Consider the following 180,958-nt stretch of genomic DNA (forward strand, 5'->3'; position numbering starts at 1 on the left):
CCTCTCTCAGTGGACGATCTCTGCCGCCCCCAGTCTCCCAGGGGTCGGTCGGACACCTCGGCCTCGTCCTCCGGCTCCCCCGGACGGCCGGGCCGCCCGCGGGCGCGATCAGCCCGAGCAGCGGCCACGCGCCGGCGGCACGAGCAGCGTCTGCCGCCCCTGCGCCAGCGCGTGCCCGGCCCACCGGGCGCCCAGCTCGTCGACCCCGCGCGCGATCCCGGCCCCGCTCGTGAAGTCCCCTGTCCTCGGCTGCCGCGCCGGAGCCCAGGGGCGCCCGGCCGGCCGCGACCAGCGGGTTTCAACGCCGGCCCGGGGCGCGCTCAACGGGCGTCGTACTGCTCGCGCGTCAGCTCGTGGACGCGCACTCGACGGCCGGTGGCCGGGGTCGTCGTCTCGCGCTCCACGACCATGCCGAGCTTGTCCATCACGTGCTCCGACGCCGTGTTGCCGATCTGGGCGATGCTGACGAGACGGTCCAGCCCGCAGTCCTCGAAGCCGAAGCGGACGGCCTCCCGCGCCGCCTCGGTGGCGTAGCCCCGGCCCCAGAACGTGCGGGCCAGGCGCCAGCCGACCTCGACGGCGGGGAGCACCTCGGGCAGGAAGTGCGGTACGGCGAGGCCGGTGAAGCCGGCCAGCTCGCCGGTCTCCCGCACCTCGAGGGCGAACAGGCCGAAGCCCTGCTCGTCCCACCGCTGTTCGACCAGCGCGGTGAAACGGCGGGTGTCCGCCTCCGCCAGCGGCCGGCCGTCGGCGATCCACCGCATCACCTCGGGGTCGCCGTTGATGGCCGCCATCGGGGCCACGTCCTCCTCGCGCCAGCGGCGCAGGATCAGGCGGGGCGTCTCTATCCTCACCATGAGCTCCGTTCCTTCCGGTCCGTCCGATCCTTCCGGGTGGCCAGGATCGCCGAACTCGTGGGCGTGGTCGGCACTTCGGCGGCCGCCAGGCCGGGGTGCGTCAGGTCGGGGTGCGTCAGGTCGGGGTGCGTCAGGTCGAACAGGCGGATCCCGACGCCCGCGCCCGTCCCGCTCTCGGCGATCACCCCGCCCGGCGTGCCCGCGGCCGCGACGGCCGACAGGCGCCCCACCTCGGGTGGCCAGCTCTTCGTGAACCCGCGCGCGGCAGCCGCGCGTTCGGCCGCCACCACCCGCTCCGGCAAGCGCGGTCGATCATCCTCGCCCAACGCGAAAACCCCTCCCCCGTGATGGCCCCCGAGCCTACCCTGGATGGCATGACCACACCCGATCCCGACCGGATCACCATCGTCGCCTACGAGAACCTCCCCGGCAGCCCGCCCCCGATGGCGGCCGTCCGCGCTTGACTGCGTGAGCGCGGCATCGACTGGATGCCCTGGCCGGCCGCGGACTTCCTCGTGAACCTCATCTGCGGCCGGGACGCGGACGGCCACTGGCACGGCTGGTACGACGTCCGCCTCCCCGCCGCCGCGCTGCGCCCGCTCGGCCTCCACCCCGACCAGCCGACCGCGACCGCCGACGGGTCGTCTCCACCCGGGTGGTGGCACGCCGAGGCCGAACGCCGCGCGCGCTAACGACCGAACCGTACGTCCACGGCGCGCGAGCGCGAGACGGCGTCGAGGAGGAGTACGGACGCCGCCTCGGGGACGACCGGATCGCCGTGGTCGAGCGCCGCCGACAGCCGGGCCAGCCCGGCCCGGTGGCGGGCGAAGACCCGGGCGGAGGCGTGCCGACCCCGGGCGCGCTGGCCGTCGAGGGCCGCGGCCGCGCCGACGTCGAGCAGGACGAGGTGCAACTCCCGCCCCCGGCGGCCGGCTTCGCGCGCGAGCCACCGCCGCATCCACGCGCGGCTGCCGCAGTCGTGCACGAGCAGCGGGCCGCCCCGCCGGACGGAGGTCCGCAGGAGCAGCGCGTGGCGCAGCCGTGCCCACGGCCGGTAGACGGCGTACGGCAGCCACGCGGGCATGACGGCCTCGCACGCCTCGTGAACGGCCCTGGGGTCGACGACAGGGACGGCGCCCGCCCCCGACCAGCGCCGCAACAAGGTGCTCTTGCCCGCTCCTGGCAGCCCCGAGACGACCACGACCGCGCCCGCCGGGTACCGGACGCCGAAACCCGTCCCGTCCACCCCCCGCAGGTCGACCACCCCGCGCGGCGCCACCCGCGTCCCGTCCGTCGTGCTGCCCATCCGCCCCCCGTTCGCAGTCGACCGGAGGACCTTAGCAACCCGCGTGCCACCACCGGACCGCCGCACGACATGATGGTGCGTCAGGTCCGCCCGTGGCGGATCACGGACAACCAGGAAGGCCGAACGTGACCGCGACGTACACCGGGCTGGTGCTGGCGGGGCTGGCGCGCGATCCGGGGCGGGTGGCGATCCGCTGCGCGGACCGCGCCCTGACCGGACAGGAGTGCCTCGACGCCGTCCACCGCCTGGCGCGCGCCCTGGAGGGCGCCGGGCTGGAGCGCGGGGACGGCGTGACGGTGCTGGCCGGGAACCGGCCGGAGACGGTGCTGGTGCGGCTGGCCGCCAACGTGCTCGGCTGCCGGGTGGCGATGCTGCACCCGGACCGGCCGGTGGCCGAGCAGGTCGCGACGGCCGCCTTCGCCGGCACCGACGCGCTGGTGTTCGACCCGGCGCGCTTCGGGACGGCCGCCGCGCACATCGCCCGGACGCTCCCCGGCGCCGGCGTGTTCGCACTCGGGCCCGGGGATCTCGGGACGGACCTCCTGGAGCTCGCCGCGCCGCTGTCCCCCACCGCGCTCGCGCCCCGGGGCAGGCCGGAGGACGTCATGGCCGTGCGGTTCACCAGCGGCACGACCGGACGGCCGAAGGGCGTGGCGCGCCGGTTCGCCCGCCCGCCGAGGCCCGAGCTCCCGGCCGCGTCGGTGTTCCTGCTGTGCACGCCGCTGGGCCACGGCGGCGGGACGTCGGCGGACCTCGCGCTCGCGGCGGGCGGTTCGGTGGTGCTCCAGGACGGCTTCTCGGCGGACGCCGTCCTGGCCGCCGTCGAGGAACACGCCGTCACCCGGGTCCACCTGCCGCCGCACCTGCTGTACCGGGTCCTGGACCATCCGATGCTGCCGCGGACGGACGTCGGCAGCCTGCGCCGCGTCACGTACACCGGCGGCCCGGCCGCGCCGCGGCGGCTCGCGGAGGCGACCCGCCGCCTGGGGCGGGTGCTGCACCAGACGTACAGCCTCACGGAGTGCGGCCCGGTGGCGCGGCTGGCGCCGGACGAGCACCTGGACCCGCGACTCCTCGGCACCGCCGGCCGCCCGTACCCGGACACCGAGGTGCGCGTCCTGGACGGGGACGGCGCCCCGCTGCCGCCCGGGGAGACCGGCGAGATCCACGTCCGCACGCCGACGGCGATGGAGGGCTACTGGCGCGACCCGGAGCTCACCGCCGAGGTCCTGCGGGACGGCTGGCTGCGCACCGGGGACCTCGGCAGCCTGGACGCGGCCGGCTACCTGACGGTGGCCGGGCGGCGCGAGCCGATGGCGATCGTCGACGCCCACAACGTGTACCCGCGGGACGTCGAGGCGCCGCTGCTCACGCACCCGGACGTCCGGGAGGCGGTGATGTTCGCGACGTCCGGGCCGGACCTGCTTCAGCGCGTGCACGCGGCGGTGACGACGGCGCCGGGCGCGGGAGTGACGAAGGAGCAGTTGCACCGGTGGGTGCGGGAGCGGAGCGGTCCGCTCAGCGCGCCGACGACGATCCTGGTCCTGCCGCAGATCCCGCTGACGGAGACGGGCAAGCCGGACCTGGCGGTGCTGACGGCGCTGGTGGACGGCGCGCCGGGGTTCGCGTCCGCCACCCTGGGGGCGCGCGATGAGGTGTGACGCGCCCCCTTGACGCTTCGAGCGCCCGCGTGGGCGACCTCTCGCGCGGTGCTTGGCGGGAACAACCGCAGGTGGACACTCGTCCGTGCGGACCGATGTGCCGATATATCTCCGGCGGCGTTCCCTCGCACCGTCCCCAGGAGGCACCTCCGTGACCTGGCTCCGCGTCCTGACCGCGCTCGGCATCCTCGCCGTGGCCGCCAGCGCCCTGCTCGTCTTCGCCCTCTGCACCGCCGCCGCCAAGGGCGAGCGCGCCGAGGAGGCGCCCGATCTCCGCGAGGAGGCCGAGCGGAGCGGTCTCTTCCAGCACCTGGGCGGCGGCGAGACCTGACCCGGGAACGGAGTCAGTGCCCCGCGAGGTCGTCCGGCCGGACCTCGATGTGGTCGGCCGCCAGATCGACCGCCACCCGGTGCTCCATGCCCAGCGCCTCCAGGAACTTGACGGGCAGCTGGACCCGCCCGGTGCGGTCCAGCATCACGTACTCGCGCTCGTTGACCGACTCCTCCCCGTGCTCGTCCGTGACCGTGCGGCGCAGCACCTCGCTGCTGGTCCGGCCGTCGCGGATGGCGACGGTGCGGCGGACCTCGCCGGCCACCATCGGGTCGTGGGTGACGATCACGACGGTGGCGCCGAGTTCGCGGTTGACGGTGCGGAAGGCCTCGAAGATGACGGCGCCGGTCTCGGAGTCCAGCTCGCCGGTCGGCTCGTCGGCCAGCAGGACGGGCGGGTTGTTGGCCATGGCGACGGCGATGGCGACGCGCTGCTGCTGGCCGCCGGACAGTTCGTCGGGGCGGCGGCGGGCGAGGTCGCCGATCTCCAGCGCCTCCAGCAACTCGTCCACCCGGGCCGCCTTCTGCCGGAAGCTCCCGCCGCCGCGACGGCCGCGCAGCTGCATCGGCAGGGCGATGTTCTCGGCGGCGGTGAGGAAGGGCAGCAGGTTGCGGGCGGTCTGCTGCCAGATGAAGCCGACCACCTCGCGCCGGTAGCGCAGGCGTTCGCGCGCGGACATCTCCAGCAGGTCGCACCCGGCGACGGTGGCCGTCCCCGCGGTCGGCACGTCGAGGCCGGCCAGGATGGTGAGCAGGGTGGACTTGCCACTGCCGGAGGCGCCGACCAGGGCCACCAGGTCGCCCTGGGCGATGGTGAGTTCGAGGCCCTGGAGGGCCTGGACCTCGATTCCCTCCGCGCTGAAGATGCGGACCAGCCGGTCGCACACGATGGCCGCGCCCGCGCCGTACGCCGTGGGCGAGGCGGCGGCGAGGGCCCGCTGCCGGAGCTCCTGGAGGGTGGGGACCGCGACGGCCGTCCGCTCCTGGGGAGTGCTCTTCACCGGTGGTCTCCTGTCTTCTGCACCGTCTCGACGGTCATGTCGCTTCCATGCCCGTTCAACGCTGGTCCCCCGCCCGCAGTTCGGCGGCGAGCTGGCGCCGCCCGGAGACGAGGGTCTCGGCCACCACGCCCGCGCAGACCACGAGCGTCAGCCCGGCCGTGGGCAGCAGCACGGGCAGCAGGGCGGGCGTCAGCTTCTCCCCGACGTGCGCGCCGACCAGCGCCGACAGGTCGAACGCGGGCCCGAGCAGGCCGACGGCCGCCAGCGCGACGAGCGCGCCCCCGAGGGCCGCCGCCAGGGTCTGCGGCACGGCCTCGGCGAGGATCAACGCGAGCCCCTGGCGCGGCCGCAGGCCCAGGGTGCGCAGCCGGGCGAGCATCGCTCCGCGTTCGGGGGCGGCCCGCAGGAGGGTCAGCAGGACGGCGAGCAGCGCGAAGCCGGCGGCCGCGGCGACGGCGGCCCAGAAGAGCCGCTGCGCCGAGCGCTGGAGCGGGTCGGCGGCCAGCCGGGCGCCCACCTCGGCGCTGGTGTGCACGGTGTAGCCGCCGGGCAGGGCGTGCGGGTCGTGGCCGGCGGCCCCGGCCGCTTCCCGGATCACCTTGACGAGGCCGGTGGCGGCGGTGACCCCCTTGTCGCGGACCAGTGCGGCGAACTGCCCGTCGTCGATGTCGCCGACGCCGAACCAGGCGTTGACCCGGGCGAGTTCGGGCAGCCGGGCGGCGGCCGGGCCGACCGGTACGACGACGAAGGGCTTGAAGGAGCCGGGGATGGCGGGGGTGGCGTCGACGCCGCCCGCGTCGGTCAGGAGCAGTTCGCCGCCGCTGGGCAGGCGCAGCCGGACGGGGCCGCCGGCCACCTTCGGCCCGAGGGCGCTGCTGAACAGGGCGGGCACCGGGGTGTCCGGGCCGCCGGGCGCGCCGGCGAGGACGGCGGGGTCGAAGGTGCCGGACCGCAGGGTGCGCGCGATCTCGGCGTACGCGGTGGGCTCGGCGACCACGAGGGTGACCTGGGCGGAGCCGTCCTTGGTGCCCATGAGGAAGGTCTCGGTGTCCGTCCAGACGCCGGTGCCGGCCCGGACGCCGGGCAGGGCGGCGGCCGCCCGGGTGAAGTCCTCCGGCAGGGTGGGCCCGACCGGGAGGGTGAGGGAGGCGTCGCCGCCGACGGTGAGCCGGGCCGCGCGCAGCCGCACGCCGTCGACGTCGCCGAGGACGGTGGCGCCGAACCCGGCCGTGGTGACGGCGATCAGCAGGGCGAGCAGCGGCAGCACCGACGGGCGGCGCCGCCCGCTGGTGTCGCGGGCGGCCCGGGCGAGGCCGAGGAAGCCGACCAGGCCGCGCCCCCGCCCGGCGGCGCCGGCCAGCCAGCCGACCACGACGGGCTGGACGCGGGCGAGCAGGACGCCGCCGGAGAGCGCGAGCAGCAGCGGGGCGGCGATCAGCAGCGGGTCGACGCCGGTGCCGACGGGGGCGACGCCGCGCCGGCGGACCTCCGCCACGGCGGCTCCGGTCAGCAGCAGGACGAGGAGTTCGCCGATGACGCGGCGCCGGCCGCCCCGTGCCTTCGGCCTGGCCCACAGCAGCGCGGCCCGGGCGGGGAAGGCCAGCAGCGCGAACAGCGTGGCCGCGCCCGCGGCGAGGACGGCGGCGCCCCAGCGCGGGGTGGGCAGCAGCACCAGCGCGAGCGTCGTGGCGAGCACGGCGGCGGGCAGGACGGTCACCGCTCCCTCGCCGAGCAGGCGCAGCAGCACGCCGCCGCGGGAGCCGCCGCGGGCCTGGAGCAGGCGCAGTTCGGCGGTGCGCCGTTCGGTGACGAGGGCGGCGGCCAGGCAGAGCACCACGGTGGCGACGCCGGCCACCCCGGCCGGGCCGATCGCGGCGATGGGCGCGGCGGCCTCGTACCGGGCGGTGGCGCGGTCGAGGACGTCGGGCAGGGCGGAGTTGACGCGCAGGTCGGAGCGGGTCGCGGCGGCGAGGTCGGTGGCGCCGCGCCCGGTGATGTACCCGCTGACGGCGGTGCGCAGCTCGCCGAGCCGGTCGGCGCGCACGACGCCGGTGTCGACGGGCAGCCGCCAGAAGGCGCGGGCTTCCTTGGCGTTGCCGCCCCAGGCGAGGAGCGCGGCGAGGCTCGTGCCGTCGACGACGCCGCCGGTCGTCCAGGCACCGCCGGGCGCGCAGGCGCGGGTCGGGCAGGCGAGGTCGTCCCAGTACGGATCGTCCTCGTCGTCGGCGCGGTAGAGGCCGACGACCTTGGTCCGGACCGGGCCGGAGATCTCCTCGCCGTTGTCGAGGACGTCGCCGAGCTTGATGCCGATGGTCTCGGCGCCGGTCCTGCTGATCGCGATCGGCAGCGGCTGGCCGGGGGTGGCGGGTCCCGGCCAGGTGCCGTCGGTGAGGGTCGCGTGGGCGGCGACGTCGTGCAGGTACATCAGGTCGAGCCCGGGGTTGGCCTCCGTGAGGTGGACCAGGCCGGGGTTGCGCAGTTCCCGCCCCCGGACCGTGGCGCCGTGGACGGCCCCGGTGGACGTGAGCGGCACGTCGCGGCCGATCCGGTCGGTCAGCTGCCGCATCACGGGGTCGAGGCCGGCCGCGGTGTCGTCCCTGACCAGGACGGAGGTGGCCTGCAGCCTGGTGTTCGAGAGGCCCCGGTCGTGCAGGAACCGGCGCAGCGCGCCGTCCGCGCCGCGGTCCACGGCGCGGGGGAAGGCCGCCGCCAGCAGGACGGTGCCGAACGCGAGCGCGGCCATCAGGAGCGCGGCCAGCGGCGCCGAGCGCAGCCGGGTGCGCACCCACGGCGCGGGGCGCCGGTCGGCGCGGGGGCGGGGCACGGTGCTGGCGGCCTGGGTGGTCACATCTCCTCCACGTGGCGCAGCCGGGCGGCCACGTCTCGACGGCGGCGTCCGGTCAGGAAGGCCGACAGCAGGGGCACGAGGGCGATGGCGGCGGAGAGCAGGAGGGCCTGGCCGGCCGGCAGCTCGATCAGCGCCGCGGGCATCGGACGGCGGGCGGCGGGGGTGAGCACCACCAGCGGCACGATGAGGTGGACGAGCAGGGTGCCGAGGCCGAGTCCGACGGCGCCGCCGAGGGCGACGAGAAGGGCCTGTTCGGCGGCCGCGGCCCGCGTCACGTGCTGGCGCGGGGTGCCGAGGGCGAGCAGCAGGGCGGAGTCCCGGGAGCGTTCGCGGGCGGCGGCCGCCACGGCGGCGCCGAAGCCGATCGCGGCGAGGACGGCGGTGGCGACGGCGATGGCCGTGAGGGCGCTCTGCGGGGCGGCGCCGACCGGGTCGCCGAGCAGGGCGGCGGCGGTCTCGTCGGAGAGTCGGACGGTCTGGACGCCGGGGGCGGCGCGCAGCGCGGCGGCGGCCTCGGCGGGGGTGCGGTCGCCGGGGCCGGTGGCGGGCAGCCACCACTCGGCGCGGCCGGGCAGTTCCCGGCCCTGGGCGGCGAGGAGGCGGGAGGTGGTGGCGAGGTCGACGACGAGGGCGCTGTCGCCGAGGACCGGCAGGGCGTCGACGGCGGCGGTGACCTTGACCTTCAGGACGGTCCCGGCGGTGGAGACCCGGAGGGTGTCGCCGACGGCGGCACCGGCGGCGTTCAGGTAGCCGCGGGTGGCGACGCCGCTGAGCTCGGTGGGAGCGGTGGCCCCGGCCGGGGCGAGGACGGCGCGCAGGGTGTCGCCCCGGCCGTCGGCGAAGCGGTAGCGGACGGTGAACAGCGCCGCGGGGTCGCCGGGTCGGGCGGCGAGCTCGGCGGCGGGGCCGGGCTTCTCCGCCTCCTTGCCGACGTCGGGCGCGGTCGCACTCCAGCCGAATCCGGCCGGGACGGTGACCGGCGCGGCCGGGCCGTCGGCGGTGTCGGAGACGGCGATCCGGTGGACGGTCAGTTCGCCGTCGGCCCGGTCGCCGAAGGACACGATCGCGCCGACGAGCGTCAGCGGCGCGGCGGGCGAGCCGAGCGGGGCGTCGACGAGCGTGCTCAGGTCGGCCGTGGCGTGGACGTCACCGTTGAAGGGGAGCACGGAGAGCGCGGCCTTGTACGTGATGCCGAACCGGTCGCGCAGCAGCAGCCGGGCCTCGGGGCGCACCGGCTCGACCCGCGGCCCGTCGGCGCGGCCGGCCGTGTCCTGCTGCGTGACCGACACGTCGGCGTCGATCCGCAGCGGCTTGCCGGGCAAGGGGATCCTGGTCTGCGGCCCGGTCGGCGCGGGCTGCCCGAGCGCCCCGAACAGCTCCTGGCGCGAGTGCCCGGCGAGCAGGTCGGCGCGCACGGGGACGCGCTCGGCGAGGGCCGCGCCGTCCGTCGCCACGAACTGGCCGGTGCCCTTGGGCAGTGGCTGCTCCGAGCGGAGCACCGGGACGAGCCGGTCGCCGCCGGGCAGGGCGCCGTAGCGGCCGGCCTGGCCCATCGGGGCGTTCTGCGAGTCGGCGATGCGCAGGCCGCCGGCGGTGCCGAAGGCGGCCTGGTCGCGCTGGGAGGCGGACCAGGTGGCGTGCTGGCCGAGCGCCAGGACGCCGGTGGACACCGCCATGACGAGCAGCAGCACCGGCCCGGTGGCCCGGCCGGGCCGGCGGGCGAGCTGCCAACCGACCAGGGCTGGGCCCAGGCCCCGGCCCCGCGCGGCGATCCGGGCGCCGAGGCGCGCGACGAGCGGCAGCAGGCGCAGCACCACGAGGGTGCCGGCGCACAGCGCCAGGGTCGGGGTGGCGACGAGCAGCAGGTCGACGCCGAGGCGGCCGCTGGCGTCGGTGGACAACCCGCCGCCGTACTGCGCGAGTTGCTGGTAGGCGAGGACGGCCAGGGCGAGCACGGCGAGGTCGCCGCCGTTGCGGGCGACGCCGGCGACGAGCGCCTGGCGGCGGCCGGTGCGGGCGCGCAGGGCGGCGCCGGCGCCGCGCAGCAGGCCGGGCACGGCGGCGAGCAGGACGCAGGCGAGGGCGCAGGCGGCGGCGATCGGCCACAGCGTCCAGCTGATCCCGGTGTCCAGGTGGGAGCGGCCGAGCCCGGCGAGGGCACGGACGAGGAAGGGGGTGAGCAGCGGCGCGAGCGCGGCGGCGGGCAGGGCGAGCAGCAGCGACTCCACCGCGGTGAAGGCGCCGATCCGGCCGCCGGACGCACCGCGAGCGGCGAGCAGTTCGTTCTCGCGCTCCTGCCGGGTGGCGATCAGGTGGACGACGAGCAGCAGGGCCGCGGCGGCGAGGACGCTCAGCTGGAGGGCGCCGATCAGCAGGGTGGACCGGGCTACCAGCAGGCCGGAGGCCAAGTCGTCGATCACGTCGGGTAGTTCGGTGGCCGCCTGGAGTCCGCTGTCGTTGCGCAGGCGGTCCGCGAGGCCCTGGGCGCGGTCACCGACGGCCTTCGCGCCGGCCTCGTCGGCGCCCGCGAAGTCGGCGTCGAGCAGCCAGCCGCGGCCGTCCTGCGGGAGTCCGCCGGCGGTGAAGGCACTGCGGTCGACGATCATCGGGCCGTAGGTGGTGAAGCCCCCGGCGGCGACCTCGCGGCCGGCGAGCGGGTCGAGGCGCCAGTACGGGTCGGTCCGGTCGAGGGCGCGGTAGACGCCCGTGATGCGCACGGTCAGCGGGGTGCCCGAGGAGCGGTCGTCGAGCCTGACGTCGGCGGGCAGGGCCTCGGGGGCGAGGCCGAGGCGGGTCAGCGTGGTCTGCGGGACGGCCGCCTGCGGGGCCGTGGACCGTACCGGCCCGGTGGCGGCGGCCGGCCAGGCCCCGGCGAGGAGCCGCACCCGGGCGCGGTCGAGGTCGGCGAGGACGGTGAGATCGGCCTTGGCCGTGTCGCCGGTCCCGGGCAGGCCGTAAGAGCGGCTGCGCAGCACGCCCCGGGTCTGCACGGGCAGGGATCCGAAGAGCGCGGAGCGGTAGGCGTCGAGCGCGGGGTCGTCCTTCGCCTGCCGGTCGAGGCCGTGCTCGACGGTCACCAGGACGGTCGTCCGGCCGTGCCCGGGCCCCTGGAGTGCCTGCCGCAGTCCGGCGTCGCCGACGCTGCGGTTGAACGCGACCAGCGCGGTCAGCACGGCCGTCGTGATCAGCACGGTGAGCAGGACGGCGGCGGCCAGCGGCAGCCGTCCGCGCAACCGGCGCACGACGAAGCCGAGCATCGAGTTCCTCCCCCGGGACGTCCCCAGTCGCCGGCGGCCCCCGTCGCCCGTCTCGGGCACAGCCCATGCCCCGCATGATCACCGGATCGCGGACGATGCTGTCAGATTCAGTCCACGAACGGAAGGGACTTGCGCAAATCACGTGTGCAGTGAGCAAATTCCTTGCACCGCCGCATGATTCATCGTCAAACACCATGCACATTTCAAGGCCCGCGCGGGTCGTCGACCGAAACCGAGGGGGACTCATGACGCCACGCCCGAACGTCACCACCACCGCACCGATGGTGGCCGTGACCGACCTCCGGCGGAGCTTCGGCAGCGGCGGGCGGACGGTCCACGCGCTGCGCGGCGTCTCGTTCGAGATCCGCCGGGGCGAACTCACCGCCCTCAAGGGCCGGTCCGGCTCGGGCAAGACCACCCTGCTCAACCTCGTCGGCGGCCTGGACGCGCCGACCGGCGGCACCATCGCCCTCGACGGCACCGACCTCGGCGGCCTCGACGAGGACGGCCGGCTGGCACTGCGCCGGGAGCGGATCGGCTTCGTCTTCCAGTCCTTCGGCCTGATCCCGATGCTCACCGCGGCCGAGAACGTCGGCGTGCCGATGCGGCTGCGCAAGACGGCCCCCACCGAGCGCGAGGAGCGCGCCCGTGCCCTGCTCGCCCTCGTCGGCCTCGCCGAGCACGCCGACCAGCGGCCCGGCGAGCTCTCCGGCGGGCAGCAGCAGCGCGTCGCGATCGCCCGCGCCCTCGCCAACGAGCCGGCCCTGATCATCGCCGACGAGCCCACCGGCCAGCTCGACTCGGAGACCGGCCGCGCGATCATGCACCTGCTGCGCGCCGTCGTCCACGGCGAGGGCGTGACCGTCCTGGTGGCCACCCACGACCAGACGCTGATGGAACTCGCCGACCGGGTGATCGAGCTGAGCGACGGGAGGATCGTCGACTAACCCGCCTGGAGCGCCGCCTCGCACTCTCGGCACCGCCGGGTCCGCTGGGACGGCGGGTACCAGGGCGCGCCGGGCCCCGACGGCCGGTAGGGCTCGCGCTCCAGGCCGGCCGTGTCGAGCCCGCAGAAGGTGACCGGACCCGGATCCTCCGGCACGTCCGGGTCCGCCGCCGCCGCGTGCACGAACCGCACCCGCGCGCTCAGGTCGACCTCGCCCGCATCCAGGACCTCCGTGGACGGTTCGAGCTCCAGCATCACCACAACACCAGTCATACGTCGACCCTGCGCCAGCCCCCCGCCGCCCGCACCTCCAGCGACGCCCCCGTCCCCCCGCACGGGAAGGATTTCCGACGTGCGCCGCGGAAAGAATCCCCCACGAATCGATCGAAGCCGCCAAACGCATGCGGCGGCCGGCGGACGAAATCCGCCGACCGCCGCATTCGGCTCGTCACACCGCCGGGAACGGGTCCAGGTCCGGCTTCAGCAGCTGACCGGCCGCCGGGACCTTCTGGTCCACCAGGTACCGGGTGACCAGCTCGTTCAGGGCCTTGCTGCGGCCGACCGCGCAGTGCTCGATCGAGTCGACGCTGACCAGCACGGCGTTGCCCAGCTCCTGCTGCATCCGCTGCGCGAACGTGTACTGGGTGGCCGGGTCGTAGAGGTTCCCGATCACCATCACGGTGTTCGCGGTCTTGCGGTCCCACGGGCCGGCGAAGCGCTCGGCGTCGACCGCCGGGGCCGGCCAGCTCGCGCACGCCGGCGCGTCGAAGGCCTGGTAGCGGCCGAAGGTGGGCGACTCCTTCTCCCACCTGCGGGCCGCGTTGGCGAAGGCCCGGTCGTTCGACGGGTACGGCTTGTCCTGGCAGTTGACGGCCAGGTACGAGTCGTCACCGGTGTACTCCGAGTCCGCCGGCGCCTCGCGCAGCGCGTGCGGGACGGCCACCGCGAGCCCCTTGGCGTCGTCGTCCCCGGCGGCCTTCGGAGCCAGCAGCGTGGCGGCCGCGGGCTTCTGGACCGCCTGCTGGAGCGCCTGGAGCTGCTTGGCCAGGCCGGCCAGCCGGGACTGCGAGTACAGGGCGTTGGCGACCTGGTCGGTGAAGGTGCTCAGGGTGACCTTGCTGCCGTCGGCCAGGGTGACCGGCCCGTTGTGCAGGCGGTCGCGCAGCCCGTCGAACTTGGCCCGGGTGTCGCCCTCGCCGAAGGCGCAGCGCGGGGCGCCCGCGCTCTGGCAGCGCTTCAGGAACTCGTCGAGGGCGATCTCGAAGCCGTCGGCGCGCTGCCGGTCGTACTCCATCCCGTCGCTCAGGCGCAGGTCCGGGTCGACGTTGCCGTCGACGATGACCGCGCGGACCTTGTTCGGGTACATGGCGGCGTACGTCGAGCCGATCAGGGTGCCGTACGAGAAGCCGGCGAAGGTGAGCTGGGCGTCACCGACGGCGCGGCGCATCCGGTCGAGGTCGCGGACCACGTTGATGGTCGACATGTGCTCGATCAGCGGGCCGGCGTTCTTGCTGCAGGCGTCCGTGTAGTCCTGGTCGGCGTCCAGGGTCTGGTCGACCTCGGCCTTGGTGATCGGCACGCCGACCAGCCGGGCCTGGAGGGCGTCCGCCTCCTCCTGCGTCTTGAAGCACTTGAGCGCCTGGCTCCGGGCCACGCCACGCGGGTCGAAGCCGACCAGGTCGAAGCGCGACTGGACCTCGGCCCCGAAGCGGGTGGTGGTGGCCCACAGGTAGCCGCTGCCGCCCGGACCGCCGGGGTTCATGAACAGCGACCCGATCCGCTTGGCCGGGTCGCTCGCCCGGCGGCGCATCATCGCGATGCCGACCTTCTCGCCGTCGGGGTTGTCGTAGTCCATCGGCACCGGGTAGACGGCGCAGTCGTAGATGCCCGGGTCCGGCTTGGTCGGGTCGGGATTGCACGGCTTCCAGGCGACGGGGTCGACCTTCGCCTCTGCCGTCGGCGCCAGGTCGACCGGCGCCGCGGACGCGGCCACGGCGCTGCCGGTGACCAGGGCGAGAGCGCAGGTGACCGCTCCGGCCAGCGTGGATATGCGGGACAAGGAACCTCCTCCGGGATACAAGGGCGGCCCCAGCCTGTCAGCCCGTGATCTCCGTGTGAAGACCTTCCGGCACCGCAAATCGGCGACGAACTATTCTGTGAATGACCGCACTTGACGAACGGTTCACTCCTCGATCGGCCGCGAGAGGTCGTCCTCGGCGAGCACCTGGTAGACGGCGTTCACGGTGGGCGGCCCGACGAGGTCCCTGATCCGCTCGAAGCGGCGCTCCTCGATCGGCCCGACGCGCTCCAGCCACGCCTGGACGTCCTCGGGCCCGTGGTCGCCCTCGATCAGGGCGATGGTGACGATCTCGCGGGGGTCCTCCAGCGCCGCGGCGGTGATCACCCGGGTGCGCGGGTCGCCGGGGACGGTCTCGTCCGGGATCCAGCCCCGGCGGAACTCCCGGTAGTCCACGCCGTCGTTGAGCCGGCGCACCATCACGCTGATCAGCTGCATCAGAGCCTCCGTCAACTGTTCTTGCAGTGCAAGAAGTCCGTTGCCGCTATTGTTTTCTTACACCGCAAGAGATGTCAAGGGAGTCCTCACGATGGCACGCAGCAGACGCCCGAGAACGGGCCTCACCCGAGAGAAGGTGATCGACGCCGCCCTCGCCTTCGTGGACGAGCACGGCCTCGCCGCGCTCTCCAACCGCAAGCTGGGCGCGGCGCTGGGCGTCGAGGGCATGACGCTCTACTACTACGTGCCCAGCAAGGCGGCGCTGCTCGACGGCATGGTGGAACGCCTGCTGGAACTGTCCGCCGGCGACCTCCTGACCGCACCGGACGGCCCGTGGACCGACGTGGTGCGCGAATTCGCCACCGCACTGCGCCGGATGCTGCTCGACCACCCGGCGATGCTCCCCGTCCTGGCCACCCGCCCCGCGGCCACCCCCGCCGCGCTCACCCTCCTCGAACGCGGCATCACCGTCCTGCGCGAGGACGGCGTCCCCCTGGCCGACGCGCTCGACGTGCTCAACGCCGTGGTGTCCTTCACCCTCGGCCACACCCTCGCCGAGGTCGGCGAGACCGCCGGCCACGAGGGCACCGAACCCGACCCGGAGCAGTTCGCCGCCCTGGACGCCGAGGCCTACCCGCAGCTCTCCCGGGCCTTCGGCACCGGCGCGGGCCTGGACTCCGAGGCCCGCTTCCACCGCACACTGCGCGTGCTGCTGACCGGCTTCGCAGCCGAAATAGACTGACGGATCCTCATCGTCGAGCCGCACCACCCGAACCAAGGACGACACGTGACCCAGCACACCCGCCCCGCCGACCCACCGACCCCCGACACGTTCATCACCCCGGTCGACCACGTCTTCGTGCGCACCCACTTCGGCAAGCACCCCGAACTGGAGCCCTCCGACTGGAGCTTGACCATAGAAGGCCTGGTGGACCGCCCCATCGAACTGGACCTCCCCACCCTCCTCTCCCTCCCGCGGACCCACCTCACCGCCATCCACGAGTGCCTGGGCAACCCGCTCCACCCCGACGTGCCGACCCGCGCCGTCGCGAACCTCGAATGGACCGGAGTCCCGCTGTCCGCCGTCCTGGACCTCGCAGGCCCGCGCCCCGAAGCCCGACACGTCTGGCTGGAGGGCGCCGACACCGGCAGCTTCGCCGACGAGCACGACATCGCCTACCTCAAGGACCTCCCCCTGGAGCAGGCGCGCGCCGAGGTCCTCCTCGCGACCACGATGAACGGCGAACCGCTCCTGCCCCGACACGGCTTCCCCGTCCGTGCGGTGGCACCCCGGATGTTCACCACCAACTCGGTCAAGTGGCTGACCCGCATCGTGCTGGCCGCGGAGCGCCCGGACCACCTGTTCACGACGCGCCTCTACACCCGCGTCCACCCCGGCGAAGCCACCCCCCGGCCGGCCCGCGAGATCGACGTCAACAGCAAACTGCTCACCCCCGGCCACGTACGGGCCGGAACGACCGAGCTGGCAGGCCGGGCCTGGAGCTACACCACCGTGGCAACCGTCGAGGTATCGGTGGACGAGGGCCCATGGCAGCAAGCCGTCCTGGAACCGAGGGGCACACACCCCACCTGGCAACGCTTCGCCCTCGAGCACCACCTGACGCCCGGCACACACCGCATCCGCAGTCGGGCAACGGACAGCGAGGGCCGAGTGCAGCCGCCGTCAGGAGCCCGCAACGAGGTCCACGAACTCGAGATCACGGCGACCTGAGCGGGTTTCCCCCCGCGCCACGCAGCGCAGCGAGGACCAGCCCCCGAATCTCGTCCTCCAGAACCTCACCACTCCCCACCAGCCGGTCGAAGACCAGCCCGTCGATGCAAGCCAGGAGGGTCGTCGTGCGCTCGAGGGGCGCGACGACTCCCTGCTCGACCAGAAAGGCCCGCACACGGGCACGACCCGCGTTCTCCCGGGGCACGAGGATCTCGCGCAACTCCGGATCACGGACACTCTCCACGGCGCACGCATAACGCGCCAAGGAGCGCCGCCGCCCGTCCCCCGTGAGCCGCAGTCGAATCAACTCGCCGATCGCGGCGACCAGTTCATCCACCGACCCGATCGGCGGAGCCTGCTCCCCCAGGACCTGCAACTCCCTCTGGTCCAGTTCCACCAGGCGACGGACGAGGGCGGTGAGCAGAGCCTGCCGCGTACGCAGGTACGCCGAGGTCGTCCCCACCGGCAATCCCGCCGCCGCATCCACCGCCCGATGCGTGAGTCCGCGAACGCCGGCATCGGCCAACACCCCGATCGCCGCATCCGCAAGCACCGTACGCCGGTCGCGCGTCTCACCCTGGTTCTGCCCCATCGCTCTTTTCTACCCGGAAAGCCGCACCCACCCGCACGCACCACCCCACCCGCCCCCAAGCCCCGCGCGGCAGCCCCTCACAGACCCGCTGTAGCCTTCTTCTACAGCTGTAGAAGACTCCAGCGAAAGGACCGGCCATGAGCAACAACACCGCAGTGGTGGTCGGGGGCGGTATCGGCGGCCTGGCCGCCGCGATCGGGCTCCGGCTGGTGGGATGGGACGTGACCGTCATCGAGCGCGCAGCGACACCGGACGACGCGGGCGCCGGCATCTCCCTGCACGCCAACGGCATGCGCGCACTCGCGGCGCTGAACGTCGCCGACGCCGTCGAAGCCGCCTCCCGGCGCCAGTACACCGGAGGGACGCGAACCCCCGACGGGCGCAGTCTCGCCGCGATGGACGGCGCCGCACTGGAGCGCGAGCTGGGCACCCCGATCGTCGGCATCCCGCGGGCCGACCTGCACCGGATCCTGCGCGCCGCACTACCGCCCGAGCACCTCGTGATCGGCTCCGAAGTCAGCGGCGTCACCACCACCCCGTCGTCCCGGCCCCAGGTGACCTACGGCGGAACCACCAGGGAGGCGGACCTCGTCGTCGCCGCCGACGGCATCAACAGCACGGTGCGCCGACGCCTGTTCCCCTCCCACCCCGGCCCGGCGTACGCGGGGTCGACGGTCCTGCGGGCCATCACCCACCGCCCGGTCGAGGGCCTGGCCGACGACTTCGCGCTGACCTGGGGCCACGGCGCGGAGTTCGGCCACATCGGGTTCCCGGACGGCCGGGCCGAGTGGCACGCCACGCTCAACGCCCCGGCCGGCCTGCGCCACCGGGACCCACTCCACGAGATGCGCCGGAGGTTCGCCCGCTGGCACGACCCGATCCCTGCCCTCCTCGCGGCCACGCGCCCGCAAGACGTGCTGCACCACGACGTGTACGAGCTGGCGACACCTCTCCCGTCCTTCACGGTCGGCCGGATCGCCCTGCTGGGCGACGCAGCCCACGCGATGACACCGCACCTCGGCCAGGGCGCATGCCAGGCACTGGAGGACGCGGTGACGCTCACCGCCGCCCTCTCCCGCACAGCCACCCCCACCCCCGCCACCATCACCGCCGCACTGGCCACGTACGACGCCGCACGGCGCCCCCGCGCCCTGGCAGTGGCACGCGACGCCCGGAGGGCGGGCAGGATGGGCCAGCAGCTCACCAACCCGATCGCCGTCGGCCTCCGGAACGCGGCGATCCGCCTGACCCCGCCCGGCGCGATGGTCCGGACGGTCCTGAGGCACGCAGATTGGACCCCGCCCCGGCTTGACGGAGCGGTCGCCGAGTGCCGCCCAGGCGAGGAATTCCGGCCCCGGCTTGACCGGGCAACTGATTAGCCGCCATATTAAATCCATGACGCAGCACCCCGACGCCGGCCGAGGCGCCCCCACGCTGGACCAGGCCCGCCGCCAGATCGCCCGCTACGGCCTCACGGCCGACCCGCAGGCGGTGCTGGTGGCGGCCAGGCTGATGGCGGCGGGCGCCAGGTTGGGGCAGGCGGGCGAGGTGCACTTCGGCCGGTTCGGACTCTCCACGGGCCGGTACCGGCTGCTGGCTGACCTGGAGGACCACGGCGGCGAGAAGTCGCCTTCGCAGCTGGCGGAAAGCCTCGGCGTCTCACGCGCGACAGTGACCGGACTGGTGGATGGTCTGGAACGCGAGGGCCTGGTGGCCCGCCGCCCGTCCACCGAGGACGGACGGCGGAACGTGGTGATCCTCACCGCCAGGGGGGCGCAGCGACTGCGCGACCTGGCGCCGGAGCACTACGACCGGATGCAAGCCATGGTCAGCGGCCTGTCGATCGACGAGCGGACGACGTTCCTCGACCTCCTGGCCCGCGTGGTCGAGGGCATCGACACCCTCACCGCCGACTGACCCCCACCCGACACCACCCCCTGACCTCCCCCACACTCAAATGCTTAGCCACCTAACCAAATCGCGCCCACATAATTAGCTGCCTAATCACAATCCTCCCCACAGAACAGGGACCCAAGTGACCAAAAAGGCCCCCGGCGCACCCCCGAGGTTCGTCCTCTGGCGTGAAGTCCTGACCGCCTACGCCATGCCGGCCGCCATGGCCGGCCTCGGCGGCGTGGCGACACACCAACCGGAGCTCACGCGAGCCGCAGTCACCACGATCGCCGGCACCTCCGCAGTCGTCGCGGCCCTCGTCGGATCCCGGCTGCGCCGCCGCCCGCCCCGTTCGTGGGCAGCCCGCGCACCCCGCGCCGCGGTCGCGATCGTCCTCGCCATCGCCGCAGCCTCCGCGGCCCTGGCCATCGGCCTGGCCGGAGCCCACTGGCTGCCCCACGTTCCAGGGCTCGCCATCCGCACCTGGCCCGCCCGTCTGCCCGTCGACCTGCCCCTGTCCGCGGCGATCGCCGCGACCCTCATCACCCTGCGCTGGCGCGCCTGCACCCAGGTCCGCACCCCGCAGCACCGCAGCACCGCGCACCCCGAAAGGCAGACCTCATGATCGTCATCATGGGCGCAGCAGGCGCCACCGGCGGAGCCACCCTCCGCAGCCTCGCCGCCATGGGCGCACCGACCCGCGCCCTCACCCGCGACCCCGACCGCCTCGCCGCCACCCTGGACAGCGGCACCCGCCCCCTCGTCGACCCGACGTACGCCGACGCCGCCGACCCGCGGTCGCTGCGCGAAGCCCTGAGGGAAGCCCGCCAACTGTTCCTCACGATGGCCAACGGCCCGCACCAGGTCGAGCACGAGCTGCGCACGATCGACATCGCCGGGGAGTGCGGCGTGGAGCACGTCGTGAAGATCTCCGCCCCGGCCGCCGAGCCGCGGTCCCCCGTGGCCGTCTCGCGCGGACACCACCGAACGGAGGAGCACCTCCTCGCCTCCGGCATGGCCGCGACTGTCCTGCGGCCGTACGCGTTCATGCAGAAGCTCCTCCTGCAGGCACCCGGCATAGCCGCGGCCGGCGTGATGCACGGCGCGATGGAGCGGGCGCGCTGCAACTACGTCGACGTGCGGGACATCGGGGACATCGCCGCGGACGTGCTCACCCGGCCGGAGCTGGCGGGCGGCACCTACGAGCTGACCGGCGGGCGGGCGTACAGCCATCCGGAAGTGGCGGAACTGATCGGCGAGCTGCTGGGCCGGCCGGTCCGGTACGTCGACCTGGCCCCCGACGAACTGCGCGCCCACCTGATGACGCGGGCCGGGATGCCGGAGTGGCTGGCGACCCACGTGGTGGAGATCCAGCGGCTCGCGGTGCTCCGGAAGGAGGAGCCGGATCCGACGATCACCCGCCTGACCGGGCGCGTCCCGCGCACACTCCCGGCCTTCCTGGAGGAACACCTCCCCCTCTTCCGGTAGCCCGCCCCACCCCCACCCCCGGCGGGCCCGGACAGCGGCCGGAAAACCCCCGGATCCGGCCGAAAACACCGGGCCCGCCACTCGAACAGAGCACCGACCCGTGTGGCATGCCTCACGAAGCCGACTTCCACCTGACGGCCCGTCAAAACAGCTGATGGTCCATCACATCCGAACCACAACCCATCAGTTAGTAGCTGATGCCTCGTCAGATTCGGCCACTCATAGCCGAGTTGCCTCCGCTACCTGCCAGTAGCGCACCCGTCGCGCCCTGCGACCCCGAGCTACCATCGATCGGTTGTCTACTCCGGCCCCGGAGTGGGAGCGCCCGACCACAGCGGGCGTGCCCACCGCCCCCAAGGGCCCGGGAACGATCGGAACGGGGCGAGGACGAGGAGCGCACGGGCTGCCATGACAGCTGAACCGAGTCACCCTGAACAGATCACCGAACAGACCACCGCGGTGTTCCCCGGCCGCCCGGCGCCGGCCTCCCGCACGCTCGTGGACGTCCTCGACGCCACCGTGCGGAGCCACCCGAACGAGCCCGCCCTCGACGACGGCCGCACGGTGCTCAGCTACCGCGCCCTGGCCGCCGAGGTCGAGCGGCTGCGCCGCCGCCTGACCGCCGCCGGGATCGGCCCCGGGGACCGGGTGGGTGTGCGCGTGCCGTCCGGCACCAACGACCTGTACGTGTCGATCCTGGCCGTGCTCGCGGCCGGCGCCGCCTACGTCCCGGTGGACGCCGAGGACCCTGACGAGCGCGCGCAGCTGGTGTTCGGCGAAGCCGCCGTCGCCGGCGTCCTCGGCGCCGAGCGAGTCCTCACGACGACCACCGAGAACGCCTCCCCCGCGCCGGAACGCCACCCCACCCCCGACGACGACGCCTGGATCATCTTCACGTCGGGCTCCACCGGCCGCCCCAAGGGCGTCGCCGTCACCCACCGCAACGCCGCCGCGTTCGTCGACGCCGAGGCCGCGCTCTTCCTCCAGGAGGAGCCGATCGGCCCGGGCGACCGCGTGATGGCCGGCCTGTCCGTCGCGTTCGACGCCTCCTGCGAGGAGATGTGGCTGGCCTGGCGGCACGGCGCGTGCCTGGTGCCGGTGCCGCGCTCGCAGGTGCGCAGCGGCGCCGACCTCGGCCCGTGGCTGGCGGAGCAGGAGATCACCGTGGTCTCCACCGTGCCGACGCTGGCCGCGCTGTGGCCGGCCGAGGCGCTGAACGAGGTGCGGCTGCTGATCTTCGGCGGCGAGGCGTGCCCGCCGGAGCTGGTGCAGCGACTGGTCACCGAGGGCCGCGAGGTGTGGAACACCTACGGCCCGACCGAGGCGACCGTGGTGGCCTGCGCCGCGCTGCTGACCGGCACCGGCCCGGTGCGGATCGGCCTCCCGCTGGACGGCTGGGACCTCGCCGTGGTCGACGAGGCCGGGCAGCCGGTCGCCCCGGGCGGCACCGGTCAGCTGGTGATCGGCGGCGTCGGACTGGCCCGCTACCTGGACCCGGAGAAGGACGCCGAGAAGTACGCGCCGCTGCCGTCGATGGGCTGGGAGCGCGCCTACCGCAGCGGCGACCTCGTCCAGGCCGACCCGGACGGTCTGCTGTTCCTGGGCCGCACCGACGAGCAGATCAAGCTCGGCGGGCGCCGGATCGAGCTCGGCGAGGTCGACGCGGCGCTCCAGGCCCTGCCGGGGGTCGCGGGCGCGGCGGCCGCCGTCCGCACCGCACGCGGCGGCAACCAGCTGCTGGTCGGCTACCTGGTCCTCAACGAGGAGCAGCCCGGCAGCGAGCCCTTCGACCGCGAGAAGGCCGTGGAGCGCCTGCGCGCCGAACTGCCCGCCGCGCTCGTCCCGCTCCTCGCGCCGGTCGACTCGCTGCCCACCCGGACGTCCGGCAAGGTCGACCGCAACGCCCTGCCCTGGCCGCTGCCCGACCTGGAGACCGGCGGCCCGACCGAGCAGCTGTACGGCACCGAGGCCTGGCTGGCCGAGCAGTGGTCCGAGATCCTCGGCGTCACGGTCGGCGGCGCGCGCGACGACTTCTTCGCGATCGGCGGCAGCAGCCTGGCCGCCGCCCGGCTCACGACGCTGCTGCGCACCCGCTACCCGAACGCGGCCGTCCTCGACATCTACCAGAACCCGACGCTGCGCAAGCTGGCCCGGCACCTGGAGCGGACCGCCGCCGACGGAGGCGAGGCCCGGACGATCAGCCCGGTGCCGACGAAGGCCAAGTTGCTGCAGCTGCTCCTGATGCTGCCGCTGTTCACCGTGGTCGGCCTGCGCTGGACGGTCGCCCTGCTGGCGGCGGGCAACCTCCTGACCCACCTCGGCGACTACCCGTGGGCGCCCACCGCCTCCTGGTGGGCGGTCGGCGCGGGCGCGCTCTTGCTGTACACCCCGGCGGGCCGGCTCGCGATCGCGGCCGGCGGCGCCCGGCTGCTGCTGCGGGGCCTGCGTCCGGGCAGCTACCCGCGCGGCGGCAGCACCCACCTGCGGCTGTGGGCCGCCGAGCGGCTCGCCGAGGCGAGCGGCGCGACCGAGCTGTCCGGGGCCTGGCTGGTGCGCTACGCCCGCGCGCTGGGCGCGAAGGTCTCCCCGGAGGTGGACCTGCACTCGCAGCCGCCGGTCACCGGCATGCTCAAGCTCGGCCGGGGCTGCGCCGTCGAGGCCGAGGTGGACCTGTGCGGCTACTGGCTGGACGGGGACCGGCTGGAGGTGGGCCAGCTCAAGGTCGGGTCCGGCGCCGTGGTCGGCACCCGGTCGACGCTGCTGCCGGGCGCCAGGGTCGGCAAGCGCGCCCAGGTGGTGCCGGGTTCCAGCGTCACCGGCCAGGTCCCGACCGGCCAGCGCTGGGGCGGCGCGCCCGCCGTCAAGCTGGGCCGCGTGGAGCGGACCTGGCCCAAGGAGCGCCCGGCCCGCCGGGTCCGCTGGTCCTGGATGTACGGCGCCAGCGGCGCGGCGCTGAGCCTGCTGCCGGTGCTGCCGGCGGCCGCCGCCCTCGCGGTGCTCGCCCTGTTCGTCCACCCCGGCGACGACCTCGGCACGGCCGTGCGCGGCGCCCTGCTCGGCCTGGTGCCCGCGACCCTGGCGTACGGCGCGGTGTACGCGGCGCAGCTGGTGGCCGCCGTCCGGCTGCTGAGCGCCGGCCTCGTCCCGGGCGTGCACGCCCTGCACGGCCGGATCGGCTGGCAGGCGTGGACGGTCACCCAGCTGATGGACCGCGCTCGCGAGGTGCTGTTCCCCCTGTACGCGGGCCTGGTCACGCCGCTGTGGCTGCGGGCACTCGGCATGCGGGTCGGCCGGGGCGCGGAGGTGTCCACGGTGCTGGCGCTGCCGAGCCTGACGACGGTCGGCGACGGCGCGTTCCTGGCGGACGACACGCTGATGGCGCCGTACGAGCTCGGCGGCGGCTGGATGCGCCTGGGCGAGGCGAAGGTCGGCGAGCGCGCGTTCCTCGGCAACTCGGGGATGACGGCGCCCGGGCGGGCGGTGCCCAAGCGGGGCCTGGTCGGGGTGCTGTCGGCGACGCCGGAGAAGGCCAAGAAGGGCGGCTCCTACCTGGGCATGCCGCCGATGCGGCTGCCACGAGCGGCGGACGAGGCCGACCAGAGCCTCACGTACGAGCCGCCGGCCCGGCTGCTGTGGGCGCGCGGGCTGGTCGAGCTGGCCCGGGTGCTGCCGGTGCTGGCCTCGGGCGCGCTCGGCGTGCTCGCCGTCGCGGCGCTGTCCCGGCTGGCCGGCTCGTCGGCGCTGCTCGCCGCGGCGCTGTCGGGCGTGGTGCTGCTCGCGGCCGGCGGCGCGGCCTGCGCGGTCGCGGTGGTGGCCAAGTGGGTACTGGTCGGCCGGTTCCGGGCGGTCGAGCACCCGCTGTGGAGCGGCTTCGTGTGGCGCAACGAGCTCGCCGACACCTTCGTGGAGGTGCTGGCCGTGCCGTGGCTGATCGGCGCGGTACCGGGCACGCCGCTGCTGAACGTGTGGCTGCGCGCGCTCGGCGCGCGGGTCGGGCGCGGTGTGTGGTGCGAGAGCTACTGGCTGCCGGAGGCCGACCTCGTCACCCTCGGGGACGGGGTGAGCATCAACCGGGGCTGCGTCGTGCAGACCCACCTCTTCCACGACCGGATCATGCGGATGGATACTGTGGTCCTCCGCGAGGGCGCCACGCTGGGCCCGGGCGGGATCGTGCTGCCCGGCAGCACGGTGGGCGAGCGCAGCACGCTGGGCCCGGCCTCGCTGGTGATGCGGGCCGAGTCCGTCCCTGCCGACACGCGGTGGCTGGGCAACCCCATCGAGGCGTGGCAGACCACGTCATGACCATCCGTCCCGGCCCGCAGGAAGCGCACCACGACCCCGTGAAGCCCAAGCACGTCCCGGCGGCCGCCGGAGCACCGGACCCGTACTTCCCGAACAGCGGCGACCACCGCTACCGGGTGCACCGCTACGAGCTGGCACTGGACTACCGGCCCGGTCCGAACCGGCTCGGCGGCTCGGCCCGGCTGAGCGCGGTCGCGGACGCGGCGCTCGCCGAGTTCGCCCTGGACCTGGCCGAGTTCCGGATCGGACGGGTGCTCGTGGACGGCAGGGCCGCCCGCTACACGCACCGCGGCGGCAAGCTACGGGTCCGTCCGGCGAAGGCGCTGACGGCGGGTGCGGCGTTCACGGTCGAGGTGCACTACAGCGGCAACCCGAAGCCGGTGCGCAGCCCGTGGGGCGGCCTGGGCTGGGAGGAGCTGACGGAGGGCGCGCTGGTGGCCAGCCAGCCGATCGGCGCGCCCTCGTGGTTCCCGTGCAACGACCGGCCGGCGGACAAGGCGACCTACCAGATAGCGGTCACCACGCCGTCGCCGTTCACGGTGGTGGCGAGCGGACGGCTGCTGACCCGCACCATCCGGGCGTCCAGCACGACCTGGGTGTACGAGCAGAGCGCGCCGACCTCGTCGTACCTGGTGACGGTCTCGATCGGCCACTACCTGCCGGTGCCGCTCGCCGAGCGCCCCGCGGTGCCGCAGACCGGGTACGTGCCCGAGCGGCTGGCGGCCTCCTTCGGGCGGGACTTCGGGCGCCAGCCGCAGATGATGGCGTACTTCACCGAGGTGTTCGGCCCGTACCCGTTCGGCGAGTACGCGGTGGTCGTCGCGGACGAGGAGCTGGACGTCCCGGTGGAGGCGCAAGGCGTCGCCACGTTCGGCACCAACCACCTCGGCGGCGGCTGGGAGCGGGAGCGGCTGATCGCCCACGAGCTCGCGCACCAGTGGTTCGGCAACAGCGTCACGATCGCCGACTGGCGGCACATCTGGCTGAACGAGGGCTTCGCCAAGTACGCGGAGTGGCTCTGGTCCGAGCACACGGGCGGCCCGGCCGCCGCCGGCCACGCCGCCGCCGCGCACGCGCTGCTGTCGGGGCTCCCGCAGGACCTGAGGCTCGCCGACCCGGGCCGCAAGCTCATGTTCGACGACCGGCTCTACCAGCGCGGCGGCCTCGCCGTCCACGCACTGCGGTGCGCGCTCGGCGACGTCGCCTTCTTCGGCATGCTGAAGGACTGGGCGGGCAACCACCGGCACGGCGTCGTGGCCACCGCCGACCTGGTCGGCCACGCCTCCCGCTACTCCGAGGCACCGCTCACGGACCTCTTCGACGCGTGGCTGCACCGGCCCGAGCTCCCGCCGCTGCCCCGCGGCGCGGGCGGTGGCGGCGCGGGCGGTGGCGGCACGGGCGGTGGCGGCGCGGACGCCTCCCGTTGGAGGACGGGCCTCCAGCGCTGGTACGACCGCTTCTCTGACGACGGTTAATCGGCGGAGACCTCCGCCCGGCTGAACTACTGTCCGATCATGAGTACTCCGGAAGAGCACATGACGGACCTGCCCGAGGGGCTGTTGCCCACCACCCGCCGCGCCCTGTTCCACCGCACCGCCGCGGCCCAGGCCGAGGGCCGCACGCCCTCCCTGGTCGCCGCGGTGGTGCGCGACGGCCGCCCGGTCTGGAGCGGGGCCCGCAGCATGGTCGACGGGCACGCGCCGACCCCCGACGTCCAGTACCGGATCGGCTCGCTCACCAAGACCATGGTCGCCGTCCTGGTGCTGCGGCTGCGCAACGAGGGCCTGCTCGACCTCGCCGACCCGCTCGCCCGCCACCTGCCCGGCACCCCGGCCGACGACGCCACCGTCGCCCAGCTGCTCGCGCACTCCGCCGGGCTCGCCGCCGAGACGCCGGGCCCCTGGTGGGAGCGGACCGACGGAGCCTTGCGGCCCGCCCTGGGCGACCTGCTCGAAGCGGAGACCCCGCTCAAGCACCCGGCCGGTCGCCGCCACCACTACTCCAACCCCGGCTACGCCCTGCTCGGCGCCCTGGTGGAGGAGCTGCGCGGCGAGCCCTGGTACGACGTGCTGCGCCGCGAGGTGCTCGCCCCGCTCGGCATGGACCGCACCACGCTGCTGCCCGAGCAGCCGCACGCCGGCGGCTTCGCCGTCCACCCGTGGGCGGACGTCATGCTCCCCGAGCCCCTCACCGACACCGGGCGCATGGCCCCGGCCGGCCAGCTCTGGTCGACCGCCGCCGACTTGGCCCGCTGGGCCGCTTTCCTCGCCGACGGCGACGACAAGGTGCTCTCCGCCGGGACCATCGCCGAGATGCGCTGCCCCGCCGTCGGCCCGGACGACTCCGCCTGGACCTCCTCCTACGGCCTCGGCCTCCAACTCCTGCGCCACGAAGGCCGGGTGCTGTACGGACACACCGGCTCGGTGCCGGGCTTCACCGCCGGGCTGTGGGTCAGCGCGCAGGACGGGCTCGCCGCCCTCGCCCTCGCCAACGCCACCAGCGGCACCAACACCCCTCTGCTCGCGGCCCAGTTGATCGCCATCACCGCCGAGCACGAGCCCCGGATCCCCGCACCCTGGCGCCCGCTGCCCGAGGTGGACCAGGACCTCCTCGCGCTCACCGGCCCCTGGTACTGGGGCGCCGCCCCCCACGTCCTGCGGCTCACCGCCGACCGCTGCCTCGAACTCGGCCCGCTCGGCGGCGGCCGCCGCGACTCGCGCTTCCGCGCCGAGCCGGACGGCACCTGGACCGGGCTCGACAACTACTACGCCGGCGAGACCCTGCGCGTCGTCCGCGCCGCCGACGGCACCGTCAGCCACCTCGACCTCGGCTCCTTCGTGCTCACGCGCGACCCGTACGGCCCGGCCGGCGCCGTCCCCGGCGGCGTGGACCCGGAGGGCTGGCGGGCGTACTGACCGCGCCCGCGCACGCCTGACCGACGGCCCCGCCGGGCCTACTCGGCGGGGCTCCGTCGTGTCCACCCCCACCCGGCGAGCGGCGAACGACCCCCAGGTGCCCGGCAGATGACCACCGAGCGAGGGTGGTCCCATTCAACAGCTGCACATCTGCCCTCCGCCGAACGGCAACGTGAATTCCAGCCGACCCGGACAGACATACCGGTGACCGGTTCGCGCCCGTGCCCAGCGCGTGCGAACCGGGCCGGTGCCACGAGAACCGCGGCACCGCCGCCCGTGCTGCCCTGGAGGGTCCGCCATGACCACCGTCCCCACGTACGCTCCGACCGCAGTCGCCCCCACCCACGACGCCCCGGCGGTGCCCACCCAGCGCCAGGACCCCCAGCCCGCGCAGCGCCGGGAGCCCCGGCCCGCGCCCGCCTACACCCTCTCCCTCGCCCGCGACGAGGACGACGTCCGCGCCGCCCAGCGGCTGCGCCACCAGGTCTTCGCCGGCGAGCTCGGCGCCGTCCTGCGCAGCCCGGTCGCCGGCCTCGACGTCGACCCCTTCGACGAGTACTGCGACCACCTGCTGGTCCGCGAAGGCGAGGACGGCGCCGTCATCGGCACCTACCGGCTGCTGCGCCCCGAGGCCGCCCGCCGGGCCGGACGGCTGTACTCCGACGGCGAGTTCGACCTCTCGGCGCTCGCCCCGGTCCGCCCCGGCCTGGTCGAGGTCGGCCGCTCCTGCATCGGCGCCGAGCACCGGGGCAACGGCGCCGTCATCAACCTCATGTGGGGCGGCATCGCCCGCTACATGGCGGAGACCGGCAACACCTGGCTGGGCGGCTGCTGCTCCGTCCCGCTCGACGACCGGGGCGCCACCGCCGCGCGCGTCCGGGACGCCGTGAACGCCAAGTACCTGGCCCCCGAGGAGTACCGCGTCATCCCGCACCGCCGCTGGGACGCCACCGGCGTGCCCCGCGCCGAGCGCGGCGCCCTGCCCGCGCTGCTCCGCGGCTACCTGCGCCTCGGCGCCTGGGTCTGCGGCGAGCCCGCCCACGACCCTGACTTCGACTGCGCCGACCTCTACGTGCTGCTGTCCCTGGAGCGCACCGACCCGCGCTACCTGCGGCACTTCCTCGCCGGCGTGCCCGGCCTGCCGTCGGTCGGTGGCAAGTGAGCGAGGGAGCAGTCAAGAGGTGCGCGTTGCGCGAAGCGCCGGGCGAGCGAAGCGAGGCGGGCGCATGAGCGAGCGAAGCGAGCGAGCAGTCAAGAGGTGCGCGTTGCGCGAAGCGCCGGGCGAGCGAAGCGAGGCGGGCGCATGAGCGAGCGAAGCGAGGGAGCAGTCAAGAGGTGCGCGTTGCGCGAAGCGCCGGGCGAGCGAAGCGAGGCGGGCGCATGAGCGTGTGGCTCCCCACCGCGCCCTGCCGTCCGGAGACCTGCCTCGTCGAGGCCTCGCCGGAGGTCCCGCACCTCCGGCGGGCGCTGCGGCTCGCGGTCTGCCTGGCGGCGGTGGTCGCGGGCATCGCGCTGACCCTGCCGGTCCGCTTCCTCCCGCACGAGCCGCGGGACCGGATGATCCGGCTCTGGGCCCGCACGCTGCTGCTCTCGCTCGGGGTCACCGTCCACCTCGACAAGCCCACCGGTGCGGTCGGCGGCGGGATGCTCGTGGTCGCCAACCACGTGTCCTGGCTGGACATCCCGCTGATCGCCGCCGGGCGGCCGGGCCGCTCGCTGGCCAAGACCGAGGTCCGGCGCTGGCCGGTGCTCGGGCCGCTGGTCGCCTGGGGAGGCACGGTCTTCCTCGACCGGGACCGGCTGCGCACCCTGCCGGACACGGTCGACGCGGTCGCCCGGGAGCTGCGCGCCGGCCACCCGGTGATCGTCTTCCCGGAGGGGTCGACGTGGTGCGGGCGGGAGAGCGGGCGGTTCCGTCCTGCGCTCTTCCAGGCCGCGGTGGACACCGGCTCCTTCGTCCAGCCGGTGACGATCCGCTACCGGCTGGCGGACGGGCGGCCGACCAGCGCGCCCGCCTTCGTCGGCGAGGACGGGCTGCTCACCTCGCTCGCCCGGGTGGTCGCCGTGCGCGGGCTCGTCGCCGAGGTGACGTTCCTGCCGCCGATCCCGGCCCCCGAACCGCGGCCCACCCGCTGGGGCGCCCGGCGGGAGCTGGCCCGGGCGGCGCAGGCCGCGGTCGAGGGGATCAGGTGAGGCCCGCCCGGTGACGCCGTCATCGACCGGTGACCCCGGCGCCGTCCGCCCGGCTGTGCCCGGCACCGGCACGGGCGTCCTCCCCCAGCGGCGTCACCGGCGCGGCGGCGACCGGTCGGGCCCGGCCGAGGAGCAGCGCGACCAGGACGGCGGCGACGGCGAGCGCGCCCGCGCCGCAGCGCAGCGCGAGGTGGACGCCGTCGACGAAGGCGCCGTCCACCGCCGCCTGGACGGGCGCGGGCAGCGCGACCGCACCCATGCCGCGCCCGGCCGGGGCGTCCGCGATCGGGCCGACGGCGCCGGCGGGGACGCCGAGCCGGTGCAGGGAGGCGGTGAGGGTGTCCGTCATCCGGTTGGTCAGGACGGCGCCGAGCACCGCGATCCCGAGGACGCCGCCGAGCTCCCGGAGCGTGTTGACGGTCGCCGAGGCCATCCCGGTCTGGGCCGGGGGCACCCGCTGCAGGACGGCGATCGACACCGGGGTGAACGTCATTCCCATGCCGAGGCCCATCGTGAACAGCGTCCACAAGTACTCGACGTAGTGGGCTCGTTCGCCGTGGAAGGAGAGCCCGAAGAGGCCGACCGCGCACAGCGAGACCCCGAGCACCAGCGGCAGCCGGGGGCCGTACGCGCTGGTCAGACGGCTGGAGAGGGGCGCGGCGAACACGATCATCGCCGTCATCGGCAGCCCCGCGTAGCCCGCGTCCGAGGGGGCCCACCCGAGCACGCCCTGCATGAGGAGCGGCAGGAAGAACAGCGCGCCGAACATCCCGAAGCTGACCATGAACCCGCTGAGCAGCGCGCCGTTCAGCGCACCGTCGCGGAACAGCCGCAGCTCCAGCATCGGCTGGGCGACCCGCAGTTCGAGCACCAGGAAGGCCGCGAGCAGTACGGCCGCCGCGGCGCCGCAGGCCAGCACGCGGGTGTCGGTCCAGCCGCGGGACGGCCCCTCGATCAGCGCGTAGACGAGCGCGCCGAGGCCGGCCGCGGACAGGGCGAGGCCCCCGAGGTCGATCCGCCGGGCGCGCCCGGGGATGTCGGGGAGCACACGGGCGGCGAGCCCGAGCCCGGCCACGCCGATCGGCACGTTGATCCAGAACACGCTGGCCCAGCCGAGGTGTTCGACCATCGGACCGCCGAGCACCGGGCCGACGGACAGGCCCAGTGCCGAGACGCCGGACCAGGTGCCGATCGCCCTGGCCCGCTCCCGCTCCTCGGTGAAGACCGTCCGCAGGATCGCGAGGCTGCCCGGGGTGAGCAGCGCGGCGCCGACGCCCTGGAGCATCCGGGCGGCGACCAGCACTCCGATCGTCCCGGCGAGCGCGGCGGCGGCGGAGCCGAGCGTGAACAGCGCGAGGCCGAGGCGGAACACCCGGGTGCGGCCGTAGCGGTCGCCGAGCGCACCGCCGGTGAGGACCAGCGCGGCGTAGACGAGGCTGTAGCCCTCCGCGACCCATTGCAGGCCGCTGATGCCGGCGTCCAGGTCCTGCCCGATCCGCGGCAGGGCGTTGTTGACGATGACGTTGTCCAGCATGGACATGAACATGGTGACGCAGAGCGTCACGAGTGCGAGCCGCTTGCGGCGCGCACCCGGCCCTCCCGGGTCCTCCATCGGACTCCCCTCCGACTTCTGCACCCCTAACGGCGTTAGGGGCCTCACTGGCACGCCCAGACTGTCCCTAACGCCGTTAGATTGCAAGCGGGATATCGTGAGGCGCCGGACGGAGCGCCGCGGGCGCGCCGGAACGGCACCCGGACCAGCACCGGAAGACCCGGTCCGACCACAGGAGGCATCCACACATCCATGCCGGAGAACGAGGGCACCACACCGGCGCTGACCAGGGAAGCGCTGGCGCAGGCGGCGCTGAAGGTCCTGGAACGGGACGGCCTCGCCGGGCTGTCGATGCGCAAGGTCGCGGCGGAGGTCGGCGTGAAGGCCGCCTCCCTGTACTGGCACGTGCGCAACAAGGAGGAGCTGATCGACCTCCTCAACGACGCGATCATGGCCAAGGCCGAACCGCCCCCGCGCGAGGGCGACTGGCGCGAGCAGCTGCACGGGTACTGCCGGCGCCACCGTCAGCTCCTGCTCGGCAACCGCGACGCCGCCAAGGTCGTGGCGGGCCGGATGGGCCTCGGCCCGCACATGCTCGCGATCCTGGAGGACCAGCTCGACCGCCTCCGCGCGGCCGGCTTCTCCAACGCCGACGCCGCGATGGTCACCTACCTGCTCGGCACCTTCGTGCAGGGCTTCGTGCTCCAGGAACAGGCACCGATCTCCGCCGCCGAGGCCACCGGCAGCAGCAGCCGCCGGGACGCCGTGGACGCGGCCGCCGACCGCTTCCGCTCCCTGCCCGCCGCCGAGTTCCCCACCCTGGTCGAACTCGCCGGCGACCTCACCGAACCCGACATGGACGCCCGCTTCGAGTTCTGCGTCGCCCGCGTCCTCGACGGCCTCGCCACCCTGCTCCCCCCGGACCTGCGGTAGCACGTCCTGACGCGAGGGGCACGGCCCACCGGCCTTGGTCTGCGCACGAGTTCAGGCCGGCGCGCGAAACGCCTACGATACGGGGCATGTTCGCCTACGCTCCGGCCGTCCTGTTCTTCGCCCTGTGCGGGATCGGCGTACTGCGCGACCGGCGCCGGTTCAGCAACGCCGTGCTGCTCGGTATCGCCGTCTCCTTCCTCTCGCTCGCGCTGCTCGCCGAACTGCGGCACGCTCCCACGCTGGTGGCCGAGTTGGCGGCGGTCGCCATCGTGGCGCTGCCGGCGCTCGGTACGGTGGCCCTGGTCTGGTTCCTGCTCGCCAACGGCGTGACCATGATCCGCAAGGAGGGCGTGCGGCCCGCCAACCTGCTGTCCCTGCTGGCCGGTCTGGGCATCCTCGCCGTCCTCGGCCTGCTGGTCCTCGCGGTCGCCACCGGCTCGCACCGGCTCGGCATCCTCGCGGTCACGTCCGTCCTGGTGGTCGGCTACGTCTCCTTCCTGTTCGTGTGCTTCGTCGGCTACGCGTTCCTCTACGGTCGTCACCGACCGCGCCGGGACGTGGACTTCGTCGTGGTGCTGGGCTCCGGACTGATCGGCGGCGAGCGGGTGCCGCCCCTGCTGGCCAGCCGGCTGAACCGGGGCCGCGAGGTCTACGAGGAGCAGGCCGCACGGGGCAATCCGCCGGTGCTGATCACCTCGGGCGGCCAGGGGCCGGACGAGAAGCTCCCGGAGTCCCACGCGATGGCCGACTACCTGGTCGAGCGCGGCTTCCCCGCCGAGCACGTCGCCCGCGAGGACCGCTCGCGCACCACCGAGGAGAACCTGCTCTTCAGCAAGGCCATCATGGAGGGCGCCAATCCCGACTACCGCTGCGTCGTCGTCACCAACAACTTCCACGCCTTCCGCGCCGCCCTCACCGCACGCAGGACCGGCGTCAACGGCCAGGTCTTCGGCTCCCCCACCGCCGCCTACTACTGGCCCAGCGCGACCATCCGGGAGTTCGCGGCCGTCTTCCTCTCCCACAAGCTCGTCAACTTCGGCATCTGCGGCTTCCTCGCCGTCTGCGGGATCCTCGCCGCGCTCTGATCGCGCCCACCGATCGGGTCCCGGCCGTCACGTGACGGCCGGGACCCGACGTCCTTTCCCCGGAGGCTCCGAAGGGCTACGGCCGGCGGCTCCACACCGCGGTCGGTCGGTCCTCGCGCAGCAGGTCGTCCTGGTGGTTGCCGCCGTGGTTGATCATGATGGTCCGGTACTTGTCCTGGTGGAACACCCAGTACCAGTGCTGGCCGCCGCTCGGGTCGTCCCGGCCGGGGACGGCCAGGAACGCGTCCACCCGCGTGACGCCCGCCAGCGAGCGCCAGAGGCCGGGCTGCCGGTCGTCCCGCTGGAGCCGGTCCGGGTACGCCCGGCCGGAGCGGCCGATGGAGATCAGCCGGTAGCGCTGGCCCACGGGGGTGGTGTGGAACAGCCAGTACCAGTGCTGGCCGTCACCGGCGGGCCGCATGTCGGGCACGGGCAGGAAGGCGTCCACGTGCGTGACGGGGGTCGTGCCGCCGAACGAGCTCCACCCGCTCACCGGCCGGTCCTCCGTCACCACCTGGCTCGCGTACGGCTCGGAGTCGCCGATCGAGACGTACCGGTAGACCTGGTTGCCGCCCACCGTGTGGAAGACCCAGTAGTCGCACGTCCCGTTGACGCGCTGCTGGTCGAACACCGGCAGGATGGTGTCGATCTGCGTGACGCCCCGCAGCGCGGGCCACGAGGAGTACGGCCCGACGTCCCTGATCGCGACCCCGGTGCGGTCGTCGACCGTCCCGGTCGTGAGCCGGCCGGCCTCGGCGTCGCCGACGCCGATCAGGCGGATCGTGCCCTGCTGGAACGTCCAGTACCGGCCGGGCACGTCGGGCAGCGGCAGGACGCAGTCCACCGGCAGGTCCTGCGCCACGACCGGCCGCTTGCCGTCGTCGGCGAGCTCGCCGTTGAGGCGGCCCTGGGCGAGCCGGCGCAGCGCGGTGATGGACGGGGTGAAGCAGTAGAGCGCGCCGCGGGTCTGGACGAACGGGCGGAAGTCCAGCACGGTGGTGGCCCGTTCGCCCGCCGGGGACCTGCCCTCCCAGGTGACCCGGCCGTCGTTCACAGTGGCGAGCTGGCCGCTGACCAGCGGGTCCGGTCCGGGCTTGGCCGTGCGGCCGGGCGGGAAGTCCGGGTCGTTGATCCAGTTGGCCTGGATGAACTCGAACTGGCCCACCAGGTCGGACTGGTAGCAGACGAAGAGCAGGCCGCGCTCGGCGTCCGGACCGGACCCGGGGACGTCGCTGGTCGGGTCGAAGGGCTGCCCGTAGGGGGCGCCGCGGCGCATGATCCGGCGGGCGTCGATGAACGACTCGTCGACCGGTACGCCGTCGACGAGCCCGGCGCGGGGGTTGGTCTTGCGCAGGTGGGAGAAGAGCGGGGTGATCAGACCGTCCGGGTCCTCCGGGTCGCCCAGGTACGTGAAGTCGTTGTCCGATCCGGCGCCCGGGTCGCCGGGCTGCTGGTCGGGGTACTTGCAGACCGGCGCGCCGTTGCGCCAGCGGCCCACCAGCCGGGCGGCCAACCAGTCCCGCCGGGTGTCCTCCGGCACGGCCTTGAGGTCCTTCAGGCGCCGCAGCTGGGCGTCGACCTGCGCCCACCACCCGGCGACGTCCTGCTCCAGGCGGCGCACCACCTGGAAGGAACCGTTGTGCATCCAGGCGGGGATGGTCTTGACGGCGGCCGTCTCCGGGGCGTGGGTCGCGGCGAGCTTCTTCCCGATGACGAACTCGCCGGCCGGAACGATCCGGGTGCCGGGGTGCTTCTTCGAGTAGAAGACCCGGTCGGCGCCCTCGCCGGTGAACCGGTTGGGATCCGGCTCGTCGAAGCCCTCGACCTCCGGCTCGCTGACGCCGTCCTTGAAGCCGAAGTGCTCCTTGCCCTTCTTGTCGCCCGCGAGGTGCCTGCCCTCCTGCTCGTAGACGACGACCGCGCCGGCCTGGCCGGCGGTCTGCTTCTGCTCCTTCACGGCGCTGTCGAGGCCTGCGGGCGTGTCGGAGGCGATGGTGAGCACCGCGTGGACGACGGGCTTGGTGGCGCAGCCGAACAGCCAGCGCTTCGGGTCGTTGTCGTCGGTGTCGCCGAGCGCGATCGAGCGCGACGGGTCGGCCGGGCCCTGGATGAACGCCTCCAGCGTGTCACCGGTCCTTGCCTCCGCCTTGAGGAGGTCCGGCTGACCGGTGATGAACTGCAGGCCCTGATAGGTGAAGCTGAGGCCCAGCCAGGTGGCCTTGAGCGCCGTCGGGTCGCTGCCGCCGGAGGACTGGCGGGCTTCGCTGAAGGTCTCGTTGAACCGGGCGACCTCCTGGGTGGTGGCGATCCTGGGGGTGATCTTCTCCAGCCAGCTCCGCGCCGCCGAGGCGTCGCTGAACTGGAGGAGCAGCAGGGTCATGTGGTCTTTCTTGAAGCCGGCGAGAATGTCGCCCTGGATATCGGTGTCTTGACGCAAACTCAGGTCGGGCATGGGGGGTGGGTCCGTTCGTTGCTCCGTCGGGCTGGGGGGTCAGGGGTTCGGTGCCAGCTGAATCCACTTCGCCACGCTGGGCACCCCTGCGTCGTTGAGGAGGAAGAGCATGTACCAGCCGGGCGGGGCGTCCGCGGCCGAGGCCGGGCTCTGGAAGACGAGTTGGCCGCCCGCGCGGCTCACCAGCTTGAGCTCGAGGCGGCGCTGGCTGGTGTCCACCGAGTGGGTGGAGGTGATGGGCGCGAGCAGGACGGCGCGGGCGGCCTGGGTCGGCGAGTTGGTGTTGATCCGGAAGGTGGTGCCGTAGCCCACCGGGTCGGTCGGCGCGGTCCGGATGTCCGGCCGACCGCCGGGCTGGTGCAGGTACGGCGGCTCGTAGATCTCGATGGTGCCGTTGTTGCCGGACTTGATGTCCGGGTTGTTGGCGATCTGCTGGAGCTCGTCGCCGGTGACCATGATCCGGCCGTCCGGCAGGATCACCGCGTTGGAGTGGTACCCGCGCGGCAGCCGCTGCTTCGGGCCGAGGGTCCAGTTCCCGTCGGCGTCCCGGAGTTCGACCTGGCGGAACCGGTCGTCGGGGACGTTCGGGTTGTAGTCGCCGAGGCCGTAGTCGCGGATGCCGACGGCGCCGTTGACGGTGAACAGGTTTCCGTTGGGGAAGATGAGCGTGTCGTCCTGGGCTCGGCCGAGGTTCCTCGGCTTCTCCTTCGTCCACTGGCCGCCCGAGAACTTGAAGGTGTTCGGGTCCTTGTGGTTGCCACCGAGGACGAGCACCGAGTCCGGCCCGTTCTGACCGTTGGGCAGGGCGACGGCCGAGCCGTACAGGCGGGAGAAGTTGTCGGGACGGCTGGGCAGCGTGTCCCGGGTCTCGTTCGCCGGGTCGAAGACGAACTGCTGATCCGAGCTGCGGCCGAAGCCGTAGATCTTCCCGTCCCGGAGCGAGAACAGGTGCGGGTAGTCCATCCGGTAGGGCGCGTCGGCCTTCCACTGGTCCAGCGCGATGCCCTCGGGCACGCTCGACCTGCCGTAGGAGACGTCGATGCCCTTGGCGGGGAAGCGTTCGACGACCGGCGTCGGGGTGCCGAAGCCGAGCTCGGACTGGCCGGACATGATGGTCTGCCGCCCGTCGGCCCCCGTGACCACGGACGGGTACCAGCGGCCGACCGACATGTCCTGTTCCTGGTGCCAGGTCTCGGTCCACGGGTCGAAGACCAGGGCGAGCTTGGCGCCGGTGCCGCCGTTGCCACCGAGGTTGCCGCCGAAGACGCCGACCATGCCGTTGGGCAGGTAGGAGTGACCGGCGCAGAAGAACGGCGCGGGGCGCGGCTCGTCCAGGCCGTCCGGCATGTTGACGACCGGCGGCGGGACGGCCTGGAAGGCGCCCGGATCGGTGTCGTTCGTCGGCGGCGTCCACAGGTAGGCGCGGCCCGCGTTCTGCCGGCCGATCACGTCGGTGGGCGCGGTCTCCTTCTGCGGGTTGTCCTCGACCGACTCGAAGGAGAAGATCAACACCTTGCCGGTGGGCAGCAGGGCGATGTGGTCCCCGTACTCGGGTGAGGGGATGTACTGCTTGAACCGGCCGAACTGCGCCGGGTCGAAGGCCGCGTTGGCCTGCGCCTGGGTGGAGGTCAGCATGTTGAAGCGGTTGGTGCGGGTGGTCTGCGGATAGCCGGTCTGGACGGCCCGCAGGCCGATCCGGTCCCGCGCCATCCCCTCGGCGGCCGGGCGCCCGAACGCGGCCACCTCGTCGGCCCGGAGCTCGGCCCGCACCTGCTCGTCGCTGATGCGCGGCGCGCCGGCCCCGGCGAAGGGGTCGGTCACGGCGGCGGCCACCGGGGCGGGTGAGGTCAGGATCGTGGTGGTCGACAGGGCGACGGTGACGGCACTGGCCGCCAGCACCGCCCGGAGTCTTCTGCGCGGGGCTCTCGGTGGCGCGGCGAGCGGGATGGTGGGTGGTGTGGGGGGTGGTGTTCTGCGTGGCATGGGATTCCTCGCGACATGTCGGTCAGGGCTGCCGGGCAGCCGCACGGATGACAGCGATTCGCGGCCAGTAGAGCACGCTTGGTAGTCGTTCGTGAGCAGACACCCCAGTAATGCCATGATCGACTGCCGACACACCGTCACTGTGCGTGTTGCCTGGCGGCTCATCAGCACCGTGCTGAAATGGCCGCGGACCCCCACCCCCGGACCCCAGGAGTGCCTCGTGCCCAGGAAGACCAGGATCGCCGTGACCCTCGTGACGGGAGTCGTCGTGCTCGCCGCCACGAGCGGCAGCGCGGCGGCGACGTCGAGCATCCTCGCCCCGCAGTCGGTGACCGGCCCCACCCTCCGGGGCGGCGCCGACGGCAAGCCGCACGAGTTGCTCTGCCCGCCCGACGAGAGCGTCTACGGCGGCGGGTTCAGCGTGACCCCCGGTGAGAACCGCCGATTCGACCGCCACCCGACCGACGTCCTGGAGAACCGCCCCAACGACGACGCCACCGGCTGGATCGTCGCCGTCCGCAAGGACGACTGCCCGCCGGAGGGCCAGAAGGGCGAGCCCCTGCCCGCCGACCTCACCATCCGCATCGTGTGCACCGACGGCGAGAACAACACCAGCCTCGGCGGCTGACCCCCGTCCGGCCGGCAATCCCCACGACGCCCCCGCCGCCCACGGACCGGATCGGGCGGCCTCGACGCCCCGATCCGGTCCCGGCCCCCTCTCGGCTCTCCAGCCCCCTCCCCCTCCGCTCGTCCGTCGAGCGCGGGCCGCCCGGGATCGCGCACGTGGTGGTGACGTGCGCGTACAGCTTGCCGGTCTCGGCACCGATCACCGTCTCCTGGCAGACCGTCAGGGGCGCGGTGTGCTACCAGGTGTTCCGCGACGGCTCGCGGCCGGCACCGCCACCAGTACCTCCTTCACCGACACCGGGCTCGCCCCCGGACACCTCGTACATCTATACCGTGGCGGCGGCGGAGGCATCGGGCACCATGGAGGCCAAGTCGGCGGTGGTGACGGCGAGTACGAGCGGCAGCGCGCCGCGGTGCTTCACCGCCGACAACGACGCCCAGGTGCAGGCCGGCCGCGCCACCCCAAGCGGCGGCTTCACCTACGCGCCCGGCTCCGGGCAGAGCGCGGGGCTCTGGAACACCTTCGTCACGCACCCCCTGAGGCAGACCGCGCCGGGCTACTGCATCCCCGTGGACGGTCAGTGCTGACAGTGCCGAACGACCCATCCGCCGCCGCCTCTCACGATCGCAGTCCCTCGAACAGGTCGGTCTCGAAGTGGTCAGCCCCGGGCGGGTCCGTCTCCCGTGTGCCGGTCACGACCGGCACACGGGACTGGGCGAGGTGGTAGTCCTCCGTCGGCCAGACCTCGCGCTCGATGTCCCTGGGGTGGGCCATGAAGGCCACCCCGGGCTCGACCTGGGTGGCGTGCGCGAGCATCGCGGCGTCCCGGACCGCGAAGTGCTCGGCGCACGCTATCCGCGTGGTGGTCGCGAGGGCGGGCGGGGTGTCCGGCCAGTCGGCGAGCAACTCGCCCATGGCCGAGGGGACTCCGCGTTCCGTCATCGCGTCGTGCAAGGTCTGGAACCAGGCCCGGGAGAGCGCCAGGTGGTAGTAGAGCTTCGCCACCTGCCACGGCTCCCCCGCCTCCGGGTAGCGGCCCGGATCGGCGGCGGCCTCGAAGGCCTCGACCGCTACCCGGTGCGTCATGACGTGGTCCGGGTGCGGGTACCCGCCGGTCTCGTCGTACGTGATCACGACGTGCGGACGGAACTCCCGGATCAGGGAGACCAGCGGGGCCGCGGCCACCGCCAGCTCCTGGGCCGCGAAGCAGTCCTCGGGCAGGTCCTCGCCGGGGCCGGGCATCCCGGAGTCGGTGAAGCCGAGGAACCGCTGGCGCACGCCGAGGATCTCCCGGGCCGCGGCCATCTCCTCGCGCCGGATCCGCGGGAGATCGGCCCGCACCTCCGGCCGGTCCAGCGCCGGGTTGAGGACGGAGCCGCGCTCGCCGCCGGTGCAGGTGGCCACCAGGACGTCGACGCCCTCCGCCGCGTACCGGGCGAGCGTGGCCGCGCCCTTGCTGGACTCGTCGTCGGGGTGGGCGTGGACGGCGAGCAGGCGGAGTCCGCCGGGGTGCTTGGTGAACACGAGAGCTCCTTGGGTGTTGATCAATGAGGTGAGCGAGCAGGACTGACGGGCCGTTCCCGGAGGAGGCGGTCGACCTGGCGTGCCGTCAGGCCTGCCTTCGGGTGCCGGAGTAGAGCAGGGCGGGGGCTATCGCGAGGGCGGACAGGGCCAGCACCCACCGGAAGGTGTCGCCGAAGGCCGCCGCCGGGTGGCCCGGGTGGCCCGTCCGGGCCTGCTGGAGGACCAGCGTCAGGACCGCGGTGCCGAGGGCGCCGCCGAGCCGGTTGAGCACGTTGACCGCGCTCGCGGCGGCCGGCACCTGGGCCCTCTCCACACTGGAGTAGACCGCCGCCATCCCCGGTATGAGGATGATCCCCATGCCCACGCCCCGCAGTGCCAGGGAGCCGACCAGCAGCCAGTCCGCCGGTCCGCCGCCCGCGCCGATCCGGGTGAAGGCGAGCGTGCCGAGGAGCGAGCAGACGATGCTGAGCAGGATCAGCGGGCGCGGCGCGAACCGGTCCGCGATCCGCCCCGCCAGCAGCGAGGTGACCGCCGTGCCGAGGGCCTGCGGCGCCAGGAGCAGCCCGGCCTCCACCGCGCCGACGTGCTCCACCTGCTGGTAGTAGAGCGGCACCAGGAACATCGAGCTGTACAGCGCCGCGCCCTGGAGGAAGGAGTTCGCCGTCGCGACCGCGAAGCCGCGCCGCGCGAAGAGGCGGAGGTCGATCAGTGGCACCCAGCCCCCGCCGGCGGCCGGGCGCAGTACGTGCCACCCGTACGCGAGGAGGAGCAGGGCCCCGGCCCCGGCCGCCAACGGCCCGGCCCAGCCGCCGCCACCGATCTCCGAGAGCCCGTAGACCAGGCCCGTCAGGCCCGGAGAGAGCAGCGCCAGGCCGACGCCGTCCAGCCGCGGACGGGACTGCGCCGGAGCACCCTCCGACGCGAGCCAACGGAGCGCCAGCAGTACGGTGAGCAGCCCGACCGGGACGTTCAGCAGGAACATCCAGCGCCAGCTCAGGTGGTCCAGCAGCACCCCGCCGAGGATCGGGCCGAGGACGGGCGCGAGGCTGATCGGGAGCAGCAGCGTGCCCATCACCCGCCCGATCCTGGACGGCCCGGCCGCCTGCACCATGAGCGTCTGCCCGAGGGGCTGGATCATCCCGCCGCCGATCCCCTGGAGGATCCGGAAGGCGATCAGACTGCCCGTCGACCACGACAGCCCGCACAGGGCGGAGCCGAGGACGAACAGCACCACCGACGCGAGCCAGGCGCGCCGGGTGCCGAACCGCCCGGCGGCCCAGCCGGACAGCGGCATGACCAGGGCCATCGCCAGCAGGTACCCGGTGGACACCCACTGGACCGCCGCCAAGGGGCCGTGCAGGTTGCGGGCGACTGAGTCGATGCCGACGGTGACGATCGTGGTGTCCAGCAGCGCGAGCACCGGACCGAGCGCGAGCACGGCGCCCGTCTTCATCAGGCCGGGCGGCAGCGGCTCCCGCCCGACGGCAATCGCCCTCCCCGTCGCCGGTTCCGTCCTCACCACGGTGACCTTCGCGGTCATGGCCCCTCCCCTGAGTCCGAGTTCGCGCCCTCGGCGATACGGCCGAGGACCCCTCCGACGGCCCTTCCGACCGCCGAGACAGAACTTAGGTCGAACCCATCGATTAGGTCAAGCCTAATTTCTGTGCTCGACCCAGCGAACTGCGCTAGGCTCCCTCCATGACCGACAGCACCCCGAACCTGCGCGAGCTCAACAAGCGCCGCACCCGCGAGGCGATCTCGCACGCCGCGACCAGGCTCTTCATCGACCGGGGCTTCGAGCGCACCACCATCGCCGAGGTCGCGGCGGCCGCCGGCGTCGCCAAGATGACCGTCACCAACCACTTCCCGCGCAAGGAGGACCTCCTCCTCGACCTGCACGAGCAGATCGTCGCCAGGCACGCCCGCGCGGTCGCCGACCGCGCCCCCGGCGAGTCCGCCCTCGCCGCGCTGCGCCGCGCCTGCCTGGCCGAGATCGACCGGCACGACGCCGCGATCGGCTTCTCCGGCGAGGCGTTCGCCCGCACCATCGCCGAGAGCCCCGCGCTGACCGCCCGGCTGCGCGAGCTGCACGAGCAGAGCGAGACGGCGCTCGCCATCGCCCTGACCGAGGCCGCCCACGTGCCGCCGGGCGACTTCGAGTGCCGGGTCGCCGCCGGCCTGCTGGCGGCCGTCCCCCGGGCCGTCTCCACCGAGGTCTTCCGCCGCACCCTGGCCGGGGAGGACCACGGGGCCATCGCGGCGGCCGTCCGCCCGTCCGCCGCCCGCGCCTTCGACCGCCTGGAGGGCGCCCTCGGCGACTTCGCCATCCGAGCCGACGGGGCCGACGGGGCCGACGGGGCCGAGTCCAGCACGGCCACCGAGGAGGCCAGGGAAGTCATGGAATGACCACGAACCGGCGCGCACGCCGGCCCGTGCCGAACGCCCGCACCCCGATCGCCACTTGACGAAAGGTTGACCTGTTCACGGCAGATAGTTGACGCCCGCCGCCCCTATCGTCGGCCCATGCCCATGCCCCCACAGCCCATCAGGCCGACGGCCCTGCCGGTCCTCCCCTACCGCAAGCCCACCCGCGGCCGGGACTACTGGGTCCTGGACGACGTCCTGCCCGATCCGGACGCCGTCCGCGAGCGCGTCCTCGCCCGCGGCGACTGGACCGAGGGCTACCCGCACCGCCCGGAGACCTGGCCCGGCCTGCGCACCATGCCCGGCCTGGAGCCCGGCGAGCTGGCCCGCGTCGAGGCGCAGGTCCGCAAGGCCACCGGTGCCTCCCGACTCTGGGTCCAGAGCACCCCGGGCGGCGGCACGCTCAACCACAACTGCGTCCAGGTCGTCGGCGCCGGCGAGTCGGAGTCCCGTCCGCACACCGACTCCCGCGCGCTCTGCCGCTACGCCGCCGTGCTGTACCTGAGCCCCGGCGCCCCCAAGGACGCCGGCACCAGCTTCTACCGCCAGCAGTTCCCCGGCGGCCGGCTCGGCGGAAACCTCGTCAACGCGCCGCACAACAACCTGGTGGAAGCGCTCGGCACCCGCCACGTGCCCGCCGACCACTTCACCGAGGACGTCCGAGTCCCGAACCGCTACAACCAGCTGCTCCTCTACCACGCCAACCTCATCCACAGCGCGACCACCTATTACGGCACCGAACTGGCGGACCGCCGGATGACGGCCGTCTTCTTCTGGATGGCCTGACCAAGGCGCGACGGACGACCCGACCGAACGGCACGCACCCGCACCATGGACCACCCGCGCATCCTCCTGCTCGACGCCGCCCCCGGCCCGCTCCTCGACCTCGAGCTGGAGCGCCTGACCGGCCACCGCCTGGCCGTCACGCTCAACCTCCGACGCGTCGAGGACCGGGACGGCGCCCGGTCCGCCTGGTCGGAGCGGATCGAGTTCACCGACCTCGATCCGTTCGACGAGGCGGCCCTGATCGCCGAGTTCCGCAGCGGCCCGGGCTACGACGCGCTGAAGTCCCGAGCGGGGGTCCCCCTGCGCGCCGCCTTCCTCGCCGAGGCCACAGCCCCGACGACACCCAAGACCAAGACCACGGCCACGCCCCCCGAGTGCCCCCGCCCGCTGCGGGTGATCGGCCGCGCCGGAGCCGGCACCGACCACGTGGACCTGGCGGCCGCGGCCAGGCACGGCGTCACCGTCACCCACACCCCGGGCTCCAACGCGAACGCCGTCGCCGAGTTCGCCCTGGCCCAACTGCTCGCCCTCACCAGGGATCTGGCCGCCCACAGCGAGAGGTCCCACCGCGGCGCCTGGGGCGCACCCGCGACCCCGCCGCGCGAGCTCTCCGAGCTCACCCTCGGCATCGTGGGACCGGGCCTGATCGGCACGGCCCTCGCGACCCGGGCCTCCGCCCTCGGCATGACCGTCCAGGCGCACTCCCGCCGGCCCACCGCACCACCGCTACGGCACGTCCCGTCCCTCGACGCCCTCCTCGCCACCAGCGACGTCGTGTCCCTGCACCTCCCGCTCACCCCGCAGACCCGCGGACTGATCGGCCGGCGCGAACTCGCCGTGCTCCGACCGGGATCGATCCTCCTCAACACCGCCCGCGGCGGCATCGTCGACGAGGAGGCCCTCGCCGACGCCCTGCGCGACCCCACCCACCCCCTCGCGGCCGCCGCCGTCGACACCTTCGCCCACGAGCACACCACCTTCGCCTCACCCCTGTTCGGCCTGCCCAACGCCCTGCTCACCCCGCACATCGCCGGCATGACCCGAACGGCCATGGCCGAGGCCGCCGTTCGCTGCGCCGACCACATCGCCGCGCTGCTCTCCGGTCGCCCCGAGGGCATCCCCGTCGTCACCTCCGCCCTGGGCGCGACGCCGCCCAGGCGCTAGCACACCGCCCCCTGTCCTCCAGACGCTGGTCCACGGTGCCGGGCGGAACGAGTTCCGGTTCTCCACCTGGCTCCAGGGCGAACGGGGCGGACCGACTTCGTCGCAGCGGGCGACCGGCTCACGTACAAGGAAAGCCCACTGGTCGTCACCCGCTTCGGTCTCGGTCGACAAGGAGCGCAGCGCGGCGGTCCAGGTTCTGTCCGGCGGATCATGCTGCGTAGGCTGTCGGCCATGCACAGCACGCTGACGGAGCAGGCCCGGTGTCTTTACGGAGACGAGTACCGACCCACGCCGGAGTGCACGAAGGAGCACGCGGAGTTCTCCTTCGTCGAGCAGCTGACCTTCGCCGACGCGGATGCGATCCTGGCCATGCTGCGGGAGCTGTGCCCGCACCTGGTCGACGGTTACCTGCCGGTGTGGGTTCGGAACCTGGCGTATCGGCTCGTGCTCCTGCAGCGGCCGGATGAGCCGGCGTTGTTGCGGGAGGCGGCGCGGAGCCTGTGGTCGCACGGCCCGGACTGGGACGACATCGCGGCGGACCTGGAGAGGCGGGCCGAGTCCCTGGAATCGGCGTGACGTACGGTCTGAGCCCCAGGCGGATCGAGGCTGCGGTAACGGTGCCGGTGAAGACGTAAGCGCGCTTGTCGTAGCGTGTCGCCACAGCTCGGGAGTGCTTGAGCTGGTTGATCGTGCGCTCGACCTCGTTGCGGCGCTTGTCCCCGGGACCCCGCGCGCACAAGGAGCCGCTGGAGGCCGTGGAGTCCGGCCCCGGAGGAGAGGAGAAGGTGGTGGTGTCCCGTCATGTCGTACGTCACGCGGTCTGGTGGAGGTTCCAGCCGCTGTCCGGGCCCCACGAGGAGTCGGCGGTGCTCCACGTCGAGTCCGGCGCGTGGACACCACAGACCGAGTCCTTGCGCACACGAGCGTTCATGCTGTCCTCCCCGTTCCGTGACCAGGGGCCCGCAATAGGCGTCCTGACCAGGCCTGTCACCACGTTTGGCGTCCTGGCCGGACGGTCAGCGGCCAGCTGGTCGTCGGCCGAAGGGCGGGGCTATGTGTCGGCGGGGCCGTAGACGGTGTGCAGCACACCGGTGGTGAAGGCGGTGTTGCTCAGGAGCTTCAGGCGGATCGGGGCGGCGGTCTCGTCGAACAGGCGCAGGCCTTTGCCGATCGCGATCGGGTGGACGAACAGGTGCAGTTCGTCGATCAGTCGGGCGGCCAGCAGCGCACGCACGACCGAGATCGAGCCGGAGATGCCGATCGGGCCGCCGCCGTCCTGCTTCAGCGCGGTGACGGCCTCGACCAGGTCGCCCTTGAGCTGCTCGGAGTGGCGCCAGGTGAACTCCAGCTCCGAGTTGGAGACGACGATCTTGCGGGCGTCGCCGAGGGCCTTGGCCATCTCGGCGTCCTCTCCGCCGGCGGCCTCCCGCTCCGGCCAGGCGCCGGCGAAGGTGTCGTAGGTGACGCGGCCGAACAGCACGGTGTCGGCCGAACCGAGCTGCGCGCTCACGGCCGCGCCCATCTCGTCGTTGAAGTAGGGGAAGTGCCACTCGTGCGGGCTCTCCACGACGCCGTCGGCGGCGATGAACAATCCGGCGGTGATCTTCCTCATGAGGTACTCCCTGTGCTTGTCTCGGGTATCGGTTGCTCCCACCGGGTAAGACGGGACATCGCCCCCGGACTCATCGGTCCCCGGCGAAAAATCTTTCAAGATATTTTTCGGCGGCCATGCCCGCCGATGACTCGAGCGCCGTCGGGCAGTATCAGTAAACGCGTCCATGTCACCGCACACGGCCACCTCGCCGCACCCGGAACCACCATGCACCACGGATGCCCAGTGGGCCGCCGGCTGGCACGCAAAGGTCACCCATCGTGACCATTGCGGGGCGGGTGCACCTGCTCGACGTCGGCCGGATCCGCGCCTCCTTCCGAGCCCCGCGCCCGCGCCCGCAGCGAGGCCTCCGGCCCGCTCGACCTCCTCCCCCGCCCGGAGCTGCCCGCCGGCGCCGAGACCACGCTCGGTCCCTCGGAGAGCGCAGCCACAACGCCTGTCTGCGAGTCCTCGAAGGCCAGGCGCTCGGCCGTCCTCCCTGGATGCGCCCCGCTGCGCGAAGTGGTCGACTCGAAACGACGGGAAGTCTCGTAGTCATCACGGAGAGGAGCCACAGCGATGCCCAAGGTATCCAAACTGTCCGCGACGAAGGTCCAGGAATTCGGGCCGGTGACCGACCGCCGCGAGGAGATGGACGGGTACACCGTCGAATTCGTGTCCTTCGCAGCCGACGCCGACCTTGACGGGCCGCTGCAGGCGCTGCCCGGCGGGGCCTGCCAGTGTCCGCACTGGGGCTACGTCATCGCCGGACGTGTGCGCTTCACCTCCGGGGACCAGGACGAGGTGTACGAGGCCGGTGACGCGTTCTACCAGCCGCCGGGACACCGGCCGTACGTGGACGCCGGCACCGAGCTGCTGCAGTTCAGCCCGACCGAGGAACTCGCCAGGACCGAGCGGGCGATCGAGGAGTGGATGAGCCGTCAGCAGGGCGGTACGCCGTAGGTCCGGCCGTCCGTCGGAGGCGTGCGTCAGTGCGCCGACCCATAGAACCGTCACCCCGGCATCGGCCTGGGCTCCGGCTCGGGACGTTCACCGGCCCCGCCCTGCCCACGACGCCGGACCGACCCAAGCCGCCCGGACACGCGACCGTGCCGCGGCGAGCGACGCTCAGGTCGTGTCGCGCTTCGCGGGCGACGGCGTGGATGGTTGCTCGTCGCGGCTCTCCGGGGTGAAGGCGTCGCGGCGGGCGAGGGTCACCGACAGAGGCAGGCCCAACCGCTCGGCCGCGCGTCGCCGGACACGCACCTGCGCCCGGGTACGGGGCCGGAACGAGGGGAGCCGCGAGCAGCCGCAGCCCGGGCGGTGATCGTAGGTCAGCCCCTCCGCGAGCACGGTCGCGACGACGGCCCAGGCCTTCGTGTCGCGTCGCCGGGGCGCGGCGAAGTCGTAGCCGGCGAAGACGAGCTGCTCACGACAGCCGGGACAGATCCGCTTCCGGATCGGCCACGTACTGCCTTTGAAGGCGAGCCGGCACGCCACGCACACGTAGTGCCGGAAGGCGCCGTTGAACGCGTGGTAGCACATGTCCGACAGGGTACGCGTCGGCTGCGGACCTGCGGTGGCCCGCCCCGGTGACGGCGGCATCGGCAGCAAGCGGCCATCCCTACAAGCTCGTGTCGCCCCACCAACCAAGCGGGGCGAGCTGGCCAGTTCCATTCCAGCGGGTGAGGTGCTCCCCGAGCGCGCGGCGCAGCAGGGCGAGGGCCGCGTCGGCGTCCGGGCGGCGCAGGGCTCGTGGCTCAGCACGAGTAGATCGTCCGGATCCGGGCTGATCCCTGCCCGGAAAAGGACCTTGAACAGGAACCGCACCGGGGAGCCCGGGTGGTCACGCGTAAGTGGTCAGATGGAGGCAATCCGCGATGATCCGCCTCGTGTCGCGGAGGCACCCAGGCCTGTCTGCCTCTCCAAGCCCTGCCGGAAGTCAAGAGGCCCGAACCCGGGCACCCCCCTGCCCAGCCGGAGATCACCAAGATCGCCGACAGACTCAAGCTCAGGTCGGGCAAAAAGGCTTCGCGCTGCTGCGGAACAGGAGAAATGGGAAAGAAGGAAGTCAAAGGGAGTCACACGGTCATCAGGGGCCGCGCTCGCCGGCAGGCCGGTCGTGGGGCACAGTGCGCTAACGTAATGTAGCCGCGACGTGGCACACCGTATCCGACTTCGCCCTTTCCGAGCGTGTCAGTGGCCGGGCCGGCGGCACCACCACGCTCGGAAACACGCTTGAGGAGATCACCGTGGAACCCCTGCTTCGCCGCGGTCCGGCCGAGGTCCACATCCAGAGCCGGGAGTGCGATCGGCAGATCCTGGGGCGCTTCACCGGCGCCTCCTTCTTCCCGGAACGGCTGCTCGGCTGGGCGGTCATCAGCGCGGTGGGCCGGGGCGGCGGCGCCCTCCTGTACGTCACCGCGCCACCGGTGCTGGACCCCGACGAGCAGATCGACTACTACCTCGGGCTCCTGGGCCCCGGCCACGGCGGCGCCCGCAGCCGGGTGCGTCTGGTGGGCGTGGACGACCTCGGTCCCCGCTGGCTGAGTGAGAAGGTCCTCGATCCGGACAATCCGCAGGCCGCCGAGGTCCGCGAGGCCATCAGGGAGTTCCTGGAAGGCCACCGGCGTGGCGGCGACGACGTCCGGCTCGACTACTTCGAACCGTCCGCGCCACTGGAGCGCTTCGCCCGGGAGCTGGGCGTGCCGGGCAACCAGCCAGACTCGTCCTGCATCCCGCTGGGCACCAAGCACTCCGGCCGCCGGCTGTTCGCCGAGGCGGGCATCCCGGTTCCCGCAGGCTCGGACGAACTGTGCCGCAGCATCGCCGACATCGCGGTGGAGGTGGCACGCTTGGCGCGGTCGGGGCACCGCACAGTGATGATCAAGCTGGACGACGCCGCCAGCGGAGCCGGTCTGGGCAACGCGCTACTGGACCTCGACGACCTGGGCCTGTCGGCAGGGAAGAACGGGGCCGACGGGACGAGCGACGACGAGTCGCCGGCCGAACGCGTTCTCGCCGCCCTGCCCCGGGCCACCCTCGTGGACCCCACGACCACCTGGGACGACTACGTCCGGACGGTCGAGAAGACCGGTGCCGTGGTGGAGGAGTGGATCAGGGACGACACCCTGTGCAGCCCCAGCTTCCAGGGCAGGATCACCGATGCCGGCGCGGTGGAGGCGGTCTCCACCCACGACCAGGTGCTCGGCGGACACGGCCAGAGCTACACGGGCTGCCGGTTCCCGGCGAGCGCCGAGTACCGGCACACGCTCCTCGACTACGGGCTGCGCATCGGCCGGGCGCTGCGGGAGCAAGGGGTGGGCCAGGGCGACTACGGGGTGGACTTCCTCGCCAGGCGCACCGGCGGCAACTGGCAGCTCCTGGGCTGCGAGATCAATCTGCGGGGCACCGGCACCAGGCACGCCTTCGGCATCGCCGCCGCGGTGCTGGGTACGCGCGCCACGCCCGACGGACGGCTGCTCGTCGCCGGGCCCGGCAGCGCCGAGCGCGTCTACGAGTGCTCCGACTCCCTCATCGACCCGCGCTACGCGGGCCTGCGGCCGGCTCGCCTGATCCGCGCGGTCACCGGGTCCCCCCTCGGATACGATCCCAAGCGCGCGACGGGCGTGGTGCTGCACATGCTGAGTGCCGTCACGTACCACGGGAAGTTCGGCGCCGTGTGCATCGGCGCGGACCGGGCCGAGACCGCGGCGCTGATGCGAGGGCTGCGGGAGCTGGTGGACGATCTCGTGGATCCGGCGCACTGCGTCGCTGCCCCGGATCGCTGGGACGGGACGCCGTTGCCGGGGGAAGCGGCTCGGTCCGTCCCGGCGAAACGGACGTGACGGGCGGCTGGGGCGGTGCCGGGACGGCGGCCGGAGACGGGTGTTCCAGCACCGTCCCGGCCCGTGTCAGTCCGCGTCGGTGAAGTACAGGCGTCGGCGGGCGGCACCTGAGCGTCGTCGTGGAGGCCGCCCACGCCTTCCCCTCCGAACCGGCGGTGTGGTGAGCCTCGTCGATGACCACCAGATCCCACGCGGGCAGACCGCACAGCCGGTGGGCCTGAACGATCCGCTCCAGACTCGCGTAGGTGGGGTGGTGTCGGGGGTCATCGGGCGGGTTCGCCTCCTCCGGCATCGGCGACGAGCGGCGGGGCGACGGCGCAGCCGACGGCACGCGCAGCTGGAAGCCCCCGGGGTGGCCTGGTAGGCGTTTCAGGCCCCCGGATGCGCCGCTCGATGATCTCCGCGACCCAGTGCTGGGTCCGGCCCACGTGCTCGACCAGGTCGGTGACGGTCCACCCCGGAGCTGTCGGCACCGCGGCGTCAGGTCCGGCCAGGACGGCTGATCCCGCCAGACGTTCCGTGTGCTCGACGATCGTCCGGCGGGCGCGTTCCGCGTTCAGCTCGATCATTGTCTTCGTCCCTTCGGAAGGTGCCACTCCCGCGATCACAGGCAAGCCCGTTGTCGCCTTTCACAGGAGAAGACCACGCCCGCGCGCGAAACTCATCGCTCACCATCCGAAGACTTTTTCCGGCCATCACGGCCAGCGCCCGCCGGTGATGGCCCGGAGTGTGCGCGTCGCGGGATCCGGCGGGCGCCGATGCGCAGCGTAGCGGGCGTGGACAGGCCAACGCGGGCTCTACGGCACCGGGTGAGCCGGGTCTTCGCGGACGACGACGGCGATGCGCACGGTCGGCGGCCAGGGCGGCGCGGGGGCGTAGGCGAAGATGGCGCGTCGGGCGGCCTGGCGGTCAGCGGAGAACACGTGACCCATGCCGCAGCAACTCGGAGGACGTCTCGGTCGGGCCCAGCTTGGGAATAGCCTTGAGCCTCCAGTGACTGGAGACAGCAGAGTGGGGACATGGACGTTACGACCCTCTACTCGATCGGGGAGCTTTCCCGGCGGACCGGCTTGTCCGTGAGGACCATCCGGTTCTACTCCGATTCGGGGGTGGTAGCGCCGACCACCCGAAGTCCCGCCGGTTATCGGCTCTACGACCTCGACGCACTGCTCCGTTTGGAACTCCTCCGCACACTGCGCGAGCTGGGCGTGGACCTGGCCACGATTCAACGGGTGCTGGACCGCGAGCTCTCGGTGGCGGAAGTCGCCGCGGCGCAGGCCGACGCCCTGGACGTCCAGATCCGGATGCTGCAACTGCGCCGGAGCGTTCTGCGAGTCGTGGCCAGCCGCGGGTCCAGCCCTGAGGAGACCAAGCTCATGCACAGGCTCACGCAGTTGACTGGCGAGGAACGCCGACGTCTGATCGACGATTTCTTGGAGGGCACCTTCGGCACAGTGGATGCCGCCCCGGCCGCGGTGGCCATGGTTCGCGTTGCCGCTCCCGACCTCCCCGATGATCCGTCCAGCGCGCAGGTCGCCGCGTGGGTGGAACTCGCCGAGCTGGTCGGCGACGAGGACTTCCGGGCCCGGATGCGCCGAACAGCCATGTGCCAGGCCGCCGGGCGCACGCTCGACATCGAGAGCGAGGCCGGGGAGGAACTGATGGAGTTCACCCGTCAGAAGGTGGCCGAGGCCAGGGAGTCGGGCCTCGACCCGCTCGACGACAGGGTCGCACCCGTCATCGACGACCTCGTGCACCGCTTCGCCGAGGTGTTCGCGCGCACCCCTGACGCGGAATTCCGGGCCTGGATCGCCCAACAGTTCGAAGAGGCGCACGACCCCCGGGTGGACCGGTACTGGCGGCTCGTGTGGATCATCAACGGCTGGCAGGTCGTACCGAACCTGATCCCGGTGTACCCCTGGCTTATCCAGGCCCTGCGAAATGACCGCGACGCATAAGTTACTGCAATAGAGAGCACCCGGAGCCCTGAGTGAGTCAAGGGGGGGTGGCCTGCGGACATGGCGCGAGGGTGTCCAATATCGGTGTGTGATGACAGACTTGGACACCCTCGCTACGGCTCTGTGCGTCAGGATCGACGACGCGTTGAAAGCTTCGCCACATCCGGCTCCGTGGCGTCCGGCCGTTGGGATCGCGCCCACGCTCGGTGACGCCGACGACCGCTTCCGCGCCGACGGCCGTGCGCTGCTCGCGGAGCGGCCGGCCTGACATGCCCGCGGGCGGCGGTCAGCGCTGGTTGAGCCAGCCGCAGACGAAGTAGTTCTGGTCCGCGTCCCGCTCGACGATCCACTGGTAGTTGACGTCGCCCGCCAGGCGCCCGGTGTCCGGGTCCTGTTGGGTGACCTTCGCCTCGACGCTGAGCTGGTCCGTCCCGGCGGGTATGTCGTACGGCTGGAGCTGCCAGCGCGCGACGTAGTAGCCGTTGAGCGCGAACCCGAGCAGCGTCGAGCGCAGCCGGGGGCAGGTCCCGCTGCGCAGGGCCGTCATGTCGTGGTTGGCCAGGCCGTTCATGTACACCTGGAAGACCCGGTCGACGGCCGCACGGTCGAGCGTCGGGACGGCGGGCTTCGGCGTGTAGGTCGGCGTGCGCACCGGGGTCGGGGTCGGCGTCCGAGTCGGCGCGGGCGCGGGCGCGGTGCTGGAGCTGGTGCTGGCACTGGTGGCGGTCGTCGTGGGCGCACTGGTGGCCGCAGTGCTCCCTGCGTCGGAGGCCGCTTCCGGCCACAGCTGCCACGTCGCAACGGCGACGGCGGCCGCCAGGACAACTGCCAGGAGCGCACGGCGGGTTCGCGCGTGCCGTTCCACCGGCGGCGCCAGGCGCATGGTGCCCGGCGTCGGGTGCGAGGCGGCGGGCGGCGCCCAGTCCCGTGGGAGGCGCTTGGTGTCGGGGGCGCGTCCGGAGAGCAGCTCGTGGGCGGCCTCGGCCGTCAGGCGGTCCGCGGGCGCCTTGCGGAGCAGGCCCGTCAGGAGCGGTGCGAGCGCCCCGGCGTGGGCGGCCGGTGTCGGCTCCTCCGTGACGATGGCCAGGAACAGGGCCCCGGCGCCCGCACCGGCGAACGGCGGACGGCCCTCCAGGGCGGTGTAGAGCGTCGCGCCCAGGGCCCACAGGTCGGACTCGGCCGTCGCCGGGAGCCCACGGACCTGCTCGGGGGCCATGTAGGCCGGCGTGCCGAGGAGCGCGCCCGAGCGGGTCAGCGTCAGGTCGCCCTCGACGGCGGCGATCCCGAAGTCGGTCAGGACGACGCGCTCGCCCTCCAGCAGCACGTTGGAGGGCTTGATGTCCCGGTGGGTGATGCCCGCCGCATGGGCGGCCCGCAGTGCCTCAAGGACCTGCAGACCGATGCGCGCGACCCGCTCGGGCGGCAGCGGGCCCTCCTCCTGGAGGAGGTCGTCCAGCGAGCGCCCGCGGACCAGTTCCATGACGATCCACGGCAGCCCGTCCTCCCCCGCCACCCGGTCGTGGACGGTGATGACCCCGGGGTGCTTGAGCCTCGCGGCGGCACGGGCCTCGCGGTCCAGCCGCCCGATCCACGACTCCCGCTCGGCGGGCTCCATGCCCTCGGGCAGCCGCAGTTCCTTGACGGCCACCTCCCGGTCCAGTTGCTCGTCGTGGGCCCGCCAGACCGTCCCCATGCCGCCCCGGCCGAGCACGTCGCGCAGCCGGTACCGCCCGGCCAGCAGGCGCCCGAAGTCGTCAGTCACGACACGGAACCTAACGCATCACCGGCTGCCGTCGGACGGAAACGAACGATCAGGGGCCGGAGTCGGTCAGCAGGGGGTGAGGAGGCAGAAGTCGTGCCCCTGCGGGTCGGCGAGCACGGTCCAGGAGATCGCGGACTGGCCGACACCGGGGTCGGTGGCGCCAAGGGCGCGCAGTCGGGCCTCCTCCGCCGCCATGTCGTCACCGGGGCACGGGCGGACGTCGAGGTGGACGCGGCTCCACACGCTCTTGGTGTCCGGCGTGCGGACGAACTCCAGGTAGGGGCCGACACCTTGGGCGGCCTGGCGAACGTCCGCCAGGCCGCCAGGCCGGTCAGGAGATGACGGGGCTGCGGCGCTCTACCAACACGACGTCGCGCCAGCGGCCGTTGTGGCGGCCGAGGCGTTCGCGGGTGCCGACCACACGGAAGCCCGCCTTGGCGTGGAGGGCGAGGCTGGCGGTGTTCTCCGGGAAGATGCCGGACTGCACGGTCCAGATCCCGGCGGCGTCGGTGGAGGCCAGCAAGGCCTGGAGCAGGGCCACCCCGACGCCCCGGCCTTGGGCGTCGGGGTGGACGTAGACGGAGTGCTCGAGCACCCCGGCATACGCGCACCGGTCGGAGACCGGCACGACGGCGGCCCAACCCAGCACCCGCCCCTCCTGGTCCACCGCGACGAGCCGGTGGCCGGGGAGCCGGCCGGCATCGAACGCCTCCCAGGTCGGGGCGGTGGTCTCGAAGGTGGCGTCGCCGCCGTCGATCCCGGCCTGGTAGATGGCCAGCACCTGCTCGGCGTGCTCGGGGAGCATCCCGGTGACGGTCACCGCGGTGGTGGTCACGCGGCGGCCTCGATGCCGAGCTCGGCGAGCAGACCGCGGATGCGCTGCTCGATCTGATCGCGGATCGGGCGCACGGCCTCCACGCCCTGACCGGCCGGGTCCTCCAGCTTCCAGTCCAGGTACCGCTTGCCGGGGAAGTACGGGCAGGCGTCGCCGCAGCCCATGGTGATCACGACATCGGATGCCTGGACCGCCTCGACGGTCAGGACCTTGGGCGCCTCGGCGGAGATGTCGATGCCGACCTCGTTCAGAGCCTCGACCACAGCCGGGTTCACCGTGTCGGCCGGGGCGGAGCCGGCGGAGCGGACCTCGACCCGGTCGCCGCCCAGGCGGGTGAGGAAGGCGGCGGCCATCTGGGAGCGGCCCGCGTTGTGGACGCAGACGAACAGGACGGAGGGGACGGCGGGAGAGCTCACGGGGGTTCTTCCTTCGGGCAGGAACGGGGCGGGGTTCAGCGGCCGGAGACTGCGGTGGGGTGGTGCTCGCCGTGCGGGACCACGACGTCCTCGGCCGTGGCGGGCGCGGGGCGGCCGAACAGCACGGCGACCAGGGCGACGCCGACGACCAGGCCGACGAGCTGGGCGGCGACGAACGGCAGCACTGAGGCCGGGGCGATCCCGGCGAAGGTGTCCGTGAACGCCCGGCCGATCGTCACGGCCGGGTTGGCGAACGAGGTGCTGGAGGTGAACCAGTACGCGGCGCCGATGTAGGAGGCGACCGCGACCGGCGCGAAGTGGGCCCGGCCGGCGCGGGCCAGACCGAAGATCAGCAGGACTAGCCCGGCGGTCGCCACGACCTCGCCCAGCCACAGATGCGGAGCCCACCGCGCGTGGGTGGACCAGCGCACCAGCGGCTCGGCGAACATCGCGTCCGCCAGCACCGCCCCGCCGATCGCCCCGAGGATCTGCGCGGGCAGGTAGGCGGCGACCTCTCGCACCGTCGGGCCTTCGCCGTCGCGGTGCCCGCCCCACCACGCGGCCAGCGTGACCACGGGGTTGAAGTGCGCGCCGGAGATGGGGCCGAGCAGGACGATCAGCACGCCGAGGCCGAACACGGTGGCCAGGGAGTTGGCGAGCAGCTGCACGCCGACGTCCTGGGACAGCTTGGTGGCCTGGATGCCGGAGCCGACCACGACGGCGACCAGCGCGCCGGTCCCGACGAACTCGACCGCCGACCGGCGCCCCAGCGGTGCCGTCTCGGTCATCTCGCACCCCCCGCCGACGCGGTGGCGGTGCCGGCCGGGGCCTGGAGCAGGGAGGACAGCTTGGCCAGCGCGCCGGGCAGCACCCAGTAGTAGACCCAGGTCCCGCGCCGCTCCGAGCCGACCAGGCCGGCCTCCCGCAGCACCTTGAGATGGTGGGAGATGGTCGGCTGGGAGACGTCGAACGGGCCGGTGAGGTCGCAGACGCACGCCTCGCCGCCCTCGTGCGAGGCGATCAGCGACAGCAGCCGCAGCCGCACCGGATCCGACAGGGCCTTGAACATCTTCGCCAGGTCGGCGGCGGCCGCTTCACCCAGGGGCTCGCGGACCATCGGCGAGCAGCACGCGACCGCCGCCTCGTCCTGGCCGAGCACCGGCAATTCTAGGTTCGACATACGTCTATGTTGACAGCCATCTAATCGGAGAGGCAAGCTCGCTGTATCGACAGATATCGAAACAAGACCTCGGATCAGGGAGACCGCCATGTCCCGTGTTCAGCTCGCCCTGCGCGTCGCCGACCTCGAAGGCTCCATCGCCTTCTACGCCAAACTCTTCGGCACCGAGCCGGCCAAGCGCCGCCCCGGGTACGCGAACTTCGCCATCGCCGAGCCCCCGCTCAAGCTCGTCCTCATCGAGGGCGACGCCGACGAGGACACCCGCCTGGATCACCTCGGCGTCGAAGTCGAGTCCACCGAGCAGGTCACCGCTGCCACCACCCGGCTCAGCGAGGCCGGCCTGGCGACCTTCGAGGAGAACGACACCTCCTGCTGCTACGCGCTCCAGGACAAGGTCTGGGTCCACGGCCCCGGCAAGGAGCCCTGGGAGATCTACGTCGTGAAGGCCGACGCCGACACCCTCAGCAAGGCCGACAGCGCACCGGACGCCTGCTGCGGCACCACCGCCTGCCGCACCACCGACGAGCAGGCCCTGGACCCCGCGAGCAGTCCAGCCGAGGCCAAGGCAGCCGTCGGCTGCGCGTGCGGCAGCTGACGCCACCGGGGGCCCCAGCACCGCAACGGGCAGCCGGCCGGGAAGCAACTCCTCATGCACGAGCGCATGACCGTGCGGCTGACTACCAGGGCGTCGAAGACGGCCCGGCCGGCAGCCAGCCAGCCAGCCGCCCGACCTATCTCATGCCGAGTCCTCAAAGAGACCGGAAGTCGGTGGGTCATGCCCGGCCGGGCCGAGTGTCCCCAGCACCGGCCCAGTCCGGGACCGGACACGCTTGGGGTCAGCCGAGCGCGCAGCCTGGACCGGCCGGCCTCGGGCGGGGCAGCCTGGCAGTCGGGACGGGATCGCGCGACTCCCTCACGGGCGGCGCGGGCCATGGCGGCCCGTATCTCCAGTTCGGAGCGGTAGCCGGCGATCGCCGGGTGGGGACGATGGCGGTAGCCCTTGCGCAGGACCAGGCCGCGCTCGACAAGGAGGGTTCGGTGGCCGGGCGGGCCTGGGGGTCGGTGGCCCGGCGGGCCCGGGCGCCGACCCGCAGCCATCCGCTACGCCGCGTCCGCTCCGTCCCGCAGTAGGAGGGAGCGGACGATGCGCATCAGCCGCTCGCCCGCGTGCCCGACGCTGCCGTTTTGGGCGCTCACCTGGGCTCCTTCGAGGAGGAAGGTGAGCTCCGCGGCCGCCCCCTCCGGGTCGGGCAGTCCGGCCCGGGCGCACAGGTCGGTAAGGCGGCGCAGCTGGCGGGCCTTGTGGGCCTCGATCAGCCGGCGCGCGGGGTGGGTGCGGTCGGGCAGTTCCGCAATGGAGTTGATGAACGGACAGCCCCGGTGGGAGATCCCGGGGAGCCCGTCGGCGATGAACCGGGCCATGCCCAGGATCTGCTCCCGAGGCTCGTCGGGGTGCTGCTGCGCCAGCCGGTCGAACACGGCGGTGTAATCCGCGGCGACGATCCGCAGCCACTCCTCGACCAGCGCGTCCTTGGTCGCGAAGTGCCGGTACAGCGCCATCTTGGTGGTCTCGGCCCGGTCGGCGATCGCCTGGACGCCGACGGCCCTGATCCCCTCGCGCGAGAAGAGTTCCTCCGCCGCGTCGAGGATCCGCTCCCGGGGCGGCAGTTTGGCCACCCGGCTCTGCCTGCTGACTCTGTCCACGGTGTCCACGGGGCAATGCTACGGTACCGACCAGTCCTGTGCGATACCGATCGGTATCATGAGGTACGGATCGGTATCGCGAATCGGATGTCGAGCCCCGAGCGGAACGGAACGGACAGAGATGAAGCTCTCCGAGTACGCGACCTACGACGGCGTCGGCCTGGCCGAGCTGGTGGCCCGCGGCGATATGACCGCCGCCGAACTCGCCGCGACCGCCCAGTTGGCGTGCGAGGCGGTGAATCCGCAGCTCAATGCCGTCGTCGAGACCTGGCCCGCACAGGACGCGCCGGCGCCGGGCAGCACGCCGCTGGCAGGGGTGCCCTTCCTGATCAAGGACCTCGCCGTCGCGATGGCCGGCAAGCGGGTGGAACTGGGCAGCCGCCTCGCCGCCGGGAACGTCGCCCGGGCCGACTCCTCGCTCATGGCCCGCTTCCGCCGCGCCGGGCTGGTGACGCTCGGGCGCACGGCGACCCCGGAGTTCGCCTACAGCACCACCACGGAAGGCGTCCTGTACGGCGCCACCCGCAACCCCTGGGACCCGGAGCGCAGCCCCGGCGGCTCCAGCGGCGGCTCGGCGGCCGCCGTCGCCGCGGGCATCGTCCCCCTCGCGCACGCCACGGACGCTGCGGGCTCCATCCGCGTCCCCGCCGCCGCCAACGGCCTGTTCGGGCTGAAGCCCACCCGCGGCCGGATCTCCATGGGCCCCGACGCGGACGAGGTCTTCAACGGGCTCGCCGTCCACGGCGCCCTCAGCCGCTCGGTGCGCGACAGCGCCGTCCTGCTCGACCTCGTCCACGGCCCCGAGGCCGGCGACCCCTACAGCGCCCCGCGCCCGGAACGGCCCTACGCACAGGAGGTCACCCGCTCCCCGGGGAGCCTGCGGATCGGCCTCCTCACGCAGCCGTGGGGCGGCCGGACGGTCGACGGCGTCGTCCTCGACGCCACCCTGCGCTCCGCCCGGCTCGCCGAGTCCCTGGGACACCGCGTGACCGAGGTCAGCGTCGAACTCGGCGTCGACTGGGAGGAGTTCGTCCTGGCCAACGCCCGCCTGTGGAGCACCAACCTGGCGACCTGGATCGACGGCCTCGCCGCGGCCTCCGGCCGGCCGGTCGACCCCGCCACCGTCGAACCCGAGATGCTCGCGAGCTACGCCTACGGACGGGAGGTCAGCGGCACCGAGTTCGTCCACGCGCTCGCGATGCGCAACACCGTCGCCCGCGCGATCGGCCGCTACTTCACCGAGTACGACCTGCTGCTCACCCCGACCCTGCCCGAACTGCCGGTCCCGCTGGGCACGTACGCCGCGGGGGCCGAGGGCGCAGACGGCCTCGGCTGGATCCGGCAGGTCCTCCACCGCTCGCCGTTCACCGCCGCGTTCAACGTCGCCGGCACCCCGGCGATGTCCGTCCCGCTGGAGAGCGACCCCGCGAGCGGACTCCCCATCGGCATCCAGTTCGCCGCGGGCCACGGGCGCGAGGACCTGCTCTTCCGGCTCGCCGCGCAGTTGGAGCAGGCCGCCCCCTGGGCGCTGCGGACCCCCGCTGTCTGGGCGGGCGCGCAGCAGACCACCTGAGCTCGCCCCGCCCCTACCCCGGGCGCGTCGCCGAGCAGGCGGCGCGCCCGACGGTGGCGGACTTGCAGTCGGCCGCCGGGGAGAACCCAGTCGTTGCCGAGATGCTCACCGCCGTCCCGGCCGGGGCCGCCCGGATCTCGAAGTCCATCGCACCCCTTGAACCGGGGTGTTGCAACGACTCCTCGAGCCTGGCGGCGGCGGAGGTCCCTCCGGCGTCCGCTCCGGCGGCGCGGCCGGCTCGCGCGGTGGCGAACGACCACGTCCCGCCCTGGTCGCCGGGTTCCGCAGTGGCATGCTGCCCCGCATGATCCCGTCCGCGCGAGGCTACGAGGACGGCCGTCAATGCTGGAAGGGGCTCGGTTCCCAGGCTTTCCCGCCGGTCGGGTAGCTGTACAGCGGCCGGCCCTTGACCGCGCTGGTGCGGAACGGCGCGCCGTCGCCGAGGCCGATGGGCAGGGTGCCCGTCCGGTTGCCGCTGGACCACTCCAGTTCCAGGTACCAGCTGACGTCGTGGGAGGTGGTCTCGGCGGTGACCTCGATGACCTCCGGGTCCCGCTCGCTCACCTTGACCGGCAGGCCGGTGCTGCCCTCGGTCACGACCGGGCGGGGGCGGGCCGCGTCCAGGTCGAGGTCGTAGGAGTGGACGTCGACTCCGCCGCCGCAGCCCTCGCCCATGGAGTAGGCGTTCCAGGCCGCCGGCGCCGCGGTCCGGGCGATGCGGACGTTGAGGGCGGTCAGCACCACGGTGTCGCTGCCGATGCCCTGCACGGTGAGCTCGATCGACTGGTAGTGGCCGGGGACCGCGCCGACCTCGGAGACCCAGGCGGGCACGTCCGCCACCGCGGGCGGCCGGGGGACTTGCGACGGCGGACGGTCGACGACGTACTGGTCGCACTCGGCCTCCCGGAGGGACGGGCGGACCGTGACGGTGATCGGGGCACTCGCGCCCTGGTCCGCGGTGCCGGTCGGCCCCGGCGGGGTCGCGCCGGCGGCCGGCCCGGCGTCCGCCCCCCGGGACGGAAGCGGACGACGGGCCACCGTTCCGGTGGGCTTGAGACCGGTGGCGACGGCCCCGACCGCGGCGAGCACCACGACGGCCGTCACGGCGGCGAGTACGCTTCGGCGCGCCCGTCGCCTCGCCGACGTTGCGGGGGTGTGCGCCGGGACGGCCGTCGTGTCCTCCGCGACTCCTCCTGCGGCCGGTCGCGGTTGGGGCGTCGCTTCCACTGTCAGTGCCGGTGGCGCGGGGGCCTGCGGGGGCGCGGGGGCGGGGGCGGACGTCTGCCGGTTGCCCCGTGCCGCGTGGGCGACGACCCACAGTTGGTAGAGCTCGGTGCGCTCCTCCAAGGTCGCCCCGCACAGCCGCGCGAGACGCTCCAGGGGGGCGAACTCCACCGGCATCACCTCGCCGTTGCAGTAGCGGTGCAGGGCCGACGTGCTCACGTGCAGCCGCTTCGCCAGCGCGCCGTAGCTGAGACCCGAACGGCTCTTCAGCTCCTGGAGCAGCCGCGCCACCCCGTCCGCCTCCCCCAACTCCCCGGTCCCCTCTGGCACTGATCCTCCACCCCTTCAGCCCCCGCACGGCCTTGGCCGCGCCCTCCCAGCGCCCGTAGAGAGCGTCCCAGGAAGACTACGTCTTCCCAGCTCAAACGGAGTAGAAGCGTCCCTGCGTCCCTGATCCCCGGCCCACCGTTGCGGCTGGGACGAACCGGCGAACAAGCTGACGGCGAACACCGAGAGGGAGCAACTGTGAGCACTGTTCGGGCGGCCCGGGCCGCGATACGCACCAACGACCGTTTCCACCGCGGCGCGGTGGCACTGGCGATGGGCGGGATCCTGCTGATGTCCGCGGCCTGCGGCGACGGCCAGGGCAAGGGCGCTGACACCGCCGCCGCCGACCGCCCCGCCGGCACCCCCTCCGGCGGGGCGGCCCCCGCGGCCTCGCCGGCCGCGCCGGCCGCGCCGAGGACGTCGGCCGCCGTGCTGGACGTGGAACCGAAGGACGGGGCCCAGGCGGTCGCACCGACCGCGCTCCAGGTGACCGTCTCCCACGGCAAGCTCACCACCGTCGACGTGACCGACAAGGACGGCAAGCCCGTCCAGGGCTCGATCACCCCGGACGGCACCGGCTGGAAGCCCGCCGCCGCGCTCGCCCCCGGCACGACGTACACGGTGAACGCCCAGGCGAAGGACGCCGACGGCCTGGTCTCCGCGGCCACCAGCGCCTTCACCACCGTCTCCCCCGGCAAGCAGGTGTCCACCAACGACAACATCGCCGACGGCCAGACCTACGGCGTGGGCATGATCGTCAAGGTGGACTTCAGCAGCAGGATCGTGAACAAGGACGCCGTCGCCAAGGCCATCACCTTCGAGACCAGCGACGGCACCGAGGTGAAGGGCCACTGGTTCGGCGACGATCGGATCGACTTCCGCCCGGCGCAGTACTGGAAGCCGGACACCAGGGTCACCATCCACTACCGGCTGAAGAACGTCGAAGTCGCCCCCGGCGTCTGGGGCGACGTCGACAAGGACGAACCGTTCGTCATCGGCCGCTCCCAGATCTCCACCGCGGACGCCGCCACGCACCTGATGACGACCGTGCGGGACGGCAAGTCCACCACCGTGCCCGCCACCCTCGGCGACGACAAGCACCCCTCCTGGGGCGGAACCATGGTCATCATGTCCAAGGAGAAGGTCACCCACATGAACTCCCAGACCGTCGGCCTGGGCAGCGAGTACGACATTCCCGCCGCCCCGCACGCGATGCGGCTGACGAGGAGCGGCACCTACCTCCACGGGAACTACTGGTACAAGGGCGACCCGTTCGGCACGGCCAACACCAGCCACGGCTGCGTCTCGCTCAAGGACGTGGAGGGCGGCAGCGACACCTCCCCGGCCGGGTCGTTCTTCAACGGCTCGCTGATCGGCGACATCGTCACGATCGTGAACACCAAGGAGAAGACCGTCGCCCCCGACAACGGCCTCGGCGGCTGGAACCTCCTCTGGGTCAACTGGTAGCACCCGCACGTGCCGGGAGGCGTACCGTCCTCCGGCACGGCCGCGAGCGTGGTGGGCGCCGCGGCGCCTGCGTCCACGAGGACGACGGGGTGTGGAAACCGACCGGCGACGGCTCCTGGACGAGTATGCGAAAGGAGCACCAGCCGCAGTGGGCCCGATCCGGTGCTGACCTCGGGTCAGGCGATCTGACCTGGCCGAACGGTGGGCGGGGCCGCCGGGTCCCGGTGCATAGAATCTCGTGCACCGGCGATCCGGCGGCCCCGTCCGTCCACTTCCCCCTGGCACATCAAGGTGCCCCAGGCATATCGGAGGAACCGCGGTGCCCCGCGAAGTCACGGAGATCGTCGACGGCGAGACCCTGCTGACCGCCATGCTGGAAGCCGTCCCCGAGTGCGCGGGCCCGGTGTCGGGGCTGTCGCTGGAGTTCGACAACGACGGCCGCACCGAGCGCTTCGTCGACCCGTACGCGGTGCTGCGGGACGCCTTCGCCTTCCCGCTCTACCTGCCCGCCCTGCGCGCGGCCCAGCCGGACCCGGAACTGCTCGCCAGGTGCTTCGAGCTCATCGAGGCCGGTCTGCAGAGCCCGGTCCTGCTGGTCCACCAGGCGATGTACTTCGAGACCCTGGAGCCGCTGATGGACGGCTTCGACCTGCTGCGGGCCGCGATCCCGCGCATGGGCCCGACCGCCTATCACCAGACGGTGCGGATGCTGAAAGGCGTCAACGCGGACCTGGACCAGCTGGCCGACGTGTTGCGCCACGGCGAGGACCGCTGAGGGCGGCTCGGGGTCGCGGGGCCGAGCGCCGACCCGCAGCGGGAACTCCTTCACGGTGGCGTACGTGAACGAGATCCCGCCGCTGATCCGACGCGACGCGACGGTGGACGTGACGTTCTCCCCGGGCCGCTGGACGGGCATTTGCTCGATCCACGCGGCGAGGAACAACTCCAGCGCTTCCCGAAGGTGCGCCAGGTTGCTGCCCGGTAGACGTGGTACCAGACGTCGCCCTGGCTGGTGACGTACTGACCGGGCACCCAGCAGTCCGAGGCGGCCCACCCGCCATAGGGGGCGAAGTCGTCGGCCACCTTCGGGGTGTTGGCCGCGGCCTCCGAGTACACGCCGGGGCCGTGCGGGCTGTCCAGCCAGATGGAAGATTCCCCGACGCCGACGCGTTGCCGACGGCCCACACCCACTCCACGTGCGGCGAGTGCCGCGACAGCCGCGGCCGTCGCAAGCCTGCGCCCGATGTCGAGGACGACGTCGGTTCGGAGTCGGGGCGGCAGTCGGCCACCCGTCGGCTTGCGCCGGAACCGAGTACGTCGCACCGGCGTGCCGGGGCGGGCGGTGTTGTCGCGCGGTCCGTGGTCAAGATCGTCCGCGTCACGGGTCCGTCCCGGTGATCGGCAACGGCGTCAACGGCGCGCGGCGGCGGTGTGAACCGGCGTTTGGGCAGGTCGGCGGCAGGATGCGGCACGACACGGCGAGCGACGGCGCGGGTGGTTTCGGCCGTACATGTCACAGCACTGTCCTGGGAGCGGCCCGGACGCAACGCTTCCCCCAGGGAGGGCAGTCCTCGTTGTCGAAAACCCGCTCGCACCGAGCACCAGGCACTGCCGCCCCCATCTGGAGGAGAACACCGTGCGCGTCCGCAACCTCGCCTTCGCCGCCCTGGCCGTCACCGCCGCTCTCTCGCTCACCGCCTGCCAGAACGACGAGACGGACACCGCGCAGGGCGCCCCGACCACCGCCCCGACGGCGTCCACCGGCACCATCCCCACCGGCGGTCCGGCTTCGAAGGGACCGGCGACGAACGGACCGGCTACGAGCAAGCCGGGGAAGACCGGCACCCCGCCCACCGCCGCACCGGCCGACTCCGGCACGGCCGGAAAGACCGCCAAGTGCCGGACCGCGGACCTGACCATCACCGCCGCGGACCGCACCATCACCGGCGACCCCGACAACACCGTCGTGGTCGAGCTGAAGAACCACAGCGGCAAGGACTGCACGCTCTCCGGATACGCCGGCGTCGACCTGAAGACTCCCTCGGGTGCCCTGTCCGCGGACCGCTCCGGCCAGCCGGTCGGCACGAGCGTCCTGGCACCCGGCAAGTCGACCTACTTCGGCATCAGTTACCCGCCCAACAACACGGGCGGCTCCGGCCTCCGGATCACCGGCCTGGTGGTGACCCCGCCGGACGAGACCCAGCCGGTCACCCTGCCCTGGCCGGGCGCCGGCTCGCTGCCCGCCACGGACACCAACGGATCCCCGGTGAAGATCGGCCCGATGGGAAGCGCCGGCCAGGGCCAGTGACCACCGCCCCCACCGGGACCCGCCCACCCGCCGGCCCGCCGGCCCGCCGGCCCGCCGGAACAAGCTCAGGGAGGAGCAGAACGGGCAGCTCGAGGCCCTGGGGGTGGCCTGGCAGAGCGCCCCCGCCCGGTGCTGGTGTGGTCCCGTGCCCGGCGCAGGCTGCCAGGGCCGCATCTTCGAATTTCCCGGCCCCGCTCTCGGCTCCCCAGCTCGTCGCCGGTTGAAGCACGCGAGGAGTTCAGCGAGCGAGGGTGTGGGTACGGGGTTCGGGCCACAGCGGAGGGTGAGCGGCGTGACCTGATTGCCGGCGGCAGGGCCGGCGTGACTAGGCTGCCGGTTCCCGGAACGATCACCGTTCCCTCAGAGAAGTGGATCCCGATGCCCACCGCTGCCGACCCGGCCCCCGCCAACGAGCGTTTGGACCCGCAGGAGATGGTCGTCCTGCACCGCGTCTTCCGCCGCGAGATACCGCTGCTGGCCAACCTGATCGAGGCCGCCACCCCCGGCGACCGGCGCCGCACCGACGTGCTCGCCGACCACCTCGACCTGATCCTCGGCGCCCTGGGCGAACACCACGAGGGCGAGGATCACCTGCTGTGGCCCAAGCTGCGCGAGCGCGCCGCCCCCGGCGACAACGTCGTGGCACGCATGGCCGACCAGCACGAGGCCATCGCCGGCGCGCTCGCCACGGCTACCGAGTTGTCGCGCCGGTGGCGCACCCGGGCTGACAGCGAGACGGCTCTGCGTCTCGCCGAAGCCCTGCGTGCCCTCGACCGGCACGCCGCCGCCCACATGGACGAAGAAGAAGAACATCTCCTGCCCCTGATGGCCGACCACATCACGCCCCGCGAATGGACCGAGGTCGGCGAACGCGGACGCCGCAGCGTCCCCAAGACCAGGCTTCTGACCTTCCTGGGCGCGATCCTCGAGGACGCGACCGCACAGGAACGCGAGCTGTTCCTCGCGCAGATGCCCGCCCCCGCCCGCCTCCTGTGGCACACCCTCGGCACCCGTCTCTACAAGCGCACCACCACCCGCGTCCGCCGGAGCGACGCCGTGGTCCCGCAGGCGTAGCGCCCGATCCCACGTGTGGGAGGGCGGAATTTGGTGCGGTCGAAGGGGTGGTCGTGCGAGTACTCCGAGGACGGTGCCTTGGTCCGGGTGCCACGAGCTGCGGACATGCTGGCCCGCAGCCGGAACAGCGACGCGTTGTTAACGGGTCGGCAGCACGATCGCGAACCCGGCCCGAGGCATCAGGAGTGAGCGAACAGAGTGACTACGCTCTGCGGTGCGTCCCGGCCGAAAAAGACTTCCAGGTTCCGCGCCGAGCGGCCGGCGGCGTCGCTGCTCCGCAGGAACAGCCGCTCTTCGTAGGCGCTGAGCGCGACCTCGGTGTCGGATTGCTCAACCAGCGTGCCGGCCAGGTCCGCGCCGTCGTACAGGGCGAGGTTTGCGCCCTCGCCGGCGAAGGGCGACATCAGATGCGCGGCGTCACCGACGAGCGTCACTCCGGGCACCCTGTCCCATTCGAGCCCGACGGGAAGGCCGTAGATGGGTCGGAGCCACGGTTCCACGTCGCTCTCCGTCACGAAGGCGGTGAGCAGCGGCGACCAGCCGTCGAACTCGTCGGCAAGCCGGCGGAGGCCTGCGGACGGGTCGCCGAAGTCGATCGACCTCGTCCACTCCTCGGGCCTGTTCAGCGCCACGTATCCGCGCACGTGTCCGTCGGCGTAGCGATGGGCGAAGATGCCTTTGCCCGGCGCGATCGCCATCAGCGTGCCGCTGCCGATCGCGGCCACGCTCGCCTGACCGTCCTGGCCTCCCGAGGTGAGGGCGATCTCGATGAAGCAGGTTCCGCTGAAGAGTGGCTCGGCGGAGGTGAGCAGCGGGCGCACCTTGGACCAGGCGCCGTCCGCGCCGATGACGATGTCGGCGCGGACGGCGGAACCTCTTGCGAAGGTGAGGACGTAGCCGCCCTCCGGACGGTGCCGGACCGAGGCGACCTTGTGGCCCCACCTGATCGTCCCGGGCGCCAGCGAGTCGATGAGCAGGCGCCTGAGTTCACCGCGATCCACCTCGGGGCGGGCCGAACCGGGGTCCGCAGGCATGTCGAACAGGATCGTGCCGTGACGGTCGACCACACGCTTGGCGTCCTCGCCCGGGCGGACCAGAGCGAGGAACCCGTCGTACAGACCGGCTGCGCGAAGCGCGACCTGTCCGGTCTCTTCGTGGATGTCGAGCAGGCCGCCCTGCGCACGGGTCGTCGCCGAGGCCTCGGCCTCGTAGATCGCCGCGGCGACGCCGTGAGTCTGAAGCACCCGGGCGAGCGTCAGGCCGCCCAGTCCCGCTCCGACGATGGCGATGGTCTTCGGCATGCTGCGCTCCTCTGTAGCGCCGACACGCGTCGGCGATGGTCAGCGCCGTGAGCGGACGGGATGTCCGGTCTCGGCAGGAGACGCTCACCGATCAGAACCATCTGCATCGATGTATGCGCGATGCCCGGCGGGTGGACCCGCGAGACATCGTTTTTCGCGACCCTGCGACTATAGCCCGGCTCCACCTCGCAGCGGCCGGGGCCGCTCACACTGTGACGCACCGCGCCCGCCACGTTCGTCTCCGACAGCCGCCTCGACCGGCTCGGCGGTGTCGCTGGGCGTGGTTGTCGAGGTATCACCCCAAGTCGGGCCAGACGAGCGGCGGACAGCCCGGGGCCCTGTCTTTTTGGCGCCGGCGCCGCCGTCCACAGGCACGATCGCGCACGGTCACCATGGAGGATCGGTCGCTGAGCAGCCAAGCGGCGACCTCGGCTACAGCGGCAACGACGGATGAGAGGGGACACCCGGGGCCTTGTCCATGCACGACGCCCCGCACGTCCCACCAGCTTCCGTTCGCCGGACAGGCACAGCGACCGTCCGGCGAACACTTTCATGAACTTCGCGTTCCGGGTACCGACGGGCTGACCCGCGGCTTCCGGGTTCAGGTACTTACGGTCGCCCGCCCCGAGCGGCCTGGTTCGAGGTGGCGTGGAGGGACCCGAGCAGGCTGAGGGCGTGGGCGCTGGAGCTGAGGGGTTCCGCTTGGTAGACGATCATCTGCTGGCCGGGGGCGTCGCCCACGTCGAAGGCCTGGTAGGTGAGAGCCAGCGGGCCGACGTCAGGGTGCAGGAGGTGCTTGGGCGCCCGGGTCTTGCCGTGCACGGTGTGGGTGTTCCACAGATGCGTGAAGTCGGGGCTGTGCCGGGAGAGGGTGCCGACGAGTTCCCGCAGCCCGGAATCGTCGGGGTCGAGACCTGCGGCGCGCCTCAGGTTGCCTACGACGGCCTGGGCCGTGTGACCCCACCATTCGTAGAACTGACGGGCCGCCGGGTCGAGGAAGACCATCCGGGCGAGGTTGTCCATCGGTTCGAAGGGGGAATGCAGGGCCTGGGCCAGGGTGTTGGCCGCCAAGACGTCCAAGGACCGGTTGATGACGAACGCGGGGGCGGCCAGGAGGCCGTCCAGAAGCTGCCGCAGGGCGGGGCTGACCCGGTCCGTGGTGGGGGCGAGCCGGCTGCTCGGCACCGTCCCCGCCAACTGGTGCAGGTGCGCCCGCCCGTCCGGATCCAGCCGCAGGGCGCGGCCGAGTGCGTCGAGTACCTGGGCCGATGGGTTGCGTTCTCGCCCCTGTTCCAGCCGGGCGTAGTAGTCCGCGTTCACCCCGGCCAGGACGGCGACCTCCTCCCGGCGTAGTCCGGCGACCCGGCGCACCCCGTGGCTCGCCAGGCCGGCGTCCTGTGGCCGAAGGGCCGCCCGGCGGGCGCGCAGGAACTCTCCGAGGTGGTTGCCGCTCACGCCACCACCCTAGGTGCCGCGAGCCGTGGCTTGCCTGGGTGCGGCGCACCCAGGCAAGCCACGGCCTGGCCGGCGGTCCTCGTCCTGTCCAGACTCAGCCGGGCGGAACAGATCCGCACCCATCGACGAAGGAGTGGGCACGTGACGGGCAGCACCGGGCAGGACCAAGCCGACGTGTTCGGCATGTGGGTGACGGCGGACGGTCACATCCGTCAGGAGCTACGGGCGGACGGCCGGTACGAGGAGGCTCGCGGCCGCCGCCGCAGCGCCTATACGGGCCGCTACACCGTGACCGGCAGTCACATCGACTACCTCGACGACAGCGGGTTCACCGCCACGGGCGACATCCGCGCCGGAGTTCTCCACCACGAACACCTCGTGCTCTACCGCGAGGAGAAGCAGGCATGACACACATGGACAAGGTCGTCCTGGTCACCGGAGCCAGCAGCGGGATCGGCGAGGCCACCGCTCGCCGGCTCGCCGCCGACGGCCACCGGCTCTTCCTCGGAGCGCGGCGCGCCGACCGTCTCGAGGCGCTCACCGCAGAACTCACCGCCGCAGGCGCCATTGCGGCGTTCCGGCGCCTGGACGTCACGGACGCCGCCGACGTACAGGCCTTCGTCACTGCCGCCCGCGAGCGCTACGGCCGGGTCGACGTCGTGGTCAACAACGCCGGGGTGATGCCGCTCTCGCCGCTGGAAGCGCTGAGGACGGACGAGTGGGACCGCATGATCGACGTCAATGTGCGGGGAGTCCTGCACGGTATCGCCGCCGCCCTGCCCGTGATGCGCGCGCAGGGCGGCGGACACGTCGTGAACATCGCCTCCGTCGGCGCGTACGAGGTCTCTCCCACCGCCGCCGTCTACTGCGCCACCAAGTTCGCCGTGCGTGCGATTTCCGAGGGACTGCGTCAGGAGTCCGCGGCGGACGTCCGGGTCACCCTCGTCTCCCCGGGCGTGACCGAGTCCGAACTCGCCGACGGCATCTCCGACCCGGCCGCCCGGGAAGCCATGAGGACCTACCGTGCCGTGGCGCTGCCCGCCTCCGCCGTCGCAGCAGCCGTGGCCTACGCGATCTCGCAGCCCGCGGAGGTCGACGTCAACGAGGTCGTCGTCCGTCCCCGCGGCGGCGCCCGATGACTTCTTCCGGAGAGACCCACATGACGCACACCGCCGCCGAGTACGACGGCCTCGCCCGCAGGCTGCGGGTGCTGGAGGACAAGGAAGCGCTGCGTGCCCTGCTGGTCCGCGGGTGGCGGGCGCTGGACCACAAGGACTGGCGGACCTGGAGCGAGTGCTGGGCCGAGGACGCGGTGCTGGACTTCGGGCCGTGGGGGAGGACCCGCGGCAAGGAGGCGATCCGGGAGAAGGTGGAGGAGGCGGAATCGTCCTTTCCGGCAATGCAGCATCACCTCCTCAACACCCACTTCGACGTGGCGGGCGACCGGGCCATCGGCATCGGCTACATGTGGTTCGTCGCCGTCACCGCACCCTCGCGGGCGTCCTCCCCGTACTCCATGGGCGGCCCTTACGACTGGGAGTTCCGTCGGAGCCCGGAGGGAGGCTGGCTGCTCGTAAGCCAGCGGCTCGGGGTGTGGTGGACCGATGGAGAGGACGGTCCGGGGGCCTTCGGGTAGGTCCACCCGGTGCCGCGCGTTGCTGAGGGGGCGACCGACGGGCCCGCGGACGCGCAGCAAGGCGCAGGCGGGTGGCGAGGGTGTCGGGCCGGCCGGCCGGGAGACCACGGACCCGGGGCGGTGCCACGCCGGGGTCCCACGCCCCCACGGCAGGGGCCGTCCGGCCCACCCCGCACCCCGCCAGAACGCGTCACGGTGGTGGGAGGAGACCTGCCGGAGGCGGCCATGGACGACCGGGCCGAAACCCACCGCATCGTCGAGCGGTTCTTCGCCGAACGGGAGAGCGCGACGCGCACCAGCCACTGCGGCACACGAGACGAGCACGCCGCACGGCAACGGTTCGCGCGCACCGGCCGGCTCGACCCCGACGACGCCCTCCAACTGCGCATGTGGGCCGTCAACCGCGCCCTGGCCGCCTACCACCGCCCCCTCTCCCCCGCCCAGGCCGACCGGGCCCTGCACGACTGGCACCTCATCGCCCGCCTCACCGACCCACCACCCCCCGAAGCCGGCGCCCCCGGAGGACCCCGGCAGGCATAGGGCCTGGCCGGGGCACCACCCCGGCCATGCGCCGACCTCCCGTCGCAGCCGGCGGGCCCTCCAGCCGCCGCGAGAGCGGCGGAAGCCCGGCTGTGGCGGTGCACGCCGCACAGCGGCCGCGTACTCGTCGGGGTGGAGGAGCGATTCGCGCTCTCGTTCGGCTGCTGTTCCGGGGCGGGCGTTCTGGCGGCTGCTGGTGAGTGTGCCGTTCAGGGCGCGGCCGGTTGGAACATGTGGATGGAGTCGTGCCCATCGCGCACGAGCGCGTAGCACGACTCGGGAACAGGGTTCCAGGCCCCCGGAAGGTCGCCGAGCGGTTCCGAGACGATGATGCGGGTCTCGTCGGACACCCGGTGCAAAACGGGGTTGTCGGGGTGCAGGGCGCGCAGCGCTTGGACGCTGGTGCTGAAGAAGAGCGAGCGCGAGGCTCGGCAGGTGGAGTACCGGAACGCCCACAGTCGTTCCCCGTCGGAGACTGCGACTGTCATCTGCAGGGGGTCCGTGACGCCGTGGCCGGCGGCGACCGCCTCGACGAAGCCGGCCATGCGCTCGACGGCGCCCGGGGTGTCGTCCCGTAGTCCGAAGGTGAGCGCCAGGTAGAACATCAGCTCCGAGTCGGTCGAGCCTTCGATGTACGGGTAGAGGGAGGCGTCCACAGCGAGCGCCAGATCGCGCTTGAGGACCGGGAAGTCGCTGATCGCTCCGTTGTGTAGCCAGAGCCAGCGCCCGTACCGGAAGGGGTGGCAGTTGGTCTGCTGCACCGCCGTGCCGGTGGAGGCGCGGATGTGGGCGAGGAACAGCGGCGAGCGCACGCAGTGCGCCAGCTCGTGCAGGTTCCGGTCGCTCCAGGCGGGTCCCACGGCGCGGAAGACCGCCGGCTCGGCGGTGCCGTCCTGGTGCCCGTCGGGATACCAGCCGACGCCGAAGCCGTCACCGTTGGTGGTCTCCACGCCCAACCGGGCGTGCCGGCTCTGGTCGATCAGGGAGTGGGCGGGTTTGTAGAGCAGTTCCTCCAGCATGATCGGGGAACCGGAATAGGCCAGCCATCGGCACATGGGGCTCACCGTCCTCACGGCGCCGCCGGATGCGGCACGCCGGGATCGTCGTCCTTCCACCGTAGGCCGGGTGCACCGGCCGGGCGCACCGGGGCGCCGCGGGCGACGTCGAGTCGGTACGGCGGAGATCGCGTCCACCGGCTCGGCGGTCCGAGGGGGCTCGGGTTCCGAGATGCGCTGACCGCGACCCAGCGGTCAGCATGAAGGAACGGCCTTTCACCGAAGCAGGCCGCCGCTCCCGCGTCGCCCGCGGTACTACGCCTGCGGTACCAGCCCTCTCCAGGCAGGAGTGGTCCATGAACGACTATCCCCCGATCGCGGCGCACGGCCTGGTCGGCGACTTGCAGACCGCGGCTCTGATCGCGTCCGACGGGACGGTGGACTGGTGGTGCACGCCTCGGTTCGACTCGCCGAGCCTGTTCGCATCGCTGCTCGACAGCGACCGCGGCGGCCACTGCCGTCTCGCCGCCGACCTCGGGGAGAAGGTCACGGTGCGCCAGCTGTACCTGCCGGACACCCCGATCCTCATCACCCGGTTCCTGGCCGAGGAAGGCGTCGGAGAGGTCATCGACTTCATGGAGCCGATCGCCTCCACCGCCCCGGCCGCACGGCACCGACTGATCCGGGTCGCCCGGGTGGTCCGCGGCAGCCTGCCCTTCGAGCTGGTCTGCAGGCCCCGCTTCGACTACGGCCGCGCCCCGCACACGCTCAACCGCCTCGACGACGGCAGCATCGTCTTCCGCGGCCCTGACAGCGACCTGCATGTCCAGGCGACCGAGCAGGTCGGCCTCCACACCGACGGCCAGGACGTGTCCGCCCGGTTCACCCTGAACGCCGGCGAGAGCGCCGCAGTCGTCCTCACCAGCGAAACGGGCGAGCCCGGGGCGCGTAGCAGGCGTCCGGGCGGTCCGCCACCGATCGTCGAGGAAGTGACAGCGGCCTTCGACGCGTGCCGCGACTTCTGGCTCACCTGGCTGCGCTCCTGCCGCTACAAGGGCCGCTGGCACGACATGGTCATCCGGTCCGCGATCACCCTGAAACTGCTGACCTACGCCCCGACGGGCGCCCCGATCGCGGCGCCCACCATGGGCCTGCCCGAGCAGATCGGCGGCGAGCGGAACTGGGACTACCGCTACACGTGGGTGCGCGACGCCTCACTGTCGGTCCGCGCGCTGATCGACCTCGGGTTCACCGACGAGGCGAACGCCTTCCGGCGGTGGATGCGCGAGCGGCTGGAAGCCGGCGGCACCGCCTCCGGCGAACCGCTGCAGATCATGTACCGGGTCGACGGTGAGCCGCACCTGACCGAGGAGGTCCTCGACCACCTGGAGGGCTACCGGCGCTCCGCCCCCGTGCGGGCCGGCAACGCCGCCGCCGACCAGATCCAGCTCGACATCTACGGCGAAGCGGCGTACGCGATCGCCCAGAGCGAGGACATCGGCGGCATCCGCGGCTGGAAGGTGTTCGCCGGGCTCATCGACTGGCTGTGCGACCACTGGGACCGCCCGGACGAAGGCATCTGGGAGACCCGCGGCGGACAGAAGCACTTCACCTACAGCCGGCTGATGACCTGGGTCGCCTTCGACCGGGCGATCCGCCTGGCCACCGCCCACGCCCGCCCCGCCGACCTCACCCGCTGGCGCGAAGCCCGTGACGCCGTCTTCCGGCAGGTCACCGAACGCGGCTGGAGCGACAAACGCCACGCCTTCGTCCAGCACTACGACACCGACGTCCTGGACGCGTCCCTCCTGCTGATGCCCCGCGTCGGGTTCCTGTCCCCCGTCGACCCCGACTGGCTCAGCACCCTGGACGCCATGACCGAGGAACTGGTCAGCGACAGCCTGGTCTACCGCTACGATCCGGCGGCCTCCCCCGACGGCTTGCAGGGCTCCGAGGGAACGTTCAGCCTGTGCAGCTTCCTGTACGTGGAGGCCCTCGCCCGCTCCGGCCGCGTCCACCACGCCCGCTACGCCTTCGACAAGATGCTCACCTACGCCAACCACGTCGGCCTGTTCGCCGAGGAGATCGGCCCCTCCGGCGAGCAACTCGGCAACTTCCCGCAGGCCTTCACCCATCTCGCGCTCGTCGCGGCCGCCATCGCCCTGGACGAGGAACTCGACCGCGCCGAACAGCCGGGCCCCTGATCTGCCCGCAGTGGAAAGAGGCCGACTCCCGTGACCGAGGATCCCGCCACCGGTACGCACAGCAGCCCCGCCCGGCCGGGTGCCGGCTCCCGCCTGCTGGCACCACTCGCCCTGGCACAGTTCATCTGCAGCTTCGCCGGCTCCAACATGAACGTGATGATCAACGACATCAGCCACGACCTGGACACCACGGTCCAGGGCGTGCAGGTCGCGATCACCGTGTTCCTGCTCGTCATGGCCGCCCTCATGATCCCCGGCGGAAAGGCCACCGACCGGTTCGGCCGCAAACGCTGCTTCCTCACCGGCCTCGCCGTTTACGGCGTCGGCGCCCTCCTCAGCGCGGTTTCCCCCCGGCTGGGCGTGCTGATCCTCGGCAACTCCATCCTCGAGGGCGTCGGCACGGCCCTGCTCATCCCCCCGGTCTACATCCTCACCACCCTGCTGTACCCCGACCTGACCTCCCGCGCCCGCGCCTTCGGCGTCATCATGGCCGCCGGCGGCGTCGGCGCGGCCGCGGGCCCGCTGATCGGCGGGCTGATCACCTCCGCGATCAGCTGGCGCGCCGCGTTCGTCTTCCAGGCCCTGGTGATCGCGGTGATCATCGCGCTGAGCCGCACCATCACCGATCCGCTGCCACCCGATCCAGACCGCCACTTCGACGTCCCCGGCGCCGTCCTGTCCGCCGGCGCACTGGTCCTGATCGTCATGGGCATCCTCGCCGCCGACAACAGCCTGTGGCTCGCCCTCGGCCTGATCGCCGCCGGCGCCCTCGTCCTCGTCTGGTTCCTCCACTGGATCCGCAGCGAGGAACGCGCCGGAGTGGAACCACTGCTGTCCACCGGCCTCTTCCGCAACCGCACCTCGAACCTCGGCCTCATCACCCAGAACGCCCAGTGGATGCTCCTCATGGGCACCTCGTTCACCGTCGCCACCTATCTGCAGGTCGTCCGCGGCTACGACGCCATCCAGACCGGTGTCATCTTCACTGCCGCCACCCTTGGCGTGCTCACCTCCTCGCTCGCCGCCGAACGCCTCGCCAGGCGCCTCACCCAGCGAACCCTGATCATCGCCGGATTCACCCTCTCCGTGGCCGGCGTCGCCGTCCTGCTCGCCCTGGTCGCCGGCAACCCCAGCGCGTGGGCATTCGCCCCCGGCCTCCTCCTCATCGGCCTGGGCCTCGGCGTGATGCTCACTCCCTCCGTCAACATCGTCCAGTCCGCTTTCCCCGAAGAGCAGCAGGGCGAGATCTCCGGCCTGTCCCGGAGCGTCTCCAACCTCGGCTCCTCCTTCGGCACCGCCATCGCCGGCACCATCCTCGTCGCCGACCTCACGAAACACGCCTACGCCGCGGCCATGGCCACCCTCGCCCTCGCCGCCCTCATAGGCCTCGCAACCGCAACCCGCATTCCCCACGCCACCCCCACCGCACCCATCCCAGCCGGCGACCCGCCCCGCCCCTGACTCCGCGGCCGACCGTTGATACGACGCCTCCCGAATACGTGCCTGTCACCCGGCCCGGATCAGGTGGGCGATGTCGGCGTGACGCAACACGCGGACAGGAGCGGCGAGCGCCGGGCCGGCCGGGTGTGTGACGGGCGCAGGTCCGGCAGCGGCCTCCCGGGCGACGAACCGGTGGGCCCGGGCCGTCGAGGCCGTGCTCGTCGCCCTGACCCGCCCTCGAGGGAGCAGGTGTGTCATCGGGTTGCGTCCGGAGGAGGGTTCTCAAGCTGGTGGATCAGCGCCTTGAGGGCGGCGACCTCGTCGAGCAGGGCCTGCTTGCCCGCCTTGGTGAGGTGGATCCAGGTGCGGACGCGTCTGCCCTCGTAGCCCTTCTCGACGGTGATCAGCCCTGCCTCCTCCAGTACTGCGACGTGCTGGGAAAGATCGCCGGCGGTCAGGCCAAGCGTGGTGCGAAGGAAGGTGAACTCAACGCGCCTGGCCTCCTTGGCGATCGCGAGGATGCCCGGGCGCACCCGTTGGCGCGCGACGTCGTCAAGGTCGGTGGTGGGGCCACCCGTCCGAGACCGTCGAGTTGGCGCAGTCCGCTGGTGACGGTTGCGCCCAGGTGTCCGCCGTAACTGTTGGTCTGGTACTCGGAGGTGATGACGTAACCGGACGGGGACCGAGGAGTCGACGTACCCGGCCGGCGCTGACGGACCGTCGGTCCTAGAGTGGGCGGCATGACAAGTCCGCGCGCCACCTCGGCCTTCCACGCACCCAACGCCGACCCCGCGATCACCGACCGCCTGATCAGCGCACTCGACGTCCAGGCCGCCAATCCGGGTGTACAGCGGCTGCGGGAGTGGGCACACGCACAGCTTGCCGCGCGACCCGGCGAGCGGGCGCTGGACGTAGGGGCCGGGACCGGTTCGGAGACCCGGGTGCTCGCGGCGGCGGTCGGCCCGGAGGGTACGGCGACCGGGCTCGAACCCCATCCAGGGCTGCGGGCGGTAGCCGAGCAGCGCGCCGCCGAGACGGACAGTTCGGCGCACTTCGTGGACGGGACCGCCCTCGCCCTGCCACTGCCCGACGGCGACGTGGACGTGGTCTGGTGCGAGCGGGTGCTCCAGCACCTGGACGACCCGGCGGGCGCGGTCGCCGAGATGGCCAGGGTCCTGCGCCCGGGCGGCCGGGTGGCCCTGCTCGACACCGACTGGGCCACCTTCGTCCTTCACCCGGCCGCCCCGGAGGTGCGCCCCGCGCTGGCCTCCGTCGCCCAGGCCACCGCCGCCACCCCGGACGCCGGGCGCCGCCTGACGGGCTGGCTGGCAGAGGCGGGGCTGACCGTCGACCACGCGGGCGCCGACGTCCTGCTGCACGACACCGGCAACGTGACCTGGCCGATCGTCCGCGGTCTCGCCACGGCGGCGCTCGGCCGCGGCCTGATCACCGAGAGGCAGCGCGACGAGCTCTACGACGACCTCACGGAAGCCGCCGGACGCGGCGCCTTCCACCTCTCCGTGACCATTTTCGCCGCGGTGGCGCACCGGCCGGCCTAAGGCCGGCAGTTCAGGGCGCTGACGTCCTCTCAGACGAGCTCGACACGGCGCTCCGCTGCTTCTGCGCCAGTGCTCGTCACCGCGGACACGGCGGACGCGGCAGCCGTCACCGGTGACGCCATGACCGGCCGGTCCACGCCGTCGGACGGGGCGGTGCCGGTACCCGGGGGTCCGGCGGTGATCGTGAACGCCCGGCTGGTGGTGAGCCCCTTTCGTGAGGCTCGCGTCGGCCGGCCACCTGCGCCTCCTGGCGGGCAGTCACACCTGCGCGGGACCCGGAGGCCGCGGCCGGTGCGGGCGCCGCGTCACTTGCGGGCGCGGCGGATCCGGGCGAGGCCGGCCCCGGCCGTGGCCTCCACGTGTGGGTCTTGAAACTTTCTCTCGCCGAACCGATGAGTTCAGGCGGTGGCGGCAGTCAAACCTGGGAAAGCAACGACAGCCGACTCGGGGAGACCTGAAATGTCCACCACCGCCGCTACCGCCGTGAAGTCCAGCAAGGCCGTCGTCCGGTCGGTCCGGACGCTGCGGATCCTGCTCGCACTCTTCTTCGCCCTGGCCAGCGCGCTGCCCAAGCTGCTCGCGCTCCCCGCCGCCACCTCCGTCTTCGACGCCATCGGCTGGGGCCACTGGTTCATGTACCTGACCGGACTCGTGGAGCTCGCCGGGGCGATCGGCCTCCTGGTCAGGCGACTGGCCGGACCGGCCGCGACGGCACTCATCGTCTTCCTGGCGTTCGCGTTCCTCACCCAGCTCACCGCGATGCACGGGGAGAACGCCGGAACGCCGTTCCTCTTCATGGTGCCGCTGGCCGTCATCGCCTGGAACCACCGCGCCGACACGGCCGAGCTGCTCGGTCTCCGGCATTGACCGGATGCTCACACTCCGGTGGCCCGGCACTTCGCCACGAGCGCGAGCGGCGGCCGCCACACACGCGATACGCGGCGCGCCGCGATGCCGTCGCCGACTGCGGAACGTACGCCAACGCGGTCAGGGCCGGCAGCGAATGTCCACGGCGCGCCCACCGGCCGGCCGCCCCGATGTCGCGGCAGGCCGCGCCTACCCCGCGCAACCCGGTCACAGCGTACGAAGGCCGGGGACGGGCCGCCGCGCGCGTGTCCTTCAGATCAGCCGGGCCAGGCCGGGGCGGCCCGCCCGACGGCGCAGCTTCGGCAGTCGCTCCTCGCAGGCGTCGGCGGTGCCCCGCTGGCGTTCGTACAGCACGCCGTAGACGAATGCGTGGCCGGTGTCACCCGTGCCCTCGCCGTTGAGCGTGATCAGTTCGCGGCGCAGGATCACGGCGTCGTGGTGGGTGCCCAGGGCCTTGTGCAGTTTCTTCATGCGGGCGCTGAACGCGGCGGCGCGCTCCTCGGTGCGCCGCGGGACCGGGGCCTGGGCGGCTTCCGCGGTGTACCGGGCGCGTTTGGCGGCCTTGCGGGCACGGTGCAGCGCCTGGTCACGTGCGGGGCCCGGTGCGGTGCGCAGGGCGCGGTCGAGGCGTTTGAGGGTCCGTTGCTGCTCGCGACGGAGGACGTCGGACAGGTATTTCGGTGCCTTCCGGGCGGCCCGGCGGCGCAGGGGCGGGCTGGTGACGAAGGCGTCGAGGGCGTCGAGCAGGGCGAAGTAGCGGTTGCCGTCGAGCTCGAGGAGCACCTGTTGCCAGGCCTGGTGGTAGCGGTGCGCGTAGTGCTCGGTGAGCCGGCCCCGCAGGGCGTGCCGGCGCAGTGAGGCGGGCACGGCGTCGAGTTGGTCCACCATGTTCTCGCCGAGCACCTCCTGGTCACGGGCCCGGCCGAGCAGTCGTGCGAGCCAGCGCAGTTCAGCGGCGAGCGGCTCGGCCCGGCTGCGCGCGAAGAGCTTGCGGTGGGCTCTGAGCAGGCTCCGCAGGCGGCGCACGGTCACCCGCATCCGGTGCACCGAGTCCTCCTCTGCCCGGCGCACTGCTGCATCGAGTGTGAGGAGCGCATCGTGCTGGGTGCGCAAGTAGTCCGTGACGACGGCACCGCCCGAGCCCGGCCGGGCGGGAGACGGGCGAGACCCGGGCAGGCGGGTCGGGCCGAGGGCGCGGGCGAGTTTCGAGGGCCATGGCGAGCGGGTCAGTTCGGCGTCGGCGAACACGGCGTCGATGCGCTCCAGCAGCGCCGCCGTACCGTGGTCCAGTTCGACTTCGAACTCGGTCCACTGGCTGATCTCCGTACTGCTCCCGCCGGGCGGGCGTGCTGCGCCGTCCGGCACCGCCTGGCCGTCCGTCGCAGCCGGGTCTCGGTCCGGGGGTGCTGCGGCGAGGCGTGAGGCGTCGAGTACCTGGGCGGCGACCCGGTCCTCGGTGATCTCGGCGAGCACCTCCTCGTTCTCGTCGCGCAGCAGCACCCGGGCCCGGTGGGTGCGCAGGTGCGCCACCGGGGTGAGCACGGCACCTCGGGTGAATGCCTTGACCTGCGCACCGAGTTCGGCCGGGATGTCGTTGGGGGCGCCGGCCGCCGCCGGGAGCCGGATCTCACGGCGGCGGTCCGCGTCCAACGGCAGTTTCAGGTGCCAGCCCTCGTCGGCGGCGCCGGTGCGTCGGCGCAGGGTGATGTGGTGGCGCAGGAGACGCAGATCGGAGGTGTCGTAATAGACGGTGTCGAGGTCCTGGGGCGCAGCGCGTTCGGTGGTCGCGACTCCCCGGATCCGGTCGAGCCGCTCCGGAAGTGCGGCCCCCACGTATTTACGCTCCGTTTCCACCTGCTGTGTGGCCATGGTGTGCGTCTGCCCGCCCGGGTGGCCGTCATGCGTCCGGTCCGGCACAACGTGGTGGCGCCGGCCGCACCGGCGGCGCGCGAGCTCTTGACAGCGCCCGGGTCTCCCGGGCGGTCGACCCGGCCGGGGGGAGGAAAGTACGGTCAGCGGGTTGGCGTGGAATGCGGCGAGGGGCGCCTGGGACTGGTCCGTGCCCGTGTGGGTGCCCGGTCGCCGGAACGGAGGACGGGGCGCCGGCCGTCGGGCCGGGCCCCCGTTCGGCGGGGCGAGGTCAGCCGTCGGGGGTGATCCGCCCGCGCCTCCTCGACGTGATGGCGCACGTTCTCCACATTGTCCTGATCCGTACGCCGGTTCGCAGACATGAATCCCGCCGGTCGGGTCACCAGCATGAGCATCCTCGATGAACGACGAAGGAGATGACAGAACCATGGGTGCTCTTCTGCTCGTACTGCTGCTTGCCCTCGTGCTCTTCGGCCTCGGGTTCGCGGTGAAGGTGCTGTGGTGGGTGGCGCTGTTCGTCCTGGCGGTGTGGCTCCTCGGCTTCGTCGTCCGCACCGTCGACGGTGCCGGCGGCCGACGACGCTGGTACCGGTGGTGACGTCGACAACACCGTCGAGAACGGACTCCCGGTGGCGCAGCGACCGCCCGGACGGAAGCACGCGCTCGGCGGCAGGCCCCCGGACGCTCACCCCCCTCGCGGCGGCAGTGGCGGCAGCGGCCTGCGCGTCCTGGGCAGCCCTGGCCGGCCGGCGCCGCTGCTGAACTCCGGCCGGGGCCCGGGTGCGGCGGCACCCGGGCCCCGGCCCTCGACATGTTCCACGGGTACACGTTCCCCGTGCACCCGAACTCTGTCCGGGACGGGTGGTCCATGAACGTGGTTGACGCACTCGACGACTACCAGCGACGGCACCGCTGGGCGGGCCTGACGATCGCGGTGGTGTACAAGTTCATCGATGATCAGGGCACCTACATGGCCGCCCTTATCACCTACTACGGTTTCCTGTCCCTGTTCCCCATGCTGCTACTCCTCCTCGCCCTGCTGGGATTCGCACTGCACGGCGATGCCCAGTTGCAGCAGCAGGTGCTGCATTCCGCCTTCAGCCAGTTCCCGGTGATCGGCGACCAGATCGAGCACAACATCCGTTCGTTCCAGGGCAGCGGCTTCGCGCTGGCAGCCGGCATCACCGGCAGTCTCTACGGCGCGCTGGGGGTGGCACAGGCGCTCCAGAACGCCTTCAACACGGTGTGGGCCGTTCCTCAGCACAGCCGCCCGAACGCGCTGACCGGTCGCCTGCGCGGACTCGCCCTGCTGGGTGTCTTGGCCGCGGCGGTCGTCGCCTCCACGGGCCTGGCCGCCCTCACCGCCACCGCGCACGGCCGGCCCGCTTGGATCGACCGCGGCGTACGGATCGCCGCCGTCCCGCTGTCGGTCGCGGTCGGCACCGCCCTGCTGCTGGCCGGCTTCAAGCTCCTGACCAACAGCCGACTCCGGGTACGCCTGCTGTGGCCCGAAGCCCTGGCGGCGTCGCTGCTCTGGCAGGCGCTGCTGTTGGTCGGCACCTACTACGTGGGACACGAACTGCGCGGGGCGACAGCCACGTACGGGCTGTTCGGCATGGTGCTCGGTCTGATGGCGTGGATCTACCTCGGCGCTCTCACCCTCGTCGTGTGTGCGGAGAGCGCGGCCGTGCGCACCCACCGGTTGTGGCCCCGCGGGCTCACGGCGCCGTTCGCCGATCACGTCCCGCTGACCCGCGCGGACCGGCGGGCCTACACCTCCTACGCCACCGCCGCCGCCTACAAGCCGGACGAGGAGATCAGCGTCGACTTCCACCCACCCGGAGCGCAGCGGGGTGAGGGCGGCGCTCCACCGTCACCGGTGGACCGCTGAACCGCCCGCCTCTTCGGTGCGGGTTCGCGGCCGACGCGGCTCGCACCGGGTGTGAGCGGGAGAAGGAAGGGTTCAGGACATCCGTCGCCCGCGCCGCATACCCCGGGCGGCGCGGGTTAGCAGACCCGGGTGGAGATATCTGGTGAAGCGGTGACGGCCCGGGGCATCGGGGTGCGCGGCCCTCGGGGGCCGGTGTTCGAGAACGTCGACCTCGACGTGAGCGCGGGCGGTCTGCTGGTGGTGCACGGGCCGGGAGGATCCGGTCGCACGTCGCTCCTGTTGGCACTGGCCGGGCGCATGCGCCTGCACACCGGTGCCGTGGAAGTCGGGCGCCACCGGTGCCCCGGCCGTGGCGCCCGGCACGTCCGGCGCCTGGTGGCGCTCGCCCGCGCGGACGGGGCCGTGGACTTGGAGGGCCGGCTCCGGACGAGCGAAGTGATCGCCGAGCGCTGCTGGCTGGAGCGGGACGTCACACCCCGCCGGGTCGTCGAGGCGGCGCGGCGGGTCGGGCTGAGGCTGCGCCCGGAGTCCCTGGTCGAGGATCTGGGACCGCTCGACGCCCTGCTCCTCGCCGTCGCCCTCGCCCTGGCGGCCCGGCCCCCGGTGCTCGTGGTCGACTCACTCGACCGGGACTGCCCCGCGGAGGACCGCGAGCACGCCTGGCAGGCCCTGGAAGCCGTGCGGGCCTGCGGCTGCACCGTGCTGGCCGCCGCCACCGACCCACCCGCAGCCCCTGCCGACGGCGCGGCCCTGCTCGCCCTGCCCCGCCGCCACACCGGACGCCCGACCGCTCCGACAGCCGCGAAGGAGACGGCCGCATGACCGTCCTGCGCCTGGCCTACCTGGAACTGCGACGCTTCCGCGGGCCTCTGCGCCGCCTCGTGCCCGCTCTGCTGTGCCTGATACCCCTGCTGTACGGGGCGATGTACCTGTGGGCCAACTGGGATCCGTACGGCAAGACCGACCGCGTCCCCGTGGCGGTCGTCAATCTCGACCGCCCGGCCACGACCCCCCAGGGCGCCACCGTCGACGCCGGCACCCAGATCGTCGAGAAGCTCAAAGCCGCCGGCACCTTCGCATGGCGCTTCGTCGACGAGGACACCGCGAGCAGCGGTCTGCGCAGCGGCCGCTACGCCTTCACCATCCGGATCCCCGCCGACTTCAGCAACCGCCTGTCGAGCGCGACCGACCCACAGCCCCTGCAGGCCGGCATCCGGATGGAGCTCAACGACGCCAACAACTACATCGCGGGCGTGATGACCGAGGTCGTCCAGTCCAAGCTGGAGGCCCAGATCAACTCCGCCACCCACGAGGCCTACGCACACGCCCTCTACGGCGAACTCTCCCAGGTGCGGCGGCAACTGACCACTGCCTCGGCCGGTGCCCAACAGCTCCTCACCGCCTCGACCACGGCCCAACAGGCGAGCGCGGCCTTCGCCGCCGCGAACTCCACGGTGAGCACCGGCACCACCCAACTGGCCACGGGCGCCCGGCAGATCAGCCAGGCCATCACCGAGGTGGACACCGCCGCCGACAGGCTCGACACCACGGCCGCACGGCAGATCCCCACCGCCACGGCCGCCCTGGTCACCGCGGCCTCCCTCGCGTCCCAGGGCACGGCCACCGTGCACACCGGCACCTCACAGGTCAAACAGGGCACCGCCACCGCCGTGACCGACCTCCGGCAACTGGCGGCGGACCACCCCGACCTGGCCCAGGACCCCGCCTACCAGCGCGCGTTGCGCGACGCCGACCAGGCCGACAGCGCCGCCGGGCGGATCGACTCCGGGGCGGCCGCCGCCCACACCACCGCCGCCCAGACACTGACCGCAGCCCAGGACCTCCAGACCAAGGCCGCCTCACTCCAGCAGCAGACCACCGCCGTGACCACTCCCCTCAAACTGGTCGACACCGGCGCGCAGGGCGTCGCCACCGGCACCACCACCCTCACCGGAGCCGTCGAAGCCCTCCAGAAGGGCGCCGGCGCGGCCACCAGCGCCGCCAACCAGGCACACGACGGCGCCACCCAGCTCTCCAGCACGATCGACGACCAGCTCAGGCACATTCCGGACCTGACCGACCAGCAGGCCACCGCCGCCGCCACCACCCTCGGCACGCCCGTCCACATCGACCGCACCAACCTCCACCCCGCCGGCGTCTACGGACGCGGACTGGCACCCTTCTTCTTCGCCATCGCCCTGTGGGTCTTCGGCCTCTTCGCCTACCTCCTCCTGCGCCCGTTCAACCGACGGGCCCTCGCGAGCCGAACCCGCTCCACCAGCGTCGCGGTCGGAGGCTGGCTGCCCGCCGCCGCACTCGGCGCCCTGGCCGCCGTCATCCTCTACACCGTCGTCGACCTCGGACTCGGCCTGCACGCCGACCACCCCGCCGCCACCGTCGCACTGCTCGTCCTGGCCGCCGGATCCTTCGTCGCCGTCGACCACCTGCTGCGCACCACCCTCGGCGTGGCCGGCGACGTGCTCTCGCTCGTCCTGCTCATCCTCCAGCTCACCGCCTCGGGAGGCCTCTACCCGATGCCCACCACACCGGGCTTCTTCCAGGCGCTGCACCCCCTGCTGCCGATGACCTACCTCGTCGACGGCCTCAGGGTGACCATCTCCGGGGGCCAGACCGGCCACCTCCTTCGCGACGCCGCCGTCCTGGCCGCCTTCGCGCTCGGCTGCCTGGCACTCAGCAGTCTCGGCGTCCGGCGCCGGCGCAGCTGGACCCCGGCCAGTCTGCACCCGGACATCGAACTGTGAGGCCGGCGTCGTGCCCGGCCCCACCGCACGGGGTGCGTGCGGGTCTGCGAAGAGAACGGCTCCGCGCCAGTCGGCCGGTCCGCTGCCGGTCGCCGACCTGATCGAGCGCATCACTCCAGAGGACCGGCCCGAGTTGCCCGGCGCGCACCGGGCAACTCGATGTGCACAGCCGGCGGTCGCGGCGGTGCAGGCGGGCCGGGGCTGAGCCCGGGGCCCTCGGCCTGTTCCTCGAGCCCGCAGCCCGCAGCACGCGCCCGCACGGAGGAGACGTTCACGCTGCCGAGGCCGAACTCCTCGCCGCCGCCCAGGCGAGCCGCGCGATGAGGGCGCAGGCGTCGTCCAACTCGCCGCATCGGCTGCGTAGTTCCTTCGGCGGGACGCGACCTGCCGCAGCGCGGTTGTCGGGATGGGTGAGGCCGACGAGGACGGGCCTGTCGTCGCAATGGTCAGTCGGACGACCATGCCGCCAATCGGCATCCCGCTATTATTGATCATGTAGGACGTGGTGCGGCGAACTCGTCGACCCAGCGGAGCGGTTGACGCGGGAGCGGTGAATGGCGGCAGGAGACAGCACAGTGCGTCGGGCCCGGTTCGGCGCGGCGGCGCTGGGCTCGGGGGTGTTCCCGGCCGTGTTCGTGGAGGCGGCGCTGGTCGCGAACTGGGACGCGGACCATCCGGTGCCCGTCCCCGGCGACGACTCACCCGGCGGTGGGGACATGGGGGCCGTGGCCGCTGTGCCGCTCTTCGCCCTCCTCGCAATCGTCTGCCTGGTCTTCCCGCTGCTGTGGGGGATCACGGTGATGCGCAGGCGGAAGGGCCGGTCGGTGCAGCAGCTGGTGATGGTCTCCACCGTCCTGCAAGGGATCGCCCTGCTGGTGGCCCTGCCGGTCGCGGCGAGCCTGCCGTACGGCTGGGCCGGTGTCACGGCCCTCGCCGCCGCGGAGCTGATCGCCCTCGGCGTCGCCCTGCAATCGCTCTTGTCGCGACGCCGGGGTGCGACCATCTAGAAGCAACACCGGTGACCGCTGTCCGTCATGGCCGGTACGGGGTCAGCGGTGTGGCCGGGTCGTCCGCGTCATCGGGCAGCTCGGGTAGCGGCCAGGCCGCATCCGGTGCCCAGGTGGGCCGGCCGCCGGCGAACCAGACCAATGCGGGGCCCTGCTCCAGAGCCTCGTCGCCGCGACTACTTCATGATCGCCGTGCGAATGGCCTCGGCTCGGTCGAAGATCACTGTCACGTCGTCGGTGGCGAAAAGGAACCGGTCACCCTCCCAGCGGCCGGCGGCGATCCATACCGACTCTGGCGTGGTTCGCAGCATCGCGTCGGGGCCGAGGTCCAGACGCACCCAGCACGGTGTCGCATCTCCCGAGACCCAGTCGACCCATGCCAACTCGGTGTCGACGATTTCCCGACCCAGCAGTTGCTGCCAGTGAGGATGGCCGACAACCGGCAGGACGACTGGACCCCACGACTCGCCGATGTTGACGAGGAACTCCTCAACGGGACGATCGAAGACCTCCAAGCCGTAGCGCCCGAAGGCGCTCCCCCATGTAAAGGTGAACACGACTCCGATGTCCGTGGTCAGCTGACACCCGTGAGCCGCCTCGTGGGACGTCCCGTAATCCCAGGTCAGCGGCTCGCGCCCGCCCTCATCCCTGCCGGTCATCAGGGCGTACTCGACTCCCGTGATGCGCAGGCCCCGCAGCGAAGCCACGACGCGCTCTAGCTGCGGGTGAGTGAGCCGAGGAGGGGTCATATCCGTGATGATCTCATTGCTCAGCTAGGCATTGCCGCTGATTTCTCCGCCACCGCATCCCGGCCCACGTACGGCTTGCGCGGCTGGGTGATCCGCAGGTAGCCGGAGGTCAGTTCGACGGCCGCTTCGGCCTCGTCGAACATGGAGAAGTCCTCCACCGGCAGGTGCGGCCGGTCCAACGGGTTCTGGCTCCGCCCCTGCCCGTGGCCCTTGCCACAGCGGCGGGAATCGGCCCGCCTGCGACGGGTGGGACGAGGCGCAGCAGGCGGAGGGAGCGGCGGCCGGGAGCTGTCCCGGCCGCCGCATGTGCTCGTGACGGCCCGCGGTCAGCCGCTGGTCGCCGAGGTGGCCAGGCTGCCGGGGTCGAGCGGTCGGCGGGCGGTGCCGTTCACCGCCGGCTGCGCCGCTTCGGCGGCGGCGGCGACGGCAGGGGCGGGGGCGGGTTCCAGGAACGGTGCCCGTTCCACGGCCGTCAGCCGGGCTGCGGGGGAGGCTTGGACGGGCAGGTCGGCGGCAGGCTCGGAGAAAGGACGCCACAACGGGCGCCGCTGATCGGAAGTCATGACCGCAAGTCTGGCAGTCCGCCGGCCTGATCCGCCCCGGGGCGGGGCCGTCAGGCGTCAGGAACGCGCGCCGCGGGACTTGTCCAGCTTCTCGATCTCCTCCTTGAGGACCTGGTAGGCCTCCCGTTCGTCGCTCGTGCGGGGCCGTCCCGCCTCGAACGACTGGAGTTCCTGTTCCAGAAGCGTGTAGGAGCCGTACTGGGAGTACTCGTCGAACAGCTCCCGCCGGAACGCTTCCGCGAGCGGGGTGTCGTCCCCGACGTTCCTGGAGGCGAACCGCTCTCCCCAGGTCGCGCGTTCGTCGGCGAGGTCTTCGATGACGTCGAGATCGGTGGGGCTGTACGGCATCGGCACCTCCTCGTCGACGGTGACGGCCTCGTACACGGCCCGTACCTGCGCCTGGTGCCGGTCCTCGTGCAGGGCGAGGCCGTACACGGGTGTCTTCTTGCCGAGGTAGCGCTGCAGATAGTGCTGGGCCGAGACCAGCGACTGCGCCGACTGCGTGTAGTCGATGAGGAGGACCTTGCCCGGCAGGTCCTTCGGCAGGAACTCGGCGAAGTGAGCGTCGAGCATGGCCTGCTGCTGTTCGGACGGCGGGGCGCTCGGCCGGCTCACCGCGGACTTACGGCCGAACCAGTTCCTCTCCCGCGACTTGGTGGTGAGCACCTTCCCGAGGATCGAACCCGGGTCCTCCGGTCCGGGGCGGAAGCTCGACAACGGAATCGAGTGGGTGATGCGGGGGTTCCTGCTCTGGAGGTGCGCCATGACGGCGGCCGGGCTGCGCCCAAGGCCGACGTAGACGAACGTGCCGGGTGGGTACGTCTTCTCGATCCAGTCGCCCAACTCCACCACCGATGTGAGGAGTTCGTCCTGTTTGTCGGCGTCCTTGCCCGCACTGTAGGCGGCCAGTTCGTTCATGAACCGCGCCTGGTCGTTCGGCCCGTACTCGCGTTCCGGACCTGACTTCAGGAAGGTGTCGAGAGAGCGGTACGCGGTGCTCCTGTAGTACGCCGACCGTTTGTCGTTCTCCCCCAGGCCGGCAGCCTCAAGCCACTTCTCGGCGAGCTCCCGCCTCAGCTTCTTCGTGTCGCCCGTCGCCTCGTGCAGCGAAGCCTGGAACACGGAGTCGTCGTCCTCGACGAACTGGTACGTGCCGTCCCGCATCTCCCAGGCGCCCTGAACGGTCGTCGCGGAGGACGGCGGCGCGTCCTTTCGCACCGCACGGCCGGGCCGCGCCGTGTCCGCCGCGTCCGCCGCGTGCCGGGCACCCGTGGACATCAGGCGGGTCGCGTTCGCCTCGGCCTCCCGCTCGAAGCGGTCCGACGGATCGGAGACGCGCAGGCCGGTGCCGTTGTCTGTGCCCGCCACCGGGCCCTGTCGCTGCTGGATGACATGGGTCAGTTCGTGCGCGAGGGTGTGGTGATCGCCCCCGCCTTCGCCGATCACCACATGGCTTCCCGAGGTGTACGCGCGGGCGCCGACCTCGGCGGCGGAGTTCCTGGCGCGGTGGTCGTCGTGGATGCGGACGTCGGAGAAGTCCGCGCCGAACCGGGACTCCATGTCGTCGCGGGTCGCCGTGTCCAGCGGGCGGCCGGGAGAGCGCAGGACGTCGTGCACGGTGGAGCGCTGCACCTGCGGCTGCTCGTCCTGACGACCGTCGTCGACGAGGAGCTGAAGCCGCCTTCCCGCCGGGAGGTGCCCGGCCCGCTGGAGCATCTGCACCACCGCGGCGTTCCCGACGGTGCGTTGCAGGCGTTGCAGGGGCTGCGACGCCGGCCCGGTGCCGCGCGGCCGACTCGCTCCGCTCGCCTTGTCGTTGACAACGTCCGCCTGCTTGCCGCTCTGGAACACGCCCGCTCCCGGATTCGTCCGCAACCCGCCGATCTCCACCCACCAGAGTCCCGTCGTGCACGGTGAAGCGGCCAGAGCCGCGCATGCAGCCCTTGGGCAGAGTTCGGTGCCCTTCCGGACAGATCGGGCGCTCAGAGGCCCCCGCCCTGCACCGCCACCTCGCCCAGAACATCCCCGGCGCCCCGCTCACCGAGATCCCACCGGCCCCCTGCCCATGGTCGAGCGCCCCGAGGAGCGGCAGAAACCGACGACCGACTGGCGCGGGCGGGAGACCGGTTTTCGGCATGCGGAGGGCGAGTTGGCCGAAACGCGTGGGGTGGGAGTGACGTGGCAGCACTCGACGGGCGCTCCTCCGGCCGTCGCCGCAGGTGGCGGCAGGCGCCCAACGGCTCGCGGGGAGGCCGGGTTCGACGGGTTCCGGCCGAAGGTGCCGACGGGCAATTCGGGCGCAATCGGCCGGTGAATTACGGCGGTTAACACGCGGGACATGAATTGGCAACGGGTTGCCCGGAATTCCGGGGCGTGGATAGATGTGTGTCCCGCCGGGCCGAACGCTCGGTCGGGACGACCCGATGTCGGGAACTCGGGACGCCGGAAGTCGTGAATCCGGGGCCGGGCGCGTTCCGCGCCGCCCCGTCGAGCTCAGGAGAGGGGGAACCGCGAGGTGCGTCCATCGGACTACGAGCCGTACTGCCAGGTCGACCAGGTCTTCTACGACGACCCGGCAGTGCGCGACGACGCCGGCGAGTTGTACCCGGCGGCGGTCGGCCCGGTGCCGCCGGGCTGGCGGCGCAGCCGGGACGGCGTGTGGGTCTACCTGCACCCCGAAGGGGTCACGCTGCCCGAGCAGGGCTGGAAGGTGCACGTGTCGGGGGCGCTGGACGAGGCGCCGCAGATCATCGACACCGTGATCGGATTCTGCCGGGACGAGCGGGTCAGCGTGAAATTCCTGGCGAGCCCTGAGATCGTCCTGAAGGCCAATTCGAAATACGCGCCGCGCGGTTCCAGCGGAAAGCTGCTGACGCTCTACCCGCTGGACGAGCAGGAGCTCCGGCGCGTCCTGGAGGGCCTCGAGCCGCTGTTGAAGGGGCGGCGCGGCCCGTACATCCTGAGCGACCTGCGCTGGCGCGACAGCCTGCTGTTCGTCCGGTACGGGGCGTTCCGGCAGCTGTACTGCCTGGACGCGCAGGGCCGGACGGTCTCGGCGCTGCGCGACGCGGACGGCCGCCTGGTGCCGGACCTGCGCCGGCCGGTGTTCTCGGTGCCGCAGTGGGTGGAGGTCCCGGCGTTCCTGGCCGCCCAGATCGAGGCCAGGGCCTTGGAGCAGGGCGCACCCGAGGAGTTCCCCTACACGATCGAGCGCGCCCTGCACTTCTCCAACGGCGGTGGCGTCTACAAGGCCCGCGACCGGCGGGACGGGCGGCTGGTGGTCCTGCGCGAGGCGCGGCCGCTGGCCGGCCTGGACCAGCACGGAGCGGACGCGGTGGTGCGGCTGCACCGCGAGCGGGACATGCTGCGGCGCCTCGACGGGCTGGACTTCGTGCCCCGGTTGTACGAGCACCGGGTGGTGTGGGAGCACGAGTACCTGGTCGAGGAGTTCGTCGAGGGCGAGAAGCTGGAGCGCTTCCTGTTCACCGGGCGTCACCCGCTGCTGGACGGCGACGCGGGCCCGGAGCGGATCGCCGAGTACACGGCGCAGGCGCTGGACTTCGCGGAGCAGCTCGCGGCGATGCTGCGCACGCTGCACGAGCGCGGGGTGGCCTTCGGCGACCTGCACCCGGGCAACGTGATGGTGCGCCCGGACGGCCGCCTGGCGCTGGTGGACTTCGAGCTGGCCTTCGACCTGGCCGACGGTGTCCCGCCGGCCTTCGGCGCCCCGGGGTTCATCTCCCCCGCTGCCCGTTCGGGGACGGCCGTGGACGAGTACGCGCTGGCCTGCCTGCGGTTGTTCCTGTTCCTGCCGCTGACCTTCCTGATCGAGCTGGACTCCGCCAAGGCCGGGCACCTCGCCCGCGCCGCCGCCGAGCGCTTCGCCCTGCCCGACGGGTGGGCGCAGGAACTGGTCGCCCGGCTGGCCGCGGCCACGGGCGGCGCCCTGCCGGCCGGGCGCGTCGAGCTCGCCACGCGCGCCGACGGCGCCGGGGCCGGCGCCGGGGCCGCGGGCACCAGAGCCGTGGACACAGGAGCCACCGGCACCGGGGCCGCAGCCGTGCTGCCGGCCCTGGACGACCCGGCCGGGGTGCGGCGGGTGATGGACGACCTGGCCGAGGGGATCCTCGCCGCCGCGACCCCGCACCGCACCGACCGTCTGTACCCGGGCGACCCGGAGCAGTTCGCGCGGGCCGGGGTCGACCTCGCACACGGCGCCTCGGGCGTCCTGTACGCGCTCGCGGAGGCCGGGTACCCGGTGCCCGGGGAGCACGTGGAGTGGCTGCTACGGGCTGCCCGCGACCCGAAGGTCGTCCGCCCGGGCCTGTACGACGGGCTGCACGGCGCGGCGCTGGCGCTTGAGCGGATGGGGCGGCGGGACGACGCACTGGACGTGCTGCGGCGGGCGGGGACGCTGCGGGAGGTGCGCAGCGGACTCGGCGTGCTGGGTGCGGACCTGGCGTCGGGCCTGGCGGGCATCGGGCTGAACCTGCTGCACTTCGCGGACCGCTGCGCCGATCCGTCCCTGGCCGAGGAGGCGGTGACGGTGGCCGGGGTGCTGACCGGCCCGGAGGCTCCTGCGCTCGGGCGCGGGCGGGTCGGCCTGCTGCACGGCGGTTCGGGCGTGGCGCTGTTCCTGGTCCGGCTGTTCGAGCACACCGGTGAGGCGCGCTGGCTGCAGGCCGCGGAGGCCGCCCTCGCCCGGGACCTGGCCACGGCCCGGCTCGACGGGAAGGGCCTGCTGCTCACCGAGGACGACCGGGCCACGGCCTACCTGGGCGCGGGCTCGGCGGGCGCGGCGGTGGCGGCCAGGGCGCTGCTGCGCCACCGTGACGACCCCCGACTGGCCGAGGCCGTCGAGCAGGCGGAGCGGGCCTGTGCGGCGGAGTTCGTGCTGATGCCGGGCCTGTTCGAGGGCCGGGCCGGGCTGATCTGCGCGCTCGCCGGCTCCTCCTCGCCGCAGGTGCGGGGGCAGGCGGCGCGGCAGGTCGAACGGCTGGCCTGGCACCTCGTCCGCCACGAGGGCCGCGCGGCCGTCCCCGGCCACCAGCTGTTCCGGCTCTCCACCGACCTGGCCACCGGCTCGGCCGGCGTCCTCCTGGCGCTGCACGCGGCGTCGAACCCGAAGGGCACCGCCCTTCCCCTCCTGGACCACCGGGACGCGGCCGCGTCCCGGTAGAGCAAGAAACCGTACGGCTGGCCGTTCGTCCGACCGGTCAGTCGCCGTTCAACTCAACGAAATGAGGTGTGTCATGGCTTTCATCCTCGACCTTCAGGGCCTGCACGAGGAGTCCGAGACCTACGTCGAGTCGCTCTGGTGCAGCCACTGGTCCTCGCGCGCCTGCATGTGAGGCGCCCGGTGGCCGTGAGGGCCGCCGCGGACCCGGTGCCCGCCGCCCCTCCCCGGGGTGGCGGGCACCGCCGCGTTCAGGCCGCTGATCGACGGACTGGGACGGGGATCAGAGACGCAGGACGATGAGGGCGGTGTCGTCGGTGAGTCCGGTGGGTGGGATGAGGTCGGTCAGGAGGGCGTCGGCGAGGGTGTCGGGGTCGGCGAGGCGGTGGCGGGTGAGGGAGCGGGCGAGCCGGTCGAGACCGGTGTCGATGTCCTCGCGGCGGCGTTCGACGAGACCATCCGTGTACAGCGCGAGGACGGAGCCTTCGGCGAAGGCGGTACGGGCCTGGGGGCGGGGGACGTGCTCCGGACGGGCGCCGAGCGGGGGGTCGGTGGCCTGGTCGAGGAAGATGACGGTACCGTCGGGCCGGCACAGGGCGGGCGGCGGGTGGCCGGCACAGCTGTAGGTGAGCGTGTGGTCGGTCCAGTCCACGAAGACCGATGCGGCGGTGGTGTTCTCCGCCCCGTCCACGGAGCGGGCGTACAGGTCGAGGACTTCCAGGGCCTGGGCGGGGCCGGTGGCGACGCGGGAGGCGGCGGACAGGGCGCTGCGCAGTTGGCCCATGACGCCGGCGGCGATGAGGCCGTGGCCGACGACGTCGCCGACCGCGACCGCGACGGCGGTGTGGTCGGTACCGGTCAGGTCGGCGAGGTCGTACCAGTCGCCGCAGACGTTGAGCGCCCCGGTCGCCGGCCGGTAGCGCACGGCGGCCCGGTGGTGGCCCAGCGGCCGGGGCGCGGGGAGCATGGCCTCCTGCAGGTGGAGGGCGACCTCGCGTTCGCGGGCGTGGGCCCGGCGCAGGCGCTCGTTGACGCCCTGGAGTTCACGGGCCCGGGTGTAGAGCTCGGCTTCCAGCACCCGGGTGCGGTCGCGGCCGCGGCTACCGCGGGCCTTGATGAGCTCGGTGACCTCCTCGACACGGTGCAGCAGCAGCGCCACGCTGCCGTCCGGGGCGAGCACGGGGGTGTTGACCGGGCTCCAGTAGCGTTCCTGCCACGTGCCGGGCCGTTCGAGGTCCTCGACGTCGTAGCGTTGCAGGGCCATGGTGTCGCGCTCGCGGGTGGCGACGACGCGCCGGAGTGAGGCGTGCAGGTTGCGGACCCCGGTGGCCGCCGGGTCGTCGGGGTTGTCGGGAAAGACGTCGAACAGGTAGCGGCCGACGAGCTGCTCGCGGGTGCGTCCGGACAGCAGCAGGTACGCCCCGTTGACGTCCGCGTACACCAGGTCGGTGGTCAGCAGGGCGACGGCGCCCGGCAGGGACTGGAAGACCGACTGGTAGTCGATGACGGACCCGCCCACGATCCACCTCCCTTCCCTCGCCGCTCTCCGATCAAGGAGTCCTTCCACGATAGGCACGGACACCCGGGTCGGCCCGCTTCGCTCCTCGGGCCGCCGACGCGGCCTGGGCAGGGCGGGCCGTCGGTACGGCTGCGCAGGCCGGCCACGCCGACGAGGCCGCCGCAGGGGTCATCGTCAGGGCAGCAGGACGGCCTCGCCCCGGTCGCGGTGGGCTTCCAGGTCGGCGTGGGCCTGGGTGGCCTCGGCCAGGGGGTAGGTGCGCCAGATCGGCACGGTGAGCTTTCCGTCGGCGGGCCGGCCGCACCAGCTCGGCCAGGGACTGGCCCGCCTGCTCGGAGGTGCCAGCGCGCTGCGTGGACGGCAGGGCCACGCAGTCCACGGTGACGACGCCCGTCCCCGGCGCCACGGCCCTCCAATCGGGCGCAGTTTCGGAGCGATCGGAAGCACCCCGCGCGCCGCGCCCCAAACAGGCGGGTGCAACGTCCTGCCGGCGGCGTTCAGCGCGCAGCGCGTGCCGGAGAACGGTGTCGTGGCGAGGGTCATCGCATATATGACGATTCATCCTTGTAGGTGCAGTTTCTATACACACCATGCGTGACGCCGCCAATCCGTGCTGTCATACCCCTGTCAGATCCCCCGGCACGCATCGCACTTTGGCGGGAAGGCAGGAAGATGGGCAGATCCACGTTCACGGCCAGGACGGTGGCCGTCGCCCTGACGGCTTCGGCGTTGCTCGCCGCCTCAGGGAGCCCGGCCCACGCCGAGGCGGGGCAGGACACCATCGGCATGTACAAGCAGGAGAAGACCCAGTGGTGCTGGGTCGCCTCCGGGCTGACGATCGCCAAGTTCCACGGCTACGGCAGCACGCAGACGGACTTCTGCACCCGGGCCCAGCCTTACTACGGCTGCAACAACCAGCCCGCCACGCTCGACGACATGGCCAGGGGCTGGAGCAGCCTCGGCATGACCCACCCCGGCTCGGGCCTGAGCAGCGCGGCCACGTTCAACCAGGTCTACACCGACGTCAAGGCGGCCCGGCCGGTCGCCGCCCGCATCGGCTGGACGTCCGGCGGGGGCCACATGAACGTCGTCTACGGCTTCGACACGTCGAACAACACCATCGCCGTCGCCGACCCGTGGCCGGACACCGCCACCTACACGTGGTGGAACTACGGCGACTACGTCAGCAACAGCTCGTTCAAGTGGACCCACTCCCGGATCGGCATCTCCCGTTAAGGCAGGCGGCATGCACGAAAGAAGAACGTCCGGCAGGTGGGCGGCCCCCCGCCTCTCCCGCCTGACCACCGTCCTGGCACTGGGCGCATCCGCGCTGCTGTCCGTCGCCGGCCCCGCGCACGCGGCCGCACCCAGGGACCCCCGCCCGGCGGACATCCCGGACTACCGGGCCGCCCTCGACCTTGTGAAGTCGGCCGACGTCCACAACGCCGTCTGCCGCTTCCTCAGCGTTCCGGTGCCCCAGGGGGACGGCGTCGAGACGCCGCAGCCGATCCCCGACAAGGCCGACCCGTGCGAGGGCATGCCGGCGTTCACGGTCAAGGACCCGTTGGCGCTGAATGAGATCACCCCCGGCTTCGTCGCGGGGACGTCCCTGCCGATCGCCACCGAGGCGGTCAGGCTGAGTCATCTGGTCTCCGCGCTGAACGCCCCGGTCAACGGACGGAACGCCACCGTCATGCTCGCCCCGACCGAGGGTGGCGGATGGCACTTGGCGGCCGTGCGCGAGGGCGACAGCGACGCCACGTACGCGGGCACGGCCACGGTGGGGACCCTGGTGTTCACCGAGCCCCAGATCCGCGGCTGGTACCGACTGAAGCTCACCACGGTCGAACCGCTCAACGACCAGGCCAGGCAGGGCCTGGACGGCCGGTCGTCGGTCTCGCTGAGCGACTACCAGAAGCTGGTCAAGGCCCGTTATGCCGACAAGCTGCCCGGCTCGGCGTACGACACCACGGGCATGTCCAGCGGCTACGGCGCCACGAAGAAGACGGAAGACGCCCCCTCCTCGACACCCTTGCTCCTCGGCGGTTCGGGCGCGGCCCTGGCGCTCGCCGGCGGTGCCTTCGCCCTCCGCCGCCGGCGCCACACCACCGCCTGAACCCGGCCCCCTTCGCCCCCGGCCCGGCCCCCCGCCGTCACAGCGGCCTGCGCCGGGGGCGACCGACGACCATCGCCCTGTCGCCATCACCACGCGCGCCCGCACGGAGCAAGCGTCCATGGCGCCGTCGAGAACGGCTGGGGAGTGCATCGGTGCAGGGTCGTCGATCACGGAGGAGGCGCTCGGCGATGGCTGGGCCCGTCGGTCGGTCGGCGGGTCAGTCGATGCCCTCGATGATGCGGAAGTCGCGCTCGAAGCCGTCGGGGAGGGCCACCAGCGCCTTCTTGTATGCCTCGCTCTCGTATGCCGCGACCGCCTGTTCGAAGCTGTCGAACTCGATCAGAACGACGCGCTGCGTGATTCCGGCCTCGTGGGCGACGACTCGACCGCCACGGGTCAGGACGCGCCCGCCCGCAGCCCGGACAGCCGGACCCGCCAGCTCGTTGTAGGCAGTGAGCCTCTCAGGGTCGGAAATGGCGGGGTAGACACTGACCCAGTAACCCTTGGCCATGGAAGACCTCCTGTGTTCGGCCGGACACGTCCGACTTCGAATCGACACTCGGATCGTTCGATCCCGACGACGGCCCAAGGGGCGGGGTTCTCAAAGGTCTCCGTCGAGGTCATGCCTCGATCCTTGCCGTTCGAGCCGGCCTCGGCCATGGCGGAAAGGTCAGCCTCCGATACATTCTGGCCATGCCCGTCCACCATGCCGGCCCCGGTGCTCCCGGCGCCCGCGACCTAGCCGGTCGCACCGCCGAACAGGATCGCGCGATGCCCCCAGGACCGCGGCCTCGCGCCCACAAGGTGGTCGTCCTCGTACTCGACGGGATCTACCCCTTCGAACTCGGCATACCTCAACACGTCCTGGGCGCCGCCGGTGGCCGCTACGAGGTGGTGACCGCGGGCGTGGACGGGAAGCCCGTGCGCACCGTCACGGACCTGACCGTCACCCCCGGGCACGGCCCCGAGGTGCTGGCCGAGGCGGACACCGTGATCATCCCTGGGTACGCGATCACACGGTCCTCGGCCACCGCCACGGACTCCAAGGCCCTGGACGCGCTTTCCGGCGTCCGGCCCGGCACCCGTCTGGTGTCGATCTGCAGCGGTGCCTTCCTGCTGGCCGGCACCGGTCTCCTCGATGGGCGCCGGGCCACCACCCACTGGGCGCTCAGCGACCGCTTCCGGGAACTGTTCCCCCGGGTCGAGCTCGACACCGGCGTTCTTTTCGTCGACCACGGTGACGTGTTGACCTCGGCGGGGGCGGCCAGCGGCTTCGACGTCTGCCTGCACCTGCTGCGCCAGGACCACGGCACCGAGGTCGCCAACCAGGTCGCCCGTTTCTGCGTCATGCCGCCGTACCGGGACGGCGGGCAGGCACAGTACATCGAGCGGCCACTGCCGCCGACGGGCGCAACCGGCACCGGGCCGACCCGCGACTGGGCCTTGCAGCGGCTTGAACTGCCGCTGTCACTAGACGAGTTGGCAGCGCACGCGACGATGAGCACCCGTACCTTCGCCCGGCGCTTCAAGGAAGAGACCGGTCTGAGCCCCGGCCGCTGGCTGACCTCGCAGCGGCTGCGGCGGGCCCGGCACCTGCTGGAGTCCAGCGATCTGCCGGTGGAACGCGTCGCCCACGAGGTCGGATTCGCCACCGCCACCTCGCTGCGCCGGCACCTCGCGGCGGAGGCCGGAGTCGCCCCGTCGGCGTACCGTCGTACCTTCCGTGCCCCGGATCCGGCCACCGGCGATGCGGGCTCCGTTCCCGCCTAGCCACGACGCACCGTACGCTTCCCGGTGGTTCATCCGAACCCCTGCGCCGGGCGTCCATCGGCCGCGGCGCGCGGCGATTCGCCCGCGAGCGTCGTCGGTGTCGACAGCGGACCGAGGTCGAAGGCCGGCGCTGTGCGAGATGACGCCGACGGACATCGCGTCGACCCCGGTCTGCGCGACGGACGTGACCGTGGACAACGGGACGTTCGGCCGGGGGTGATGAGCCGCCACGGACGAGGCAGATCGTCGATCGCCCGATCGAGTGCTCCACGGGCGGACCGCTGCCCGACTACCGTTGCTCCGCATGACCCACACCCGGCTCGAAGTCACGGCGGAGTTGGTCCGCCACCTGTTGCGTGACCAGCATCCCGACCTGGCCGATCGCCCGGTGAGGCTGGGCGCGCGTGGCTGGGACAACCAGCTGTGGCGGCTCGGCGACGACCTCGCCGTCCGGTTGCCCTGGGCAACGGAGTCCGCCGACGCGCTGCTGCGCAAGGAGCACGCCTGGCTGCCCGCCCTCGCCCCGCACCTTCCCCTGCCGGTGCCCGTCCCGCAGCGCCTCGGCGAGCCCTCCGAGCGGTTCCCACGGCCCTGGATCGTCACCACCTGGGTGCCGGGCGAGCCCGCCGACCGCGCCCCCGCCACGCGCGCCGCGGAGGCGGCCGACGCCCTGGCCGCCTTCCTGACGGCCCTTCACCGACCCGCCCCCGACGGAGCGCCCACCGGCCGTGACCGCGGAGGACCGCCGGCCGACCACGCCGAAGGCTTCGCCGAACGGCTCGCCTCGGCCACCGACAAGGGGCTGATCCCCGACCCGGACGCCGTCCGCGCCGTCTGGGAAGACGCCGCCTCCGCGCCCCACTGGACAGGCCCGGCCCTGTGGCTCCACGGCGACCTGCACCCGGCCAACGTGCTCACCACCGACGGCACCATCTGCGGCGTGATCGACTTCGGCGACCTCTTCGCAGGCGACCCGGCCATCGACCTCGCGGCAGCGTGGATCCTGCTGCCGGACGGCGCCACCGACCGCTTCCACCGCGCCTACCGGCCGACCCCGGACCCCGCCACCCTGCGCCGCGCCCGCGGCTGGGCCGTGTGGCGCGCCCTCGCCGGCCTCCTCATCGCAGACGCCGGCGTCCACGGGCGCCCCGGCGGCAAGGTCACCTGGGGCCCACCCGCCCACGCCTCGCTGCGGCGACTCGTCGCAACGGTCCGCAGGCCCGGTGAGCACGGCCCGGAGCCCACGGAGCCCCTGGGGCGGATCCGGCCCCACAGCTGACCGGCCCGGTCCCGGACGGGAACCAGGGCCTACCGGACATCAGGACACGACAGCCACGACGACGTTCCGAACGGACTTCTTGACCACGACGACTCCTCCGTGCTGGTTCAGTGGTCGGCGGCGAGGCTGCCGTTCGGGCATCGACGTCCAGTCAACGGGGAGTCAACAGGATGGTCGCGTGCGGTTCCACGGCCGCAACCGGCGGCGCCGGGCGCACCACGGGACCAACAGCCCTGCGGGGACGGCGACGACGGCGCCACGGGAGCGCAGCGCAGGCGGCGGTGCGCTCGTCCATTCCCTCACGGTGACCGCGAGCGCGGCCGGCCGCACGCCGGGATGACGGATGTCAAGGGCTCGCCGGCATGCATGACACGAAGGGAGAGAAGCCCACAGGACGCTACGGCAGCGGATCGGCGTCGGCGTCGGGGGCGATGGAAAGGACGATCTTGCCGCGGGTGCGCCCCGACTCGCTGGTGGCGTGGGCTTCGGCGGCGTGCTCCAGGGGGTAGGTGCGGGCCAGGGACACTCGCAGCAGGTCCTGGTCGACGAGGGTGGCGAGAGTGGCCAGGTCCTCACCGGACGGGGTGAAGGACAGCTCGACCAGCCCGAGGCCGAGCTCGTCGGCGCGTGTGCGCAGGGCGGTGCGGACCGGGCCGGTGCCGCGCACGTCGACCAGGACACCGCCGGCCCTGAGCACCTGAAGCGACCGCAGGCCGTAGTCGCCGCTGATCGGGTCGATCACCGCGTCCACCCGGCGGCCGTCGGCGGCGAGCTCGGCGGCGAAGTCCGTCGCCGTGTAGTCGAGGACCTCGTCCGCACCCAGCCCGCGCACGAAGGAGTGGTTGGCCTCGCGAGCGGTGCCGATGACGAAGGCGCCGCGTGCCTTGGCCAGCTGGACCGCCAGGTGGCCGACGCCGCCCGCCGCCGCGTGGACCAGCACCCGGCTGCTCCCTTCCACCGTGCCGGCGCGCTCCAGCGCCTGCCACGCCGTCAGCGCCGTCACCGGCAGCGCCGCCGCCTCGCGCAGGCCCGCGCGCCGGGGCGCAGCGGCCAGCTGGGATTCGGGGACGGCCGCGTACTGGGCGTAGGAGCCGCGCGGCGGGATCGTCACCCCGTAAACGCGGTCGCCCGGCTGGAACCGGGTGGCCCCCGGGCCGGTCGTCTCGACGGTCCCGGCCATGTCGAGGCCGATCGAAAACGGCGGGGTACCGAAGCGGCGCACCTGTCCGGAGCGGATGCGCCAGTCGGCGGGGTTGACCCCGGCGTACGCGATCTTGACCAGGACCTCGCCCGGGCCCGGTTCCGGCACCGGCACACGGGCCGCCGCCAACACCTGCGGCCCGCCGTACTCGCGGACGACGACCGCGCGCATATCGCTGCCCATGGAATCCCCCTGATGATCGACGCCGACGGGGACCGGGCCGTTCCCGGTCGCCTCGCCATGGCGATCATCCTGGTCGCGATGGGTATCACTTGTGAAGTAGGTACCTGAAGGGTATTCAGGTACCTCATGGATACCGACTCGCGCCGCAGCAACGCCGACCTACTCGCGACCTACCGTCGCGACTGTCCCTCCCGCACAGTCGTCGAGGTCCTCGCCAACAAGTGGTCCCTGTACGTCCTCGCCGCCCTGCGCCGCTCCCCCGGACCCCTGCGATTCAGCCAACTGCGGCGCCTGCTCGACGGCGTGACGCAGAAGATGCTCACCCAGACCCTGCGCGCCCTCGAACGCGACGGCCTCGTCGCCCGCACCGTCTACCCCACCGTGCCCCCGCGCGTCGAGTACTCCCTCACTGATCTCGGACACGCCGCCGGCGAGCTCACCACCGCCGTCGCCGACTGGGCCGTCGACCACGCCTCCCGTATCCACGCCGCCCGCGCCGCATTCGACGCGCGCCCCGAGGAGCCCAGTGCTCTGTAGAGGACTGATGCGAAGGACTCGCCGGCGCGCATGAGATGAAGTGAGGGAGTCCAAAGACCGGTTGTGGCGCCTGATCCGGACTCCCTCGTCCTGCTTCACCGCGGAACGGATGCGGTTGGTACCGGCTCTTAGTCAGGCGCGGCGCGCGCGGATGGCGAGGAACGGGGGCAGCCCGGCCCGCTGTGGTTGCGCGGCTGCCACTCGGGCACATGGGACCGGCTCGGTAACGGCTTCCAAGACGAAACCGTGCCGGACCAGTGCGGTCAGGTACGTGGACAGCGTCCGGTGTCGGTTGCCGGCCCGGCGAGCACCGTCGGGGTTGCCGGAGCGCCAGAAGCCTTCGGTGAGGTGGTGGCCGACGACCCGGCGGACGGTCCCATCGGGCGCCTGCGTCCAGGTGGCGTACGGCGCTTCGAAGCAGGGGTGGGGGATGGTGAAGACGAGTGAGCCCTGCGCCACCAGCACTCGCCGCACGGCCGCGAGCGCCGCGTCGAGGTCGGGCACGTTGTTCAGGGACAGCCCGGCGGTCACCCGGAGGCTCCGCGGGCGGCCACCGCTCGGGCGATGATCCCCTCGCCACACCCGAGGTCGAGGGCGCGATTGCCGCCGAGCTCCTCCGGGAGGTGATGGAGCAGCACATCACGGTTGAAGTCGTGCATTGCGGAACCCGCCCGCAGCAGTTCCGCGTACCAGTCGGCGATGGTGTCCCAGGAGTCAGGCATCGAACTCGGACGCTACTCGCTCCGCGCCGGACGCCGCCACCCGTCTTCAGCTCGCCTCACCCCTTGGAAGAGATCATCCAGGTGGCATCCGGCCCGGTGGGGTCGGCCGAGCCGCGGTGCGGGTACCGGGCGGCGCCGGGCGGAGGTTGAGGCCCGGCGCCGGGCTCGTTGCCCGGGGCCTTCACGGCGGTGATCCAGGCGGGGTGGGCGAGTTGGTGGCGCAGGGTCTCGAGTCGGGCGAGGTGGGCGTCGAGCGTGGCGTTGACGTCGTTTCCGAGGCTGCGGACCCGGCTTTGGAGGTCGGCGATCCCGTTCAGGATGGGCTGCCACCGGTCCGGGCCGGTCGCGTGGGGGTCAGGCGCGTCGTTGGTGGCTGTCATCGCGGAGTCGGTCGGTCTGGCGGGTGAGGTCGTCGAGCCGGGTGGCGAGGTCGGGGTGGGCGGCGGCGAGGTGGGGGCGCATGTCGGCCAGGGGGGCTATGAGGTCGGCCGGGTCGGCGGTGCCGAGGGCGGCGGTGAGCGCGGTCAGCGCGGGCCCGGCGGCAGGGGTGTGGCCGGGCGCGGCGGTGATCCGGGCGGCCAGGACACGCAGGGCGGCGCCGTTGTCGCGGGCCCAGACGCCGACGGCGCGGTCGGCCGCACGGCGGTCGCGCACGGCCTTGACCCGCTCGGCTCCGGTCTCCCCCGGCGAAGTGGTGCCGGCGGGGCGCAGGCGCAGGTAGCGGTTCTCGGCGGCCTGGCGGCTGGCGACGCCCATGGGGCGGGCGAGGTCGGCCCAGGTCGCGCCGCCGGCGCGGGCGGCCTCGACCAGCGGGGCCTCCCAGTCCGCGAGCCGGCCGCGCAGTTCGCGCAGCAGGAGCAGGGCGGCCAGCGCGTGCTCGGCACCGCCTTCCTCGGCGTCCCGGGGTGCGGAGGCCGGCGCGTGGGCGGTGCGCACGGCGTCGTCGATGGCGGCGAGTGCCGCGGCGGCGGCGAGGAAGGAAACCGGCCCGGAGTCGCGGCCAGGGCTGGGGTCGGGCTTCGGCGGCTTTGTACTCATGACGTCATTCTAGGGATGACGAGGTGCTGTTGTCATCGAACGGATGACATGCTACAACGGTGTCCGGTGAAGCGCACTGGCACCCATCGACCTGTGGAGGTGTTTCGCGATGCTGATGCGCACTGACCCGTTCCGCGAGCTGGACCGGCTGACCCAGCAGTTCCTCAACACGACCGGCACCTGGTCGCGCCCGACGCCGATGCCGCTGGACGCCTACCGCGCCGGCGAGGAGTACGTGATCTGCTTCGACCTGCCCGGGGTGGACCCGCAGGCGATCGACATCGACGTCGAACGGAACATGCTCACGGTCAAGGCCGAGCGCCGCCCCCGCCAGGAAGGCGAGGACGTGAGGTGGGAGCTGACCGAGCGCCCCCTCGGCGTGTTCTCCCGGCAGGTCATGCTCTCCGACACCCTCGACCCCTCCGGGATCACCGCCGACTACGACTGCGGCGTGCTGACACTGAAGATCCCGGTCGCCGAGAAGGCCAAGCCCCGCAAGATCACCATCAGCCACAGCGGCAACCCCAAGCAGCTCCAGGCCTGACCCCGCCCCCGGACCGTCCCGTGCCGCCCCTGATTCCCCCCGTAGGCGCGGCACGGGACACCCCCGCCCCTTCCCTTCTCCCGCCCGCCCACTACGCGGCGAACGGGGCTGCGAGTCCTGCGATGACCACTCTGGTGAGCCCGTTCACGGTCCGGGCGCGCGGCGAGATCGACCTCGACACCGCGCCGCGCCTGCTCCGCGAACTGGAACGCGCACTCGCCGAACACCACGTGGTGGTGCTCGACCTGTCACAGGTCACCTTCATGGACTGCTCGGGCCTCGGCGCACTCGTCCAGGCCCGCAACCAGGCCGACCGCGGCGGCCGCCGCCTCGTCCTGCGCGGCGTCAGCCGCCCGGTCGCCCGGATCCTCAGGCTCACCGGCCTCACCCGCCGCCTGGCCCCCGTCCCGGACCGGACGGCGGAACGGGCCCCGTCCGCCCCCCATCCGGGAGGAAGGTGAACACGGTGAGGATCCGCTGGGAAGCGTTCCTGGACACCGTCCGCGAACGCGGGCGAGTACGGCACGCCCGGGGAAGCGGAGCGTGCGCCGCGCGTCGTGCTCGCCCTGCCGCCGGCCGACGCCCCTGAACCCCGACCCCACCGACGCGCTCAGCCGCGGCGGACCGTTCCGGAAGGCCACCCGCCATGACCCGCCACAGCCTGGTCCAGCACGTCCGCGAACTCGGCCGCTACTCCAGCGACCAGGAGGCCGAACAGGTCCTCGAAACCGTCCTGGGCATACTCGGCTCCCAGCTCACCGGCGAAGAACGCTGCGCCCTTGCCGCCGCACTGCCCGAACACGCCCGCGCCGCGTTCGTCGCCCCGATCCCGCTCGACCGGCCGGTGACTGCACCGGCCTTCGCCGAAGCCGTCGCCCGCACCCTCCACACCACCCTCGCGGGCGCCCGCTGGGACGCCTCCTGCGTCCTGACCGCCCTCGCCGACCTCGCCGGCAACCAGCTCACCGACCGCCTCCTCGCCTACCTCCCCCGCGGGTACGCGCTCCTGTTCGGCCGCGCCGACCTCACCCCCGCTGCCGCCTGACCCCCCCCCCCCCCCCCCCACCGCGGGAGCGGCTGCCCCTCGCCGAAGGAGGAATGAAGAGGAATGAAAGAGTCAATACCGGGCAAAAGGTGACGAAAGCGCGGTGCTGCCGTACCGCCGGGAACCGCTGGAGGAATCGATGGGTGACCTGTCGAACAAGGCGCAGGAAGTAGCCGGCAAGGCGAAGGAGAAGGCCGGCGACCTCACCGGCGACCAGGAGCTCAAGGGTGAGGGCCAGGCCGATCAGGTGGAGTCGAAGCTCAGGCAGGCCGCCGACGATGTCAAGGACGCCGCGCAGGGCGCGGCCGACCGGGTGAAGGGCGCACTCAGGCGCAAGGACTGACCGAGGAAGGCACCGGCATGGCACTGTTCCTGTTCATCCTGCTGATCGCGGTGGTGTTCGGCTTCGTCGGCGCCCTGGTCAAGGGCCTGCTGTGGCTACTCGTCATCGGCGTCGTGCTGTTCGTCGCCGCCCTGGTCTTCGCCGGTGTGCGCCTGGGCCGTGGGAGAGGCGCACACCGGTAGGAGCGGCGCATCGCCAGTCGGCCCGGGCCGACTGGCGATCGCTTCGTGTGACCGGCACGGGGCAAGCGGAGCCACCGATTCCAGGACCGACAGAACGCGGGTGCCGCGACCCCTGCCGGGCCGGCCGACTTCACCAGGACCGCAGCGAGGGCGGTCCGACGAGCGTCCAGTCAGGGTTGTCCCCGATGAGAGTGACCGTTGCGAGGAGGTCGCAGCCCCAGATCCCGTGCTCGTCGTCAGGTGAAGCGGCGATCACCGACTCCGCGATCCACGACACTCCCGCTTGCACCTCAAGGGTCGGCCAGTCGGCGACGGGATCTCCTGCGGTCCCTCTCGTCGCCGTCGAGCACACGGCGACCTCGTCGACGAACGGACCGGACCGCTCGGTCACCAGGAGATCACCAGTTGACAGGAGCTCGTCCAGGAGGCGGCTGATCGCTGCTCGCCCGTTCTCCTCGTCCGACCGGCAGAAGTACGTCAGGTGGTACGCCGCGATCGGATCCCCTCCCCCGAACGCCTCGACTCGATCATGGTAGAGGCCGTACTTCCGTCGGTACCTGACCGTCAGGACAGCGGACCGGCCAGCAGCCGGGCGGCCAGGTCATGCAGTTCGGCCACCAGCTCCTTCGTCGGCCCGCCGCAGTGTTCCTGCTGGTCCTCCGCGTGGTACAGCCATCGGCGGACCGGCCACAGCGGCGAGCCGGGGTCGTCGGCGGGGCCCAACGCGAAGTCGATCCGCCCGGCCACCACCAGCGGATCGAGACGACCGTCCAGCAGGTCCCGCAGCCAGTACCGGGCCAACGCCCGGGCGCGGGCCTCCACGGTGGCGGGCAGCCGCAGCTCCGGCCAGAGTTCCTGCTCCACCTCGGCCAGCAGCCGGCGCGCCTCCAGAACGTCCGACTCGGACAGCACGCCGAGCTCCCACAGGCCCGGGGTGTCCACCCCGCCGGCCAGTGCCGTCCGGGCAGCCTCCACCGCCGCGGCGACCGTCTCCGGACAGCCGGTGGTCCCCCGCTCCAGCAGCACCCGACGCAGCGGCTCCAGCGCCAGCTCCAGCTCCATGGCGCGAGCCTAGTGCAGCTCCGCGGAGGTTCGTCGGGGGCGTGGGTCGGATGGCCAGGACAGTGGGCTTCTTCCGGTGAACCGACGGGCCGGCCACTGGGCCAGCCGGACTCGAGGTGTTCGCGTGCGGCCGGATGGCCTGGTGGGTGATGTGAACCCACTGGTTCCCGGTGTTGTGACGGCGCTAGCCCAGGAGCTCCCGGCGTGCGCGGGGGCGCACTCGCACAGTAGTGCTGCAAGCCTGGCCGCTGTGCGCTGTGGCGCCCTGCAGGCTTGTGGACAACTGAATTGACGTACCGTTAGCCTCTGGATCTCCAGACATGGCCGAGGGTGTGAATCCACCTAATCCACCTAGCTCGCAGGGGGCCCGGTGAAGATCAACAAGCTGTCGACTCAAGGCGGCAACTTCAATAACTACGAAAAGGTTGACACTGTCAACCACTTTGAGAACGGCGGCCTTGTCATCGGGTCGGGGGCGCCCAGGCAGGCCGAACTTCAGAGCGCCCTCGCCGCCGTGCTGGAGGAGATCAGCGCCGCCCGTGACACCGGTGCTCTCACCGGGGTTGTCGCAGGCAAGCTGGAAGGACAAGTCCGCGAGGCGGCCGAGGCCGTGACTGGCCCGAACGCCGACGGGCAGACCGCGAAGGGCAAGCTGACCACAGCCCGGCAGTTCCTGGTCGGATCGGGCGGCGCCCCCGCGATCGTCGCGGCCCTGTCCGCAGCGATCAACGCCGCGAACGCGTTTTGACTGCTACAAGAAGCCGGGGCGCGAGAGCCAGTGCAGCAGGTCAACGTCGGCTCGGACGGCAACAAGAACCCCATTGTTCTTGTGCTCGGTTCCCTTGCCCTTATCGGTCTTGTGGCGGTCGTCCTCGTCGCCCTGAAGGGCGAGAAGGGCCGGGGTGACGTACGGGCAACCGCAGACAGTCCGGCCCCGGCCGTAACGATCACCGGGACGTCGTCGGGGGTACTCCCGACCAGCGCGGCGGACACCAATGCGCCAGGTCGGAGCACGCCGCCGACGGCACCCGCCGGGGCGGCCAACACCGGTTCGGCAGGGGGACTCGCGGTGCCGACCAGCCCCACCCCCGCGGCGGGGAGTCCCGGCCCGGTATGCGCGTCGGAGCAGCCGGCGCCTGCTTCGAACGTCTCTGAGTCGGCCTGCTACCTGCGGGATGGCGACAGGCTCTACATGATGGCGTCGGCCAAGGCCTCGACAGCGGCTTCGGCCACCGTCTATGTGTGGTTGACGGCTGGGAACGTGTACGCGTACCCGTCCAGCGGCCCCCATGGGTTTCCATCGACCACCCTCACGTCGACTGCACAGGAGTTCCGCTACCCCGTGGACATGCCGCTGACGCGCGGGGTCACGTACTACGTGCACGTCAGCTCCCGGCCGCCCGGGACGGGGGTGCCGAACGCAATGAACAACCCCGAGGTCACGGGTCACTCGATCGGGCTTCGCTGGTAGCCCGGCAACCCGGTGGTAGGGCGCCTGTCACAACTCCTGGTACTGCAACGGTACTTCCTATGACGAGGCTTCAGCTTTCGGGCTGCGGCCTCGTTTCTCGTAGTGACTGATCCCGGCCTGTTGCCGACGTCGTCGGCCGACGTGCTGTTGCGGTCCTGCAGGCCGGACGGCGCCGGGCGACCGCGCGCCGGGCCAGGGGGTACGCCGACAGCGCGGCCGCCCCGCCCAGCGCGCCGAACAGGAGCGGGGCATTCCACCACGGCACCAGCTCGACGGACCGGCCGTCCGGCCAGCGGCAGACATGCGAGGGCGGGAGGAACGACTCCTCGATCCGGATGTTCCTGTGTTCGGGTTCGCGGTACGCCCCCGGGTCCCACCCGTAGAGCTCGGTGACACACGCCCGGGTCGGACGGGTCTCGAAACCGGACAGCATCCCGAGCAGCCAGACGGCTCCTGCCGCCAGCAGGCACACCAACACGCCCGCCACCCTCGCCACCCTCGCCATGCAGGTCCCCCACTCGACCGATCGTCCGTATCGGACCCGGAGACGATCATGGCCCTGGCTCGGTTCCCGCTCCTCCGGCCGTGCATGCCATAGCTTTGACGACAACTCAGCTGATGGCCAGTCTTCCCTTCCGGTCGGGACACCTGCTGTGCGAGCGCCAGGGTGGTGGTGTGCACGAGGCGTGTGCGGCGCCCACGACCGATCCGGTCGTCGCCGCAGGGCGTAGCAAGCGCAGGCGTTCGAGGTTCAAGATCTAAGCGCTGCTACGAGATGCAGTCCACGGATGTTCACTTGTGCGCGCTGGTGATCAAGCCCCAGAGTGTGGATCGTGCGCCGGGCCGCCGTTACTCGGGGGCAGCGCCGTGGCCGGTCCGTCGGCTTCGGCGCGAGGAGGCCGGGCGCCGCCGTCGTGACGCCCGCGCTGTCAGGAGACCCTTCCAGCGCTCCGAGGTCCACGACGCGTCTGCCCGTGACATCCCCGACAGCAGACGTGTCGTCACCTCCCCCTTCCGGGGCTTCCCGGGCTTCACCCTCATCGATCATCGGAAAGGCACCACCATGTCCGTTCTGCGCAGCAAGATCGCGCTGTTCGCCGCCACGGCCGGCCTCACCGCCGGCACGGTGGCCCTCGCCACCCCGGCCAGCGCCGACGTCATCTCGGACGGGAGCTCGTGGTTCTGCTACCACCGGATCTGCCTGTCGTACAACGGTGACGGCGACGGCGCCTGGTGGACGTCGGAGGCCTCCGAGTGGACCGACCTGGAAGGCCAGAAGTTCCACGGTGGCGTCATGTCCGGCACGGAATGGAACGGTTACGGCCAGCCCGTCAAGAACGCCGCCGCCTGGGTCGGCAACGGCGGCAGCCAGGACATCTACGTGTACGTCAACAGCAAGGCCTACGGATGGGGTGCCTACGACGTGGTCTACCCCGGCCGCGCCGGCAACCTCCAGGTCACGCGCAACAACGAGGCCGCGTACTCGACGAACGTCTACTCGTGATCGTCGCCGACTGACGGGCCGGCGCTCCGATCCCGCACGGCCCGCCGGTCACACGCCGATCACCGCCGGGCCGGCCGCTCGCACGACCGCGGCCGGCCCGGCAGCCGCACCCCGAGCTCCAGGAAGGTCCCCAACCGCCGTGCCGCGCCTCCCGCACCGCGTGTCCACCAGATCCGCCGCGCTCCTTGCCACGGCGCTCGGCGCCCTGCTGGCCGGCTGCGCCACCCCCGGCCACCCGGCCGCCGCCCCGCACCACCCGGCCGCCGTACCGACCCTGGCGGACATCCCCGGCACACCCAGCGCCACCGTCCCCTCCGCCGCCCCGACCGACCTGGGCACCCTGCGCCTGCCGATCGAGCAGTACGTGCTCACCCCGGCAGAGAACGCCCGGCTCACCCACGCCAGCTGGGTGCTGGCCGCCGACTGCGTGCGGCAGCACGGCATCGCCTTCCCGACGCCGCCCGAGCTCACCCACCAGCGCAGCGGCAGCGAGGTACCGCGCCGCTACGGACCGGCGGACCCGGCCGCCGCCGCCAAGGACGGCTACCACGACCCGGCCGCACCGGACGGGGACAAGGCGCCGACCGACGGCCTATCCTCCCTGTCGACCGACCAGCGCACCACGGTGTTCCGGTGCCAACAGGACGCCCAGGCCGAACTCGCCGGCGGCGCGGCCTTCGGCTCCTCACCGATCGGCGAGCAGATCAACTCCCGCAGCTACCTCAAGGCCACCGCCGACGACCGGGTCAAGGCCGCCTTCGCCGCCTGGTCCGGCTGCATGAAGACCGCCGGCTACGACTACGCCTCGCCGATGGACGCCTACAACGACCCGCACTGGCGCACCTCGCCCACGGCGGACCAGCAGGAGATCGCCACCGCCCAGGCCGACATCGCCTGCAAGCGCCAGACCAACCTGATCGGCATCTGGTACGCGGTGGACGCCGCCTACCAGCAGCAGCAGATCCAGGCACACCAAGCGGAACTCGACCGCGACCGCGCCGCCGAACAGCAGCAACTCGGCTCCGCCCGCGAGGTGTTGGGGCAGAGTGCGGGATCGAATTGACCGAGATCGCCGTCCGGGACGGTGATCGCCTTTCTCGGGGGACACGGAGGCGGAACGCCCGTCGTCCCCCGCCTTCACCAGAGGGAAGCGGGCCGCGCGGAGCACATCGCGCGGCCCGCTCAGCGTTGCGGGCCACCCGGCGTGCGAACTGCTAGACGCCGGGACAGGCTTCGCTCAGGGTGTCGACCACGACGCCGACCGAGGGGCGCGCGGCCGAGGTGGCACGCCAGATGACGAAGACCCGGCGGCGAGGACCGTCCGTCAGGGGGACGAACCGCACCCGGGCGGAGGCCGGCTCACGCCCCAGGCGCGGGATGAGGGCGACGCCCAGCCGCGCCGCGACCAGGGCGATCTGCGTCGGGTGCTCGGCGGCGGTGTGGGCGATGCGGGCGTTCCTGAGCCTGCGCACCAGCCATTCGTGGCACAACTGCCCGTTGTTCGAGGTGATCCAGTCCTCCTCGAGGAGGTCGTCCAGACCAAGCACCGGGCGGTCGGCGAGCCGGTGGTCCCGGGGCAGCGCGATGTCATAGGAGTCCTCCAGGAGGGCGCGCTGCTCGAGCCCCTGGGGCAGGACGAGCGGGTCCCCGATCCACTCCTCGACGACCGCCAGGTCGAGCAGCCCGCGACGCACCGCCGGGACCGCCTCGTAGGGTTCCTGCTCCCGCGCCGACACGGTCAGGTCCGGGTAGCGCGAGCGCAGGGCCCGCAGGGTCGGCGGGAGCAGGCCGCGGGCGGCCGTGGGGAAGGCCGCGATCGTGAGCTCGCCGGTCACCACTCCGCGGTGTTGCGCCATCGTCGCCATGACGCGCTCCGCCTGTGCGAGCAGTCCGGCTGCCTGGTCGGCGAGCAGGGAGCCGGCCTCGGTCAGGCGGATGCCCCGGCCCTGACGTTCGGTCAGGTGGGCACCGGTCTCCAGTTCGAGCCGCGCCATCTGCTGCGAGACCGCCGAGGTGGTGACGTGCAGCAACCGTGCTGCGCCCACGACCGATCCGGTCGTCGCCACGGCGTGCAGCACCCGGAGGCGCTCTAGGTTCAACATCTCAGTGATACTACGAGATTGGGTCGATGAACATTCACTTGTGCTTGCTGCTGATCAAGCCCCAGAGTGGAGTCGTGCGCCGGCCCCCGTCACTCGGGGGTAGTACCGAAAGCCGATCCGCTCGGGTTCGGTACGAGGGGGGCCGGGCGCCCTCACCCCTCTTATGCCTCCCGCGCCCACGGGCGGAGCTTCTCCGGGTTGAAGACCACCGGATCCGGGTGCCCCGGCCGTCGTCGGCGACGTCGAAGGAGGCCACGGCCTGTACGGTCCCGGCGCGGACGGCAGGTCCGGGAGCAGGAAGCGTGTGTCAGAGCCCGTTGGTACAGAGCAGCCGGTTCGGGGTCGATGAACTCCCCCGAACGGCGTTGCGGGCACGCCTCGGTGAGTGCCCGTGGCCTGGCCGTCCCGCGTCGTGCCGCCGCCGGTGGAGCGGGAGGGAGGGGGAAGGGGCTGGGCGAGGTCGCCGGACTTGCTCGTCCAAGGGGATGTCCGAACCCCTGGAGCGTGCGCCCCAGGGGTTCGGTGTCTGCGCTGGTGGTTCAGTGCTGCTGGGCGGCCTTGACCTGCTCGACCTGCTTCTTCACCATGCCCTGGTCCGGCTGCGGCACGGATCCCGACGCCAGGTTGCTGATGTCGATCACGACGTCCCCGCTCCGGACGAAGACGTAGGAGTACTCGCCCGCCGACTCGCCGGTGAAGGACAGCTTGAAGGCCAGGGCCGCGTCGCCGAGCGTCGGGGCGCTCAGCTTCGACACGGAGATCGTGACCTTCTCGTTGCCGTTCCCGGGGACGGAGCCGGGAATGCTGGAGCACGCCCCGAGCGCGGCCGCGGCGGACGACAAGGCCTTCTCGCCCTGGCCGGCGGCGAACTGGTTGAGCTGGACTATGACCCCGCCGTTAGCGCCCGTCTTGAAACCGGCCTTCACGGCCGCGGTCGGCTTCGTCGCGGCGTTCATCGCGTCGATCAGGTCGAGCACGGGCTGGCAGGCGGGCTTGTCCGCGACCGTCTTGCTGTCGCCGCCGGCCGGGGCACTGTTCACGGTGGTGGCGCCCGGCACGTCCGCCTTGGTCAGCAGGGCCTTGGTGAGCTCGTCGGACGACAGGGTCTTGATCGGCCCCGGGTTGCCCGTCGGTGCGGCCGTGGCGGTCGGAGCGGTCGTGCCTGTCGGAGCGGCCGTGGCGGTCGAGCCGGTCGCGGCGGTCGGAGCGGTCGTGGCGGTCGAGCCGGTCGTGGTGTTGCTCGGGTCGGCATTGTTGGGGCCGCATTGGGCGGCCATGCTCCCGAGGAGAGCGATCGGCACGACGGCCGACATGAGGAAGCGCTTGTGCGAAGCACGCATGGTGAAGTGTCCCCCTTGAGTTGGATCATGGTACAACTGCCGTGCCGGAGCCCGGTCGTGGCGTTCACCGAGGCCCCCGCTGCAGTGATCAGCAACGATTCCCCGGTTGAGGGATGTGCCTCACCCCATGGGGCGGATGCCGCGCGTGGGTGAGTCATCGTGCTGAGGCGTGACAAACTATCGCAAATCTCCGGCTGATGAGTACGGATGATCATCCGAGGTTTGGAAGCCATCCCGATGGGAGCACCTGCGGATCAGATGAGAGCCGCCGCGGCCGGATGAGGGCCGCCGCGGCCATGCTTGCGGAGGCTGTGACGTGGTCGCCCGTGGCACGGGTGCCGGGCCGTCGTGCCGTCAGGGAGGGCCGGGCGGGGGCGGGATGCGGGTCAGGAGTTCACCGGCGGCCCGGGTCAGGTGCGCGGCGATCTCCTGCGCGGGCACCTGCGATCCGCCATGGCCCAGGTACGCCGCCACCGCGTCGACCATCGGTGCCAGCTCCTCGCACTCCCCGTAGGCCTCGGCCACGTTCTCGACGATGAGCCCGGCCCCCTCGAAGGGATCGAGCCATCCGCCCACGATCTCGGCGGCCCACCAGCGGGCGAGCGCCAGCCGGCCCTGCCAGTAGTCCCCGTACTCCTCAAGCGGGCACAGCCCGAACCCGAGCTCGTCCGTCACCCGGTCAAACAGCCCTGGGGCCTGGTCCTCTTCACCGCTGAGCAGCCAGGCCAGGAGCCACAGCGACGGCGTGTCCACGCCCGCGACCAGGGCTCGCAGAGCGGCCTGGATCAGCGACTGCGGCTCGGCGTACCGGCCGTCGACCCACTCGTGGGCGATCCCCCGCAGTTCCCGCACCGCTTCGGCCGCCGTCCCGGGGACCCCGCTCGTCGTCATGGCGGCATCCTGCTGCCTCCCGCCCACCGCCCACCAGCGGATATCCCGCGGCCGGATACGGAAGAAGGCACCCGCGGGCCGTGGTGGCCGGACGGGTCGGTAGTTCGCAGGAGGCGTCAGTGCCGTGGGGCATCCGGTGCCGGGAGCGGGAGGAAGGGGCGGTTGAGGTGGGGAGTGGCCAGGACGGTGCCGGTGCGCCCGGCTTCGGCGAGGAGGGCTTCGCGGGTGCGGCGGGCCAGGGCGGGATCGGCCTCGAAGGCGTAGCGGGTCGCGGGGTCGGCGAGTTGGACGGCGTGGACCAGCACGTCGCCGGTGATCAGGAGCCGTTGTCCGCCCCCTTCGACCAGGAGGGACTGGTGGCCCGGCGTGTGGCCCGGCGTGCCGAACAGGGTGAGTCCTGCGCCGGCCCCCCGGGGCCCGGGAAGTCGGCACCGGCCGTCGACCTGGCGCAGCAGGCCGGCCCGGCGCAGCGGGTCCACGACGTACCGCAGCGCCGAGTCGCCCGCGGCGAGCCCCGCGACCTCCGCCTGCTGGACGACGTACTGCGCGTCGGGGAAGACCGGGACACCGTCCGGGGTGACCGACCAGCCGTAGTGGTCCTCGTGCAGGTGGCTGAGGACGACGGTGTCGACGTCCTGCGGTCGGATGCCGGCCGCCGTCAGGGACTGCGGGAGCCGGCCGGGGACGGGCGCCCACTTGGAGGCCGGACTGCCCACCGGGCCGATGCCGGTGTCGACCAGGGTGATCCGCCCGCCGGGTGCGCGGACGGCATAGCAGCGGAAGTCCAGTTCCCACGTGCCGTGCGGTCCGAAGGCGGGCGGGTCGAGCTCCCGCGCGCGCTCCCACGCTTCCGGTGTGGCGTCCGGGAAGGCGGCCGCGGCGGCGACCGGGAAGGTGCCGTGGGCGTCGAGGAGAGCGAGGACCCGGTAGCGGCCGAGCCGTCGGACCGCGGCCCGACTGCCCTGGGCGGTGGGCGGTTCGGCGGGCGTGTCGGCCCGCGCGGACGTCCCGGTGAGCGGCCCCAGGGCGGCCGCGCCGACGGTGGCCACGGCCCCGCGCAGCAGGGTGCGTCGCGCGGTGGTTCCCGGATCGCGGGTCATCGGTGTTCCTCCAGGGGGCGTGTTGGCGCCGACGCCTCGACCCCCGTGCGGGGCGTCGGCGGGTTCCATGCTGGAGGGGAGGACGACGGGCCGGCTTGCATCTTCTTGCGCGTTCGGCCGGCGGCGTGCAAGCGGCCGGGACCGGTGATCGCCGTACGGGCCACGCCGTACGGCTGCGAGGCGTGCGGGGTGGCCGGATGCCCGCGACGCACGACGAGCGACCGGGCGGTGTCCGGACCTGTCCGCCCGCACCGCGGCGGGCCTACGCTGGGGGCATGCCGGTCGAACGCCTCTGCCTGCTGCGCGATGACGACGTCTACAGCGCGGAAGTCGACTGCCGTCATCCGCCTCGCGGATGGACGCAGGTTCGCCCGATGCAGGTGTTCGGTCTGGTGATGGTCCGCCGGGGCCTCTTCCTGGCCCGGGCGGACGGCGTGGAACAGGTGCTGGACCCCCTCAGCGTCTACGTCGAACGCCCCGGCGGCGAGCACCAGTTCGCGCACCCGTGCGGCGGCGACTCCTACACCGAGATCGTGCTCTCGGAGCCCCGGCTCGTCGAACTGCTGGCCGGGGACCCGACCGTGCCGCAGGGACTGGTGTTCACCACGCCACGGATGACGGTGCGCCAGCGGATGCTGGCGGCACGGGCGCGTGGCCGCGCGGACGCCTTCGAACTCACCGAGCTGACTCTGGAACTCGCCTCGGAGATCCTCTCCGCCCTGGTACCGGAGCGGGTCGTTGCCGGCATCCCCGTCCGGGTGTCGGCGCGCCGCCGGCTGGTGGACTCCGCGCGCGCCGCGCTGGCGGCGGACCTCGGCTCGAGCCTGGACGATCTGGCCCGCACGGTGGGGTGCTCCCCCCACCACCTCAGCCGGATCTTCCGGGAGGTCACTGGCGAGGGCCTGGCCCGCTACCGCATCCGGCTGAAGGTCGTCCGGGCGCTCGACCGGATCAGCCAGGGCGACACGGGGCTCGCCTCCCTGGCGGCGGAGTTGGGCTTCGCGGACCAGGCCCACATGACCAACACCATGCGCCGGTCGATCGGGCTGACCCCGGGCGCGCTGCGGGCCCTGCTGGCCGCGGAGGCCGCAGAGGCCGCAGAGGCCGCAGAGGCCGCGGGCGGGCGGTGCCCGCGGCGGTAGCCACGTACACCCGCGCAGGACGAAGGCGTCGCCCCACCCGGTCATGGTCGGCGCCTCGGTCCCGTCCCGATCAGGCGGCGTCCAGGGCATCCGGGAACACGGTCCGCCGGCCGGTCGGCTTTCCGCCGGCGCGGGCCCCGCCGCGGTCGCGCGGCGGGGCCCGGGGGCGTCACTTGACGGCGGTGAGGTCCAGCAGCGTGTACGGGCGGCGCTGCGGTTCGGTGGCCTCGCCGACCGCGTTCGGCATGTTCCGCTGCAGCGTGAAGGTCTTCTCCTGGGTCTGGTCGCCGGTGCCGGTGACCATGTGGGCCGACACCGCGTAGTCGGGGGTCGTGATGCCGTAGACGGACGGCAGCTCCAGCTTGAGGGAGGCGCTGTTCCCGGTGATCTGGAAGCAGAACTTGCCGTGGCCGACGGTGTCCCGGTCGGCCATGCCGCGGGTGTCGACCTGCAGCACGCCCGGCTTGGTGGTGCCGGGGGCGGGGCAGTCGACGAGGAGCATGTGGCCGTCCCCGCTGATGAGCTTGATGCCGCGGTCCGTGAAGATCTTGTCGGCACCCGGGTAGGCGAAGTCCTCGACGGCCGGCGGCGGCGGGGTGTCGTCGGCGGTGACGGCCGCGGAGCCGGCCGGAGCGCCGGTCGCCGCGTCGGCGACCGCGGCACCGGTGAACGCGACGGAGCCGGCGACCGCGCCGGCGACGAGCAGCTTGGAAATGGAGCGCATGGGAATCCCCCCTGGAAAGTTCCGAAGTCGGTGGTTCACGGCATCTGCGTGAATGGCCCTGCGGCCGCCACCGGACGTATTGCTATCACGAACGGATGATGTTTTGAAAGATCGTTCTTCCGGCCCGGAGGAGAATTGTCGAGCCATGAGTGTGCACACGAACTCTACGGGTGAGATGATATTCCGAACGGCCTTAGCCGGATGGTTACGGCTTGAACAGGTACACGAGGCCGCCCATCGCGACCGCCGCGACGGTGAAACGGATCATGGCTTCCTGGGCGAGGCCGTAGTGCTCCGGCAGCAGGCTCCCGTCCTCCGGGCGTTCCAGGACCATCCGCGCCATCTTCCTGCGGAACCCGAGCAGGCTCACGGGAATCATCAGGCAGGCGATCGAGTACATCGACAGCAGTAGCTGGGGCGGATAGCCGGGCTTGGCGACCGAAGCGACGTAGGCGAACACCGCGATGATCACCGGCATGGACGAAACGCGGATCCTGGTCGCGCGCGTCGGCATCGAAGGCACCAGCAGCGCGAGATTGACGGCCGTGCACAGGGCCGCGATCAGCCACCAGGAGGTCGTGCTGAGGTCGAGTACGTACATGTCCACCCCTTGTCGACCGTGGGGCCGCGCCGGACGCGGCCCCACGGTCCCGTTCGAATACTCACTGCCTTCCGGCAGCCTAGACCGCCGGACGGTTCAGCAGATCACCAGGTGAAGAGACCGACAATGCCGGAGGCCACGGCGGACCCACCCTCGATGATCTTCTGACCGACCGCCTTGGCGCCCTTGATGCTGGCCCTCGCGACCGGTCCGGCGATCTCGCCGTAGATCTTGCCGTAGGGGCCTCCGATCGTGCCGAGGATCGTGCTGGTCGCCGCGTTGAGGAAATCCTTGCTGTTGAAGCCGTCGGCATAGAGCCACGCACCGGTGCTGAGCAAACCGGCCCCGAGGGAGAACGCTCCGAAGACGCCGAACCCGATCTCCCCGAGGGGCGGCGGAAGGGCGAGCGAACCGACTGCGGCCAGGCCCCAGATGGTGCTGTAGTGCCCCGTCTCCGTGGCGAAGTTGCGGATGCCGTCCTTGCCGTCGCCGCCCGTTCCACCGCTGCCACCGCTTCCGCCGGAGCCCCCGGGCGGGGTGGCGGTCGCCGTTTCGTTGATCTTGTCGTTGGCCGGGTTGTTGGACGGGTTGACGTTCGCGGCCTCGGCCTGACGGGCCGCCTGAGCCGCCGCGGCTGCTGCCGCGGCCTGCTCCTGGGCCCGCTTGTCCGCCGCGACCGTGCGCGCCTCCCGGGCGGCCGCGGAGGCCTCGGAGGCGCTCTTGCCGGCCGCCGCCGCCGAAGCCGCCGCGCTGGCGGCCGAGGCACGGGCGCCGGCCGCCGAGGCGGTGGCCTTGTCGGCGGAGGCGATCGCCTGGTTGAGCGAGTAGTTGGCCGCGCGGTTCGCCTTCTGCGCGGTCGCGGCGGCCGACTTGGCCTGCTGGGCGGAGGCGGCCGCGGCGTTCGCCGAGGCGTCCGCCGCAGTGGCCTTGGCCTTCGCGTCGTCCGCGTAGCCCTTGGCCTGCTGGGCCGACGCCTGGGCCTTGTTCGCCCAGTCGTTGGCCTCCTGGGCGGCGTTGCGGGCGTTGGCCGCGACCTCGAACGCCAGCTGGGCGTCCTGGGTGGCGGTGACCGCGTCCTTCGCCGCGTTGGCGATCAGCGCGAGGACCGAGGACACGTGGGTGTCGGTGTCCGCGTCGAGCACGGCGGCCTTGTACTGGACGGTGGTCACGAAGTCGTGCTGCATCCAGGCCGGCCCGGCGAGCGCGACCTCGGCCGCCGCCTTGACGTTGGGACCGGCCTGGCCGTTCAGGACGCTGAAGATCGTGACCCGGTCGTCCTCGGCCACGGCACGCTGGTAACCGGTGTGGACGAAGTCGGACATCGCCTTGGCGCTGCCGTTGCTCAGCGCGGCGGCGCCGTCCCGCTGGACCGCGGTCCCGGCGCCGTTCAGCATCGTGAAGACGGTGTAGCGGAGGTCGTCGGCCTGGACGTCCAGCGCGCCACCGGAGAGGAACTTCGTCACGGCGGTCGGGTCCGTGCTCTCCAGCGTCCGCTGGGCGGCACCCGCGAGCGTGGAGGTGCCGATGGTGGACAGGTAGGCGACCTTGTCGCGGTCGTCCAGCCGGAGGCTGTCCTGGTACTCCTTCTTCGCCCAGGCGACCACGCCGTCGTCGTTGTCGGCGAGCGCCGCGCGGGCGGCGTCGCGGGTCCAGTAACCCGCGCTGCCCAGCAGGTTGACGGCGGCCTTGCGGCCGAAGCCCGCCGCCGTCTTCGCGTCCGTGCCGGGGGCGGCGGCCTTCTGCACCAGGTCCTTGGTGGCCGCGTCGAGCGCGGCGGCCGAGGTCTGGTCGCCGGTCAGCTTGGCCTGATCCGCGGCCTCCGCCTTGACGAGGGCGGCGGCCTCCTTGAGGCCCTGCTGCTTGTCGGCCTCCAGCTTGGCGGCCTCGGCCTGACGGGCCAGCTGCTCGATGCTCTGGGCCTCGGTGACGGCGTCGTTCGCGGCGTTCGCGGCCTCGATCGCGGCGTTCGCGTGGGTGGTCGCCACGTTGGCCCAGTCCTGCGCCTGGCCGGCCGACGCGGCGGCCTGCTCGGCGGCCGTGGCCGCCTTGTCGGCGTGGTCGGCGGCGCTGACGGCCCTGCGGTTCGCCTCGGCGGCGTGCCCGGCGGCCGCGTTGGCCAGGCTCTCGGCCCGACCGGAGGCCGCGGTGGCCAGGTCCGCCGCGGCGCGCGCCTTGCCGGCCGCGTCCCGGGCCCTGGCCGCCTGGGTGCCGGCGGCGCCGGCCGAGTTGCCCGCCTGGGCGCTGGCCTCGGCCGCACTGGCGGCATCACGCGCCGCGCGGGCGGCGGCGGCGCCGGAGCGCCCGGCGTCGGCGCTCGCGCTGGCCGCCGCGGAGGCGGCGCCGGCGGCGTCCCGGGCACCCTTGGCGGCGTCACGGGCCTGCTGGGCGGCGGCGCTGGCGGCGCCGGCCTCGTTCCGGTTGCCCGCGGCCGACGCGGCGGCCCGGTACGCCCTGGAGGCGGCCTGCTCGGCCGCGGCCGCGGCCGAGGCGGCCGACTGCGCGGCCGAGGCGGCCGTGCGTGCGGCGGCGACGGCGGCGTTCGAGGCGGAGATCGCCGTCTCGGCGGCCGCGGCCGCGCCCTCGGCGGCCTGCGCGGCGCTGTTCGCCGCCGCGCCCGCCTTGTTGACGTCGTCCTTGGCGGCGGCGGCCTCGGCGGCGGCCCGCTGGGCGGCCTCCTTCGCCTTGCCCGCGGCGTCCTCGGCACGGGCGCCGGCCTGCTTGGCGTTCTCGGTCTCGTTCTTGGCGCGCTGGCCGGCCTCCTTGGCCGCCTGGGCGAGCTGGCTGATCGAGAGCGTTTCCTGATCCCGGGTCCGGGCCAGGTACTGGCCCTTCTCCAGGAAGGCGCGGACGTCCTGGGCCGTCCCGGCGAGCGCCCGCTGGGCCTGCTTGGTGTACTCGGGCCCGGGGTTCTGGCCGAGCGCGGCGAAGACGGCGAACCGGTCGTCCTCCTCCTGCGCCTTGGCCTGACCCGTGGTCAGGAAGTCCTCCAGGGCCTTCTGGGAGCCGTCGTTCAGCGCCTTGGCGGCGGCCGCCTGGACACCGGCCTCGCTGTTGTTCAGCACGTAGAAGACGGCCGCCCGGCGGTCTTCGTCCATCGGCTTCTGCCAGCCCGACGTGACGAACGCGTGGACGTCGGCGTCCGAGCCGTTCAGCGCCTTGATGGCGGCGTCACGGACACCGACACCGGTGTCGCTGAGCATCTTCAGGACGGCGAAGCGTTCATCCTCGGCGGAGGCCCGGGCCAGCGTCTCGCCGAGGAACTTGGTGAGGTCCGCGTCGGAACCGACCAGTGCCTTCGCAGCGGCGTCCTTGGTCGAGAGGCCGCCCAACTCCCAGGCTTCGACGACCTTGGCGCGAACGTCGGCGGGCAGCGGCGCCGGCCCGGCCTCGGCCGGCAGGGCCTGGGCAACGGTCGTGCCGGCCATGGTGGCGGCAAGGGTGAGTGCTATCAGTGCAGAGAGTTTCTTGCGGACCCGCCACCCCTGCGGTGATCCCGTCCGATTTGTCGTGTAGGTCATGACCCCTCACGTTTTCCCCCTGGCCCGTCAGGGCCCCTTTGTGGCAGGACAGTTGTCCCGGCACCGCGAGGAGCATAGTTGTACACGGATGAAATTCCGACCCTCTTTTCTGATTGTCTGATTGTGCACGCACTGGCTTGATTTCTACGCTGCTTTCGAATACGTCCTGTTCATCGCAAACCGGACACCGGGGATTGACGGGCTGTCACCCGAGCGCAGCCCTGGGGCGTGCCACCGAGCACGAGGCCACAGTCCTCCCCTGCGGCCGTTGCGTCACACCCGGACCCAAGGAGCAACAACCGTCCGGGGCGCCGAGGATGAGGCGATCGTCCCGGAGTGAGGGCCGGTCGACCCCTTCGGCTCCGTGGCCGTCGCGGGGATGCTGGTGGACGAGTTCACAGCCCTGCCGGTGGTACACGGACGCACGCTTGGCATGGGCATGTCTTCCCTGTTTCCGACACTCGAAGGAGCATCGTCATGGTTACTCGTGCCGCAGGTCTGGTCCTCGCCGCTGCCGCCGCGGTGGGCGCCGTCGCGGCCCCCGCATCGGCGGCGGTGAAGCCGGTCTGCCTCACCGAGGTGAACCATCCGTGCGCGTGGCTGCTCAACACGCCGCAGGGCGTGGTCGGCGGCGGCCTGATCGACGCCGACGACCCCGGCCGGCTCATGCTGCTGCGCGTGGAGGTGAAGGCCGAACGGGCCTGGGGCAGCCCGTGGGAGACGATGGCGGCCGTCTTCGGTGTGCGGACCGGCTCGATCCGGCTGACCACACCCGCGGTGGTCACCGGCTACCGCACCATGGTCTGCGTCACCGGCGGCCCGGCCGACGACCCCGAGGCACAGACCACCGCCTGCAGGTTCTGAGCCGGGGCGGGGCGACTGCCCGCCCGAACCCGGCACTTCCGGGCGCGCGTCGCGCGAGCGCCCCTCACCCCCAGCCTCGGCCCGCCCCGGAGCCGCACGTGCGGTGCTCGCTCCGGGGCGCGTCGCCGTGGCCGGTTCCGCCGCGGCACGGGCACCGGCACCGCGAAGGCGGTGGCCCAGCCCTGACGGTCCGTCGGCCGCGGCGTCGACGTTCCGCCGGTCCGCTCCGTGCACCGGCCCGGGGTCACGCCTGCCGGCCCTTGGCCGAACACGTCGCGCCCACAGGTGCGCGAACGGGCGTCGGGTTCGTGTCCCGTCGTCCGTTCACGCACGGCGGCTCGCTCAGCCGAGGGGCAGTTCCAGGAGGGCCTCCTCTCCTCGCGGGGAGGTGATGGTGGCGGTGCCGTCCTCCACGCCGGTGAACGCGTAGAGCCGGTCACGGCTGTTGACGACCAGGGTGAGGCGATGGCCGTCGGGCAGGTCGTAGGCGGTGGGCTGGAGCGTCCAGTGGGCGGTCCGGTCGGTGCCGGGGATCAGGCCGGTGGCGGTGAAGGGCTCGTGGGGGTGGACGGGCGGACGGCCGGAGTGCGGCACGGCGCACGCAACGACCCGCGCCCGCGCGGCGGTCCGGTTCAGGGCCACTCCGTCTTGCCCGCCAGGCCCGCTCCCCCGGACGTGGCGCACGGCTGGAGCGCGGGTGGTTTCGCTGCGGGCGGGCGGGTACGCGCACGGGCGCGGCCCGGGTCCGCCCCGGGCCCCAGGAGGACGAGGAGGAGCCGTGGAGGACGTCCCGCAGGGCGGAGCCGGTGGTGTTCCGCTCGACGACACCGACCAGAAGCATCCGATCCACCCGCCGGGGGGCGACGGTCGACCGGACACCGGCGAGGAGGGCGGCGCCACCACCGCCGAGCCCGGCAGGAGCCGGCGCCTCGACCCGCGGGAGACCACCGAGGAGACCACCGAGGAGGAGGACGGAGAGCCGACCGAGAGCTGACGACGGCCGACGCGCACGCGGCGGCACGGGACAGCGGACAGGTGCGGGGACATGAGCGACGAAGCCGAGGGCGACGACGCCATGGGCGACGACGTCTACCAGCCGACCGGGGACATGGAGGAACAGGCGGACGCGGCCCCCTGGACCTGGACGACGCGGTCGACGAACGCGACTACGACGACCTGCTCGACGAGGGCTGCTCGCCGCCGGAGAAGCCACTGGGCGTCGGCAAGGTCGCAGTGACGGCAGCCGAGCAGTGCAAGGCGAGACTCCTGGGCGGCCTCACGGTCTTCCTCGCCGGATCCGGCCGCCTGCGGGCTCGCGACCCCGCTCCCCATCCTGATCCCGGCCCGCGCGGTGCAAGGGCTGGGCGCCGGCGCCCTGCTGACGCTCGGCCCGGCGCTCCGGCTCAACCCTCCGCCGGGCGCCGCCGCCGGCGCCGTCCTCGCCCTGGTCCTCCCCGACCGGCGGTCGGCCGGCATGCCGTCGGAGCGCCTCGACACCGCCGGCATCGGTCTGCTGGCCGCCGGGCGCGCGCAGGTGCTGACCGGGCTCAGCCTGCAGGGGAACCCCGCACCGCGCACCCCGCACCCCGCACCCCGTCAAGCGGCTGTGCGCTCCAAATCCTCGGCCCCCAAGTGCTCGAGGCTCGCCCTGGTCAGGGCCGCCGCGAGGCGGGCGGGATCCGCCAGCGCCGCCAGGGCGGTCGGATCGTCCGGCAGGCCGAGGAGCCTGGCCTCCTTCCGAGCCCGCTCGTCGAAGAACGGGCGCAGTGACGGCCAGACCGCCTGGGCCTCGCGACGGAATATGGCCGAGCCGACCGGCCCGATCCGCGGGAACTCCTGCACCAGCCCGCCGACGCGCTCGCTGTCGCCGTCCGCCTCGTCACGCAGGCGGCGCAGGTCGCCGTGCCAACGGCGGAGGAGCAGCTCGGCGCCGTCGGTCAGCGCGGTCGCGGTGCTCTCGTCGTACCGCACGTAGTGCGCCCGGCCGAAGGCCGAGATCAGGGTCGCCCGGCGGGCCCCGGCCATCCGCCGCGGCGTGTCCAGCCCGTCGGCGTGGAGCTCGCGCGCCGCGGCCACGGCGATCCCGGCGCCGATCCGCACCGAGCAGAGCACGGTCAGCACGAGGAGCCGGTACAGCGGCGCGGGCGTGTCGCGCAGCGTGATGCCGGCTTCCTCCGCGTAGGTGGTGCCGTGACGGTCGAGGAGCGCCGCGACCGTCTCCCGTTCGTTCATCGTCGACCTCCCACCAGATCGTCGACCTCCCACCCGGCACCTGCCCGGGTTGGCGGCGGTCACACCCGGGGAGGCTGATCGGCATGGACCAGCCCGCGCTCCCGGCCACCGAGACCATCCGCCCCGACTGGGCGGGGATCGACGCGCTCCCCACGCTCGACCTCCTGCGCCTGATGAACGCCGAGGACCGCACCGTCCCCGTGGCCGTCGCCGGGCAGCTGGAGCGCATCGCCGCCGTCGTGGACGGCGCGGCCGAACGGATGCGGCGGGGCGGGCGCCTCGTCTACGCGGGCGCCGGGACGGCCGGGCGGCTGGGGGTGCTGGACGCCGCCGAGTGCCCACCGACCTTCGGCACCGACCCCGGCCGGGTGGTCGGGCTGATCGCCGGCGGCCCGGCGACCGTCACGTCGGCGGCCGAGGGCGCCGAGGACCGCGCCGACCTCGCCGCGGCGGACCTGGCCGCCCTCGCGCTCACCCCGGACGACACCGTGATCGGCGTCTCCGCCTCCGGCCGGACGCCCTACGCGGTGGCCGCCGTCCGCTGCGCCCGCGCCGCCGGGGCGCTCACCGCCGGGCTGACGGGCAACCGCGGCTCCGCGCTCGTCGCCGCCGCGGAGCTGCCGATCGAGGTGGTCACCGGCCCGGAGGTGCTGGCCGGTTCGACCAGGCTCAAGGCGGGCACGGCACAGAAGCTCGTGCTCAACCTGGTCTCGACCGCCGTCATGGTCCGCCTCGGCCGTACGTACGGAAATCTGATGGTCGACGTCCGCGCCACCAACGCCAAGCTGCGCGACCGCGCCCGCCGGATCGTCACCGAGGCCACCGGCGCCGCCGACGCGGACGTGCGCCGCGCCCTGGCGGCGACCGACGGCCGGGCCAAGGACGCGGTCCTCGTCCTGCTCGCGGACGTCGACGCGCGGACCGCCGCCCGACTGCTCGCGGACTGCGACGGCCGGCTGCGTGAGGCCCTCGGCCGCGCCTGAGAAGCCCAGGACCCGGCTTCGGCCCCCCACCCGCCGTGCGACGCCCGGGCGGAGAACGCGAGTCCGCAGACAGGCACTAACCGGTCGACGAGGACCAGCGCGGTGCTGCGGGGGTCAAGGAATCGCATGGCGCTCACGCTAGTGCAGCGCCGCGTTGATCCTTCGGGGTTGCCGGTCAGCTGCGGGGTCGCCGAGGCAGAGGCCGGCGGCGCAGTCGAGGGCGTCTTCGGGGCTTCCGAAGGACAGGCCCGTGGGCAGGATGTTGTCTCCTCAAGCCTGGCTGGCCACCCGTCCCCGCTTCAACATCCGCCACACCCCCGAACACGCCGGCTGGCTCAACCAAGTCGAGCCGTCCTTCTCCACCCTGACCCGACGTCTACTACACCGCGGCCAGTTCGCCTCCCGCGACGAACTGGCCGCGGCCATCGACACCTTCGTCTTGGCCTACGACGAACACGACGTCAAGCCCTACCGCCGGACCTACGACGGCAGCCCGCTCGAAGCCGCATGAACCCCCGAAGGATCAACGCGGCTCTGCACTAGGACGGGAAGAGTACTTCCGGATTGTTCGGTGAGGGGCCGTCCAGCAGCGGACTGTGGATCCCCTTCAGCGTCTGGTCGAAGAACGCTGTGACGTACTCGCGGGTGATCGCCACCCCGCGTTCCGGGGAGAGGGGCCCCGTCGGGAACCCGGCCTGCTCCTGAAGCACGTCCAGGTCGGAGAAGCTGAAGTGGTCGGCGCCGGCGACCGTCAGCCACTTCTTGTAGCCGCCGAGGGCGGCCCAGGCCCGCCCCACGATGCCGTCGCCGCTGCCGGGCGTGTGGCCGTCGCTACCCAGCATGAGGAAGGGCCGGGTGATCTGGCCGGGCATCGGGACCGGGTGGAAGGTGCCGTCCATGTCCACTCCGGCCCGTACTCGCGGGTCGGCGATCATCGTGGCGGCCGCCGCCGCTCCGCCGAGGGAGTGTCCGGCCATGCCGGTCTCGTGCTTGTCGATGAGGTGTGCCAGGCGCCACGCGGTGTTGCCGTGCGTCAACCGGTCGATCACGAAGGACACGTCCCGCCCGCGGCTGACGGCTTCGGCGTCGAAGTCGACCGTTTCCGGGTGGTCGCAGATCGCGCACGGCGGCGTCTGGCCGTTCGCGAGCGTCTCGCCGCTGTCCTCGTGGGTGTGGCCGACGAGCGCGACGACGTAGCCGTGACTGGCCAGGTCGGTCGCGAGCGCGGTGAGCGTCATGCGCGGGTTCTCGGACGCGGGTGAGAGGACCACCAGCGGATGCCTGCCGCGTTGCGGCCGCGCGCCGTCGAAGGCGTGAGTGGTGACGCTGGAAAGGGTCTGCGGGGTGACGCCGTAGCTCGCCGGTATCTTCCGCCGCTGGAGGACTCCGGCTGCCTCGGCGAGGGTCATGTAAGGGGCCGGAGTCCCGGTCCCGGGGACGGCCGGGTAGACCATCGTGACGGTCAGTTGGCGGGGGCCGGATGACGGCACCCACGGGTCGAGGCGGCTCGCGTCGGTGAGGTGGATGATCTCCTCGCCGGCGGCGTAGGGGCCGGTCGGCGCGGGGAGCGTGCCTTGGAAGGACCGCGTGGGCGCGGTGGCCGTGGCCGGTGCGGTGTCGAACGCGTGCGTGGCCACCGGTGTGGCCGGCGGTGTGGTCGTGGCGGCGAACCCGCTGCCGGTTCCGGTGACGAGGGCGGCGAGCGCCAGCGCCGCGACGGCGCTGCTACGGCGATTGCGTTTCATGGGATCGACGCTAGGTTCCGCAGCTCCGGGTCGAATCAGCCCATGGATGCAAACATTCCGGTGTCGTCCGTAGCCCCCGCGAGGTACCGGAGTCATCCGCCGGGAGTATGTCGTGCGGCGCGGGGTTCCCTTCGCCGGCATCGTCGAGCGCCACCTTCGTCTTGGCCTGCGACGAGCCCGACGCCGAGCCCTACCGCTGGGACCTACGACGGCAGCCCACTCAAAGCCGCATGAACCCCCGAAGGATCAACGCGGCTCTGCCCTGGCGTGCCGTGACCGGACGCCCGGACCTCGACTCACCGGCCCTCGGAATCCGCCCCGGCCTCCCGCGCGATCTCCGCGCGGAACCCCTCGATCATCACTCGCAGCCCGTACTCGAAGTCGGCGTCGTGGTCGGCCATCCGCAGGACCTCGGCCGCCTCGCGCAGCAACGGCAGGTCGCGCAGGGCGTCGTCGTCGTAGAGCGGCGTGTCCCGCTCCTCCGCGTCCTGCCGCCAGGCCTGCTCCTCGGTGACCCAGCCCATGATGTACCGGTCGACGGCCAGCAGCAGCCGCAGGGCCGTGCGCGGCCGCAGCCCGGCCCGGCAGAGGGCACTCAACTGGGCCTCGATCGCAGGGAGTTCGTCCTCACTCGGGAGGGTGCCGGCGTGTACGCGCGCGCCGTCACGGTAGGCGAGCAGCGCGTGGCGCTTGGCTCGGGCGTCGGCGGCGATCCAGTCCGGCCAGTGCTCCGGGTCGGGGGTGCGGTCGGACGGCAGCGCCTCGGCGAGCATGGCCTCGGCCATCAGGTCGAGCAGTTCCCGCTTGTTCTTGAAGTGCCAGTACAACGCCGGTGACTGGACGCCGAGTTCGCGCGCCAGACGGCGGGTGGTGAGCCCCTCGATGCCGACCTCGTCGAGCAGCCGCAGTGCGGTGCGCACCACCTCGTCGCGTTGCAGCGCCATGCCGACCGCCCTCCGAGCCCGTCCCGCCCCATTCGCTTGCCCACCGACCTTATCGCCGATAAGGTCGGCGCCGGAATTTATCAGTGATAAGGACAACGACGAGGACCGCACCCATGCCCGCCCCGCCCTGGATCGACACCGCGCCCTGGCGCTCCTCCCGGGACTTCCGCCTGACCTGGACCTCCGGCACGGTCACCCTGCTCGGCTCGGTCTTCACCATGACCGCGATCCCGCTCCAGATCGCCGACCTCACCGGCTCACCACTCGCCGTCGGCGCGGTCGGCGCGGTCGAACTCGTGCCGACGATCGTGTTCGGCCTGTACGGCGGCGCGCTGGCGGACCGCGCCGACCGCCGCACCGTCGCCCTCGTCACCGAGATCGCGCTCGCCGCCCTCAGCGCGCTCCTGCTCGCCAACGCGCTGCTCGGCACGCCCGCGCTGTGGCCGCTGTACGCGGCGGCCGGGCTGGCGGCGGCGCTCCAGGGGCTCCAGCAGCCCTCACTGGAGGCGATGATCCCGCGCATCGTCCCGCACGACCAGCTGGTCGCGGCCGGCGCGCTGCTCTCGCTGCGCTGGAGCGTCGCCGGACTGGCCGGGCCGGCCGCCGCCGGGCTGGTGATCGCGACGGCGGGTGCCCCGGTGGCATACCTGGTCGACGTCGCCACCTTCCTGGTCTCGATCGCGCTGCTCGCCGCCGTCCGCCCGGTGCCGTCCGGGCGGGGCGCCGAGGCACCGCGATGGCGCGAGTTCAAGGAAGGCGCCCGGTACGCCGCCCGCAGGCCCGATCTGCTGGGCACCTACCTGGCCGACCTCGCGGCCACCGCGTTCGCCCTCCCCGCCGCGCTCTTTCCCTTCCTCGCAAGGGAGTTGGACGCCATGTGGGCACTGGGTCTGCTCTACTCGGCCTCGGCGGCGGGCAGCCTGATCGCCGCCGCCACCAGCGGCTGGACGGACCGCGTGCACCGGCACGGCCGCTTCGTGCTGCTCTCCACCGCCGCCGTCGGCATCGCGATGATCGGCGCCGCCGCCGTGCCGAGCCTGTGGGCCGTCCTGCCGTGCCTCGTCGTCGCGGGCGCCGCGAACTGGACCGGCGACACCTTCCGCAGCGCCATCTGGAACCAGTCCATTCCGGACGAACTCCGAGGCCGTGCCGCCGGGTTGGAGATGCTCATCGGCTCCGCCGGGCCGGCCCTCGGCGACCTCCGCGCAGGCGCACTCGCCGCCCGGCAGGGCATCCGTGCAGCGCTGCGCACCGGCGGGCTCGTCTGCCTGACCAGCGCCGCCGCCCTCTCCGCCGCCCTGCCCGCCCTCTGGCGCTACGACCGGCGCACCGACCCGCACGTGCAGGCCGTCCGGGCGTCCGCGCAGGCCGAAGAAGCGGCACGGTGACACCACCGAGCCCCGCCGGGCCGCAAGTGAGCACTACACACGAACGATTGACGTGAATGCGCCGCCCCGGCCGCACAACCGTTGACCCCTCCCCCACCCGGCGCTTGGCTCACTCCGGGCCGGCCGCCGGGGAGTCGAGCGCGGCCCGCCGAACCCAGGGGAGGGACCACGATGAACCGAGCACGCCCGACGCGTCACGCCCTGCGCGCCGCCTGCACGCTGGCCGCGGCGGCACTGGCCTGCGCGGCGGCCTCGCCGGCGCACGCCGACGCCCCGACCGGCGTGACCGAGCGGGTGACGGTCGCCGCCCCCGGCTCCCAGCCCAACGGCGCCTCCAGTGCCCAGGGCCTGAGCGCGGACGGCCGCTTCGCCGTCTTCACCTCCAGCGCCTCCAACCTCCTCGCCGACAACGGCAACGGCAACAGCCGCACCAAGGTCTTCGTCCGCGACCTGTGGACGGGCAAGGTCGAACGGGAGGACGTCAGCACCACCGGAGCCGACGCCGACCTCGACTCCTACGAGGCCACCATCAGCGGCAACGGCCGCTTCGTGGCGTTCACGTCCTTCGCGACGAACCTGGGTTCCGGCGCCGGCGGCGCCATCCCGAACGTCTACGTCCACGACCGCCTGACCGGACGGACCGAGCCGGTCGCCGCCACCGACCCGGCGAAGCCCCAGACCGGCCACTCCGCGGGCACCCCGTCGATCAGCCGGGACGGCCGCTACGTCGCCTTCCAGTCCGACCGCACCGACCTCGCCCCGGCCGGCGTCACCCCGCACGGCGGCACCATCTACGTCACCGACCGCCGGACCGGGAAGACCCGCCCGGTCAGCATCGGCGCGGACGGCACCGCGGCCGACGGCTCCTCCGCCTCGCCGGTGATCAGCGCGGACGGCCGCAGGGTCGGCTTCGTCTCCAAGGCCACCAACCTCATCGCCCGGGACGAACCCGGCGCCCTCGCCCCGGACGCCTTCGCCGGGCGGACCACCGACGGAACCGCCGGCGACGACCTCCCACCCGCGGGCGGCGGCCGGCCGAGGCTCCTGAAGCCCCGGAGCTACCCCTTCTACGTCCGCAGCCTCGACGACGGGGAGACCCGCCTCGCCAGCCCGGACGTCCGGGGCGGCGCGCTCGGCGCGGAGAACGCGAGCCTCAGCCCGGACGGCCGGTTCGCGGTCTTCTCCACTCCCGTCCACCACGGCCCCGGCCCGTGGGACCGCCACTTCGAGGTGTACGTCCACGACCTGGAGGAGGGCACCACGCGCTCCGTCACCGTGGGCCTGCCGGGCACCACCGTCCGCTCCGACGCCTGGGAGGGCCGGATGACGGCGGACGACCGCTGGGTCTACTTCAGCTCGACGGCCGACAACCTGGTGCCCGGGGACACGAACAACGCCTCCGACGTCTTCCGGTTCGACGTGCGGAGCGGCCGCACCGAGCGGGTCAGCGTGGCCACCGACGGCTCGCAGACGCCGGGCGCGTCGTACGGGCCCTTCGTCGACGCCTTCGGCACCACCGTGCTGTTCACCTCGGACGACGGCACGCTCGTGCCGGACGACTCCAACAAGCTCGCCGACGTTTTCGTCCGCAAGCACGCGTTCTGACGGGCCGGCACGGACACCATCGGGCCTGCCGCGCCGACAACTGCGCGACAGGCCCGCCCTGTTCACGTCAAGCGAATAGTTCCCGCACTCCTGTTGACTGACACTTTGTCAACAATTCACCATTGACGGTCTACCCGCATAGATCGCCAGATGGTGACATGGACACACCGCCCGGCGAAGGAAGCCGGGCCGCCTCAGGAAGCTCCCCACATGCTTCGTTCCCAGCGCCTCGCCCCCGCCGTGGCCGCCGTCGTCCTCACCGTCGGCGCGCTCGCCGCCGGCGGCACCGCGCACGCCGCCGCCCCCGCCCAGCACCGCGCCGCCGCGCCGCTCGACCAGACCTGCTCGCAGGCCTACCTCCCGCTGCCCGACCCGGCCTGCACCCCCGGCGCCACCAACCCGGACGTCACCCAGGCCACCATCGACGACACCATCTGCGTGCCGGGCTACAGCACCTCCATCCGCCCGCCGTCCAGCTACACCACCAAGCTGAAGATCCAGCAGATCGCGGCGTACGGCTACAGCGACACCAACACGTCCGACTACGAGGAGGACCACTTCATCCCCCTCTCCCTCGGCGGCCACCCGACCGACCCCAACAACCTGTGGCCGCAGCCGCACTACGCCACCGGCAGCGGCGGCGGGGCCTCGACGGACAAGGACACCGTCGAGTACAAGCTCTACAGGGCCGTCTGCAACCACCAGGTGGACCTCGTCCCCGCCCAGCAGGCGATCGTCACCGACTGGACCACCGCGTTGTCGGTCCTCGGCCTCGGCTGACGCCCCGTGTGAGGGGGCAGGACCGCTGCCCCCTCACACCAGCAACTCACACCGGCAACGCACACCGTCAAAACACCGGTTCACAGCGTCAACGCCCGGTCCGACGCCCGGATCGGCGCCGGGAGCTCGGTGCCGCCCCGCAGGTAGCGGTCCACCGCCGCGGCCGCCGCCCGCCCCTCCGCGACCGCCCACACGATGAGCGACTGCCCGCGCCCCGCGTCGCCCGCGACGAACACGCCGTCCGTGCCCGTCGCGAAGCCGTCGTCCCTGGTCAGCGCGCCGTCCGGGCCGGTGGCCAGCCCGAGTTGGGCGATCAGCTCCTGGCCCGGCTCGGGCCCGGAGAAACCCAGCGCGAGCAGCGCCAGCCCGGCCGGCAGGCTCCGCTCGGTGCCCGGCCGCGGCCCGCGGTCCGGCGGCTGCGCCTCGGCGAAGCGCACGGCCGCGAGCCGCCCGTCCGGGCCCGCCTCGAAGCCGACGGCCACCGCCGCGAACACCCGTGGTCCGGCCGCCGCCGCGCCCGCCTCCTCGTGCGAGGTCGTCTCCCGGTAGACCTTCGGGTGCACCGGCCACGGCTGCCCGGCCGCCCGGCGCTGCGGCGGGCGCGGGTTGATGTCGAGCTGGGTGACGGACGCGGCGCCCTGGCGCAGCGCCGTGCCGAGGCAGTCCGCCGCGGTGTCCCCGCCGCCGACGATCACGACGTGCCGGCCCTCCGCGGACAGCGGCGAGTCCGGGCGGTCCCCTTCGTCCACCCGGTTCGCCCAGGTCAGGTAGGCGATCGCCTGGTGCACCCCGGGCAGGTCGCGGCCCGGCAGCGGCAGTTCGCGGCAGGCCGTGGCGCCCACCGCGACCACCAGCGCGTCGCACCCGGCCCGTAGCTCCCCCGCCGGGACGTCCCGGCCGACGCGCACGTCGCAGCGGAAGCCGGTGCCCTCCTCCCGCATCTGGTCGAGCCGCCGGTCGAGCCGGTGCTTCTCCAGCCGGAACGGCGGAATGCCGTAGCGCAGCAGCCCGCCGGGGCGGTCGGCCCGCTCGTACACCGTCGTGGCGTGCCCGGCGCGGGTGAGCTGCTGGGCCGCCGCCAGCCCGGCCGGGCCCGAGCCGACTACCGCCACCCGCCACCCGCTCGGGCGCTCCGGCGGGCGGGGCCGGTCCCAGCCGCTCTCCCACGCGCGGTCGGCGATCGCCAGCTCGACGTTCTTGATGGTCACGGCGGCGCCGTCGATGGCGAGCACGCACGCGCTCTCGCAGGGCGCCGGGCAGAGCCGGCCGGTGAACTCGGGGAAGTTGTTGGTCGCGAGCAGCCGGGAGGCCGCGGCCCGCCAGTCGCCGTCGGCCACCAGCCGGTTCCACTCCGGGACGATGTTCCCGAGCGGGCAGGCGCTGTGGCAGAACGGGAGGCCGCAGTCCATGCACCGGCCCGCCTGCCCGCCGACGACCGGCAGCAGCGCCCCCGGCCGGTAGACCTCGCGCCAGTCCCCCACCCGCTCGTGCGCGTCCCGCCGCGCCCGCTCCGCGCGCGGGGTGGTGAAGAAGGCCATCCGGTCTGCCATAGCGGCCTCCGGCAGGACGTGCCGTGCAGGGACGTCCGGGGCGCGCCGGACGCGCCACCGTGTGGCCACCGTACGCCCACGAAGCGCGTCGCGCGAGGTCGATCGGACCTACACCCGCCGGGTGAACTCCATGGTCCAGTTCGTCACCCAGGTAGCACCGCCGTCCGCCGAGAACGCCTGCTCCCAGCGCGCCGCGTCCGTCGTCACGCCCGACCACACGAACCGCGCCCGCACCGGCGAGCCGTCGTACTCGTCGTCCCCGAAGAACTCGCCGCGGCCGTCCGCCCACCGCCCGGTGACCGGCGGGAACAGCGTGCCCGTGCGGGTGCTGGACCAGTACAGCGACCACTGCCCGCGCGCCGGGTCGTACAGCCGCAGGGTGAGGCCGGAGAAGCCCTTGGTCGGGAAGTCGATCTCGTCGACGTTCGCGTTGCCGCCGAAGTGCCGCGAGCCCCGGGTCACGCCCGGGAACTCCTCCCACGGGCTGCGCGGGTCGAGGAAGTCGGCGCGGCAGCGGTTGGCCACGTCCCACGTACCCACGAGGAAGTCGAAGTCGGTTCGCCCGCTGTTGTTCTCAAGTCCCATGCCTGGACGCTAAGGCCGGTTCCCTGACATCGTGTGGCAGTGAAGTCGGAGGGGTCCCCGTGAAGTCGAGCCGCCTGCTGTCGATCCTGCTCCTGCTCCAGACCAACGGCCGGATGACCGCCCAGCGGCTCGCGGAGGAGCTGGAGGTCTCGGTGCGCACCGTCTACCGGGACGTCGAGGCACTGCAGGCCGCCGGGGTGCCGCTGTACGCGGACGCCGGGCACGGCGGCGGGTACGAGGTGCTGGCCGGCTACCGCACCCGCCTGACCGGGCTCAACACGGGCGAGGCCGAGGCGCTGTTCCTCGCCGGACTGCCCGGCCCGGCCGCCGCCCTCGGGCTCGGCCCCGCCCTCGCCGCCGCCCAGCTCAAGCTGCGCGCCGCGCTGCCGCCGGAGCTGCGCGCGGACGCCGACCGGCTGCGCAGGCGCTTCCACCTGGAGGCGCCCGGCTGGTACGCGCAGGACGACGAGGTGCCGTTCCTGCCGCGGGTCGCCGAGGCCGTGTGGCGCGGCCGGGCGCTGCGGGTGCGCTACCGCCGCTGGAAGACGCCGACGGACGTCGACCGCCGACTGGAGCCGTACGGCCTCGTCCTCAAGGCCGGCCGGTGGTACGTCGTCGCCGCTCCCGGGCCGCGCACCTTCCGGGTCGACCAGATCCTCGAACTCACCGAAACAGACGAGGAGTTCACCATCCCCGAGGACTTCTGCCTGGCGTCCCACTGGCGCGCCCACGAGGCCGACTTCCACGCCCGCCTGCACCGCGGCGAGGCCCTCGTCCTGCTCGCCCCCGGCGCCGCCGCCCGCCTGGGCACGGCCGCCGCGCGCGCCGCCGGGGCCACCGGCACCGCCGAGCCGGACGGCCGTACGCGGGCCGTGCTGCCGATCGAGTCGCTCGACCACGCCCACGCCGCCTTCCTCGCGCTCGGCACCGACGTCGAGGTCCTCGCGCCGCCCGAACTCCGCGCCCGCCTCGCCGCCACCGCCCGCGCCCTCGCCGAGCGCTACGCCGACGGGTGAGCCCGTCCACCGGCCTCGACCCCCGCCTGGAACCGCCGTGCACACGCCAGGGAGAATCCCACGCATGACCCACACCGTGCTGATCGCCGAGGACGACCGCGCCATCCGCGACTCCCTCACCCGCGCCCTGCAGCTGGAGGGCTACCGCGTGCGCACCGCCGCGGACGGCACCCGGACGCTGGCCGCCCTCGACGAGCAGCGCCCGGACGTCCTGGTCCTCGACGTGATGATGCCGGCCCCGGACGGCCTGGAGGTCTGCCGCCGGCTGCGCGCGGCGGGCGACCGCACGCCCGTCCTGATGCTCACCGCCCGGGTCGAGGTCCAGGACCGGATCGCCGGGCTCGACGCCGGTGCGGACGACTACCTCGTCAAGCCCTTCGACGTCGGCGAGCTCTTCGCCCGCCTGCGCGCCCTGCTGCGCCGCAACCCCCCGGAGCAGCCCGTCGAGGACGTCCTGGCCGTCGCCGACCTGCGGGTCGAGCCCGGCGCCCGGCGGGCCTGGCGCGCGGGCGAGGAACTGGAGCTGTCCAGGACCGAGTTCGACCTGCTGGAGCTGCTCACCCGGCACGCCGGCTCGGTGCTCGACCAGGCCACCGTCTACGAGCGGATCTGGGGCTACGACTTCGGCCCCGGCTCCAAGAACCTCGCGGTGTTCATCGGCTACCTGCGCCGCAAGCTCGATCGCCCCGGCCTGGCCCCGCTGATCCACACCGTCCGCGGCGTCGGCTACACGCTGCGCGCCTCGTGACCCGCCCGCGCCGACTCCACCCGCGCCGACTCCACCGGCTCCGGCCGCGCCCGGGGCTGCGCACCACCATGTCACTCGCGTTCGCCGCACTGGCCGTCCTGGTGGCGGTGCTGATCGGCGCCCTCGGCTACCACTCCGCCGCCGGGCTGATCCGCGACGACGAGAGGGCCGACTTCAACACCGCCGTCCAGTCGGTCGGCAGCCAGGTCACCCGCCAGACGCTGTACCCCGGCGACTTCAACGGGCCGACCGGCCTCGGCGAGCAGTTGCTGCGCCCGATCCGGGTCACCGCGCAGGCACTCGACGCCAACGGCGCCGTCCTCCCGGGCACCGCCCACGTCGGCCTGCCGGCCGTGCCGGACGACGGCGAGCTCGCTCGCGCCGCCGCCCCCGCCCGGACGGTGATCGGGGTGCGGCACGTCGGCGACGAGACCTACCGGGTCGGCGTGGTCGCCCTCGGCGGCGGCCGGGGCGCCGTCCAGGTCGTGCAGGAGACCGGCGACATCGAGGACCTGCTGGACGCCCTGCGGAACCAGATGGCGGCCGTGGTGGCCGCCGTCGCCCTCCTCGCGGGCGCGGCCGGCTGGCTGCTCGCCCGCCGGATCACCGGGCGCCTGGTGCGCCTGACCGACGTCGCCGAGCTGGTCGCCGACAGCGGCCGGCTGGACGTCCCGGTGCCGGCCGCCGGGAACGACGAGGTCGGCCGGCTCGGCCGGGCCTTCGACCGGATGCTCGGCCGGCTCGCCACCGCCAAGGAGAACCAGCGCCGACTTGTCCAGGACGCCGGGCACGAGCTGCGCACACCGCTCACCAGCCTGCGCACCAACCTCGCCGTGCTCCCCAGCCTGGACCGCCTGCCGCCGGCCGAGCGCACCGCGCTGCTGGACGACCTGGCCGAGGAGGCCAAGGAGCTGACCCTGCTGGTGGAGGAGCTGGTGGCGCTGGCCGCCGAGCAGAAGTCGGACGAGGACCCGGTCGACGTGGTGTTGGCCGACGTGGTCCGCGAGGCCGCCGTCCAGGCGCGGCGGCGCAACGGCCGCGAGATCGCGGTCGACGCCGATGCCACTGTGGTCACCGCCCGCCCGGACGCGCTGGCCCGCGCGGTGGGCAACCTGCTCGACAACGCGGCCAAGTTCGACCCGGCCGGGGCCGCCCCGATCGACGTCGTCGTGCGCGGCCCGCGGGTGGAGGTGCGCGACCGCGGTCCCGGCATCGACCCGGTCGACCTGGAGCGCGTCTTCGACCGGTTCTACCGGGCCACCGCCGCGCGCAGCCTGCCCGGTTCCGGGCTCGGCCTGGCCATCGTCCACGAGGTCGCCACCTCGCACGGCGGCACCGCGTTCGCCGTCAACCGCGACGGCGGCGGCGCCGTCATCGGCTTCACCCTCGGCGGCTGAGGAGCCTCGGGCACGCGAACGGCCCCCGGTGCGCAAGCGGCGCACCGGGGGCCGTGGCGCGCTGGCGTCAGGCGGCGGCGAACAGCCCCCGGCCGAGCCAGTCGGCGTCGTCCTTCACGCCCGGGAGGACGAAGAAGTAGCCGCCGCCGGTCGGCGAGATGTAGTCCACCAGCGGCTCGCCGACGAGGCGGGTCTGGGTGGCCTCGAACTGCCGCACCACGTCCTGCTGGTAGCAGCAGAAGACGAGGCCCATGTCGAGGTTGCCGGCCTTGTCGATGCCGCGGTCGTAGTTGAAGCCGCGGCGCAGGATGCGCGAGTTGTCGGTGTCCGAGGTGCGCGGGTTGGCGAGGCGGATGTGCGCGTTGAGCGGGATCGCCTTGCCGTCCGGGTCCTTGGCGTAGTCCGGGGCGTCGTTCTCCTGGTGGCCGTCGAGCGGGGCGCCGGTGTCGCGGCGGCGGCCGAACATCTTCTCCTGCTCCGTGAGGGTGACGCGGTCCCAGAACTCGATCAGCATCCGGATGATCCGTATGACCTGGTAGCTGCCGCCGGTCGCCCACGCGGGCTCGCCCATGCCGTCGGTGACCCACACCAGGCGGTCCATCTCGCGGGCGGAGGCGGTGTCCGGGTTGACGATGCCGTCCTTGAAGCCGAGCAGGTTGCGCTGGGCGCCGTCGGGGCGGGACTGGTTCTGGAAGCCGTCGATCCGCCAGAGGATCTGCATCGCGCCACGGGTGTGCCGGGTGATGTCGCGCAGGGCGTGCAGGACGGTGTCCTGGCGGTCGGCGCAGATCTGCAACGAGAGGTCGCCGTGGAGCTCGGCGGCCTGAAGGTTGTCGTCGGGGAAGGTCTTCATCGGCGCGAGCTTGACGGGCTTGGCCTTGGCGAGGCCGTAGCGGTCGTCGAAGAGCGAGGCGCCGACGCCGACCGTCACGGTGAGGTTGTCGGTGGCCACGACCGGGCCGAGGAGGCCGCTGTCGGAGGGCGGCGCGCCGACGCCGAGGTCCGGCGGGGTGCCGCCGGCGGTGAGGAAGCGGATCCGCTCGGTCAGGGTCCTGAACAGGTCCTCCAGGGCCTTGCGGTCCTGGGCGATCACCTGGCAGGAGACGAAGGCCGCGTGGCCGGGCACCGGGGTGGTGACGCCGGCCTGGTGCGCGCCGTGGAACGGCACGACGCCGTTGGACGCCTGGTGGGCGTCGCCCGCGGCGGCCGGCTCGGCGGAGAGCGTGAACGCCGCACCGGCGCCGGCCAGGACGGCCGCCCCCGCGCCCGCCCCGAGCGCCGCCCGCACGAAGCTGCGCCGGGCCGGGCCGGCCGGGCAGCCGCCCTGGTCGGCGGCCTCGAGCGCGGCGGCTGCGTGCGCCAGGGAGGCGACATCCACCGGGCAGGAGCCGGTGGCTGCGGTGTGGTCGGTCATCAGGCGGCCTTCCGGATCTCGAGCAGGGCGGGGATGGGGGACAGGTCTTCGAGCAGCTGGCCGGTGGCGCCGTCGAGCTGCCGGCGGGCGTCGGCGGGCAGCTTGTCCAACGGGGTCCAGCCGTCGGCGGTGCGGGCCGCGGCGACGAGGTCGCCCACGCGCTTCATTCCGGCGTTGACCCGGACGAGGACCTGCGGGTCGCGCTCGTCGAGCAGCGGCTGGAGGAGCGTCAGCAGCTCCTGGGTGCCGGCCAGGTTGGCCTGGGCGGTGGCGAGGCCGGTGCCGCTGCCCATGTCGGTGTCGCCGGTGAGCTCGAACCGCAGGGTGTTCTCCAGGATCTCGTGGGCGCGCAGCGGCAGGTCGGCCGGGTCGAAGTCCTGGGTGGGGAAGTCGTGGACGAGGGTGGCGACGTCGCGGGCGAGGCCGTCGGCGACGGGCGTCAGGTCCGCGGCGGACTGGCCGTGCCACAGGCCGTACTCCAGGCGCAGGAAGCCGGTGAAGCCCGGGTCCGCGGTCTTGTCGGGGAGCCCGTCGGCGCGGCCGTCGATCTTGCCGTCGAGGTCGGCGAAGGTGCCGTAGGCGGCGCCGAGCGAGGCGTAGCGCAGGTGCGCGGTGAGCCAGTCCGCCCGGGCGGTGGCGAGGTCGCCGCCGTGGATGTCGGCCTGGAGCTTCTGGGACTGCGTCATGAGGGTCGCGAGGCCCTGGACGACGTAGTCCTTGTAGGAGGCGAGCGGGGCGTCGAGGTCGCCGTCCCCGACCGGCTTGACCGCCTTGACCTCGGTGCCGCCGGAGACGTGCACGGAGGCGGAGGTGACGGACTTGCCGCCGGTGGGCACGCAGCGCCAGGCGTAGTCGCCGGTGCCGATGGTGGCGGTCAGGGCGCGGGTGGTGCCGGGCGCGAGGCCCTCGACCTCGCCGTAGACGGCGCCGGTGCCCGGGTTGACCAGGTACACCTCGGAGACCTTGTCGCCGGTGTTGCGCATCTGGAAGACCTGCTGGCCGGGCAGCGGGGAGGTGAAGCCCTTGCCGCACTCCTGCTCGGAGACGGCGACGGTGGAGGCGCTGTCCTTCTTGCCGTCGCTGACGGCGATGACGGCTCCGGCGACGACGGCCGGGACGGCGACGAGTGCGGCCGGGAGCACCCAGCGCGGGCGGCCGGAGGCGGCGGGCGCGGGGGTTCCGGCGGCCGCGGCGGCCTTCTCGGCCGTCGTCTCGGCCGACCTCTCGGCGGCGGGCGCGGCCTGGCCGGCGCGCAGGCCCTGGAGGAACAGCGTCATGACGATGCACAGGTAGGCGACGTAGGCGACGACCTGGAGGACCGTCATGGTGACGGTGAGGTTGAGCGTGCCCTGGACGAGCGTGGCGTACCAGGACTGCGCGTCCAGGTGCCCGCTGAGGTCGAACGCGTACGAGGTGGAGCCGCCGACCAGCCCGGACTCCTGGAGGTCGCGCAGGCCGTAGCCGAGCACGCCCGCGGCGATGACGATCAGGCCGGCGCCGGTGACGGTGAAGAACCGGGTGAGGTTCATCGTGAGCGCGCGCCGGTACAGGCCCCAGCACAGACCCGCGGCCAGCACCAGGCCGACGGCCGCGCCGATCAGCGGACCGGTGGACTCGCCGGCGGTGCGGACGTTGGTCCACAGGAAGAGGGAGGTCTCCAGGCCCTCGCGGGCGACGGCGAGGAAGCTGGTGAGCACGAGCGCGCCGGCGCCCAGCGCGAGCGAGGCCTCGACCTTCGAGCGGATCTCGGCCGACAGGCTGCGCGCGGAGCGGCGCATCCAGAAGACCATCGCCGTGACGAAGCCGACCGCGATCAGGCTCAGCACGCCGCCGAACGCCTCCTGGGCGTGGCCGGACAGGTTCGCGGCGGTGAAGGTGAGCACCGCGCCGAAGCTGAGGCTGACCGCGACGGCCGCCGCGACGCCGGTCCACACCTGGGGCAGGCGCCCCTTGCGGTCGAACCGGACGAGGGTGGCGACCAGGATCGACACGATCAGGCCGGCCTCCAGGCCCTCGCGTAGCCCGATCAGAAAGCTGGGAAACGCTTCATCCCACATGCAGCGGGCTCCTCCCCCGGTCCACCCCGGGTCGTACCTGTCCTCGGAGTCCCACCGCGGTGACGGGGGACGGCACAGCCGAACGCCCCGGACTGGGTTGGGTCCAGGGCGCCTCGGCTTAGCTTAGGCAAACCTTAGAGGTGCAGGGAGTCGCCGAACCCGCCGTCAAGGTAAGGGTTCGGTATGAAACCGGCCTTCCGTCTCAGTATTCGACCCGGCCTCCGGCGCGCCGCCTTCCGGGGAACCGGGGGCGGGGCTCAGCCCCACCACTGCTCGGGGACGGTCTCCGGCTCGGCCGGGACGCCACCGGGCTCCGGGACGGGCGCCACGTGGAGGTCTCCGCCGTCCACCTCCGTGACCTCGTGGCCGGCCTCCCGCAGCACGACAGCCACCGCCCCGAGGACGGCGGTGCGCACTCCTTCGGGTGAACCGCCGCCCGGCGGCCAGCCGACCACCACTCCCGCCGGGCCCGGGCCGATCCGCAGCGGGGACGGGCCGGCGGCGTCGAGTCCGGCGCGGGAGAGGGTCGCGGTCACGTCAGCGACGAGTTCACGGTGATCCACCATTGGCGCAGCGTAGGCCCGGGGTCGCGCGACCCCGGGCCGCGGCGCGCGCCGAAACGGTTCGGCGGCACCCGGGCGCAGCACCGGCCCCCTCCCGGACGGCCGATCGGGGGCCCCGGCCCCTCGTCCGGCCCGACACGAGCGGCCGGACGGGCCGATGGACGTGCACAGTCGGCCCCCTGCCGACAGCATGACAGAGTAAGCGATCCATCACCCTGAGCAACGGGGCCAGCGGTCACCCGCACCGCGGGCCGGATCCCCCCGGCCGTCCCGTATCGAGAGGTCCCATGATCACATCACTCCGCCGGCCGGCGTTCTCGCCGGCGGGCCTCCAGCACGGCACGCCGAGGACGCCGGGGAGCCCGTCGTGAGAACCGACCAGCAGCCGGGACCGGTGACCACCAGTACGCGTGACCAGCCCGCGAACAAGGCCGAGGCCTTCGCCGACTGGGCCGACGGCCGCCTCGGCATCTACTCCCTGGCGAAGGCCAACCTGCGCAAGATCTTCCCGGACCACTGGTCCTTCATGCTGGGCGAGATCGCGCTCTACACCTTCGTGATCATCATCATCACCGGCGTCTGGCTGACCCTCTTCTTCAACCCGAGCATGAGCGAGGTCATCTACGACGGCTCGTACGTCCCGCTCAAGGGCGTCCAGATGTCGGAGGCCTACCGCACCACGCTCGACATCAGCTTCGACATCCGCGGCGGCCTGCTGATCCGCCAGATCCACCACTGGGCGGCGGTCGTCTTCATCGCCGGGATGCTGACGCACATGATGCGCGTCTTCTTCACCGGCGCGTTCCGCAAGCCCCGCGAGCTCAACTGGGTCTTCGGCGCGCTGCTGCTGATCCTCGGCATGTTCGACGGCTTCATGGGCTACTCGCTGCCGGACGACCTGCTCTCCGGCACCGGCATCCGCTTCATGGAGGGCGCGGTACTGGCCGTGCCGATCGTCGGCACCTACCTGCAGTTCTTCATGTTCGGCGGGCAGTTCCCCGGGCACGTGATCATCCCGCGCCTGTTCACCGTGCACATCCTGCTGATCCCCGGGATCATGGTCGGCCTGCTCGCGGCGCACCTGATCCTCGTCTTCTACCACAAGCACACCCAGTTCTCCGGGCCCGGCCGCACCAACCAGAACGTCGTCGGCATGCCGCTGCTGCCGGTCTACACCGCCAAGGCCGGCGGCTTCTTCTTCCTGGTGTTCGGCGTGGTCTCGCTGATGGCGGCGATCGCCACGATCAACCCGATCTGGGCGTACGGCCCCTACCGGCCGGACCAGGTGTCCACCGACGCCCAGCCGGACTGGTACATGGGCTTCTCCGAGGGCCTGATCCGCGTCATGCCGGGCTGGGAGATCAGCGTCTGGGGCGGCCACACCCTGAACCTCGGGGTGTTCATCCCGCTGATGGTCTTCCCGACCGTCCTGCTGGCCATCTGGTGCTACCCGTTCCTGGAGGCCTGGGTCACCGGGGACCGCGGCGAGCACCACATCGCCGACCGGCCGCGCAACGCGCCGGTGCGCACGGCCTTCGGCGCGGCCTGGATCAGCCTCTACCTGATCCTGCTGGCCGGTGGCGGCAACGACCTGCTCGCGACGCACTTCAACCTGTCGATCAACGCGATCACCTACGCGGTGCGGATCTGCTTCTTCGCGCTGCCGGTGGTCGTCTTCGTGATCACCAAGCGGTGGTGCATGGGCCTCCAGCGCCGCGACAAGGAGAAGGTGCTGCACGGCCGCGAGACCGGCGTCATCAAGCGGCTCCAGCACGGCGAGTTCATCGAGGTGCACGCGCCGCTGCCGCAGGGCCGGACGTACACCCTCACCTCGCACGACCAGCCGGAGCCGCTCGAGGTGGAGCCCGAGGTGGACGAGAACGGCGTGGCCCGGCGGGCCGGGCTGTTCAGTCGCGCGCGGGCCAAGCTGTCGCGCGGCTTCTACGGCGAGGGGAGCCGGATCGCCAAGCCGACCGCCGAGGAGCACCGGGAGATCAGCAGCGGCCACGGCCACCACTGATCCCCGCCCACGCGCCGAGGGCCCGCCGCAGCGTCTGCGGCGGGCCCTCGGCGTTGCGGTGTCCTGCCTCGGGGTCAGCCCCGCAGGATGGCGGGCACCGCGGCGAACAGCGCGGCCGCCAGCGTCACGGACAGGCAGAGGGCGGCCCAGCGGGCGCAGATCCGGCGGCACTCGCCGCGGTAGCGGGCGGCGAGGCGGCGGCAGCGGTCGACGGCGCGGTCCACGACCTCCTCGGCGTAGCGCAGCCGGTCTGCGGCGTAGGCCCGTTCCAGGCTCTCCCGCTCGGCGGCCGGCAGCCAGGCGAACTGGCCGGCGAAGGCGCGGGCGTCCCGTTCGGCCGCCGCGACCTCCGCCTCCCAGGCCAGGAAGCCCTCCAGGCGGGCGATCTCCACGCGGGTGTCCACCTTCTGCCGCGGGGTCCGCGCCTTCGCCGGACGCTGTCTGCCACCCATTGACCGCTCCTTCGTGCCGTCGCCAGCGCCTTCGCAGCGAAACCACGCAACTACTATCAGTGACGAATGAGGGGCGTAGGGCGACTCGCCGAGCCCCGGTGCCGAATGGAATCGCGAACACCGGACACGCTCCGCGTACGGGCGTGTACCATCGGCAAGCATTGCGACGGTGCACCCCGGGCTGGCCGGGGCACGAGCCAGGAGGTCGGCCATGCCCGATGCCGGTCGGTTCAGCGGGGCGGGCGAGGAGGGCGAGCGGGCGGTGTCGGAGGCCGCCGCCGTCCTGGAGCGCGAGCTGGCGGCCGGGCTGGCCGACGCCAAGGCGGTCGGCGGGCGCCTCGCCGACGAGCACCGCGTCGACCAGGAGGAGTTCGGCCGGCTGGTGCAGCGGGTGTCGGACAACACCCACGAACTGATCGACGCCGTCAGCGCCCGGGTGCTCGGCAACACGGCGGGCGACGCCACCGAGCACACCCGCAGGATCGCCGAGAGCGCGCACGACATCGTCGACCTGCTGCTCGACCTGAGCCGCCTCGCGCCGTCCCTCGCCAACCAGGGCCTGAGCACCGCCTTCGGACCGCAGCGCACCGCCGCCGGGGAGCCCGACGAGCGGCCCGGGGAGTGACACCACCCCGGGTCACGGGCGGCGCGGAGCAGGTCGAGCGGGTGCTGGCCCGCTACCGGGAGCGCACGGTGGCCGCGCTGCTGGGGCACATCCCCGAGCAGAGCCCGCCCTACCTCTACGACCTGGCCGCCGACTACCCGGCCCGCCCCGGCAAGGGCCTGCGCGCGGCGCTGTGCCTCGCCACCTGCGCGGCCTTCGGCGGCGACCCCGCCCGCGCACTCAACCCGGCCGTCACCGTCGAGCTGTTCCACAACGCCTTCCTGATCCACGACGACATCCAGGACGGCAGCGAGCTGCGCCGCGGCGGGCCCACCCTGCCGGCCGCGTACGGCGTCGAGGTCGCGCTGAACGTCGGCAACGCCACCCACCTCCTTGGCCTCCAGCGGCTGATGGCCAACCGGCGGGGGCTGGGCGGCGAGCTGGCCTGGCGGCTGTTCGAGGAGACCGAGCTCATGTGCCGCCAGTCGCTGGAGGGCCAGGCCCTGGAGATCGCCTGGATCCGCGACAACGCGTGTGCCCTCGTCCCGGGCGACTACTACCGGCTGTGCCTCAAGAAGACGTCCTGGTACACCTTCCTCTACCCGTGCCGCACGGGCCTGCTGGTCGCCGAGGGTGCCACGGCGGACTCCGGCCGGCTGGACCGGTTCGGCTGGTACCTGGGCGCGGCCTACCAGATCCAGGACGACGTGCTGAACCTCGCCGGGACGCAGGAGGAGTACGGCAAGGAGATCGCCGGCGACCTCTGGGAGGGCAAGCGGACGCTGATGCTGATCCACCTCCTGGAGCGCTGCACCCCCGCCGAACGCGCCAGGGCCGAGCGCTACTTGAGCCGTACCAGGTCCCAGCGCGGGCCGGGGGCCGCCGAGGACGTGCGCTGGCTGCTCGACCGGCTCGCGGCGTACGAATGCGTGGAGAGCGCACGACAGGCGGCAGCCGGGCTCGTCGCGGCGGCGGAGCGGGAGATCGACGGGGTGCTCGGCGCGGTCGGCGCCCGTGGGGAGCAAGAGGCGGACGAGGCACGGGAGTTCCTCCTCGCACTGCCGGGGTTCGTGGTTGAACGGGGGCGCTGACACCCGGCGGACACCGCGTCATCCCCGATCGACCGTCACCGCCCGCCCCGGCGCCGGCGGGCCCGCCCCGGTTGGTCTGGACCGCGCCCTGTGCACCTGGTTCGGCGAGCCGGCCGGCGACCGCGCCTGCCCCAGGCCGCCACGATGGCTAACTCGTTTGGAATTGTGGCGAGTTCGCCACCAGAGCGGTGCGAGGCCGGCTCCGGACGAGCCCACGTCAGCCCCGGCGCCGACGCGCCGGGGCCCGGTTTTGACAGCACCGGTACCCTTCCCGCATGCATGCCGACCTGGCCACCGCCCTGCGGGCGATCGCGAACCCGACGCGCCTGCAGCTGCTGACCTGGCTGCGCGATCCCGAGCGGCACTTCCCGCTCGACCACGCGATCGCCGACCCGCACGGGGTCGGCGTCTGCGTCAGCCACCTCCAGGCGAAGACCGGCCTCGCGCAGTCGACCGTCTCCGCCTACCTCGCCGAGCTCCAGCGGGCCGGCCTGGTCCGCGCCACCCGCGTCGGCAAGTGGACCCACTACCGCCGCGACGAGGACGCGATAGCCCGCCTCCTCGCCGTCCTCGGCCACACCCTGTAGCCGGAGCCGGAAGGTCCTTCTTGACTGAGCCCGGGTCAACTATCGTCGTCGCCGACAACGCTCCACGAGGGCGCGTTTCACGGGAGATGCGGAGTAGCTGTGCGCATCGGAATCATCGGCACGGGCACGGTCGGGCAGACGCTGGCGAGCAAGCTGGTGTCCCTCGGTCACGAGGTGACGCTGGGCTCGCGGACCAAGGACAACGAGAAGGGGCTGGCCTGGGCCGCCGCGGCGGGTCCGCAGGGCCACTGCGGCACCTTCGCCGACGCGGCGGAGTCCGGCGAGGTGGTGATCAACGCCACCGGCGGCACGGTCGCGCTGGCGGCGCTGCGGGCCGCGGGCGCCGAGCGGCTGGCCGGCAAGCTGCTGATCGACGTGTCGAACCCGCTGGTGTTCTCCCCCGAGGGTGAGCTCACCCTCGACCCGGTGAACACGGACAGCGTCGGCGAGCAGATCCAGCGGGAGTTCCCGGCGGCCCGGGTGGTCAAGGCCCTCAACACGATGAACGTCGCCGTGATGGTCGACCCGGCCGTGCTGCCGGGCGAGCACAACCTGTTCGTCTCCGGGAACGACGACGCGGCCAAGGCCGAAGCGGTCGCGCTGCTCGGCGAGTTCGGCTGGCCGGCCGAGTGGATCATCGACCTCGGGGACATCACCGGCGCCCGCGCGACCGAGATGATGATGCCGTTCTGGCTGCGGCTCTACCGCCACTTCGGCACCGGCGAGTTCAACTACTCGTTCAAGCGCAACGCGTAACGAGCGCCCGCAGGCCCCCGGGGGGCGGCGCACGGAGAGCGGAGCGGACGGGGGACAATGGACCGCATGTCCCGACGTCGCCCCGCTCCCCGCGCCGCCTCCGCCGCGCCCCGGCTGCTGCCCTCCTCCCCCTGCCCGTGCGGCCTGAGCGCCTCCTACGGCGACTGCTGCGGCCGGATGCACCGCGGCGCGGCGGAGGCCGGCACGGCCGAGGCGCTGATGCGCTCCCGCTTCAGCGCCTTCGTCGTGCAGGACGAGGCGTACCTGCTGCGCAGCTGGCACCCGGACACCCGGCCGGACGCGGTGGACTTCGACCCGGCGCTGCACTGGACCCGCCTGGAGGTCGACGCCACCACCGAGGGCGGCGCGTTCCACTCCGAGGGCACCGTCGCGTTCCGCGCGTACTGGACGGAGGGCCGCGAGGAGGGGGTGCTCAAGGAGAACAGCCGGTTCGTCCGGCACGAGGGCGCGTGGGTGTACCTCGACGCCCTCTCGCTCGGCTGAACCGGCCGGCCGCCCCGCCCGCACGCCCTACAGGTAGTCGTCCAGGCGCCCGAGGGCGTAGCCCTGGGCGGTGACCTCGTCCAGGACCTTGCGCAGCAGGTCCGGCATCGTGGCCTTCCAGATGTCAGCGCCCCGGAAGTGGGTGAGGATGATGTCGCCCGGGTGGAGCTTCTGGTCGTCGTAGCGCCACTCCATGTGGTCCGGGAAGGCCTCCTCGTTCCACAGGGGCACCGCCTGGACGCCGCAGGACCCGGCCGCGCGCAGCGTGTCGTCGTTGTACTCGCCGTACGGCGGGCGGAACAGGCGGGGGCGGACGCCGATCTGCTGCTCCAGCTGGTCCTGCTGGCTGCAGATCTCGTAGCGCTGGGTCTCGTAGTCGTGGATCTTCAGGTTGCGGTGGTTGATGGTGTGGTTGTTGATCTCCACGCCCTGGGAGTGCAGGTCGCGGAAGTAGCCGTAGTCGTCCCGGGCGAGGTAGTCGGAGACGAAGGCGCTGAGCGGGACACCGAGCTCGGCGGCCATCTTGTTGAACTGCGGGTCCTTCTCGGCACCGTCGTCGACGGTCAGGAACACCACCTTGTCGTCGGTGGGGACGCGGAAGACCACCGGCGGACGGCCGTCCTTCAGCTTCACGCCCTGCATCGCGCGCAGCGTGGGCCGGGCGGCCGGGGGCGGGGGCGCCTTGAGCGGCGGCTCGGCCAGGCCCCAACGCCGGGCGGTCTCGAACGCCGCGCGGGTCGCGGTCTCCTGGCGGGCGAAGGCCTCGCTGCTGGTCTCCTCCTCCTGGCGGGCGAGGCCCGGCAGCATGGGCGGCGCGGCCGGCGGGCGGGCACCGGCCCGGTCGACGGCGGGCTCCCCGGCGGCCGTGCCCTCCGCCCGGAGGGCCGGTGCGGCGCTCGCGGCGTTGGCGGGTCCGGCCTTCGGCCCGGCGGGTCCGGTCGGCCCGGCGCAGCCGGCCACGACGGCGGAGAGGCAGACGGTGGCCAGCAGGCCGGTCCGCAGACCCTTCCGCGCCGGGTGACTCCCCCTCAAACCCCCATTAATGTGACGATCTGATGGTGCGTTCATAACGCCACTGCTCCCCTGTGGGGCACCCCCGTCAATCCCCCCATCACCCGCACGGCAGAACGACCCGCCCGGGACCTTGCCCAAGCTTTGCCGTGCGCAGGACGACCGGACGCCCCCGCGCGCCGCCCGAAAACCCTTTGCCGCCGGGCCGCCCGCACGGCGATCATGCGGGGCATGACGACCAGCACCACCCCGCGCGCCACGGCCGCCTGGACCGTCGCCCCCGCCGACGTGACCAGCGACGAGGCGCTCGCGCTGCTGCGCGAGTACTACTACGACGTCGCCAACCGGTACGGCCGGCTGCACCACGGCGAGGACTTCGCCCCCGAGGTCCTGGAGGCCGGCCTGGCCGACACCCCCAGCGGCGACCTCGCCGCGCCCACCGGCCTGTTCCTGATCGGCCGCTACGACGGCCGCGCCCACTCCTGCGCCGGGCTGCGCCGCCTCGACGCCACCACCGTCGAGCTCACCCGCGTCTACGTCCGCCCCGGCCTGCGCGGCACCGGCGGCGGCGCCCGTCTGCTCGCCGCCGTCGACTCCGCCGCCCGCGCCCTCGGCGCCGGGCGCATCGTCCTCGACACCCGCCTCGACCTCGTCGAGGCCCGCGCCCTCTACACCCGCCACGGCTACCGCGAGATCCCCGCCTACAGCGCGGGCCCGTACGCCGAGATCTGGTACGGCAAGGACCTCACCGAGGCTGCCGGCTGAGGGAGCCGGAACCGAGGGCCGCGGCCAGTTCGGCGGACGAGGGCGGGTTCGCGCCCGGGCGGGAGACGGTGACGGCCGCGGCCGTCACCGCGTGGGCGAGGCAGACGGCGAGCGGGGTGCCGGCCGCGCGGGCGTGCAGGAGGGCGGCCATGAAGGAGTCCCCGGCTCCGACGGTGTCCGCCACCCGCACCGGCCGGGCGGCGACCTCCTCCCGGGCGCCGTCCGCGCCGAGCGCGACGGCGCCGGCCGCGCCCAGCGTCACGACGACGACGGCCGGGCCCAGCCCGAGCCAGTGCCGGGCCACGGACTCCGGCGCCTCGCCCGGGTAGAGCCAGGCCAGGTCCTCGTCGCTGGCCTTGACGACGTGGCTCAGCGCCACGCAGCGCTCGACCCGGCGGACGGCCACGGCCCGCTCGCCCATCAGCGCGGGTCGCACGTTCGGGTCGTAGCTGACGCTCGCCCGGCCGCGCAGACGCTCGACGATCCCCAGCACGGTTTCCGCCCCCGGCGACGTCACGGCCGCGATCGAGCCCAGGTGCACGTACCCCGGCGCGTCCGGCACCTCGGCGGCGCCGAGCGTCCAGCCGATGTCGAAGGCGTACTGCGCGCGCCCGTCGCCGTCCAGTTCCACGACGGCCGACGGCGTCCGGGCCACCGTCTCCGCCCGCACCACCACCCCGGCCCCCTCCAGGTGCATCCGGATCAGCCGCCCGTGGGCGTCGTCCGCGAGCTGGGTGAGGAGCGTCGCCGGCCGCCCGAGGCGCGCCAGCCCGTACGCGACGTTGGCGGGGCTCCCGCCGGGGTGCACCCGGTCCGGCGCGCCGTCGGCGCGGACGACGTCGGCGACGCACTCGCCGATCACCAGGAAGTTCGGGGACGTGGTCACAGCGGCTCCTGGCGGTCCGGCGCGGAAGGGGCGGACCGCCAAGCGTAGGGCCTGTGCGCGGGCATGAAAGTACGGCCGCCGGACCTGGCCAGGTTCTCCGGCGACCGTGGTCCCGCCCGTCAGGGGGCGGAACTCTTCGACCGTATGACGGAGGGCGATCGCACCGCTACCGCAGTGCTCCGTCCGGGGGACGCACGTGTCGCGTCCCCCGGCACCCGCCGGTCGGTCTCGCGGTGCGGCGATGGGTGCGCCGGCCAGGGCCGCTCCGGCCAGGAGGACGAGGACCATCGGCCGCGAGCGCGAGACAGGCCCGGGGCGGCGCCGTGCCGGGTCGCCGTGCTGCTCGCGCCCGCGCGGCCGAGGCTGCGCACGACCTGGAGACGCTCCTCGAGCTGACCCAGCACGCGGCGACGCGCGGATAGGTGCCGGGGCCCAACTCCCGAACCACGCTCGGGCGGACGGCCGTTCCCATAGGATCCGTGCCCGGAACACCTCACGTGCCGTCATCCCGGAGAGCGGTGGTCGCCCTGATCCCCCTGCGTCGGACCCGAGCCCGCGGCCGTGCCGGGCTCGCCCTGGTGCTCGCGCTCAGCGCGGCGCTGCTGACCACCGGCGGTCCCGCGGCCACCGCGGCGGACGGGCTGGGCGACCCCGTCTTCCCGTCGCTCGGCAACCGCGGCTACGACGCGCTCGCCTACCACCTCTCTTTCGCCTACCGGCCGGACAGCCGCACCGTCGACGCCACCGCGGTGATCACCGCCCGGCCCTCCCGCGACCTGGCGAGCCTGGATCTCGACGCGCTCGGCCTCGACGTGCACGACGTCCAGGTGGACGGCCGGCCCGCCGCGTTCCGCGCGCACGACGAGAAGCTCACCGTCACGCCGGGCCGGGCGCTGCGCCGCGGCGCCACCGCGCGGGTGCGGATCACGTACTCGGCGGACCCGCGCGCCAGGCTCCCGCACACCGGCTGGGTGCCGACCGCGAACGGCTTCGCCGTCGCCGGGCAGCCCGTCAGCGCGCACACCGTCTTCCCGTCCAACGACCACCCCAGCGACAAGGCCCGCTTCACCATCGACGTCACCGCGCCGGACGGCCTGCTCGGCGTCGCCAGCGGCGAGCTCACCCGGACCACACCGCTCGGCGACGGCCGCACCACCCGGCGCTACGTCTCCCGCGAGCCGATGGCCACCGAGCTCGTACAGGTCTCGGTCGGCGACTACACCGTCCGCGAGCGCACCGGCCCGCACGGCCTGCCGCTGCGCGACGTCGTGCCCACCGCGCGCGCCGCCGACCTCGAAGCGGCCCTCGCGCTCACCGCCGACCAGCTCGCCTGGGCCGAACGGCACCTCGGGCCCTTCCCGTTCGAGGCGTACGGGATCCTGCCCGCCGACACCGACGACCCGAACGCCTTCGGCTTCACCGGCCTGGAGACCCAGACCCTGACGCTGTACAAGCCCGGTTTCCTGCGCCAGCCCGAGGCCGCGATCGGCTCGCACATGATGCACGAGCTCGTGCACTCCTGGTTCGGCGACAGCGTCTCCCCCGCCACCTGGGCGGACCTCTGGCTCAACGAGGGCCACGCCGACTACTACGGCCTGCTCTACCGCTACGAGCGCGGCTGGCCGGACGCCTGGGGCCACACCACCCTCGTCGACCGCATGCGCCACCTGTACGGCCTCGGCGACCAGTGGCGCCGCGACGCCGGGCCGGTCGCCTCGCCCACCGCGGCCGACCTGTTCGACAGCCAGCGCTACACCGGCGGCGCGCTCGTGCTCTTCGCGCTGCGCGAGCGCGTCGGCGAGGGCACCTTCGACGCCATCGAGCGCACCTTCCTGACGCGGTACCGGTACGGCGACGCGACCACCGCCGACTACATCAGCACCGCCTCCGAGGTCTCCGGGCAGGACCTCACCGGCTTCCTCACCGACTGGCTCTACGGCCACCGCACCCCGCCCATGCCGGGCCACCCGGACTGGACGGTCGGCGCGCAGCCGGTGGCCGCCCGCGCGGTCGGGCCCGTGGAGCACGGCTCCGGTACGCTCTGACGGCCCGACCGGCCGGGGAGAGCACCGCGGCCGCCGCGGCCGCCGTACGCCCCGATCGCGCCCGGCCGGTGCGTCCGGGCGCCCCGTTCGCGCTCCTGCGCCCACGGGACGGACGGCGCATCGTGGTGCCACGGCCCGCCCGCCGCCCGGCACAGTCCCGGCCGGCTCGCGGGCCGTCCAGCGTTCCCGGCGAGGCCCTCCCCCGGGCGCTGCGAAAATCGTCCGGGAACGGAGACAACCCGAACCGGGGGCCACCGCGTTCCACCAGCCGTGAGGACGACACCACGCACGCGGCCGACCGGGCCGCCACGGCGAACGGCGACGACGGGAACACCATGGCAGGGGCGGCGGGATGAGGGACGCGACACCGGACTTCGAGGAGTTCGTCGCCGCCTGCGGCCCGAAGCTGCTGCGCACGGCCTGGCTCCTGACCGGCGACCCGCACCAGGCCGAGGACCTGCTGCAGACCGCGCTCGCCAAGGTCTGGCCCAAGTGGGACCGGATCTCGATCGAACGCCCCGAGGCGTACGTGCGCAAGGTCCTGGTGAACTCGCACGTCTCCTGGTGGCGCCGCCGGTGGACCGGCGAACTCCCGCACGGCGAGCTGCCCGAACCGCCGGTGCAGCGGGCCGACCCCTTCGAGGACGTCGTGCTCAGCCAGGTGGTGGCCACGGCCGTCCGGGCGCTGCCGCCACGGCAACGGGCGGTGGTGGTGCTGCGCTTCTTCGAGGACCTCAGCGTCGAGGAGACGGCGGAGGTGCTGCGCTGCACGAGCGGCACCGTCAAGAGCCAGACGCACCGGGCACTCGCGGCCCTGCGCGGCAGACTGCCGGTCAGGGAACTGATGCTGGACGGGGGACGCCGTGACGGTAACTGACTTCCTCGACCCGGACCGGCCGGACGGGGTCCACGGGCCGGACGGCACCGACAGCGGGGAGGAGGAGGAACTGCGGGTCCTCCTCCAGAGGGCCGCCCCGCACCTCGCCGCGCCCGAGGACCGCATCGAGCGGGTCCTCGCCCGCGCCGGCCGCACCCGCCGCCGGCGGCGGGCCGCCGGCCTCGGCGCCGGACTCACCGGCGGCCTGCTCGCCGCCGCCCTGGCCGCCGCCCCGGCGATCGCTCCGGCCCCCGACGCCACCGGAGCGCTGGGCGCCGCGGGGACACCGGCCACCGCGCCGAGCGCGGCCACGGCGGCGCCCTCCGCCACGCCCGAGCCCGAAGGGCCGGACCCGGTGGGGCCGTTGGGGACGGCGATCTCGTTCGGCTCGGGCCCCGACATGGTCGTCAACGTGCCCAAGGGCTGGCTCACGCAGGCGAACGGATGGGCCCAGCCCGACGTGACCATCGGCACGCTGGCCAACCAGCCGCTCGTCGAACCGACCGCCTGCGAGGGCCGGAAGACGCTCTGCCTGCCGGTCGGGCAACTGCGCGGCAGCGGCGTCGTCGTGACCTTCCGGCTCGTGAAGGACCCGAGCCGGATCAAGGAGTACGCGGACCAGTCCCGCCCGGCCCAGGCCGCCGCGGTCGGCAAGGAGTGCACCACCGTCGGCGGCACCGCCGAGCTGGTCGGCTACCGGACCGTCGCGAGTGGCCCCGCCCCGGCGGTGATCGAGCTCACCGCGTGCCTGCGGGAACCGACGACGGCCGTGGTCCAGCAGGTGCAGCAGGTCCTGGAGTCGGTCCGGCCGCTGGAGCGGACGAGCACCCCCTCCGAGGACCCGAGCGGCTGAGCACGGCGGTACCGGCACGATGAGCTGCCCCGCCCCCTCTCTTCCAGGTTCGGCGATCGGCCGGGGAAGAACAAGACTGCAATTTCCGGGCGGAGAGGGGGACCCTGGCACCCATGACCTCTCCCCTCCCGGACACCGGGACCGGCAGGGAATCCCTCCTCCTGACGGCCCGTTCACTGGCCCACGTGCGCTGGATCGCCGGCGGCACCGGCAGCGGCAAGAGCACCCTGGCCCGCCTGCTCGCCGCCCGTCACGGCCTCCCGGTGTACGACGGCGACCGCGCGGAGCACCGGTGGCTGACGCGCTGCACGCCGGAGCGCCACCCGTACCTCTCGGCCCTGCGCGGCCTGCCGCCGGGGGCGGGGTGGGACGGCCGTACGGCGGAGGAGGTGCTGCGCGCGATGCCGAGCGTGCACGGCGAGATGCTCGGCTTCGTCGTCGACGACCTCCTCGCCATGCCCACCGACCGGATCGTCCTGGTCGACTACTTCGGGATCCTGCCCGCCGACCTCGCGCCGCTGCTGAGGCGACCCGGCCAGGCGGTCTTCCTCCTGCCCACGGCGGGCTTCCGACGGGACGTGCTCCGCGCGCGCTACGCGGATCCGCAGCGCGCGCGGGCCACGTGGGGCGGCCGCGACCCCTCGACGGTGCTCGCCAAGCGGCTCGCGCGCGACGCCCTGTGGGACGCGGAGGTCCGCACTCAGGCCACCGGCCACCGGCTCGACGTCCTGACCGTCGACGGCGCCGCGCCGGCCGCCGAGCTGGCCGACCGGGTGGCCGCCCGCTTCGGCCTCGGCCGCGTGGCCTCGTAAGGGTCAGTACCGCAGGACGGCGGCGATGCGGCCGCGCGAGGCGAGTTCGCCGGACGGGACGAACTGCACTTGGGCGCCGGTGTCCAGGGCGCGCTCGACGATCTCGTCGACCATGTCCTCGCGCACGTCCGGGCCGCCGTCCTCGGTGGGCACCAGGTGGTTGTCCGTCACCCGGACGGGCTGCCAGTAGTCCTCCTCCACCGCGACCACGGCGGCCCGGCCCTCGGCGACGTTCTGCCAGACCTCGTCGATGCCGGCGGCCAGGCCCTTCACGCCCTGGGCCTGGCTGAGGCGCTCCTGGAGCTCGGCGACGGCCTTGCGCCCCTGTTCGGCCACCGTCGGCCCGACGGCCTCGGCCACCGCGGCCGGGGAGGCGTGGCCGAGGCCGCCGCGCGCGACCTGGGCGGCGGCGCGCTTGGCCGCCGTGCCGACGTCGTCGAGCAGGGAGATCGCCGCCGCCTCGCCGAGCACGTAGAGCGGACGGGCGTCGGACTCCAGGACGGCGGCCAGGGCGGTGTCGGCCGAGCGCAGGAACCGGCGGGTCTCCTCGTCGGTGAAGGTGCTCGGCACGTTGCCGATCCGCTCCTTGCGCTCGACGTCCCAGTCCGGCCCGACCTGGTCGACCGGGAAGCCGCCGTCGTGCGGCACCAGCTTCGGCCCGGAGCCGCTGAACAGCGCGGCCCGGTCGGCGGAGACGGTGAGCACCCAGTAGGGCTCGCCCGAGAGGTAGGCGGAGACCAGGTTGCGGGTCAGGAAGGTGTCCGAGACGACGACCCGGGCGGGCACCGAGCGCGGGAGCGACCACACCTGGTGCTCACCGGGCGCCGCGAAGATCGCCAGGCCGTCCTCGGCGTGCACGAGGTCGACCTCGGCGAGCGCGCGGTCCAGTTGCTCGACCACGTCCAGCCGGTCCGCCCGGCTGACCGCCTCGTCGGCCTGCAGCCTGGCCTTCGCCTCGGCGACGAGGTTGCGCAGGCGCACCGGGTCCTGGGTGTTTTCGGGCTCACTGCGGTGGGTCGGCAGCAGGACGGAGACGGCCGGGTAGCGCCGGGGGCGGCGCAGCTCGGCGAGGACGGCGGAGGTGAGCTCGGCTGCGTGCATCGGGTGCCCTTCGTGTCGCGGGGGTGGCGGAGGCCTGGGACGGTCGGTGAACCCGGCCGGAAGGGAGGGGCGGAAAGATCGATTTGCCGGATTCGTTCCGGAACCCCTCCCCATCCCACCCCGCTCCTAAGCCCCCCGCCACCGGAACGCCCGCACGCCGGTTCCGCGCCCCGCGCGCCCGCCCCGCGCCCCTGCCCCGTGACCCGTGCGGCGCGGGCTCGTTAGCCCCGGCATGAAGAAGCGCAGCATGCTTGCCGTGGCCTCGCTCGCCGTGGGTTTCGTGGCCTCCCTGACCGCCCCGAGCGCGCACGCCAGCGCCGTGGGCGGGCAGGAGGGGCTGCCCGCGCCGCTCGGCCCGACGGCCGACCTGGCGCCGGGGCAGGTCGGCGACGCGGGCGGCGTGGTCGGGCACGCCACCGGCTACGTGACCGGGCAGGCGGACGGGCTCGTCCCGGTCACGCCCGCGTAGCCGGCCCGGGCGCCCGGCTCAGGAGAGCGGGGCGCCGAGGTCCTGGGCCCAGTAGGTGCCGGCCGGGCCGGTGGCGACGCCGACGCCGACGTCCTTGAAGCCGCAGTCCAGCAGGTTGGACTGGTGGATGCCGCCGTCCATCCAGTGGGCGACGACGGCCGAGGGGTTGGCCACGCCGCGGTCGAGGTTCTCGCCCCACTGGGACCAGCGGTAGCCGGCCGCGGTGATCCGGGCGTCGGGGTGGACGCCGTCGGGGTTGACGTGGTCGAAGAAGCTGCGGGCGACCATGTCGTCGGCGTGCTTCTGGGCGGCACCGTGCAGCCGGGGGTCGATCCGCAGCGGGGCGCAGCCGGCCTTCGCCCGTTCGGCGTTCACGAGGTCGACGAGCTGATGCTCCGGGCTGGGCGGGGCGGTCGGCCGAGGCGCGGTGGGCGACGGGGTCGGCGTCGGGGTTGTTGTGGGGGTCTCGACCGGGGTCGGAGTCTGGGTCTGTGTGGGGGTGTCGGTGACGGCGGCCGGAGCCGGCGCCGGGAGGGCGAGCGGCGTCCCGGTCGGCGTGTCGGGCGCGGCGGCCGGGGTGATCGGCTCGGGCGCCGCCTCCAGCGGCTTCTCGGCGGGGGCCGGCCAGACCAGGGCCAGGGTCGTGACCGCCACGGCGGCCGCCGCCGCGCTGCTCACCAGGACGGCCTTCTTCGCCGCGATGGCGGCCCAGCCCCCGTGCGAACCCGCTCCGGCCGCGCCCGCGGTACCCGCCGCGCCGCCGGCACCGCCCGCTCCGGCGGCCCCCGTCCCCGCCGCGGAGGCGATCGCGGCGGCGGTGACCTTGAAGTGCAGCAGCACCGGCGAACCCATCGGGATCGGCACCAGCGCGAGCCCGGCGAGCAGCCCCTCCGCCGGGAAGAGGTCGCGGCCCAGGCGGTCGCAGGTGGCGCAGCCGCGGATGTGCCGGGCTATGCGCTTGCGCCACACCGAGTTCGGCGTCCCGTCGAAGCCGGCGGTGACCTCGGCGAGTTCGGGGCAGCGCGGGTAGGCGCTCAGTGCCCGGACGACCACGCGGCCGGACTCCAGCTGCTTCTTCATCCGCTGCACCCGGACCGCGGTGTGCTGCGGGCTGAGGTCGAGCGACTCGGCGAGTTCGGCGCGCGACAGTTCGCCGCTCGCCTCCAGCCACCACAGGGACAGCAGTTCGCGGTCGTCCGGGTCGAGCCAGCGGGTGGCCTCGGCGACCTCGCGGCGCTGGCCGGAGAGGCCGAGCCGCAGGATGGTGAGGTCGGTGAAGTCGGCGCGCGGGTCGGCGACCTCCCAGGTCTCGTCGAGGCCACCGACGGTCGGCTGCTGCTGACCGGCCGTGTGGCGGCGGCGGACCTGGTTCATCGTGATCGCGACCAGCCAGGAGCGGAACGACGACGGGTCGCGCAGCCCCTCCAGGCCGTCCAGGGCGCGGATCATCGTCTCCTGGGCGACGTCGTCGACGTCGGCGTGCCCGCCGAGCGCTCGCCCGGCCACGTTGTAGACCAGCGGCAGCCAGGCGGCGACCAGCGCCTCCTGGGCCTGCCGGTCGCCCGCCTGGGCGGCGCGCACCAGGGTCGTCCCGGTGCCGCCGCGCACATCGGTGCCGGGTACACCGGCGCCGTGCACGTCAGTGTTGCGCACGTCAGCGTTCTGCACGTCAGCGTTCATCGTCCGCACTCCGTCTTGCCGTCTTCCGCCCGCCGATGCCTCCTCGGAGACCCCTGGGGAGTGATCAGATAACAACAATTTGCGCGGAATCGGAAAACGGGCCGGTGACGGGCCCCCGCCGGGGTCACGCCGGGGCGGCGAACACCTGGGTCCACCACGGGCCGCCCGAGCCGGTCCGCACGCCGACGCCGAGCTGCTTGAAGGCGCAGTTGAGGATGTTGGCGCGGTGGCCGGGGCTGTTCATCCAGGCGTCCATGACGGCGGCCGGGTCCTTCTGGCCGCGGGCGATGTTCTCGCCCCAGGTGCTCCAGCGGTAGCCGGTCGCCTCGATGCGGTGGTCGGCGTGGTAGCCCTCGGGGCTGGCGTGGTCGAAGTAGTTGCGGTCGGCCATGTCGTCGCTGTGCGACTGGGCGGCGCTGGCCAGGCGGGGTTCGGCGGCGACCGGGTCGCAGCCGGCCTTGGCGCGCTCGGCGTTGACGAGGTCGACGACCTGCTGGGCGTACGAGGGGGAGGCGCCGCCGCCGACCGGGGTGGGCGCGGAGGTCGCCGCAGGGGCGCTCGCGGCGGCGGAGCGCTGGGTGGTGGTGGGCTTGGCGGTCGGGGTCGGCTTGGCGGTGGCGGTCGGCGTGGGCGTCGCGGAGGCGGAGGCCGTGGCGGTGGCGGTGGCGGTCGCGGTGGCGGAGGCGGTGGGCGACGGAGTGCCGGGGTCCGTCGCGGACAGGTTGACCGGCGACTGCGGCGCCCCCGACACGAGGGCCGGGCCCCCGCCGGCGCCGGGCACCTGGATGCCCTCGTGGGTGCCGGCCTCGGCGGCCATCAGCGCGTCCAGGGCCACGGCCTGCCCCGGGTCGCGGTCGGACTGTTTGCCCGCGTACGCCGCGTACCCGGCGCCCACGAGCGCCGCGAGCAGGCCCGTCCCGGCCACGGCCACGACGACCGTCGACACCGGGACGAACGCGCCGCGCCTGCGGCCCCGCCTGCCGCGCCCCCCGTGGCGGTCGGCGTGCCGCTCGGCTGCCCGGCGCGCGGCACGCCCTCCGGAACGGCCGCCCGCGCCGTCGGCCGAGCCGGTCGCCGGGAGGATGGTCGTCCTGTCTTCGCTGTTCACCTGGCCACGCTTTCTGTCCGGGTCGGCGGTCGGGTGCCGACACCTGGGAGACCCTCCGGCGCGCTGCCGATAACAAAAAAGTCCGAACGGATGTCCGGCGGACCGGGTCCGGGCCCCGCCGCGGGGGCCGGACACGGTCCGGGAGACGCCACCCTGCCACCCCTCCGGCGGGCGGGGAAGGGGCCCGGCGGGGATTCTGGAGGTGTCCGGAGCCGTCCGCCCGAGGAGGTGCCATGCCCCTGCGCGAGCTCGCCCTCGCCTCCCGGGCCGTCGCCGCCGAGCCCGGCCGCAAGGCCAAGACCGCGCTGCTCGCCGCGTGCCTGCGGGAGTTGGGGCCGGACGAGGCACCGGCTGCCGTGGCCCTGCTGTCGGGCGAGTCGCAGCGGCTGCGCACCGGCGTCGGGTACGCGGGCCTGCGCGACCTGCCGCCGCCCGCCGACGGGGCCGGTGAGCTCGGGGTGCGGGAGGTCGAGCGGGAGCTGGAGCGGATCGCCGGCGTGCACGGGGCCGGGGCGCAGGCCGAGCGGCGGCGGCTGCTGACGGACCTGTTCGGCCGGGCGACCGAGGTCGAGCAGGGGTTCCTGCGGGCGGTGCTGGTGGGCGAGTTGCGCCAGGGCGCGCTGGACGCGGTGGTCGGGGACGCCGTCGCGCAGGCGGCCGGGGTGCCCGCGACGGCGGTGCGGCGGGCGCTGATGTTCCGCGGCTCGGCCCGGGCGGTGGCCGAGGCGGCGCTGACCGGCGGGGTGCCGGCGCTGGCCGCGTTCCGGCTGGAGGTGGGCCGGCCCGTGCGGCCGATGCTGGCCGCGTCCGCGCCGGACGTGGCCTCCGCGCTGGAGCGCACCGGTCCGGCGGCGCTGGAGTGGAAGCTGGACGGCATCCGGGTCCAGGTGCACCGGGACGGCCCGGACGTCGCGGTGTTCACCCGCAGCCTGGACGACATCACCGCGCGCGTGCCCGAGGTGGCCGAGGCGGCGCTCGCGCTGCCGCTGCGCTCGGCCGTGCTGGACGGCGAGGCCATCGCGCTCGGACCGGACGGCCGCCCGCGCCCGTTCCAGGAGACCGCGGCGCGCACCGCCACCCGCCGGGACCCGGACCGGCTGCGGGCCGAAGTGCCGCTCAGCGCCTACTTCTTCGACCTCCTGCACCACGACGGCGAGGACCTCGTCGACCGCCCCGGCACCGAGCGCTGGGCGGCACTGGCCGAGGCGGCGCCACCCGGCCTGCGGGTGGCGCGCACCGAGACCGGGAACCGCGCCGAGGCGCTGGCGTTCTTCCGCGCCACCCTGGCGCTCGGCCACGAGGGCGTCCTGGTCAAGGACCCCGCGGCCGGGTACGCGGCCGGCCGGCGAGGCGCGGGCTGGATCAAGGTCAAGCCCCGGCACACCCTGGACCTCGTGGTGCTGGCCGCCGAGTGGGGCAGCGGCCGGCGCCGCGGCCGGCTCAGCAACCTGCACCTGGGCGCCCGGGCGGCGGGCGAGCCCGGGCTCGGCCCTTGGGTGATGCTCGGCAAGACGTTCAAGGGCCTCACCGACGAGACGCTGGCCTGGCAGACCGCCGAACTCCTCGCCCGGGAGACCGGGCGGGACGAGTGGACGGTGCGGGTCCGGCCGGAACTCGTCGTGGAGATCGCCTTCGACGGCGTCCAGCGCAGCCCCCGCTACCCCGCCGGGCTGGCCCTGCGCTTCGCCCGGGTGGTCCGCTACCGGCCGGACAAGGACCCGGCCGAGGCCGACACGATCGCCTCCGTGCGGGAGATCGCGGCCACCGAGGGCCTGTGAGCGGGGTCGCGCCGAACCGCCCTTGACAAACTGACGTCAAATCAAACCTCGTGCTGCCAAAGGTCGTTCCGTCCCGGACCGAATCGGCCAATCTGCGCAAACCCGCCACGACACCCTCCGTGTGCGCCGTGCCACGGGGTTAGGTTGGCAATGACAACGAGCAACGAGTGCAGGAGGAAGCGCCCATGAAGGTGAGCGTCGACCGGGACCGCTGCTGCAGCTCCGGGCTGTGCGTCTCGAACGCCCCGGAGCTCTTCGACCAGGACGACCACGACAGCCTGGTGAGGCTGCGTCGAACGGCCTTCCGGCCGGAGGAGTACCCCGACCTCAGACTCGCCGCCGAACTCTGCCCGTGCGGCGCGATCACCGTCACCGAGGACGACGCCACCGCGGACACCGCCCCGGCCGACGGGCCCGCCGCGACCGGCAGTTAGCCCAGCGCCTGCGCTCCACCCGACCCCACCCAGGAGATCCCCACCGCGACGCCGAGGAGTACCACCGTGACGACCACGCCCGCGCCCACCACCCCGGTGCTGCCCGCCGCCCACGACACGCGTTGCCCGTTCAGCCCGCCGCCCGCCTACACCGACGCCGCCCGCACCGGCTCCGTCACCCGCGCCGCCCTGCCCGACGGCACCCCCATCTGGCTCGTGACCGGCTACGCCGAGGTGCGCACCGTCCTGGCCGACCAGCGCTTCAGCGCCGACGCCCGGCACCCCACCTTCCCGCTGTTCACCCCCGACCGGCGCGAACTCATCGCCGAGAACCCGGCGTTCATCCGGCTCGACGATCCGGAGCACGCCCGGCTGCGCCGCATGGTCACCGGGGACTTCCTGGTCAAGCGGGTCGAGGCGATGCGGCCCGAGATCCAGCGGATCGTCGACGACGCCCTCGACCGGATGACCGACGGTGCCACCGAGGCCGACCTGGTCAGCGCGTTCGCCCTGCCGGTGCCCTCGTTGGTGATCTGCCTCCTGCTCGGTGTCCCCTACGAGGACCGGGAGATGTTCCAGGCCCTCAGCGCCACGCTGCTCAACACCTTCGCCCCCAAGGAGGAGATCGCCCGCGCCAGCGACGAGATCCTCGACTACCTCGGCGGGCTCGCCGCCCACAAGAAGGAGCATCCGGCCGAGGACATCCTCAGCCGCCTCGCCGCCCGGGACGACCTCACCCTGCGCGAGATCGCCTCCACCGGCGTGCTGCTCCTGATCGCCGGCCACGAGACCACTGCCAACATGATCGGACTGTCCACCGTGCTGCTGCTCCGGCAGCCCGAGCAGGTCGCCAAGCTCGCCGACCCGGCCGCCGTGCCCGGCGCGGTCGAGGAGCTGCTGCGCCACACCACGATCGTCCACACCGGCCTGCCGCGCGTGGCGGTCGAGGACGTCGAGCTGGACGGCACGCTCATCCGGGCCGGGGACGGCGTCTTCGCGATGCTGTCCACCGCCAACCGGGACGAGGCGATGTTCGGCGGCGCGGACCGCTCCTCCCCCGACGAGGTCGACCTCGACCGCGACGCCCGGCGCCACCTGGCCTTCGGCTTCGGCGTGCACCAGTGCCTGGGCCAGCCGCTGGCCCGGGCCGAGCTGCAGATCGCGCTCGCCACCCTGTTCCGCCGGCTGCCCGGCCTGCGGCTCGCGGTGCCCGAGAGCGAGTTGCGGTTCCGCTCCGAGAACGTCATCTACGGGCTGAGGTCGCTGCCCGTCACCTGGTGACCCGGTGACCCGGCTGGCCCCCGGGCCGGGGCGGGGGCAGGCTGGAAGGGCGAACGACAGACCCGGCCTGCCGCGCGCCCCGCAGGGCGTGCCCGGACCGGCCGAGGAGACGGAGCCCGCAGATGACCGACATGAGCGACCGGGCCCAGGTGAGCGCCGAGACCGACGAGGACGTCCGCGCCGCGGACCCCGAGGAGGGCGTCACGTCGATGCAGAACCTTCACGCGCAGGACGAGTCCCGGGCGGAAGGCGACCCCATGCTGGACGAGAACGGCACGAGCAGCTGACCAGCTGACAGACGAGGCCGCCCGGACGCACCGGGCGGCCTCCGGCTACCGCTGGTGTCGCTCCCGGACGGGCGGCCGACCGGCGGGGGAGGATTAGCGCATGACCGAGCACACTCAGGGCGGCGGACAGGTCCAGCCGCCCGCGGACCCGCGCGCGTCGTGGGCGACCTGGACCACACAGTCGATCATCAGCGGGCCCGGCGGGGTCACCACCGCCGAGGTCGGGCCGATCTCCGGTGACCTCACCGTGCACACCACGTGGGTGGACGGCGAGGCCCGGCTGACCGTCCAGTACACCGGCGCGCTGGACTGGTACACGGTCTCCGGCAGCCCCGTCCCGGCGGCGGACGAGATCACCGCGCGGGCGATCCACCAGGCGATGGTCAACGGCGTCAAGGCCGGCCGCGGCGCCGCGGCACCGCCCGTCGCCGGCTAACCGGTGGCCGAGTCCCAGTAGGAAGCATCCGCCGGACGGCGCCGGCGCAGGTCCTCGCGGACCTCGTCGGCCAGCCGGCGGGTGTCGCGCCGGTTCACGCTGGCGCCGATCCCCGCGCCGACCAGCAGCGGCATCACCGACGGCAGCCGGCGCAGCGAGCTGCGGGTCAGCCGGCGCCGGACCTGCTGGCGCACCTCCGCGCCGAGCGCCAGCGCGGCGAAGCCCGCCGGGCGGACCAGCAGGTTGGCGTCGACGCCCCGGCGGTTGGCCCACGCGGAGAGGTAGGCGGTGGCCCGCTGGGTGACGCTCCCGGTCGCCGGGACGCCGTAGACCTCGTGCAGCTCGGCGATCAGCTTCACCTCCACGGCCGCCACGGCGAGCGTCTCGGCGGCGATCTCCACCGCCATCGCGGGCGGCACCGGCAGCATCGCCGCCGCGCCCACGCCCGCCCCGAGCGCGCCCGAGGCCCTGATCGCGCCGAGCGCCAGCAGGTCGGCGAGCTGCTCGGGATCGGCGGCGCCGGGGTGCTGGGCCCGCAGCGTGGCCAGGCCGCGGACCGGGATGCGCGGCGCGGCCCGCACGAGCTGCTCGGCCATTGCCCGACCCCCGACCGCGGTGCCCTTGGCGACGGCCCGGCCACCCGTGCCGAGCCGCCGGGCGACATCACGCACCAGCGCCCGGCCGCGGGCGCCCTCGGCCCGGTACTCGGCGACCTGCCAGCCGCCGACGGGCCGCTCGGCCTCCTCGACCAGACCGGCGAGCTCGTCCGCGAGCTGCTCGGGGGCGACGGCATCGGGCTCGGAACGGTCCGGACGTCCGGGTTTGCGGAAGATTGCCATGCCCATCGGCTACCCGGTCCGGGCCGCCGCTAGTCGGTCCGGGACGTCCTCTGGCCCTTCAGGCCCTATGGCCCTATGGCAGCGGCTGGGCGTGGACCGGGACGTGCGGGGACTGGTGGCCGCCGCTGGCGAGCATGCGGACCTCGCCGGCGTCGCTGATCTCGGCCCGGACGATGCCGCTCGCGTCCTCGTACACCGGATGGCCGCCGGGGCCCGTCGCGCTCGTGCGCGCGACCACGACCACGTCCTGCGGGGCCTGGGTGCCGGGGGTGCCGGGGAAGGTGAGTGCGTAACGTGTGGGCGGGTTCATCACCGACCACCTCCTCGTACCTGTGCGCCCCGCCCGCGTCCCGGGGTCGTCTCCTGGGCCGTCTCCGGGCCCGGCGGGCGGCGGTCTCTACGCGGCGTTCCGGTGACGGCTCACGCGGTGGCCTCGACGGCCCGGGCGGACGCGCCGCGCACCTCCAGTTCGGCGAGCAGCCGGGCGGTCGCCTCGGTGACCGCCTCGACGGCCCGGTCGAAGGCCTCGCGGTTGTGCGCGGCCGGGGCGCGGAAGCCGGACACCTTCCGGACGTACTGCAGCGCGGCGGCGCGGAAGTCGTCCTCGTCGGCGTCGGGCGTGACGGGGGGTCGCAGCGTCTTGATGTTGCGGCACATGCCCCCAGTCTCCCGCGCGGGCGGCCCGCTCGCGAGCCCTTCCGGGAAGCCCATGGCGTCACCCGGCGCGTCCGCCCCGGCCGTCCGCCCCCGCAGCGCCTCCGTCACCGGCCCGCCCCGGCCCGCGTCACCGGGCCCACACCGGCCGCGGACCCGCCCGCGTCACCGGGCCGTCATGATCGGCTTACGGGACCGTCACCCGGGCGGATTAGGATGCCGGACGAACGAATACCGCCCGTTCCGTCCCACTTCTCCCCCGGAGCCACCCCCTTGCCTCTCGCGCTGGTCGCCCTGGCCGTCACCGCGTTCGCCATCGGCACCACCGAGTTCGCCGCCATGGGGCTCCTCCCCCAGGTCGCGGACAGCCTGCACGTCTCGATCCCCCAGGCCGGCTGGCTGATCTCCGCGTACGCCGTCGGCGTCGTGATCGGCGCGCCCCTGCTCACCGCGCTCGCCGCCGGACGCCCGCGCAAGGCGGTGCTGGTCGCCCTCGCCGGGCTCTTCGCCACCGGCAACCTGCTGTGCGCCCTCGCCCCCGGCTTCTGGACCCTGGCCGCCGCCCGGCTCGTCACCGGGCTGCCGCACGGCGCGTTCTTCGGCGCCGGGGCGGTGGCCGCCGCCGAACTCGTCGCCCCCGACAAGAGGGCGCGCGCGGTCGCCGTCATGTTCTCCGGCCTGACCGTCGCCAACGTCGTCGGCGTGCCCGCCGCGACCCTGCTCGGGCAACACCTCGGCTGGCGGGCGACGATGCTCGTCGTCGTCCTCATCGCCGCCGCCGGCACGCTCGCCATCGCCCGCCTCGTGCCGCACCTGCCCTCCCCCGCCCAGTCCGGGCTCCGGCACGAGTTGCGCGCCTTCCGCAGCGGGCAGCTGTGGCTGGCACTGGCCACCGTCGTCTTCGGCTGCGGCGGGTTCTTCGCCTGCTACAGCTACATCGCGCCGCTGCTCACCGAGGTCTCCGGGTACGCCACCGGGTCGGTGACGCTGGTGCTCGCGCTGTTCGGCGTCGGGATGACGATCGGCAACGTGCTTGGCGGCTTCGCCGCCGACCGGGCGCTGCGGCCGACCGTCTGCGCGGCGTTCCTGCTGCTGGCGGCCGCGCTGGCGCTGTTCGCCGTGACCGCGCACGCGCGGTGGTCGGCAGCCGTGACGGTCGTGCTGATCGGTCTGTTCGGCTTCGCGATCGTGCCGGCCGTGCAGACCCTCGTCATGCAGAAGGCGCGCAGCGCGCCGACCCTGGCCTCGGCGACGGTGCAGGGCGCGTTCAACCTGGCCAACGCCCAGGGCGCGTACTTCGGCGGGCTCGCGCTGGACGCCGGCCTCGGCTGGACCTCGCCGACCCTCGTCGGCGCCGGGCTGGCCGTGTCGGGCGCGGTGGTCGCGCTGCTCGCGTGGGCGGCCGACCGGCGCCGGCCCGCGGACGGTCCGCCCGCGGTGCCGGTGCCGGCCGGGGAGGCCGCGGCCGCCGTCTGAACGGGGCTCAGGCCAGGGGCTCGATGTCCCGGTGGGCGTCGGCCAGGAGCTGGTAGCCGGCGCCGTTCACCGTGATCCCGGCCCGCTCGTCCTCGGACAGCTCGCGCCGGACCTTCGCGGGCACGCCCGCGACCAGCGAACCCGGCGGCACCCGCATGCCCTGCGGCACCACGGCACCGGCCGCGACCAGCGACCCGGCACCGATCCGGGCGCCGTTGAGGACGGTGGCGTTCATCCCGACCAGGACGTCGTCCTCGACGGTGCAGCCGTGCAGCACCGCGTTGTGGCCGACGGAGATCCGCTCGCCGACCACCAGCGGGAAGCCGGGGTCGGCGTGCAGGGTGCAGTTGTCCTGGATGTTGCTGCCCGCACCGACCTCGATGGCCTCGGCGTCGCCGCGCAGCACCGCGCCGTACCAGACGCTCGCCCCGGCGGCGACGGTCACGTCCCCGATCACGACGGCGTTGGGCGCGACGAACGCCCCGGGATCGACGGCGGGCACCTTGCCCCCGACGGCGGCGATCAGCGGCTCTGCCATGTCTCGTCCTCCTGCTGACGATCAAGTGCTCTCTCGCCGGTCACCGTAGGGCGTCGGCCGGTGGTGCAGGAAGAGGGGCCCGTCGGGCAATCGAGGGGATCGCCGCTCCGGGTGATCAGCAGCGCGTGACGGTGCTCGTGCGCCCCAGAACCTCGGTGCGCGCCGGGCCGGGTGCGTCCTAGACTCCTCACCGCACGAACCACGTTCCGAGGAGTCACATGTCCGACCGCACCACCTACCTCGTCCTGGCGGGCTACGAGAACTCGGGGCCCGAGCACTGGCAGACCCGGTGGGAGCAGGCCGAGCCGGAGGCGTTCAGGCGGGTCCAGCAGGCCGACTGGGACCGGCCGGACGCCGAGGACTGGGTGGCCCGGGTGGACGCCGCCGTCGCGGAGGCCGCGGCGCACGGGCCCGTGGTGCTGGTCGCGCACAGCCTCGGCTGCATCACGGCGGCCCGTTGGGTGGCCGGTGCCGCCCCTGGGCGGACGGCCGCCGTGCGCGGTGCGCTGCTGGTGGCGCCCGCCGACATCGACAACGCCGACATCCCGGTGCTGGCGGGCTTCCGGCCGGTGGCACTGACGCCGTTCCCGTTCCCGACGGTGGTGGTCGCCGGCACCGACGACCCGTGGGTGACGAGCGAGCGGGCGCGGGAGTTCGCCGGGGCGTGGGGTGCCCGGTTCGTCGAGGCCGGGGCCCACGGGCACCTCAACTCGGCGTCCGGCCTGGGAGACTGGCCGGCGGGCCGGGAGCTGCTCGCCGCGCTCTGACGGCGACGGACAACGATTTCGGGGTTCCCACCGGGGCCCCGCACCGACGACCGGGGGGACGACGGGGAATGCGCGGACGAGTCACGCCGCGGGCGCGGCGCACACTGGTGCGGGCGCTCGCGGGCGCCGGGCTGGCGGCCGTCCTGCTCTACACCGTGGGGCAGTGGGAGAGCCGATCCGGCGGCCGGATGCAGGTCGCCGACCTGCTGAACCGGCCCGAGGCGCTGCTCGGCGCGGCGCTGGCCGCGCTGATCGGCGCCGCGTGGCTGGCGGACCGGCGCAGCGCCGTGCGGTCGGCCACCCGGGCGGTCACGGTCACCGCCGGGGTGGTGTTCCTGCTCGGCGCGCTCGCCGTGCACAAGGTGTCGGCGGCGGAGACGCGCAGCCGCGAGAGCGCCCCGGCCGGGGCCGAGCAGGCGCTCGTCGTGGTGCACCGCTCGTACGGGGCGGGGCCGGAGCACGGCGAGCACTGGCAGGTGCTGCTGGAGTCCGGCAGCGGCTGGGACGCCCGCCGCTGGACGCTGGCCGACATCGACGGCGCGCCGGACGGCGGGCGGCTGGTGCAGGCGAGTTGGACGGGCCGGGACCGGATCACCATCGTCACGGACGCGTACCAGCGGGTGTTCACCCTCGACCAGGACACCGGCGAACCGGTCGAGGCGCGGTACCGGTAGCGCTAGCCGTAGCAGGGAGGGCCCCGCAGGAAATGCTCCTGCGGGGCCCTCCGTGCTGCTCGTCCGCTCCGCTCAGCCGTCGTCGGAGTGGTCGGGCGTGGGCGTGCCGTGCGGGCGTCCCGGACCCTGGGCGCCACCGCCGTTGCCACCGCCACCGCCGGTCTGCGGGCTGCCCGAGGCGGACGAGCCGCCGGACGGGCTGCCGCTCGGGCCGGCCGGGTCCCGCTTGGGCGGCGGGTCCGGGATGTAGACGGTCGTGAAGTCGTCCTCGGGCATGGACTTCACCGCGTCGCTCATCGCCTGCCGCCAGATCGGCCCGGGGCCGGTCGCCCCGAAGACCTCCGCCTGGTAGTGGCCGCCGATCCGGATGTTCTTCATCGGCACCTTGGTGCCCGGACTGCCCAGCCACACCGAGCCGGCCAGGTTTCCGGTGTAGCCGGTGAACCAGGCCGACTTCTTCTCGTCGGTGGTGCCGGTCTTGCCGGCGATCTGGCGGCCGTCGTCGAGGCCGAGGTCCTTGCCGGTGCCCTTCTCGGTGACGCCGAGGAGCACGGTGTTGACGACGTCCGCGGTGCTCTCGGACATCACCTGGTCGCACTTGGCGGCCGGCACCGGGACGTCCTTGCCCTCGACCGTCGAGATCCGGGTGATCGCGGCCGGCGCGCAGTACCTGCCGCGGGCGGCGAAGGTCGCGTAGACGTTGGCCATGGTCAGCGGGCTGACCTCCTGCGTGCCGAGGCCCATCGCCGGCACCTCCTGGAGCGCCTCGCCGCTGGCCTTGGCCGTCACGCCCAGCTTGTCGGCCATCTGCTTGACGGCGCAGAGGCCGATCTCCTGCTCCATCTGGACGAAGTAGGTGTTGACCGACTTGGCCATGGCCTCCTTGAGCTCGTAGGGGCCGACCTCGCTCGCGCTCTCGTTCGGGATGGTGCCTTCCTTCTTGCCCTTGGCCAGGTTCTTCCACGTGCCGTTGCAGGTCGACATCGTCGGCCAGTCCATCCGGTTCGGCGCGGAGTAGGACTGGGTGGGCGGCACGCCCGCCTCCAGCGCGGCGGCGGCCACGATGGGCTTGAAGTTGGAGCCGGGCTGGAAGCCCATGCCGCCGCCCATCGCCGCGTCGACGTTGTAGTTGACGACGGTCTCGTTCTTCTCCTTCGCGAGGCCGTACGGGCGGGTCTGGGCCATCGCGAGGATGTCGCCGGTGCCGGGCTCGACCATCGTCATCGCCGCCGAGACCGGGTCGGTCACGTACACCAGGTCCGACACGGCCTTCTGGGCGGCGGCCTGCTTCTCCGGGTCCATGGTGGTGTAGATGTTGAGGCCGCCCTGGTCCCACAGCTTCTTGCGCTCGGCGGCGCTCTTGCCGAAGGCCGGGTCCTGCTTGACGACGTGCCGCACGTAGTCGCAGAAGAAGCCCATGCCCGCCTTGGCGGTGATGCAGCCGTTCTGCGGGTCGCGGTAGTCGAGGCCGAGCGGCGCGGCCTTGGCCTGCCGGGCCTGCTCGGCGGTGATGTGCCTGTTCTCCACCATCTTGTCGATGACGGTGTCCCGGCGCTTCTGCGCGGCCACCGGGTGGAGCTTCGGGTCGTACTGGGACGGGTTCTGCACCAGCCCGGCGAGCATGGCCGCCTCGGGGAGGGTCAGGTCCTTGGCGTCCTTGGCGAAGTAGCGCTGGGAGGCGGCCTCGATGCCGTACGCCTGGTGCCCGTAGAAGGTGATGTTCAGGTAGTTGGTGAGGATCTGGTCCTTGGTCAGGTCCTCTTCCAGCTTGATGGCGTACTTGAGTTCCTGGATCTTGCGGCCGAGCGTCTTGCGCTGCGCCTCGGCGACCGCGACCGGGTCGTCGCCGGCCTTCTCGACGTTCACGTTCTTCACGTACTGCTGGGTCAGCGTGGAGGCTCCCTGGACGGTGGCGCCGCTCTCCGCGTTCTTGGTGACGGCCCGCAGGATGCCCTTGAGGTCGACCGCGCCGTGCTCGTAGAAGCGGGCGTCCTCGATGTCCACCTGGGCCTGTCGGATCAGCGGTGACATCTGCTCGGCCGGGATGACCGTGCGGTCGCGCTCGTAGACCTTGGCGATCAGGCCGCCCTTGGCGTCGAAGATCTGCGTCGCCTGCGTCAGCGGGGGCGCCCTGAAGTCGTCGGGTATGCTCTCGAAGCTTTCCGCGCCGTTCTTCGCGCCCAGCCCGATCGCGCCGGCCCCGGGGAGCACGATCCCCGCTAGCAGGACGCCACCGAGCACGCTGCTGCCGAGGAACTTGGCCGTGTGTCCGACCAGCCCGATCGGTGTCTCCCTGCGCCGGGGGCGTGGCACCCACGTGTCGCCGGGGTCCGGGGCTGGTATGCGGCTCTGCGGTGACATAGCTGGAACACTACGGCCACGAAAAGCCGCCGAGGAACGGGTGTTGGCCAAGCTTTGTCACAAAACCGCGACAGGTTCGACTCATTCGAGCCGGTCGTTCGCACGTCCGGGCGGGGACCGGGGTGATCACTCACGGTTTGTCGGTCCCCGCCCGGTTTGGCCCTCGTGGATCATGTGCGCGTCAGCCGGCCGGGCAGCTCACGTCCTCGGCGGGGAGCCGACCGGTGAGCAGGTACGCGGTGACGGTCGCGTCGCCGCAGGCGTTGCCGTTGGCGACGTACGCGTCGTGGCCGCCCGAGTCGATCGAGACCATGCGGGCCCGCGGGCCGAACGCCGCCCGGAGCTTCAGCGCGCCCTGGTAGGGGGTGGCGGGGTCGCGGAGGTTCTGGGCGAGGAGCACGTTCGCCGGGCCGCGGGAGGTGACGCGCGTCGGCGGCTCGACGGGCTTGAACGGCCAGAACGCGCACGGCATGACGTTGACGGGCATGCCGGCGGTGAGCGGGCGGGCGGCGCGCTCGGCGGCGGTGTCCTCGGCGTACGCGGCCGGGTCGGCGGGCCACGCGACGTCATTGCACAGGGTGCCGACCGAGACGGCGACGGTGTTCTGGACGGCCTGTTCGGGCGGCGTGACCGGGGCCGGCAACGGGCGGCGGCCGAGGCCGGCCAGCATCAGCCGGGCGAGGTCGGGGAACTTGGCGTCCGCGTAGAGGCTCTGCAGCATCGTCTCGCGCAGCACGTTGCCGTTCAGCTCGGCCGGGTCGGCACCGGGCCAGGGCAGCGGCGCGTGGTCCAGGCGGGCGGCGAGGTCGAGGAAGAGCGGGCGGACCTCCTCGGGGGTGTCCGCGACGCGGTCCGGATTGCCGGACGCCGCGGCCCACTTGGCGAAGTCGGGGAAGCGGTCCTCCGCGCCGGGACCGAAGTTGGCGAGCCAGCCGCGCTCGACGCGGGACGGGTCCGGGTCGTCGTTGCTGTCGAGGACGATCCGGTCGGTGCGCCCGGGGAACATCGTGGCGTAGACGGCGCCCGCGTAGGTGCCGTACGACGTGCCCCACGCGGAGAGCCGGCGCTCGCCGAGGGCCTGGCGGACGCGGTCGATGTCGCGGGCCTCGTTGCGCGTGGAGATGCTGCGCAGCACCGGGCCACCGTTGCGGGCGCAGGTCTCGGCGACGCGGCGGGCGGTGGCGAGGTTGTCGTCGATCGAACCGTCGGCGGCGGGCCAGGGGCGGAGCCTGACCATCGCGAGGTCGGGCGCGTCCAGGCCGCAGCTGACGGGCGTCGAGCGGCCGACGCCGCGCGGGTCGAAGCCGACCAGGTCGAAGCGGTCGAGGACGGACTGCGGCAGGTGCCTGGCCGCGCTGCTCGGCACGTTGAGGCCGGAGCCGCCGGGGCCACCGGGGATGGTGAGCAGCACGCCGTGGCGTTCGGCCGGCTTCGCGGCGCGGATGCGGGAGACGGCGATCGTGATCTGCTCGCCGTGCGGGTCGGCGTAGTCCAGCGGGACGGAGACGGTGGCGCACTGCTGACGGGGGTCGACGGTGCCCTGGCAGGAGGTCCAGGCGAGGTCCTGGCCCGGGCGGTCCGCGGCTGAGGCCGCGGCGGGCAGGGCGGTGAGGGAGAGTGCGGCCACTGCGGCGGCAGCGGCAGCCCGCTTGAGGTTCGACGTGGTGTTCGGCATGGTCAGGATTCTTCGCCGGAACGTCACTTGACCCCATCCGGCCAACCGGTCGGTCGCCGGTAGGGTAATCCCCCGCCTGGTCGCTGCGGCCCGCACACGGGTCGGTCACCGCGGTGGTCCGGCCGGTCCGGCGCCGATGGTTTCGGGGGCTGCGGCGGCCCCGGGCAGCCGCGCGACCGCTGAGGAGGCGTGAGGTGGACGAGGGGACGCACGGGCACGACGGCGGGCACGGGCACGGCGACGCCGGAGCGGCCGCGGCGCACGGGCACGGGCACTCGCACGGTCCCGCCGCGCCCGTCTCCGCCCGGCTGCGCCGGATCATCGCCGCCGTGCTCATCCCGTTCGCCGTGGCCGTCCTGGCCGGTCTCGTGGTGCTGTGGCCCGGCGGCGTGCCGTCGCACCCGCGCACCGGGGTCGGGTTCGACCAGCAGGTCCAGCACGGCCGGGTCACCACGGTGCAGGAACTGCCGTGCGGCGCCGTCGACCCGGCCGACCAGGGCACCTGCCGGCAGGACACCGTCCAGGTGACCACCGGTCCGGACGAGGGCCGCACCTTCACCGTCGTCGTGCACCCGGGCGAGCCGCGGCAGTACGAGGTGGGCGAGGAGGTCGTCCTGACGTACGCCCCGGACGCGCCGCCGGACCTCCGGTACAGCGTGGTCGACGTCGACCGGAACCTGCCGATGGGGGTGCTCGCGGGCGTCTTCGCGGTGACCGTCGTCGCTGTCGGGCGGTGGCGCGGGCTGGCCGCCCTGGTGGCGCTGGCGATCAGCTTCGCGGTGCTGTCGCTGTTCATCCTGCCGGCCATCCTGCGCGGCTCGGATCCGCTGCTGGTGGCCGTCGTCGGGGCGAGCGCGATCATGCTGATCGCCCTCTACCTGTGCCACGGGCTCTCCGCCCGGACGTCGGTCGCGGTGCTCGGCACGCTCGCCTCGCTCGTCCTGATCGGCGTGCTGAGCCTGGTGTTCTCCTCCTGGGCGGACCTGACCGGCAACACCTCGGAGGAGACCGGACTGGTGCACGACCTGTACCCCGGCATCCAGATCCGCGGCCTGCTGCTGGCCGGGTTCGTCATCGGCTCGCTCGGCGTGCTCTTCGACGTGACGGTCACCCAGACCTCGGCGATCTGGGAGCTGCACGCGGCCGGCCCCGGCATGGGCGTGCGCACGCTCTACCGGACGGGCATGCGGAGAGGCCGCGACCACATCGCGTCCACCGTCAACACCCTGGTGCTCGCCTACGCGGGCGCGGCGCTGCCGCTGCTCCTGCTGTTCTCGATCGCGCACCGCGACGTGGTCGACGTGGCGACGAGCGAGCTGGTCGCCGAGGAGGTCGCGCGGACGCTGGTGGGCAGCATCGGGCTCGTCGCCGCCGTGCCGGTGACCACCGCGCTGGCGGCGCTGATCGCCGCGGCCGACCGCCCGGGGGCGGCGGCGCGCGGCGGTCGGCACCGGCACGCTTAGGTGTTCTACAGGCCCAGCAGAGCCGGGTCGGAGGCGGCGGCGCGCAGCGCCTCGCGCGGGTCGGCGACCAGCCGGCGCTCCGTCAGGTCGAGGATGCCGCCGACGCCGGTGACCTCGGCCGCGAGGACGCCGTCGGTGCGGGTGATGCGCTGCACCACCTGGAAGGTCCTGCCGTCGCGCCACACGAACGCGCAGCTCACGTCGAGGGTGTCGCCGGCGCGCAGCTCGCGCCGGTACGTGATCGTCGTCTCCAGCACCACCGGGCCGACGCCCTTGGCGACCAGCTCGGCCTGGCGGATGCCGGCCGCCAGGAGGTACTCCCAGCGGGCGTGTTCGGCGTACTGGAGGTAGACGGACTGGTTGAGGTGGCCCTGGGTGTCGGTCTCGTACCCGCGGACCGTCACCCGCGTCGTGAAGTCGTGATCGGTCATGGTCGGCACGCTACTCCGGGGGGCGGCGGCACCACCGTGTGGCGTCGGTCACCGCACGCGCGGCAGGGTCACGGCAGGAGGTCGAGGAGCGGGGTGAGGGCGGCCGGGCGGCGGTCGACCGGCAGGTGGTCGACGGGGTGGAACGCGCAGCCGAGGGCCGTCGCGCCGCCGTCGCAGGTGCGGTCGTCGCCGACCATCAGGACGTCGGCCGGCGCGAGGCCCAGCCGTGCGCAGGCCGCCTCGAAGATGACCGGGTCCGGCTTCTGCGCGCCGACCTCGAAGGACAGGACGTAGACGTCGACCAGTTCGTCCAGGCCGTGTGCGCGGAAGACCGGGCGCAGGTCCCAGCCGATGTTGCTGACCACGGCCACCGGGACGCCGCGGCGGCGCAGCTCGCGCAGCGTCGGCCCGGCGTCGGGGTAGGGCTGCCAGCCGGCCGGGGCCGTGTGCGCGTCGTAGAGGGCGTCGACGTCGAGCCCGGCGGGCGGCTCGGCGGCGCGGGTCAACGCGGTGTACGCGGCGCGGTGCAGCTCGGCGCTCACGTCCCTGACGTCCCAGGACTCCTGGATCTCCGCCGGGATCCGGCGCGGCGCCACGCCGCCCGGCAGGGCACCGAACTCCTCCAGACGGGCGACCAGTTCGGCCCGCTCCCGGTCGGTCATGGCCAGGCCGGTGGCGGCGGTGTGGGCGTCGAGCCAGCGGGCGGTGGAGACGACGCGGAAGAGCGTCCCGGAGAAGTCGAACATCACGCCTTTGGTCACGCGGCCGAGACTACCGGGCGCCGGGGGCGGGCTCGACGGCGCGCGACGGCTCGACGGCGGACGTTCAGCGGGCGGACACGTCCCGCCTCACGGGAGGGTGAGGATCCGCGGGCCGTCCTCGGTGATGGCGACGGTGTGCTCGACGTGGGCGGCGCGGGCGCCGTCGGTGGTGCGGAGCGTCCAGCCGTCCGGGTCGGTGGCGTAGTCGTCCCGGCCGCCGACGATGAGCATGGGCTCGATGGCCAGCACCAGGCCCGGCCGAAGCGGGTAACCCCGGCCGGGGCGGCCCTCGTTGGGCACGTGCGGGTCCTCGTGCATGCGGCGCCCGATGCCGTGGCCGCCGTAGCCGTCCAGCAGGCCGTAGCGCGCGCCCCGTGCGACGGTGCCGATGGCGTGCCCGATGTCGCCGGTGCGGTTGCCGGCGACGGCGGCGGCGATGCCCGCCTCCAGGGCCCGGCGGGCGGTGTCGATCAGCGCGGTGTCCTCGGGGCGGGCGGTGCCGACGGTGAAGCTGACGGCCGCGTCGCCCGCCCAGCCGTCGAGGACGGCGCCGCAGTCGATGCTGACGAGGTCGCCGTCGCCCAGCCGGTAGCCGTCGGGGATGCCGTGGACGACGGCGTCGTTCACGGAGGCGCAGATGACGGCCGGGAACGGGACGGGCGCGAAGGAGGGTCGGTAGCCGAGGAACGGCGAGGCGGCCCCGGCGGCCCGCAGCACGCCGCGCGCGACCTCGTCCAGATCCAGCAGGCTCACCCCGACCGCCGCCTCGGCCTGTACGGCGGCGAGGGCGTTGGCGACGACGCGGCCGGCCTCGCGCATGGCGGCGAGGGCGGCGTCGGACTTGATCTCGACCATGGGGCGGGGCTTCCTCTCGGGATCCAATTCTTATACCGGTATTTGTATCACGGTCGACAGTGGAAGGGCACGCGCGTTCCGTCCGGGAGGGCCTAGGATCGACGCCATGGTGAGGACTCCGCTGACCCCGTGGGAGCGCGAGCGCGGCGAGCGCTTCGGGGCGTTGCTGCGCGAGGCGCGCGGCACGCGCAGCATGGTCGAGGTCGCCGCGTCGGCGGGGATCTCGGCGGAGACGCTGCGCAAGATCGAGACCGGCCGGGCGCCGACGCCGTCGTTCTTCACGATCGCCGCGCTCGCCTACGCGCTCGACCTCTCGCTCGACGGGATCGCCGCCGCCTGCGCGCTGCCGGAGGACGGCGAGGCGCTGTCGGCGTAGCCCGCCGCGGTGAACGCGAACGCCCGCCCGGGCGCAGGAGCACCGGGCGGGCGTCGGTTCGACGAGGCGGTGGGCGTCAGCCGACCGAGCTGTTGTAGCTGTCGATCGCGGGCTGCAGCTCCTTGGCCGCGTCGGCGAGCGCCTGCTGTGCCGTCTTCGAGCCCTTGATCGTCTGCTCGATCGCCGTCTCCACGCCCTTGCGCGCCTGCGGCATCACACCGAGCAGGCAGCCGGCCGTGGCCGGGGTGGGCTTGGTGGCCTTCAGCTGGTCGATGGCCGTCTGGAACTGCGGGTACTTGGCCACCCACTCCTTGTCCGCGGGGTCGTCCAGGGACTTGGTGTTGACCGGGAAGTAGCCGGTGCCGCCGTGCCAGGCCGCCTGCTGCTCCGGCGAGGTCAGGAACTTCTCGAACTCCCAGGAGGCGCGCTTCTCGGCGTCCGAGTGGCCGGGACCGCTGATCCACAGCGAGGCGCCGCCGATGACCGGGCCGCCCTGGTCGCCCGCGGCGACCTTCGGGAAGGCGGCCGTGCCGACGGTGAACGTGGCCGCCTGGGTGTAGCCGCTCAGCACGCCGGTGGACTCCAGGTGCATCGCGACGGTACCGGCCTTGAACGCGGCCTGGGCGTCGTCGGTGTTGCGCCCGGTGTTGGCCGCGTAGCCGTTCTTGACCAGGTCGGCCCACCACTGGACGATCTGCGCGCCCTGGGCGGAGTCGAAGACGACCTTGCCCGCCTTGTTGCTGCGCCCGTTGTCCTGGTCGCAGTACATCGTGCCGGACTCGGCCAGCAGCTGCTCGACGAACCAGCCGTAGATGGCGGCGCCGAAGCCGTAGCGCACGGTCTGGCCGTTCGCGTCCTTCTTGGTCAGCTTCTGCGCGAGGTCGCCGAGCTCGGCGAGGTTCGTCGGCGGCTTGGCCGGGTCGAGGCCGGCCTCCTTGAAGGCGTCGGTGTTCAGGTAGAGCAGCGGCATCGAGGAGTTGAACGGCATGCTCTGGAGCTTGCCGCCGGCCGAGTAGTAGTTGCGGATGTTCGGGTCGAGGTCGGCGAGCGAGTAGCCGTCCTTGTCCGCGAAGGCCTGGGCGGGGATCGTCTGCCTGGAGTCGATCATGAAGCGGGTGCCGATGTCGTAGACCTGCACGACGGCGGGGGTGCCCTTCTGCTGCACCGCGGCCTTGTACTTGGCCACCAGGTCGTCGTACTTGCCCTGGAACTCCGCCTTGACCTCGATCTTGCCCTGGTGGGCCGCGTTGAACCGGCTCACCAGGCCGTTCAGCACGTCGGCGTTCTTGCCGGTCATCGAGTGCCAGAACTCGACGGTGGTGACGCCGGACGCCTGGTCGAGGGCCTGGGCGCCGGGCGCCGCCGCGTCGCCGGAGCCGCCGGAGCCCGAGGTGGAGCCGCTGGAGCTGCAGGCGGTCAGGGACAGGCCGGCCACCAGCAGGGCCGCGAGCGCGCGTGCACTCTTCTTCACGGGGGTTCTCTCTCTGTGCGGAGGGGTGTTCCGAAGCGGGCCGTTCAGCGGGCCGCTCAGCGGACGGCGCCCGCGGTCAGGCCGCGGACGATGAAGCGCTGGCCGAAGACCACCAGGGCGAGGGTCGGCAGCAGCGAGAGCACGACGCCGGCGAGGATCAGCCCGGGGTCGGACATCTCGGAGTCGCGCAGCGAGGTCAGACCGATCTGCAGCGTCTGCATGTTCGCCGTGCGGGTGATGATGAGCGGCCAGAAGTACTGGTTCCAGGCCGACAGGAACACGTAGATCGACAGCGCCGCCAGGGCCGGCTTGTTGAGCGGGACGACGATCTTCCACAGGAAGCGCCAGTGGCCCGCGCCGTCGATCCGGGCCGCGTCGCGCAGCTCGGCGGGCAGCTGGCGGAAGGACTGCCGCAGCATGAAGGTGCCGAAGCCGGAGGCGAGGAAGGGCAGCACCAGGCCGAAGTAGGTGTTGCCGAGGCCCCAGTCCGACAGCGTCAGGTAGTTGGGGATGATGATGGCCTCCCAGGGGACCATCAGCGTCGCCAGGAACACCCCGAACACCACGGCCCGCGCCCGGATCGGCAGGAAGACGAAGGCGTACGCGGCCAGGATCGAGGTGAACAGCTGGGCCAGGGTGATGGCCGTCGCCGTGATCGCCGAGTTGGCGTACTGGCGGGCCAGCGGGATGGTCTCGACGGCGCCGGAGAAGTTCCGCCCGGTGACCGAGTGGGGCACCAGCGCCGGGGGGTACGAGGAGAGTTCGGACGGGCCCATGAAGGCGCCGGCCATCGCGTAGTACACCGGGAAGGCCACGGTGACGACGGCGACGGCGAGCACCAGGTAGACGGCGGCGCGGGCGAGCAGCTCGCGCGGGGAGCGGCCGGCCAGGACGCCGGTGCGGCGACGGGGCTCGTCCGCGGTTTCAGCCGCTTCGGTGGCGATCGTGCTCATGCGTAGTGCACCTTCCGCTCCAGGACGCCGAACTGGACGGCCGTGCAGGCGAGGACGACCAGGAGCAGCACGACGGCCTGCGCGCTCGCGGTGCCGAAGTCGCTGGAGCCGTACGCGAACGCCTTCTCGTACACGGAGTAGACGAGGGTGCGCGTGGCGCCGTCCGGGCCGCCCTTGGTGAGGATGTGGATCTGGCCGAAGCTCTGCAGCGAGTGGACGGTGGAGACCACGGTGAGGAAGAACAGGTGCGGACCGAGCATCGGCACGGTGATCGAGCGGGCCAGTCGCAGGCCGGTGGCGCCGTCCAGCCGGGCCGCCTCCATGATCTCGCCGGGGATCGAGCCGACGCCGGCCGAGAGCACCAGGACGTTGTAGCCGAGGTTCATCCACACCGTGGTGGCGGCGACGGACACCAGCGCGTACCGGTCGTCGGTGAGCCAGCCCACCGGGCCGAGGCCGACGTGCGACAGCAGACCGTTGATCACCCCGCTCGCGGGGTTGAAGAACACCGCGAACACGACGGACGCGCTGGCCACCGAGAAGGCGAAGGGCAGCGCGAACGCGGAGCGCAGCAGCCGCACGCCGCGGATCCGGTTCTCCAGGAGCAGCACCAGCACGAGCGCGCCGAGGACCCCGGGCACGACGGTGAGCAGCGTGAACAGGGCGGTGGTGACCAGCGTGCGGCCGAAGTCGGCGGAGCCCAGCAGGTCGATGTAGTGCTGGAACCCGACGTAGCGGGAGGGCGCGCCGAACAGGTCGTTGGCGTGGGCGCTCAGGTAGAGGGTCCGCCCCAGCGGGTAGCCGATGAACAGGGCGAAGACGGCGAGCGAGGGCAGCAGGAAGGCCCAGGCGAGGCCGTGTTCGCCCCAGCGGTGGCTGCGCCGCGGCTGGGGCGCGGGGTGCGGTGCGGTCGGCATGGGTGCGCGCGTCCGCCTTTCGTGATGTCGGTTCCGGCCGAAACCGTGTCTTGCCCGTGCGACGCGTCGGGAACCCTGCGGTGATCAACCGGTGACCACGGGATTACGCGTTCGCGTCACATCCGGACGGTCGTGCGCGGAGCAGCGTTCGGGCTGTCGGTGGTGCGGCGTACGGTTCCCGGGTGAACGACGAGATCTTCGACTTGCGGGCCGGAATGGCCGAAACCTTGCGGGGGCGGGAGGGCGCCTGGGCGTTCGTCAGGGGCTTCGCCGCGTACTGGGGCGAGCCGCTCGGCCCGGGCGACGGGTTCGCGGACGCGGAGCTCGACGCGGCGCAGCGGCGCCTGGGCCTGCGGCTGCCGGCCGCGCTGCGCGAGGCGTACCGGCTGTTCGGGCGGCGGGCGGACCTGACGAGCAGCCACAACACGCTGTTGACGCCGGACGAGCTGTACGTCCTCGACGGCGCTCTGGTCTACCAGGCCGAGAACCAGGGCTGCGCGCACTGGGGCATCCCGCTGGCGGAGCTCGCCGCCGACGACCCGGCGACGGTGGCCCGGCCGGACCTCGCGGACTCGTCGCAGGAACGGTGGGAGCCGTGGGAGCCCCGGTTCTCGGTCGCGGTCGTCGCGATGGCGATGACGGAGAAGCTGCTGGAGGACCACGAGCTGACGGACTTCGCCGAGCCGGAGGATGAACTGCCCCGCGCCTTCCGCGAGTTGCCGCGACTCGGGCGCGAGTGCCGATGGTTCGAGGGGCCGGACGTGCTGGTCGGCGTGATCGAGGACTTCGCCATGACGGCCAGGGCCCGCGGCGCCGAGGCGCTGCGGGTCCTGCACGAGGCGGTGCCCGCGGACTGGCTCAAGGGCTGAGCCGCGTCAGGCCGTCACTCCGCCGTCGAGGACGAGGTCCGCGCCGACGGTGTACGCGGCCTCGGGCGAGGCGAGGTAGAGGACGGCCGCCGCCGCCTCCTCGACGCTGCCCGTCCGGCCCACCGGGACGGCGGCCTTCATCCGCTCGGCCTTGTCGGCCGCGCTCTCCCCGGGCCGGGTGGACATCGTCGTCTCCACCGGGCCGGGGCTCACCAGGTTGATCCGCACGCCGTCCGCGATGTGGTCGCGGGCGGCGGCGCGGGTGATCGCGGTGACGGCGGCCTTGCTGGCGGCGTAGGCGCCGAGGCCCGCGACGCGCTGGTGCACGCCGATGTTGGAGGAGATGTTGACGATCGCTCCGCCGCCGTTGGCGCGCAGGTGGGCGATCTGGTGCTTCATCGCGAGGAAGGTGCCGGTCAGGTTGACGCCGATGACGCGGTCCCACTCGGCCTCGTCGATGTCGGCGACCGGGCCGGCGCCGCCGAACACGCCCGCGTTGTTGACGGCGACGTCCAGGGCGCCGAGTTGCTCGACGGTCTCGCGGACCAGCCGGGCCGCGTCCGCACCGTCCGTCACGTCGCCGGTGAGCGCGACGGCCTTGCCGCCCTCGTGCTCGATCAGCTCGACGGTCTCGGCGAGGGGGCCCGCGGAGCGGCCCGCGACGGCGACCCGGGCGCCCTCCCGGGCGAAGGCGAGCGCGACCGCGCGCCCGATGCCGGTGCCGCCGCCGGTGACGAGGACGGCTCGGTCGGCGAAACGCTTGCTCATGACGTGAACTCCTTGAGGGGGGTGGCGTGTTCTGACGTGTTGACAGTGCGGCTGGAAGGGGCGCTGCCCCGCGACGCGGTCAGCCCAGCAGCACGAGCGCCTGCTCGGCGGCGTCCCGCACGCGCGCCGGCCCGTCCGCGACCTTGCCCATCACGCGCATGCCCTGCATCAGCACCATGAGCATCCGCGCCAGCGCCCGGGGATCCCGCCCCTCGGGCAGTTCCCCCTGCGCCTCGGCGCGCACGAGCGCGGCGGTGAGCAACGCCTCCAGGTGGGCGAGGCTCGCCTCCACCCGGCGCGCGGCCGACGGGTCGTGCGGAACCAGCTCGACCGCCGTGTTGACGACGAAGCACCCGCGCTCCCGCCCGCTCCCGGTGGACTCCGCCGCGTACCGGCGAACCACCGCGCGGATGGCCGGCAGCACCGGCCCGGACTGGGTGAGCTCGGCGAGCAGCACCGGATCGGTCTGCTCGCCGTAGCGCTCCAGCGCCCGCAGGTACAGCTCGTGCTTGCTGCCGAACGTGGCGTAGAGGCTCGCGCGGCCGATCCCGAGCTCCTCGACCAGGTCCGCCATGGACGTGGCCTCGTAGCCGCGCCGCCAGAACAGCTCCAGGGCCGCCTGCAGCGCCGCGTCCGGGTCGAATTCCTTCGTTCGCGCCATGGTGGGACGCTAAACCTTTCTGGACCGATCGGTCAATATAGAAGTCCGCAAGGTGCCTGTCCGACTCTTCTCCTGCCGATCGACGGCCGGCCCGCACGCCGGTCGACTTGACGGAATTCGCCAGAGCCGAGGGGAATCTGACGGATCGTTGTCAATTGGACTAGACCAAAGCTATCCTTGCCGACCACCCCTCCTCCCCCCACACCAGGAGGCGTTGCCCATGTCCGCGCACTTCCCCACGACCCCCCGCACCGTGACCGAGGCCGCCCGCCCGCTCGCCCTGGCGGCCTTCCGCGTCGTCGTCGGCCTGCTCTTCGCCTGCCACGGCGCCGCCTCCCTGTTCGGCGTCCTCGGCGGCGCCAAGGGCGGCGGCACCGTCCCGCTCGGCCAGTGGCCGGGCTGGTGGGCCGCCCTGATCCAGCTGGCCGGCGGCCTCCTGGTCATGGTCGGCCTCGGCACCCGCTGGGCCGCGCTGCTCTGCTCCGGCTCGATGGCCTACGCCTACTTCACCGTCCACCAGCAGCACGCCCTGCTCCCGCTCCAGAACGGCGGCGAGCCGTCGGTCATGTTCTGCTGGGCGTTCCTCGCCGTCGCCGCCATCGGCTCCGGCCCGTACGCCCTGGACCGGCTGCTGACGGGCCGGGCCCGGGCCGCCGACCACGCCGCGGAGCCGGCGACGGAGCCCGCCCGGGTCGGCTAACCCCCGCTCCCCTCCGCGAGGTGACGTTCGACGGACGCGACCTTGGCGGTGAGACCGTCGGTGACGCCGGCCCGGTCGTCGATCTTGATGACCGTGCTCACCCGGCCGCTGTAGGCCTTCACCGCCTCGATCGCCGCCCGGATCACCGGCATCACCTCGTCCCACTCCCCCTCGACACTGGTGAACATCGCATCCGTGCGGTTGGGCAGCCCACTCGCCCGCACCACACGGACGGCGGCGGCGACCGCCTCCCCGACGTCCTCGCCGATGCCCAGCGGGGTCACCGAAAACGCAGCGATCACGGCTGCACTCCTCTCCAACGGCACTGGTCGCGGTCCCGGGGCGCACGTCCACAATCTGTTGAATCTCCCCTTGACGCCCCAACAGGCTCCGTCCTACCTTTTCTTCCACATACAGAAACCGTGCTTCCGTATGGTGGAATTCTGGAGATGAGCCCTC

The 180,958-nt window shown here is 73.2% G+C and carries 179 protein-coding genes and 4 pseudogenes; 98 read left to right on the forward strand and 85 right to left on the reverse strand.

Annotated features, from left to right (window positions below; genetic code table 11):
* Positions 1-320 precede the first annotated feature (320 nt).
* Entirely contained in the window at positions 321-857 is a 537-nt protein-coding gene (locus PUR71_RS12415) for a GNAT family N-acetyltransferase (protein WP_329926998.1), read from the reverse strand.
* On the reverse strand, positions 851-1,159 hold the full coding sequence (locus PUR71_RS12420; RefSeq protein ID WP_329926999.1) for a hypothetical protein: 309 nt from the start codon (positions 1,157-1,159) through the stop codon (positions 851-853). Before PUR71_RS12420 ends, PUR71_RS12415 begins: the two co-directional genes overlap by 7 nt.
* A gap of 186 nt (positions 1,160-1,345) precedes the next feature.
* On the opposite strand from PUR71_RS12420, the gene PUR71_RS12425 reads away from it, so the two are divergent.
* Complete coding sequence (locus tag PUR71_RS12425; RefSeq protein ID WP_329927000.1) at positions 1,346-1,549, forward strand: hypothetical protein; 204 nt, start codon at positions 1,346-1,348, stop codon at positions 1,547-1,549.
* Here the strand turns inward: PUR71_RS12425 and PUR71_RS12430 are convergent.
* The gene (locus tag PUR71_RS12430) at positions 1,546-2,163 is read right to left on the reverse strand and encodes an AAA family ATPase (protein ID WP_329927001.1); all 618 of its coding nucleotides are present in this window, start codon (positions 2,161-2,163) and stop codon (positions 1,546-1,548) included. The two genes, PUR71_RS12425 and PUR71_RS12430, sit on opposite strands and share 4 nt — an antisense overlap.
* Before the next feature lie 125 nt (positions 2,164-2,288).
* Here PUR71_RS12430 and PUR71_RS12435 point away from each other — a divergent pair, with 125 nt between their 5' ends.
* On the forward strand, positions 2,289-3,824 hold the full coding sequence (locus PUR71_RS12435; RefSeq protein ID WP_329927002.1) for an AMP-binding protein: 1,536 nt from the start codon (positions 2,289-2,291) through the stop codon (positions 3,822-3,824).
* 151 nt (positions 3,825-3,975) lie between these two features.
* A complete protein-coding gene (locus tag PUR71_RS12440) occupies positions 3,976-4,155 on the forward strand; it encodes a hypothetical protein (RefSeq protein ID WP_329927003.1) in 180 nt (59 codons plus the stop codon).
* Between the two features lie 13 nt (positions 4,156-4,168).
* On the opposite strand, the gene PUR71_RS12445 is transcribed toward PUR71_RS12440, so the two are convergent.
* Genes PUR71_RS12445 through PUR71_RS12455 form a run of 3 tightly spaced genes read right to left on the reverse strand, consistent with a single transcriptional unit; the run spans position 4,169 to position 11,260 of the window.
* Positions 4,169-5,155 carry an ABC transporter ATP-binding protein gene (locus PUR71_RS12445; protein WP_329927004.1) on the reverse strand — a complete coding sequence of 329 codons (987 nt, stop codon included), beginning with the start codon at positions 5,153-5,155 and terminating at the stop codon, positions 4,169-4,171.
* A 55-nt stretch (positions 5,156-5,210) separates the two neighbouring features.
* Positions 5,211-8,003, reverse strand: a complete 2,793-nt coding sequence (locus tag PUR71_RS12450; protein WP_329927005.1) for a hypothetical protein — start codon at positions 8,001-8,003, stop codon at positions 5,211-5,213.
* Complete coding sequence (locus PUR71_RS12455) at positions 8,000-11,260, reverse strand: FtsX-like permease family protein (protein WP_329927006.1); 3,261 nt, start codon at positions 11,258-11,260, stop codon at positions 8,000-8,002. The genes PUR71_RS12450 and PUR71_RS12455 overlap by 4 nt, the downstream gene beginning before the upstream one ends.
* Positions 11,261-11,505: 245 nt before the next feature.
* Between PUR71_RS12455 and PUR71_RS12460 the strand changes: the two genes are divergently transcribed.
* Complete coding sequence (locus PUR71_RS12460) at positions 11,506-12,207, forward strand: ABC transporter ATP-binding protein (RefSeq protein ID WP_329927007.1); 702 nt, start codon at positions 11,506-11,508, stop codon at positions 12,205-12,207.
* On the opposite strand, the gene PUR71_RS12465 is transcribed toward PUR71_RS12460, so the two are convergent.
* From PUR71_RS12465 to PUR71_RS12475, 3 genes are all read right to left on the reverse strand, one after another.
* Entirely contained in the window at positions 12,204-12,479 is a 276-nt protein-coding gene (locus PUR71_RS12465) for a hypothetical protein (protein ID WP_329927008.1), read from the reverse strand. The two genes, PUR71_RS12460 and PUR71_RS12465, sit on opposite strands and share 4 nt — an antisense overlap.
* A 175-nt stretch (positions 12,480-12,654) precedes the next feature.
* Positions 12,655-14,265: an alpha/beta hydrolase gene (locus PUR71_RS12470; protein WP_329927009.1), complete on the reverse strand. Its 1,611-nt coding sequence runs from the start codon at positions 14,263-14,265 to the stop codon at positions 12,655-12,657.
* 123 nt (positions 14,266-14,388) lie between these two features.
* On the reverse strand, positions 14,389-14,721 hold the full coding sequence (locus tag PUR71_RS12475; protein ID WP_329927010.1) for a hypothetical protein: 333 nt from the start codon (positions 14,719-14,721) through the stop codon (positions 14,389-14,391).
* Positions 14,722-14,812: 91 nt separating this feature from the next.
* On the opposite strand from PUR71_RS12475, the gene PUR71_RS12480 reads away from it, so the two are divergent.
* Together PUR71_RS12480 and PUR71_RS12485 are read left to right on the forward strand one after the other, a co-directional pair.
* Positions 14,813-15,463 carry a TetR/AcrR family transcriptional regulator C-terminal domain-containing protein gene (locus tag PUR71_RS12480; RefSeq protein WP_329927011.1) on the forward strand — a complete coding sequence of 217 codons (651 nt, stop codon included), beginning with the start codon at positions 14,813-14,815 and terminating at the stop codon, positions 15,461-15,463.
* Positions 15,464-15,508: 45 nt separating this feature from the next.
* Entirely contained in the window at positions 15,509-16,453 is a 945-nt protein-coding gene (locus PUR71_RS12485; protein WP_329927012.1) for a molybdopterin-dependent oxidoreductase, read from the forward strand.
* On the opposite strand, the gene PUR71_RS12490 is transcribed toward PUR71_RS12485, so the two are convergent.
* A complete protein-coding gene (locus PUR71_RS12490; RefSeq protein ID WP_329927013.1) occupies positions 16,440-17,045 on the reverse strand; it encodes a TetR/AcrR family transcriptional regulator in 606 nt (201 codons plus the stop codon). The genes PUR71_RS12485 and PUR71_RS12490 overlap by 14 nt on opposite strands.
* A gap of 137 nt (positions 17,046-17,182) precedes the next feature.
* Between PUR71_RS12490 and PUR71_RS12495 the strand changes: the two genes are divergently transcribed.
* The 9 genes from PUR71_RS12495 to PUR71_RS12535 all read left to right on the forward strand — a co-directional run bounded on the left by PUR71_RS12495 (position 17,183) and on the right by PUR71_RS12535 (position 29,836).
* Positions 17,183-18,424 carry an FAD-dependent monooxygenase gene (locus PUR71_RS12495; RefSeq protein WP_329927014.1) on the forward strand — a complete coding sequence of 414 codons (1,242 nt, stop codon included), beginning with the start codon at positions 17,183-17,185 and terminating at the stop codon, positions 18,422-18,424.
* Between the two features lie 16 nt (positions 18,425-18,440).
* Positions 18,441-18,962, forward strand: coding sequence for a MarR family winged helix-turn-helix transcriptional regulator (locus tag PUR71_RS12500; RefSeq protein ID WP_329927015.1), 522 nt, complete (start codon positions 18,441-18,443; stop codon positions 18,960-18,962).
* A gap of 118 nt (positions 18,963-19,080) precedes the next feature.
* Positions 19,081-19,563: a hypothetical protein gene (locus PUR71_RS12505; RefSeq protein ID WP_329927016.1), complete on the forward strand. Its 483-nt coding sequence runs from the start codon at positions 19,081-19,083 to the stop codon at positions 19,561-19,563.
* A gap of 8 nt (positions 19,564-19,571) precedes the next feature.
* A complete protein-coding gene (locus PUR71_RS12510) occupies positions 19,572-20,426 on the forward strand; it encodes an NmrA family NAD(P)-binding protein (RefSeq protein WP_329927017.1) in 855 nt (284 codons plus the stop codon).
* Between the two features lie 408 nt (positions 20,427-20,834).
* Positions 20,835-24,728: a Pls/PosA family non-ribosomal peptide synthetase gene (locus PUR71_RS12515; RefSeq protein WP_329927018.1), complete on the forward strand. Its 3,894-nt coding sequence runs from the start codon at positions 20,835-20,837 to the stop codon at positions 24,726-24,728.
* Positions 24,725-26,203, forward strand: a complete 1,479-nt coding sequence (locus PUR71_RS12520; protein ID WP_443077435.1) for a M1 family metallopeptidase — start codon at positions 24,725-24,727, stop codon at positions 26,201-26,203. Before PUR71_RS12515 ends, PUR71_RS12520 begins: the two co-directional genes overlap by 4 nt.
* Positions 26,204-26,263: 60 nt before the next feature.
* Positions 26,264-27,643 carry a serine hydrolase domain-containing protein gene (locus PUR71_RS12525; RefSeq protein WP_329927174.1) on the forward strand — a complete coding sequence of 460 codons (1,380 nt, stop codon included), beginning with the start codon at positions 26,264-26,266 and terminating at the stop codon, positions 27,641-27,643.
* A 298-nt stretch (positions 27,644-27,941) separates the two neighbouring features.
* Complete coding sequence (locus PUR71_RS12530; RefSeq protein WP_329927020.1) at positions 27,942-28,805, forward strand: GNAT family N-acetyltransferase; 864 nt, start codon at positions 27,942-27,944, stop codon at positions 28,803-28,805.
* 218 nt (positions 28,806-29,023) lie between these two features.
* Positions 29,024-29,836, forward strand: a complete 813-nt coding sequence (locus PUR71_RS12535) for a lysophospholipid acyltransferase family protein (protein WP_329927021.1) — start codon at positions 29,024-29,026, stop codon at positions 29,834-29,836.
* A gap of 19 nt (positions 29,837-29,855) precedes the next feature.
* On the opposite strand, the gene PUR71_RS12540 is transcribed toward PUR71_RS12535, so the two are convergent.
* Positions 29,856-31,448 (reverse strand): MFS transporter, encoded by a 1,593-nt coding sequence (locus tag PUR71_RS12540; RefSeq protein WP_329927022.1) that lies wholly within the window; start codon positions 31,446-31,448, stop codon positions 29,856-29,858.
* Positions 31,449-31,640: 192 nt separating this feature from the next.
* Between PUR71_RS12540 and PUR71_RS12545 the strand changes: the two genes are divergently transcribed.
* Positions 31,641-32,321: a TetR/AcrR family transcriptional regulator gene (locus PUR71_RS12545; RefSeq protein WP_329927023.1), complete on the forward strand. Its 681-nt coding sequence runs from the start codon at positions 31,641-31,643 to the stop codon at positions 32,319-32,321.
* A gap of 86 nt (positions 32,322-32,407) precedes the next feature.
* On the forward strand, positions 32,408-33,406 hold the full coding sequence (locus PUR71_RS12550) for a YdcF family protein (protein WP_329927024.1): 999 nt from the start codon (positions 32,408-32,410) through the stop codon (positions 33,404-33,406).
* Between the two features lie 76 nt (positions 33,407-33,482).
* Here PUR71_RS12550 and PUR71_RS12555 read toward each other — a convergent pair whose 3' ends face one another.
* Both PUR71_RS12555 and PUR71_RS12560 read right to left on the reverse strand, forming a co-directional pair.
* A complete protein-coding gene (locus tag PUR71_RS12555) occupies positions 33,483-35,858 on the reverse strand; it encodes a Dyp-type peroxidase (protein WP_329927025.1) in 2,376 nt (791 codons plus the stop codon).
* 39 nt (positions 35,859-35,897) lie between these two features.
* Positions 35,898-37,757 (reverse strand): galactose oxidase early set domain-containing protein, encoded by a 1,860-nt coding sequence (locus tag PUR71_RS12560; protein ID WP_329927026.1) that lies wholly within the window; start codon positions 37,755-37,757, stop codon positions 35,898-35,900.
* 304 nt (positions 37,758-38,061) lie between these two features.
* Here PUR71_RS12560 and PUR71_RS12565 point away from each other — a divergent pair, with 304 nt between their 5' ends.
* Both PUR71_RS12565 and PUR71_RS12570 read left to right on the forward strand, forming a co-directional pair.
* The gene (locus tag PUR71_RS12565; protein WP_329927027.1) at positions 38,062-38,469 is read left to right on the forward strand and encodes a hypothetical protein; all 408 of its coding nucleotides are present in this window, start codon (positions 38,062-38,064) and stop codon (positions 38,467-38,469) included.
* Between the two features lie 155 nt (positions 38,470-38,624).
* Positions 38,625-39,056, forward strand: a complete 432-nt coding sequence (locus PUR71_RS12570; protein ID WP_329927028.1) for a hypothetical protein — start codon at positions 38,625-38,627, stop codon at positions 39,054-39,056.
* Positions 39,057-39,087: 31 nt separating this feature from the next.
* On the opposite strand, the gene mca is transcribed toward PUR71_RS12570, so the two are convergent.
* Positions 39,088-39,993 carry a mycothiol conjugate amidase Mca gene (mca, locus tag PUR71_RS12575; protein ID WP_329927029.1) on the reverse strand — a complete coding sequence of 302 codons (906 nt, stop codon included), beginning with the start codon at positions 39,991-39,993 and terminating at the stop codon, positions 39,088-39,090.
* Between the two features lie 85 nt (positions 39,994-40,078).
* Positions 40,079-41,533 carry an MDR family MFS transporter gene (locus tag PUR71_RS12580; RefSeq protein ID WP_329927030.1) on the reverse strand — a complete coding sequence of 485 codons (1,455 nt, stop codon included), beginning with the start codon at positions 41,531-41,533 and terminating at the stop codon, positions 40,079-40,081.
* A 158-nt stretch (positions 41,534-41,691) separates the two neighbouring features.
* Here PUR71_RS12580 and PUR71_RS12585 point away from each other — a divergent pair, with 158 nt between their 5' ends.
* From PUR71_RS12585 to PUR71_RS12600, 4 genes are all read left to right on the forward strand, one after another.
* Entirely contained in the window at positions 41,692-42,399 is a 708-nt protein-coding gene (locus PUR71_RS12585; RefSeq protein ID WP_329927031.1) for a TetR/AcrR family transcriptional regulator, read from the forward strand.
* 123 nt (positions 42,400-42,522) lie between these two features.
* Positions 42,523-43,203 (forward strand): DUF6445 family protein, encoded by a 681-nt coding sequence (locus tag PUR71_RS12590; protein WP_329927175.1) that lies wholly within the window; start codon positions 42,523-42,525, stop codon positions 43,201-43,203.
* A gap of 45 nt (positions 43,204-43,248) precedes the next feature.
* Entirely contained in the window at positions 43,249-44,367 is a 1,119-nt protein-coding gene (locus PUR71_RS12595) for an NAD(P)-dependent oxidoreductase (RefSeq protein ID WP_329927032.1), read from the forward strand.
* Between the two features lie 231 nt (positions 44,368-44,598).
* Positions 44,599-44,943, forward strand: a complete 345-nt coding sequence (locus PUR71_RS12600; RefSeq protein WP_329927033.1) for a hypothetical protein — start codon at positions 44,599-44,601, stop codon at positions 44,941-44,943.
* 4 nt (positions 44,944-44,947) lie between these two features.
* On the opposite strand, the pseudogene PUR71_RS12605 reads toward PUR71_RS12600, so the two are convergent.
* Positions 44,948-45,082: pseudogene (locus PUR71_RS12605) on the reverse strand (IS5/IS1182 family transposase); the annotation flags it as partial.
* Positions 45,083-45,418: 336 nt separating this feature from the next.
* Complete coding sequence (locus tag PUR71_RS12610; RefSeq protein ID WP_329927034.1) at positions 45,419-45,979, reverse strand: dihydrofolate reductase family protein; 561 nt, start codon at positions 45,977-45,979, stop codon at positions 45,419-45,421.
* A gap of 558 nt (positions 45,980-46,537) precedes the next feature.
* Here PUR71_RS12610 and PUR71_RS12615 point away from each other — a divergent pair.
* Entirely contained in the window at positions 46,538-46,921 is a 384-nt protein-coding gene (locus PUR71_RS12615) for a cupin domain-containing protein (protein WP_329927035.1), read from the forward strand.
* Between the two features lie 165 nt (positions 46,922-47,086).
* Here PUR71_RS12615 and PUR71_RS12620 read toward each other — a convergent pair whose 3' ends face one another.
* On the reverse strand, positions 47,087-47,503 hold the full coding sequence (locus PUR71_RS12620) for a hypothetical protein (RefSeq protein WP_329927036.1): 417 nt from the start codon (positions 47,501-47,503) through the stop codon (positions 47,087-47,089).
* 707 nt (positions 47,504-48,210) lie between these two features.
* On the opposite strand from PUR71_RS12620, the gene PUR71_RS12625 reads away from it, so the two are divergent.
* A complete protein-coding gene (locus PUR71_RS12625; protein WP_329927037.1) occupies positions 48,211-49,806 on the forward strand; it encodes a peptide ligase PGM1-related protein in 1,596 nt (531 codons plus the stop codon).
* Positions 49,807-50,069: 263 nt separating this feature from the next.
* Here PUR71_RS12625 and PUR71_RS12630 read toward each other — a convergent pair whose 3' ends face one another.
* On the reverse strand, positions 50,070-50,375 hold the full coding sequence (locus tag PUR71_RS12630; RefSeq protein WP_329927038.1) for a maleylpyruvate isomerase N-terminal domain-containing protein: 306 nt from the start codon (positions 50,373-50,375) through the stop codon (positions 50,070-50,072).
* A 228-nt stretch (positions 50,376-50,603) separates the two neighbouring features.
* Entirely contained in the window at positions 50,604-50,729 is a 126-nt protein-coding gene (locus PUR71_RS12635) for a hypothetical protein (protein WP_329927039.1), read from the reverse strand.
* A gap of 96 nt (positions 50,730-50,825) precedes the next feature.
* On the opposite strand from PUR71_RS12635, the gene PUR71_RS12640 reads away from it, so the two are divergent.
* Entirely contained in the window at positions 50,826-51,764 is a 939-nt protein-coding gene (locus PUR71_RS12640; RefSeq protein ID WP_329927040.1) for a helix-turn-helix domain-containing protein, read from the forward strand.
* Positions 51,765-51,855: 91 nt separating this feature from the next.
* Positions 51,856-51,981, forward strand: a pseudogene (locus tag PUR71_RS12645) (IS982 family transposase); the annotation flags it as partial.
* Between the two features lie 69 nt (positions 51,982-52,050).
* On the opposite strand, the gene PUR71_RS12650 reads toward PUR71_RS12645, so the two are convergent.
* The 6 genes and pseudogenes from PUR71_RS12650 to PUR71_RS12675 all read right to left on the reverse strand — a co-directional run bounded on the left by PUR71_RS12650 (position 52,051) and on the right by PUR71_RS12675 (position 55,957).
* On the reverse strand, positions 52,051-53,526 hold the full coding sequence (locus tag PUR71_RS12650; protein WP_329927041.1) for a serine/threonine-protein kinase: 1,476 nt from the start codon (positions 53,524-53,526) through the stop codon (positions 52,051-52,053).
* A gap of 66 nt (positions 53,527-53,592) precedes the next feature.
* A pseudogene (locus PUR71_RS12655) lies at positions 53,593-53,835 on the reverse strand (VOC family protein); the annotation flags it as partial.
* A 22-nt stretch (positions 53,836-53,857) separates the two neighbouring features.
* Entirely contained in the window at positions 53,858-54,331 is a 474-nt protein-coding gene (locus PUR71_RS12660; protein WP_329927176.1) for a GNAT family N-acetyltransferase, read from the reverse strand.
* 26 nt (positions 54,332-54,357) lie between these two features.
* The gene (locus tag PUR71_RS12665; protein ID WP_329927042.1) at positions 54,358-54,777 is read right to left on the reverse strand and encodes an arsenate reductase ArsC; all 420 of its coding nucleotides are present in this window, start codon (positions 54,775-54,777) and stop codon (positions 54,358-54,360) included.
* A gap of 35 nt (positions 54,778-54,812) precedes the next feature.
* The gene (locus tag PUR71_RS12670) at positions 54,813-55,565 is read right to left on the reverse strand and encodes an MIP/aquaporin family protein (RefSeq protein WP_329927043.1); all 753 of its coding nucleotides are present in this window, start codon (positions 55,563-55,565) and stop codon (positions 54,813-54,815) included.
* The gene (locus PUR71_RS12675) at positions 55,562-55,957 is read right to left on the reverse strand and encodes an ArsR/SmtB family transcription factor (RefSeq protein WP_443077431.1); all 396 of its coding nucleotides are present in this window, start codon (positions 55,955-55,957) and stop codon (positions 55,562-55,564) included. The genes PUR71_RS12670 and PUR71_RS12675 overlap by 4 nt, the downstream gene beginning before the upstream one ends.
* Before the next feature lie 88 nt (positions 55,958-56,045).
* Between PUR71_RS12675 and PUR71_RS12680 the strand changes: the two genes are divergently transcribed.
* A complete protein-coding gene (locus PUR71_RS12680) occupies positions 56,046-56,552 on the forward strand; it encodes an ArsI/CadI family heavy metal resistance metalloenzyme (RefSeq protein ID WP_329927044.1) in 507 nt (168 codons plus the stop codon).
* A 392-nt stretch (positions 56,553-56,944) separates the two neighbouring features.
* Positions 56,945-57,088: a hypothetical protein gene (locus tag PUR71_RS12685; protein ID WP_329927045.1), complete on the forward strand. Its 144-nt coding sequence runs from the start codon at positions 56,945-56,947 to the stop codon at positions 57,086-57,088.
* Here the strand turns inward: PUR71_RS12685 and PUR71_RS12690 are convergent.
* On the reverse strand, positions 57,059-57,661 hold the full coding sequence (locus tag PUR71_RS12690; protein WP_329927178.1) for a TetR/AcrR family transcriptional regulator: 603 nt from the start codon (positions 57,659-57,661) through the stop codon (positions 57,059-57,061). The two genes, PUR71_RS12685 and PUR71_RS12690, sit on opposite strands and share 30 nt — an antisense overlap.
* A gap of 121 nt (positions 57,662-57,782) precedes the next feature.
* Between PUR71_RS12690 and PUR71_RS12695 the strand changes: the two genes are divergently transcribed.
* Complete coding sequence (locus tag PUR71_RS12695; RefSeq protein WP_329927046.1) at positions 57,783-59,234, forward strand: amidase; 1,452 nt, start codon at positions 57,783-57,785, stop codon at positions 59,232-59,234.
* Between the two features lie 13 nt (positions 59,235-59,247).
* Here PUR71_RS12695 and PUR71_RS12700 read toward each other — a convergent pair whose 3' ends face one another.
* Together PUR71_RS12700 and PUR71_RS12705 are read right to left on the reverse strand one after the other, a co-directional pair.
* Positions 59,248-59,382, reverse strand: a complete 135-nt coding sequence (locus PUR71_RS12700; RefSeq protein ID WP_329927047.1) for a hypothetical protein — start codon at positions 59,380-59,382, stop codon at positions 59,248-59,250.
* 191 nt (positions 59,383-59,573) lie between these two features.
* Positions 59,574-60,788, reverse strand: coding sequence for a helix-turn-helix domain-containing protein (locus tag PUR71_RS12705; protein ID WP_329927048.1), 1,215 nt, complete (start codon positions 60,786-60,788; stop codon positions 59,574-59,576).
* A gap of 195 nt (positions 60,789-60,983) precedes the next feature.
* Between PUR71_RS12705 and PUR71_RS12710 the strand changes: the two genes are divergently transcribed.
* The 4 genes from PUR71_RS12710 to PUR71_RS12725 all read left to right on the forward strand — a co-directional run bounded on the left by PUR71_RS12710 (position 60,984) and on the right by PUR71_RS12725 (position 65,634).
* Positions 60,984-62,252, forward strand: coding sequence for a L,D-transpeptidase (locus PUR71_RS12710; RefSeq protein ID WP_329927049.1), 1,269 nt, complete (start codon positions 60,984-60,986; stop codon positions 62,250-62,252).
* Positions 62,253-62,571: 319 nt separating this feature from the next.
* Complete coding sequence (locus PUR71_RS12715) at positions 62,572-63,027, forward strand: hypothetical protein (RefSeq protein WP_329927050.1); 456 nt, start codon at positions 62,572-62,574, stop codon at positions 63,025-63,027.
* 861 nt (positions 63,028-63,888) lie between these two features.
* Positions 63,889-64,560, forward strand: coding sequence for a DUF4232 domain-containing protein (locus PUR71_RS12720; RefSeq protein WP_329927051.1), 672 nt, complete (start codon positions 63,889-63,891; stop codon positions 64,558-64,560).
* 378 nt (positions 64,561-64,938) lie between these two features.
* Positions 64,939-65,634 carry a hemerythrin domain-containing protein gene (locus PUR71_RS12725; RefSeq protein ID WP_329927052.1) on the forward strand — a complete coding sequence of 232 codons (696 nt, stop codon included), beginning with the start codon at positions 64,939-64,941 and terminating at the stop codon, positions 65,632-65,634.
* A gap of 179 nt (positions 65,635-65,813) precedes the next feature.
* Here the strand turns inward: PUR71_RS12725 and PUR71_RS12730 are convergent, their stop codons facing one another.
* Complete coding sequence (locus PUR71_RS12730) at positions 65,814-66,935, reverse strand: FAD-dependent oxidoreductase (RefSeq protein ID WP_329927053.1); 1,122 nt, start codon at positions 66,933-66,935, stop codon at positions 65,814-65,816.
* A gap of 609 nt (positions 66,936-67,544) precedes the next feature.
* The gene (locus PUR71_RS12735) at positions 67,545-68,390 is read right to left on the reverse strand and encodes a helix-turn-helix transcriptional regulator (protein ID WP_329927054.1); all 846 of its coding nucleotides are present in this window, start codon (positions 68,388-68,390) and stop codon (positions 67,545-67,547) included.
* Between the two features lie 183 nt (positions 68,391-68,573).
* Between PUR71_RS12735 and PUR71_RS12740 the strand changes: the two genes are divergently transcribed.
* The 4 genes from PUR71_RS12740 (at position 68,574) to PUR71_RS12755 (ending at position 70,566) form a co-directional block, all read left to right on the forward strand.
* On the forward strand, positions 68,574-68,798 hold the full coding sequence (locus tag PUR71_RS12740) for an Atu4866 domain-containing protein (protein ID WP_329927179.1): 225 nt from the start codon (positions 68,574-68,576) through the stop codon (positions 68,796-68,798).
* A complete protein-coding gene (locus PUR71_RS12745; RefSeq protein WP_329927055.1) occupies positions 68,795-69,529 on the forward strand; it encodes an SDR family oxidoreductase in 735 nt (244 codons plus the stop codon). Before PUR71_RS12740 ends, PUR71_RS12745 begins: the two co-directional genes overlap by 4 nt.
* 20 nt (positions 69,530-69,549) lie before the next feature.
* Positions 69,550-70,026 (forward strand): nuclear transport factor 2 family protein, encoded by a 477-nt coding sequence (locus PUR71_RS12750; RefSeq protein ID WP_329927056.1) that lies wholly within the window; start codon positions 69,550-69,552, stop codon positions 70,024-70,026.
* A gap of 195 nt (positions 70,027-70,221) precedes the next feature.
* On the forward strand, positions 70,222-70,566 hold the full coding sequence (locus PUR71_RS12755) for a hypothetical protein (protein WP_329927057.1): 345 nt from the start codon (positions 70,222-70,224) through the stop codon (positions 70,564-70,566).
* 209 nt (positions 70,567-70,775) lie between these two features.
* On the opposite strand, the gene PUR71_RS12760 is transcribed toward PUR71_RS12755, so the two are convergent.
* Complete coding sequence (locus PUR71_RS12760) at positions 70,776-71,621, reverse strand: class II glutamine amidotransferase (RefSeq protein ID WP_329927058.1); 846 nt, start codon at positions 71,619-71,621, stop codon at positions 70,776-70,778.
* Between the two features lie 200 nt (positions 71,622-71,821).
* Here PUR71_RS12760 and PUR71_RS12765 point away from each other — a divergent pair, with 200 nt between their 5' ends.
* Together PUR71_RS12765 and PUR71_RS12770 are read left to right on the forward strand one after the other, a co-directional pair.
* Entirely contained in the window at positions 71,822-73,765 is a 1,944-nt protein-coding gene (locus PUR71_RS12765; protein ID WP_329927059.1) for a glycoside hydrolase family 15 protein, read from the forward strand.
* A gap of 30 nt (positions 73,766-73,795) precedes the next feature.
* Complete coding sequence (locus tag PUR71_RS12770) at positions 73,796-75,226, forward strand: MFS transporter (RefSeq protein WP_443077432.1); 1,431 nt, start codon at positions 73,796-73,798, stop codon at positions 75,224-75,226.
* A gap of 233 nt (positions 75,227-75,459) precedes the next feature.
* Here the strand turns inward: PUR71_RS12770 and PUR71_RS12775 are convergent, their stop codons facing one another.
* A complete protein-coding gene (locus PUR71_RS12775) occupies positions 75,460-75,738 on the reverse strand; it encodes a transcriptional regulator (RefSeq protein ID WP_329927060.1) in 279 nt (92 codons plus the stop codon).
* A gap of 207 nt (positions 75,739-75,945) precedes the next feature.
* On the opposite strand from PUR71_RS12775, the gene PUR71_RS12780 reads away from it, so the two are divergent.
* Both PUR71_RS12780 and PUR71_RS12785 read left to right on the forward strand, forming a co-directional pair.
* Positions 75,946-76,764 (forward strand): methyltransferase domain-containing protein, encoded by an 819-nt coding sequence (locus PUR71_RS12780; protein ID WP_329927061.1) that lies wholly within the window; start codon positions 75,946-75,948, stop codon positions 76,762-76,764.
* 459 nt (positions 76,765-77,223) lie between these two features.
* Positions 77,224-77,631: a DoxX family protein gene (locus PUR71_RS12785; protein ID WP_329927062.1), complete on the forward strand. Its 408-nt coding sequence runs from the start codon at positions 77,224-77,226 to the stop codon at positions 77,629-77,631.
* Between the two features lie 252 nt (positions 77,632-77,883).
* On the opposite strand, the gene PUR71_RS12790 is transcribed toward PUR71_RS12785, so the two are convergent.
* Positions 77,884-79,929 carry a CYTH and CHAD domain-containing protein gene (locus tag PUR71_RS12790; protein ID WP_329927063.1) on the reverse strand — a complete coding sequence of 682 codons (2,046 nt, stop codon included), beginning with the start codon at positions 79,927-79,929 and terminating at the stop codon, positions 77,884-77,886.
* Between PUR71_RS12790 and PUR71_RS12795 the strand changes: the two genes are divergently transcribed.
* The 5 genes from PUR71_RS12795 (at position 79,928) to PUR71_RS12815 (ending at position 85,160) form a co-directional block, all read left to right on the forward strand.
* Positions 79,928-80,098, forward strand: a complete 171-nt coding sequence (locus PUR71_RS12795) for a hydrophobic protein (protein WP_329927064.1) — start codon at positions 79,928-79,930, stop codon at positions 80,096-80,098. The genes PUR71_RS12790 and PUR71_RS12795 overlap by 2 nt on opposite strands.
* Before the next feature lie 270 nt (positions 80,099-80,368).
* Positions 80,369-81,391, forward strand: a complete 1,023-nt coding sequence (locus PUR71_RS12800; protein ID WP_329927065.1) for a YihY/virulence factor BrkB family protein — start codon at positions 80,369-80,371, stop codon at positions 81,389-81,391.
* 129 nt (positions 81,392-81,520) lie between these two features.
* Complete coding sequence (locus PUR71_RS12805) at positions 81,521-82,213, forward strand: ATP-binding cassette domain-containing protein (protein ID WP_329927066.1); 693 nt, start codon at positions 81,521-81,523, stop codon at positions 82,211-82,213.
* Complete coding sequence (locus PUR71_RS12810) at positions 82,210-84,153, forward strand: YhgE/Pip family protein (RefSeq protein WP_329927067.1); 1,944 nt, start codon at positions 82,210-82,212, stop codon at positions 84,151-84,153. Before PUR71_RS12805 ends, PUR71_RS12810 begins: the two co-directional genes overlap by 4 nt.
* Before the next feature lie 575 nt (positions 84,154-84,728).
* The gene (locus tag PUR71_RS12815) at positions 84,729-85,160 is read left to right on the forward strand and encodes a hypothetical protein (RefSeq protein ID WP_329927068.1); all 432 of its coding nucleotides are present in this window, start codon (positions 84,729-84,731) and stop codon (positions 85,158-85,160) included.
* A 176-nt stretch (positions 85,161-85,336) separates the two neighbouring features.
* Here the strand turns inward: PUR71_RS12815 and PUR71_RS12820 are convergent, their stop codons facing one another.
* From PUR71_RS12820 to PUR71_RS12835, 4 genes are all read right to left on the reverse strand, one after another.
* Positions 85,337-85,867, reverse strand: coding sequence for a hypothetical protein (locus PUR71_RS12820; protein ID WP_329927069.1), 531 nt, complete (start codon positions 85,865-85,867; stop codon positions 85,337-85,339).
* A 62-nt stretch (positions 85,868-85,929) separates the two neighbouring features.
* Positions 85,930-86,052, reverse strand: a complete 123-nt coding sequence (locus PUR71_RS12825; protein WP_329927070.1) for a hypothetical protein — start codon at positions 86,050-86,052, stop codon at positions 85,930-85,932.
* 183 nt (positions 86,053-86,235) lie between these two features.
* Positions 86,236-86,472, reverse strand: a complete 237-nt coding sequence (locus PUR71_RS12830) for a hypothetical protein (protein ID WP_329927071.1) — start codon at positions 86,470-86,472, stop codon at positions 86,236-86,238.
* Between the two features lie 57 nt (positions 86,473-86,529).
* Positions 86,530-88,323, reverse strand: a complete 1,794-nt coding sequence (locus PUR71_RS12835) for an eCIS core domain-containing protein (protein ID WP_329927072.1) — start codon at positions 88,321-88,323, stop codon at positions 86,530-86,532.
* A gap of 664 nt (positions 88,324-88,987) precedes the next feature.
* Between PUR71_RS12835 and lanKC the strand changes: the two genes are divergently transcribed.
* The gene (lanKC, locus tag PUR71_RS12840; RefSeq protein WP_329927073.1) at positions 88,988-91,651 is read left to right on the forward strand and encodes a class III lanthionine synthetase LanKC; all 2,664 of its coding nucleotides are present in this window, start codon (positions 88,988-88,990) and stop codon (positions 91,649-91,651) included.
* Positions 91,652-91,931: 280 nt separating this feature from the next.
* Here the strand turns inward: lanKC and PUR71_RS12845 are convergent, their stop codons facing one another.
* The gene (locus PUR71_RS12845) at positions 91,932-93,167 is read right to left on the reverse strand and encodes a PP2C family protein-serine/threonine phosphatase (RefSeq protein ID WP_329927074.1); all 1,236 of its coding nucleotides are present in this window, start codon (positions 93,165-93,167) and stop codon (positions 91,932-91,934) included.
* A 174-nt stretch (positions 93,168-93,341) separates the two neighbouring features.
* Positions 93,342-93,440: a hypothetical protein gene (locus tag PUR71_RS12850; protein ID WP_329927075.1), complete on the reverse strand. Its 99-nt coding sequence runs from the start codon at positions 93,438-93,440 to the stop codon at positions 93,342-93,344.
* 399 nt (positions 93,441-93,839) lie between these two features.
* Between PUR71_RS12850 and PUR71_RS12855 the strand changes: the two genes are divergently transcribed.
* Both PUR71_RS12855 and PUR71_RS12860 read left to right on the forward strand, forming a co-directional pair.
* Positions 93,840-94,403: a papain-like cysteine protease family protein gene (locus PUR71_RS12855; protein ID WP_329927076.1), complete on the forward strand. Its 564-nt coding sequence runs from the start codon at positions 93,840-93,842 to the stop codon at positions 94,401-94,403.
* 10 nt (positions 94,404-94,413) lie between these two features.
* The gene (locus PUR71_RS12860; RefSeq protein WP_329927077.1) at positions 94,414-95,283 is read left to right on the forward strand and encodes a hypothetical protein; all 870 of its coding nucleotides are present in this window, start codon (positions 94,414-94,416) and stop codon (positions 95,281-95,283) included.
* Between the two features lie 217 nt (positions 95,284-95,500).
* Here the strand turns inward: PUR71_RS12860 and PUR71_RS12865 are convergent, their stop codons facing one another.
* Positions 95,501-95,794: a DUF1330 domain-containing protein gene (locus PUR71_RS12865; protein WP_329927078.1), complete on the reverse strand. Its 294-nt coding sequence runs from the start codon at positions 95,792-95,794 to the stop codon at positions 95,501-95,503.
* A gap of 260 nt (positions 95,795-96,054) precedes the next feature.
* Between PUR71_RS12865 and PUR71_RS12870 the strand changes: the two genes are divergently transcribed.
* Together PUR71_RS12870 and PUR71_RS12875 are read left to right on the forward strand one after the other, a co-directional pair.
* Positions 96,055-97,053 (forward strand): GlxA family transcriptional regulator, encoded by a 999-nt coding sequence (locus tag PUR71_RS12870; protein WP_329927079.1) that lies wholly within the window; start codon positions 96,055-96,057, stop codon positions 97,051-97,053.
* Between the two features lie 304 nt (positions 97,054-97,357).
* Entirely contained in the window at positions 97,358-98,332 is a 975-nt protein-coding gene (locus tag PUR71_RS12875) for a phosphotransferase (RefSeq protein ID WP_329927080.1), read from the forward strand.
* A gap of 397 nt (positions 98,333-98,729) precedes the next feature.
* Here the strand turns inward: PUR71_RS12875 and PUR71_RS12880 are convergent, their stop codons facing one another.
* Positions 98,730-99,716, reverse strand: coding sequence for an NADP-dependent oxidoreductase (locus PUR71_RS12880; protein WP_329927081.1), 987 nt, complete (start codon positions 99,714-99,716; stop codon positions 98,730-98,732).
* A gap of 126 nt (positions 99,717-99,842) precedes the next feature.
* On the opposite strand from PUR71_RS12880, the gene PUR71_RS12885 reads away from it, so the two are divergent.
* On the forward strand, positions 99,843-100,253 hold the full coding sequence (locus PUR71_RS12885) for a winged helix-turn-helix transcriptional regulator (RefSeq protein ID WP_329927082.1): 411 nt from the start codon (positions 99,843-99,845) through the stop codon (positions 100,251-100,253).
* Positions 100,254-100,385: 132 nt separating this feature from the next.
* On the opposite strand, the gene PUR71_RS12890 is transcribed toward PUR71_RS12885, so the two are convergent.
* Genes PUR71_RS12890 through PUR71_RS12905 form a run of 4 tightly spaced genes read right to left on the reverse strand, consistent with a single transcriptional unit; the run spans position 100,386 to position 102,013 of the window.
* On the reverse strand, positions 100,386-100,784 hold the full coding sequence (locus tag PUR71_RS12890; RefSeq protein ID WP_329927083.1) for a hypothetical protein: 399 nt from the start codon (positions 100,782-100,784) through the stop codon (positions 100,386-100,388).
* Positions 100,781-100,975 (reverse strand): methyltransferase, encoded by a 195-nt coding sequence (locus tag PUR71_RS12895; protein WP_329927084.1) that lies wholly within the window; start codon positions 100,973-100,975, stop codon positions 100,781-100,783. Before PUR71_RS12895 ends, PUR71_RS12890 begins: the two co-directional genes overlap by 4 nt.
* 56 nt (positions 100,976-101,031) lie before the next feature.
* Positions 101,032-101,355, reverse strand: coding sequence for a hypothetical protein (locus PUR71_RS12900; protein WP_329927085.1), 324 nt, complete (start codon positions 101,353-101,355; stop codon positions 101,032-101,034).
* On the reverse strand, positions 101,330-102,013 hold the full coding sequence (locus PUR71_RS12905; RefSeq protein WP_329927086.1) for a type III effector protein: 684 nt from the start codon (positions 102,011-102,013) through the stop codon (positions 101,330-101,332). The genes PUR71_RS12900 and PUR71_RS12905 overlap by 26 nt, the downstream gene beginning before the upstream one ends.
* 109 nt (positions 102,014-102,122) lie before the next feature.
* On the opposite strand from PUR71_RS12905, the gene PUR71_RS12910 reads away from it, so the two are divergent.
* The 5 genes from PUR71_RS12910 (at position 102,123) to PUR71_RS12930 (ending at position 104,127) form a co-directional block, all read left to right on the forward strand.
* A complete protein-coding gene (locus PUR71_RS12910) occupies positions 102,123-102,557 on the forward strand; it encodes an Hsp20/alpha crystallin family protein (RefSeq protein ID WP_329927087.1) in 435 nt (144 codons plus the stop codon).
* A 122-nt stretch (positions 102,558-102,679) separates the two neighbouring features.
* A complete protein-coding gene (locus PUR71_RS12915) occupies positions 102,680-103,018 on the forward strand; it encodes an STAS domain-containing protein (protein ID WP_329927088.1) in 339 nt (112 codons plus the stop codon).
* A gap of 185 nt (positions 103,019-103,203) precedes the next feature.
* A complete protein-coding gene (locus PUR71_RS12920) occupies positions 103,204-103,602 on the forward strand; it encodes a DUF2267 domain-containing protein (protein WP_329927089.1) in 399 nt (132 codons plus the stop codon).
* A gap of 103 nt (positions 103,603-103,705) precedes the next feature.
* Positions 103,706-103,945 carry a CsbD family protein gene (locus PUR71_RS12925; protein WP_329927090.1) on the forward strand — a complete coding sequence of 80 codons (240 nt, stop codon included), beginning with the start codon at positions 103,706-103,708 and terminating at the stop codon, positions 103,943-103,945.
* A 17-nt stretch (positions 103,946-103,962) separates the two neighbouring features.
* Positions 103,963-104,127 (forward strand): hypothetical protein, encoded by a 165-nt coding sequence (locus PUR71_RS12930; RefSeq protein ID WP_329927091.1) that lies wholly within the window; start codon positions 103,963-103,965, stop codon positions 104,125-104,127.
* A 130-nt stretch (positions 104,128-104,257) separates the two neighbouring features.
* Here the strand turns inward: PUR71_RS12930 and PUR71_RS12935 are convergent, their stop codons facing one another.
* Complete coding sequence (locus tag PUR71_RS12935; RefSeq protein WP_329927092.1) at positions 104,258-104,518, reverse strand: hypothetical protein; 261 nt, start codon at positions 104,516-104,518, stop codon at positions 104,258-104,260.
* A gap of 173 nt (positions 104,519-104,691) precedes the next feature.
* Positions 104,692-105,189 carry a hypothetical protein gene (locus PUR71_RS12940; protein ID WP_329927093.1) on the reverse strand — a complete coding sequence of 166 codons (498 nt, stop codon included), beginning with the start codon at positions 105,187-105,189 and terminating at the stop codon, positions 104,692-104,694.
* A 370-nt stretch (positions 105,190-105,559) separates the two neighbouring features.
* On the opposite strand from PUR71_RS12940, the gene PUR71_RS12945 reads away from it, so the two are divergent.
* The 4 genes from PUR71_RS12945 to PUR71_RS12960 all read left to right on the forward strand — a co-directional run bounded on the left by PUR71_RS12945 (position 105,560) and on the right by PUR71_RS12960 (position 109,227).
* Positions 105,560-105,937, forward strand: a complete 378-nt coding sequence (locus PUR71_RS12945; protein ID WP_329927094.1) for a hypothetical protein — start codon at positions 105,560-105,562, stop codon at positions 105,935-105,937.
* 30 nt (positions 105,938-105,967) lie between these two features.
* Positions 105,968-106,660, forward strand: coding sequence for a hypothetical protein (locus PUR71_RS12950; RefSeq protein ID WP_329927095.1), 693 nt, complete (start codon positions 105,968-105,970; stop codon positions 106,658-106,660).
* A 1,063-nt stretch (positions 106,661-107,723) separates the two neighbouring features.
* Entirely contained in the window at positions 107,724-108,164 is a 441-nt protein-coding gene (locus tag PUR71_RS12955) for a hypothetical protein (protein ID WP_329927096.1), read from the forward strand.
* A gap of 160 nt (positions 108,165-108,324) precedes the next feature.
* Positions 108,325-109,227: a hypothetical protein gene (locus PUR71_RS12960; RefSeq protein ID WP_329927097.1), complete on the forward strand. Its 903-nt coding sequence runs from the start codon at positions 108,325-108,327 to the stop codon at positions 109,225-109,227.
* A 151-nt stretch (positions 109,228-109,378) separates the two neighbouring features.
* Here PUR71_RS12960 and PUR71_RS12965 read toward each other — a convergent pair whose 3' ends face one another.
* The 4 genes from PUR71_RS12965 to PUR71_RS12980 form a co-directional block, all read right to left on the reverse strand.
* Positions 109,379-110,266: a LysR family transcriptional regulator gene (locus PUR71_RS12965; protein ID WP_329927098.1), complete on the reverse strand. Its 888-nt coding sequence runs from the start codon at positions 110,264-110,266 to the stop codon at positions 109,379-109,381.
* A gap of 539 nt (positions 110,267-110,805) precedes the next feature.
* A complete protein-coding gene (locus tag PUR71_RS12970; RefSeq protein ID WP_329927099.1) occupies positions 110,806-111,606 on the reverse strand; it encodes a hypothetical protein in 801 nt (266 codons plus the stop codon).
* Positions 111,607-111,960: 354 nt separating this feature from the next.
* On the reverse strand, positions 111,961-112,497 hold the full coding sequence (locus PUR71_RS12975; RefSeq protein WP_329927100.1) for a hypothetical protein: 537 nt from the start codon (positions 112,495-112,497) through the stop codon (positions 111,961-111,963).
* Positions 112,498-112,613: 116 nt separating this feature from the next.
* Positions 112,614-113,597: an MBL fold metallo-hydrolase gene (locus PUR71_RS12980; RefSeq protein ID WP_329927101.1), complete on the reverse strand. Its 984-nt coding sequence runs from the start codon at positions 113,595-113,597 to the stop codon at positions 112,614-112,616.
* Between the two features lie 275 nt (positions 113,598-113,872).
* On the opposite strand from PUR71_RS12980, the gene PUR71_RS12985 reads away from it, so the two are divergent.
* Positions 113,873-114,739: a helix-turn-helix domain-containing protein gene (locus PUR71_RS12985; RefSeq protein ID WP_329927102.1), complete on the forward strand. Its 867-nt coding sequence runs from the start codon at positions 113,873-113,875 to the stop codon at positions 114,737-114,739.
* A gap of 169 nt (positions 114,740-114,908) precedes the next feature.
* Here PUR71_RS12985 and PUR71_RS12990 read toward each other — a convergent pair whose 3' ends face one another.
* From PUR71_RS12990 to PUR71_RS13000, 3 genes are all read right to left on the reverse strand, one after another.
* A complete protein-coding gene (locus PUR71_RS12990; protein ID WP_329927103.1) occupies positions 114,909-115,463 on the reverse strand; it encodes a hypothetical protein in 555 nt (184 codons plus the stop codon).
* A 205-nt stretch (positions 115,464-115,668) separates the two neighbouring features.
* Complete coding sequence (locus tag PUR71_RS12995; RefSeq protein ID WP_329927104.1) at positions 115,669-116,064, reverse strand: hypothetical protein; 396 nt, start codon at positions 116,062-116,064, stop codon at positions 115,669-115,671.
* Between the two features lie 104 nt (positions 116,065-116,168).
* Positions 116,169-119,489: an ALF repeat-containing protein gene (locus tag PUR71_RS13000; RefSeq protein WP_329927105.1), complete on the reverse strand. Its 3,321-nt coding sequence runs from the start codon at positions 119,487-119,489 to the stop codon at positions 116,169-116,171.
* 570 nt (positions 119,490-120,059) lie between these two features.
* On the opposite strand from PUR71_RS13000, the gene PUR71_RS13005 reads away from it, so the two are divergent.
* Complete coding sequence (locus PUR71_RS13005; RefSeq protein WP_329927106.1) at positions 120,060-120,446, forward strand: hypothetical protein; 387 nt, start codon at positions 120,060-120,062, stop codon at positions 120,444-120,446.
* A gap of 342 nt (positions 120,447-120,788) precedes the next feature.
* Here PUR71_RS13005 and PUR71_RS13010 read toward each other — a convergent pair whose 3' ends face one another.
* Entirely contained in the window at positions 120,789-121,040 is a 252-nt protein-coding gene (locus PUR71_RS13010) for a CocE/NonD family hydrolase C-terminal non-catalytic domain-containing protein (protein ID WP_329927107.1), read from the reverse strand.
* A 184-nt stretch (positions 121,041-121,224) separates the two neighbouring features.
* Here PUR71_RS13010 and PUR71_RS13015 point away from each other — a divergent pair, with 184 nt between their 5' ends.
* Positions 121,225-121,440, forward strand: coding sequence for a hypothetical protein (locus PUR71_RS13015; protein WP_329927108.1), 216 nt, complete (start codon positions 121,225-121,227; stop codon positions 121,438-121,440).
* A 51-nt stretch (positions 121,441-121,491) separates the two neighbouring features.
* Positions 121,492-121,701: pseudogene (locus PUR71_RS13020) on the forward strand (DUF5709 domain-containing protein); the annotation flags it as partial.
* A 341-nt stretch (positions 121,702-122,042) separates the two neighbouring features.
* Here the strand turns inward: PUR71_RS13020 and PUR71_RS13025 are convergent.
* A complete protein-coding gene (locus PUR71_RS13025) occupies positions 122,043-122,678 on the reverse strand; it encodes an endonuclease (protein WP_329927109.1) in 636 nt (211 codons plus the stop codon).
* Between the two features lie 83 nt (positions 122,679-122,761).
* Here PUR71_RS13025 and murQ point away from each other — a divergent pair, with 83 nt between their 5' ends.
* Positions 122,762-123,661 (forward strand): N-acetylmuramic acid 6-phosphate etherase, encoded by a 900-nt coding sequence (gene murQ / locus PUR71_RS13030; RefSeq protein ID WP_329927110.1) that lies wholly within the window; start codon positions 122,762-122,764, stop codon positions 123,659-123,661.
* Positions 123,662-123,911: 250 nt separating this feature from the next.
* The gene (locus tag PUR71_RS13035; protein WP_329927111.1) at positions 123,912-124,172 is read left to right on the forward strand and encodes a hypothetical protein; all 261 of its coding nucleotides are present in this window, start codon (positions 123,912-123,914) and stop codon (positions 124,170-124,172) included.
* A gap of 28 nt (positions 124,173-124,200) precedes the next feature.
* On the opposite strand, the gene PUR71_RS13040 is transcribed toward PUR71_RS13035, so the two are convergent.
* Positions 124,201-125,406, reverse strand: coding sequence for an alpha/beta hydrolase family protein (locus PUR71_RS13040; RefSeq protein ID WP_329927112.1), 1,206 nt, complete (start codon positions 125,404-125,406; stop codon positions 124,201-124,203).
* Positions 125,407-125,702: 296 nt separating this feature from the next.
* Positions 125,703-126,350, reverse strand: a complete 648-nt coding sequence (locus tag PUR71_RS13045) for a TetR/AcrR family transcriptional regulator C-terminal domain-containing protein (RefSeq protein WP_329927113.1) — start codon at positions 126,348-126,350, stop codon at positions 125,703-125,705.
* 113 nt (positions 126,351-126,463) lie between these two features.
* Between PUR71_RS13045 and PUR71_RS13050 the strand changes: the two genes are divergently transcribed.
* The 3 genes from PUR71_RS13050 (at position 126,464) to PUR71_RS13060 (ending at position 130,123) form a co-directional block, all read left to right on the forward strand.
* Complete coding sequence (locus tag PUR71_RS13050; RefSeq protein WP_329927114.1) at positions 126,464-127,738, forward strand: MFS transporter; 1,275 nt, start codon at positions 126,464-126,466, stop codon at positions 127,736-127,738.
* A 171-nt stretch (positions 127,739-127,909) separates the two neighbouring features.
* Positions 127,910-129,343: a hypothetical protein gene (locus PUR71_RS13055; RefSeq protein WP_329927115.1), complete on the forward strand. Its 1,434-nt coding sequence runs from the start codon at positions 127,910-127,912 to the stop codon at positions 129,341-129,343.
* Between the two features lie 210 nt (positions 129,344-129,553).
* Entirely contained in the window at positions 129,554-130,123 is a 570-nt protein-coding gene (locus PUR71_RS13060) for a hypothetical protein (RefSeq protein ID WP_329927116.1), read from the forward strand.
* An 80-nt stretch (positions 130,124-130,203) separates the two neighbouring features.
* On the opposite strand, the gene PUR71_RS13065 is transcribed toward PUR71_RS13060, so the two are convergent.
* Together PUR71_RS13065 and PUR71_RS13070 are read right to left on the reverse strand one after the other, a co-directional pair.
* Entirely contained in the window at positions 130,204-131,673 is a 1,470-nt protein-coding gene (locus PUR71_RS13065; protein ID WP_329927117.1) for a glutamate synthase subunit beta, read from the reverse strand.
* Between the two features lie 108 nt (positions 131,674-131,781).
* Entirely contained in the window at positions 131,782-132,258 is a 477-nt protein-coding gene (locus PUR71_RS13070; protein ID WP_329927118.1) for a hypothetical protein, read from the reverse strand.
* A gap of 59 nt (positions 132,259-132,317) precedes the next feature.
* On the opposite strand from PUR71_RS13070, the gene PUR71_RS13075 reads away from it, so the two are divergent.
* From PUR71_RS13075 to PUR71_RS13085, 3 genes are all read left to right on the forward strand, one after another.
* On the forward strand, positions 132,318-133,274 hold the full coding sequence (locus tag PUR71_RS13075; protein ID WP_329927119.1) for a helix-turn-helix transcriptional regulator: 957 nt from the start codon (positions 132,318-132,320) through the stop codon (positions 133,272-133,274).
* 64 nt (positions 133,275-133,338) lie between these two features.
* Positions 133,339-134,022 carry a response regulator transcription factor gene (locus PUR71_RS13080; RefSeq protein ID WP_329927120.1) on the forward strand — a complete coding sequence of 228 codons (684 nt, stop codon included), beginning with the start codon at positions 133,339-133,341 and terminating at the stop codon, positions 134,020-134,022.
* Between the two features lie 68 nt (positions 134,023-134,090).
* Positions 134,091-135,419 carry a HAMP domain-containing sensor histidine kinase gene (locus tag PUR71_RS13085; RefSeq protein WP_329927121.1) on the forward strand — a complete coding sequence of 443 codons (1,329 nt, stop codon included), beginning with the start codon at positions 134,091-134,093 and terminating at the stop codon, positions 135,417-135,419.
* Between the two features lie 67 nt (positions 135,420-135,486).
* Here the strand turns inward: PUR71_RS13085 and efeB are convergent, their stop codons facing one another.
* The 3 genes from efeB to PUR71_RS13100 all read right to left on the reverse strand — a co-directional run bounded on the left by efeB (position 135,487) and on the right by PUR71_RS13100 (position 139,456).
* Positions 135,487-136,833 carry an iron uptake transporter deferrochelatase/peroxidase subunit gene (efeB, locus tag PUR71_RS13090; protein WP_329927122.1) on the reverse strand — a complete coding sequence of 449 codons (1,347 nt, stop codon included), beginning with the start codon at positions 136,831-136,833 and terminating at the stop codon, positions 135,487-135,489.
* Positions 136,833-138,890, reverse strand: a complete 2,058-nt coding sequence (efeU, locus tag PUR71_RS13095) for an iron uptake transporter permease EfeU (protein ID WP_329927123.1) — start codon at positions 138,888-138,890, stop codon at positions 136,833-136,835. Before efeU ends, efeB begins: the two co-directional genes overlap by 1 nt.
* Before the next feature lie 257 nt (positions 138,891-139,147).
* Positions 139,148-139,456, reverse strand: coding sequence for a hypothetical protein (locus tag PUR71_RS13100; protein ID WP_329927124.1), 309 nt, complete (start codon positions 139,454-139,456; stop codon positions 139,148-139,150).
* Positions 139,457-139,847: 391 nt separating this feature from the next.
* On the opposite strand from PUR71_RS13100, the gene qcrB reads away from it, so the two are divergent.
* On the forward strand, positions 139,848-141,473 hold the full coding sequence (gene qcrB / locus PUR71_RS13105) for a cytochrome bc1 complex cytochrome b subunit (protein WP_329927181.1): 1,626 nt from the start codon (positions 139,848-139,850) through the stop codon (positions 141,471-141,473).
* Between the two features lie 74 nt (positions 141,474-141,547).
* Here the strand turns inward: qcrB and PUR71_RS13110 are convergent, their stop codons facing one another.
* Positions 141,548-141,925, reverse strand: coding sequence for a hypothetical protein (locus PUR71_RS13110; protein ID WP_329927125.1), 378 nt, complete (start codon positions 141,923-141,925; stop codon positions 141,548-141,550).
* 211 nt (positions 141,926-142,136) lie between these two features.
* On the opposite strand from PUR71_RS13110, the gene PUR71_RS13115 reads away from it, so the two are divergent.
* The 5 genes from PUR71_RS13115 (at position 142,137) to PUR71_RS13135 (ending at position 145,467) form a co-directional block, all read left to right on the forward strand.
* Positions 142,137-142,550: a hypothetical protein gene (locus PUR71_RS13115; protein ID WP_329927126.1), complete on the forward strand. Its 414-nt coding sequence runs from the start codon at positions 142,137-142,139 to the stop codon at positions 142,548-142,550.
* Complete coding sequence (locus PUR71_RS13120; RefSeq protein ID WP_329927127.1) at positions 142,547-143,620, forward strand: polyprenyl synthetase family protein; 1,074 nt, start codon at positions 142,547-142,549, stop codon at positions 143,618-143,620. Before PUR71_RS13115 ends, PUR71_RS13120 begins: the two co-directional genes overlap by 4 nt.
* A 275-nt stretch (positions 143,621-143,895) precedes the next feature.
* The gene (locus PUR71_RS13125; protein ID WP_329927128.1) at positions 143,896-144,207 is read left to right on the forward strand and encodes an ArsR/SmtB family transcription factor; all 312 of its coding nucleotides are present in this window, start codon (positions 143,896-143,898) and stop codon (positions 144,205-144,207) included.
* Positions 144,208-144,306: 99 nt separating this feature from the next.
* Positions 144,307-144,963, forward strand: a complete 657-nt coding sequence (locus tag PUR71_RS13130; RefSeq protein ID WP_329927129.1) for an NADPH-dependent F420 reductase — start codon at positions 144,307-144,309, stop codon at positions 144,961-144,963.
* Positions 144,964-145,029: 66 nt separating this feature from the next.
* Positions 145,030-145,467, forward strand: a complete 438-nt coding sequence (locus PUR71_RS13135) for a YchJ family protein (protein WP_329927130.1) — start codon at positions 145,030-145,032, stop codon at positions 145,465-145,467.
* A gap of 27 nt (positions 145,468-145,494) precedes the next feature.
* Here the strand turns inward: PUR71_RS13135 and PUR71_RS13140 are convergent, their stop codons facing one another.
* A complete protein-coding gene (locus PUR71_RS13140) occupies positions 145,495-146,499 on the reverse strand; it encodes a polysaccharide deacetylase family protein (RefSeq protein WP_329927131.1) in 1,005 nt (334 codons plus the stop codon).
* A 210-nt stretch (positions 146,500-146,709) separates the two neighbouring features.
* On the opposite strand from PUR71_RS13140, the gene PUR71_RS13145 reads away from it, so the two are divergent.
* Positions 146,710-147,243, forward strand: a complete 534-nt coding sequence (locus PUR71_RS13145) for a GNAT family N-acetyltransferase (protein WP_329927132.1) — start codon at positions 146,710-146,712, stop codon at positions 147,241-147,243.
* On the opposite strand, the gene PUR71_RS13150 is transcribed toward PUR71_RS13145, so the two are convergent.
* A complete protein-coding gene (locus tag PUR71_RS13150; RefSeq protein ID WP_329927133.1) occupies positions 147,224-148,129 on the reverse strand; it encodes a carbohydrate kinase family protein in 906 nt (301 codons plus the stop codon). The genes PUR71_RS13145 and PUR71_RS13150 overlap by 20 nt on opposite strands.
* A gap of 518 nt (positions 148,130-148,647) precedes the next feature.
* Here PUR71_RS13150 and PUR71_RS13155 point away from each other — a divergent pair.
* The 4 genes from PUR71_RS13155 to PUR71_RS13170 all read left to right on the forward strand — a co-directional run bounded on the left by PUR71_RS13155 (position 148,648) and on the right by PUR71_RS13170 (position 152,716).
* On the forward strand, positions 148,648-150,174 hold the full coding sequence (locus PUR71_RS13155; protein WP_329927134.1) for a M1 family metallopeptidase: 1,527 nt from the start codon (positions 148,648-148,650) through the stop codon (positions 150,172-150,174).
* 352 nt (positions 150,175-150,526) lie between these two features.
* Positions 150,527-151,051 (forward strand): SigE family RNA polymerase sigma factor, encoded by a 525-nt coding sequence (locus tag PUR71_RS13160; RefSeq protein ID WP_329927135.1) that lies wholly within the window; start codon positions 150,527-150,529, stop codon positions 151,049-151,051.
* Positions 151,038-151,904, forward strand: coding sequence for a hypothetical protein (locus PUR71_RS13165; RefSeq protein ID WP_329927136.1), 867 nt, complete (start codon positions 151,038-151,040; stop codon positions 151,902-151,904). The genes PUR71_RS13160 and PUR71_RS13165 overlap by 14 nt, the downstream gene beginning before the upstream one ends.
* A 113-nt stretch (positions 151,905-152,017) precedes the next feature.
* On the forward strand, positions 152,018-152,716 hold the full coding sequence (locus PUR71_RS13170) for a hypothetical protein (RefSeq protein ID WP_329927137.1): 699 nt from the start codon (positions 152,018-152,020) through the stop codon (positions 152,714-152,716).
* A gap of 3 nt (positions 152,717-152,719) precedes the next feature.
* Here PUR71_RS13170 and PUR71_RS13175 read toward each other — a convergent pair whose 3' ends face one another.
* Positions 152,720-153,817 carry a baeRF3 domain-containing protein gene (locus PUR71_RS13175; RefSeq protein WP_329927138.1) on the reverse strand — a complete coding sequence of 366 codons (1,098 nt, stop codon included), beginning with the start codon at positions 153,815-153,817 and terminating at the stop codon, positions 152,720-152,722.
* 247 nt (positions 153,818-154,064) lie between these two features.
* Between PUR71_RS13175 and PUR71_RS13180 the strand changes: the two genes are divergently transcribed.
* Entirely contained in the window at positions 154,065-154,286 is a 222-nt protein-coding gene (locus PUR71_RS13180) for a hypothetical protein (protein ID WP_329927139.1), read from the forward strand.
* Positions 154,287-154,304: 18 nt separating this feature from the next.
* Here PUR71_RS13180 and PUR71_RS13185 read toward each other — a convergent pair whose 3' ends face one another.
* Together PUR71_RS13185 and PUR71_RS13190 are read right to left on the reverse strand one after the other, a co-directional pair.
* The gene (locus PUR71_RS13185) at positions 154,305-155,966 is read right to left on the reverse strand and encodes a sigma-70 family RNA polymerase sigma factor (protein WP_329927140.1); all 1,662 of its coding nucleotides are present in this window, start codon (positions 155,964-155,966) and stop codon (positions 154,305-154,307) included.
* A gap of 124 nt (positions 155,967-156,090) precedes the next feature.
* Complete coding sequence (locus tag PUR71_RS13190; protein ID WP_329927141.1) at positions 156,091-157,074, reverse strand: CAP domain-containing protein; 984 nt, start codon at positions 157,072-157,074, stop codon at positions 156,091-156,093.
* Between the two features lie 233 nt (positions 157,075-157,307).
* On the opposite strand from PUR71_RS13190, the gene PUR71_RS13195 reads away from it, so the two are divergent.
* From PUR71_RS13195 to PUR71_RS13215, 5 genes are all read left to right on the forward strand, one after another.
* A complete protein-coding gene (locus tag PUR71_RS13195) occupies positions 157,308-158,852 on the forward strand; it encodes an ATP-dependent DNA ligase (RefSeq protein WP_329927142.1) in 1,545 nt (514 codons plus the stop codon).
* A gap of 185 nt (positions 158,853-159,037) precedes the next feature.
* Positions 159,038-159,286, forward strand: a complete 249-nt coding sequence (locus PUR71_RS13200; RefSeq protein WP_329927143.1) for a ferredoxin — start codon at positions 159,038-159,040, stop codon at positions 159,284-159,286.
* Positions 159,287-159,352: 66 nt separating this feature from the next.
* Positions 159,353-160,567, forward strand: coding sequence for a cytochrome P450 (locus tag PUR71_RS13205; RefSeq protein ID WP_329927144.1), 1,215 nt, complete (start codon positions 159,353-159,355; stop codon positions 160,565-160,567).
* A 122-nt stretch (positions 160,568-160,689) separates the two neighbouring features.
* Entirely contained in the window at positions 160,690-160,854 is a 165-nt protein-coding gene (locus PUR71_RS13210; protein WP_329927145.1) for a hypothetical protein, read from the forward strand.
* Positions 160,855-160,954: 100 nt separating this feature from the next.
* Positions 160,955-161,290, forward strand: coding sequence for a hypothetical protein (locus tag PUR71_RS13215; protein ID WP_329927146.1), 336 nt, complete (start codon positions 160,955-160,957; stop codon positions 161,288-161,290).
* On the opposite strand, the gene PUR71_RS13220 is transcribed toward PUR71_RS13215, so the two are convergent.
* The 3 genes from PUR71_RS13220 to PUR71_RS13230 all read right to left on the reverse strand — a co-directional run bounded on the left by PUR71_RS13220 (position 161,287) and on the right by PUR71_RS13230 (position 162,786).
* Positions 161,287-162,129, reverse strand: coding sequence for a hypothetical protein (locus PUR71_RS13220; protein WP_329927147.1), 843 nt, complete (start codon positions 162,127-162,129; stop codon positions 161,287-161,289). The genes PUR71_RS13215 and PUR71_RS13220 overlap by 4 nt on opposite strands.
* A gap of 73 nt (positions 162,130-162,202) precedes the next feature.
* On the reverse strand, positions 162,203-162,439 hold the full coding sequence (locus tag PUR71_RS13225; protein WP_329927148.1) for a DUF6296 family protein: 237 nt from the start codon (positions 162,437-162,439) through the stop codon (positions 162,203-162,205).
* Positions 162,440-162,549: 110 nt separating this feature from the next.
* On the reverse strand, positions 162,550-162,786 hold the full coding sequence (locus PUR71_RS13230) for a DUF2277 domain-containing protein (RefSeq protein ID WP_329927149.1): 237 nt from the start codon (positions 162,784-162,786) through the stop codon (positions 162,550-162,552).
* A gap of 270 nt (positions 162,787-163,056) precedes the next feature.
* Between PUR71_RS13230 and PUR71_RS13235 the strand changes: the two genes are divergently transcribed.
* A complete protein-coding gene (locus tag PUR71_RS13235) occupies positions 163,057-164,259 on the forward strand; it encodes an MFS transporter (RefSeq protein ID WP_329927150.1) in 1,203 nt (400 codons plus the stop codon).
* 7 nt (positions 164,260-164,266) lie between these two features.
* Here PUR71_RS13235 and PUR71_RS13240 read toward each other — a convergent pair whose 3' ends face one another.
* Positions 164,267-164,797, reverse strand: a complete 531-nt coding sequence (locus PUR71_RS13240; protein WP_329927151.1) for a gamma carbonic anhydrase family protein — start codon at positions 164,795-164,797, stop codon at positions 164,267-164,269.
* A gap of 218 nt (positions 164,798-165,015) precedes the next feature.
* On the opposite strand from PUR71_RS13240, the gene PUR71_RS13245 reads away from it, so the two are divergent.
* Both PUR71_RS13245 and PUR71_RS13250 read left to right on the forward strand, forming a co-directional pair.
* Positions 165,016-165,564: an RBBP9/YdeN family alpha/beta hydrolase gene (locus PUR71_RS13245; RefSeq protein WP_329927152.1), complete on the forward strand. Its 549-nt coding sequence runs from the start codon at positions 165,016-165,018 to the stop codon at positions 165,562-165,564.
* Positions 165,565-165,632: 68 nt separating this feature from the next.
* The gene (locus PUR71_RS13250) at positions 165,633-166,238 is read left to right on the forward strand and encodes a hypothetical protein (protein WP_329927153.1); all 606 of its coding nucleotides are present in this window, start codon (positions 165,633-165,635) and stop codon (positions 166,236-166,238) included.
* A gap of 72 nt (positions 166,239-166,310) precedes the next feature.
* On the opposite strand, the gene PUR71_RS13255 is transcribed toward PUR71_RS13250, so the two are convergent.
* Together PUR71_RS13255 and PUR71_RS13260 are read right to left on the reverse strand one after the other, a co-directional pair.
* A complete protein-coding gene (locus tag PUR71_RS13255; RefSeq protein WP_329927154.1) occupies positions 166,311-168,551 on the reverse strand; it encodes a transglycosylase domain-containing protein in 2,241 nt (746 codons plus the stop codon).
* Between the two features lie 229 nt (positions 168,552-168,780).
* Positions 168,781-170,274: an alpha/beta hydrolase gene (locus PUR71_RS13260; protein ID WP_329927155.1), complete on the reverse strand. Its 1,494-nt coding sequence runs from the start codon at positions 170,272-170,274 to the stop codon at positions 168,781-168,783.
* 194 nt (positions 170,275-170,468) lie between these two features.
* Here PUR71_RS13260 and PUR71_RS13265 point away from each other — a divergent pair, with 194 nt between their 5' ends.
* Positions 170,469-171,737, forward strand: a complete 1,269-nt coding sequence (locus tag PUR71_RS13265) for a YibE/F family protein (RefSeq protein WP_329927156.1) — start codon at positions 170,469-170,471, stop codon at positions 171,735-171,737.
* 5 nt (positions 171,738-171,742) lie between these two features.
* Here the strand turns inward: PUR71_RS13265 and PUR71_RS13270 are convergent, their stop codons facing one another.
* The 3 genes from PUR71_RS13270 to map all read right to left on the reverse strand — a co-directional run bounded on the left by PUR71_RS13270 (position 171,743) and on the right by map (position 173,784).
* The gene (locus PUR71_RS13270; RefSeq protein ID WP_329927157.1) at positions 171,743-172,168 is read right to left on the reverse strand and encodes an acyl-CoA thioesterase; all 426 of its coding nucleotides are present in this window, start codon (positions 172,166-172,168) and stop codon (positions 171,743-171,745) included.
* A 68-nt stretch (positions 172,169-172,236) separates the two neighbouring features.
* Positions 172,237-172,929, reverse strand: a complete 693-nt coding sequence (locus PUR71_RS13275; protein ID WP_329927158.1) for an HAD-IA family hydrolase — start codon at positions 172,927-172,929, stop codon at positions 172,237-172,239.
* An 87-nt stretch (positions 172,930-173,016) separates the two neighbouring features.
* A complete protein-coding gene (gene map / locus PUR71_RS13280; RefSeq protein ID WP_329927159.1) occupies positions 173,017-173,784 on the reverse strand; it encodes a type I methionyl aminopeptidase in 768 nt (255 codons plus the stop codon).
* A gap of 106 nt (positions 173,785-173,890) precedes the next feature.
* On the opposite strand from map, the gene PUR71_RS13285 reads away from it, so the two are divergent.
* Complete coding sequence (locus tag PUR71_RS13285) at positions 173,891-174,160, forward strand: helix-turn-helix domain-containing protein (protein WP_329927160.1); 270 nt, start codon at positions 173,891-173,893, stop codon at positions 174,158-174,160.
* A 76-nt stretch (positions 174,161-174,236) separates the two neighbouring features.
* Here the strand turns inward: PUR71_RS13285 and PUR71_RS13290 are convergent, their stop codons facing one another.
* From PUR71_RS13290 to PUR71_RS13300, 3 genes are read right to left on the reverse strand one after another with little or no spacing between them, the layout of a single operon-like run.
* Positions 174,237-175,631: an ABC transporter substrate-binding protein gene (locus PUR71_RS13290; RefSeq protein ID WP_329927161.1), complete on the reverse strand. Its 1,395-nt coding sequence runs from the start codon at positions 175,629-175,631 to the stop codon at positions 174,237-174,239.
* A 56-nt stretch (positions 175,632-175,687) separates the two neighbouring features.
* Positions 175,688-176,584 (reverse strand): carbohydrate ABC transporter permease, encoded by an 897-nt coding sequence (locus PUR71_RS13295; RefSeq protein WP_329927162.1) that lies wholly within the window; start codon positions 176,582-176,584, stop codon positions 175,688-175,690.
* Positions 176,581-177,501, reverse strand: coding sequence for a carbohydrate ABC transporter permease (locus PUR71_RS13300; protein WP_329927163.1), 921 nt, complete (start codon positions 177,499-177,501; stop codon positions 176,581-176,583). Before PUR71_RS13300 ends, PUR71_RS13295 begins: the two co-directional genes overlap by 4 nt.
* Positions 177,502-177,683: 182 nt before the next feature.
* Here PUR71_RS13300 and PUR71_RS13305 point away from each other — a divergent pair, with 182 nt between their 5' ends.
* Entirely contained in the window at positions 177,684-178,370 is a 687-nt protein-coding gene (locus tag PUR71_RS13305; RefSeq protein ID WP_329927164.1) for an SMI1/KNR4 family protein, read from the forward strand.
* A gap of 6 nt (positions 178,371-178,376) precedes the next feature.
* Here PUR71_RS13305 and PUR71_RS13310 read toward each other — a convergent pair whose 3' ends face one another.
* Both PUR71_RS13310 and PUR71_RS13315 read right to left on the reverse strand, forming a co-directional pair.
* Complete coding sequence (locus PUR71_RS13310) at positions 178,377-179,138, reverse strand: SDR family NAD(P)-dependent oxidoreductase (RefSeq protein ID WP_329927165.1); 762 nt, start codon at positions 179,136-179,138, stop codon at positions 178,377-178,379.
* A gap of 79 nt (positions 179,139-179,217) precedes the next feature.
* Entirely contained in the window at positions 179,218-179,799 is a 582-nt protein-coding gene (locus tag PUR71_RS13315; protein WP_329927166.1) for a TetR/AcrR family transcriptional regulator, read from the reverse strand.
* Positions 179,800-180,019: 220 nt separating this feature from the next.
* Here PUR71_RS13315 and PUR71_RS13320 point away from each other — a divergent pair, with 220 nt between their 5' ends.
* Entirely contained in the window at positions 180,020-180,499 is a 480-nt protein-coding gene (locus PUR71_RS13320) for a DoxX family protein (protein WP_329927167.1), read from the forward strand.
* Here the strand turns inward: PUR71_RS13320 and PUR71_RS13325 are convergent.
* Positions 180,496-180,801 carry an MTH1187 family thiamine-binding protein gene (locus PUR71_RS13325; protein WP_329927168.1) on the reverse strand — a complete coding sequence of 102 codons (306 nt, stop codon included), beginning with the start codon at positions 180,799-180,801 and terminating at the stop codon, positions 180,496-180,498. The two genes, PUR71_RS13320 and PUR71_RS13325, sit on opposite strands and share 4 nt — an antisense overlap.
* Between the last annotated feature and the right edge of the window lie 157 nt (positions 180,802-180,958).

Source organism: Streptomyces sp. SP17BM10, assembly GCF_036322405.1.
Taxonomy (GTDB): Bacteria; Actinomycetota; Actinomycetes; order Streptomycetales; family Streptomycetaceae; genus Kitasatospora.

What these genes read in the sequence shown, in the direction of transcription:
- PUR71_RS12415 (WP_329926998.1), bottom strand. Translation starts at nt 857, where the DNA reads ATGGTGAGGATAGAGACGCCCCGCCTGATCCTGCGCCGCTGGCGCGAG.
- PUR71_RS12425 (WP_329927000.1), top strand. Translation starts at nt 1,346, where the DNA reads ATGCCCTGGCCGGCCGCGGACTTCCTCGTGAACCTCATCTGCGGCCGG.
- PUR71_RS12430 (WP_329927001.1), bottom strand. Translation starts at nt 2,163, where the DNA reads ATGGGCAGCACGACGGACGGGACGCGGGTGGCGCCGCGCGGGGTGGTC.
- PUR71_RS12455 (WP_329927006.1), bottom strand. Translation starts at nt 11,260, where the DNA reads ATGCTCGGCTTCGTCGTGCGCCGGTTGCGCGGACGGCTGCCGCTGGCC.
- PUR71_RS12460 (WP_329927007.1), top strand. Translation starts at nt 11,506, where the DNA reads ATGACGCCACGCCCGAACGTCACCACCACCGCACCGATGGTGGCCGTG.
- PUR71_RS12465 (WP_329927008.1), bottom strand. Translation starts at nt 12,479, where the DNA reads ATGACTGGTGTTGTGGTGATGCTGGAGCTCGAACCGTCCACGGAGGTC.
- PUR71_RS12475 (WP_329927010.1), bottom strand. Translation starts at nt 14,721, where the DNA reads ATGCAGCTGATCAGCGTGATGGTGCGCCGGCTCAACGACGGCGTGGAC.
- PUR71_RS12480 (WP_329927011.1), top strand. Translation starts at nt 14,813, where the DNA reads ATGGCACGCAGCAGACGCCCGAGAACGGGCCTCACCCGAGAGAAGGTG.
- PUR71_RS12490 (WP_329927013.1), bottom strand. Translation starts at nt 17,045, where the DNA reads ATGGGGCAGAACCAGGGTGAGACGCGCGACCGGCGTACGGTGCTTGCG.
- PUR71_RS12495 (WP_329927014.1), top strand. Translation starts at nt 17,183, where the DNA reads ATGAGCAACAACACCGCAGTGGTGGTCGGGGGCGGTATCGGCGGCCTG.
- PUR71_RS12500 (WP_329927015.1), top strand. Translation starts at nt 18,441, where the DNA reads ATGACGCAGCACCCCGACGCCGGCCGAGGCGCCCCCACGCTGGACCAG.
- PUR71_RS12510 (WP_329927017.1), top strand. Translation starts at nt 19,572, where the DNA reads ATGGGCGCAGCAGGCGCCACCGGCGGAGCCACCCTCCGCAGCCTCGCC.
- PUR71_RS12515 (WP_329927018.1), top strand. Translation starts at nt 20,835, where the DNA reads ATGACAGCTGAACCGAGTCACCCTGAACAGATCACCGAACAGACCACC.
- PUR71_RS12520 (WP_443077435.1), top strand. Translation starts at nt 24,725, where the DNA reads ATGACCATCCGTCCCGGCCCGCAGGAAGCGCACCACGACCCCGTGAAG.
- PUR71_RS12525 (WP_329927174.1), top strand. Translation starts at nt 26,264, where the DNA reads ATGACGGACCTGCCCGAGGGGCTGTTGCCCACCACCCGCCGCGCCCTG.
- PUR71_RS12530 (WP_329927020.1), top strand. Translation starts at nt 27,942, where the DNA reads ATGACCACCGTCCCCACGTACGCTCCGACCGCAGTCGCCCCCACCCAC.
- PUR71_RS12535 (WP_329927021.1), top strand. Translation starts at nt 29,024, where the DNA reads ATGAGCGTGTGGCTCCCCACCGCGCCCTGCCGTCCGGAGACCTGCCTC.
- PUR71_RS12540 (WP_329927022.1), bottom strand. Translation starts at nt 31,448, where the DNA reads ATGGAGGACCCGGGAGGGCCGGGTGCGCGCCGCAAGCGGCTCGCACTC.
- PUR71_RS12545 (WP_329927023.1), top strand. Translation starts at nt 31,641, where the DNA reads ATGCCGGAGAACGAGGGCACCACACCGGCGCTGACCAGGGAAGCGCTG.
- PUR71_RS12550 (WP_329927024.1), top strand. Translation starts at nt 32,408, where the DNA reads ATGTTCGCCTACGCTCCGGCCGTCCTGTTCTTCGCCCTGTGCGGGATC.
- PUR71_RS12555 (WP_329927025.1), bottom strand. Translation starts at nt 35,858, where the DNA reads ATGCCCGACCTGAGTTTGCGTCAAGACACCGATATCCAGGGCGACATT.
- PUR71_RS12580 (WP_329927030.1), bottom strand. Translation starts at nt 41,533, where the DNA reads ATGACCGCGAAGGTCACCGTGGTGAGGACGGAACCGGCGACGGGGAGG.
- PUR71_RS12585 (WP_329927031.1), top strand. Translation starts at nt 41,692, where the DNA reads ATGACCGACAGCACCCCGAACCTGCGCGAGCTCAACAAGCGCCGCACC.
- PUR71_RS12590 (WP_329927175.1), top strand. Translation starts at nt 42,523, where the DNA reads ATGCCCCCACAGCCCATCAGGCCGACGGCCCTGCCGGTCCTCCCCTAC.
- PUR71_RS12595 (WP_329927032.1), top strand. Translation starts at nt 43,249, where the DNA reads ATGGACCACCCGCGCATCCTCCTGCTCGACGCCGCCCCCGGCCCGCTC.
- PUR71_RS12600 (WP_329927033.1), top strand. Translation starts at nt 44,599, where the DNA reads ATGCACAGCACGCTGACGGAGCAGGCCCGGTGTCTTTACGGAGACGAG.
- PUR71_RS12610 (WP_329927034.1), bottom strand. Translation starts at nt 45,979, where the DNA reads ATGAGGAAGATCACCGCCGGATTGTTCATCGCCGCCGACGGCGTCGTG.
- PUR71_RS12615 (WP_329927035.1), top strand. Translation starts at nt 46,538, where the DNA reads ATGCCCAAGGTATCCAAACTGTCCGCGACGAAGGTCCAGGAATTCGGG.
- PUR71_RS12620 (WP_329927036.1), bottom strand. Translation starts at nt 47,503, where the DNA reads ATGTGCTACCACGCGTTCAACGGCGCCTTCCGGCACTACGTGTGCGTG.
- PUR71_RS12630 (WP_329927038.1), bottom strand. Translation starts at nt 50,375, where the DNA reads ATGATCGAGCTGAACGCGGAACGCGCCCGCCGGACGATCGTCGAGCAC.
- PUR71_RS12640 (WP_329927040.1), top strand. Translation starts at nt 50,826, where the DNA reads ATGGACGTTACGACCCTCTACTCGATCGGGGAGCTTTCCCGGCGGACC.
- PUR71_RS12660 (WP_329927176.1), bottom strand. Translation starts at nt 54,331, where the DNA reads ATGCTCCCCGAGCACGCCGAGCAGGTGCTGGCCATCTACCAGGCCGGG.
- PUR71_RS12670 (WP_329927043.1), bottom strand. Translation starts at nt 55,565, where the DNA reads ATGACCGAGACGGCACCGCTGGGGCGCCGGTCGGCGGTCGAGTTCGTC.
- PUR71_RS12675 (WP_443077431.1), bottom strand. Translation starts at nt 55,957, where the DNA reads ATGTCGAACCTAGAATTGCCGGTGCTCGGCCAGGACGAGGCGGCGGTC.
- PUR71_RS12680 (WP_329927044.1), top strand. Translation starts at nt 56,046, where the DNA reads ATGTCCCGTGTTCAGCTCGCCCTGCGCGTCGCCGACCTCGAAGGCTCC.
- PUR71_RS12685 (WP_329927045.1), top strand. Translation starts at nt 56,945, where the DNA reads ATGGCGGTAGCCCTTGCGCAGGACCAGGCCGCGCTCGACAAGGAGGGT.
- PUR71_RS12695 (WP_329927046.1), top strand. Translation starts at nt 57,783, where the DNA reads ATGAAGCTCTCCGAGTACGCGACCTACGACGGCGTCGGCCTGGCCGAG.
- PUR71_RS12700 (WP_329927047.1), bottom strand. Translation starts at nt 59,382, where the DNA reads ATGGACTTCGAGATCCGGGCGGCCCCGGCCGGGACGGCGGTGAGCATC.
- PUR71_RS12725 (WP_329927052.1), top strand. Translation starts at nt 64,939, where the DNA reads ATGCCCACCGCTGCCGACCCGGCCCCCGCCAACGAGCGTTTGGACCCG.
- PUR71_RS12730 (WP_329927053.1), bottom strand. Translation starts at nt 66,935, where the DNA reads ATGCCGAAGACCATCGCCATCGTCGGAGCGGGACTGGGCGGCCTGACG.
- PUR71_RS12740 (WP_329927179.1), top strand. Translation starts at nt 68,574, where the DNA reads ATGTGGGTGACGGCGGACGGTCACATCCGTCAGGAGCTACGGGCGGAC.
- PUR71_RS12745 (WP_329927055.1), top strand. Translation starts at nt 68,795, where the DNA reads ATGACACACATGGACAAGGTCGTCCTGGTCACCGGAGCCAGCAGCGGG.
- PUR71_RS12750 (WP_329927056.1), top strand. Translation starts at nt 69,550, where the DNA reads ATGACGCACACCGCCGCCGAGTACGACGGCCTCGCCCGCAGGCTGCGG.
- PUR71_RS12760 (WP_329927058.1), bottom strand. Translation starts at nt 71,621, where the DNA reads ATGTGCCGATGGCTGGCCTATTCCGGTTCCCCGATCATGCTGGAGGAA.
- PUR71_RS12765 (WP_329927059.1), top strand. Translation starts at nt 71,822, where the DNA reads ATGAAGGAACGGCCTTTCACCGAAGCAGGCCGCCGCTCCCGCGTCGCC.
- PUR71_RS12780 (WP_329927061.1), top strand. Translation starts at nt 75,946, where the DNA reads ATGACAAGTCCGCGCGCCACCTCGGCCTTCCACGCACCCAACGCCGAC.
- PUR71_RS12785 (WP_329927062.1), top strand. Translation starts at nt 77,224, where the DNA reads ATGTCCACCACCGCCGCTACCGCCGTGAAGTCCAGCAAGGCCGTCGTC.
- PUR71_RS12795 (WP_329927064.1), top strand. Translation starts at nt 79,928, where the DNA reads ATGGGTGCTCTTCTGCTCGTACTGCTGCTTGCCCTCGTGCTCTTCGGC.
- PUR71_RS12790 (WP_329927063.1), bottom strand. Translation starts at nt 79,929, where the DNA reads ATGGTTCTGTCATCTCCTTCGTCGTTCATCGAGGATGCTCATGCTGGT.
- PUR71_RS12800 (WP_329927065.1), top strand. Translation starts at nt 80,369, where the DNA reads ATGAACGTGGTTGACGCACTCGACGACTACCAGCGACGGCACCGCTGG.
- PUR71_RS12810 (WP_329927067.1), top strand. Translation starts at nt 82,210, where the DNA reads ATGACCGTCCTGCGCCTGGCCTACCTGGAACTGCGACGCTTCCGCGGG.
- PUR71_RS12825 (WP_329927070.1), bottom strand. Translation starts at nt 86,052, where the DNA reads ATGTTCGACGAGGCCGAAGCGGCCGTCGAACTGACCTCCGGCTACCTG.
- PUR71_RS12830 (WP_329927071.1), bottom strand. Translation starts at nt 86,472, where the DNA reads ATGACTTCCGATCAGCGGCGCCCGTTGTGGCGTCCTTTCTCCGAGCCT.
- PUR71_RS12855 (WP_329927076.1), top strand. Translation starts at nt 93,840, where the DNA reads ATGGGCAGATCCACGTTCACGGCCAGGACGGTGGCCGTCGCCCTGACG.
- PUR71_RS12860 (WP_329927077.1), top strand. Translation starts at nt 94,414, where the DNA reads ATGCACGAAAGAAGAACGTCCGGCAGGTGGGCGGCCCCCCGCCTCTCC.
- PUR71_RS12865 (WP_329927078.1), bottom strand. Translation starts at nt 95,794, where the DNA reads ATGGCCAAGGGTTACTGGGTCAGTGTCTACCCCGCCATTTCCGACCCT.
- PUR71_RS12870 (WP_329927079.1), top strand. Translation starts at nt 96,055, where the DNA reads ATGCCCCCAGGACCGCGGCCTCGCGCCCACAAGGTGGTCGTCCTCGTA.
- PUR71_RS12875 (WP_329927080.1), top strand. Translation starts at nt 97,358, where the DNA reads ATGACCCACACCCGGCTCGAAGTCACGGCGGAGTTGGTCCGCCACCTG.
- PUR71_RS12880 (WP_329927081.1), bottom strand. Translation starts at nt 99,716, where the DNA reads ATGGGCAGCGATATGCGCGCGGTCGTCGTCCGCGAGTACGGCGGGCCG.
- PUR71_RS12885 (WP_329927082.1), top strand. Translation starts at nt 99,843, where the DNA reads ATGGATACCGACTCGCGCCGCAGCAACGCCGACCTACTCGCGACCTAC.
- PUR71_RS12895 (WP_329927084.1), bottom strand. Translation starts at nt 100,975, where the DNA reads ATGCCTGACTCCTGGGACACCATCGCCGACTGGTACGCGGAACTGCTG.
- PUR71_RS12900 (WP_329927085.1), bottom strand. Translation starts at nt 101,355, where the DNA reads ATGACAGCCACCAACGACGCGCCTGACCCCCACGCGACCGGCCCGGAC.
- PUR71_RS12905 (WP_329927086.1), bottom strand. Translation starts at nt 102,013, where the DNA reads ATGAGTACAAAGCCGCCGAAGCCCGACCCCAGCCCTGGCCGCGACTCC.
- PUR71_RS12910 (WP_329927087.1), top strand. Translation starts at nt 102,123, where the DNA reads ATGCTGATGCGCACTGACCCGTTCCGCGAGCTGGACCGGCTGACCCAG.
- PUR71_RS12915 (WP_329927088.1), top strand. Translation starts at nt 102,680, where the DNA reads ATGACCACTCTGGTGAGCCCGTTCACGGTCCGGGCGCGCGGCGAGATC.
- PUR71_RS12920 (WP_329927089.1), top strand. Translation starts at nt 103,204, where the DNA reads ATGACCCGCCACAGCCTGGTCCAGCACGTCCGCGAACTCGGCCGCTAC.
- PUR71_RS12930 (WP_329927091.1), top strand. Translation starts at nt 103,963, where the DNA reads ATGGCACTGTTCCTGTTCATCCTGCTGATCGCGGTGGTGTTCGGCTTC.
- PUR71_RS12940 (WP_329927093.1), bottom strand. Translation starts at nt 105,189, where the DNA reads ATGGAGCTGGAGCTGGCGCTGGAGCCGCTGCGTCGGGTGCTGCTGGAG.
- PUR71_RS12955 (WP_329927096.1), top strand. Translation starts at nt 107,724, where the DNA reads ATGTCCGTTCTGCGCAGCAAGATCGCGCTGTTCGCCGCCACGGCCGGC.
- PUR71_RS12965 (WP_329927098.1), bottom strand. Translation starts at nt 110,266, where the DNA reads ATGTTGAACCTAGAGCGCCTCCGGGTGCTGCACGCCGTGGCGACGACC.
- PUR71_RS12970 (WP_329927099.1), bottom strand. Translation starts at nt 111,606, where the DNA reads ATGCGTGCTTCGCACAAGCGCTTCCTCATGTCGGCCGTCGTGCCGATC.
- PUR71_RS12975 (WP_329927100.1), bottom strand. Translation starts at nt 112,497, where the DNA reads ATGACGACGAGCGGGGTCCCCGGGACGGCGGCCGAAGCGGTGCGGGAA.
- PUR71_RS12980 (WP_329927101.1), bottom strand. Translation starts at nt 113,597, where the DNA reads ATGACCCGCGATCCGGGAACCACCGCGCGACGCACCCTGCTGCGCGGG.
- PUR71_RS12985 (WP_329927102.1), top strand. Translation starts at nt 113,873, where the DNA reads ATGCCGGTCGAACGCCTCTGCCTGCTGCGCGATGACGACGTCTACAGC.
- PUR71_RS12990 (WP_329927103.1), bottom strand. Translation starts at nt 115,463, where the DNA reads ATGCGCTCCATTTCCAAGCTGCTCGTCGCCGGCGCGGTCGCCGGCTCC.
- PUR71_RS12995 (WP_329927104.1), bottom strand. Translation starts at nt 116,064, where the DNA reads ATGTACGTACTCGACCTCAGCACGACCTCCTGGTGGCTGATCGCGGCC.
- PUR71_RS13000 (WP_329927105.1), bottom strand. Translation starts at nt 119,489, where the DNA reads ATGGCCGGCACGACCGTTGCCCAGGCCCTGCCGGCCGAGGCCGGGCCG.
- PUR71_RS13005 (WP_329927106.1), top strand. Translation starts at nt 120,060, where the DNA reads ATGGTTACTCGTGCCGCAGGTCTGGTCCTCGCCGCTGCCGCCGCGGTG.
- PUR71_RS13025 (WP_329927109.1), bottom strand. Translation starts at nt 122,678, where the DNA reads ATGAACGAACGGGAGACGGTCGCGGCGCTCCTCGACCGTCACGGCACC.
- murQ (WP_329927110.1), top strand. Translation starts at nt 122,762, where the DNA reads ATGGACCAGCCCGCGCTCCCGGCCACCGAGACCATCCGCCCCGACTGG.
- PUR71_RS13040 (WP_329927112.1), bottom strand. Translation starts at nt 125,406, where the DNA reads ATGAAACGCAATCGCCGTAGCAGCGCCGTCGCGGCGCTGGCGCTCGCC.
- PUR71_RS13045 (WP_329927113.1), bottom strand. Translation starts at nt 126,350, where the DNA reads ATGGCGCTGCAACGCGACGAGGTGGTGCGCACCGCACTGCGGCTGCTC.
- PUR71_RS13050 (WP_329927114.1), top strand. Translation starts at nt 126,464, where the DNA reads ATGCCCGCCCCGCCCTGGATCGACACCGCGCCCTGGCGCTCCTCCCGG.
- PUR71_RS13055 (WP_329927115.1), top strand. Translation starts at nt 127,910, where the DNA reads ATGAACCGAGCACGCCCGACGCGTCACGCCCTGCGCGCCGCCTGCACG.
- PUR71_RS13060 (WP_329927116.1), top strand. Translation starts at nt 129,554, where the DNA reads ATGCTTCGTTCCCAGCGCCTCGCCCCCGCCGTGGCCGCCGTCGTCCTC.
- PUR71_RS13065 (WP_329927117.1), bottom strand. Translation starts at nt 131,673, where the DNA reads ATGGCAGACCGGATGGCCTTCTTCACCACCCCGCGCGCGGAGCGGGCG.
- PUR71_RS13070 (WP_329927118.1), bottom strand. Translation starts at nt 132,258, where the DNA reads ATGGGACTTGAGAACAACAGCGGGCGAACCGACTTCGACTTCCTCGTG.
- PUR71_RS13080 (WP_329927120.1), top strand. Translation starts at nt 133,339, where the DNA reads ATGACCCACACCGTGCTGATCGCCGAGGACGACCGCGCCATCCGCGAC.
- PUR71_RS13085 (WP_329927121.1), top strand. Translation starts at nt 134,091, where the DNA reads ATGTCACTCGCGTTCGCCGCACTGGCCGTCCTGGTGGCGGTGCTGATC.
- efeB (WP_329927122.1), bottom strand. Translation starts at nt 136,833, where the DNA reads ATGACCGACCACACCGCAGCCACCGGCTCCTGCCCGGTGGATGTCGCC.
- efeU (WP_329927123.1), bottom strand. Translation starts at nt 138,890, where the DNA reads ATGTGGGATGAAGCGTTTCCCAGCTTTCTGATCGGGCTACGCGAGGGC.
- PUR71_RS13100 (WP_329927124.1), bottom strand. Translation starts at nt 139,456, where the DNA reads ATGGTGGATCACCGTGAACTCGTCGCTGACGTGACCGCGACCCTCTCC.
- PUR71_RS13110 (WP_329927125.1), bottom strand. Translation starts at nt 141,925, where the DNA reads ATGGGTGGCAGACAGCGTCCGGCGAAGGCGCGGACCCCGCGGCAGAAG.
- PUR71_RS13115 (WP_329927126.1), top strand. Translation starts at nt 142,137, where the DNA reads ATGCCCGATGCCGGTCGGTTCAGCGGGGCGGGCGAGGAGGGCGAGCGG.
- PUR71_RS13125 (WP_329927128.1), top strand. Translation starts at nt 143,896, where the DNA reads ATGCATGCCGACCTGGCCACCGCCCTGCGGGCGATCGCGAACCCGACG.
- PUR71_RS13135 (WP_329927130.1), top strand. Translation starts at nt 145,030, where the DNA reads ATGTCCCGACGTCGCCCCGCTCCCCGCGCCGCCTCCGCCGCGCCCCGG.
- PUR71_RS13145 (WP_329927132.1), top strand. Translation starts at nt 146,710, where the DNA reads ATGACGACCAGCACCACCCCGCGCGCCACGGCCGCCTGGACCGTCGCC.
- PUR71_RS13160 (WP_329927135.1), top strand. Translation starts at nt 150,527, where the DNA reads ATGAGGGACGCGACACCGGACTTCGAGGAGTTCGTCGCCGCCTGCGGC.
- PUR71_RS13170 (WP_329927137.1), top strand. Translation starts at nt 152,018, where the DNA reads ATGACCTCTCCCCTCCCGGACACCGGGACCGGCAGGGAATCCCTCCTC.
- PUR71_RS13175 (WP_329927138.1), bottom strand. Translation starts at nt 153,817, where the DNA reads ATGCACGCAGCCGAGCTCACCTCCGCCGTCCTCGCCGAGCTGCGCCGC.
- PUR71_RS13180 (WP_329927139.1), top strand. Translation starts at nt 154,065, where the DNA reads ATGCTTGCCGTGGCCTCGCTCGCCGTGGGTTTCGTGGCCTCCCTGACC.
- PUR71_RS13185 (WP_329927140.1), bottom strand. Translation starts at nt 155,966, where the DNA reads ATGAACGCTGACGTGCAGAACGCTGACGTGCGCAACACTGACGTGCAC.
- PUR71_RS13195 (WP_329927142.1), top strand. Translation starts at nt 157,308, where the DNA reads ATGCCCCTGCGCGAGCTCGCCCTCGCCTCCCGGGCCGTCGCCGCCGAG.
- PUR71_RS13200 (WP_329927143.1), top strand. Translation starts at nt 159,038, where the DNA reads ATGAAGGTGAGCGTCGACCGGGACCGCTGCTGCAGCTCCGGGCTGTGC.
- PUR71_RS13210 (WP_329927145.1), top strand. Translation starts at nt 160,690, where the DNA reads ATGACCGACATGAGCGACCGGGCCCAGGTGAGCGCCGAGACCGACGAG.
- PUR71_RS13215 (WP_329927146.1), top strand. Translation starts at nt 160,955, where the DNA reads ATGACCGAGCACACTCAGGGCGGCGGACAGGTCCAGCCGCCCGCGGAC.
- PUR71_RS13220 (WP_329927147.1), bottom strand. Translation starts at nt 162,129, where the DNA reads ATGGCAATCTTCCGCAAACCCGGACGTCCGGACCGTTCCGAGCCCGAT.
- PUR71_RS13225 (WP_329927148.1), bottom strand. Translation starts at nt 162,439, where the DNA reads ATGAACCCGCCCACACGTTACGCACTCACCTTCCCCGGCACCCCCGGC.
- PUR71_RS13230 (WP_329927149.1), bottom strand. Translation starts at nt 162,786, where the DNA reads ATGTGCCGCAACATCAAGACGCTGCGACCCCCCGTCACGCCCGACGCC.
- PUR71_RS13240 (WP_329927151.1), bottom strand. Translation starts at nt 164,797, where the DNA reads ATGGCAGAGCCGCTGATCGCCGCCGTCGGGGGCAAGGTGCCCGCCGTC.
- PUR71_RS13245 (WP_329927152.1), top strand. Translation starts at nt 165,016, where the DNA reads ATGTCCGACCGCACCACCTACCTCGTCCTGGCGGGCTACGAGAACTCG.
- PUR71_RS13250 (WP_329927153.1), top strand. Translation starts at nt 165,633, where the DNA reads ATGCGCGGACGAGTCACGCCGCGGGCGCGGCGCACACTGGTGCGGGCG.
- PUR71_RS13260 (WP_329927155.1), bottom strand. Translation starts at nt 170,274, where the DNA reads ATGCCGAACACCACGTCGAACCTCAAGCGGGCTGCCGCTGCCGCCGCA.
- PUR71_RS13270 (WP_329927157.1), bottom strand. Translation starts at nt 172,168, where the DNA reads ATGACCGATCACGACTTCACGACGCGGGTGACGGTCCGCGGGTACGAG.
- map (WP_329927159.1), bottom strand. Translation starts at nt 173,784, where the DNA reads ATGGTCGAGATCAAGTCCGACGCCGCCCTCGCCGCCATGCGCGAGGCC.
- PUR71_RS13285 (WP_329927160.1), top strand. Translation starts at nt 173,891, where the DNA reads ATGGTGAGGACTCCGCTGACCCCGTGGGAGCGCGAGCGCGGCGAGCGC.
- PUR71_RS13295 (WP_329927162.1), bottom strand. Translation starts at nt 176,584, where the DNA reads ATGAGCACGATCGCCACCGAAGCGGCTGAAACCGCGGACGAGCCCCGT.
- PUR71_RS13300 (WP_329927163.1), bottom strand. Translation starts at nt 177,501, where the DNA reads ATGCCGACCGCACCGCACCCCGCGCCCCAGCCGCGGCGCAGCCACCGC.
- PUR71_RS13310 (WP_329927165.1), bottom strand. Translation starts at nt 179,138, where the DNA reads ATGAGCAAGCGTTTCGCCGACCGAGCCGTCCTCGTCACCGGCGGCGGC.
- PUR71_RS13315 (WP_329927166.1), bottom strand. Translation starts at nt 179,799, where the DNA reads ATGGCGCGAACGAAGGAATTCGACCCGGACGCGGCGCTGCAGGCGGCC.
- PUR71_RS13320 (WP_329927167.1), top strand. Translation starts at nt 180,020, where the DNA reads ATGTCCGCGCACTTCCCCACGACCCCCCGCACCGTGACCGAGGCCGCC.